General features: G+C 52.8%; 213 protein-coding genes, 2 pseudogenes and 2 riboswitches (2 of these 217 cut by a window edge). Of the genes and pseudogenes, 42 read left to right on the forward strand and 173 right to left on the reverse strand.

Features of this window, described 5'->3' with window-relative positions; genetic code table 11:
- Positions 1-1,041 carry the 3' portion of an aminopeptidase gene (locus NST69_RS15900; protein WP_339314883.1) on the forward strand. The gene continues 189 nt to the left of window position 1, outside the view, so only the last 1,041 of its 1,230 coding nucleotides appear in the window; the start codon falls outside the window, past its left edge; it ends in the stop codon at positions 1,039-1,041.
- A gap of 505 nt (positions 1,042-1,546) precedes the next feature.
- Entirely contained in the window at positions 1,547-1,723 is a 177-nt protein-coding gene (locus tag NST69_RS15905) for a hypothetical protein (RefSeq protein ID WP_155991496.1), read from the forward strand.
- A 159-nt stretch (positions 1,724-1,882) separates the two neighbouring features.
- On the opposite strand, the gene NST69_RS15910 is transcribed toward NST69_RS15905, so the two are convergent.
- The 3 genes from NST69_RS15910 to NST69_RS15920 all read right to left on the reverse strand — a co-directional run bounded on the left by NST69_RS15910 (position 1,883) and on the right by NST69_RS15920 (position 4,739).
- Entirely contained in the window at positions 1,883-2,575 is a 693-nt protein-coding gene (locus NST69_RS15910) for a hypothetical protein (protein ID WP_342550041.1), read from the reverse strand.
- A gap of 82 nt (positions 2,576-2,657) precedes the next feature.
- Positions 2,658-3,017, reverse strand: a complete 360-nt coding sequence (locus NST69_RS15915) for an iron-sulfur cluster assembly accessory protein (protein ID WP_342550043.1) — start codon at positions 3,015-3,017, stop codon at positions 2,658-2,660.
- Positions 3,018-3,332: 315 nt separating this feature from the next.
- The gene (locus NST69_RS15920) at positions 3,333-4,739 is read right to left on the reverse strand and encodes an MFS transporter (RefSeq protein ID WP_342550044.1); all 1,407 of its coding nucleotides are present in this window, start codon (positions 4,737-4,739) and stop codon (positions 3,333-3,335) included.
- A 168-nt stretch (positions 4,740-4,907) separates the two neighbouring features.
- Between NST69_RS15920 and NST69_RS15925 the strand changes: the two genes are divergently transcribed.
- Positions 4,908-5,567 carry a metalloregulator ArsR/SmtB family transcription factor gene (locus NST69_RS15925; protein ID WP_339257204.1) on the forward strand — a complete coding sequence of 220 codons (660 nt, stop codon included), beginning with the start codon at positions 4,908-4,910 and terminating at the stop codon, positions 5,565-5,567.
- A gap of 38 nt (positions 5,568-5,605) precedes the next feature.
- Here NST69_RS15925 and NST69_RS15930 read toward each other — a convergent pair whose 3' ends face one another.
- From NST69_RS15930 to NST69_RS15955, 6 genes are all read right to left on the reverse strand, one after another.
- A complete protein-coding gene (locus tag NST69_RS15930) occupies positions 5,606-6,190 on the reverse strand; it encodes a TetR/AcrR family transcriptional regulator (protein WP_209873878.1) in 585 nt (194 codons plus the stop codon).
- On the reverse strand, positions 6,183-6,911 hold the full coding sequence (locus NST69_RS15935; protein WP_342546138.1) for an MBL fold metallo-hydrolase: 729 nt from the start codon (positions 6,909-6,911) through the stop codon (positions 6,183-6,185). Before NST69_RS15935 ends, NST69_RS15930 begins: the two co-directional genes overlap by 8 nt.
- A gap of 446 nt (positions 6,912-7,357) precedes the next feature.
- Entirely contained in the window at positions 7,358-8,134 is a 777-nt protein-coding gene (pstB, locus tag NST69_RS15940) for a phosphate ABC transporter ATP-binding protein PstB (RefSeq protein ID WP_036695365.1), read from the reverse strand.
- 51 nt (positions 8,135-8,185) lie between these two features.
- On the reverse strand, positions 8,186-9,082 hold the full coding sequence (gene pstA / locus NST69_RS15945; RefSeq protein WP_036726586.1) for a phosphate ABC transporter permease PstA: 897 nt from the start codon (positions 9,080-9,082) through the stop codon (positions 8,186-8,188).
- Positions 9,079-9,981, reverse strand: coding sequence for a phosphate ABC transporter permease subunit PstC (gene pstC, locus NST69_RS15950; protein WP_340753430.1), 903 nt, complete (start codon positions 9,979-9,981; stop codon positions 9,079-9,081). Before pstC ends, pstA begins: the two co-directional genes overlap by 4 nt.
- Positions 9,982-10,078: 97 nt before the next feature.
- The gene (locus tag NST69_RS15955; protein WP_036726583.1) at positions 10,079-11,032 is read right to left on the reverse strand and encodes a phosphate ABC transporter substrate-binding protein PstS family protein; all 954 of its coding nucleotides are present in this window, start codon (positions 11,030-11,032) and stop codon (positions 10,079-10,081) included.
- Between the two features lie 260 nt (positions 11,033-11,292).
- Here NST69_RS15955 and NST69_RS15960 point away from each other — a divergent pair, with 260 nt between their 5' ends.
- Positions 11,293-12,210, forward strand: a complete 918-nt coding sequence (locus NST69_RS15960; RefSeq protein WP_342546148.1) for a LysR family transcriptional regulator — start codon at positions 11,293-11,295, stop codon at positions 12,208-12,210.
- Between the two features lie 37 nt (positions 12,211-12,247).
- On the opposite strand, the gene NST69_RS15965 is transcribed toward NST69_RS15960, so the two are convergent.
- The 10 genes from NST69_RS15965 to NST69_RS16010 all read right to left on the reverse strand — a co-directional run bounded on the left by NST69_RS15965 (position 12,248) and on the right by NST69_RS16010 (position 19,973).
- Positions 12,248-13,084, reverse strand: a complete 837-nt coding sequence (locus NST69_RS15965) for a class I SAM-dependent methyltransferase (RefSeq protein WP_342546150.1) — start codon at positions 13,082-13,084, stop codon at positions 12,248-12,250.
- Positions 13,085-13,158: 74 nt separating this feature from the next.
- Positions 13,159-14,073, reverse strand: coding sequence for a DMT family transporter (locus tag NST69_RS15970; RefSeq protein WP_342546152.1), 915 nt, complete (start codon positions 14,071-14,073; stop codon positions 13,159-13,161).
- A gap of 167 nt (positions 14,074-14,240) precedes the next feature.
- Positions 14,241-15,377, reverse strand: a complete 1,137-nt coding sequence (locus NST69_RS15975) for a zinc-dependent alcohol dehydrogenase (RefSeq protein WP_036726578.1) — start codon at positions 15,375-15,377, stop codon at positions 14,241-14,243.
- 91 nt (positions 15,378-15,468) lie between these two features.
- Positions 15,469-16,281, reverse strand: coding sequence for a VanW family protein (locus NST69_RS15980; RefSeq protein ID WP_342546154.1), 813 nt, complete (start codon positions 16,279-16,281; stop codon positions 15,469-15,471).
- Positions 16,282-16,338: 57 nt separating this feature from the next.
- Entirely contained in the window at positions 16,339-16,500 is a 162-nt protein-coding gene (locus NST69_RS15985) for a hypothetical protein (RefSeq protein ID WP_340753424.1), read from the reverse strand.
- Positions 16,501-16,597: 97 nt separating this feature from the next.
- Positions 16,598-17,320 (reverse strand): 7-carboxy-7-deazaguanine synthase QueE, encoded by a 723-nt coding sequence (queE, locus tag NST69_RS15990; RefSeq protein WP_342550185.1) that lies wholly within the window; start codon positions 17,318-17,320, stop codon positions 16,598-16,600.
- Entirely contained in the window at positions 17,313-17,795 is a 483-nt protein-coding gene (locus NST69_RS15995; protein ID WP_342546156.1) for a 6-carboxytetrahydropterin synthase, read from the reverse strand. Before NST69_RS15995 ends, queE begins: the two co-directional genes overlap by 8 nt.
- The gene (queC, locus tag NST69_RS16000; protein ID WP_342546158.1) at positions 17,795-18,460 is read right to left on the reverse strand and encodes a 7-cyano-7-deazaguanine synthase QueC; all 666 of its coding nucleotides are present in this window, start codon (positions 18,458-18,460) and stop codon (positions 17,795-17,797) included. The genes NST69_RS15995 and queC overlap by 1 nt, the downstream gene beginning before the upstream one ends.
- Positions 18,461-18,505: 45 nt before the next feature.
- Entirely contained in the window at positions 18,506-19,006 is a 501-nt protein-coding gene (queF, locus tag NST69_RS16005; RefSeq protein WP_342546159.1) for a preQ(1) synthase, read from the reverse strand.
- Between the two features lie 83 nt (positions 19,007-19,089).
- Positions 19,090-19,133: riboswitch (PreQ1 riboswitch) on the reverse strand.
- A gap of 99 nt (positions 19,134-19,232) precedes the next feature.
- On the reverse strand, positions 19,233-19,973 hold the full coding sequence (locus tag NST69_RS16010) for a ZIP family metal transporter (RefSeq protein WP_342546161.1): 741 nt from the start codon (positions 19,971-19,973) through the stop codon (positions 19,233-19,235).
- Between the two features lie 175 nt (positions 19,974-20,148).
- On the opposite strand from NST69_RS16010, the gene NST69_RS16015 reads away from it, so the two are divergent.
- On the forward strand, positions 20,149-20,484 hold the full coding sequence (locus NST69_RS16015; protein ID WP_036726567.1) for a hypothetical protein: 336 nt from the start codon (positions 20,149-20,151) through the stop codon (positions 20,482-20,484).
- Between the two features lie 96 nt (positions 20,485-20,580).
- Here NST69_RS16015 and murB read toward each other — a convergent pair whose 3' ends face one another.
- The 17 genes from murB to NST69_RS16100 all read right to left on the reverse strand — a co-directional run bounded on the left by murB (position 20,581) and on the right by NST69_RS16100 (position 39,043).
- Positions 20,581-21,495, reverse strand: coding sequence for a UDP-N-acetylmuramate dehydrogenase (murB, locus tag NST69_RS16020; RefSeq protein WP_339257234.1), 915 nt, complete (start codon positions 21,493-21,495; stop codon positions 20,581-20,583).
- A gap of 167 nt (positions 21,496-21,662) precedes the next feature.
- Entirely contained in the window at positions 21,663-22,472 is an 810-nt protein-coding gene (locus tag NST69_RS16025; RefSeq protein WP_342546166.1) for a (2Fe-2S)-binding protein, read from the reverse strand.
- Positions 22,473-22,481: 9 nt separating this feature from the next.
- Positions 22,482-23,288, reverse strand: a complete 807-nt coding sequence (locus NST69_RS16030) for an ABC transporter ATP-binding protein (RefSeq protein WP_036726562.1) — start codon at positions 23,286-23,288, stop codon at positions 22,482-22,484.
- 41 nt (positions 23,289-23,329) lie between these two features.
- Positions 23,330-24,364: an iron ABC transporter permease gene (locus NST69_RS16035; RefSeq protein WP_342546168.1), complete on the reverse strand. Its 1,035-nt coding sequence runs from the start codon at positions 24,362-24,364 to the stop codon at positions 23,330-23,332.
- Entirely contained in the window at positions 24,361-25,422 is a 1,062-nt protein-coding gene (locus tag NST69_RS16040) for an iron ABC transporter permease (protein WP_339257241.1), read from the reverse strand. Before NST69_RS16040 ends, NST69_RS16035 begins: the two co-directional genes overlap by 4 nt.
- 153 nt (positions 25,423-25,575) lie before the next feature.
- Positions 25,576-26,613, reverse strand: a complete 1,038-nt coding sequence (locus NST69_RS16045; protein WP_342546170.1) for an ABC transporter substrate-binding protein — start codon at positions 26,611-26,613, stop codon at positions 25,576-25,578.
- A 172-nt stretch (positions 26,614-26,785) separates the two neighbouring features.
- Positions 26,786-28,603: an APC family permease gene (locus NST69_RS16050; RefSeq protein WP_209873826.1), complete on the reverse strand. Its 1,818-nt coding sequence runs from the start codon at positions 28,601-28,603 to the stop codon at positions 26,786-26,788.
- A gap of 128 nt (positions 28,604-28,731) precedes the next feature.
- A riboswitch (cyclic di-AMP (ydaO/yuaA leader) is annotated at positions 28,732-28,891 on the reverse strand.
- A 226-nt stretch (positions 28,892-29,117) separates the two neighbouring features.
- Complete coding sequence (locus NST69_RS16055; protein ID WP_340952474.1) at positions 29,118-29,552, reverse strand: disulfide oxidoreductase; 435 nt, start codon at positions 29,550-29,552, stop codon at positions 29,118-29,120.
- Complete coding sequence (locus NST69_RS16060) at positions 29,549-30,313, reverse strand: DsbA family protein (RefSeq protein WP_340952472.1); 765 nt, start codon at positions 30,311-30,313, stop codon at positions 29,549-29,551. Before NST69_RS16060 ends, NST69_RS16055 begins: the two co-directional genes overlap by 4 nt.
- Positions 30,314-30,406: 93 nt before the next feature.
- On the reverse strand, positions 30,407-32,326 hold the full coding sequence (locus tag NST69_RS16065; RefSeq protein WP_339257249.1) for an ATP-binding protein: 1,920 nt from the start codon (positions 32,324-32,326) through the stop codon (positions 30,407-30,409).
- Positions 32,327-32,485: 159 nt separating this feature from the next.
- Positions 32,486-33,802 (reverse strand): hemolysin family protein, encoded by a 1,317-nt coding sequence (locus tag NST69_RS16070; RefSeq protein ID WP_036726551.1) that lies wholly within the window; start codon positions 33,800-33,802, stop codon positions 32,486-32,488.
- 316 nt (positions 33,803-34,118) lie between these two features.
- Positions 34,119-34,511 carry a spore coat protein GerQ gene (gene gerQ / locus NST69_RS16075; protein ID WP_245368238.1) on the reverse strand — a complete coding sequence of 131 codons (393 nt, stop codon included), beginning with the start codon at positions 34,509-34,511 and terminating at the stop codon, positions 34,119-34,121.
- A 174-nt stretch (positions 34,512-34,685) separates the two neighbouring features.
- Positions 34,686-35,108, reverse strand: a complete 423-nt coding sequence (locus tag NST69_RS16080; RefSeq protein WP_036726550.1) for a cell wall hydrolase — start codon at positions 35,106-35,108, stop codon at positions 34,686-34,688.
- Positions 35,109-35,346: 238 nt separating this feature from the next.
- Positions 35,347-35,745 (reverse strand): DUF2500 domain-containing protein, encoded by a 399-nt coding sequence (locus tag NST69_RS16085; RefSeq protein ID WP_076079279.1) that lies wholly within the window; start codon positions 35,743-35,745, stop codon positions 35,347-35,349.
- Between the two features lie 174 nt (positions 35,746-35,919).
- Positions 35,920-36,096 (reverse strand): hypothetical protein, encoded by a 177-nt coding sequence (locus tag NST69_RS16090; RefSeq protein ID WP_179090460.1) that lies wholly within the window; start codon positions 36,094-36,096, stop codon positions 35,920-35,922.
- Between the two features lie 228 nt (positions 36,097-36,324).
- Positions 36,325-37,572 carry a hypothetical protein gene (locus tag NST69_RS16095; protein ID WP_036726547.1) on the reverse strand — a complete coding sequence of 416 codons (1,248 nt, stop codon included), beginning with the start codon at positions 37,570-37,572 and terminating at the stop codon, positions 36,325-36,327.
- Positions 37,573-37,657: 85 nt separating this feature from the next.
- Positions 37,658-39,043, reverse strand: a complete 1,386-nt coding sequence (locus tag NST69_RS16100; RefSeq protein WP_036726545.1) for an amino acid permease — start codon at positions 39,041-39,043, stop codon at positions 37,658-37,660.
- 199 nt (positions 39,044-39,242) lie between these two features.
- Between NST69_RS16100 and NST69_RS16105 the strand changes: the two genes are divergently transcribed.
- Entirely contained in the window at positions 39,243-40,166 is a 924-nt protein-coding gene (locus NST69_RS16105; protein WP_036726543.1) for an L-lactate dehydrogenase, read from the forward strand.
- Between the two features lie 268 nt (positions 40,167-40,434).
- On the opposite strand, the gene NST69_RS16110 is transcribed toward NST69_RS16105, so the two are convergent.
- Together NST69_RS16110 and NST69_RS16115 are read right to left on the reverse strand one after the other, a co-directional pair.
- Positions 40,435-41,364: a tyrosine-type recombinase/integrase gene (locus NST69_RS16110; protein ID WP_340979521.1), complete on the reverse strand. Its 930-nt coding sequence runs from the start codon at positions 41,362-41,364 to the stop codon at positions 40,435-40,437.
- Between the two features lie 36 nt (positions 41,365-41,400).
- The gene (locus tag NST69_RS16115; RefSeq protein ID WP_036726540.1) at positions 41,401-42,312 is read right to left on the reverse strand and encodes a LysR family transcriptional regulator; all 912 of its coding nucleotides are present in this window, start codon (positions 42,310-42,312) and stop codon (positions 41,401-41,403) included.
- A 120-nt stretch (positions 42,313-42,432) separates the two neighbouring features.
- On the opposite strand from NST69_RS16115, the gene NST69_RS16120 reads away from it, so the two are divergent.
- Positions 42,433-43,707 (forward strand): amino acid permease, encoded by a 1,275-nt coding sequence (locus tag NST69_RS16120; RefSeq protein ID WP_342546176.1) that lies wholly within the window; start codon positions 42,433-42,435, stop codon positions 43,705-43,707.
- Between the two features lie 423 nt (positions 43,708-44,130).
- On the opposite strand, the gene NST69_RS16125 is transcribed toward NST69_RS16120, so the two are convergent.
- Complete coding sequence (locus tag NST69_RS16125; protein WP_036726538.1) at positions 44,131-45,513, reverse strand: DUF4179 domain-containing protein; 1,383 nt, start codon at positions 45,511-45,513, stop codon at positions 44,131-44,133.
- Positions 45,510-46,046 (reverse strand): sigma-70 family RNA polymerase sigma factor, encoded by a 537-nt coding sequence (locus NST69_RS16130; protein WP_051478105.1) that lies wholly within the window; start codon positions 46,044-46,046, stop codon positions 45,510-45,512. Before NST69_RS16130 ends, NST69_RS16125 begins: the two co-directional genes overlap by 4 nt.
- Positions 46,047-46,182: 136 nt before the next feature.
- Here NST69_RS16130 and NST69_RS16135 point away from each other — a divergent pair, with 136 nt between their 5' ends.
- The gene (locus NST69_RS16135; RefSeq protein ID WP_036726536.1) at positions 46,183-47,133 is read left to right on the forward strand and encodes an alpha/beta hydrolase; all 951 of its coding nucleotides are present in this window, start codon (positions 46,183-46,185) and stop codon (positions 47,131-47,133) included.
- A 140-nt stretch (positions 47,134-47,273) separates the two neighbouring features.
- Here the strand turns inward: NST69_RS16135 and NST69_RS16140 are convergent, their stop codons facing one another.
- Together NST69_RS16140 and NST69_RS16145 are read right to left on the reverse strand one after the other, a co-directional pair.
- Positions 47,274-47,630 (reverse strand): hypothetical protein, encoded by a 357-nt coding sequence (locus NST69_RS16140; RefSeq protein ID WP_051478104.1) that lies wholly within the window; start codon positions 47,628-47,630, stop codon positions 47,274-47,276.
- Between the two features lie 114 nt (positions 47,631-47,744).
- The gene (locus NST69_RS16145; protein WP_342546180.1) at positions 47,745-48,965 is read right to left on the reverse strand and encodes an aminotransferase class I/II-fold pyridoxal phosphate-dependent enzyme; all 1,221 of its coding nucleotides are present in this window, start codon (positions 48,963-48,965) and stop codon (positions 47,745-47,747) included.
- Between the two features lie 406 nt (positions 48,966-49,371).
- Between NST69_RS16145 and NST69_RS16150 the strand changes: the two genes are divergently transcribed.
- Entirely contained in the window at positions 49,372-49,545 is a 174-nt protein-coding gene (locus NST69_RS16150) for a hypothetical protein (RefSeq protein WP_200869554.1), read from the forward strand.
- A gap of 83 nt (positions 49,546-49,628) precedes the next feature.
- On the opposite strand, the gene NST69_RS16155 is transcribed toward NST69_RS16150, so the two are convergent.
- On the reverse strand, positions 49,629-51,413 hold the full coding sequence (locus tag NST69_RS16155) for an ABC transporter substrate-binding protein (RefSeq protein ID WP_342546185.1): 1,785 nt from the start codon (positions 51,411-51,413) through the stop codon (positions 49,629-49,631).
- Between the two features lie 144 nt (positions 51,414-51,557).
- On the opposite strand from NST69_RS16155, the gene NST69_RS16160 reads away from it, so the two are divergent.
- The gene (locus tag NST69_RS16160; RefSeq protein ID WP_209873789.1) at positions 51,558-52,799 is read left to right on the forward strand and encodes an MFS transporter; all 1,242 of its coding nucleotides are present in this window, start codon (positions 51,558-51,560) and stop codon (positions 52,797-52,799) included.
- Positions 52,800-53,416: 617 nt separating this feature from the next.
- Here the strand turns inward: NST69_RS16160 and NST69_RS16165 are convergent.
- From NST69_RS16165 to NST69_RS16200, 8 genes and pseudogenes are all read right to left on the reverse strand, one after another.
- Positions 53,417-54,766, reverse strand: a pseudogene (locus NST69_RS16165) (FAD-dependent oxidoreductase); the annotation flags it as partial.
- A gap of 13 nt (positions 54,767-54,779) precedes the next feature.
- On the reverse strand, positions 54,780-55,628 hold the full coding sequence (locus tag NST69_RS16170; RefSeq protein WP_342546187.1) for a carbohydrate ABC transporter permease: 849 nt from the start codon (positions 55,626-55,628) through the stop codon (positions 54,780-54,782).
- Positions 55,612-56,526 (reverse strand): sugar ABC transporter permease, encoded by a 915-nt coding sequence (locus NST69_RS16175; protein WP_342546188.1) that lies wholly within the window; start codon positions 56,524-56,526, stop codon positions 55,612-55,614. The genes NST69_RS16170 and NST69_RS16175 overlap by 17 nt, the downstream gene beginning before the upstream one ends.
- A gap of 18 nt (positions 56,527-56,544) precedes the next feature.
- Entirely contained in the window at positions 56,545-57,237 is a 693-nt protein-coding gene (locus tag NST69_RS16180; protein WP_342546190.1) for a hypothetical protein, read from the reverse strand.
- Positions 57,238-57,323: 86 nt separating this feature from the next.
- Positions 57,324-58,613 carry a sugar ABC transporter substrate-binding protein gene (locus tag NST69_RS16185; protein ID WP_209873778.1) on the reverse strand — a complete coding sequence of 430 codons (1,290 nt, stop codon included), beginning with the start codon at positions 58,611-58,613 and terminating at the stop codon, positions 57,324-57,326.
- Between the two features lie 130 nt (positions 58,614-58,743).
- A complete protein-coding gene (locus tag NST69_RS16190; protein ID WP_342546191.1) occupies positions 58,744-59,511 on the reverse strand; it encodes a response regulator in 768 nt (255 codons plus the stop codon).
- Complete coding sequence (locus NST69_RS16195; protein WP_342546193.1) at positions 59,504-61,354, reverse strand: sensor histidine kinase; 1,851 nt, start codon at positions 61,352-61,354, stop codon at positions 59,504-59,506. The genes NST69_RS16190 and NST69_RS16195 overlap by 8 nt, the downstream gene beginning before the upstream one ends.
- Before the next feature lie 198 nt (positions 61,355-61,552).
- A complete protein-coding gene (locus tag NST69_RS16200; protein ID WP_342546196.1) occupies positions 61,553-62,509 on the reverse strand; it encodes a YafY family protein in 957 nt (318 codons plus the stop codon).
- A 101-nt stretch (positions 62,510-62,610) separates the two neighbouring features.
- Here NST69_RS16200 and NST69_RS16205 point away from each other — a divergent pair, with 101 nt between their 5' ends.
- Positions 62,611-63,558 (forward strand): Gfo/Idh/MocA family oxidoreductase, encoded by a 948-nt coding sequence (locus NST69_RS16205; RefSeq protein ID WP_342546197.1) that lies wholly within the window; start codon positions 62,611-62,613, stop codon positions 63,556-63,558.
- Between the two features lie 552 nt (positions 63,559-64,110).
- On the opposite strand, the gene NST69_RS16210 is transcribed toward NST69_RS16205, so the two are convergent.
- The 5 genes from NST69_RS16210 to NST69_RS16230 form a co-directional block, all read right to left on the reverse strand.
- Positions 64,111-64,599 (reverse strand): flavodoxin domain-containing protein, encoded by a 489-nt coding sequence (locus tag NST69_RS16210; RefSeq protein ID WP_339248852.1) that lies wholly within the window; start codon positions 64,597-64,599, stop codon positions 64,111-64,113.
- A 12-nt stretch (positions 64,600-64,611) separates the two neighbouring features.
- Positions 64,612-65,511 carry a hypothetical protein gene (locus tag NST69_RS16215; protein WP_342546199.1) on the reverse strand — a complete coding sequence of 300 codons (900 nt, stop codon included), beginning with the start codon at positions 65,509-65,511 and terminating at the stop codon, positions 64,612-64,614.
- Positions 65,512-65,521: 10 nt separating this feature from the next.
- The gene (locus NST69_RS16220; protein WP_339248854.1) at positions 65,522-66,145 is read right to left on the reverse strand and encodes a TetR/AcrR family transcriptional regulator; all 624 of its coding nucleotides are present in this window, start codon (positions 66,143-66,145) and stop codon (positions 65,522-65,524) included.
- Positions 66,146-66,334: 189 nt separating this feature from the next.
- A complete protein-coding gene (locus tag NST69_RS16225; protein ID WP_342546201.1) occupies positions 66,335-67,354 on the reverse strand; it encodes a hypothetical protein in 1,020 nt (339 codons plus the stop codon).
- A gap of 72 nt (positions 67,355-67,426) precedes the next feature.
- Positions 67,427-67,936 (reverse strand): GNAT family N-acetyltransferase, encoded by a 510-nt coding sequence (locus NST69_RS16230; RefSeq protein ID WP_036726510.1) that lies wholly within the window; start codon positions 67,934-67,936, stop codon positions 67,427-67,429.
- 135 nt (positions 67,937-68,071) lie between these two features.
- Here NST69_RS16230 and xerS point away from each other — a divergent pair, with 135 nt between their 5' ends.
- From xerS to map, 4 genes are all read left to right on the forward strand, one after another.
- Positions 68,072-69,166: a tyrosine recombinase XerS gene (gene xerS, locus NST69_RS16235; protein ID WP_342550186.1), complete on the forward strand. Its 1,095-nt coding sequence runs from the start codon at positions 68,072-68,074 to the stop codon at positions 69,164-69,166.
- 48 nt (positions 69,167-69,214) lie between these two features.
- Complete coding sequence (locus tag NST69_RS16240) at positions 69,215-70,084, forward strand: pentapeptide repeat-containing protein (RefSeq protein ID WP_342546203.1); 870 nt, start codon at positions 69,215-69,217, stop codon at positions 70,082-70,084.
- A 241-nt stretch (positions 70,085-70,325) separates the two neighbouring features.
- Positions 70,326-70,952: a TetR/AcrR family transcriptional regulator gene (locus tag NST69_RS16245; protein WP_342546206.1), complete on the forward strand. Its 627-nt coding sequence runs from the start codon at positions 70,326-70,328 to the stop codon at positions 70,950-70,952.
- Positions 70,953-70,995: 43 nt separating this feature from the next.
- Complete coding sequence (gene map, locus NST69_RS16250; RefSeq protein WP_342546208.1) at positions 70,996-71,754, forward strand: type I methionyl aminopeptidase; 759 nt, start codon at positions 70,996-70,998, stop codon at positions 71,752-71,754.
- Positions 71,755-72,835: 1,081 nt separating this feature from the next.
- Here the strand turns inward: map and glp are convergent.
- The 8 genes from glp to NST69_RS16290 form a co-directional block, all read right to left on the reverse strand.
- Positions 72,836-74,164 carry a gephyrin-like molybdotransferase Glp gene (glp, locus tag NST69_RS16255; protein ID WP_342546209.1) on the reverse strand — a complete coding sequence of 443 codons (1,329 nt, stop codon included), beginning with the start codon at positions 74,162-74,164 and terminating at the stop codon, positions 72,836-72,838.
- Positions 74,165-74,348: 184 nt separating this feature from the next.
- On the reverse strand, positions 74,349-74,855 hold the full coding sequence (locus NST69_RS16260; protein WP_036726503.1) for a DUF4178 domain-containing protein: 507 nt from the start codon (positions 74,853-74,855) through the stop codon (positions 74,349-74,351).
- 41 nt (positions 74,856-74,896) lie between these two features.
- A complete protein-coding gene (locus NST69_RS16265) occupies positions 74,897-75,307 on the reverse strand; it encodes a DUF350 domain-containing protein (RefSeq protein ID WP_036726501.1) in 411 nt (136 codons plus the stop codon).
- A 126-nt stretch (positions 75,308-75,433) separates the two neighbouring features.
- Positions 75,434-76,102, reverse strand: a complete 669-nt coding sequence (locus tag NST69_RS16270) for a PspA/IM30 family protein (protein ID WP_036726499.1) — start codon at positions 76,100-76,102, stop codon at positions 75,434-75,436.
- 68 nt (positions 76,103-76,170) lie between these two features.
- Positions 76,171-76,521: a hypothetical protein gene (locus tag NST69_RS16275; RefSeq protein WP_342546212.1), complete on the reverse strand. Its 351-nt coding sequence runs from the start codon at positions 76,519-76,521 to the stop codon at positions 76,171-76,173.
- Positions 76,522-76,608: 87 nt separating this feature from the next.
- On the reverse strand, positions 76,609-77,553 hold the full coding sequence (locus NST69_RS16280) for a dihydroorotate dehydrogenase (protein ID WP_036726497.1): 945 nt from the start codon (positions 77,551-77,553) through the stop codon (positions 76,609-76,611).
- Positions 77,546-78,250 carry a dihydroorotate dehydrogenase electron transfer subunit gene (locus NST69_RS16285; protein ID WP_036726496.1) on the reverse strand — a complete coding sequence of 235 codons (705 nt, stop codon included), beginning with the start codon at positions 78,248-78,250 and terminating at the stop codon, positions 77,546-77,548. The genes NST69_RS16280 and NST69_RS16285 overlap by 8 nt, the downstream gene beginning before the upstream one ends.
- 86 nt (positions 78,251-78,336) lie before the next feature.
- Positions 78,337-79,377: an NADH:flavin oxidoreductase/NADH oxidase gene (locus NST69_RS16290; RefSeq protein WP_342546214.1), complete on the reverse strand. Its 1,041-nt coding sequence runs from the start codon at positions 79,375-79,377 to the stop codon at positions 78,337-78,339.
- Between the two features lie 174 nt (positions 79,378-79,551).
- Here NST69_RS16290 and NST69_RS16295 point away from each other — a divergent pair, with 174 nt between their 5' ends.
- Positions 79,552-80,454: a polysaccharide deacetylase family protein gene (locus NST69_RS16295; RefSeq protein WP_342546215.1), complete on the forward strand. Its 903-nt coding sequence runs from the start codon at positions 79,552-79,554 to the stop codon at positions 80,452-80,454.
- Positions 80,455-80,580: 126 nt separating this feature from the next.
- On the opposite strand, the gene NST69_RS16300 is transcribed toward NST69_RS16295, so the two are convergent.
- Positions 80,581-81,264: a 3D domain-containing protein gene (locus tag NST69_RS16300; protein ID WP_209873728.1), complete on the reverse strand. Its 684-nt coding sequence runs from the start codon at positions 81,262-81,264 to the stop codon at positions 80,581-80,583.
- Positions 81,265-81,563: 299 nt separating this feature from the next.
- On the opposite strand from NST69_RS16300, the gene ppk1 reads away from it, so the two are divergent.
- Positions 81,564-83,684 (forward strand): polyphosphate kinase 1, encoded by a 2,121-nt coding sequence (gene ppk1, locus NST69_RS16305; RefSeq protein WP_340979536.1) that lies wholly within the window; start codon positions 81,564-81,566, stop codon positions 83,682-83,684.
- On the opposite strand, the gene NST69_RS16310 is transcribed toward ppk1, so the two are convergent.
- From NST69_RS16310 to NST69_RS16325, 4 genes and pseudogenes are all read right to left on the reverse strand, one after another.
- On the reverse strand, positions 83,632-85,158 hold the full coding sequence (locus tag NST69_RS16310; protein WP_209873721.1) for a Ppx/GppA phosphatase family protein: 1,527 nt from the start codon (positions 85,156-85,158) through the stop codon (positions 83,632-83,634). The two genes, ppk1 and NST69_RS16310, sit on opposite strands and share 53 nt — an antisense overlap.
- A gap of 109 nt (positions 85,159-85,267) precedes the next feature.
- Positions 85,268-85,990, reverse strand: a complete 723-nt coding sequence (locus NST69_RS16315; RefSeq protein WP_340979538.1) for an amino acid ABC transporter ATP-binding protein — start codon at positions 85,988-85,990, stop codon at positions 85,268-85,270.
- A pseudogene (locus NST69_RS16320) lies at positions 85,977-86,639 on the reverse strand (amino acid ABC transporter permease); the annotation flags it as partial. The gene NST69_RS16315 and the pseudogene NST69_RS16320, both read right to left, overlap by 14 nt.
- 131 nt (positions 86,640-86,770) lie before the next feature.
- On the reverse strand, positions 86,771-87,595 hold the full coding sequence (locus NST69_RS16325) for a transporter substrate-binding domain-containing protein (RefSeq protein ID WP_209873716.1): 825 nt from the start codon (positions 87,593-87,595) through the stop codon (positions 86,771-86,773).
- A 232-nt stretch (positions 87,596-87,827) separates the two neighbouring features.
- Between NST69_RS16325 and NST69_RS16330 the strand changes: the two genes are divergently transcribed.
- Positions 87,828-89,579 carry an alpha-glycosidase gene (locus NST69_RS16330; protein WP_342546219.1) on the forward strand — a complete coding sequence of 584 codons (1,752 nt, stop codon included), beginning with the start codon at positions 87,828-87,830 and terminating at the stop codon, positions 89,577-89,579.
- A gap of 127 nt (positions 89,580-89,706) precedes the next feature.
- Here the strand turns inward: NST69_RS16330 and glgA are convergent, their stop codons facing one another.
- On the reverse strand, positions 89,707-91,143 hold the full coding sequence (glgA, locus tag NST69_RS16335; RefSeq protein ID WP_209873709.1) for a glycogen synthase GlgA: 1,437 nt from the start codon (positions 91,141-91,143) through the stop codon (positions 89,707-89,709).
- Between the two features lie 45 nt (positions 91,144-91,188).
- On the reverse strand, positions 91,189-93,105 hold the full coding sequence (glgB, locus tag NST69_RS16340) for a 1,4-alpha-glucan branching protein GlgB (protein WP_342546221.1): 1,917 nt from the start codon (positions 93,103-93,105) through the stop codon (positions 91,189-91,191).
- Between the two features lie 216 nt (positions 93,106-93,321).
- Here glgB and NST69_RS16345 point away from each other — a divergent pair, with 216 nt between their 5' ends.
- The gene (locus tag NST69_RS16345) at positions 93,322-94,545 is read left to right on the forward strand and encodes a glucose-1-phosphate adenylyltransferase (protein ID WP_342546222.1); all 1,224 of its coding nucleotides are present in this window, start codon (positions 93,322-93,324) and stop codon (positions 94,543-94,545) included.
- 200 nt (positions 94,546-94,745) lie between these two features.
- Here NST69_RS16345 and NST69_RS16350 read toward each other — a convergent pair whose 3' ends face one another.
- The 5 genes from NST69_RS16350 to NST69_RS16370 form a co-directional block, all read right to left on the reverse strand.
- Complete coding sequence (locus NST69_RS16350; protein ID WP_342550187.1) at positions 94,746-96,179, reverse strand: HAMP domain-containing sensor histidine kinase; 1,434 nt, start codon at positions 96,177-96,179, stop codon at positions 94,746-94,748.
- Positions 96,176-96,874, reverse strand: coding sequence for a response regulator transcription factor (locus tag NST69_RS16355; protein WP_036695433.1), 699 nt, complete (start codon positions 96,872-96,874; stop codon positions 96,176-96,178). Before NST69_RS16355 ends, NST69_RS16350 begins: the two co-directional genes overlap by 4 nt.
- Complete coding sequence (locus NST69_RS16360) at positions 96,867-98,165, reverse strand: hypothetical protein (RefSeq protein ID WP_342546224.1); 1,299 nt, start codon at positions 98,163-98,165, stop codon at positions 96,867-96,869. The genes NST69_RS16355 and NST69_RS16360 overlap by 8 nt, the downstream gene beginning before the upstream one ends.
- Before the next feature lie 33 nt (positions 98,166-98,198).
- Entirely contained in the window at positions 98,199-98,924 is a 726-nt protein-coding gene (locus NST69_RS16365) for an ATP-binding cassette domain-containing protein (RefSeq protein WP_036726471.1), read from the reverse strand.
- Between the two features lie 89 nt (positions 98,925-99,013).
- A complete protein-coding gene (locus tag NST69_RS16370) occupies positions 99,014-100,174 on the reverse strand; it encodes an MFS transporter (RefSeq protein WP_342550188.1) in 1,161 nt (386 codons plus the stop codon).
- A gap of 160 nt (positions 100,175-100,334) precedes the next feature.
- On the opposite strand from NST69_RS16370, the gene NST69_RS16375 reads away from it, so the two are divergent.
- From NST69_RS16375 to NST69_RS16385, 3 genes are all read left to right on the forward strand, one after another.
- A complete protein-coding gene (locus NST69_RS16375) occupies positions 100,335-101,252 on the forward strand; it encodes a helix-turn-helix domain-containing protein (protein WP_036726468.1) in 918 nt (305 codons plus the stop codon).
- Positions 101,253-101,276: 24 nt separating this feature from the next.
- Complete coding sequence (locus NST69_RS16380; protein WP_342546227.1) at positions 101,277-102,029, forward strand: HAD family hydrolase; 753 nt, start codon at positions 101,277-101,279, stop codon at positions 102,027-102,029.
- A 109-nt stretch (positions 102,030-102,138) separates the two neighbouring features.
- The gene (locus NST69_RS16385; protein ID WP_342546228.1) at positions 102,139-102,876 is read left to right on the forward strand and encodes a DsbA family protein; all 738 of its coding nucleotides are present in this window, start codon (positions 102,139-102,141) and stop codon (positions 102,874-102,876) included.
- 84 nt (positions 102,877-102,960) lie between these two features.
- On the opposite strand, the gene NST69_RS16390 is transcribed toward NST69_RS16385, so the two are convergent.
- Together NST69_RS16390 and NST69_RS16395 are read right to left on the reverse strand one after the other, a co-directional pair.
- The gene (locus NST69_RS16390; protein WP_342546229.1) at positions 102,961-105,240 is read right to left on the reverse strand and encodes a DNA topoisomerase 3; all 2,280 of its coding nucleotides are present in this window, start codon (positions 105,238-105,240) and stop codon (positions 102,961-102,963) included.
- Positions 105,241-105,326: 86 nt separating this feature from the next.
- The gene (locus tag NST69_RS16395) at positions 105,327-107,033 is read right to left on the reverse strand and encodes a proline--tRNA ligase (protein WP_342546231.1); all 1,707 of its coding nucleotides are present in this window, start codon (positions 107,031-107,033) and stop codon (positions 105,327-105,329) included.
- Between the two features lie 522 nt (positions 107,034-107,555).
- Here NST69_RS16395 and NST69_RS16400 point away from each other — a divergent pair.
- The gene (locus NST69_RS16400; RefSeq protein ID WP_342546232.1) at positions 107,556-109,556 is read left to right on the forward strand and encodes a methyl-accepting chemotaxis protein; all 2,001 of its coding nucleotides are present in this window, start codon (positions 107,556-107,558) and stop codon (positions 109,554-109,556) included.
- A 104-nt stretch (positions 109,557-109,660) separates the two neighbouring features.
- Here NST69_RS16400 and NST69_RS16405 read toward each other — a convergent pair whose 3' ends face one another.
- The 7 genes from NST69_RS16405 to pdhA form a co-directional block, all read right to left on the reverse strand.
- Positions 109,661-111,148: a glutamate synthase subunit beta gene (locus NST69_RS16405; RefSeq protein WP_036726458.1), complete on the reverse strand. Its 1,488-nt coding sequence runs from the start codon at positions 111,146-111,148 to the stop codon at positions 109,661-109,663.
- Between the two features lie 156 nt (positions 111,149-111,304).
- The gene (locus NST69_RS16410; RefSeq protein WP_342546233.1) at positions 111,305-111,796 is read right to left on the reverse strand and encodes a dihydrofolate reductase; all 492 of its coding nucleotides are present in this window, start codon (positions 111,794-111,796) and stop codon (positions 111,305-111,307) included.
- Positions 111,793-112,587 carry a thymidylate synthase gene (thyA, locus tag NST69_RS16415; protein WP_209873674.1) on the reverse strand — a complete coding sequence of 265 codons (795 nt, stop codon included), beginning with the start codon at positions 112,585-112,587 and terminating at the stop codon, positions 111,793-111,795. Before thyA ends, NST69_RS16410 begins: the two co-directional genes overlap by 4 nt.
- Before the next feature lie 243 nt (positions 112,588-112,830).
- On the reverse strand, positions 112,831-114,243 hold the full coding sequence (gene lpdA / locus NST69_RS16420; RefSeq protein WP_076079331.1) for a dihydrolipoyl dehydrogenase: 1,413 nt from the start codon (positions 114,241-114,243) through the stop codon (positions 112,831-112,833).
- Between the two features lie 3 nt (positions 114,244-114,246).
- Positions 114,247-115,902 (reverse strand): 2-oxo acid dehydrogenase subunit E2, encoded by a 1,656-nt coding sequence (locus tag NST69_RS16425; RefSeq protein ID WP_342546236.1) that lies wholly within the window; start codon positions 115,900-115,902, stop codon positions 114,247-114,249.
- 106 nt (positions 115,903-116,008) lie between these two features.
- Positions 116,009-116,986 (reverse strand): alpha-ketoacid dehydrogenase subunit beta, encoded by a 978-nt coding sequence (locus NST69_RS16430; protein ID WP_036726449.1) that lies wholly within the window; start codon positions 116,984-116,986, stop codon positions 116,009-116,011.
- A 15-nt stretch (positions 116,987-117,001) separates the two neighbouring features.
- Complete coding sequence (gene pdhA / locus NST69_RS16435) at positions 117,002-118,069, reverse strand: pyruvate dehydrogenase (acetyl-transferring) E1 component subunit alpha (RefSeq protein WP_036726447.1); 1,068 nt, start codon at positions 118,067-118,069, stop codon at positions 117,002-117,004.
- Between the two features lie 265 nt (positions 118,070-118,334).
- On the opposite strand from pdhA, the gene NST69_RS16440 reads away from it, so the two are divergent.
- Entirely contained in the window at positions 118,335-119,066 is a 732-nt protein-coding gene (locus NST69_RS16440; protein WP_342546238.1) for an alpha/beta hydrolase-fold protein, read from the forward strand.
- Positions 119,067-119,279: 213 nt separating this feature from the next.
- Here the strand turns inward: NST69_RS16440 and NST69_RS16445 are convergent, their stop codons facing one another.
- Positions 119,280-119,741 (reverse strand): low molecular weight protein-tyrosine-phosphatase, encoded by a 462-nt coding sequence (locus tag NST69_RS16445; RefSeq protein ID WP_036726628.1) that lies wholly within the window; start codon positions 119,739-119,741, stop codon positions 119,280-119,282.
- Positions 119,742-119,907: 166 nt separating this feature from the next.
- Between NST69_RS16445 and NST69_RS16450 the strand changes: the two genes are divergently transcribed.
- Positions 119,908-120,549, forward strand: coding sequence for a thiamine diphosphokinase (locus NST69_RS16450; RefSeq protein WP_036726443.1), 642 nt, complete (start codon positions 119,908-119,910; stop codon positions 120,547-120,549).
- A gap of 281 nt (positions 120,550-120,830) precedes the next feature.
- A complete protein-coding gene (locus NST69_RS16455; RefSeq protein WP_209873661.1) occupies positions 120,831-121,385 on the forward strand; it encodes a C40 family peptidase in 555 nt (184 codons plus the stop codon).
- Positions 121,386-121,459: 74 nt separating this feature from the next.
- Here NST69_RS16455 and NST69_RS16460 read toward each other — a convergent pair whose 3' ends face one another.
- From NST69_RS16460 to NST69_RS16545, 18 genes are all read right to left on the reverse strand, one after another.
- Complete coding sequence (locus tag NST69_RS16460; RefSeq protein WP_339309998.1) at positions 121,460-122,218, reverse strand: winged helix-turn-helix domain-containing protein; 759 nt, start codon at positions 122,216-122,218, stop codon at positions 121,460-121,462.
- A 112-nt stretch (positions 122,219-122,330) separates the two neighbouring features.
- The gene (locus tag NST69_RS16465) at positions 122,331-122,633 is read right to left on the reverse strand and encodes a Dabb family protein (protein ID WP_036726439.1); all 303 of its coding nucleotides are present in this window, start codon (positions 122,631-122,633) and stop codon (positions 122,331-122,333) included.
- A gap of 15 nt (positions 122,634-122,648) precedes the next feature.
- The gene (locus NST69_RS16470; protein ID WP_342546239.1) at positions 122,649-123,716 is read right to left on the reverse strand and encodes a ThiF family adenylyltransferase; all 1,068 of its coding nucleotides are present in this window, start codon (positions 123,714-123,716) and stop codon (positions 122,649-122,651) included.
- Positions 123,717-123,795: 79 nt separating this feature from the next.
- Entirely contained in the window at positions 123,796-125,355 is a 1,560-nt protein-coding gene (locus NST69_RS16475; protein ID WP_036726437.1) for an ABC-F family ATP-binding cassette domain-containing protein, read from the reverse strand.
- A gap of 145 nt (positions 125,356-125,500) precedes the next feature.
- Positions 125,501-127,021 carry a serine/threonine-protein kinase gene (locus NST69_RS16480; RefSeq protein ID WP_342546242.1) on the reverse strand — a complete coding sequence of 507 codons (1,521 nt, stop codon included), beginning with the start codon at positions 127,019-127,021 and terminating at the stop codon, positions 125,501-125,503.
- 128 nt (positions 127,022-127,149) lie between these two features.
- The gene (locus NST69_RS16485) at positions 127,150-128,187 is read right to left on the reverse strand and encodes an SAM-dependent methyltransferase (RefSeq protein ID WP_342546244.1); all 1,038 of its coding nucleotides are present in this window, start codon (positions 128,185-128,187) and stop codon (positions 127,150-127,152) included.
- Positions 128,184-128,966: an ATP-binding cassette domain-containing protein gene (locus tag NST69_RS16490; RefSeq protein WP_342546245.1), complete on the reverse strand. Its 783-nt coding sequence runs from the start codon at positions 128,964-128,966 to the stop codon at positions 128,184-128,186. Before NST69_RS16490 ends, NST69_RS16485 begins: the two co-directional genes overlap by 4 nt.
- Complete coding sequence (locus NST69_RS16495) at positions 128,966-129,289, reverse strand: thioredoxin family protein (RefSeq protein ID WP_342546246.1); 324 nt, start codon at positions 129,287-129,289, stop codon at positions 128,966-128,968. Before NST69_RS16495 ends, NST69_RS16490 begins: the two co-directional genes overlap by 1 nt.
- Before the next feature lie 2 nt (positions 129,290-129,291).
- On the reverse strand, positions 129,292-130,143 hold the full coding sequence (locus NST69_RS16500; RefSeq protein WP_036726429.1) for a deoxyribonuclease IV: 852 nt from the start codon (positions 130,141-130,143) through the stop codon (positions 129,292-129,294).
- Positions 130,133-130,948, reverse strand: coding sequence for a DNA-formamidopyrimidine glycosylase family protein (locus NST69_RS16505; protein WP_036726428.1), 816 nt, complete (start codon positions 130,946-130,948; stop codon positions 130,133-130,135). The genes NST69_RS16500 and NST69_RS16505 overlap by 11 nt, the downstream gene beginning before the upstream one ends.
- 45 nt (positions 130,949-130,993) lie before the next feature.
- Positions 130,994-131,782, reverse strand: a complete 789-nt coding sequence (locus tag NST69_RS16510; RefSeq protein ID WP_342546247.1) for a TIGR01457 family HAD-type hydrolase — start codon at positions 131,780-131,782, stop codon at positions 130,994-130,996.
- A gap of 293 nt (positions 131,783-132,075) precedes the next feature.
- Positions 132,076-133,026 carry a ribonuclease Z gene (gene rnz / locus NST69_RS16515; protein WP_076079343.1) on the reverse strand — a complete coding sequence of 317 codons (951 nt, stop codon included), beginning with the start codon at positions 133,024-133,026 and terminating at the stop codon, positions 132,076-132,078.
- Positions 133,027-133,210: 184 nt separating this feature from the next.
- On the reverse strand, positions 133,211-136,648 hold the full coding sequence (gene metH / locus NST69_RS16520) for a methionine synthase (RefSeq protein ID WP_342546250.1): 3,438 nt from the start codon (positions 136,646-136,648) through the stop codon (positions 133,211-133,213).
- 109 nt (positions 136,649-136,757) lie between these two features.
- Complete coding sequence (locus tag NST69_RS16525; RefSeq protein ID WP_342546252.1) at positions 136,758-137,180, reverse strand: FixH family protein; 423 nt, start codon at positions 137,178-137,180, stop codon at positions 136,758-136,760.
- 218 nt (positions 137,181-137,398) lie between these two features.
- Positions 137,399-138,184 (reverse strand): HAD-IA family hydrolase, encoded by a 786-nt coding sequence (locus NST69_RS16530; RefSeq protein ID WP_342546255.1) that lies wholly within the window; start codon positions 138,182-138,184, stop codon positions 137,399-137,401.
- A gap of 35 nt (positions 138,185-138,219) precedes the next feature.
- Positions 138,220-138,747 carry a hypothetical protein gene (locus tag NST69_RS16535; RefSeq protein WP_036726420.1) on the reverse strand — a complete coding sequence of 176 codons (528 nt, stop codon included), beginning with the start codon at positions 138,745-138,747 and terminating at the stop codon, positions 138,220-138,222.
- 47 nt (positions 138,748-138,794) lie between these two features.
- Positions 138,795-139,004, reverse strand: a complete 210-nt coding sequence (locus NST69_RS16540) for a DUF896 domain-containing protein (RefSeq protein WP_036726418.1) — start codon at positions 139,002-139,004, stop codon at positions 138,795-138,797.
- A 109-nt stretch (positions 139,005-139,113) separates the two neighbouring features.
- Positions 139,114-139,530, reverse strand: coding sequence for a LysM peptidoglycan-binding domain-containing protein (locus tag NST69_RS16545; protein ID WP_342546256.1), 417 nt, complete (start codon positions 139,528-139,530; stop codon positions 139,114-139,116).
- Positions 139,531-139,727: 197 nt separating this feature from the next.
- Between NST69_RS16545 and lexA the strand changes: the two genes are divergently transcribed.
- Both lexA and NST69_RS16555 read left to right on the forward strand, forming a co-directional pair.
- Positions 139,728-140,354, forward strand: a complete 627-nt coding sequence (gene lexA, locus NST69_RS16550; RefSeq protein WP_036695466.1) for a transcriptional repressor LexA — start codon at positions 139,728-139,730, stop codon at positions 140,352-140,354.
- A 188-nt stretch (positions 140,355-140,542) separates the two neighbouring features.
- Complete coding sequence (locus tag NST69_RS16555) at positions 140,543-140,881, forward strand: L,D-transpeptidase (RefSeq protein WP_076079347.1); 339 nt, start codon at positions 140,543-140,545, stop codon at positions 140,879-140,881.
- A 79-nt stretch (positions 140,882-140,960) separates the two neighbouring features.
- Here the strand turns inward: NST69_RS16555 and NST69_RS16560 are convergent, their stop codons facing one another.
- From NST69_RS16560 to NST69_RS16575, 4 genes are all read right to left on the reverse strand, one after another.
- Positions 140,961-141,179 carry a hypothetical protein gene (locus NST69_RS16560; RefSeq protein WP_036726416.1) on the reverse strand — a complete coding sequence of 73 codons (219 nt, stop codon included), beginning with the start codon at positions 141,177-141,179 and terminating at the stop codon, positions 140,961-140,963.
- A 114-nt stretch (positions 141,180-141,293) separates the two neighbouring features.
- Positions 141,294-141,515: a hypothetical protein gene (locus NST69_RS16565; protein ID WP_036695469.1), complete on the reverse strand. Its 222-nt coding sequence runs from the start codon at positions 141,513-141,515 to the stop codon at positions 141,294-141,296.
- 91 nt (positions 141,516-141,606) lie between these two features.
- Positions 141,607-141,966: a hypothetical protein gene (locus NST69_RS16570; RefSeq protein WP_342546263.1), complete on the reverse strand. Its 360-nt coding sequence runs from the start codon at positions 141,964-141,966 to the stop codon at positions 141,607-141,609.
- 15 nt (positions 141,967-141,981) lie between these two features.
- Positions 141,982-142,254, reverse strand: a complete 273-nt coding sequence (locus NST69_RS16575; protein ID WP_342546264.1) for a hypothetical protein — start codon at positions 142,252-142,254, stop codon at positions 141,982-141,984.
- A 194-nt stretch (positions 142,255-142,448) separates the two neighbouring features.
- Here NST69_RS16575 and NST69_RS16580 point away from each other — a divergent pair, with 194 nt between their 5' ends.
- The gene (locus NST69_RS16580) at positions 142,449-142,574 is read left to right on the forward strand and encodes a hypothetical protein (RefSeq protein ID WP_342546265.1); all 126 of its coding nucleotides are present in this window, start codon (positions 142,449-142,451) and stop codon (positions 142,572-142,574) included.
- 389 nt (positions 142,575-142,963) lie between these two features.
- On the opposite strand, the gene NST69_RS16585 is transcribed toward NST69_RS16580, so the two are convergent.
- From NST69_RS16585 to NST69_RS16595, 3 genes are all read right to left on the reverse strand, one after another.
- Positions 142,964-143,797 (reverse strand): hypothetical protein, encoded by an 834-nt coding sequence (locus NST69_RS16585; protein WP_342546266.1) that lies wholly within the window; start codon positions 143,795-143,797, stop codon positions 142,964-142,966.
- 81 nt (positions 143,798-143,878) lie between these two features.
- Positions 143,879-144,532: a hypothetical protein gene (locus tag NST69_RS16590; RefSeq protein WP_342546269.1), complete on the reverse strand. Its 654-nt coding sequence runs from the start codon at positions 144,530-144,532 to the stop codon at positions 143,879-143,881.
- 627 nt (positions 144,533-145,159) lie between these two features.
- The gene (locus tag NST69_RS16595) at positions 145,160-145,330 is read right to left on the reverse strand and encodes a hypothetical protein (protein WP_342546271.1); all 171 of its coding nucleotides are present in this window, start codon (positions 145,328-145,330) and stop codon (positions 145,160-145,162) included.
- A gap of 151 nt (positions 145,331-145,481) precedes the next feature.
- On the opposite strand from NST69_RS16595, the gene NST69_RS16600 reads away from it, so the two are divergent.
- Both NST69_RS16600 and NST69_RS16605 read left to right on the forward strand, forming a co-directional pair.
- A complete protein-coding gene (locus NST69_RS16600) occupies positions 145,482-145,724 on the forward strand; it encodes a hypothetical protein (RefSeq protein WP_342546272.1) in 243 nt (80 codons plus the stop codon).
- 23 nt (positions 145,725-145,747) lie between these two features.
- Positions 145,748-145,984: a hypothetical protein gene (locus NST69_RS16605; RefSeq protein WP_342546273.1), complete on the forward strand. Its 237-nt coding sequence runs from the start codon at positions 145,748-145,750 to the stop codon at positions 145,982-145,984.
- 174 nt (positions 145,985-146,158) lie between these two features.
- Here the strand turns inward: NST69_RS16605 and NST69_RS16610 are convergent, their stop codons facing one another.
- The 25 genes from NST69_RS16610 to NST69_RS16730 all read right to left on the reverse strand — a co-directional run bounded on the left by NST69_RS16610 (position 146,159) and on the right by NST69_RS16730 (position 177,130).
- A complete protein-coding gene (locus tag NST69_RS16610; RefSeq protein WP_342546274.1) occupies positions 146,159-146,455 on the reverse strand; it encodes an NPCBM/NEW2 domain-containing protein in 297 nt (98 codons plus the stop codon).
- Positions 146,456-146,754: 299 nt separating this feature from the next.
- On the reverse strand, positions 146,755-147,258 hold the full coding sequence (locus tag NST69_RS16615; protein ID WP_342546276.1) for a hypothetical protein: 504 nt from the start codon (positions 147,256-147,258) through the stop codon (positions 146,755-146,757).
- 415 nt (positions 147,259-147,673) lie between these two features.
- Positions 147,674-147,886 (reverse strand): hypothetical protein, encoded by a 213-nt coding sequence (locus NST69_RS16620; protein WP_342546277.1) that lies wholly within the window; start codon positions 147,884-147,886, stop codon positions 147,674-147,676.
- 1,222 nt (positions 147,887-149,108) lie between these two features.
- The gene (gene glnA / locus NST69_RS16625) at positions 149,109-150,437 is read right to left on the reverse strand and encodes a type I glutamate--ammonia ligase (protein ID WP_036724635.1); all 1,329 of its coding nucleotides are present in this window, start codon (positions 150,435-150,437) and stop codon (positions 149,109-149,111) included.
- Between the two features lie 29 nt (positions 150,438-150,466).
- Positions 150,467-150,877 (reverse strand): MerR family transcriptional regulator, encoded by a 411-nt coding sequence (locus tag NST69_RS16630; RefSeq protein WP_019910684.1) that lies wholly within the window; start codon positions 150,875-150,877, stop codon positions 150,467-150,469.
- Positions 150,878-151,153: 276 nt separating this feature from the next.
- Positions 151,154-151,687 (reverse strand): AAA family ATPase, encoded by a 534-nt coding sequence (locus NST69_RS16635; protein ID WP_342546319.1) that lies wholly within the window; start codon positions 151,685-151,687, stop codon positions 151,154-151,156.
- 28 nt (positions 151,688-151,715) lie between these two features.
- Positions 151,716-152,969 carry a methionine gamma-lyase family protein gene (locus tag NST69_RS16640; RefSeq protein WP_342546321.1) on the reverse strand — a complete coding sequence of 418 codons (1,254 nt, stop codon included), beginning with the start codon at positions 152,967-152,969 and terminating at the stop codon, positions 151,716-151,718.
- A gap of 174 nt (positions 152,970-153,143) precedes the next feature.
- Positions 153,144-154,433: a GTPase HflX gene (gene hflX / locus NST69_RS16645; protein WP_339248922.1), complete on the reverse strand. Its 1,290-nt coding sequence runs from the start codon at positions 154,431-154,433 to the stop codon at positions 153,144-153,146.
- 32 nt (positions 154,434-154,465) lie between these two features.
- Positions 154,466-155,440, reverse strand: a complete 975-nt coding sequence (locus tag NST69_RS16650) for an AAA family ATPase (protein WP_209880048.1) — start codon at positions 155,438-155,440, stop codon at positions 154,466-154,468.
- Between the two features lie 90 nt (positions 155,441-155,530).
- Positions 155,531-156,187, reverse strand: a complete 657-nt coding sequence (locus NST69_RS16655) for a YdcF family protein (RefSeq protein ID WP_342546326.1) — start codon at positions 156,185-156,187, stop codon at positions 155,531-155,533.
- A 3-nt stretch (positions 156,188-156,190) separates the two neighbouring features.
- The gene (locus tag NST69_RS16660; protein WP_076079356.1) at positions 156,191-156,745 is read right to left on the reverse strand and encodes a DUF402 domain-containing protein; all 555 of its coding nucleotides are present in this window, start codon (positions 156,743-156,745) and stop codon (positions 156,191-156,193) included.
- 158 nt (positions 156,746-156,903) lie between these two features.
- The gene (locus NST69_RS16665) at positions 156,904-159,555 is read right to left on the reverse strand and encodes a PBP1A family penicillin-binding protein (RefSeq protein WP_342546330.1); all 2,652 of its coding nucleotides are present in this window, start codon (positions 159,553-159,555) and stop codon (positions 156,904-156,906) included.
- 139 nt (positions 159,556-159,694) lie between these two features.
- Positions 159,695-159,934 (reverse strand): RNA chaperone Hfq, encoded by a 240-nt coding sequence (gene hfq, locus NST69_RS16670; RefSeq protein WP_036724623.1) that lies wholly within the window; start codon positions 159,932-159,934, stop codon positions 159,695-159,697.
- Positions 159,935-159,953: 19 nt separating this feature from the next.
- Positions 159,954-160,934, reverse strand: a complete 981-nt coding sequence (miaA, locus tag NST69_RS16675; RefSeq protein WP_342546332.1) for a tRNA (adenosine(37)-N6)-dimethylallyltransferase MiaA — start codon at positions 160,932-160,934, stop codon at positions 159,954-159,956.
- On the reverse strand, positions 160,924-161,703 hold the full coding sequence (locus tag NST69_RS16680; protein WP_036724621.1) for a class I SAM-dependent methyltransferase: 780 nt from the start codon (positions 161,701-161,703) through the stop codon (positions 160,924-160,926). The genes miaA and NST69_RS16680 overlap by 11 nt, the downstream gene beginning before the upstream one ends.
- Before the next feature lie 41 nt (positions 161,704-161,744).
- Positions 161,745-163,838 carry a DNA mismatch repair endonuclease MutL gene (mutL, locus tag NST69_RS16685; protein WP_342546335.1) on the reverse strand — a complete coding sequence of 698 codons (2,094 nt, stop codon included), beginning with the start codon at positions 163,836-163,838 and terminating at the stop codon, positions 161,745-161,747.
- 264 nt (positions 163,839-164,102) lie between these two features.
- Positions 164,103-166,961 carry a DNA mismatch repair protein MutS gene (gene mutS, locus NST69_RS16690; RefSeq protein ID WP_342546337.1) on the reverse strand — a complete coding sequence of 953 codons (2,859 nt, stop codon included), beginning with the start codon at positions 166,959-166,961 and terminating at the stop codon, positions 164,103-164,105.
- Positions 166,962-168,264: 1,303 nt separating this feature from the next.
- Positions 168,265-169,203 carry a hypothetical protein gene (locus NST69_RS16695; protein ID WP_342546339.1) on the reverse strand — a complete coding sequence of 313 codons (939 nt, stop codon included), beginning with the start codon at positions 169,201-169,203 and terminating at the stop codon, positions 168,265-168,267.
- Between the two features lie 1,357 nt (positions 169,204-170,560).
- On the reverse strand, positions 170,561-171,118 hold the full coding sequence (locus NST69_RS16700; RefSeq protein ID WP_036724604.1) for an outer spore coat protein CotE: 558 nt from the start codon (positions 171,116-171,118) through the stop codon (positions 170,561-170,563).
- A 260-nt stretch (positions 171,119-171,378) separates the two neighbouring features.
- Complete coding sequence (locus NST69_RS16705; protein WP_036699042.1) at positions 171,379-172,398, reverse strand: HD-GYP domain-containing protein; 1,020 nt, start codon at positions 172,396-172,398, stop codon at positions 171,379-171,381.
- A 136-nt stretch (positions 172,399-172,534) separates the two neighbouring features.
- Positions 172,535-173,524, reverse strand: a complete 990-nt coding sequence (locus NST69_RS16710; RefSeq protein ID WP_036724602.1) for an aromatic acid exporter family protein — start codon at positions 173,522-173,524, stop codon at positions 172,535-172,537.
- Positions 173,525-173,619: 95 nt separating this feature from the next.
- Complete coding sequence (locus NST69_RS16715; protein ID WP_340952304.1) at positions 173,620-174,456, reverse strand: ABC transporter permease; 837 nt, start codon at positions 174,454-174,456, stop codon at positions 173,620-173,622.
- Entirely contained in the window at positions 174,453-175,232 is a 780-nt protein-coding gene (locus NST69_RS16720) for an ABC transporter ATP-binding protein (protein WP_036724598.1), read from the reverse strand. Before NST69_RS16720 ends, NST69_RS16715 begins: the two co-directional genes overlap by 4 nt.
- Before the next feature lie 14 nt (positions 175,233-175,246).
- Positions 175,247-176,257, reverse strand: coding sequence for an ABC transporter substrate-binding protein (locus NST69_RS16725; RefSeq protein ID WP_340952300.1), 1,011 nt, complete (start codon positions 176,255-176,257; stop codon positions 175,247-175,249).
- Positions 176,258-176,485: 228 nt separating this feature from the next.
- Positions 176,486-177,130 (reverse strand): hypothetical protein, encoded by a 645-nt coding sequence (locus NST69_RS16730; RefSeq protein WP_036724594.1) that lies wholly within the window; start codon positions 177,128-177,130, stop codon positions 176,486-176,488.
- A gap of 183 nt (positions 177,131-177,313) precedes the next feature.
- Between NST69_RS16730 and NST69_RS16735 the strand changes: the two genes are divergently transcribed.
- A complete protein-coding gene (locus NST69_RS16735) occupies positions 177,314-177,553 on the forward strand; it encodes a hypothetical protein (protein ID WP_036699054.1) in 240 nt (79 codons plus the stop codon).
- 127 nt (positions 177,554-177,680) lie between these two features.
- On the opposite strand, the gene NST69_RS16740 is transcribed toward NST69_RS16735, so the two are convergent.
- Entirely contained in the window at positions 177,681-177,818 is a 138-nt protein-coding gene (locus NST69_RS16740; RefSeq protein ID WP_179090468.1) for a hypothetical protein, read from the reverse strand.
- Positions 177,819-178,147: 329 nt separating this feature from the next.
- Here NST69_RS16740 and NST69_RS16745 point away from each other — a divergent pair, with 329 nt between their 5' ends.
- On the forward strand, positions 178,148-178,774 hold the full coding sequence (locus NST69_RS16745; RefSeq protein ID WP_342546343.1) for an FMN-dependent NADH-azoreductase: 627 nt from the start codon (positions 178,148-178,150) through the stop codon (positions 178,772-178,774).
- A gap of 566 nt (positions 178,775-179,340) precedes the next feature.
- On the opposite strand, the gene rsgA is transcribed toward NST69_RS16745, so the two are convergent.
- The 4 genes from rsgA to NST69_RS16765 form a co-directional block, all read right to left on the reverse strand.
- Complete coding sequence (gene rsgA, locus NST69_RS16750; protein ID WP_245368559.1) at positions 179,341-180,444, reverse strand: ribosome small subunit-dependent GTPase A; 1,104 nt, start codon at positions 180,442-180,444, stop codon at positions 179,341-179,343.
- 526 nt (positions 180,445-180,970) lie between these two features.
- Positions 180,971-181,642, reverse strand: a complete 672-nt coding sequence (locus tag NST69_RS16755) for an HAD family hydrolase (RefSeq protein WP_342546347.1) — start codon at positions 181,640-181,642, stop codon at positions 180,971-180,973.
- A gap of 156 nt (positions 181,643-181,798) precedes the next feature.
- A complete protein-coding gene (locus NST69_RS16760) occupies positions 181,799-182,266 on the reverse strand; it encodes a DUF3939 domain-containing protein (protein WP_036724592.1) in 468 nt (155 codons plus the stop codon).
- Positions 182,267-182,385: 119 nt separating this feature from the next.
- Complete coding sequence (locus tag NST69_RS16765) at positions 182,386-182,982, reverse strand: metalloregulator ArsR/SmtB family transcription factor (protein WP_342546351.1); 597 nt, start codon at positions 182,980-182,982, stop codon at positions 182,386-182,388.
- A 199-nt stretch (positions 182,983-183,181) separates the two neighbouring features.
- Between NST69_RS16765 and NST69_RS16770 the strand changes: the two genes are divergently transcribed.
- A complete protein-coding gene (locus tag NST69_RS16770) occupies positions 183,182-184,168 on the forward strand; it encodes a YpdA family putative bacillithiol disulfide reductase (protein ID WP_339310029.1) in 987 nt (328 codons plus the stop codon).
- Positions 184,169-184,189: 21 nt separating this feature from the next.
- Positions 184,190-184,633 (forward strand): DUF441 domain-containing protein, encoded by a 444-nt coding sequence (locus NST69_RS16775; RefSeq protein WP_036724588.1) that lies wholly within the window; start codon positions 184,190-184,192, stop codon positions 184,631-184,633.
- A 105-nt stretch (positions 184,634-184,738) separates the two neighbouring features.
- Here NST69_RS16775 and NST69_RS16780 read toward each other — a convergent pair whose 3' ends face one another.
- Entirely contained in the window at positions 184,739-186,487 is a 1,749-nt protein-coding gene (locus NST69_RS16780; protein WP_342546354.1) for an ABC transporter ATP-binding protein, read from the reverse strand.
- Between the two features lie 119 nt (positions 186,488-186,606).
- Here NST69_RS16780 and NST69_RS16785 point away from each other — a divergent pair, with 119 nt between their 5' ends.
- On the forward strand, positions 186,607-187,122 hold the full coding sequence (locus tag NST69_RS16785) for a hypothetical protein (protein ID WP_036724586.1): 516 nt from the start codon (positions 186,607-186,609) through the stop codon (positions 187,120-187,122).
- Positions 187,123-187,348: 226 nt separating this feature from the next.
- On the opposite strand, the gene NST69_RS16790 is transcribed toward NST69_RS16785, so the two are convergent.
- Complete coding sequence (locus NST69_RS16790; RefSeq protein WP_342546357.1) at positions 187,349-187,651, reverse strand: hypothetical protein; 303 nt, start codon at positions 187,649-187,651, stop codon at positions 187,349-187,351.
- Positions 187,652-188,170: 519 nt separating this feature from the next.
- Here NST69_RS16790 and NST69_RS16795 point away from each other — a divergent pair.
- From NST69_RS16795 to NST69_RS16805, 3 genes are all read left to right on the forward strand, one after another.
- Complete coding sequence (locus tag NST69_RS16795; RefSeq protein WP_342546358.1) at positions 188,171-189,919, forward strand: ABC transporter transmembrane domain-containing protein; 1,749 nt, start codon at positions 188,171-188,173, stop codon at positions 189,917-189,919.
- 22 nt (positions 189,920-189,941) lie between these two features.
- The gene (locus NST69_RS16800) at positions 189,942-192,035 is read left to right on the forward strand and encodes an ABC transporter ATP-binding protein (RefSeq protein ID WP_342546359.1); all 2,094 of its coding nucleotides are present in this window, start codon (positions 189,942-189,944) and stop codon (positions 192,033-192,035) included.
- Between the two features lie 158 nt (positions 192,036-192,193).
- Positions 192,194-193,528, forward strand: a complete 1,335-nt coding sequence (locus tag NST69_RS16805; protein ID WP_342546361.1) for a winged helix DNA-binding domain-containing protein — start codon at positions 192,194-192,196, stop codon at positions 193,526-193,528.
- 729 nt (positions 193,529-194,257) lie between these two features.
- Here NST69_RS16805 and NST69_RS16810 read toward each other — a convergent pair.
- The 6 genes from NST69_RS16810 to NST69_RS16835 all read right to left on the reverse strand — a co-directional run bounded on the left by NST69_RS16810 (position 194,258) and on the right by NST69_RS16835 (position 200,007).
- Positions 194,258-195,490, reverse strand: coding sequence for an IS110 family transposase (locus NST69_RS16810; RefSeq protein ID WP_342546363.1), 1,233 nt, complete (start codon positions 195,488-195,490; stop codon positions 194,258-194,260).
- Between the two features lie 502 nt (positions 195,491-195,992).
- Positions 195,993-196,457, reverse strand: a complete 465-nt coding sequence (locus NST69_RS16815; RefSeq protein ID WP_036724577.1) for a hypothetical protein — start codon at positions 196,455-196,457, stop codon at positions 195,993-195,995.
- Positions 196,458-196,706: 249 nt separating this feature from the next.
- Positions 196,707-197,417 carry a hypothetical protein gene (locus NST69_RS16820; RefSeq protein ID WP_342546364.1) on the reverse strand — a complete coding sequence of 237 codons (711 nt, stop codon included), beginning with the start codon at positions 197,415-197,417 and terminating at the stop codon, positions 196,707-196,709.
- A complete protein-coding gene (locus NST69_RS16825) occupies positions 197,414-198,400 on the reverse strand; it encodes an ABC transporter ATP-binding protein (RefSeq protein WP_342546369.1) in 987 nt (328 codons plus the stop codon). Before NST69_RS16825 ends, NST69_RS16820 begins: the two co-directional genes overlap by 4 nt.
- A 162-nt stretch (positions 198,401-198,562) precedes the next feature.
- Positions 198,563-198,910, reverse strand: a complete 348-nt coding sequence (locus NST69_RS16830; RefSeq protein WP_036699084.1) for a four-helix bundle copper-binding protein — start codon at positions 198,908-198,910, stop codon at positions 198,563-198,565.
- Positions 198,911-199,005: 95 nt separating this feature from the next.
- A complete protein-coding gene (locus tag NST69_RS16835; protein ID WP_341168065.1) occupies positions 199,006-200,007 on the reverse strand; it encodes a GTP-binding protein in 1,002 nt (333 codons plus the stop codon).
- 185 nt (positions 200,008-200,192) lie between these two features.
- Between NST69_RS16835 and NST69_RS16840 the strand changes: the two genes are divergently transcribed.
- Positions 200,193-200,708, forward strand: coding sequence for a molybdenum cofactor biosynthesis protein B (locus NST69_RS16840; protein WP_342550189.1), 516 nt, complete (start codon positions 200,193-200,195; stop codon positions 200,706-200,708).
- Between the two features lie 425 nt (positions 200,709-201,133).
- Here the strand turns inward: NST69_RS16840 and NST69_RS16845 are convergent, their stop codons facing one another.
- From NST69_RS16845 to NST69_RS16930, 18 genes are all read right to left on the reverse strand, one after another.
- On the reverse strand, positions 201,134-201,733 hold the full coding sequence (locus tag NST69_RS16845; RefSeq protein ID WP_342546374.1) for a DUF1349 domain-containing protein: 600 nt from the start codon (positions 201,731-201,733) through the stop codon (positions 201,134-201,136).
- Positions 201,733-202,941, reverse strand: coding sequence for an MFS transporter (locus NST69_RS16850; protein WP_342546376.1), 1,209 nt, complete (start codon positions 202,939-202,941; stop codon positions 201,733-201,735). The genes NST69_RS16845 and NST69_RS16850 overlap by 1 nt, the downstream gene beginning before the upstream one ends.
- A 244-nt stretch (positions 202,942-203,185) precedes the next feature.
- Entirely contained in the window at positions 203,186-205,492 is a 2,307-nt protein-coding gene (locus NST69_RS16855) for a thiamine pyrophosphate-dependent enzyme (protein ID WP_342546378.1), read from the reverse strand.
- A gap of 26 nt (positions 205,493-205,518) precedes the next feature.
- Positions 205,519-206,529, reverse strand: coding sequence for a 2-oxoacid:acceptor oxidoreductase family protein (locus NST69_RS16860; protein ID WP_209878490.1), 1,011 nt, complete (start codon positions 206,527-206,529; stop codon positions 205,519-205,521).
- A gap of 575 nt (positions 206,530-207,104) precedes the next feature.
- A complete protein-coding gene (locus NST69_RS16865; protein WP_036724565.1) occupies positions 207,105-207,617 on the reverse strand; it encodes a hypothetical protein in 513 nt (170 codons plus the stop codon).
- A gap of 235 nt (positions 207,618-207,852) precedes the next feature.
- Positions 207,853-208,062 (reverse strand): hypothetical protein, encoded by a 210-nt coding sequence (locus NST69_RS16870; RefSeq protein WP_342546382.1) that lies wholly within the window; start codon positions 208,060-208,062, stop codon positions 207,853-207,855.
- Between the two features lie 442 nt (positions 208,063-208,504).
- Positions 208,505-209,737 (reverse strand): glycosyl hydrolase family 8, encoded by a 1,233-nt coding sequence (locus tag NST69_RS16875; RefSeq protein ID WP_235191857.1) that lies wholly within the window; start codon positions 209,735-209,737, stop codon positions 208,505-208,507.
- Between the two features lie 381 nt (positions 209,738-210,118).
- Positions 210,119-211,570, reverse strand: a complete 1,452-nt coding sequence (locus tag NST69_RS16880; RefSeq protein WP_036724857.1) for a nicotinate phosphoribosyltransferase — start codon at positions 211,568-211,570, stop codon at positions 210,119-210,121.
- A 56-nt stretch (positions 211,571-211,626) separates the two neighbouring features.
- Complete coding sequence (locus tag NST69_RS16885) at positions 211,627-212,178, reverse strand: isochorismatase family cysteine hydrolase (RefSeq protein WP_342546388.1); 552 nt, start codon at positions 212,176-212,178, stop codon at positions 211,627-211,629.
- A gap of 48 nt (positions 212,179-212,226) precedes the next feature.
- Positions 212,227-212,997 (reverse strand): NUDIX domain-containing protein, encoded by a 771-nt coding sequence (locus NST69_RS16890; protein WP_036699096.1) that lies wholly within the window; start codon positions 212,995-212,997, stop codon positions 212,227-212,229.
- Between the two features lie 139 nt (positions 212,998-213,136).
- A complete protein-coding gene (locus NST69_RS16895) occupies positions 213,137-213,589 on the reverse strand; it encodes a YlbF family regulator (RefSeq protein WP_076086829.1) in 453 nt (150 codons plus the stop codon).
- Between the two features lie 24 nt (positions 213,590-213,613).
- Complete coding sequence (gene miaB / locus NST69_RS16900; RefSeq protein WP_342546391.1) at positions 213,614-215,164, reverse strand: tRNA (N6-isopentenyl adenosine(37)-C2)-methylthiotransferase MiaB; 1,551 nt, start codon at positions 215,162-215,164, stop codon at positions 213,614-213,616.
- Positions 215,165-215,722: 558 nt separating this feature from the next.
- Positions 215,723-216,910, reverse strand: a complete 1,188-nt coding sequence (locus NST69_RS16905) for a hypothetical protein (protein WP_342546392.1) — start codon at positions 216,908-216,910, stop codon at positions 215,723-215,725.
- Positions 216,911-217,135: 225 nt separating this feature from the next.
- On the reverse strand, positions 217,136-218,230 hold the full coding sequence (locus NST69_RS16910; protein WP_342546393.1) for an NADH:flavin oxidoreductase: 1,095 nt from the start codon (positions 218,228-218,230) through the stop codon (positions 217,136-217,138).
- A gap of 121 nt (positions 218,231-218,351) precedes the next feature.
- Positions 218,352-219,197: a rhamnulose-1-phosphate aldolase gene (gene rhaD, locus NST69_RS16915; RefSeq protein ID WP_339248978.1), complete on the reverse strand. Its 846-nt coding sequence runs from the start codon at positions 219,195-219,197 to the stop codon at positions 218,352-218,354.
- 87 nt (positions 219,198-219,284) lie between these two features.
- Positions 219,285-220,541: an L-rhamnose isomerase gene (gene rhaA, locus NST69_RS16920; protein ID WP_342546395.1), complete on the reverse strand. Its 1,257-nt coding sequence runs from the start codon at positions 220,539-220,541 to the stop codon at positions 219,285-219,287.
- An 11-nt stretch (positions 220,542-220,552) separates the two neighbouring features.
- Complete coding sequence (rhaB, locus tag NST69_RS16925) at positions 220,553-222,028, reverse strand: rhamnulokinase (protein WP_342546397.1); 1,476 nt, start codon at positions 222,026-222,028, stop codon at positions 220,553-220,555.
- Positions 222,029-222,057: 29 nt separating this feature from the next.
- A complete protein-coding gene (locus tag NST69_RS16930) occupies positions 222,058-223,209 on the reverse strand; it encodes an iron-containing alcohol dehydrogenase (protein WP_340952248.1) in 1,152 nt (383 codons plus the stop codon).
- A 264-nt stretch (positions 223,210-223,473) separates the two neighbouring features.
- On the opposite strand from NST69_RS16930, the gene NST69_RS16935 reads away from it, so the two are divergent.
- The gene (locus tag NST69_RS16935) at positions 223,474-224,229 is read left to right on the forward strand and encodes a DeoR/GlpR family DNA-binding transcription regulator (RefSeq protein ID WP_036724867.1); all 756 of its coding nucleotides are present in this window, start codon (positions 223,474-223,476) and stop codon (positions 224,227-224,229) included.
- Positions 224,230-224,267: 38 nt separating this feature from the next.
- On the forward strand, positions 224,268-225,323 hold the full coding sequence (locus NST69_RS16940; protein WP_342546400.1) for an ankyrin repeat domain-containing protein: 1,056 nt from the start codon (positions 224,268-224,270) through the stop codon (positions 225,321-225,323).
- A 31-nt stretch (positions 225,324-225,354) separates the two neighbouring features.
- Here the strand turns inward: NST69_RS16940 and NST69_RS16945 are convergent, their stop codons facing one another.
- The 6 genes from NST69_RS16945 to NST69_RS16970 all read right to left on the reverse strand — a co-directional run.
- Positions 225,355-226,647, reverse strand: a complete 1,293-nt coding sequence (locus tag NST69_RS16945) for an L-serine ammonia-lyase, iron-sulfur-dependent, subunit alpha (RefSeq protein ID WP_340952242.1) — start codon at positions 226,645-226,647, stop codon at positions 225,355-225,357.
- 103 nt (positions 226,648-226,750) lie between these two features.
- On the reverse strand, positions 226,751-226,945 hold the full coding sequence (locus NST69_RS16950) for a hypothetical protein (protein WP_339248985.1): 195 nt from the start codon (positions 226,943-226,945) through the stop codon (positions 226,751-226,753).
- A gap of 217 nt (positions 226,946-227,162) precedes the next feature.
- The gene (gene gnd / locus NST69_RS16955) at positions 227,163-228,056 is read right to left on the reverse strand and encodes a phosphogluconate dehydrogenase (NAD(+)-dependent, decarboxylating) (RefSeq protein WP_209878522.1); all 894 of its coding nucleotides are present in this window, start codon (positions 228,054-228,056) and stop codon (positions 227,163-227,165) included.
- Positions 228,057-228,124: 68 nt separating this feature from the next.
- The gene (gene zwf, locus NST69_RS16960; RefSeq protein ID WP_339248986.1) at positions 228,125-229,663 is read right to left on the reverse strand and encodes a glucose-6-phosphate dehydrogenase; all 1,539 of its coding nucleotides are present in this window, start codon (positions 229,661-229,663) and stop codon (positions 228,125-228,127) included.
- A 191-nt stretch (positions 229,664-229,854) separates the two neighbouring features.
- On the reverse strand, positions 229,855-230,085 hold the full coding sequence (locus NST69_RS16965; protein WP_342546401.1) for a hypothetical protein: 231 nt from the start codon (positions 230,083-230,085) through the stop codon (positions 229,855-229,857).
- A 6-nt stretch (positions 230,086-230,091) separates the two neighbouring features.
- Positions 230,092-230,686: the 3' end of a Ger(x)C family spore germination protein gene (locus NST69_RS16970; RefSeq protein ID WP_342546403.1), read on the reverse strand. Its footprint extends 629 nt past the window's final position; the window shows 595 of its 1,224 coding nt (coding positions 630-1,224); its start codon lies off the right edge, out of view; it ends in the stop codon at positions 230,092-230,094.

Here is a 230,686-nt window from a genome sequence, read left to right on the forward strand (position 1 = left end):
GTCACCCGCACCCGATATGATCTCGCACCGTCCGAGAGCTTCCTGGAGCCGCCGAAGTGGCAGGCTGATGAGCTGGAGGATCTGGCACGGGGCGGAGCGGCATTCCTGACAGTCATCTCCGCGAATCCGGACTTGCTGAACGGAGTAGATGCAAGCCGCATTGCGGACCATCAGAAGACCGCCGGTCAAGCTATGGCTCCTTACCGCGAGATGCTGATGGCTAACCAGGTCAGCTGGACCGGCCTCGCCTTCCCATCTGCTTCTTGGGCCGCGAAGGTGTTCCCGGACGCTGCACCTGAGCAGCAGATTGAATTGCTCTGGGACGCCATCTTCAAGGCCGTGCGCGCAGACCAGGAGAATCCGGTGCAGGCCTGGAGTGTCCATCTGGCCGGCTTGAAGCAGCGCTGTGAGCTGCTGAACGCGAAGAAATACCGCAAGCTGCACTACACGGCTCCGGGCACCGATCTGACGATCGAATTGCCTGAAGGACATATCTGGTGTCAGGCGGGTGCGGTGAACAGCCGCGGCATGTCCTTCCTGGCGAACATTCCGACCGAGGAAGTATTCACCGCTCCGCTGAAGACGGGTGCGAACGGCACGGTCCGCAGCACGAAGCCGCTCAGCTATGGGGGCAACATCATCGATCGCTTCAGTCTGACCCTGGAGAATGGTAAAGTTACAGACTTTACCGCTGAAGTGGGCCAGGAAGCCCTCGCTTCCCTGCTGGCCATGGATGAAGGTGCCGCCTACTTCGGCGAAGTGGCGCTTGTGCCTTTCCACTCCCCGATCTCGGAGAGCGGCATTCTCTACTACACTACCCTGTATGACGAGAATGCTTCCTGCCATCTGGCACTTGGCGCTTCCTACGCCTTCACCCTGCAGGACGGCATTAATATGAGCAAGGAACAGCTTGTAGACAAGGGCATGAACCAAAGTCTCACTCATGTAGACTTCATGATGGGCTCCCCGGAGATGAATATCGACGGAATTGCCGATGACGGCTCCACCGACCCGATCTTCCGTAATGGAGACTGGGCCTAAGCTTAATATTTATACTATGAACGGGACCCCGCTATCTCCTCTTGAGGAATATGGCGGGGTCTTTGTGTTTACCAGGGGACTTTTCCCCTAAGAATGCTATGCGATGAGAGAGCTATGAGATTTAATGAGTGACTGAGTGGCTGATTGCACTTTCTGCAATAGAATTCACGGAAACTACGGTTAAAACACCTTCTGCTGTATTTCGTACAACAGATTTCTGGATTTCAGCTCAAAACCCCGTTTTCTCAAAATTCTAGTGTATAAAGTGCAAGAGATTCATTTTTTCGGCGAAATTAGCGCTTATCTAATGTATAAAGTGCAACCGAAGATGAAGTTAAGTAGGTAAAAGCAACCCAAACAGCCCAAATGTGAACATTCAGTCAAAGAATTTTCACAATATTGTTGAAATTAGTTCACAAATATGTCACAATACAATTATAGATAGTGTTTACAGTTCCAAAAGAGGAATGTTTTAGTCCATGAATAATCTAAGGAGGGAATTCAGATGAAAGAAACTTTCACTCATGACAACACGGATTCTATGGAAACAGAACGTCTGGAAGTCCAGGCTCCCAAAGACTTAAGTATCGTTGCCTCCGACGCCATCAAGTACACCGCCTACATCATGCTGCTGTTCGGATTCCTGTACTTCCTGGTTGCCTACCTTGGCCCCATGCTGTAAGGCTGCTTCAATATACACAAGATACGCAGTACAATCACATATTCGTAAGCGCTTACGGCCAGTCTCCTGCGGGAATGAGATTAGCCGTTTTTATTTGTATCCCATGTCAAAACGCCAAAAACGGCAGCCCTCTTCATATGAAGGACTACCGTTCTTTGTCTACTTCCAGCCCAGCGCCTTGTTGATCCAGGCAACCGCCTCCGGTGCCCACGCCGCTTCCATACGTGAACGCAAGCAGGCTCTCGCCTCTTCTCTTGAACCCTCAAAGGGCAGAATGCCCGCTTCATGCATCCAGTGCCCCGAGGTTTCAAAAGAGGTGCTGTTCCAGCCATTCGGCTCTCCGTCCGCATTCACCCGTTGCTTCACGCCTGAGATTACGATATCCAGAGACCCTTGCAGCTCCGTTACTGCATTGTCAAAAGCCGTTTTCTTCTCCTTGGCCTTCATATCCGCCATAGAGCGCAGCTGGCGTGTCTCTATTCCCTCATTCGCCCGGATAATCTCCAGCAGAGTCAGTGCTTCTCTCGTGGCCAGACCGCTCTGATACCGCTCTTCCAGAGACTTCCGAGGCCCGGACGCTGCCAAGTAAGCCGGAAGCCACTCGCGGGATACGAGCACGGCTTTTTTCTTGATGAATTTTCCGTAGCCGGCTAAGCCTTCTCCGGGAAATCTGACCCGCCAGCGCCAGGGGTCCAGCTCTGTATCCGTATGCCAATTCTCCGCCAGCGTCAGCCCGTTCACAGACGGATGCTCCGGGATCAGGGGTGCCAGCGGCACAATCCCCAGTCGGGCGACTACCTCAGCCATCTCTTCAAAGGTGGTTACATTCTCTTGCTTACCTGCTTCGCCCACGTCATTCAGCCTCCTAAATCAATCTGGCTTGTACACCAAATTAAGCTTATCACTATAAACGGGAAAATTCACTTCCTGCAGGTTAATCACATTTTTTAACTTCCCCCCGATAGTTAGCCATTCGAAAACTGGCCCCGCATCCACATGAGGCTTTGGCATTAGGGTTATTCATGGTGAAGCCGCCTATCATTCCGCTTTGTTCATAGTCAATTTCAAGACCATCAATATATGGAATACTCTTCGTTTGAACTAATATACGGAACTTATCTTTATTGAATACCATATCCTCCTCTGTCTGCTGCTCGTCCAAGACAAGGGTATAAGATAATCCGCTGCATCCCCCTTCTTCAACACCTACTCTAAGAAAAGAGTGCCTTGTCTCAGCGTTTAACAAGATTTCGGCAATTTTCTCTGCTGCGATCTCACTGACCTCAATATTCATCTTCATTCCTCCTATACAAGCTTAGTTTAGTTTTGGCAACCCCAGTCCATTAAACAAGGTATGAACGTAGCGAGAGCTACTCCTTTTGGTGTAAGTTCATACATGGTTTTTGTAGGGCGCTGCGGACTGGTTCTCTTGACCAGATTATGATGTTGAAGCTCCTTTAAACGCTGGGAAAGGATTCTTTGCGTAATGGAAGGGATACTCCGGGTTATTTCGCTAAATTTCTTCGGACCGCAAGAAAGAGTGAATAAGATATGGATCGTCCATTTAGACCCGATGATGTCATAGGCTATAAGAAGCTTCTCCCTATCCTCATTGGACAATGACCGGTACACCCTCTTTCTTAGGATCAGCATTCTTGATGGATTGCGGTGAGATCCGGGTGCTGGCAATGATACTTATGACGATCAACAAGAGATGGAAGCCCATGGCTACAATTAAGCCGGATTGCAGTGACATTCCAGCAGCCTGACACACGACAAGGATGGAACCCCCAATCCCAATAACTACACCGGGTGTAAAAGAATCCGCAAATTGCAGATTTGCCGAGGTTTGGCCCGCGCCGCCTTCCCCTGTTTGGGAAAAGGCTACAACACCGCTAACCGGATGCGCCAATCCAATGCCGACCCCGGCGATGATCTGACCCATAACTGCAACGGCAACAGAAACAACCGGTATCCAAAAGACGATAGCAATCCCGATGGCAAGCAGAAATACCCCCAGAATAATTCTCATATGACGTCCACGGCCCTGATCTGCCGCATCCCAACGTCCTTGCAGATATGAAATGATACACCAGCTTAATGCTGCACTCGCTACGATTAAACCCGCCTGAGAAGGTGTAATTCCCTTCACATCAATTAAAGCCAATACCAGGAAATTCTGTGTGCTGGCATAGGCAGCGAAGAACAGCCCGCGTGTTGCCAGAATCGCTGGCATCCCTCTTCGCAGCGTAAGCGTTCCCTTAGGCAGCAATTGACGGAGCGGTAATATCATACCGACGAGGCCAATCAGGCCGAAGACAAATCCCATCATACTCGGAAGCATACTTAGAGCAATCAGGAAAAGGCCTGTACCCATCGTTAAGAGTAACGCCATCCAAGTAGATGAAGATCCGCTAGCCCCTCCCGTCTGCTGCACTTTCAATTTCCTGAAAGCAGGTAAACTAAGCACTGCTGAAACAACCAGCACAGGTAAGATCCCCCAGAAAACAAACCGCCAGGACCACTGATCTGCTATAAGGCCTGCTACATATGGACCGAGCATGGACGGAAGAACATAGGCTGTACCAAAGGCTCCAAGTATTTTGGCACGTAACTCATCCGGGTAACTTAAGGAAATAGCCGTATACACACAAGTCATCATAGCTCCGGCACCCAAACCTTGCAGGGCCCGTGATCCAATCATGATATACATATCGCCTGCTGTTGCAGCAACGACCAGTCCTGCGATAAACAACAACAGCGCATAAGTGAAGGGTGCAGCAGGGCCTCTTTTATCTATGATCCGACCGACGACCAGCGTTCCGATAATCTGTGCAAGCAGATACGTACTGAATATCCACCCGAACAGGCTAAGACCGTTCAAGTCTCCGGCAATCGAAGGAGCAATGGTGGTTACGGACAGACCTTCGAATCCAACGGCCATCACTGACAGGATAATTCCTATGGATAGTGCAAAGTAACGCGGACTGAAAATACTTTGATGATTAGACGACATGAATGGTGACCTCCAAGAAAGTTTGGTATGTATACATCGTATCCGGATACTTAGTAAACATTTTTGTTTATAATGTCTAAGCTACAGTCCGGCTTTGACTTTGTCAACATTTTTGTTTAAAATGTAGGGAGTGATGTAGATTCAGTTGCTTCAAACAGGAGGTGCACCATGAGCCGGAATCAAATCAAAAAGGATGTCTCCACCAGTACCCGAAGAGCGATCATTGATCTGTTAAAGGAGCGTGGGGGCATGGATGTTATAACCCTCTCCTCTCAATTTTCGTTGTCTGGAATGGCTATTCGTCAGCATTTGAATGCACTGAAGGAAGAAGGATTGGTTACCAATGTGGAAGAGGCGCGTCCCATGGGCCGCCCCACCAAGCTGTGGATATTAACTCCCGCGGCTAATCGTTTTTTTCCAAGCGGATATTCGGATTTATCCATCAGTCTCATTAATTCGATGAAAGAGGCATTTGGCAATGAAGGGCTGGACAAGCTGCTGGATGTTCGAAATAAAAATATGCAGGCACAATATCTTCAGCATCTTGGCGCTGCATCGGATGTGAGAGAGAAATTGGAGAAATTGGCTGAGATTCGAACGAATGAAGGTTATATGGCCGAGGTTAAGGAGCAGGAGGATGGCAGTCTCTTATTCATCGAGAAACATTGCCCGATCTGTGAAGCGGCGGCTGTATGTACCGGGTTATGCAAGAATGAGTTGCATTTATTCAGAACGGTTCTAGGAGATGATGTTCATATTGAACGAGGGGAGTACATTTTACAGGGAGGCAGAAACTGTATTTACACCGTTAGGCAACATAAGCCGTGACAACAAGAGCAACCTCACTTGGAGATTGCTCTTTGTTGTTATTTCAGGCTGTCTGCGTCCGATCCCATACAGCGGATTCCCGCAATATAGGTGTTAATCAGCCGGGTGAGAGTGACATTCAGGTCCAGCGGCATTCCAAATCCGCCCTGGTGCTCCAAGGTGGAGAATCCGTGCAGTATACTCCGCAGTCCACGGACGGCATGCAGATTGCCTTCCTCATCCAAGCCGAATGCGGATATCACCTGGATGATGAGCGACAGGATCTTCCCGCCCGCCGCTTCCAGAGCGGTGTCTCCTTGTTCGGGTGCTTTTAGCGTCGTCTGATACAGCCCCGGGTGCGCTCTGGTGAATCCGATGTATGCCTGACTCATGGCATGTACTGCAGCCTCTCCGCTTAGCCCCTCCGTTGCCTCCGATATGACCTCATACAGCTGCTCCAGACCATATACCGCCATCAGTGTACGCAGCCCCGCAAGCCCGTTGATGTGATTATAGAGTGACGGAGAACGGACACCCAGCTTCGCGGCAAGTGCAGCCAGCGTCACTGCTTCCATCCCGTATTCATCCGCCAGCTCTGCGGCAGCCAGTACCAGCGTGTGCGTGTCCAGACCCGCTCTAGCCATGTACCCTCTCTCCTCCCTTTACTTGCCCTTCGGCCTCCGCAGCCGCCCGCTTCATCGCCTCTACCGGAGCTATAAGCAGATCACCATGTCCTACCGCCAGTACAGAAGGGGCAAGATCAATCAGCCTGTAGGCACTGACTAAGGCCTGTTCGGGGCTCCAAGTCGCCATAGCCGGAAAAGGAAACCAGGCGACCTTCTTGCCGGACACCGCCGTTGCCCGGAAGGTCTGGAACGCATCACCAACGATCAGCGCTCCACTGCGCCGGTCCTGGAAAGACATCGATCCAGGCGTATGTCCGGGAGTGCTGAACGCTGTCAGCGAGCCGATGCTGTCGCCGTCATGCAGTAGAATGTCGGGGCGGGTCACTATTTTGGCGGGTACACTGCCCTTAATAGGAGTCTGCAGCTCACCGGCTCTAAACGAGCGGTCACCAGCCAACAATGCAGCATCCCGCTCCGAGATATAGACCTTAGCCTCCGGCACCTCCTTCTTCAAGGCATCAAGCGCCCCGACATGATCCATATGACCATGAGTGAGAATAATACGGGTCAGCGGCTTACCAAGCTTGGCAACCTGATTCAGAATCCCTTGCAGACTATAGGACATTCCCGCGTCAATAAGTGTAAGCTCCTGTTCTTCCTCGATCAAATAGCAATTCACTGGAAAAATACGCGGCAGCCACGTAAGCTGATGCAAATGGCCTTCTCTTGTTACTCTCATCGTAAAACCCTCCCCAAAACTAATATCATTAGTTAAAATATAAACTAATATGATTAGTTTTTCAAGAGATATATTTACTTATACAAAAGTGAACGGCTCACACAGCGGTGTTACGAACATCTCTGCACATGCACGTTGTGGTCATTTTTTTGATTTCATTTGGTCCACTCGCCTCCGCAGCGCTCAATGTAATCGGTTTTTCGATTACATTCTGCACACATGCCTCCACCTAGCCCAATGTGATCGGTTTTTCGATTACATTGGGCACACTTGCCTTCCCGCAACGCAATGTGATCGGTTTATCGATTACATTTACCCCACGCATCCCTTTCCGGCCCATTATCCTTCAAACAGCAAAAACACCACCCGCAATGGATGGTGCCTTGAGCTATCAGCTTTACCAGTGGTATCGATTTTGTCTATGCCCGTCTGTACCCGTCTCCCAATCAGCCAAACCGGCCCATAATGTATTCCTGCGTCATCTGGTTCTCGGGATTCGTGAAGACCTTCTCGGTCTTGTCGTATTCCACCAGGGAACCGAGATAGAAGTAGGCGGTGTAATCCGAGATCCGCGCGGCTTGCTGCATGTTGTGGGTGACGATTACGATGCGCAGCTCTTCCTTCAGCTCCTTGATCAGCTCCTCCACCTTACCGGTTGATACCGGGTCAAGGGCCGAAGCCGGCTCATCGAGCAGCAGGATCTGCGGGTTGACCGACAGCGCCCGGGCGATACACAAACGCTGCTGCTGTCCGCCGGACAATGCCAGAGCGGAATCCTTCAAGCGGTCTTTGACCTCGTCCCACAGGGCGGCGCGGCGCAGGCTGCTCTCGACAATTTCATCCAGCGCCTGCTTGCCCTTGATGCCATGATATTTCGGGCCGAAGGCGATATTGTCGTAGATCGATTTGTAGAACGGATTGGGCTTCTGCCAGACCATGCCGATCTTTTGCCGCAGCTTGATTACATCCGTGCCTGTAGCATTGATATCCACACCGTCAATCCAGATGCTGCCCTTGGTCGTAGAGCCGGAGATATCGTCATTCATCCGGTTCAGTGAACGGAGAAAGGTTGATTTCCCGCAGCCCGACGGGCCGATCAATGCGGTAACCGTATTCTGGGCAAAAGGAAGGCTAATCCCCTTCACCGCCTCATACGTCCCATAATAAATACTCAGATCCTCCGTTTGAAATGATTCGCGTACGACTGGCTCTGCTATTCCCATTTTAGTTCCTCCTACAGGCTCTTTTTGAAAAGCGGATTGCCTTGTCTATTCTTAGCTCATTCTCTTGGATGCAGTAAGCTTGCGGTAGATAAATCTGCCGAAGTAACGGGCAGCCAGATTGAAGATTAATACGGTCAGCACCAGGACGGCTGAAGCACCCGCTGCGATCTGAAGTGCATCCGGGGCCAGGCCCTCACTGTTGACCTTCCAGATATGCACCGCCAGCGTCTCCGCCGGACGGAATGGATTGAGCGGTGAGGACGGGCTAAGCGGATTCCAGTTGCTGAAGTCCAGGCGCGGGCTGCTCATCCCTGCCGTGAACATCAGCGCGGCCGCTTCACCGAACACGCGGCCGGCCGACAGGATCGTGCCGGTGATAATAGTCGGCAAGGCTACCGGGAGCAAGACCGAGGTAACGATCTTCCACTTGGACAATCCGAGCGCGAAGCCTGCCTCCTTCTGCTGCTTAGGTACCGTGCGGAAGGCTTGCTCCGTAATACGCACCATCAGCGGAAGGTTGAAGAAGGTTAACGCGAGCGCACCCGAGATCAGGGAGAACCCGAGATTGAAGGTGTTGACGATCAGCAAGAGACCGAACAGACCCACGATAATCGACGGGAAGGACGACAATACCTCCACGACCAGACGGATGAAGTTGGTCAGCTTGCCGGGACGGGCATACTCCGCCATGAAGATTCCGGCACCCAGCCCCAGCGGCACGGTGATGATCAAGGTCAGCACCAGCAGGAACAATGAGTTGAACAGCTGCGGCCCGACGCCTCCGCCTGCGCGGATCTTTTGCGGCGCGGAGGTCAGGAAGTCCCAGCTAATATGATTGAAACCGCGGATCAGGATATATCCGAGTAAGCTAACCAGGATGGCTACGATCAGCAATGCAAAGGTAACGATAACGACAGTGGCTATTTTATTCGCAGTTCTCGGCTTCAAATTTTATTTCTCCTTTCGAGCATTCTCACCAGCAGGACGAATACGAAGGTCATCAGCATCAGCACCAGCGCCATACTCCACAGCGCATTGTTCTGCGGTGAACCCATCGTGGTATTCCCCATGCCCAGCGTGATTACACTGGTAAGGGTGGACGCGGACTCGAACAGGGAGTGAGGCACGAACGGCGCGTTACCGATAACCATCTGCACAGCAAGAGCCTCGCCGAAGGCGCGGGCCATACCAAGCACAACACCCGTCATAATCGCCGGGAAGGTCGTCGGGAGAATAACCCGGGAGATCGTCTGCCAGCGTGTGGCACCGAGCGCAAAGGATGATTCTTTCAAGTTTTGCGGCAATGAAGCAAGCGCGTCTGCAGCCACGCTGGTAATCGTCGGCAGAATCATGACCGACAGCACTAGCGCGCCTGCAGCCACCCCGATGCCCTGTCCGGGCAGCGTATCCCGCAGAAATGGAACAATGACGCTTAAGCCTACGAAGCCGTAGACAACGGATGGAATGCCTGACAGCAGCTCGATGACCGGCTGCAGCAGCTTTTTACCCCAGCCCGGCACAATCTCCGTCATGAAGAGCGCAGCGCAGATACTGAGCGGACTTGCGATAAGCGCAGCCAGCAGCGTGACCAGGAAGGAACCCGAGATGAACGGGAAGGCTCCGTAGGAAGGTGTGTCTGCTTCAGGCGACCACTTCGTGCCGAACAGGAATTCAGAGACCTTGACCTCACCGTTAACGAAGTTGGCCACGCCTTTGGAGGCTACGAAATAGACCATGGATATAATGATGACAATGAGCAGCAGCACACAAAAGGACATATAAATACGTCCGATTAAATTTTCTATATGATGTTTTTCCAGCCGCTTGTTTGTTGGTTGTCCCCTCAAGATGCTCCCTCTTTCTAAAGTGAAAAGAGAGGCAGAGTTTATCCGCCTCTAATCACATTAAAGTTGAAATCCAATCCTAACTGTGAACCGTTGAAGGTTATTTAGGTGTTACAGTACCTGCAACATCACGCGATACCTGCATTTTGGAAGCCGGGATGTAGCCAAGCTCGACCACGTCGCCAGTCTGTACTTCATCCGTCAGGAAGTAATCCAGGAACGCTTTTACAGTCTCATTAGGTTCACCGTTAGTGTACATGTGCTCGTAAGCCCATACCGGATATTTACCGGCCACTACGTTGTCTACTGAAGGCTCAACGCCGTCATAGTTTAATGTTTTCACGGAATCATCGAGGTAGGACAGGGCCAGATAACCGATAGCCCCCGGTGTTTCGCCGATCATTTTCTTAACTGTACCGGAGGAATCCTCCTGGATCGAGCCCTTCAGGTCCTCTGTCTTGGTGCCAAGAGCGAAGCTCTCGAAGGTAGCACGGGTACCTGAGCTTGCCGGACGGTTGATGATCTGGATGGCCTGGTCTGCACCGCCGACCTCTTTCCAGTTCGTGATTTTACCTGTGAAAATGTCCACCAGCTGTTGCTTGGTCAAGCTGTCTACGCCTGCCGCCGGGTTGCTTACTGCCGCAATCGCAACAACCGCCACCTGATGATCCACCAGCTCAGCCGCCTTCGCAGCATCCTTCAGCTTCTCTTCAGCGAATACATCCGAGTTCCCGATATCGACTTGCTTCTCAGAGACCTGAGTCAAGCCTGTTCCGCTGCCGCCGCCCTGAACCTGAATGTCCACGCCAGCATTCGCATCCATGAATTTCTCAGCTACCTGCTCTACAAGCGGCTGAAGTGCTGTGGAGCCTGATGCCAGGACCGAACCGCTCAGCTTCGCACCGCTGCTGGATTCTGTGTTTGTAGCAGCCGGTGTATTCCCTCCGTTATTGGTTGTTGCCTTATTTCCCCCGTTGTTTCCGTTGCCGCATGCTGAAAGTGCCAGTACGCTGGTAAGAGTCAAAGCCATGATCCACGATTTTTTGAATTGCATTGTTTTTTTTCCTCCTAAAGGTTTTGTGAGTGTCTGCTGCGTTCCATCTGCTTCGTACAAAACTCACTTGGGAAGCATTATTGTGTGTCTATCAGCGTCTCTTCTGACTCTTCTTATTCTAGGGCCCGTTCGTTAGATAAAAGTACTGAGTTTGTAAACCGGAGGATAAAAGTTATAATATTAATTGAGTAGTTGAATAGATAAAATCTATACCGAAACAACAATAGGGGTCTTTCTGCCCCATCCCCGGAGGAATCTTCATGAACCTTGTAAAGCTGCAAATCTTAGTTCTCATCGAAAAATATAAAAAAGTAACGGATGTCGCCGCCGAGATGAACCTTAAGCAGCCAACCGTCTCCTTCCATATGAAAAGTCTGGAGAGTGAGCTTGGCGCTTCCCTCTTCCAATACCGGAGCGGCCGGGTCCTGCTGACGGACGCCGGACGCGCCTTGTATCAATATGCAGTCCGTATTGTCTCGCTGAGCGCCGAGGCCGAGCGGACGGTCAAACAGTTCACCTCGCTCGCCTCGGGGAATCTGGAGCTTACCGCCAGCGATATCCCTGCCAGTTATCTTGTGCCCAAACTGCTGTCCCAATTCACACAGCAATATGACGGGATCGATGTCTACTTATCCGTACTGCCGGATGATGCCATCCGGGAACGTCTGCGCAGCCGGGAGATTCAGCTCGCCGTACTGCATAGTGCAGAGGGCCAAGACGATACCTTCCATACGCAGGTGATTGCTGAAGAGGAGACGGTGCTGGTCTTTGCGCCGGAGCATCCCTTTGCCGGGGAGCAGGAGCTGACAGTTGAAGCAGTAGCACGTGAGCCTTGGGTCCAGCATGAAGCCGCCTCCTTCCTGCGCGGAATCTCCGACCAGTGGGCACAGCTTAATAACGTAAGGGTCTGGAACCATGCGGTACTGGGCTCACCGGAGGCCGTCAAGGGGATGCTCTACACAGGCAGAATGGTGGGCGTGTTCTCCCGCTCCGGGATTGAGGCTGAAGTATCAGCAGGCCGTCTGGCCTACGCGAAGCTGCCCGGAATTCTTCCGGCTGACGGATCCTTTGTGCTGGCCTGGCGCAAGGACTATACGCTTTCCCCGCTCCAGCAGGCTTTTGCCGGGATGGCAGCGGGTTCTGCACAAATAAACGGTATCCCCGGAGCGCCTGTGTAACTGCGCTAACGGGGATACCGTGTGGTGGTGAACCTTATTATCTTTTGACAGCAACCAGGGTGAAGGTCTTGGGAATTCCCTTATCGTACACATCCGACGACAGATTAGGCTCCTCCACCAGCTCTCTTATAACCAGTCCGCTGGCTGCGGCAGCAGTAACCAGCTCGCCCAGTGTCCAGCGCCGCCAGTAGACAACATTCGGCTTGTTCGCCTCCGCTGCTGCTCCTGAAGAAGGCATGTATTTGGAATAGGACACCTGCTTCTCTTCAAGCGCCGTATCAAAATAATCCCCGCTCACCTTATGCTTGCGCACCTTGGCCGTCGACCCCTTGGAGGAGATCAGCTTGGTCGTTACCGGATGGAAATCCCGCAGTACGAACGTTCCGCCCGGTGCCAGCAAGCGGTAGGCCGTAGCCATGAACGGAGCCAAATCCGTAAAATAGTGAACAATCCCCATTTCGGCAAAAACCGTATCATAAGAGCCGTTAAGATGCGCTTCCGGCAGCTCTAGGACATCCGACACGATATAGTCAAGCTGCACTCCGGCCGCCTGCGCGAGTTCACCGGCATAACGGGCATTGGCCTCCGAGAAATCCGCGACAGTCACCTCAGCCCCCAGCAGCCCCAGTGCCACCGCCTTCATGCCGTTGGAGCCCATCAGATTCATGATCCTCCGGCCCTTCAATTCACCGAGATAGGTATTCAGCGGATACAGCTTCCCCGCAGGGTCCTTCGACAGCTTCTCCGCAGCCTCCGCAGGGGTTCCAAACCGGCGGGTCCAGGCCGCATAGGTATCCTCATTCCACAGCTCCTCGCTTGTGGGTGCCCCCTCCTTATTGAAGCCATCCGGTTCATTCTGATTAGGTTCATTCATTGCTTTCGTTACCCCTTTATCTATGTTCTATAAAATGTAATCAAGTTTGCCTCACGGGTCTGTCCGCGTATAAGTTAGGAAGCATTCGGCAGAGACTGCCGGAGCTTCAGCGCTTTCCTTCGCCCGGCATACAGATAGACACCCAGCCCGGCCATGACCAGCACGCCGCCCGCCCACTGCAAGCTGCTAAGTTGCTCACCCAACAACAGGAACGCTAGAATGCTCGCGCCGACAGGCTCGCCCAGTATATTCATGGAGACGGTAGTCGCGGACGTATATTGCAGCAGCCAGTTGAACAGGATATGGCCGAAGACGGTGGGCACCACCGCCAGCAAGACGAAGATGCCCCATTCCCGGGCCGGATAATTGAAGAACGGTGTGCCGGTCACGAGATTGTAGAGAGCAAATACGGCGGCCGCAGCGATAAATACAATCAGGCTGTACAGATAGGACGGCATACGCGCCACCAGCTTTTGTCCAAGCAGCATATGTGCGGCTACCGCTACGGTTCCGCCAACCGACAGCATGTCGCCCCTCAGATTCTCAGCAGACAAGCCAATATCTCCCCAGCCGATAAAAGTAACGCCGAAGATAGCAATCGCCATCCCCAGGATAGCAAAGATCGAGTTACGCTCTTTATACAGTATGTACGCACCGAGCATAATGAATAACGGCTCCAGCGCCATAATCATCGTCGAGCTGGCCACCGAGGTATAATTCAGCGAACCCATCCACAGCAGAAAATGCAAGGCAAGCATGACACCGGACACGCCCAGCAGCAGCCAATCCTTCCGCCGCAGCTGAAAGAGTGCGCCGCTATAGGGACGGGCGAACGGCAGCATCAGCAGCGAGGTGAACAGCAGGCGGTACATCCCTTGGACCGATACGGGCGCGGAGGACCATTTAATAAAGATGGAAGAAAACGAGATGGCCACAATTCCGATTACCATCAGGAGAGGCACGGGAACGGGCGGTTTATTGGTACGCATGACAGAACGCCCCTTCATAGGATGTAAGACTCATTATGTTAATTTAACGTAAATCGGCGAAAAAAGCAGCATTTTTTCATATTCAACGCAAAACAAAGGCACAGAATCCGCCTCCGACGGGTTCCATGCCTTATAGAAGCTCAGCTGACAGAGGCTACTCTTCCCTGTTACGGCTTAAGCACTACCTTGATACAGTCCTCTTCCTTCTCCTGAAATACCTTGTAGCCATGTTCTGCGCGGCTGATCGGCAGCCGGTGGGTGATAATATCTGTGGGATCGAACTTGTTCTCCTTAATCATCTTGTAGAGCTCAGGCATATAATGGATCACAGGAGCTTGGCCCATCTTCAGCGTGATATTGCGTTCGAATAGATGGCCCAGCGGGAACATATTGTAATTCAGGCCATAGACACCGATTAACTGAATGGTGCCGAACTTGCGGACCACCTCGGAGGCGATACGGAAAGCCCCCAGCGAACCGCCTTGCAGCATCAAGGCTGTCTCCACCTTCTCTACAACCGTCTTCTTGGCATCCAATCCCACGCAGTCAATCACCACATCCGCTCCACCGCGTGTAATCTCCTTGAGATTCAGCTCTACATCCTTGGTCTGCTCAAAATTCACCGTCTCCACTTGATTCGTCAGCTTCGCATGCTGGAGCCGGTAATCGATATAGTCCACCGCGATGACACGGGATGCGCCTTTCATCCAGGCGAACTTCTGTGTCAGCAGGCCTACCGGGCCACAGCCAAGCACAATGACGGTATCACCGGGCTTCACACCGGCATTCTCGACGCCCCACCAGGCGGTCGGGACGATATCCGAGAGGAACAGCAGCTTCTCGTCTTCCATCTCAGCGTCCTCCGGGACGACAAACGGCCCGAAGTTGCCGTAAGGCACCCGCAGCAGCTCCGCCTGCCCTCCGGCGAATCCGCCGTATGAATCCGAATAGCCCAGGTAGCCGCCGGTATCCTTCGCTTCATTCGCATGGTCACATTGGCTCTCCATCTCATGCTGGCAGAAGAAGCATTGCCCGCATGCTACATTGAACGGGACAATGACCCGGTCGCCCTTCTTGACCCTGGTAACCTCCGGGCCCACCTCTTCCACAATCCCCATCGGCTCATGTCCGATAATGTAGTCATCATGCATTCCCGGTATTTCTCCGTTATAGATATGCAGGTCAGATCCGCAAATAGCGGTTGTGGTTATGCGGACGAGGATGTCATCCTTCTTCTCCAGCCGCGCATCGGCGACCTCCTTGACCTCTACCTTCTTCTTGCCTTGATAGGTTACTGCCTTCATAAGTGTAGGTCACTCCTTCGGATGTAAGGTTATAAACATGGCAAGCTGATCAGAACAGCCTTACTATGTTATAGCCCCAAATCGTCCGGATTTATCCGTGCAGCAGCGGAGAATACATCATCAGCGCGTGGTTCTCGGCCACCGCTTCGTCACCGGCCAGCTCTCCGCTATGCGTCAGCACTCTGCGGCGGATCGCATTGCGCCGGATATACCCGCCCCACGGCTCCAGGCTGATGCGGTGCCCATCTTCATAGACTTCGTAATGGTAGAGCTGCTGTCCTGCACAGCGCCATTCCCCGTGCAGATGAGTCTCATCCAGGTGCAGCTTAAGCTGATAAGCATGCTCTGTATCATTGCGCAGCTGGAGATCCAGATAATTATAGGCACAGGTAGCCCCGCTGCCAAAGGGCTGGGTCCGCTGCTCATCGGGGAAGACATCATAGCTGTGCCGGTGCCGCTCGGTAACCGTAAGCGGCGTATGCAGCGTCATCCAGTAGATCAGATTGGACAATTGGCAGAGCCCGCCGCCTGTGCCGGAACGGAACCCGCCATAATGGAGCACCATTCCGTCCAGGTAGCCTTTTCTTCGTGTGGGTTTGCCGATCCTGCGCCAATAGGAGAAGCTCTCGCCCGGTTGAATGACAAGCCCGTCCAGCTTCGCCACCGCGAGCCTCAGGTTTACAATTTTGTTGTGCTGAAGCTGCATATCCACATTGCGCAATTTGCGCAGCAGCGGGGTAGCATGGCTGGCCGCTTCGTACGGCAGAGCTTCACTGCGCTGTTCTGCAGCCAGGCGTCCGCTGGCTGTGATCCATTTCCAGTATCTTTTCCAGGTGAAATACCGCTTCCCTGCAAATAGTCGCAGCTTGGAACGCCGGATGGGCTTCATGGCCTGCATCGTCATTTCTGATTCCTCCCCCGTATAGCAATTCTGCTGGAACTATAAATTATAATTAACCCATCATTCCGGTAATTTAACAGATATCACCAGGATAAGCGTTGCGAGCGGCCCCAGCAGTAACGACAACAGGAACCAGTTCATTCCGCTGCGGTTCTTCCCTTGCGCCAGTCCGGCATTAATCAGGGCCAGCGTTCCCCAGCCTGCGTAATAACCATTCTCCATTCTTAATTCCCCCTCTGTTTCCTGCAAATAGTAAAAGACCGGACCTCCCTGCTCAGGAAGCCCAGTCTCCAGTATACCTAATCCTTATGAGAAAATCTTACTTTCCCCGCTTATTATGCCAGATCAGGGCATGCAGCTGCGGCAGCACCCGTGCACGGTTCATTTGCGGATCGGTAATCACCCGCTCGAACAGCCATTCCAGCCGCCCCAGCAGACGGCCTGAGATGTCACCTTCCTCGGTGACGTTATCGTTGCCCGGCTGCAGGAACAGCGGGACCTCAGGGTACCTGAAATGGACCTTGCGGGCATATTCATAATCCTCCTGGTTAAAAACAACCACCTTCAGGCTATGCGCAGCCTTGCCGTTATCAGCGACTCTATGCATAATCTCATCCAGCTTATCCCAGTCTGTCTGCATCCCGGAGCTGGGCGGCTTCGGGCTGATCGTCAGCACATCCACCTCATGGAACCAGTCCTGCCAGCGGCTGCCCTGCGTCTCAATCGCCGCCTGGATGCCCCGCTCATGGAGGAGGGAGATGAATTCTCCCATCGCCTCCCCGATCAGCGCCGGGTTACCCCCGGAGATGGTGACACAATTGAAATTCTCCCCGGCCAGCTCCAGCAGCCCGTCGAGAATCTCCTGCGGCGTAAGCATCGTTACTTTATCCTTGGCCGAGCCGTCCCAGGTGAAGGCGGAATCGCACCAGCCGCAGCGGTAGTCGCAGCCGTAGGTGCGGACGAACATCGTTTTGACCCCGATGACCGCCCCTTCCCCCTGGATTGTCGGGCCGAACATTTCAATAACCGGGATTCTACTCATCATCGCAGCCTCCATACAGCCGGTAAGCCGGTCCCTCCTCGGGGATATCTGCTGCCAGCACCTCAGCCCAGGAGGTCGGAGTTTCCCATAGCTTGACCGAATACACCGGCAACGCCGCTTGCTTCAGCTCATAGGCAATGTAGGCAGACAGATTCTCTGCTGTGGTGCGGAAGGAGAGCATCGCTACCTTGGAGCCGGTCGCCTTCAGCGTCTCCAGCACAGGCTCATTGCCCATCGCCAGAAAAGCATGATCCAGCCGCCCAACTACCGCCTCCTGCACAGCCGCCTTAATATCGCTGAAATCGATGACGAACCCTTCATCCGACTGTCCTTCTAGCGCGGACGGCACACCCTTCAGCACTACCTCCAGCTTGTAGGTATGCCCATGCAGATTGCTGCATTTCCCTTTGTGTCCGATGAGTTGATGGGCAGCGTCGAAGGTGAAAATTTTGCAGACGGTTACTTCGCCCCGCATTATAGTCCCGCCTCCTGACGCTCTGCCTCATATTGCTCCAGACCCCGCTTACGCAGGAGACATGCCGGACAGGTGCCGCAGCCGCTGCCGATGATTCCGTTATAGCAGGTCAGGGTCTGCTCCCGCACATAATCGAACTGGCCCAGCTCGTCTGCCAGCTTCCAGGTTTCTTTCTTGTCCAGCCACATCAGCGGGGTATGAATGACGAACTCCACATCCATCGACAGATTAAGTGTGACATTCAGCGACTTCACGAACACATCGCGGCAGTCCGGGTACCCGCTGAAGTCCGTCTGGCAGACCCCGGTGATAATATTGGAGTAGCCGAGCTGCTTGGCCAGAATGGCCGCGAAGGACAGAAACAGCAGATTACGTCCATCCACGAACGTGCTGGGCAGCTCTTCTCCTTCCCCTGCGGTAATGTCAATATCCTCCCGCGTCAAGGCGTTCGGAGCAAGCTGGTTCAGCAGCCCCAGGTCCAGAATATGCTGCTTCACGCCGAAACTTGCAGCTATCGCCTTGGCGACTTCAATCTCGGCCGCATGGCGCTGATTATAATTGAACGTGACCACCTGAACCTCCTGGAATTCCTGCAATGCCCACGCCAGGCAGGTCGTGCTGTCTTGGCCGCCGCTGAAGACGACTAATGCTTTTCTATTTACCATAATGATCTCTCCTCCTGATTGCTCTGTGAAGCTGGCTTCTGCGGATTAACGGTTGTCCACTTTCTCGGGATACAGATCATGATTCATCAGCCGGTGCTCGGCCATCGCCTCATATTTGGTTCCCGAACGCCCCCAGTTGCAGTAAGGATCGATGGAAATGCCGCCGCGCGGCGTGAATTTGCCCCACACTTCGATATAACGCGGCTCCATCAGCGAGATCAGATCATTCATAATAATATTGACACAGTCCTCATGGAAATCCCCATGATTGCGGAAGCTGAACAGATAGAGCTTCAGTGACTTCGATTCCACCATTCGGATATCAGGAATGTACGAGATATACATCACCCCGAAATCCGGCTGACCGGTCACGGGACACAGGCTGGTGAACTCGGGACAGTTGAATTTGACGAAATAATCGCGGCCGGGATGCTTGTTATCGAACGCCTCCAGAATCCCCGGATCATAGCCGAACTTGTACTGCGTGCCTTGGTTGCCCAGCAGGGTAACCTCCTGCATTTCCTCTTGCATTCTGCCTTCTGACATGACAAAAAACCCCTCTCTTTTCCCTAGGCCCCTGGCCTGAACTGGAAAGAAGAACGAGATTTCGAAAACCTGGCTCTACTAAAAATAGCTTAGTTTTTTATAGAGGGAGTTCGCGAACCTCTCCTGCGCGCGGCGCAGATTCCTTCTTTATCTTGATGCGTACACTTATGATGATACTTATGGTGCGTCTTGAACTATACCATGATTACAGCGGGCTTGACAACCCTCACAGCTGATCCAGAATCAGCGAGCACAGCAGTCCCATCGCAGCGATGAACCCCGTGAGCGGCCCCCCTTCTTCGTAGGCTTCGGGCATCATGCTGGAGGACACCATAGCAATAATTCCTCCCCCGGCAAAAGAGGCAATCACAGCTTCCGTATACCCGCTTGCGTGATCCATGAACTCATATCCCGCCCCTGAGGCCAGTGTGGAGATAGCGAGTACGCCGAGCCACAGCAGCATAATCTTGCCTTTGCCATAGCCGTCCTGCTTCAGTCCAGCCGTGCTGGACAAGCCTTCGGGAATATTGCTGATGAAGATGGCAATGACCAGCAGTACGCTAACGCCTTGACCCGCAATGAGACTTGCGCCAATCATGATCGATTCAGGAATCGCATCCAGTACCGTTCCGGCAAAAATAGCCAGCCCTCCGCCCTTGGCATCGCTCTTCCCTGAAGAGGCTCTGGCTGAGCGCTTGCGTCCGGCTCCGCCTTTACGCGAGATCAGCCAGTCGAACACCGTGAACACCAGTGCTCCAGCGGTGAACCCGATAATCGTCGGGGCCAGTCCGCCGTCACTGGCCGAATCCTCTAGCAATTCATACGCCGCCGCGCCGATCAGCACACCGGTCCCGAACGCCATGATGAAGCCGATCAGCTTATTCGGAATCCGCAGGAATAAGGCCAAAAGTGCGCCAATCAAGACCGCCGAGCCGGAGACTGCGCCCCATAACAATGCGTTTCCCATCCGCTTCACCTTCTTATAAGATATTGGCATTATTACAATGCATAAGAATAGTTTACACACGAATGAAGAACGGCAAACACCTTGCATAGTTCAACTAATTTGCACGGATTCATTTGCATGGAAAGGGGTAACTTAGAATTAACAATCTCTATTAACCGAAGGATGGGATCATACGATGGAAGCAAACGTACAGAAGCTTATAGATTGGCTGGAAGCCCGCAAGGGTACAACACTGGTCATCGAAAAACGGGAGCTGGATGACCTGGACACCGTCCATTTCAAGCTGGAGACCGTTGACTACCGGAACGCTGACGATGTCATCGATGATTATCTGGACAGTGCGGTCATTCTGCGCGGGACAGGCAGTACCTTGAATGCGGACGGTGAGCTTGTGCCTCTGCCGCAGCCGGGATATGAGCTGGCAGTGAGCGGACTAGAGCTTCATGAGGTATCCGAGGCTAAGGTGGATCTGCAAACGAGCCGGGCGAAATATTCACTGGCTGTAAGCTGATTATCCGGCAGCTCCGGCCATAAGAAGTTAAAGAAGGTGCAGCTCTAAGCCAACATTCCGGCTTAGGACTGCACCCTCTTTTTCCACAACTATCGCCTACAATTCTTCCCCGATAATCTCCACTTCCGTCTCCAGCTCCACATCGAACTTGTGCTTCACCGCTGAGCGTACATGCTGGATCAATCCGATATAATCGCTGGCCGTTGCATTGTCGGCGTTGATAATGAAGCCCGCATGCTTGCGTGAGACCTCTGCGCCTCCGATGCGCGTCCCCTGGAGTCCGCTCTCCTGAATCAGCTGCCCCGCGAACCGGCCCGGCGGCCGCTTGAATACACTGCCGCAGGACGGATACTCCAGCGGTTGCTTCGATTCCCGCAGATAGGTTAACTCATCCATGGACGCTTTAATCGCGGCTGGATCGCCTGGCAGAAGCTTGAATCTCGCCTCCAGTACAATATATTGTCCAGTGGCGAAGATGCTGCTGCGGTATCCCCATTGCAGCTGATCGCTGTGCAGGGTAAGGAGTTGCCCGTTCTGATCGATCACGAGCGCACTGTGCAGCACATCCTTCACTTCCCCGCCGTAGGCTCCGGCGTTCATGTAGAGTGCCCCGCCTACCGTGCCGGGGATGCCGCAGGCGAATTCCAGACCGGTCAGCTTCTGCTCCAGCGCATAGCCCGAGACATCGATAATCTTCGCCCCGCACTGCGCATACAGCAGCCCGTCGCGGACGCCCATCCCGGACAGATCCGAGGTCTGGAGCACGATGCCGCGGATGCCTCCGTCCCGGATAATCACATTGGAGCCGTTGCCGAGAATCGTAAGCGGGATCTGATGATCCTGGGCATAAGCATAGATGCTCTGGATCTCTTCATATGTAACAGGAGCCGCCAAAATATCTGCTTCGCCGCCCATGCGGGTATAGACCAGATTCTTAAGGCTCTCCCGGCGTTTCAGTGAGCCTGCTGTAACAAGCGGCTGCAAATCCTCATATATGTTGTCAATATTCATTCTTCATACTCCTAACTCTATAAACAAGATAATGTCGTGCTCGCTGCCGGTTAATTACGGCTTCAGCAACCACAACTTTAACAACGAACAGGCTCCCTTGTCAATGACAGGAGCCTGTTACGAAGCTGCATACAGCATTATTATGTTTCGAAATTCCTAATTATACCCTATTCGCCAGCCGCTGCGCGCTCGGCACGGAATTCCTCCCGCCGTGCGGACCGCTCCTCTTCCTTCATCCGGGGGCAGGTATAACACAGCCGTCCGCCCTCAGTCCGGTAATACATACAGCAGCGGTTACGCAGCTGAACCGTCTGCTGCGGGTCCGTGAGCGATTCAATTCTCCGTACCTTCACCTGGAACGGATTCCGCGGCATCCCGAATACGGCAGCGGGCAGCTCATCCTTCAGATACGCGTAATCCTCCTCCAGCCGGCGAAGCAGGAGCGGATCTGTCAGTTCAGCGGCAAAGGCTTCCGCATAATAGTTGAATTTGGTCGGCAGCTGTCCCCAGATCTCCCCGGGCGAAAGTCCGCTCACCTGTGAAGCCATCCGGATCAGCGGCCCGGCTGTGTTCTGGTAGAAGCTGGTTAACGCTTCATTGCGCCAAGCCTTCCGGCCCGGCTCATCTGCCGGAGCTTGTACCATCCCCCATTCACGAAGCGAGAAGGCAATTCTGCAGTAGCCATCTTCCGGAACAAGATGCAGTTGAAGGTTCCGTAAGCTGAAGTCCGGTACGCACAAGAAGCCGGTCACGGAATACTGGACCGCGAGTGCCATAATGCTCAGATAACCGCCGAAGTACGCACCGGCCGCTTTATCGTCAAGCGCCTTCATCAGCGGCCGGTAAGCCTCCATGAAGGCCCTCATCTCGCCCTCCTCTGCCAGCTCAGCAGCAGCGAAGGAATACACGGCTCCCTCCGGCACCTCAAGATGGAGGTCAAATTTAGACTTATATTCTTGTCTCAGGAATTCATTCATGTTCCTCTCCTACAGCCCGGCAACTTTGTACGCAGCCAGCTCGTAAGGCAGACAGAGCGGCACACCTGTACGCGGATCAGGTACAATATCTGCCTCAATACCGAATACCTCGCGCAGCACCGCCGGTGTCATTACCTCATTCGGAGCGCCTTCGCTGATCACATTACCGGATTTGATCGCTACCATATGCTGCGCGTAACGCGAAGCATGGTTCAAATCATGGACAACCATAATAATCGTCCGGCCTTCCTGCTCATTGAGCTTCTGCAGCAGCTGAAGCACCTCCAGCTGATGGGCCATATCCAGGAAGGTCGTCGGCTCGTCAAGGAACAGAATATCCGTCTGCTGGGCCAGCGCCATGGCGATCCAGGCCCGCTGCCGCTGTCCGCCGGAGAGACGGTCAATCGGCCGGTCACGGAATTCATTCATGCCGGTCAATTCAATCGCCTCGGCAATAATGCTGCGGTCTTCAGGCGTCAGGCTGCCGAAGCCCTTCTGATGCGGATACCGTCCATATCCTACCAGCTCAGATACCGTTAAGCCATCCGGGGCAGTAGGATTCTGCGGCAGAATCGCCAGCTGGCGGGCCACCTCTTTGGTGGAGAGATTGTGAATGGACTTCCCGTCAAGCATTACATTGCCGCTCTTTGGCTTCATGATCCGGGCCATTGTCTTCAGAATCGTGGACTTCCCGGAGCCGTTCGCCCCGACGAGCGCCGTAATCTTCCCTGTCGGAAGCGACAGATTCAGCCCCTTTACAATCATAGTCTCCGCATATCCGATGCTCAGCTGCTCTGTATTTAAACGTTCCGACATGATAAACACTCCTTAGATTTTTTAATATATACATCCCTGTACTACGCTTTCGATGTGGCCAAAAGATATAAAAAGTACGGTGCTCCAATAATCGCTACTACGATACCAGTAGGTACCTCCGCAGGCTGCAGGATCCAGCGACCGATCGTATCTGCCGTAAGCAGCAGCAGGGCTCCGATCAGGGCAGCCGCAGGCAGCAGGATCTGATGGCGCGGGCCGACCAGCCTGCGGGCCAGGTGCGGCGCAATTAGCCCGACAAAACCAATGCTGCCGCTTACCGATACACAGGCTCCTGCCAGCGCAACAGCCGCAGCCAGCAGCCACCGCCGTTCCCGTTCGAGCGGCAGGCCCAGTCCCTTGGAGAGCTCATCGCCCAGATTCAGTACGTTGAGCACCCGGGCTTTGTAGAATGCGAAGGGCAGCAGGATCAATATCCAGGGCAGCAGGGCCAGCACAAACCGCCAGTCTCCGCCCCAGATTTTGCCGGCCAGCCAGATGGCTACGAACTGATAATTCTGCGGGTCGAGTCTTAATGACAAAATAAGCTGAAAAGCGTATATCCCGGCACCCACAGCAATCCCGATCAGGATCAGCCGTGTCGGCGAGAGCCCATCCTCCCTCCTGTAAGACAGGAAGTAGATCAGTGTTGCAGTAAGCGAGGCCCCTGCAAGCGCCAGTAGCGGAAGCACGAAGATCGGAGCTGCTGTAGTAGCCGGTACAAAGGAGATAAAGATCAGTACGGCGAATCCGGCTCCGGCATTGATCCCCAGGGTGGAAGGCTCAGCGAGAGCATTACGCGACAAGCCTTGCAGAATCACTCCGGCGACCGCAAAGCCTGCACCAATCAGCAAGGAGATCACGATGCGCGGCAGCCGGAAATCAAACAAAATCAGCTGCTGCTGCTTGGTGCCGTTGCCGGATAGGGTATGTAGAACTTCGAGCGGTGACAGACGCATTAAGCCGGTATTCATACTGACCAGAAACAGAATGACGATAAGCACAGCAAGCAGTGTCAGAATACCAGCCTCTCTGGAAAGGCGCGGCTTGGCCGGGGGGAATGAGGTGGAACGGTTCATTTCAGCTCCCCCTTGCGTTTGCTGGCCAGATAGATGAAGAACGGTACGCCGAATACTGCAATTAAGGCACCTATTGGTGTTTCGTATGGCGCATTAATCATCCTGGCCGCAATATCGGCCACCAGGACCAGAATGCTTCCAAGGACTGCGGAGCAGGGAATAATCCAGCGGTAGTCAACCCCAACGAGGTAACGCGTAATATGCGGAATCATTAATCCGACAAAAGCGATCGGCCCTACCGTGGAGACTGCCGCTCCGGCGAGGATGACGACAATAATCATCCCTGCAGTCTGTACCAGACCGGTGCGCTGTCCGAGACCTGCTGCAACATCCCTGCCCAGGCTCAGTAGCGTAATCGAACGCGACAACATCAGCGCACCGATCAGGGCCGCCGCGACCCAAGGAGATATTACCTGCAGCTGCTTCCAGCTCGCTCCTCCAATCCCCCCGGCCATCCAAAAGGCGATATCCTGGGAGAGGCTGAACAGGATAGCAATGCCCTGACTGACCGCCAGCAGCATGGCGCTTACTGCCGCACCGGCGAGGGTCAGCCGAAGCGGGGTCAATCCGCTATGGGAGAGCGAACCGATCCCGAATACCAGCAGTGAGGCCACAGCCGCTCCAAGGAAGCAGTACAGCATGATGTAAGCGAAGGATAATGTTGGCGCGAAGGCAAAAGCCAGGGCCAGTCCAACGCCCGCACCTGCATTAAGACCAAGCAGTCCGGAATCCGCCAGCGGGTTGCGGGTCATCCCCTGCATAATCGCACCGGCAACGGCAAAACATGCGCCGACCAGCGCTCCTGCGGCAGCCCGGGGAATCCGCAGCTCCCGGATGACCTGATGCTGGGGCAGCTCCGGATTGAACCGGAACACCGCCTCCCATACGGTAGCCAGCCGGATATCCGCCGCACCGACCGATACGGATACCATCAGGCCGAAGACAATCGCCGCTATTCCCAGCACCAGAATAACAGCAGCGGCAAGCGGCCGCGACCGGACAGATGTGTTCCCTTCAACAGAAGGAGCTTGTAGAGCAGAATCTGTGGATGAAGCCATATGCCGTCTCCTTATCAGGATTATTAGGGAAATATAGATGATTATGATTCTCATTATCGCAAAGATATGAATATTGTTCAACTTAAAAAAAGAGGCAGGCTTCTATATCCTTAGGACATAAAAGCCTGCACAATTCTCCGGCCGGTAAAGAACCTATTTTACAAAACTGCTCAGAATATCATCGATGGTCTTGGAATTGGCTATAGGGCCGCTATACAGCCAGCTGGTATCTTTGCCGAATTCATGAACATTCCCTGCCTTAACGGCCGGAATTCCCTTCCAGACTGCACCTTCTGTAATCTCAGCTCCGCTTGCCTTGTCACTATTCACCAGAATGATATGCTCTGCAGTCAGCTCAGATAATTTCTCCAGTGAAATCGGGTTCCACGGTGCTCTGGATTCTGCAGGAATGTCGGTCACGAGATTCGGGAGCTTCACTCCAAGATCGCCATACAATACCGCACCGCTGCTGCGGGTCTCATCTACAATGAAGAAATTCTTTGATACCAGCCACAGAACCGCTACTGAATCATCGCCGATTGCCGCAGATACAGCCGCTTTGGCTGAAGCCGCTTTCTGGTCATAGTCTGCAATAGCCTTCTCCGCTTCCGGTGTCTTATTGAGCAGCTCTCCGATCTTGAGCAAGGCTGCGCGCCAGTCACTGCTGACCTCATCACCGAGTACATAGGTTGGTGCAATCTTATTCAGCTGGTCATAAAGACCGTTCTGAACCGAGCCCTCCGACTGGACGATGTGAAAATCCGGCGTGAAGCTGGTGACGGCTTCAAGCGGCAGGTCATAGCTGATCGGCGGAACGTCCTTAAGCTCAGCGGCCAGGTAAGCCTGAGTACCATTCTTCGTAGACCACTGGGCAACCGGAGTCACGCCGAGTGCTACCAGATAATCCTCCAGATAAGAAGCAATTACACGCTGCGGATTAGCGGGAACGGTCACCTTATGTCCCATTGCATCCGTTACGGTCTTCTCCACAGCGGGTGCAGCAGTTGCTGCAGGTACCGCAGTGGCCTCCGCAGTCGCTTCTGCGGTTGCCGCAGGTGCGGTGCCTGCTCCACCGTTACTGCCTGCGTTGCTATTATCATTTCCGCAAGCGGACAGCAGCAGTGTTGTAGTCATAAGTCCGGCCACCGCCAGCTTCCCGCTTCTTGATCCTTGCAGGTTGAACGAAAACATTGAATACCCCTCCTGTATGTTACCCTCATGATTGGCAAAAGCTCTGTTACCTTCATCTTGTCTATACTGATGATATTGATTCTCATTCTCTATGTCAACCAATAACTTATAATAACGTAAAAACGGCCGTCTCCGCATTAAGCAGAAACAGCCATCTTCCTAATCTTCTATATTATTTATGCAGATGGAAAGGTACAGTCGCGATTACAATGTCCTTCTGATTCATCAGATATGAACGGATGAACAAGCTGGTCTGATTATGCAGCACCGCCTGCCACCAGTGCTTGGTCACGAATTGCGGAATCAGGACGGTAATATGATCCGTTGAAGAGGTCTTCCACTCTACTGTATCGATGAACTTCACCAGCGGGCGGATAATGCTGCGGTAGCGGGAGCGCAGGACGATCAGGCGTACGCCGGGGTTCCACTCCTCCCACTTCTGCTCCATCTTGTGAATCTCTTCTTCATCGAAGCCTACATATACAGCGACCACATTATCTGTCAATGACTTCGCATAGCTGATCGAATGCAGTACAGCACGAGTCACACCGGCGACCGGAACGACTACGGTGCTTCCTTTGATACAAGGCTTATCGGTAGCCGGGCAGATCCGCAGCTGATCGGCAATATTCATATAATGGCGGTGAATCCGGTGGAACACGATGATAACAGCCGGCAGGAAGATGAAGGCCATCCACACGCTGGAGAATTTAGTGATTATGAAAATCAGGGTGATCGTTAATGTAGTGAGCATCCCCACCGTATTGACGGCGAACTTGCTCTGCCAGCCTTTCGGCTTCGTTCTGTACCATTGGACCATCATGCCCAGCTGCGACAGCGTGAACGGAATGAATACCCCTACTGCATATAATGGAATGAGTCCTTCCGTATTCCCGTGAAACGCCGCCACCAGCACAGCCGACATAACACCGAGGAAAATAATACCGTTGGAGAAGCCCAGCCGGTCGCCGCGCACCATGAAGGCATGGGGCAGATATTTGTCTTTGGCGAACATGAACGCCAGCAGCGGGAAGGCCGAGTACGCCGTATTGGCTGCCAGGAACAGGATAACCGCCGTAATCCCCTGAATGAAGAAGTACAGTCCGCCGCGGCCGAAGGTAGATTCGGTAATCTGTGAGACCACGGTGGCCTTCTCATCAGGCATGATACCGTACCAGTAAGCGAGCAGCGTAATACCTGTGAACATTACCCCGAGAATGAGGCCCATGAGCATCAGCGTTTTGGCTGCATTTTTCTCCGCGGGCGCTTTGAAGTTAGGAATGGCATTGGAGACCGCTTCTACCCCGGTCAGAGCCGAACAGCCGGAGCTGAAGGCCTTCAGCAGCAGAAACATACTCACGTTCGATACGGCCGAGCCAATCTCAGGAACATGGGCATGGGCGCCGCCGGTCATATATTTGAAGACCCCCGAGATGATGAGCACGAAGATGGAAACCACGAACAGATAGACCGGGATAGCGATGAAGGAGGCCGATTCGGTCACTCCCCGCAGGTTAACAATCGTTAAGAGCACGATAACAGATACCGCTATCAGAACACTATGATTATGCAGACTTGGAAAAGCTGAAGTGATTGCATCCGTCCCCGCCGACGCACTTACCGCCACCGTCAGAATGTAATCCACCAGCAGAGAGCCGCCGGCCAGTAAGCCGGTATGCACCCCTAGATTGCTTTTGGCGACAATATACGCGCCCCCGCCTTGGGGATAAGCGAAGATCGTCTGCCGGTAGGACAGAATCAGAATAGCCAGCAGGCCCAATACGGCTAATGCAATTGGCAAGGAGTACCAGATAGCGGTGAACCCGGCGGCCACCAGTACAATCAGAATTTGTTCTGTTCCGTAGGCTACAGACGAGAGCGCATCAGAAGACAGGACAGCCAGTGCTTTCACCTTGGATAACTTTTCATGATCGAGTTCGTTCGACTTCATCGGACGCCCGATCAATAGTCGTTTTACCTTGCTTACCATTGTAGTAACAGTTCCTCTCTTGGTTAAGTTGAAACGGGTTTCCCTGCGCTGTTTTCATAAGTGGATTTCATAAATGCAGGCACCAAAATAAGCATACGGAAATGATCCGCATGCCTTAGTGTGCATGGTCATTATCCCACTAGTGGCTTACGAGGTTAGCTGGCGGATTCGGACTGTGGTAGCCCTACGGTTACAGGTCAAGTAGCCTGCTCCGATTCACCCCTTTTGGCCTTGGCCAAAGTGTGGTTCCCCCGTTTTTCCTTCCGGAAAATTCAGCGCATATTCAACTTCTCACAAGGACTAATATTAAGCTACAACACGTCTTCCGTAAAGCGTGGAAACAAATGAAAAAAGAATGAAAAGCACTCAAAACAACCAAATTCATCATCCGGTATGTCTTGATCTTTCATTCTCTTTCATTATCCCTTTACCACGTGATTTTACAGGGTTTTTGCATATTATTTTTTACTAAAATTAAGGGTATTCTCTTCTCTTCCTTCTGCCCGTCAGCTTCTTACTCCGCAGGCTCCTCTTTGCGTCCTGTCCAGAGCAGAATGGAGATTAAGGCAAAGGCTATAAGTGCAAGCAGAGGGATCGTTATAAATCCGAACCAGTTCAGATAATCCTTGTTGCACGGTACGCCGATGGTACAGGGAAGCACCTTGCTGAGCGCCGGAATTTTCTGCTCCGCATAATGATATATGGAGATGCTGCCGCCAATCAGACTAAGGGGAAGCACGTATGGAATGATCCGCTTGTCCCCCCGGTAGGTGGCGATCCCCAGCAGGAACAGCTGCGGATACATGAAGATCCGCTGGAACCAGCACAGCTTACAGGGCTCGTAATTTAGGACCTCACTGAGATACAGGCTTCCTGCTACAGCCACCACACAGACGAACCAGGCCAAGTAGAGACAGTTACGCCGGCAGAAGGCAGAGAAGGCGGTCATTGGGCGGTCCCTGCTCCCGCTGCTGCTGTTGCTGCCTGAATCTGGGCGTCAATCGCCTCCATATTGAAAGGCTCCTTCACCTTGATGCCGTTCACGTACAAGGAAGGCGTATTCGTTACGCCCGTATCGGTGCCAAGCTGAATATCCCGCTCCAGCTCGCTTACGTAGGTACGCTCGTCAATGTCCTTGCGCAGCAGGTCGTAATCCACCGGCAGCTCCAGCTGCTTGGCGAGACTCACCAGGAAGTCAGGTGTAGCCCATTCCTTCTCTTCATTCCCCTGATTGGCATAGATCGCATCGAAATACTTCCAGAACGCTTCCTGGTTCTGATGATAGACCGATAGCGCTGCCAGGGAGGCCGTTCTGGAATCCGTACCGAGGAAGGCCAGATTCACGAAATAGAAGGCTGCTTTATTCTGATCGACATAGCCCTGAACGATCTGCGGCTTGATCACACCGGTGAACTGGGCGCAAGCCGGACATTTGAAATCGCCGAATTCCACAATTTTGACCGGAGCATCCTCCTTGCCAAGCCGCATCATTTCGCTGTAATTGAAGGCAACCGGCTTACTGTCTGTACCGGCAGGCGAAGAGTCCTTCGATGCCAGCATAAATAAGCCTACAAAAATAATAATGACGATGGCCACCGTACTCACGATCAGAATTCTCGTTTTCTGCTTCTGCTGCTCCTGCTCTGCCCTGCGCTTCTCCTGCTTGCTCATCTGGGGAGCCGTGACATTGTTCTTTTTTGTTTTGCTCAAAGAGAGTTCCTTTCCGTCCTCAGGACTATCGTGATAAAAGAATAGTTACTTTCAAATTATATAATGTTAACTCTCTTGTTGGCAATCGCTGTCTTATACGGCTTCATTCTCCTCCGCTGACTCCCCCTCCCCTGTATCCTTGCCGAAAAATACCTCCGGGGAATGCTCCTGCGACTGCAGCTTAATTCTGAAGAAGAATTGTGTGCCGCCCCCTTCTGCCGGTTCTGCCCAGATCTCTCCTTGCATCAGGTCTACAAGCTTCTTGCAGATCGCAAGGCCCAGACCCGTGCCGGGGTACTTACGGGTATGCGACCCGTCCACCTGCGAGAAGGACTGGAAGAGCAGCTGCAGCTTATCCGGTGAGATGCCAATGCCGGTGTCGCGCACCATGAATTGCAGCGCCTGAGCGGTCTCCCTGACGCCATAGGACTCCACCTTAACCGTTACCGTGCCGGATGGCGTGAATTTCACCGCATTGCCGATCAGGTTGATGAGAATCTGGCGGATACGCGCAGCATCCCCGGTGAACTTGTCAGGAAGCCCCTCCTCGATCAGAAGCTCCAGAGATAACGGCTTGTCTTGTGTGCTCACCATGAACAGGTCCATACAGCCCTGGAGCAGCGCCTTCAGCCCGAAAGAATCCTTGTTCAGCGAGAGGGCATCCGCCTCCAGCCGGGAGATGTCGAGAATATCGCTCATCACATGCAGCAGAGCATGGCTGCTTGTACTCTGAAGCCGCAGGAGCTCCAGATGCTCAGGATTGCTGATCTCCTCGGACAGCAGCTGGTTGACGCCGATAATGCCGTTCAGCGGCGTGCGGATTTCATGGCTCATGGTGGCGAGGAACTCGCTTTTCATCGTCACCGCACTCTCCGCGGTATCCCTGGCCTCCAGCAGCTCATACTGATACTTCATCAGGGCAGTCACATCCTCGGCCACAATATAGACCCACTGCTCCGTATGATGCAGCAAAGGAAAGACGGTGACACTACAGATCAGCTGCTCCCCGCCTTTGCTCCGTACCTTCAGCTCCAGCTTGGAGGACTGCCCCCGTGAAGCGCGCGTTATGGCATCCCGTACGGCAGCTTCATCCCGTTCGCTGTATAGTATCGCCTTATAATTCCCCAGTTCTTCGCTGCTATATCCGGTAATGTCCCGCAGAGCAGGATTAGCACTGATTATCTTCTTACGGGCAGGATCAATGCAGATTACCATATCAGGGTTATGCTCGAACAGCGCAGTATACCGCTGCTCATTGAAGGCGGCTGACTGGAGTACCCGCTGCCGGTCCCTGTACAACAGAGCAAGGACGATCGACACAATGAACAGGAAGGAGCCGCAGAGGATCATTCCCAGTATCGAATCCTGCAAATAGAGCACGTGCGCGGCTGCACTGGACGGTTCTCCTGGAGAGAATGAAGCGCCCGCCATGGCAGCGTAATGGATGCCTGTGAACGCGCCGGTCAGGGTCAGGACAAGCAGCAGCTTTTTGAAGCTGAACATATTGTAGGCCTGCTCCAGCCACTTCGGATCGTAGGAAGCGGTGACCACCGGAACGATCAGGGCGAATAATACCGCCATTATAATTGAGAAAGCGCCTTGCTCATACGTTGCCGTAAGTCTCATCGACAGAATTCCGCTGAAATGCATAATCAGGATGCCGCTGCTGAACAAGAGGCCGCCCAGAGCCAGATAGACCCTGCTGCGGGTGTGCGGGTTATTCAGCATAGCTAACAGCATATAAGAAGCTGCCACGGGAATCACTAGAGAGAACGCCAGTAGCGGCAGATTATACGATACCGGAACGGCCATATCCATTGCACGCATCCCGATGAAATGCATGCTCCACAGGCCTGTGCCAAGCACCAGGGAGATGAGCAGGATGAACCGGGAGCTCCGCTGGCCGCGAAGCAGACGTTCCGTCAGATCGAGCGCCGTGAAGCAGGAGAGAAAGGCTATCGCCACCGACAAGAGGACAAGCAGATCATTGTAAGTGTTAAAAGGATGCTTCAACGCTCCCGCCCCTTTCTTGAATCGGATAGATTACATGTATTTACACTTCCTTACCCGCCTTAAATCCGGCCGAATCGGAGATAGGTCAGAACACTTCATCCTTATAACAAAAAAAGCACAGCGCTGTAGTAGCGCCATGCTTATATTGTATGCAGCAGCTTATGCTCCGGCTTCTTCCGTCAATAACTGCAGCTTCAGCAGCTTGATCCGGGAAATCCGCTTATTATCGGTTTCTTCGACCACGAATAAATGATTGTCGAACTCAATGGACTGGCCCTTTTGCGGCGGATTAACCTCCAGCTTGGAATACAGCCAGCCGCCGATCGTATCATAATCATCAGTCTCCATATGGATTCCGAGCTTGTCGTTAATCTCTTCAATCAGCATCAGGCCGTCAACGGAGAACTCATCCTCTCCCAGCTGCTCAATGCCGGGCCGCTCCTCGTCGAACTCATCCTGAATCTCACCGACAATCTCTTCCATAATATCCTCCAGTGTAACCATCCCCGAGGTACCGCCGTACTCATCAATAAGAATGGCGATCTGGGTCTTGGCACGCTGCATGACCTTCAGGAGGCTGCTGATCTGAATCGATTCCGGTACCGTCAATATCGGACGGATCAATTCATTATAGCTCGGCGCCTTCTCCCGGATCATATCCTTAATATGAATGAAGCCAAGAATATGGTCCTTGTCTCCGTCACAGACCGGATACCGGGTTCTCATTCCATCGAAGGCAATCTCCAGATTCTCCTCCGTCTCCAGATGCGTGTTCAGACAGATCATCTCGGTACGCGGAATCATAATCTCCCGGGCCATCGTGTCGGCAAATCCAAAAATATTATCCACCAGTGTCATTTCTGTGTTGTCGATCAAGCCGCTTTTGTTACTCTCCTGCATCAGGATGCGGATTTCTTCCTCCGTATGCGCAGTAGCCAGCTCGGAAGCCGGTGTCAGACGGAAGATCCGCAGCAGTCCCCGGGCCAGCCCGTTAACCACCCAGATGAATGGAAACATGATCCGGTAGAAAACGTTCATCGGTCCCGCAGTTAACAGAAGCACCGCCTCAGCCTTATTCACAGCAATGGTCTTCGGTGCAAGCTCGCCGAGTACGATATGGAGAACCGTGATGAACATGAAGGCAATAATCAGGGAGATGACAAATACAGTAGTATCATCAAAGCCCAGACCCCTGACCAGCGGCCCCACAATCGTGGCCACGGCCGGTTCACCGAGCCAGCCCAGTGCAAGTGAAGCAAGGGTTACCCCAAGCTGGCAGGCCGACAGGAAGCCATCCAGATTATGGACGATGTTCCTTGCGGCCAGCGCTCTCTTGCTGCCTTCCTCAATCAGCGATTCAATGCGCCCGCTGCGCACCTTCACCATCGCGTACTCCACCGAAACGAAAAAACCGTTAAGCAGCACAAGCAAAATAATAAGTCCTACATGTAATATACCGGGTAAAGGGTCGCTCAATTTATACTCCTATCCACCGTAATCTGTACGGCTGGATAGGCCCACCTCCTTCGTTTGCTCAAAATGTCAGACTCGATTACGCTAAAAGAACCCTTGCGTATCAATTCCCCAATGCCCTCATCTCCTATACAAAATCACGGATTAGAAATAATACTTTCATTATATAAATATATTAGGTGAAACAGCAAGCATGCGTGTCCCCTCGAAAAATACAGCATATGTACGTACGGGAGCATAAGTAACGGCTGACCGCCTCAAACCAAGGCGGACAGCCGTTTTTGGATGATTCTATGGATAAATGGCCGAAAAAAGCGGATTAGCAGTTGCGCACTCCAAGCGGATTCCCGACAACGCCCGGATATTGATAGACAAGCGGCTCTTCGAAAGTAGCGTAATCAAAGTTAACCATCAGCAGCACTACCCGCTGGCCGGTAGCACGGTCACTGATAATCAGGTGGTCACGGCCCGCAGCTTCCAGCACCCCGGTATAGACCTTGGCATTCCAGTCCTTGTTGTTCTCATATGTGAAATAGAAGGTGCCCACCTTGCCCAGGTTCAGGCGGAATATGTTCTCCACATAGGACTGTTCAAACACAGGTGCGGCTGTGGAGACCACCGTGCCGCCAGGCATCATGGGACTGCCGCTGCTGACCTGAGGCGGCATAGCGACCATGGTGCCCATGTTCCCCATGTTTCCCATTTTCCCCATATTCCCGATGTGCCCCATGTTGTTCATGTTATTCATGTTCTCCATATTATTCATATTGTTCATATTGTTCATGCTGCCTGCTGGATTGCTGCCCATCATATAAGGAACTGGGCGGTACGGTTGAACGATCATGTACGGATTACCTCCTAAAGTGTAATAAATACCTTGTCTTGCCTAGTATACTGCCGGACAATCTCCCTGTGTCGGAGTGAAGAAGCAGTGAGCCTTGTAGCGTCCGGTATTCTGCTGATTGTACCAGGTCGCCGGACAGTCGCCGACAGGGCGGAAGAACCAGAGCGCATTCGAGGCCGGCCAGGTTCGCTCCCCGGCAATCGCACGTTTCGCCAGCCGGATATCGGCTTCCCGCGCCCGTTGATAGAAGTATCCCTTCTGCGGGGCTTCGAAGCCGCCGGGGCTCTGGTACACCATGTCGTTCACACTGCGGATGTTGTTGAAATCCAGACAATTGCCAAGAATCCGGTTCACGCCGACATTGCCGACCATCAGCATGCCTGACTCTCCATCCTCTTCAGCCTCTGCCCGCATCAGCCGTGCAAGCACTCTTACGTCCTCCGAGTTTGTTTTGATGACAGCCACGCGTTCTCCTCCTTACATTCATTTCATAGACGGGTGAAGCTATGAAAACTATGTGATTCTCCGTTGTTCTTTTGCTGCTCGCTGTATTGTATGTGTATTCGCCCAGGAGGTGACAGTCTGCGCCCAATTTCCTGCTTCCTCTTCTTCCATCTCTATGCCGGATACACGCAAAAACCCCCTGGCTCCACAGCGGGAACCAGGGGGTCCTATCACCATCTATAATACATTGCCATCTTAGCTACTCCGCTGTGGAGTAGTGAGGACGCCGCTGAAAGCCATGATACCGTGTCCCCTGATACGTCAGTATGCCTTGATCCCCCTCAGCGCTCATCCCGTATTCCTGTCCCTCCACCTTGAATTCCCTGCGCACCCCATCCTCAGCTTCATAGGTCAGATAGTAGGTGGTGCTGGTCCGGCTGGAGAGACTATCCTCCTGGGACTGCTGCTGGCGCACTTCGGTCCGCTTGCTCACGATACGGGCGGGAATGGACTGCAGGGGGGCATTATTGTTCCGGCTCCACTGAAGCAATCCCCGGCCAGCAGACACAGCGATGATCCCCACGACCAGAGCGAGAAAGACCGGCAATACCGTTCCTGTAAAATCGAACAGCCAGGATGGATCACTCCCCGTTCCCATTGTCTCTTCCCCCTTATTCCCAAGTAGTTAGCACACCTGCCCCTACAGGCTTCTCTACATGTATATGCCTCTTGTCTGCAAGACAGCACCGGTAGAAACGGCAAAAAGACCATTCAGGCTCCGGTACTGCCGGGAACTCAAATGGCCTTCTATAATACCCGAGTGGCGGTTAGATTAAGCATGTACGAGGTCTAACAGTTGTCTGGTTTCGTTCGTTTCTTCCGGCATCATGCCGTTCTCTGCCCAGCAGGCTTTGCATTGTTCTTCAGTCTGGCACAGGTGAGCGTCATCGCAGTTGTAGCACAATTGCATCAGGTTTCTAGTCATATAATCCGTTTCAAAAGTTGTCATTGTAATCTCTCCTCTTCGGGTTGGAAGTTTGTTTGAAAGTTTGTGAAAAAAATAACTTGTTCTCTATGTGTTAAATATATCACAGGATTCAAAGTTTGTCATGTGATTTTTTTCACACTTTTAAAGAAAATTTTAAATAAGATTTTTCCTTATATTGTAGAGGCCTTTAAGCGGATTTAATGTAAAAAAAGAGGGTGTCCGTCAGAACGGACAACCTCTTGTACAGTATTACATTACACGCCAGCTCTCGCCGCCGTTAGTGGTCTGAAGCAGGATCGACTTGCGGTCCTCCTCCTTCGAGATCAGCAGCCAGCCGACATCATTTGAAATGAACTGCAGCTTCACTACCTCCGGATACTCCAGGAGCTTGGACTGCAGCACCGTGCTGGCCGGGAGGGCTGTCCAGGTCACTCCCTGGTCCACCGTCTTATAGAGCAGATTACCTTCCAGCGACCAGCCTGTCATGGCATTCAGGAAGTCGGGGGCCACATTCCGGTTCATGCCGGATAGCGCCGGCCGCCCGAAAGTGGTGAATTTCCAGTTCTCTCCCCCATTGGCGGTAAAATAGCCGTTATAGGTCATGCTGCCTTCCTTTTCCCTCTGACAGCCGACCGGCATCCAGCCCCCCGACGCATTCTCCCCGAAGAATTCAGGAACACCGGTAACCACCCGGTCACATCCGGCAAAGCTGTCATTGACCAGGAATTCCGAACCCGATACCCAGGTCGCTCCTCCGTCCCTGGTCATATAAATCTTGGGCAGAGCGCCGGTCTGCAGCATAACAAACCCCCGGCTCTCGTCACCAAAGATCATCCCGGTCGTTACCCCCGCATGCGGTATGGAACTAGTCGGCAGATTCGGATTATACTGCTCATTCTGCATCACCAGATTCCAGGTGGCTCCGCCATCCTTGGTAGCATACAAGGCTTTGCTCTCTTTGGTCGCACTTGCATCCCACTTGGTCATCAGCCAGCCGCTGCGGCTGGAGCTGAAATAGATGGAGGACAGCTTGTTGGAATCGGGGAACGCTGAGATCTGCCAGCTGTGTCCACCGTCTGTGGTACGCAGCACCACGGTCTCGGTGGAGCCGAACGAGCTGCGGATGATCCAGCCATGCTCAGGGTCGGTGAAAAAAATCTCTTTGCCGTAGACCGGATTGCTTAGAAATTGTACATTCGTAGCTGGAGAGATATTCGCCCAGGTCTTGCCGTTATTCAGCGTCATGTACATTCGAAGCTCATTGCGCGTTACCCCCCAGGCTAGTCCTGCTGAGGGGTTGAGCAGCCGGAAATCGGTCAGCCGCGTCTGAATCTGGTATTTCTTTGCATTTTCGGGTTCGACATTCTTGTTATCCGGGGTAATGACTGTAATCATCTGCCCTTCTTCCGGCGCTTCAGTCGGCTGAGGAGGCCGGGTTGCCTCCGGCGGAGGGGCGGACGAGCAAGCTGAGAGAATCAGCAGAGTCATAAGAAGCATCAACGCCACTCTTAGAACCTTGGAACATGAAGCTTTGGCTGACAATGCTCTCTCTCCTTTTCTACATTAATGAGTAGTTAAAAGATTATTTCTTCGTATTCAGATTACTGCGTTTGTAGCCGTACAATGAGTAAATCACCAGTCCGAACGCAACCCAGATGATGAAGCCAATCCAGGTCTCTCTGCCGAGATTATACATTAAATACCCGCAGGCTGCCGCACTAAGGAGTGGAACCAGCGGAACCCAAGGAACACGGAAGCCTCTGCGGAGATCTGTCTTCGTCCGGCGGAGCATAATGACCCCGAGAGACACAACCAGGAAGGCAAATAAAGTGCCGATACTCGTCAGATTCGCCAGCCTGTCCAGAGGTACGAAGCCGGTAAGCACAGCGATCAGGCTGCCCACCATCCAGGTGCTGCGCACCGGGGTATGCGTCTTGGCGCTAACCTTGGACAAGCTCTTCGGCAGCAGCCCGTCACGCGAGATAGCGAACAGCAAGCGGGTCTGGCCGAACAGCATAACCAGCAGAACGGTTGTCATTCCGGCAATCGCCCCGATGGAGATCAGTCCGGCAATCATATTCTGGCCCACAAACCGCAGCGCAAAGGACACCGGATCGCTGACATTCAGGCTCTGATAAGGCACGATGCCCGTCAGGACCAAGGATACGGCGATATATAAGACTGTACAGATCGCAAGGGATGAGATAATCCCGATTGGAAGATCGCGCTGCGGACGCTTCACTTCTTCTGCCGCGGTTGAAATGGCATCAAAGCCGATATAGGCAAAAAATACAGTGGCCGCGCCGTTCATCACGCCATGAATCCCGAACGGCAGGAAGGGCGTCCAGTTCTCCGGCTTTACATAGAAAATACCGGTGATGATGAACAGCAGCACCACGGAGATCTTAATTGCGACCATCACTGCGTTGAAGCGGGCGGTCTCCTTGACCCCCCGTGTCAGCAGATAGGAGATCAGCAGGATAATGATGACGGCAGGCAGATTGATGAATGTTCCCTTATCCGCATTATACGCTCCAGACAAAGCTGTGGGCAAATGTATCCCGAAGCCCTCCAGCAGACCCTGGAAATAACCGGACCATCCGCTGCTTACCGCTGCGGCGGCAACCCCGTATTCCAGTACAAGATCCCAGCCGAGCACCCAGGCCAGCAATTCGCCGAAGGCGACATAGCTATAGGCATAGGCGCTGCCGGATACCGGCAGGGTCGAAGCAAATTCAGAATAGCACAAGGCGGATAGCACACAGGCAATCCCCGCGATGATGAAGGACAGCACCAGTCCCGGGCCGGCATGCTCCGCAGCAGCCACCCCCGTCATAACAAAGATCCCGGTGCCGATAATGGCTCCTACCCCAAGCATCGTCAAATCCAAGGCGCCCAGTGTCTTGCTAAGTTTCTCCGCTCCGGCATTCTGGGGAATGGCCAGCGGTTTTTTGCGGAATAAATCCATACTTCAGTTCGCTCCTGTCAAGTGGTTGAGTGGATAACAGAAAAATCGTTGTTAGCTTACCCTATTACGGGTAATGGATGAAAAACGGATAGCTTGAAAACACTATCCCTAGCGATTATGATGGATAAGATTGGACAGCAAGTGGAATGGCTCTGCCTTCCTTATACTACCAAAATACAAATGCTGGAGGAGATTTGACATGGCCCCATTTAAGCCCAATCGTGTTGTAGTCATCGGTACCGGTGCAGTCGGAACCACTACAGCCTATACGCTGCTGCTGCGTAAGCGCATGCCCGAGCTTGTACTGATCGATGTGAACCACCAGAAGGCGCTTGGTGAAGCGCTGGATATGAACCATGGTATGCCTTTTGTAGGAGGCGTGAAGCTATGGGCCGGTACCTATGAGGATTGCCGCGAAGCCGACATTATTATCGTCACTGCCGGAGCCTCCCAGAAGCCTGGTGAAACCCGGATCGACCTGCTCCGCAAGAACATCTCGATCTTCAAAGATATCATCCAGAAAATCACGAAATACAACCAGCACGCGATCCTGCTGATTGCGACCAATCCGGTCGATATCCTGGCGTACGCCACCCTGAAGATCAGCGGCTTCGACCGCAGACGGGTTATCGGCTCAGGAACGGTACTGGACAGCGCCCGCTTCCGTTACCTGATCGGGAAGCACAAGGAGATTGACCCGCGCAGCATCCATGGACAGATCATCGGGGAGCATGGCGATTCCGAGCTGCCGGTCTGGAGTCTCGCCAATGTCGCCGGGATTGATCTGGGCTTCGATGAAGCCGAACGCAAAGAAATCTTCGAGGATACGAAGAATGCCGCTTACGAGATTATCGATGCCAAGGGATCGACCTCCTACGCCATCGCGCTTGCACTGGACCGCATTGTAGCGTCCATCCTGAACAATGAAGGCTCCGTTCTGAATGTATCTACACTACTGAACAATTACAACGGCGTCTCCGATGTGTTCCTCGGCGCTCCGTGTGTTGTGGACCGCTCCGGTGTGCGTGAGGTGCTTGATCTTCCGCTCAGCGAAGAAGAACAGAGCTTATTCCAGCAGTCCGCTGACAAGCTCAAGAGTGAAATTACCAAGCTGGAGCTATAATTCCAGCCGGAACGAGCCGGCCGCCAATCCGCAGGGATTGGCGGCCTTTTTTTTGAAATCTAAGCATCCAAGCATTTACAAGACGCGAAGACGCGTTAAGCGACTAAAGCGAATGATGCGGTTGATTTCTCATCTCCGTTTTTCCCTTTCTCATGGTAGCAATTCATAGACAAGTTGTCATCATTAAAATGCACATTGCATGTAATTTATGAGTTAGGATATGAACAAAAATTCATAGTTCAAGTGATAATAATGCTAGACAGTTCGATTACAGGCTACCACTCAGCTTATCAGCGCTGCTGATTTGCAGTCGGGACATCGCCTCTTCCTTCTCCCGGCTCGTGATATGGGTATAGACTGTAGTTGTCTGAATGGAAGAGTGACCCAGCAGCTCCTGCACCGTCCGCAGATCCGCGCCCTTGCGCAGCAGCATAGTGGCGAACGAATGCCGCAGCTTATGGCTCGAATAGGCACGCTGCTGGGAAGAGGGCAGCTCACTCTGGAAGCGGCTGAAGGTATCCGCAGCAATGCCCTGAATTCCCCGGATCGACAATCTGCGGCCCTTCTGCGAGATGAACATGGCCTCTTCTTTGCTGCGCCAAGGGGCCAGCCGGTCCGCAATCGCCTGATCGAGATACGGGGCTACATCCTCCGGAACCGGTATGCCCCGCCATTTGCGCCCTTTGCCGAAGACCCGCAGAGTGCGTCGGTCTACATTATAATCACTCAGATTCAGCGTATGTACTTCCCCTACCCGCAGCCCCATATAGGACATAAGCAGGAAGACCGCCAGATTGCGGCTTCTGTACTTGCCGTCCACCGCTGAGAGGAACCGCTCCAGCTCTTTCTCCTCCAGATAGACCGGCTCACGGTTTTTGTCGGTCTTGGATTTCTTGATCCCTGCCGCCGGGTTAATAGATAACAGCTCCAGCTCGGACAGTGCCTTGAACAGACAGTTAACCGAGGCATGCTTGCGGTTACGGGTGGCATCGCTGACTCCCCGCTCACGGACCGAGGTCAGATAGGACACCACATGCAGCTTCTTAACCGTTCCCAGCTCCTTGCCGTTCAGATGGTCCAGGAATTCCCGCACATCCGCAAGGTAGGATTTCTGGGTATGTGCTGTATAACCGGCATCCTTCATCCAGATCAGGAAGGCCTCCAGCTCTTCTTCGTATGTTCGTTCCAGCTCATTCATGATCTGTCCCCCTCCCTCTTAAGTACAACTATTATATCATTCCTCCGCAGTAGCTTCCCTCCATCCGGCAGCATGCTTCTCTACCATTCTGAGGAATTCGCTGAGCGCAGGAGACTTCCATTTCTTGTTATGGTAAGCGATCTGGGTGGCCACCCGCTGCGACTGGTCATTCCAGTTCAGCCGGCCCAGCTTGCCTTCCGCAAGCTCGCGCTTCACCGTAATCTGCGGCAGAAAAGAGAGACCGAGTCCGGCCATCACGCACTGCTTGATCGCTTCAATGCTCCAGAACTCCAGATTCGGATCAGGAAAGACACCGTGGCTGTTCAGATGACGTTCAAACAAGGTGCGGTAGGTGCAGCCCGCTTCGGTATGCAGAATCGTTACGTTCTTCAGTTGATGCGGCTCCACTTCAGCAAGCTCCAGCAGCGGATGATCCAGCGGAGCCACCAGAGCCATAGCTTCATGAATCAGCGTCTCACAGTATATATCCTTATACTCTGTTTCCGGCTGCAGCAGGAAGGCCAGATCCAGCTCCCCGGAGCGGATGAATTCGGTCAGCTCCCAGCAGGCCCCCGGCTTCAGGGTAATCTGCACCTGCGGATAACGGCTGCGGAAATCCTTGATAATTCCGGGAAGCCGGAAGGCCGCCAGGGATTCCGGTGCGCCGATCCGCAGCGAACCGGCGATTTCGGTCTCAGACCGGAGGGCATTCTCAGCCATCGTGTGCATCTTGGAGATTTCCTGGGCATATGGCAGCAGGCGGCGGCCTGCATCGGTAAGCATAATCTTTTTGCTGATCCGGTCGAACAGGGGTTGCCCCAGCTCTGCTTCCAGAGCCTGAATCTGTGCGGTAATGCTGGACTGGGCATAATCCAGCTTCTGCGCAGCGCGGGTGAAGCTGCCGGTCTCTACCACAACGAGAAAGGTGAACAGATGCTTCGATTCCATAGCGAACCTTCCTTTGATCCATCGGTTTTTTGAATGGATGTTATTTGATAATTCCGTTTTTCCAATGGATCTATTATCTGATACTCTATAACTAAATACAAGGAAAGCGGGATTATACATATGAAGAAACACACCTCGTTACAACGTACCATCGGCATGCCTCAGGCCGTTGCCTTATACATCGGGGCTGTCCTCGGTTCGGGGGTATTAATTGTCCCCGGACTGGCAGCCGAGATGGCTGGCCCGGCTTCGCTGCTGGCCTGGGGCTTCATGACCCTGCTCATTCTTCCGCTTGCCTTATCCATGGGCCTGCTCTCTGCCAAGTTCCCTAACGCCGGGGGCGTCTCCCACTTCGTGACTCTAGCCTTCGGGCCGAAGGCCGGGGCCCTTGTCGGCTGGTTCTTCCTGCTGTCCGTTCCGATCGGCGCGCCAGTCGCCGCATTGACCGGTGCAGGATACATGACCGCAGCGATGGGCTGGGGCGATCCGGCCCGAATCGCCCTTGCCGCCGGGATGCTGGTCATTGGACTCCTTACGAACTGGATCGGCATGCAGGTCGCCGGTAAAGTGCAAATTGCTGTGGTGATCGCTATTGTTGCCGTACTGGTCTTCTCTTTTGCCGCTGCGCTTCCAAGGATGGAGCGTGCTCACTTCACTCCGTTTGCGCCGCATGGCTGGATGAGTGTCGGGCAGGCGGCGGCGATCCTCTTCTGGTGCTTCATCGGCTGGGAAGCAGTCTCGCATCTGTCGGAAGAGTTCAAGGAACCTGAGCGGGCTGCGGTTAAGGGTGTGACCATCGCGGCCATCATTGTCGGTGTCCTGTATTTCCTCTCGGCACTTGCTACCGTAGGTACACAGAGCTATCTGCACGGCGGGGCAGATAGCTCCCTGCTATGGATCATCAGCCAGCCGCTGGGGGCATGGGGAGGCTTCATCGCCGGACTCACCGGTCTCTTCATCTGCACGGCGACGATCATTGCCTATGCAGGTGCGGCTTCACGCGTGGCTTATGCCTTGTCCCGGCAAAGTTATGCTCCGGGCTGGATGGGCCTTTTATCCAATCGTTATCAGACGCCTGTGGGGGCCATCGGCTTCCTGGCGCTCTGCTTCACCTTGATATTATCGCTCTACGGCAGCGGGGCGCTCTCGATAACCACACTGATCACCTTCCCCAACGCCACCTTCATTCTTACCTATATTGGGGGTTGTGCCGCCGGAATCCGCCTCTTGCGCGGCAGCCGTGCAGGCGTAACGATCAGCGTCATTTCCTTCGCCGCCACACTAGCCGTGTTCCCGTTCACAGGCTGGGCGATTCTCTACCCGCTGCTGATTACGGCGGCGTTTGCCGGGGTGGACTATTGGAGATCCGGGGCAAGGCGTGTGGGTGAGCGGTGAGGGGGGATTTACTGTTACTTTACTGCTACACGCTTTGGAGTGGGACTCGAAGCTTGGTCGTCGCTGCGGTGAACATTTGTCCCTCCGGCCGCTGCCCAGTTTGGATTTCCTAATTAAAACCGCTCTTCGCGGTAGAAATCCAAACCAAGCCTATGCTGTAGATAGCGAGCTTTCCTGCGGAAAGCTTTCAGGCGGACGCATTCGCTCCTCCAGTTCCAAATTTCCCCTCCGCTTCTTTTTGCTTTTCGTTATTTCTTAAGTGCATTAAACAAAATAACCTGTGGGCTGTGCTTCCAACCCTTTGGCCTGCACGCCTCCGCACTGCCCATTGTGTTCGTAAAATTCCTCTACAACCGCAAACAGGCCACGCCATCCATAACAGGACGGCGCGGCCTTTCTTTTATAAGCGTTGAATTTCAGCAGCTATTGGGTCCACTCAATTGGAATGCGAAGACGGAACTGTTGTATATCCTTCGTATAAGTGAAGGAATTGGCCACAATTTCGAGCTGATCGGATGGCTGCACCGGCGGGAAAATCAGCTTAAAGGCTAATTTATCCCGGCTAATGCGCACCGGCTGTCCTTTGGGGAAAATCGGATGATCCTTGTCCTGCTCCTCCTCTAACCGAAGCGGGGTATTCTGGCTCGTGACCTGACTGGCCTCATAATATACGACCGTCTGCTTTTCCTCATAGTCAACGGAAGTCACCGTTACCGTTCCTCCTTCATCACCCTGCAGCGTTATAGGGAAAGATCCATTCAGGCGCTGACGGTCCTCCGCTTGCTTGGCTTCTCCATTTTTCGGGGGTTCAGTAACGATCAGGTTCACATAGGCCGGCTTAGGATTGAGCGCTGTCAGCGGTGAGAAGTTGAAATAGTAGTAGTCATTGGTGGCCCCATCTCCACCTTGATTCATATATAAGGTTCCAATATCATCTTCTAGCATTACATTAAGCCATGTATCAGGATACCTGTTCATCACAATAACTTGCGAAGTTACAGGACCCAGGGTCAGCTTGTCTACAGTATATAGTGAGTTATCATACATGAAATCCAGATTCTTGGGATAGACGGTAGTGCTCAGCGCGTTACTCTTAGCCCTATCTAGCAGGACAGATAAATCCCAGTTCCCCCTCGTCGTCCCTATGCAGTCGATACTCATATTTAATCTTAGCTGATCAGGCAGATCCTTATCCCCAAAGCTTAGACGGGTTGTACCTACGAAGGTATGGTCTCCTGTAATTGTGAAGTCATGGGTTGATATCGTTTGTGGATGATACCCTTCAAAATTAAGCTTATAGAAGACTGCCGCTTCTTTGCCGGTAATAGGCTCTGACGATGACGGATAGGTTACCTCATAATTTAGCACCAATGATATACCATCGTAATATTCCTCTACCAGATGGAAGGTTATTCCTTGATCTGCAATGACCGCACCTGTCGGACTGCTTAGATGCTTCTCTTCAATGGGCTTCAATCCCTCTCGATCCCCACCTTTAGCATACAAATAATCGAAGAACGGAATGACGCGCAGCGCCTCTGCAACCTTGGGCGAGACGAATCCGATCCCGGTAATGGATCCAGCTGTAACAGCCAGCGCAGCTGTGACGCCGATGACCCACTTCCTGTACGATGATAACCGATGTCTGCCTCTTGGGGCTTTCCCTACTCCTCCAGTATGTAGCTGCCACAATTCATCAAAATCAACAGAAGAAGGCATACTGTGTATGATGTGTTCTGCTTCCTTCTGTAATTGAGCGGATAATACTTCGGATTCAACATCCAGCCTGTCCTTAACTGTCGTCATTTAAGCCCCTCCTTCATCATCAGCACACCGGGGTCAAGTTCACCGCATTCTCTCAGCTTGCGCAGTGCCGCATGAAGCCTGGATTTGCAGGTTCCCAGCGGAATACTTAATACCTCTGCGGTTTCGGGAAGCGATAATCCGGCATAATAGTGCAGGGAGATCACTTCGCGCAGCTTCGCGGACAGATGGCTGACCGCCTGCCATAATTCCAGCTGATTCTCACTATGCAGAGCGATGCTCTCGGCGGAGTGCTCTTTTCCCTCTATAGGAACGCCCGCCAGCAGTTGTATCCAGGTCTTCCTGCGTAACAGATTACGGGACGTATTGACGGCAATCCGGTACAGCCAAGGCCGAAGCGGCCTGGAGGGATCATATAAATGATATTTTGCAAAGGCACGCAGAAAAGTCTCCTGGGTAATATCATCGGCCAGCACCCGCTGCTTGGTCATCATAAGGGCAATACCATAGATATAAGCGGAGTGTGCTTCAAACATGTCCTTGGCCTGTTGTTCTGTGATGGGATAATCCTTCAACGCTCGCTCCCCCTTTCTCTACTTGATATACGCTTTGACCCGGGCCATCCGTTCGCTTTACGTTTCAGAAACTTGTCAGGCGGTTATGGATGAGAAGAGCTTGACCTAATCTGCTAGAAGAAGGAGACTGTAACCTATGTCTGATCATAAAAGAGTGATTCTTGAACCTGCAGCTCAGAAATTCGCCGATGATAATGCCAAGCCTCCCTTCCTGCCCGATCTGGGTCCGGAAAAAGGCCGCGAAACGGTCAACACCGTCCAGGCTGGCGATATCGAAAAACCCGAGGCAGATCTTCAGGATCTGACCGTAACCGGCGGCCCCGGCGGTGAAGTGAAGGTCCGCATTGTCCGTCCGGTAGGCACCTCCGGTACTTCCCTGCCGGTCATTCTCTATATTCATGGAGCAGGCTGGGTATTCGGCAACAGTCACACGCATGACCGGCTCATCCGCGAGCTGACTGTGGGTACGGGCGCCGCCGTGGTATTCCCGGAATACAGCCTGTCCCCGGAAGCCAAATATCCTACGGCCATTGAAGAAATCTACGCAGTCCTGGAATGGATTGCTAGTGAAGGCTCCACGTACGGCCTGGATGCATCCAGGCTGAGTGTCGCCGGGGACAGTGTCGGCGGTAACATGACTGCTGCCATCACCCTGATGGCCAAAGAACGCAGCGGTCCGGCCATCTCTAAGCAATTGCTTTTCTATCCGGTTACAGATGCTTCCTTCGATACCGAATCGTATCATCAGTTCGCAGAAGGATATTTCCTCCAGCGCGAAGGCATGAAATGGTTCTGGGATCAATATACCACCGATCCTGAGAAGCGGGCACAGATTACGGCCTCTCCGCTGCGGGCCAGTCTGGACCAGCTTAGCGGTCTGCCGGAAGCCTTGATTATCACAGGTGAAGCCGATGTGCTTCGTGATGAAGGGGAGGCCTATGCGAATAAGCTTCGCGAAGCAGGCGTTCCCGTTACGGCTGTGCGCTTCCAGGGCATTATCCACGATTTCGTGATGCTGAACGCGCTGGCAGACACTAAGGCTAACCAAGGAGCTTTGCTGCTGGCAACGGCATGGTTGAAGGACTAAGTCACTAGAATATAACTATGTAAAAATAAAGCAAGCCCGTACCGGAGAATTCCAGTGCGGGCTTGCTTACATATATGAGGTTGCCGGAACTGGCAGCAGTGCGGTTTAGACTACCTGCTTCGAAGCAACCTGCGGTCCGTCTATTTCCGCTGGGAATAGAACTCCGCTGCTTTGATCAGCATATCCTTCAGTGAACCGAAGGAAGTCGTCTTCGCTACATGCTCATCGAGCTGATCCGACGGGAGCGATTTTATCTCCTCTGCTGATCCGGCAGAGAATCCTCCTTTTTGCAGCAGATCCTTCAAGGACTCGAAGGGAGTGAACTTTTGCAAAAAAGAACTCGATAGCAGTTGCTCCAGCGGCAGCTTCTGCAGAAGTTGCTCGACAGGCAGCTTGTCCAACGGCAATTTCTGCAGCAGCTCGTAGGCACGCCCTTCTTTGAGGGAACCGACTACTCCTTGTATTTTATCGCCTAATCCTCCAATGTTAAATCCCATAAGGTCAACCTCCTGAAAATCTGTAGTTGATCCTTATTACCCCGAATTCAGATCAGTGAATTATAAAAGTTAACATAATGTTGATTATGTTACTCAATGGCACTTCTCACATCCTCATCTCCCCGAACGCAGAAACTCCCCGATCCTCCGGGCGGCTTCCAGCAAACGTTCTTCCTCCTCTACCAGTGCAATTCGCACATACCCTTCCCCCTGGCTGCCAAAAGCATCTCCCGGAATAACCGCTACTCCGGTTCTCAGCAGCAGGTCATGCGCGAAGCGGCGCGAGCTTCCGGCTTCACCCTTACTCCCATAGGCATCCGGCAGCCTTGCCCAAATAAACATAGTAGCTTCCGGCGAGGGCAGCGCCCACCCTTCAAGATGCAGCGCTTCTACCACAAGGTTCCGCCGCCGCTCATACAGCGCAGCCACTCCTTGGTCCGACCCGGAGTCCATCGCCTGCTCCAACGCCACAACCGCAGCTTCTTGAATCGGCTCGAAGACACCGTAATCGACATTGCTTTTCAGCTCCCGCAGCGCCCCGACGGCCTGCGCATTGCCCGTCATGAAGCCGATGCGGCATCCGGCCATGTTGAAGCTTTTGGAGAAGGAATGAAATTCAACGGCGATATCCCGCGCCCCCGGTACCTGGAGGATGCTGATCGGCCGGTAACCATCGAAGCCCATCTCTGAATACGCCAGATCATGCACGACCAGCACCTCCCACTTACGGGCAAGCTCCACGAGCCGCTCCATATAAGCCAGATCCACAGTAACCGAAATCGGATTGCCGGGAAAGCTGAGCAGCATAAAAGATGCTTCCCGCCAGACCTCATCAGGAATACTCTCCAGATCCGGCCGGAACGCATTCTCCTCTAGGAGCGGCAGCGGCCAAGACCTAACCCCCGCTATTGCGAGCGCTCCTGAATAGATGGGATAACCAGGGTCAGGTACAATCGCCAGATCACCGGGATTGCAGATGGCCAGGGCCAGATGCGCCAACCCGTCCTGCGAACCCATCAGGGACACCATTTCCTCCTCCGGGTCTACCTCCGCGCCGAAACGCCACTGCATCCATCTCGCCGCCTGATTGCGCAGCGATATACTCCCCTTGGATGACGGATAGGCATAGCTGTCTTCCCGCAGTACTGCTTGACTTAATGCCTGACGGATCTCCGGCAGAGGCGCCCGGTCCGGACTGCCAATTCCAAGATCGATGATGTCCAGTCCCGATTGCCGGGCTTCTGACTTCCATGCCGCCACCTCGGCAAAGATCGATGATCCCAGATGAGACAGTTTGTCTGATCTCCATTTATGCTGCTTGCTGCTATGAATCAATGGACTCCCTCCAGCGTATGTTTTTCAATGCCGTTTCCACTTGATAGTATAGCACGGGTTCCACACTCCGAAGAGGAGAAAGAACAGATGAACTTTTTGGATGGGTTTTAATCCTATTATTGATATATTATTCTAGCAAAATCATTCAATTTAAGGTGACAACTAGTTCGATAAGTCATATAAAAGTCCCTTAGAAGTGAAACAGCGTATAATTTATGTTATACGCTGTTTTTTGGAGGCGATTTTGTTTGTTATTAAGGTCATAGGTATTCGATTATTACAATGTAATAGAATACATACACCAATTCCTGAGACTCCCCATACAGCAATAAAAATGCATCTCCGTCGAATCGCTACCGACTCCCGGGCATAGGATAGAGTATTACAGACGAAAGTGGGAATTCACATGTCCAAGAATAAGCGCGGTAAAGCACTTTACACTACCCCCTCCCGGGCCAGGGGCACCTGTCCGATCTGCGGGAGCACCCGGATTAAGCTTTTGTATTTCGGCAAAGGCCCGGAGGGTGAGAAGCTGACGGTCTGCAAGAAATGTGACGGCAAGCAGCAGCAAGCGGTCTGAACTACGGCTTAAGCACTAACCGCATCACGCACAAAAAAAACGGCCTGCTCCCCCCCTTCAGGAGAGCAGTCGTTTCTTTGATCCTACTGAAACCCCGATTTCACCCACAGCTTGGAGATATCCAGAAATCCGAAGGAGCCAGGCTCCAGGCCAAACAAATTCTGACTTAATTGCGCTTTTTTATTCATATGACAGCCATACAGTACCCAATCGTTATCACGCAGCTTGCCTTCGGCCAGCTCCAGTATCTCTGCCCTCTCCCCGGCGGCCAGCCGGGCGAAAGGCTTCAGCACCTCTGTGAGCTCAGATTTCTGGCTGTCCAGCAGCAGGTGATGCAGATAATTCGACTCATTGCGAAAATAATTAATCATCCCCCACTGCCAGTCATCCTCCAGTACTTCTTCGCAGATCACAAGATCTGCTTGGTTCACCAAGTCCGGCAGATCATACTCCCCTAAAGGATACAGCTCAAGCTGTAATCCAATTTTCCTGCTGCGCTCCTGCAGCCAATTCGCCTCATCCTGATCCTCTTTACAGGCCCGGTAGGCCAACTTAACTGCCTCTCCTCTGTATCTGCCTTCCTCAAGCAGCGCCCACGCTTCCTCCAATTGCGGCTCAGCGAACTCATACTTGCTGCTCTGCCAGGGAAGGAAGCTGTCTGCCGGCATAATCCGGTTGCCTCCCAGCTCACGAATCAGGGCAAGCTGATTATAGAGGATACGCATGGCCTGCCGGACTGCAGGATGATGGTGTACGCCTTCTTTTCTAAAATTAAACAGAATGTATCTGCACCCGACTGCCGGATAATCGATATTGTGACTCCTCCCGTCCTCCGCTGCCGGCAAGCTGTTCAGGCTGGTACTGGCACCCGTCAGCTGATATTGTCGTACCCCCGAGGCCAAATGTGGCAGGTACCAGATCTCGACCCGGTCCAGCAAAGGGCGTATTCCATAGTAGAAATCGTAGGCACCGAGTACAAGCACATCCTGACTCAGATCCACTACCTGATAAGGCCCCGTGCCGACCGGATGCACAGCGAAATCCACATCGTATGGAACAATCGACATATAGATCGAGCTGAACAGATGCAGGAAGAAGAAATTAGGCTGCACCAGATCGAACCGTATAACGTAGTCCCCCTCCAGCTCCACATGAATGATATCCTCAAAATGACAGATCGCGGGACTTCTAAGTCCGATCAGACGCTGTAGGGTTTCTTTTACATCCCTTGAAGTCATCATGCGGCCGTGGTGGAATCGCACCCCCTTGCGGAGATAGAACAGGTAGCTTGTACTGCTCTCGTTAGCCTCCCACGTGTGGGCCAGCCCCGGCAGGAAAACCTCGTTCTGTGCATCATAGGTAATCAGGGTACTGCAAACATGCCCCAGCAAATAGGTCTCAAAGGCGGTGTATACGGTGGCCGGGTCCAGCTTCTCCATCGCACGGTTACGGGAGATTCGCAGCACCTCCTGCCCGGATATGGAGCCGGGTTCTCTCCAGAAGCCCATTTGCTTATCGAGAACCGCCAGCAGGCGTTCTTTGAGCGGCTCGTTAACCGGGTATTGACCAATCAATTCGATGGCAGGCTTAATCCGGCCTTTGCTGACCAGCTCCTGAAATCTCTCCTCCAGCACCTCATCTATATGACGCAAAAAAGTCATCTGCGAGCGATTCCCTCTCCCTCTTCCGGGTATCCAGGCAATCAGCTGCTGCTCCTCCAGCTTCCGCAGAATAAACTTCACATTGCGCGGTGTGCAGCACAGGATACCGGTCAACTGCTCAATCGTCACCGGAATCGGCTGCTGGAGGTTATATGCCGGAGCCAGGGCTGCGGTCAAACAAAGATAATGTGTACTGCTGGTATCCATGTTCTCAAGCTCCTTTTAAAAGGTGAAAAGTGACATGTAATTCTTACACTTTTATTTCCCCCTTTGTTCTATACAATTATACATAATCATTCGCTAAGAAGCATGCTTCAAATTCAAACCATTGACTAGGAGACAGGGATTCAAATGAAACAACATCTGCGCCACATTCACCCGCTGGCCTGGACCATCATCATCGGCACGATGTTCGGCCGGCTGGTTACTTCAATGAGCATTCCTTTTCTCTCGATCTATCTCACGCAGGTGCTTGGAGCTTCCGCTACCCAAACCGGGTTCACGGTGGCCGTCAGCTCGCTGGCAGGGGTAATGATCAGCTTCTACGGCGGTTATATCTCGGATGTGATCGGGCGCCGGATCGTCATGCTGGTCTCCGTGTTCGGCTGGGCCTGCGTATTCTTCGGCTTCGCCGCAGCTCAGCATTTATGGGTATTTTTCCTGGTGAACACGCTCAACGGACTGTGCCGCGCCGTATTTGAACCGACTTCGCGGGCGTTATTATCGGATATCACCCCGCCGGAGCAAAAGCTGCTGGTCTTCAATCTGCGGTATGCCGCGGTGAATCTGGGTGTGGTCTTCGGCCCGATTATCGGCCTCCAGCTTGGCTCCGCCAAGTCCACCTTCCCGTTCGTAATCGCAGGGATCGTCTATATTGCCTATGGACTTGTTCTGTTCCTGCAATTCTCGGTGCACCGTGCCAGCCTGCCTGTTCATGGAGAAGTGCGGACGCCGAAGCTGCTCGATGCGCTCGCGGTCACCGGAAGGGATAAGGTATTTCTGCCTGTTCTACTGGGAACCATCTTCTGCGTCCTCGGGTATGGCCACTTTAGCTCTACACTGGCGCAATTTCTGGCGATGAACACCCATTTCAGCAATGGCAGCCAAGTCTTCTCTTACATGCTGTCGCTTAATGCAGTCACGGTGCTGGTCGTACAGTATCCCATCGTGCGTACAGCCAGCAAGTTCGCGCCGATTATCCCGCTCATTCTGGGCAATGTCTGCGTAGCCCTTAGTCTGCTGCTGTTCGGAATGCCCGGAGGGGTGCCCCTGCTGATGTTCAGCGTGGTTCTGTTCACGGTCGGGGAGGTTCTGCTCTTCACGATGATGGATATGCTGATCGACCGGATTGCCAAGCCGGAGTGGAAAGGTACCTATTTCGGCACGATCGGCTTCAATAATCTGGGCAGCGTAATGGCACCTATTCTCGGAGGACTGCTGCTGGATCAGTTCGGCGCTCTGAACGGGCCCGCTGTGTTCGTACCGCTTGCGCTGACCACGGCGCTCGGCCTTCCTTTCCTGATTACCGCGCATAAAAGACTCCGCATCCGCGAGCTTGCTGAAGTAAGTGCGCAGCGTAAGCTTGGTGCTTGAGCTATTTGAGACGAAAATAAACCCCAGACCTGCGTAAAGCGGATTTGGGGTTTATTTATATATACTTATCATTGTTTTTAACTCTTGTGATCGTTAATAAGTTAACATAATAATTATTATGTCGCAAATAATAATTATACTGCAACTAACCGCCGCTGCACTAGCCCAATGTGGTCGGTTTTCCGACTACATTCCGCCCATGAACCATTACAGTGCCCAATGTAGTCGGTTTTTCGACTACCTTCCGCCCACGAACCCTCCCAGTGCCCAATGTAGTCGGTTTTTCGACTACCTTCCGCCCACGAACCCTCCCAGTGCCCAATGTAATCGGTTTTTCGACTACCTTCCGCCCACGAACCCTCCCAGTGTCCAATGTGGTCGGTTTTCCGACTACATTCCGCCTACGAACCATCCCAGTGCCCAATGTAATCGGTTTTCCGATTACATTCCGCCTACGAACCATCCCAGTGCCCAATGTAATCGGTTTTCCGATTACATTCCGCCTACGGGACCCTCCCAGTGCCTAATGTAATCGGTTTTCCGATTACATTCCGCCTACGGGACCCTCCCAGTGCCTAATGTAATCGGTTTTCCGATTACATTCCCGCTCCGCAGCTCTATAAAACTACCCCATCCCGCTTCAGCTGCTCCTGCAGCTGAAGGATATCGAGCGTCTGCGGCTTCACCCCTGCGGCCGCCGCGAGCGCCGCAGCTGTTCCGGCCGCCTGACCCGTGGCCATGCAGCTTGGCGTCAGACGGGTCGTGGCCAGCGCTTCGTGCGAGGTCGAGATGCATCGGCCTGCGGCCAGCAGATTGGACACATTGGCGGATAGCAGACAGCCGTATGGAATATCGTACGCGCCGTCTCCGGCGATGAAGGAGGCTGTGACCCCCTTGCCGGACGGATCGTGAATGTCAATCGGGTACCCGCTGCGGGCAATGACATCACTGAACTTGCGGCCTTCTATAACGTCTTCCTTGGTCAGCAGGTAATGGCCTTTGATCCGCCGCGATTCGCGAATGCCGATTTGCGGCGCAACCGCTGAGATCGAAGCCCGTTCGAAGCCTGGAACGTCGCGCTTCAGAAACTCGGCCATGAGTAGCACCTGCTTGCGGCCCTCCTGCTCCGCCAAGGTCAGATCCTCCGCATTCGTTGCATCCAGCCCTTGGACACGGGTGCAGTTGATCAGCACCTCGTCATCAGCCGGACCGGCAAAGAACAACACCTGGTCACGGTTAATCGGTACCTCGGCCCGCTTCCATTGCGAGTAGAATCCGCTTACCCCGGTCAGCGGCAGGTCCGGCAGCTCAGCGATCGGCGTTTTGCTGTAGAACTCTTCAGGATGGCTGATCATATAAGCCTTGACCTTGTGCAGATCAACGCCGCGCATTCTGAACTTCATCGTCATCGGCTGGGAGCGGTTATCCCCCTCCCGGCCTTGCAGCGTTTCGGCCCCGGACAGCTTAGCTACGTCGGCATCTCCGCTGCAATCCACGAAGATGCGCCCTTTGATAGGCGTACGCCCTGATTTATTGGTCACCACGACATGTTCAATCGCGCCGTCACTGACCATCACCTCATCCACAAAGCTATGCAGAAGCAGCTTCACTCCCGCTTCATGCAGCATATCTGTAGCTACCACTTGATAAATCTCAGGATGGTATGGCGTCAGCGTATGGACGAAGCCGACCGTATCCCGGAGATGGCCCGGCGAACCGCCGTTTGCCTGCAGCCGGTCTACGATTTCCTGAGCTATGCCCTTGATCACCTGCTCGCCGCTATCGGTGTGAAAGGTCATCCAAGGATAGACCATAGCAGCGGTGGACATCCCGCCCACGAACCCGTAACGTTCAATGAGCACGGTCTGTGCTCCCAGCCGTCCGGCGGCGATGGCCGCCGTGATTCCTGCCGGGCCTCCCCCCACGACAACGACATCTGCCTCTATTGCAGGATTCATATCATCTACTCCTTTATGTGTGCTATTCCTTCAGCCCCGTCATGGCTACGCCCTCGATGAACCGCTTCTGCGCCATGAAAAAGACGATCAGCAGCGGCACGGTGGCCATGACGGTGGCACTCATCAGATAATGCCAGGAAGTGCCCACTTCATCTGTAAACAACGATAATCCCAGCGGTAAGGTCATCAGCTCACGCGTATTAATGAAAATAAGCGGGTCGAAGAACTCATTCCAGATGGACACGAACGTGAAGATCGTCAGTGTCGCCATGCCGGGACGGGCAATCGGCAGCATAATTGTCCAGTAAATGCGGAACCTGCTGCAGCCGTCGATCATCGCCGCCTCCTCAAGCTCCGTGGGTACAGTAATGAAGAATTGCCGCATCACGAAGATTCCGAACACGCCGCTTGCGCCGAAGATCGGCAGCATAATCAGCGGCAGATGCGTGTCAATCCAGCCCAGATCGCGCATGAACAGGAACATCGGGATCGCCGTCACTTCATGCGGGATCATCATGGCGCTGAGCAGCACCAGAAACACGGCATTTCTGCCTGTGAAGGGAATTTTGGCAAACGCATAACCGGCCAGCGAAGCGAAAAACACCGTTCCCGCCACGACGACAAACGAGATATAGACACTGTTAAAATAGAAGCGGTGAAACGGGATCAGTGTAAAGACATCCACATAATTCCGAAACTGGAAGACCGGCGGAATCAGCTGCGGCGGGTAGGTGAAAATATCCTGCGGCCGTTTGAAGGAGGTGGACAGCATCCACAGAAACGGAACAAGCATAATCAGCGATACCGCCGTTAATGCAGCATACACTCCTGCTACAGACCACTTTTTGCTGTTGTTAGGCGTCGCCTTCATTGAATACCCACCTCTTTCGCAGCTGCCACTGCAGCAGAGTCAAGATCAACACGACAAAGAACAACACAAATGCCAGCGCCGAAGCGTAGCCCATCTGGAACAGCTTGAACGCTTTTTCCCAGATGTAATAGACCAGCACCTTGGTGCTGTTACTCGGTCCGCCCTGGGTCATGACATAGATCTGGCCGAACACCTTCAGCGAGCCGATTACGGTCATCACCACGGTCAGAAATACGGTGGGCGTAATCATAGGCAGGGTCACGTTGAAAAAGGTTTTGGTCTTGCCCGCCCCGTCCAGCTCAGCCGCCTCGTAGAGCGAACGCGATACCTGCTGGATCGCAGCGATAAATAACACCATATTCAGGCCCACGTTCTTCAGTACACTTGTCATAATAACGGCTGGCATCGCCAGTCTCTCATCATACAGCCAGGCGGCTCCTTTAATGTTGAACAACATCAGCAGCTGATTAATTAGCCCGGAATCGGTGGCAAACATATACTTCCAGACGATGGACCATACAATCAGCGAAGTCATTACGGGAACGAAGATCGCGGTGCGGAAGATGCCGATGCCCTTCAAGCTTCGGGATAACAGCAGCGCCAGCATCAGAGCCAGCACAATGTTAAACGGCACCAGACCCAGCGTGAAATAAGCCGTGTTGCCGAAGACCTTCCAGAACAGCGGGTCCACCGCAATATCCTTGTAATTATCCAGTCCGACAAACCGGTGCCCGCCAAGCAGCGGCCAGTCATTTAAGCTCATATAGAGCGCTTTCCCCATTGGAAATAACAATAATAACGTGAACCCGAGCAGCATTGGCGATATAAAAAGCCATCCGGTCACCTGTGCCTCGCGGGCAAGCGGACCCTTGTTTCGTCTCTTGACCTTTCTGTTCATGCCGGAATTCACCGCCCCCTAGCTCAATTTGTCTATAGCACCACGGAATGAGCTAACCGCACGCCGCAGCTCCTCCTCTGTCTTGCCTGTCACCACCGCGCCTAACATGATCGCTTTCACTCCCGCGCGCTGCAAGGACGGTACATCTCCTGTAACCAGCTTACGCTGGGAAGGCACCAGCACGGGAAGACCGGAATGGTCGGCCAGATACCGGTATTTCAGCAGATCTGCGAAGCTAAGACCCGTACCGTATTCGCTGCCAGGCACAATTGATGCTTCAAGCGCCGTGATCCCGAATTGCGCCCCCTCCCGCACCTGACTGAGATCATAGGTGTCATTAATGGCAAAGGTCCGGTCCAAGCTGTGATCCTCCAGCATGAAGGACGGCAGATGATGGGCATAGATCGAATAGAAATCGAACCCGAGCGGAGCAAGCCGCCTAATTTCTTCTTCCGCCACACCTTCTAAGCTGCCTGAAGGAACTACCCCCAAGGGACCGTCAAAGGTAGAGCGGATCTCGCTAAAAATGTCTTCATAGCTGTCAAGCGGACCGAAATGCGTACCACTGGCCCGGTGGCCGACATTAAAATGAACCTTCAAAGCATCGGCGCCTTCCTCAAGCGCTGCCTTTGCCAGTCTTACATCATTGGCAGGAAGGCTGATGATCAAGGACAAGCCGCTTTGCTCCAATCTTTGCTTCAATTTACCCATTGTATTTCGCTCCCCATTTCGGACGGTCCGTCAAGCCGGACACTGCACTCTGCTGAACGTCGGTTGACGGACCCTTGCCCGGAATCTTATTTCAAAATAGCCTCGACATCGCTCTGCATCTTCGCCATGTTGTCCTTGGCGGACGCGGACCTGCCGAACAGGCGGTCAAACCCTTGCAGCACCGCATTGTCGATATCCTGCCAGCGGATGTGGCCCGGAATGATGCGCGCCTTCGGCATTTCATCGATAACCGCTTGCACGATGTGCTCAGCTGGCGGGTTGTTCGGCTGATTCAGGAACGCATCAGAATTGAGCACCGATGTGCGCGGAGGTACGAAATAGGTGGATGTCGCCTCAATGCCTGACTGGCTGGCGAACAGCTTGAGCAGCTTTTTGGCTTCCTCCGGATGCTTGCTGTCCTTGAACAGCGTATAACCTGCTTGGCCCAGCATCGGAACACTGCCTGCCGAGCCGGACGGCATCGGAGCAATGCTCCATTCAAACCCTTTAATGTCACGCGCTTTCGAGACATAGCTGTAGTTGTCGAAGAACATGCCCAGATTCCCTGCGTCGAAGCTGATCTGCTCGCCTGCTTTCGGATGGGATTCATCCTCATACATCATCCGCTCCAGCAGCTCCATGGTCTCCACGCCGTACTGGTCATTCCAGGTGAATGCGGTCAGATCCTCATTGAACGGGCCGCTTCCATAAGACCACGCGTACGAGGACAGAATCGCCCAGGTCTTCCAGTCACGGAAGAAGTTCGCGCCATATACCCGGCCCCCAGCGTCTTTGACAGCAATTGCTTTGGCCGATTCCTCAAAGGTCTTCCAGGTCCATTTCCCTTCGGAGGCCAGCGTATTCGGGTCTGTCAGGTTCGCCTTGTCGAACAATGTCTTGTTGTAGAACATGACCACCGGCGGTGTTGAGAACGGCAGGCCAAGCAATTGATCCCCGTCCCGGAACAAATCGAGTGTGCTCGGAATATAATCGTCCAGGTTAAAGGAAGCATCGTCTTTGAAGGAGGAGACATCCGCCAGAATCCCGTTAGCCTTGAACTGCGGGATCATCCGCTCCGATACCCAGGCGATATCCGGAAGGGATTTCCCTGCGGCCAGCACCGATATTTTCTGCTGATAATCCGTGAATGGCACCGAATCCATAGTCACCTTAATACCCGGATTGTCTGCTTCGAATTGGCTGATCAGCTTGTTGTACACATCCATATGCCCTTGATTGCCCCACATCAAGAACTTTAACTCCACATCTTCCTGTTTCCCGGGACTCTCGGCATTTCCGCTTGCTGCGGGCTTGGCACAACCTGCCGTTAAACCCAGCAGCATGGCTGAAAGAAGCACTGCTCCTGCTTTTTTCATGAATATCCCCCTTTGATATGTTAGTTTTAATGACTCTTTCAGTATAAAGGAGACGTATTCGCTGTAGAAATCATCCAAAATACAGGAATGGTTCGTTATATTTATGTTTTACGTTAGATTAACTAACACTTCACTCTTGACTATTAAATTGATTGCGGTATTCTCCACCCGTCATCCCCGTCTGCTGCTTGAATACCAGCATGAAATGCTTCGGGCTTTGATGGCCGGATAGACGGGCGACATCATAAATTTTGAGCTGGGTATGGCTGAGCAGCCACTTCGCACGTTCCATCCGGGAATCGGTTACATAGTCTGAATAATTGCAGCCCGCCTCCCCCTTGAACAGCTGGCTCAGATACGTAGCGTTCAGATTGACATGGGAAGCTACCGTCTGCAGGCGCAGATCACCGTCAATATGCAGTCTGATATATTCCTTAACATCCCGTATGATCTTGCGTGTATCTCCTCCGCTCTCCACCCGCAGCGGGCCTGTCGTCTGTTCCAGGGAAGATATGCCCTGACGGTTATCGAGCAGGAGCCGTGCTTTTTCCATCACACTAACCAGCTCATGGCGTTCGACCGGCTTGAGCAGGTAATGGAGGACACCGTATTCAATGGCTTTTTGGGCATATTCAAATTCGCCGTATCCGCTCACAATAATGACCAGCAGCCCGGGATACATCGACTTCACCTTTTCGGCCAGCGCCAGTCCGTCCATTTCCTTCATACGAATATCGGTAATCATCACATCCGGCAGCTCGGACTTTAAGTACAGGAGCGCCTCCCGTCCACCCGGCATTTCAGCCGTCACCTCGAAAAAGGGTGCCGACCGGCTAATCAGCTCGCGCATCCCTTGTCTAATCACGATTTCGTCCTCTACGAGCAGCACTTTATACATCCTCTTCTCCCCCTGATTCCGGTATCGTTATCGTAATGGTCACGGCCAGCCCTTGCCCCGGACTTCCGTCAACCGTGAGACTCCCGCCTTCCCCGTACAGCAGCTTGATACGCTGACCGATATTGCGCAGCCCCAGACTCTCCTCCTCGCTGCGTCTAAGCGAATCCATGGAAGGATCTTGTTCGATCTCCCGGTTCAGCGCCGTGAGTTCCTCCTCCTCTAAGCCGTTCCCGTCGTCACGCACCGTAATCAATAGCTCGTTGTCAAAACGCAGCGCTGACACCCAGATCGTCCCCTCTTCTCGCCCGGCGATCCCGTGATCGATGGCATTCTCCACCAGCGGCTGAATGGTGAGCTTCGGAATGCGTAGATGCTGCACTTCCTCTTCAATCTCGTTATGCACCGTCAGCTTACCGCCGAAACGAATTTGCTGGATACGGACGTAAGAGTCTACGAACGCGATTTCCTCTCCCAGCGACACGAGCCGGCCGGCCTTGTCAATGGTATAGCGAAGCAGCTTGCCCAGTGCGGATACCATATCGGATACCTCATCATGCCTGCGCTGGACGGCCATCATATTGATCGATTCCAGCGTATTATAGATAAAATGCGGGTTGATCTGGCTCTGCAGGGCAGACAGCTCAGCCTCCTTTTCCCGGAGTCCAATCACGAGTACCTCATGAAACAGGCGGTTGATTTCCTCCATCATCTTATTAAATCCGCGCCCGAGCTGCCCGAATTCATCTCCCCCCAGCGGACTGACCCGCATGTTGAAATCCCCCCGCTCCACCCTGGACATATTGCTCTTGAGCTCCACCAGAGGGAGGGTGATCCGGTACGATACCGCATAAGCGAGCAGCAGCACTGTCACCAGGCAAAAGAGGGCAAGCCATAACGTAAAAATCATCATCGCGCGCGATTCCTTCAGCATCACTCCAATGGGACTCAGGCCGATGACGGTCAAGCCCGAATACGGGGACTTATGGCTGACAAACAAATAATCCGTGCCTCCCAGCCTCTCCCGCTCCCCGCCATGCAGTTCCTTGATCCGCCCGGAGCCCATAAGCTCGCCGTAGGCCGACTGCCCGTTATCCGGCTTTTGCTCATACAGCAAGCGCTGGTCTCCGTCAATGATCATCAGGTTCGTGGATTGTTCAATCTTCAGCTTTGAGAAGACGGAGCCGAAGGCTGACTGCTTAGCGTCGATGAGTATGTAGCCCAGACGCTTCAGCGTCCTGGGTTCCTTGATCACCCTGGCTACCGAAATATAGGATGAGGGGTCGGTTCCGGCATAATAAGAGGGATGATGCGGAGGAAGAAGGATCCACTCGCCGTCCGACCGTTCCAAGGCGCTGAACCATTCGTCATGCCTGCCATCCCATGAGGTGTTGACCGCCAGCGGCTCCACGTTGGAGAACAGGGTTCCGCTGTTGCTCAGCAGATGGATCCCCCGGATTTCAGGACGATCGTACGCCTGTGCGGAGGTATATAGCTTCATTTTCTGATAATCGTCAGACAGCGCCCATGTGCCTGAGCCCATAGGACCATCGTATTTAGCCAGAATAGATAACACCTGCTCGTCATACAGAGGCATCAGCGACAACCGCTCCAGATCCTTAAGCAGCCTGTCCAGATTGGCGTTAGCCTGTCCGGCGACATCCACCGTATATTGCTTTGTTTTCTCGTTCAAGGTGGAGGAGAAATGACGGTACGTTACCATCCCCTGCACACTTAACGGCAGCAGTGTCAGCATGGTGAACAAGAGCAGCAGTCTGGTACGCATTTTACTTCTTCTCAACCGTAGGATCAGCCCCCGCAGCATCTCATGCCCTCCTTTTGTCAAGTTATCTGACATCCAAACCTCTATACAGTTTATCGTATAATGTTCCGTAATTGAATTCTATCCTCTTATGTTTGGAAAAGGTACGGTTCAACAAAGTCAATAAACCCCAAACCTGCTGAAAAGCAAGGTCTGGGGTCTATTATTTTCACTCTTCGATTGTAGAATTAGTTAACATAATGTTGATTATGTCGCCTTGTTTCAATTATACATTTTATCCCACATTCGTACTTGATTGCTGACGTACTCTCTCAGCTCCGGCGGCCCCACAATTTCAGCATGAACCAATAGCGGCAGCACCCTCGCACAGGCCGAGCTATAGTCATACATATTCACAGTAAACAGCCAGGCATCTCCATCAGATCCGGTATTCATAACCTCCAGCCCCTGCAACATCTGCTCATTCTTAACACGGGTACGGATGACCACCGGATAGAACTCCCGCGCTCTGCTGCTCTGAACGAAGGCTTGCTCTGCTTGACTCCAGTATGCTTGGAGGGAGAAATGCTCAGGGATGGCATAGGTCTCCTCCAATAAAGTAACGGCTGTGAACCGTTCGCACTTGAATGTCCGCAGATCCCCGGCGCTCTCGCAGTAGGCGGCAAGATACCATTCCCCCTGCTTCACGATGAGTCCATAAGGCTGCAGCTTCCGCTGCGAGCTCTCCCCATTCACCTTAAGGTACTCTGCCGTAATCTTCCGCCCCCTCCACACTGCAGTGCGCAGAATCTCAAGATACGGCACCGCTGCCTGACCGCTCCACCACGGCGTATCATCGAACAGAAACCGGCGCTGCGCGGTACGGATATCCTCTTGATACGGAGCAGGCAAGCTTGCTTCCAGCTTCAGGAGCGCATTTTTGAGCAGCAGACTGGTCTCTCCTGAACCGCCCGCCGGCATTCCCATCCCGGTCAAAAATAGCTGGACCACCTCTTCCCCATGCAGTCTCCGCAGACTCACCGTATAGCCTTCCATGAGCGAAATCCCGCCGTTCGGCCCGGTGGTGGTGACCAGCGGGATTCCAGACTCCGCCAACACATCGATATCTCTGTAAATGGAGCGGACGGACGTTTCGAGGGCGCTGGACAGCTCGTTCGCCTTCATCCGGCCCCGGGATTCAAGCAGTAAAAGTATAGCAATCAAACGGTGCAGCCGCATGCGTCTCCTCCAAGCTTCATTATTCGTCATCTATTCTTGCCACTCTGTTGTCAACAATACTGCGTTAAGATGAATGTATCAAAATCAAGGAGCTGCTGCAAATGAATATTGGCCTATTGGGAACTGGATTCGGGGCGTATCACGCCTCTCTGCTGAAGCAAATGGAGTTCGTGGACCGGATCGTGGTCTTTGGGAGAAATAAGGACAAGCTGCTGAAGCTGAAGGAAGAGCTGGGGGTAGAGGTTACAACGTCCATCGAGGACATATTGTCTGATCCCGAAGTGGATGTCATCGATCTCTGTTTGCCTTCTGCGCTACATAAGATCTATGCGGTAGAGGCACTGAGACGGGGAAAACATGTCTTTTGCGAGACGCCGGTTGTTCTGGAGCCTGAAGAAGGACGGGAGCTGCTGGACGCCGAACAGCGGTATGGCCGCAGAATCCTCGTCAATCAATTCATCAAATTCGATTATGCTTATGAATACCTGGAACAATCCGCCCGTGAATCCGCCTACGGCCAACTGCTGCATGTCAGCTTCCGCAGGGAGACCGCACCGGTGTGGGGGGATATGGGCCTGTCTGCCATCGCTGCCAATCTGATGATTCATGACTTGGATGCTATCGCGTGGCTGCTTGACACACCTGTACCCACTTCCGTCTGGGGGACCTCTGGAGGTATGGACGGTCAGGCGCTGGTTCATGCTTCTTTCGCGAAGGCCGGTGTTAGTGCGCAGTTAACCGTCTCTTCACAGATGCCGGAAGCGTACCCGTTCACGGTTGGTTACGAAGCGTATTTCGAGCGCGGCAAGCTGGTATTTCATGAGACCAATGCTGCGAACGGAGAGGTTGAAGCCAGCCTGACCAGCTATACTTCTGAGGGCAAGACGGCTATCCCGGTAATCCCGAACAATCCTTATGAGAAAAGCCTGCGGCATGCCCTGCTCTCTTTGCAGAACGGGACCATCTCCCAACTGTCATTGCAATCTGCACTGAAGTCCGTGGATATGGCCTGTAAGCTGACGGCTCAGCTTACAGTAGCCCCGGTGTAGCGGGCTTTTGGATGGTGTACGGAAAGAGTTGGATTTGCTACACTTGCTGATGAACGAACAGCCCCTGCTGGGGTAACAGTTGGAAAAATGGCACTTGCTTAGGAATATTCTCAGTAAATCTGCAAAATCGCCTCCAGTAGGTGCTGTTTTTCCAATTGCTTAAGGAAATCTATCGGAAAGCGTTGATACAAGATACATTTTTCCATGTATTTTCAGGATTCTGGTGCGAAACCTCGCCCGGGTTGACAGCGAGAACCTGTTTTGGCAGGGGGTTGGCCTCACTTTTTCCTTTTGTTAGTTGCTAAGTTAATGTGATGTGCCGGATTTGAGCGTAGTAATTAGGAGAGCAGGTAATTTTGTTTTACTATTATGAATTTTTCATATAATGAAATATTATAATTATAGGGGGTAGATTTATGTTAAATCATCATTCGATGTTTGGGGCTAGACGTTTGGCGGTTAATCGGTGAGGGGATATGGTTCGAGTTAACATAATTATTTTTATGTTACTTTGCAGTCCCTGCTCATTACAACTATCCCTCGTTCCCTACCCTACTCGCCTGCCGACATCGTATGCGCGAAACGCTCCAGCTTATCCATGGACAGCCCGCCTCCTGTCTTGTGCTCCTTGCCTTTTACCATACGTATAATCCACTTGTCTAAGGCAGATATCCGGTCCGGGTAGATCTCATCGCCCATGATCTCCCTGGCAAGCGCCTTGTTGTAGATAATCTCAGGGTAAGCCTGCTTCAGTTCCTCCTCCCCCTTCTCCCCTGTCATTCCTGCACAGATGAACAATCCCAGCCGTTTGGTTAAAAGCTCTTGCTTGTGCGTTGCTGTGAATGCAGTCATCTCCTTCCGGATTCTGCCATAGTAGATGGAGCCGCCTAGGATTACTGTGTCATAGCCAGTTAGAACCGGCAACTTGCCAGTTCTCAGATTCACCACTTCGGCCGCGTTCAGCCTAGCTTGCAGCAGTAAAGCGGCTTTTTCCGTACATCCGTATTTGCTTGCATACACGATCAAGATCCGGTTGCTCACTTAAGTCCGCCTCTATTCTATAGGTAATGGGCTTGCAGGTGGTGCGGGTTCCTGCGCGTTGCGCAGTACAAGAATGAGACACCAGATGACTGCCAGATTGAAGATTGGGAACAGGATCAACTCTACCATCGAGACATGAACTCCTGCCCTCAGCATCCCAATCATCATGGAGGAGATGGAGGTCAGCAGGGTGGCGGCTTTTACCAGGACGACTGGAGCCAGAAGGTAACCATAAGACTGTCTGCGGACGAGCAATGCGCCTGTTAGAACCATGAGCGGAAGCAATACAGCTAAATCCAGTGCCTGAATCACCAGCGTGGTGTAATGCTCAAGCAGAGCAGGTGCGGTTCCATTCCGCCAGCCGCCGGCAATCCGGCCCAGCCATAGCATAATAATCAGGAAGGCGATCAGCAGCAGGATGAAGCCAATGCTTTTACCCGGAAGCTTCGTCTTCATCAACACCCCCTCCCGCTCCACCGAGCGAAAGACCAAAATAAATGCAAATAAGCTGCCCGAGAACAGCAAGACGTAGACCAGAAACAGATCATTATACATGGCCAGAAAGCTGTATGAAGCATAGGTATAGGTGAAGTATCCGAGCGCTCCGGCCAGCAGCAGCCGACCCCGGATCGTTCCTCTGAGACTCAGCAGCAGGGATACGAGCAGCAAAGGAATGCCCACCACTAATGTAACGCCATCCTGAGCGATCGCCTGTGCTGCTGCGGACAAAGAATCATTCTTGTAGATTCCGCTTCCGTACAATTCAATCTGTTCTCCCCGGATGGTGGTGAAGATGGGATGGCTCCCTTCATTCTCAGCTCCTTCCCCTGAAAATAGCCCGATGCCTGACGCAACAACACCAAGCACTATCACCATCCACGTTAAAAAGGTAATCGTTCGTCTATGGCTCATTCTAATCCTCCTATCCTTGTGCAATATGCACCATGGCTTCTATGTGCCGGGTAATCAGAGCCTCCTTCTGCGCCTCAGGCAGATTCTCCTCCACCATCAGCCTCATAATCAGCCCGAATGCTGCGCTCCAGATGATTTGGGCAGTGAGCTCAAGCTCCCTCTCCTCACAGGAGGCCATCCCGCTGAATTGACGGAGCGTATCACAGAGACCCGCGATCCCGCTGCGTTCCAGGGCAGCCCCCTGATGCAACACCCCGGTGTGGCTAAGCACGGACGGAGAATCATTCAGCATCATACTCCGGTACTGTGAGCCTTCTGCGGTTGTGATCTTAATGAACTGTCTCAGCGTTCGTCTTAAGCGCTCTTCTGGAGATGTTTCATCCGGTGAAGCTTCCGATCCGGCAATTAGTCCGCCCATTAGCTCCCGGTAGCCCCGCTGAAGAAGCTGCTCCACAATGTCCTCTTTTCCCTGAAAATAGTGATAAATAATGCCGGCCGAATACTCCATCCGTTCAGCGATTTTGCGAATCGACAGCTGCCTGATCCCCTTCTCCGCCAGCAGTTCGCCAGCCGTAGTCAGAATCAGATTACGCATCGCTTCGCGCTCCTGCTCTTGTCTCTCTGCTTTGCCCATGATTGTTAGACTCCTTCTGTCAGGGTGTTGCTGTTCCGCTTCGTTGAACACTGTAATGTTTTTGAACATCGTTCAACTTAGATTATAGACGCCGGAACCTGGGAAGGTTGTGATTATTAATACATTACAGCAAAAAAGCCTGAAACCCCGCAGGTGTCTCAAGCTTTCGAGCTTCGGCAGATGCTCTGCCTAATCAATATTAGCGATCTTCCACTCCCCCTGCTTATTCGGCAGCAATGAAATCTCGTAAGTGCCCTCAGTAATATAGCCCTCAGAGGTCATCTGGGTAAACTCCACATAGAAGCCTGCCCGCTTAGTTCCCTCGATAGGAATTCCGACTAAGGTCAGTTTATTGAAGCGGTAGACATTCTTCTTATCCAGCAGGAACTGCAGAGCTTCATTAAGCTGCGGTGATTGCATAGTTGCAGCAAATTTCTCTTTGTCCTTAGCTGCCCAGGCTGCAATACAGTCCAGTGTCTCCCGGAGCGCTTGCTTGTTGCCTGGACTTGTACCTACATCAGGGGCTTTGAAGAACACTCCCGGCTTAATCGGGGGTTGCTTCTCCAGGTATTCCATACCACTCAGCATGGATGTGAAGAGTGGAAGCAGCTTATCGCGTTGCTCATCCTGAATATGGATCTCGGCCCGGTAAGAATCGTTATAGGCTGTGAAAATAAATGCCTCAACCCTCCGGTCCTCCTCCATCCTGCTCCCTTCATATTCCTTGAACTTCAGCAGCCTCCGGTCCGTGCCCGACTCAAACTTCCCTCCAGCTGCATCCTTCGCAGAGCTTAGCTTAATTAACGTAATATAATTATGCTTGTCCGCTGTCCCCCATGCCGTTCTGCCATCCTGTTCAAAACGGATCATCGTCTCCGGCAGAAATACCCCGAGCGGTAAGGTCTGGTCTGCGGAATAATCCGCTTGGACATTGACGCCATCAAGTTGGTAGCCCCTGCCGCTTCCTGAATACTCCCGTACTTCGGGAATCAGCGACACGGATTTAACAGCAGGCGCGGCTGTTGCAGACGGAGCCGGAACCGCGGTTGCAGGAGCAGCTATTGCAGCAGTAGCAGCGGGCGTTGCTGACGCCAGATCGGTGTGCTCTGCACTCGAAGACCCCTGATCCGCAGCATTGCTGCAGCCTGTGCTGATTGCTATTGCAACTGCTATACAGCCCGCTCCCCATAAGCTCATTCGCTTGGACAATCTAATCACCTCAGTTACCAGACGCTGGATACGATCCAAAGTTGCGCTGAAGCCTGCCAGGAATAGGTAAATTTATTTCTTAACCCTATTTGTATTTAATGTGCTGAAGTATTGGCTCGGATTGCCTTGGCGGGAGTTGAACCGCTCCTGGAAATCACCGCCGGTGTAAGCTCCGATAACCCGGTGCCAGAAATCCCTCGCTGGAGTGTTGGCACGAATCTGTGACACCTTCCAGTTGCCGGGGAACATATCGAACAGCCGGTGTGCGGCCCAGGTCCCTACGCCGCTGCGCCGGTAGCGCTGCATTACAAAAAACTCCGTCATATAGAACTCGCCCTCCGGGTCGCGCAGCAGACGGTCGATCAGGGCAAAGCCTGCGACATTGCCGTCTACAGTGAACAGGTAGGCGAATTTATTTTTACCGCTGCTCCAGTAAGCCTCAAGTCCGGGATAGGACGGGAACAATCCTTCACGGTCGACCTGCAGCTCCAGATAGCGGGTAAAGTCATACAAGTAGAACTGCATTAATCTGCTGATAATCTGCTTCTGCTCTTTAGGAACAAGCTCGATTCCAAGTTCCATTCAGGTTCACCTCAACCGTTTTCGTTTACTACCCATCATATAACTTTGTCTCATCAGGAGCAAGGTTTGCCAGAAACATGGTAAGATAGAAGGACAGCCCTCCCCCTTGGAGAAACTATAAAGAAGGTGAAGCTCATCAGTATTCAAAAAGCGACCGACCGGACAAAACTGGATCAGCGGCTGCCGCAAATGCCCTGGTTTGTCCAGCAGTTTATCGACTATAAACGGCCGGATTTGTCCCCCTCCACGCTGCTGGAGTATATCCGGGACTATGAATCCTTTTTCGGCTGGCTGCGGGGTGAAGGTCTCTCTGTAGCGGCCAGCAATGCTGACATCACACTGCTTGAGCTGGAGACCCTGCATATGGACAGCATTGTCGGCTACCGTCTGCACTTGACCACCCGGGCTGAGAATGCCAATTCGCGGGTGACCGTATCCCGTAAGCTGTCTGCGCTGCGCTCGCTGTTCCATTACTTAAGCCAGATTGCCGAGGATGAGAACTTCTACCCGCTGCTGAAGCGTAACATTATGGCCAAGGTTGAGATCAAGCGCATTCACAAACCGAAGGACACCGCCGCCAAGCTCAAAGGTAAAATTCTGGAGGACGAGGAGCTGCTGGAGTTCGTAGGCTACATCTATGAAGGATATGGCACAGCTGTGGAAGCCAATAAGCAGGCTTATTATTCTTGGCAGCTTAACCGTGAACGGGATGCCTGTATTGCCAGTCTGATTCTGAATTCCGGCCTGCGTGTCTCCGAGGTGGTTAACCTCAACGTGGATGATCTGGATGTCAACAATAAGCTGATTTATGTCTTCCGCAAGGGTCATAACGACGAGACCTTCAAGACCCCGGTCTATTTCCGGGAACAGTCGAAGGATGATCTCAGCTTGTATCTAAGCCTCCGCCAGAGCAGGTACAAGACGCCGAAACGGGAAAAAGCGCTCTTCATTGCCCTGCCCAACGGCAGCAAAGAAGGCAAACGGATGACCAAACGGGCGATCCAGGAGATGATCATCAAATACGCCAAACGTTTCGGCAAGCCTTATCTGACGGTGCATAAGCTGCGGCACTCTTTTGCCACCGATTATTACCTGCAGAATGACATCTACCGGACGAAGGAACAATTGGGCCATGCTTCTACGGAGACTACCGAGATCTATGCCCATCTCACAGATAAAACGATGTCGGAGGCGATTGAACGCCGTCTGGACAATGAACCGCCGCAGTAAGCTGTGTGGCCGCTATGTTAATCTCATTTACTTTTTGGAGGAATACGTTTGTCAGACAATCATTCATTTCCTGAATCCCATACTACGAATCCCGGACTGCCGGAGCTGCAATCGGATTGCCTGAACTGCTTCGGGCTATGCTGCGCAGCGCTTCATTTCTCTACATCCTCAGACTTCGCCATAGACAAGCCTGCCGGACAGCCCTGTCCCAATCTGCGGGAAGACTTCCTCTGCGGCATTCATATTGAGCTACGGGAACGCGGCTTCCGGGGCTGCACCGTGTACGACTGCTTCGGGGCCGGGCAGAAAATCTCCAATCTGACCTATGGCGGACGCGACTGGCGTCAGGCTCCAGAGACTGCGGGACAGATGTTCGTGGTTCTTCCAGTAATGCGCCAGCTGCATGAGCTTCTATGGTATCTGCACGAGGCACTCACACTGCGCGGGGCCGAGACCCTACATGATTCGCTTATCAAAATGCTGGAGCAGACGCAGGCCCTCACCCTGCTCAGCCCGGACAAGCTGCTTCAGCTCGAAGTGCCCCTGCACCGAGCTGAAGTCAACGAGCTGCTGCTGCGTGCCAGCGAGCTTGCGCGCACCGCTGCCCGCAAGCAGCTCTCTCCGGCCCCGAAGCGCCAGAAGAACTATGGGCGCGGGGCCGATCTGATTGGAGCCAAGCTGCGCGGGGCCGACCTCCGCTGCCTCAGCTTACGGGGCGCGTATCTGATCGCTGCGGATCTCAGCGGCGCTGACCTGCGGTTCGCCGATCTGATTGGCGCGGACTTCCGCGATACGAATCTGCGCGGAGCCGATCTGCGGGGCAGCGTCTTCCTGACTCAGGCGCAGCTGCAAGCCGCCCAAGGCAGCCCGTCCACCAAGCTGCCGGAATCCTTAAGGCATCCGGAGCACTGGGCTTGATAAGTGGAAATGGCTTTGCCGTCCTTTTAAGGACGGTACCGTTTCGGCGAGAAATAGAAGGATAATTTATAGCGTGAAACATATACATTCTTATATTTGGAGAAGAAACCGGATGATGTTCTATCCGGTTTTTTTTGTGTCGTCCAGATGGTTGGTTCAACGATTTTCCCTTGCCATTTGCCTGCCGATGTTTTATATTGACATGACAGCAGGTCTAAAATAAATGAGGTGAACGGATAAGATGACTCCCCGCACGAAGGAACAGAACGAAGATATCCGGCTGCGGCGGCTGGTGCAGATCCGAAAAGCAGCAGCGGACGTATTTTTGAATAAAGGGCCTTTATTAGAAATCCGGGATGTGGCTGCGGAGGCCGGTCTAGGTTATGGTACGGTCTATCATTATTACAGCAATAAGGGTGATTTGCTTCACGACTTGTTATGGGATGCGCTCGACCGGGCCGGGGAATGGCTGAAGTTCCCGCCTATGGCAGAGCCCGGGCTACCGCTAAAGATTCCGCTGGAGGGTTCTGCCGCCGGTGTGCGGCTATTGCAGCTATGGGCGGAGGATCACGCTATCTATCTGCTGTGTAAGCAGGCTGGTGAGGGATTCCCTTCCCTGCCTGAAGCCCGTTCTTCCCCGCTCACTGCCGAGTTCCGGCGGGAGGTGCTTACCCCGCTGTCCATGGTGCTTGGCACTGGACTTACGGAGGAATCACTTTCTCCTGGAGGGACAGTAGTCGATGCGCCGTGTGGATTACAACATACAGAGATGCTGTTAGCCGCCCTGGTTGGCTGTGCTGCATTGTCCCTCCGCCGAGGGCAGCTTAATGAAGATGCAACGGAGATCGTCAGGGTTCTTAAACTATAAAAGATTGAAACTATTAAAGGATGAAGGAGCGGATACACATAACATGATTATTCTTAAATCCCCCAAAGAAATTGAAGAGATGAAGCAAGCCAGCCAAATTGTTGCCGATTGCTACCGTGAAGTCTCCAAACACATTGTACCTGGAATCACTACGCTTGAAATTAATGATTTGGTAGCCAAACATATCACCAAGCTCGGCGGCAAGCAGTTTACCAAAGGCTACAACGGATTCCCCGCCGAGACCTGCATATCCATTAACGATGTGGTTGCCCATGGGATTCCATCCAGCAGACGGGTCGTGAAGGAAGGCGACTTGCTGAAGCTGGACATTGTGGCGCAATACGGGGGTTGGTTCGGAGATTCGTGCGTGAGCTACGCTGTCGGTGAGATCGGGCCGGAGGCACAGAGATTAATGCAGGTAACGAAGGAGTGCCTGGATCTGGGGATCGCCCGGGCTGTTCCGGGAGGACGGCTGGGTGACATCACATCGGCCATACAACAGCATGCCGAAGCACACGGTTATTCGGTCGTGCGCGATCTGCTGGCGCACGGCATCGGACGAAGCCTGCATGAGGAGCCGAGCTACGTGCACATCGGCATCGCAGGCAAAGGCATCCGCCTCAAAGAAGGCATGGTATTTACGATTGAGCCCATGATTAACGAAGGCACATACCAAATCACCATCGACGATGATGAATGGACCGCAAGAACGGCTGACGGCAAGCTCTCCGCGCAGTATGAGCACACGATTGCAATTACTGCAGATGGACCGCTGATTTTAACAGCCCAGGAAACATTGTAGTAGAACGTTAACACATAGGTTAGATTTTGTTGTTTCCTTACGAACCCTAAGAACCCTTCCGTTTCTGTTAGGGACTGTCCCCTATTAGAAAACTGAAGGGTTTTGTTTGTTACCTTTATGACCGGATTTTGCGGTTACGTCAATGGATGCTGTCGCGCGATTGGGTGATTCTGTTTGTTGGCTGCTGGTTAGTGTTTTGAACTTACTATTGTGAATTTTTCATGTGTTGAATTTTTAACTAATTTTGAGTTCAAAGCAGCAGTTATTCGGATGCTGTAGGCGCTGGAACGATAGCAACTGCATTTTGTACAATGGAATGCTGTAAAAAAGGCTTCGAAAATAGAATCTATTGTATTCGGTACAATTGAATGTTGAACAAAGGCCACTTTTCATCCAAAACACAACACTCCACTGTATGAAATACAATAGAATCTCATTTCACGGTCAACTATGCATTTTCTATTGCAGGAAATACAATCAGCTACTTTTAATTTAAGAGTAGGGGGCGGCAAAAAGTCCCTATTTCAGTTCTGAATTCTGTGCCCCCTTTTAAAGGGTTATTAAGATATCCTCCTATCCTTTATCTAAAGTAATTATTGTGAATTTTTCATATAATGAAACTTAATAATCAAGATTTAGTCGGTTAGTCCTTTGACTTGTCGGTTTGCTGGCCGATCGTCACTAGAAATGCTGAGACTTGCCGTGCCCCGATTTAGTTACACGCGATATGCTTAAGTGCAGTTTGTACAACTAAATCTCCTGATGTTCCGCCGATAATCCGTTTAGTTGTACTTCGTGCATTTAAACTAACCTGATTCCTCGATTCTGGCCTATTCGGGCAAATTTAGTTGTACAGACTACAATTAGAGGAGGAAATCCTTGATTTTTACTGTTTTTAATTCTACTGAATACATCTATCCCTGAAAGCTCGCCTCAAGCGAACGTCCTCAAGTCATCCATCCATTCATTCATCCATCCGTTCGTCCGTTCGTCCGTCCATCCGCTTATCCATAGCCTCATCTCCCTCCTAACTGAACTCACTTCATAAGCTCTGATACTCCCCAAATCCTTTGCTTCAAATTCACCCTCGAATCTCACCCGGCAGCTTCAGCACAGTTACTTTGTCACCGGCAGATAATTGTCCGCTGTCCGGCGGGATGATGATCAGGCAGTCGCTGTCTTTGATCGTAACTGTGACGGATGACTCGTCCACGGCGGCTGGATAAACATAGAGAACTGCTTCGCGGATCTCCAGGCGGGCGCGGACATAGCGGGTGAAGCTGTTGGCCCGCTTATAATCTTGACCCAGCACTGCTGTCCACTCTGGCAGATACGGCTGGGCTGCACCCTGCATTAGCCCGATGACCGGACGGGCAAATAGTTGGAATCCTACGAAGCAGGCGCCCGGATTGCCGGATAAGGCGAGCAGGATGCTCCCGCCGCGAACGGCTGCCGTAGTGACGCTGCCGGGGCGCATGGCTATTTTATTGAACAGCATCTCTCCGCTCTGCTCACGGACCAAATCACCCATAATATCATAATCCCCGACAGATACGCCGCCGGTAGTAATCACCAGATCATAGCTCTCCAGTGCCATCTGCACCTTACTGCGGGCCAGCTCCAGATCATCGATGATTGCACCCAGCATCACGGGCTCCCCGCCCGCCTCCCGGATTAGCGCCTCCAGCATAGGGGAGTTGCTATTGCGGATTTTACCCGAGACTAACGGCTCGTCCACCTCCAGCAGTTCAGTTCCGGTAGCAAAGACAGCCACCTTGGGTCTGCGGCGGACAGGTACCTCCGGCACCCCGAGCGCTGCCAGAACAGCAATCTCGCCAGCGCCGATTAGAGTCCCCTCAGGAAGCACTGGATCACCTGTTCTAAGCTCCAACCCGCAAGGAGTAATATGCAGTCCCCGCTCTTGCGGCTTGCGGATACCGACATAAGTGACTCCGCCCTCTATCCGGCTCTCCGTAGCTTCCATCATAATTACGGTGTCTGCACCGCCAGGAATCTGCGCTCCCGTCATAATGCGCGCAGCAGTGCCAGCCGTAATCTCCCTTGAGGCTACTGCGCCGCAAGGTATGACATCGACGACTTCAAGCCACACCGTGTCAGGGTCTCCTGCCGCTAAAGTGTCTGCTGCAATCACGGCGAAGCCGTCCATACTGGAGCGGTCAAATGCCGGAAAGGGATGTGGTGCATGAGCAGACTCAGCCAGATAACGCCCGCTGCTGAGATGCAGGGGTACAGCTTCCGGCGCAAGCAGCGCAGCATAAGGCTTCAGCCTGCCTTGCGCCTCTGCAACCTGCAGCACTGACCGCTGAAATTTATCACTGCTGTATTCCTTGTTATTATCCCTGCTGTATTCGTTGTTATATTCCTTGTTATGATGCTCTCGGTTAGTCAATGTTGAATTCACTCCTTCTGCTTCTCCGGTAGATTGCTGCTGATTAAACCAATTACGCCCTATTCTAACATGAAGGCATGGCAAAAGGGATGCACAGGCCTGTAACAAGCGCATGCATCCCTTAGTCCATTGCGATTCTATTCCGCAGTCAGCAGCGCAGCCGCAGCCCAGCTCCAATTCAAGCTTAAGATGCGCGGATCACTCTGACATCAGCCGAAAGGACGCTTTCACCCTCATAGAGCATGAACCGTCCATTCTGCCATTCCACACGCAGCAGCCGCGAATCATCCGCCTGGTATTGCCAGACATGCTGCTCCCCGCCGTTCATATAAGGCGTCTGCCCGGTAACGGCGGCATATCCTTCATATTCTTCCTCCAGATAGAAGGTCCGGTCATCCAGCTCCAGGGTAGCCGGGACCTCGGAAGGACTGTCCAGACGCCCGTCTATCGGGTGATACAATCTGTATTGCAGCTCTTCCCGCTCTTCTATATACAGATAGGCGATCCGGCTCCCATCACGCAGCGTCAGTACAACTGCATTACGACCACTCGTCTTCGTCCGGCCCGTCACTTCATAGGTGACCAGGGAGACCTCACAGATATCTCCGGGAGACAGGGTCAGCATGCTTGCGGGCGCTTTAGGCGCCTCCGGCTTCGAGAACAGATTGCCGATTCTTTTCCAAAGACCCAAAGCCATCATCCTCCTACAGATTGGTACGCTAATCCTTCTTCTTATCCGCGAATAAAGGCCGCTATAATCAATGCCCCCGTCACATGCAGCGAGCCTGCCATCAGGCCGTAGCCGACCTTGCCAAGCTGAGTGCCATGATCCAGTTCAAGGTTCCCCCACCGGCTGAGGAGCTGCTCTACCGTCTTCTCCAGCACGAATAACAGGATAAAAGAGACAATCGAGACGATAAGGGCGGTCCCGAGCCGGTTCGCCGCAGCAATGGATGCTGATAAAATATAGCCTTGTGACAGCAGCTTCAACACCAGCCGGGTAGTCACGGCCATATTCCCTGCCTTCAGCTCTTCCATATCATTATAACGGGTAAACAGCGAATCCACGAGCATCAGCACACACAGCAGTACTGCGCCGCTGACCGTCCATACTACCATGGACACCAGGGTATCGAAATCCATTACTCCAGCCCCCGCTTGTTCATATTTCACAACAGGTAAGACAAACATAAAGCGAAGGAGAAACCGCTGGTTCTGTCTCCCCTTCGCCTGTGGCCATCAGCCTAAAATCCGGCTTATGCCAATATGTTATTGTTTATCGTATTGCTTCATCAGCGCAGCCAGCTCATCTTCAACCGCCTGGTCTTTGCCCAGCTTCTCGAACTCATCATCGAGCGACTTGTTGCCCGAGCTCATCTCGTTGCTGGCTTCTGCCTGTGCTTCGGCCTGCAGCATCTTGTCTTCCATCCGTTTGAGTCCGGCAGAAGCAGAGTCGGAGCTGAAGCCGCTCATCGCTTTGTTGATTTCGGTCTGTGCCTTCGCAGCGTTGTAACGGGCAACGAGTGTCTCCCGCTTGTTCTTCATCTGGGTAAGCTGTTTGCGCATTTCATCAAGCTTGCCGCGCAGGTTGTCGGCGGAAGCCTTGTTCTGGTCGAAGCTGGCCTTGTACTCTACAAGCTTGGCTTCTGCCGATTTCTTCTCTTCAAGAGCACGGCGGGCCAGATCGGCGTTACCGGCTTGAGCGGCTGCATGAGCTTGTTGATTACGCTTGTTCACGAGCGCTTCCTGCTCTTCGTACAACTGTTTGAATTTCTTCTCAATAGCGATCTGGGCAGCTACCGCTTTCTCAGCATCCTCCAGATCCTCCGTCATGTCACGAATGTACTGGTCGGTCATTTTAACCGGATCTTCAGCTTTATCGATAATCGCATTCACATTGGACATGGTCAGATCACGCAATCTTTTAAATATAGACATCATTCATTCCTCCAAAATAAAAGTTAGTTGTTCAATGGTATCTTTTACGCAGGGAGATGGGGATCGTTTCAAAAATTTGTTCCGGCCTTCTGTACTAAATATTGCTCCACCTTATCATTCACAATATTTACGACCGCAAGGATGCCCTCTTTGCTCAGATCGTCATAGTGAATGCCCATCACAACCGTGACTGTCCGGTTCAATGCGGCAGCAGCCTTCAGCGCAATGGCTTCACTGATCGTATGCTCCTTATGATGGGGAACGGCAGAGGTCATCACCCGTGCTAATTCTCCGTCCATGTACGCCGTGCTTGCTGCACCGATATGGCGCACTCCCCCGGTAATCAGCAGCAGCAGATCACGGCCCACCTCGGTCTCGGACAGCACAATATCGTCAGGATGCACCAGATTCGTTGTCAAGCAGAACTCCCCTCCCTTTATATTAACCATAGGCTGTAGAGATCTCTCATTCTACGGCAAAAAGATCATTGCAAACCGGCTTGCTGCCTATACAATACCACGGATCTCATCCAGTGAGGAAATATTCTCTTCCTTCATAAACTGCTGCAATTCTTCCACAAGTGTGCTGCCCGCCCGCAAATTCATGAAATTGTAGGTTCCAACCTGTATTACAGTCGCTCCCGCCATAATAAATTCAATAATATCCGTGGCTGAAGTGATGCCGCCCATTCCGATTACCGGAATGGTTACCCGGCGGGCTACCTGATGCACCATACGCAGAGCCACCGGCTTAACCGCTGGTCCGGATAGTCCCGCATAGAGGTTATTGAACACACTGCGGCGGCGGCGGACGTCGATCTTCATCCCGGAGATCGTGTTGATCAGAGAGACGGCGTCCGCCCCCTCTGCTTCACACATCACAGCCATCTCCGCAATATCCTCGGCATTGGGCGACAGCTTCACGGCCAGCGGCAGACTTGTAGCCGCCCGTACCGCACGAACCACTTCCTGCGCTGCCGGAGTCTTCACGCCAAAAGCAATTCCGCCCTCCTTCACGTTCGGGCAGGAGATATTCAGCTCAATCATATCCACGGCCTGCGTCCCGGCCAGAAGACGGGCATCCGCATCCCGCTGGATCAGCTCAGCACCCAGCACGTAATCCGCCAGCGTGTTGCCGCCTAGGTTCACGATACGTGCGGTATCCAGCGTCTCCCAATACGGCAGCTCCTTGGCCAGAAAGGCCTCTACTCCCGGATTCTCAAGCCCCACGCTGTTCAGCATACCGGAAGGCGTCTCATAGACGCGGATTCCGGGATTACCAGCTTTGGCGTGAAGCGTTAGCCCCTTGCCGGAGATTCCGCCAAGCAGGGACACATCATATAACCGGCCATACTCACGGCCGAAGCCGAAGGTGCCGGAAGCCATCACAATCGGATTCTTGAAGGATACACCGGCAATCGTTGCAGTTGTATCAATAGTTGTATTAATCATGGAATAATACCTCCTCAGCCAGGAAGACAGGACCGTCTGCGCAGGCTTTGCGTTGCCCGTCCTTGCAGGAGACGCTGCAGACCAGACAAGCGCCGATACCGCAGGCCATCCGGTTCTCCAGTGACAGATAGACGTCAGGGCGCTTACCCGCAGGATCTGGAGCGCTGCCCTTGAGCTGTGCAGCCTTCAGCATCGGATGCGGGCCGCAGACGAAGATATGGTCATACGCCGAGAAATCCACGCTGTCCAGAATTAGTCCGCCTACATCGACGGTCAGCTCAGCAGCCAGAGGACGGAAGGCTTCTGTACGAAACGGCTCGCGGCTGAAGCCGAGATAGATATCGCTCTCTGGAAGCTTCTGCGCACAATAATAAAGCGGAGCAATTCCGATCCCCCCGCCCACTAACGCTACCCTGCCTTCCACCTGCGGGAAGCCTGTGCCGAACGGTCCCTCCAGCTCCAACGGATCGCCCGGATTCAGTCCGGCAAGGATCTCTGTTCCTTCACCCACTACGTGATATAAGAATTCAACACCGTTATCATTCACCTGATGTATGCTAAGGGGTCTTGACAGCAGCGGATAGGCTCCCCATGCCCGCAGCATGTAGAACTGACCCATCTCCCCGCTGTTTCCTCCTTCAACTACCAGGTGGTACACTCCTTCAGCCAGCCGCTCATTACTAATCACCGTCGCCACGTTATCAAGCTCCTTCAAATTTAATCTTATTAACCATGCCTGAGAAGGAACTTAAAATCTGTGACATTATTCACAAATGATGCCCTCTATTTCTTGTTCCAGATTCCGCGCACGTAAGGTGCGGGCAGCTCGGACGGATCAATTCCGCCCAGCGCCTCAGCAGCATGATGTACCCAGTACGGATCGCTAAGCATGCCTCTGCCTACAGCCACCAGCTCTGCCTTCGCCTCCGTAATCACTGCCTGCGCTTCTGCATATGACTCCAGACGCCCTACAGCGATAACAGGAACCTGTAATCCGCTGCGTATGTATTCGGCAAGCCCCACCTGGTAAGCCGGCCCTGCATTAGGGCCTCCATTCGAGCCAATCGGCCCTTCCCCGCCCGAGGATACATGGAACAGGTCTACACCTGCATCCTTGTAGCGGCGGCAGAATTCCAGCGCATAAGCTTCATCATAACCGCCCTCGACGTATTCCTTGGCGGACACCCGCATAATTAGCGGCATCTCAGCCGGCAGCATCTCACGCACCGCCTCTACCACCTGTTCACCGAACAGGATGGGGTCTTGGCCATACTCATCATCCCGGACATTGGATAGCGGGGAATGGAACTGGTGAATGAGGTATCCATGGGCTCCATGCAGCTCAACGGTATCGAATCCCGCTTCAACCGCGCGCCGCGCCGCTTCCCGGAAGGCGATAATCAGCTCCGCAATCTCTTCACGGCTAAGCGCCTTGGGCATAGCATAGGTATCATCAAACGGGATTGCCGAAGGTGCAACCGGCGGAGCGGCATCGACGGCCTTGCGGCCGGCATGTCCGAGCTGGATGGCAACCTTAGCACCATGGGCATGAACGGCATCCGTCAGATGCTTGAACGCCGGAATCTGCCCGTCCTCCCAGATCCCGGTGTCCCGGTTCGTGATCCGTCCATCGGGGTGAACTCCGCTCATCTCTACAATAATGAAGCCGCTCCCGCCGACAGCCCGGCTGACATAATGCACATGATGCCAATCCGTCGGAATACCGTCCTGCTTCTCAACCGCATACTGGCACATTGGAGGCATGACCACGCGGTTCTTCAGGGTCAGAGCCTTCAGTTCATAAGGTGTGAACAAATCGGTCATTCTTGTCTCCATCCTTCCCGTATCTATGATCCATTTCAGTATACAACGATTTGCGGATGTGATAAATCTTTGAATGCTCTGCTGCCTGTACGGCATAATTTCACGGCTGCTTGGAAATAACAACCCTTATATTCTAAAATAACCGGACCCGTGGTTGGAGGAGGCATCATTCCGATGAAACTGGTAATATTCCGCCGCATTGTGCTGCTCATAACCGTCATTGCCCTGGCCCTGTCTGCTCCTGCACCAGCTGCGGAGCTTGTGTCTGTCTCTGCTGCAGCGGCTGATAGTCCTGCGCCAGTGCCAGCACAAGAGATCCTGCCATCTTCCCAGCCACAAGCTTCTATTGAAGAGGAAACGGCGGTACCGGCGGGATCAGCGGCCTCCCAGTCTTCAGAAAGGCGCCATAAAAAAAGCAAAGGCCTCTCCCTCAGCCAGTTGCTGCGCAAATACCCGGAGACCCTCAAGACCCAGGGTCCCCGCCGCAAAATGATCGCTCTCACCTTCGATGATGTGCCTGATCCGCGCTTCACCCCACAGCTCCTGGATGTGCTGCGCAAATATAAAGTCAAAGCTACATTCTTCGTGGTCGGCAGCCGTGCGGAGAAGCATCCCGCCCTGGTAGCCCGGATGATCCGCGAAGGCCATGCTATCGGCAATCACTCCTATAATCACCCCCAGTTCAGCAAGCTGAGTATGAATGCCTTCCGCATCCAGATTATCCGGACGGAGAATATTCTGCAGCTGCTGGCCGGATACAAGCCAAAGCTGATCCGCCCGCCGTATGGCGACATCAACGAGCCGCAGCTTAAATGGGCGAAAGCGCATGGCTATAAGATGGTGAACTGGAACGTCGACTCGCTCGACTGGAGAGGACTATCCAAAAATCAGGTCAAGCATAACATCCTCTCCCGGGCCGGCAGAGGGGCCATCATCCTACAGCATGGGGGTGGCGGCAGGGGCAGTAATCTTCAGGGAACATTGCAGGCCTTGCCCGAGATTATCAGCAATCTGCGCCAGCGCGGATACAGCTTCGTAACCGTTCCCCAGATGCTACAGGTCAGCAAAAGCAAATAACCGCTTGATAAGCAGGGTAACAAAAAAGGAAACAAAACCGGCGAAGCTGCCTGGTTTTGTTTCCTTTTCATTAATACCTGTTATGCTTGCATTCGTGCAACATTGGTGCAACTTATCATTATCGGTTTATTCAATAATATATAAATGTACATACTGATAACCGAAATCGGCTACAAAGCTCTGGCTGCCCGGAATAAAGATATCGATCCGGTTGCCCTTGATCGCGCTCCCCATATCCGTGGCTGTAGCTACGAAAGCTTGCTTCGGAAGGCCCGGATGGGTATACCCGGTTACGAGCACCTTCGTTCCCAGCGGAATCACGCTCGGGTCAACGGCGATGGTTCCGAGCTTCAGCGTATTGCCGAAATAATCGACTGCGCCCCACTTGCCATTCTCGCTGGCTGCTGAGGAATAGGCGGAAGCCTTGACCTGCAGCACTTTGGCATAATTGAATTCTTTGCCCCAGGCTTGAACAGTGTTGGTTGCCGGCTGCACACTAAAGGCTTGAACTTCTGCGGCGTCCACAGCTTCTACTGAAGCTGCTGCAGTATTGGCTGCTGCCACAGTCTTGGCTTGAACATCACCCGGAATGGTGAATTTCAGCCCGGGATAGATATTTAGCGCTGAAATCTGCGGGTTCGCATTCATAAGCTCTTCTACGCTTATGCCATAATGATTGGATAGAGTATAATAGGTTGTAGTCTCTCCAGCGATATGTACGCTGTCGGCTTGAACGGGAGCTGCGTGAAGCAAGGTGCCGAGTCCCAGTACGGCCGCCAGGGCGGTGATGGCTCTGATCTTGAGTTTCATGAATTGCCTCCTTCAATGGTGACGCGCGGTTTGTAAACTAACAGTAATGAATATATCACAACTTTGTAACCATTGGCTATGTTTTTGTGGATATTGGAAATAATTAGCCCTAATAAAGCGTTATCAAGGATGCAAATATTACATATTCTTAATCATTATGAAGAGACTCTGCAGAATTATGCCATGTTTCCTGAATATTCGCAAAAATTTTACACAGTTTTAACATTTCTCGCTTAAGCAAATAGTAGAATGAAAGAATACGATATCTTAACTAGACATTGAAGCAACTTGGAGGGTCCATGAACGTGAATACAGATGAGAAAAAAATCAACAATATCAGTCCTGCAACAGCCTATCTTAACCGTGACCTCAGCTGGATCGAGTTCAACCGCCGGGTGCTCGGCGAGGCACAGGACCCGGAGAACCCGCTGATTGAGCGGGCCAAATTCCTGGCCATTGTGTCCAGTAACCTGGATGAGTTCATCAGTGTCCGGGTAGCGGGCATCCAGGATCAGATCCGGGCGGGATATACCAAAAAAGATTTTACCGGCTACACGCCCTCCGGCCTCTATAAACGCCTCAGCAAACGGGTGACCAAGATCGTCGCCGACCAGTACCGCACCTTTAAGGATATTTCACGCAGCCTGCACAAAGAGGGCATTGTGTTCGTTGATTATGAAGACTTGACACCGGCACAGGAGCTGTCGGTTGAGGAATACTACCGTGATATTATTTTCCCTGTGCTGACTCCGATGGCCGTGGACCAGAGCCGTCCGTTCCCGCTGGTTCACAGCCAATTCATCTATCTGGCTGTCGTGCTGACACGCAAGGACAGCCAGGAGGATGAGCCTTACTTCGCCATTCTGCAGATTCCGTCCAATCTGCCGCGCTGCATTCCCTTGCCTCACCGCTCGAACAGCAAAAAACGGCAATTCGTATTCATTGAAGATGTGATCCGCCATCATATTCAGACCTTATTCAGCGGTTATGATCCGGTAGCTGTCAGCGAATTCCGTCTGACCCGTAACTCCGATCTGACGATAGATGAAGAAGGTGCGGAGGATCTGCTGGAGGAGATTGAGAAGGAGCTCCGCAAACGCCGCCGTGGTGTGCCTGCCCGTCTGGAGGTCCAGAAAGGCATCCATCCCTATGCACTGGAGCAGCTTCAGGCTGAATTCGAGCTGGAGGACTTTCTCTTCGAAATTGAAGGTCCGCTTGATCTTGGCTTCCTGCGCAGCTTCAGCAGCAGTCTGAAGGGCTTCAGCTATCTGCTCAACCCGCCTGTCGAACCGATGTATCCGGCAGAATTCGAGGAGAATGAGGATTTCTTCGAAGTGCTGAGCACCCGTGATGTGTTGGTCTATCATCCGTACGAATCCTTCGATGCGATGACGGATTTCATTATCCAAGCCTCCGAGGATGAGCAAGTGATGGCGATCAAAATGACGCTGTACCGGGTCAGCGGCAATTCTCCGCTGATTACTGCCCTCGCCAACGCAGCCGAATCCGGCAAGCAGGTTACGGTGGTCGTGGAGCTAAAGGCCCGCTTCGATGAGGAACGCAACATCGCCTGGGCGCGTAAGCTGGAGCAGTCCGGCTGCCACGTGGTCTACGGTCTCGTCGGCCTCAAGACCCATGCCAAGGTGACGCTGATCGTCCGCCAGGAAGGCTCAGAGCTGCGCCGTTATGTTCACGTGGGGACAGGCAACTACAATGACAGCACGGCCAAGGCCTATACCGACCTTAGCCTGTTCACCGCCAATCATGAGATTGGCCTGGATGCGTCAGAGCTGTTCAATCAGATGACAGGCTACTCCGCCAACTACAACTGGAACTCCTTCATCGTAGCACCGACCAATATGAGTCTGTCGCTCCAGAAGCTGATTCTGCGTGAGGCGGAGCATGCCGCCGCAGGCCGGCCTGCACGGATTATCGCCAAGATGAACTCTCTGTCGAACCAGGAGGTTATTGATTATCTGTACAGCGCGGCCCAGGCGGGAGTGTCTATCGACCTGATCGTCCGGGGAGTCTGCTGTCTGCGTCCGGGAATTGAAGGCCTCAGTGAGCGCATTACGGTACGCAGCATTGTGGACCGCTTCCTGGAGCATTCACGCATCTATTACTTCGAGAATGGCGGCGATCCCGAGGTCTACCTGTCCAGTGCCGACTGGATGACACGCAACCTGACCCGGCGGATCGAGCTGATGTGTCCGGTGAAGGATAGCAGTATCCGCGGTCAGATTGTCAAGATTCTGGAGCTGTCGCTGATGGACAATGTCAAATCCAGCTTCCTTCAGCCCAACGGATACTACGAACGGATCGACGACAAAAAGGCCCCGCTCCGGAGCCAGTTCGCCGCTATGGATGTTACCCGCTGGAAGGGAAGCCGAGCTTTACCTTCACCGACCAAGCATTCCTGAAGGCTTTGAGTGCATTCTCAATGTCCTCCAGGCCGATAAGCACCTGTCCGCCCTGAAGCTCCAGATCCAGCGTATGATTATGCAGACGGGACTTCAGCCCGCTGACAATGCCGATCTCGGTGCTGTCCAGCGCAATGCTTAACTGCACTAATGTACCCAGCTTATGAATCCATTCCTCGTCGGAAGGCAGCAAAATGTCCTTATGCATCAGGGACAGTTTCTGCTTCCGGCTTTTTGTGCTGTAGGAAGCGATGTACGCGCTAAGAATCAGCTGGCGGTGCGTCAGTCCCCGGATGGGTGAATTCATCAGCCAGTAGTGAGTGTGCCGCTTGGATTGATAATAGTTAATGTTGGAGCCTGTCCGGTGCAGCATAATCGCCACATAGACCAGCATCTCCTGCTCCTCCCGGTCCCCTTCACGATCAAAGGCCCCCAGCAGGCTCAGCGCCAGCTTGTTGATATGGTCGAGATGCCGCTTGGAGGTACGGATATCGAAGCGGATAATCGTATCCAGACTGTACTCCAGCGCGCTGTCACGCACCGGCTGCTCCGGCTCCAGCAGATCATGCAGCATGCCCTCACGCAGGCCTTCGCCGCTGATCAGTGCCCGGCTGGCTCCAATGTAATGATAGACGGTATGGAAAATAATCAGCCCGGACACGATGATATCCGCCCGGCTTTTGGACAGCCCGTCCAGATCCTTGCGCTTCTCAAACGGGGTAGCGGGCAGAACCTCCATGAACCGTTCGATCGTCTCGTTCTCCAGTACGTAACCATGGGAATTAGGCAGCGAATAATCGCGGTTCCTCTGATCGAGCTTAGCCAGTGAGCGAAGCGTTCCTCCCAGCCCGTATAGCGGAAGTCCTGTGCCCGTCGATAGCCAGTCATGCTCCACCAGCCTGCCGGTTACGTATAATTGCAGCTTGCGGAGCTGATCCGCATTCCAGTTGCCGCCCTGGCTGAACATCTGATTGGTGTTGACCGCACCGAACGGGAACGAGATACTCTGCTGATAACGCCGTCCGCGGAATAAGGTAACCTCGGTACTGCCCCCGCCGATATCAATCACGAAGCCATCCTGGACGTCAAAAGCATTAATCACCCCAAGGAAGCCGAAATACGCCTCCTGATATCCGCTGACCACCTCAATCGGAATCGACGAAGCCTCTGACAGATAGCTGATGATCTCCGCTGAGTTCGCTGCATTTCGAATGGCGGCGGTGGCGCCTGCGCGGATTCTCTCTACTTCAAAATCATCACAGATCTCCTTGAACTGCTGAAGAACAGGTATGATCGTATCCATATCCTTCTTCTCCAGCCTGCCCTCCTTCGTAATCTTCTCGCTCAAACGGGCAGAGTACTTACATTCCTTGATGATTTTGTAGCCGCCTGCCTGCGTCGTGTCATAAATTACAAGTCGTATAGAGTTGGAACCAATATCAATAATGCCGATCCGGCAAAGATCATCTCTCATCTGTATGTACTCCTTTTCAAGTAGATTGATCATTTGTATACTATATCACCCATTGTGCACTCCGCCAAAATAAAATAACCCCATATGGTGGGGTTATTTAGCCAGCCTTCTATAATACCTTGCTGAGAAAATCGCGCGTACGGGCATGCTTGGGATGACCGAACACCTCTGCCGGTGTCCCCTGCTCCACAATTACTCCGCCGTCCATGAACAGGATTCGGTCCCCGACTTCACGGGCGAAGCCCATCTCGTGCGTCACAATCACCATAGTCATGCCGTTCACCGCCAGCTGCTTCATAACCTCCAGCACTTCACCGACCATCTCCGGGTCCAGCGCCGAGGTTGGCTCGTCGAACAGCATGACATGCGGCTGCATAGCCAGCGCCCGGGCGATTGCGATCCGCTGCTTCTGTCCGCCGGAGAGCTGCGCCGGATAAGCATCGCGCTTGTCTTCAAGGCCTACAGTCCGCAGCAGCTCCATCGCGTACTTCTCGGCCTCAGCAGCCTGCTGTTTCTTCACCTTGAGCGGAGCGAGCATAATGTTCTGCAGCACGGATTTGTGCGGGAACAGGTTGAATTGCTGGAACACCATCCCCATTTTCTCGCGGGTCATGTTGATGTCATGGCGCTTCGCGGTAATGGATTGACCCTCGAAGCTGATCTCCCCGCCTGTGGGCTGCTCCAGCAGGTTCAGGCAGCGCAGAAAGGTACTTTTACCCGATCCGCTGGGACCGATGACAACAACGACCTCACCCTTGTGAATATTCAGATCAATGCCCTTCAGGATCTCCAGCTTCCCAAAGCTCTTCCGCAGGTTCTTAACCTCGATCATCCGTGTTCAGCCTCCGTTCCAATATACCCAGCAGCTTGGATAGTGTGAATGTTAGTACGAAATACATGACCGCAATCACAAGCAGCGGACTAAGTCCTTCATAAGTAATGGTGGTTATTGTTCTGGCTTGGAACAGCAGATCCGCTACACCAATCATCGATACGATAGAGGACTCCTTAATAATTGTAATGAATTCGTTGCCGATGGCAGGCAATACGTTCTTCAATGCCTGCGGCAAAATGATGTAACGCATGGTCATACCCTGCTTCATTCCGAGTGAACGAGCCGCCTCCATCTGGCCGCGGTCCACCCCTTGAATTCCTGCACGGAAAATCTCAGCCAAATATGCCGAGCTGTTAATCGTAAGTGTGATCGCACCCGACTGAATCGGGGACAGCGAAATACCAAACTCCGGCAGGCCGTAGTGAATCAGAAACAGCTGCACCAGCATCGGCGTCCCGCGTAAGAATTCCACCCATGCGGTGGCAATAAAGCGCAGAATTCTCCATTTGGACATCCGCAGGAGCGAAACCAGGATGCCTAGTACGAAACCGAAGAATACCCCCAGCACCGCAAGCAGCAGTGTGTACTGCAGACCGGATAAGAATAAATTGCGGTACTCATAAGCCATATCGAATATATTCATTGCCTCAAACCCTCCTCTTCTCAAAAAAATAGAAAACGGCGGATCACCGCCATTTTCTGCATGGTAGAGCATGATCCCGCAGCCAGCTGCGGGCCTATCTTGATCTCCGCTAACCGTATATGCGGCTTCGCGTGTTATTTGCTCTCAGCAAGCTCGCTTGCTGCCGCTACAAATTCATCAATCTTGCCTTCGGAGTTCAGCCGTCCGAGCGTCTTATTCACTTGATCGAGCAGCTCGGTGTTGCCCTTCTTCACACCGATGACATAGCCGTCATCTTCAACCTCCGGCTTGGCATCCGTGATCACGAGGCCCTTGACGTTCTTCACAAAGGACTTGGCAACAGGTCCTTCCATGATGGAAGCATCCACCCGGTTCGACTGTAGCTGCAGGACGATTTCGGAGATTTTGCTGAGGGAGGTCAGCTGTGCGCCTTCGATACCCTTGGCGATCCCCTCCTGGATGGAACCGGTCTGAATTCCGATCTTGGCACCCTTCAGTGCGTCCATGCTGGCGAATTTGTCCTTGTCGGCTTCACGCACTACGACAGCCTGCTCTGCCTTATAGTAGATGTCCGAGAGACCTACAGCTTCAGCGCGTTCCGGTGTCGGGCTAAGTCCCGAGATCACCATATCGATCCGGCCGCTTGCCAGCTCATTCAGCAAAGAGTCGAACGGAAGATCCTTAACCTCCAGCTCCTGGCCCAAATCAGCGGCAATCTCCTTGGCAATCTCGATATCGAAACCAACAATCGTATCCGTACCTTCAACCATCTTGTGGAATTCATATGGAGGAAAGTCTGCGCTTGTACCCATAATCAGCTTCTTAGCCGGCGCCTCCGTGCTTGCAGCACCGCCATTTCCGCTTGCTGCGGTATTGTTCTTATCGTTATTGGAGCCGCATCCGGCCAAGAGTCCTGCTGCCAGCAGCAGTCCCATAGAAAGTTTACCCCATTTGTTCATTTGTCTCGTCTCCCTGTTCTATTTATATTCTCTATTCTATCCGTCCCATGGACCGACTTATTATAAATCACTTCGCATGAATATGCAAAGACGATTTTGTGACAAAAACCTGTTACGGCGACAAAAAAATGCACATCCTATGAAGGTGGTATATAATACTATCTACTATAGATTATCTCCAAATGCCGCACGAATCATTACAGCTTCCACACAACTTACAGGAGGTGCTACTATGCTGCTTGAAGCGATGTACCATGTTCCCCGTGACAAATGGGCCTATGCCTATGATACTGAAACGATTCATCTGCGTGTGCGCACCAAACGTGATGATGTGGACTACGTAGTCGCCCTTACCGGCGACAAGTATGATTGGCAGCATACCTCTTATGACATTATCATGGAGAAGGCCGCCTCCGATGACAAATTCGACTACTGGGAAGCGGCGGTCCGGCCCAAATATAAGCGGCTTAGCTATACTTTTCGCGTAAGTAAGGGTATGGAGACGGTCTATCTGCTCGATAACGGTATTCGCTCTGAGTGTCCTCCGCCGCCGAATCACTTCTACGAATTCCCCTATATCCACGGGATCGACTTGTTCCGGGTTCCTCCCTGGGCAAAGGATGCCGTATTCTACCAGATCATGACCGAGCGTTTCGCGAATGGCAATCCCCTGATTAATCCGGAAGGCACGCAGCCTTGGGGCGGCAAGCCTGAGCTGAATAATTTCTTCGGCGGGGACCTTCAGGGCGTGCTGGAGCATCTGGATGATCTGCAGGAGCTGGGCGTCAACGCCCTCTACTTCACGCCGCTGTTCGTCTCCCCTTCCAACCATAAATATGACATTGTGGATTACCGGAGAGTTGACCCGCATTTCGGCGATAATGAGCTGCTGAAGCAGGTCGTCGAGGAATGCCACAGACGAGGCCTGCGCGTTATGCTTGACGCGGTGTTCAACCATTGCAGCGACCAGTTCCCGCCCTTCCAGGATGTGCTGGCCAAAGGGGAGTATTCCGTCTACCGGGACTGGTTCCATGTGAACTCTTTTCCGGCTGAGATTGTGGACGGTATTCCCACCTATGACACGTTCGGCTTCTACGGCAATATGCCGAAGTTCAATACCGCCAATCATGAAGTAAAATCTTATCTGCTGGAGGTGGCCGAATACTGGATCAAGGAGATCAAGGTGGACGGCTGGCGGCTGGATGTGGCCAACGAGGTGGACCATCACTTCTGGCGTGATTTCCGCAAGGTGGTCAAGGCCGCGAACCCGGATGCCTACATCGTCGGCGAGGTATGGAGCGACTCCTTAACCTGGCTGCTCGGCGACCAGTTCGATTCGGTGATGAACTATCCCTTCTCGGGGACGGTGCTGGAATTCTTCAACGGCGGGATGGACGGCATCACCTTCGGTCACCGGATCGGCGGCCTGCTCATGCGTTATCCGCAGCAGACGAACGAGGTGGTCTTCAATCTGCTTGGCAGCCATGACACCCCCCGCCTGCTCACCGTGCTTGGTGAAGACAAACGGAAGCTGAAGCTGACGGTCGTCTTCCTGTTCACCTTCATGGGCACCCCCTGCATCTATTACGGCGATGAGATTGGCCTGACGGGCTACGAGGACCCGGATTGCCGCAAATGTATGGAATGGGATCAGGGCAAGCAGGACCGCGAGCTGTATGACTTTTACCGGATGATGATTAGTTTGCGCAAGGAGCATAAGGCGCTTCGTGAAGGCCGCTTCCGGATTCTTCAGGCCTGTGAGCATGACCCGTGCATTGTCTATGAGCGCGCAGATGAGCTGATCCACTTCACGGTCTGGATGAACAATTCACCGCAGCAACGCACGCTCAGCCACCCGATGGAGACCAGTGACTGGCTGGATGCGCTGACCGGCGAAGCAGTAGCCCCGGAACGCGGGATGATGAATGTGGCACTGGAGCCGTACGAGTACCGGATTCTGTTCCGGCATATTGTGGAGGCTTGATGAAATTAGACACATTTAAGTTTTGAACACGTTGCATGGTCGCCGTTGCGGTGAACAACGTCAAAAAGGCATCCCTAAGTTCATCATGAACTGAGGGGTGCCTTTTCCCATCTAAACCTTACTGTACCTATTCCTCCGCAGCCACAGTAATCTTGTTATAAATATCAATGTACTGCTGAGCGGATACGTTCCAGCTGTAGTCGCCGGAGAATGCGTTTTTGGCTACTTTTTTCCAGTGCTCGGGCTTGTGGTAGAACGATACGGCGCGGCGGAGCGTATGCATCATATCATGGGCGTTGTAATCCTTGAAGGTGAAGCCGTTGCCCTCACCGGTATATTCGTTGTATGCCTGCACGGTATCGTTCAGCCCGCCTGTCTCACGGACCACCGGAATGCTGCCGTAACGCAGCGCGAGGAGCTGGCTGATGCCGCAAGGCTCGAATTTGGACGGCATCAGGAAGATGTCGCTGGCGGCGTAGATTTTGCGGGACAAGGCATCACTGAAGGTAATCTGTGACGACAGCTTGGTCGGATAACGCCACTGCGCCTCACGGAACCAGCGTTCGTAGACCTCATCCCCCGTCCCCAGCAGCACGAACTGAATGTCATCGTAGTACAGCAGCTCATCCAGCACACGGGTTAGCAGATCCAGTCCCTTGGAATCCACCAGACGCGTAACCATAGCTACCATTGGAATGTAAGGGGCCACCGGCAATCCAAGCTCCTGCTGGAGTCCCAGCTTGTTCTCGGCTTTTTTGGCCAGGTTAGAGCGGTACTTGGTGAAGATTGCCGTATCACTGGACGGATTATAGCTCTTGGTATCAATTCCGTTCACAATGCCGCTGAGCGCGTCAGAGCGCGCAGTCAGGAGACCATCAAGACCATAGCCGTAGTACGGGGTCCGGATCTCATCGGCATAAGTCGGGCTGACGGTGGTGACATGGTCACTGTAGACAATCCCGCCCTTCATATAATTCACATTCCCGTAATACTCCACGCCCAGGAAATAACTGTCGTCCAGACCCAGCAGCTCACCCAGCACGGTATACGGGAAGACTCCCTGATACAGGAGATTATGTATGGTGAATACCGTACGCATCTCACTGTAGAACGGATTATGGCGGTAATGCGCCTGCAGCAGCAGCGGAACCACCGCAGCATGCCAGTCATGGCAATGGATTACATCCGGCTGGAAGCTAATGGCCGGCAGACATTCCAGCACCGCCCGGTTAAAGTACGCGAACCGCTCGCCGTCATCCATATAGCCATAGATTCCGTCACGGCCGAAGTAATACTCATTGTCGATGAAATAGACGGGAATCCCTTCAAATACCACCTTTTCGATCCCGCAATACTGATTGCGCCAGCCAATCGGGACCTCCAGAGTAGCGACATGCTCCATCTGAGCGGAATACTTCTCAGGAATTCCTTTGTATTTGGGCAAAATTACCCGGACATCGACCCCGGCCGCCTTGAGGGCTTTCGGCAAAGCGCCGATGACATCGGCCAGTCCGCCTGTTTTGATAAATGGATGGGCTTCCGCCGCGGCAAATAATACTTTCATTCCATCTCCCCCTTATATAGTGGCTTATTCGGACACTTCCTGCCCTTAAACGGTCTTGCGGCCTGACTTCTTAAGCACCAAGAAGCTAAGTGGCGGCAGGGTCAGTTCTATACTGTTCACCTGATTATGCCACTCGGTCTTGGTGCTCTTCAGCGGCTCATTGTGGAAGCCCGATCCGCCGTATTCGTTGCTCTCTGAGCTAAATAACTCTTCATAAACACCCGGACGCGGCACGCCAATACGGTAATGGCGGCGCTCGGCCGGCTGGAAGTTGATGATAATTAAGAGCGTGTCTACCGGACGTTTGCCTCTGCGGATATAGGATACGACACTCTGCCCGCTGTCATCGGCATCGATCCACTGGTAGCCCGTCATGTCATGATCGAGCTCCCACAGCGCTTTTTCGGCAAGGTATAGCTTATTCAGCGCAGCTGTATAGGCCTGCATCCGCCGGTGGCTCTCATAATCCAGCAGCAGCCAGTCGAGCTGATCCTGATCCTTCCATTCAATGAATTGCCCGAACTCTCCGCCCATGAACAGCAGCTTCTTGCCCGGATGGCTGATCTGATACCCCAGAAGCTGGCGCAGACCGGCGAATTTCTGCTCATAGGACCCCGGCATTTTGTCCAGCAGCGACTTCTTGCCGTGCACTACTTCGTCATGCGACAGAGGCAGTGTATAGTTCTCGGCATACGCATAGCATATCGGGAAGGTCAACAAATTATGATGATAAGGGCGCGAATCGAAATCCCGTTCTATGTAGCCCAAGGTGTCATTCATCCAGCCCATATTCCATTTGTAGTTGAAGCCCAGGCCCCCTTCATGCACCGGCGAGGTTACGCCCGGCCAGGCACTGGATTCTTCCGCCATCATGAGCGCCTTCGGATAATACTGGAAGATCGTCTGGTTGAGCTGCTGAATGAACCGGATGGCCTCCAGATTCTCCAGCCCGCCATGCTCATTCGTCCGGTACTGATGGGGTTCCTTCTCGAAATCAAGCCGCAGCATACTCGTAACCGCGTCCACGCGCATGCCGTCAATATGATACTTCTCGAACCAGAACAAGGCATTGGAGATCAGGAAGGATGAGATTTCCGGCTTACTGAAATCGAAGGACAAGGTGCCCCAGCCCGGCTTCTCCGCCAGCATCGGATCAGCATACTCATACAGCGGCGAACCGTCGAACAGACGCAGGCCATGAGCATCCTTGGCAAAATGGGCAGGAACCCAGTCCAGAATGACCCCGATGCCGGCCTGATGCAGCTGATCGATCAGATACATCAGATCCTGCGGCTCTCCGAAGCGGCTGGTAGCCGCAAAATAACCGGTTCCCTGGTAGCCCCAGGACAGATCATATGGATGTTCAGCGAGCGGCATAAACTCCACATGGGTATAGCTCATTTCGCTCAGGTAAGGAATCAGCAGACTGCTGATCTCCCGATAAGTATAGAGTTCGCCGTCTTCCTTTTGCCGCCAGGTGCCCAGATGCATTTCATAAATATTCATGGGTGCCTGATACGGACCTTTACTCTTCCGCCTCCAAGCAGCATCCCCCCATTTGTAGCCGTCCAGATTCGCTACAACAGATGCTGTTGCCGGGCGAACTTCCGCGTGGAAGGCATATGGGTCTGCTTTGAGGAAGCTTGTACCATCTGCTCCTGTAATCCTGTATTTGTAAAAAGTTCCCGGCTCCATTCCCGGAAAAAAACGACTCCAAAATCCTGAATCGGGTATCTTATATAACGTATCAAGATCGGATGTTCCATCCCAGCTGTTATGATCTCCCGCCAGTCCTACATATGCCGCATGAGGAGCCCACACGGTAAAGCGAACGCCGGCCTGCCCTTCTTGGACGGCAATGTGCGCGCCAAGCATCGTATAGCTGCGATAATTCGTGCCCTCATGGAACAGATAAATATCTTCAGCGGACGGGAGGTTTTCTGTTTTTAGTAAATCGGCCAAATCATCACCACCTTAGGATATATGATGCACCTATTACATTACCCGAATATATAGATTTTGAAAATGATTTTGAGAGAAGTCCGGGCAATTTCTGAATATTGAAAATAAACATGTAATTTTTGCAGATATGCAGCAATATAATTCACCTATGTCGTTTCAAGCGCTTGTTCTTCGTGTATATTACAAGCATTGACAAAAAAATGGGAGGGATAACACATGAGTAAGAAAGAATGTATCGCCATGCTCCTGGCGGGCGGGGAAGGCCGCAGATTGGCCCCGTTAACTTCCAGCATGGCTAAGCCTGCAGTCCCTTTCGGCGGACAGTACCGAATTATTGATTTTCCCCTAAGCAACTGTGTGAATTCCAAGATTGATACCATCGGAGTATTGACTCAGTACGAAGCAGAATCCTTGCACCAGCATATCGGTGAAGGTGAGCCCTGGGGGCTGCATAGCCGCAGTGACCGGGGTGTAAGACTGCTCCCTTCTGGGATTGAAGGCAGAGACAGCTATACAGGCACCGCCGATGCTATTTATAAGAATATTGAATATATTGACAGCCAGAACCCGGAGCATGTACTTATTCTGTCGGGAGACCATATCTACCACATGGACTACCGCAAAATGCTCGATTATCACATCGCCAAGTCTGCGAAGGCAACGATATCGGTTATGGAGGTTCCTTGGGATGAAGCGAGCCGCTTCGGCGTGATGAACGTGGATGAAGATTTCAAGATCTCCGAATTTGCCGAGAAACCGAAGGCTCCGAAGAGCAATCTGGCTTCCATGGGTATTTATCTGTTCGAGTGGGCGTACTTGAAGGCTCATTTGCTGCGGGATGCCGTGAATGCGGAGTCCGGTCATGATTTCGGTAAGGATGTCATTCCATCCATGCTGAATGCGAATGATGAACTGTTCGCTTACCGCTTCGAGGGCTACTGGAGAGATGTGGGTACCGTTGGCAGCCTCTGGGAAGCTCATATGGATCTCTTGCAAGAAGACGGCTTCCAGCTTGATAACTCACGCTGGCCGATGTACAGCCGTGCACAGCGGACCAAGCTGGCTGCGCTCAGACCCCGCACTCAACAAGCTACTTCAGCAAATTGCCTGATTCACGAAACCTGCCAACTCGAAGGCAGCCCTCAGCGCTCGGTCATCTTCAGCGGTGTAGAGATCGGCAAGCAGAGCAGAATCAAGCAGAGTGTGGTAATGCCCGGTGCCCGTATTGGACGCGGTGTTCTGATCGAACACGCCATTATCGGTGAAGGTGCTGTGATCAAAGATGGTGTTGTAATCAAAGGCAGTGCAGACAACATCGTTGTTGTCGGCCCGCATGAGATTGTAGCTGCCAAGCCGCTGGTCCGTACCCAGCCTGCCCGCCTGCTTCAGGAGGTCTATGAGAAGGCCGGCCGTCTGCGTGCGGAAGGAATGCCTTCATAACAATCGTTCAGCACAATCGTTCAGCCCTTAGGGCTGCTACATACAAAGGGATACAGCTCCGGTCTGTCCGGACGAATGCTGTATCCCTTTTGTATAAATATAAGAAATTATATGTTTCACACGATAACTTATCCTTCTATTTCTCGCTGAAACGGGTGCCGTCCCTGTAAGGACGCCAAAGCCGTTTCCACTTGGCTTGCTTATGAAGTTACCGGTGAGTTGCTGGGACGGGCATTCCCCTGCTGGCCGTCATCCAGCGGCAGAATGACAGTAACCTGAGTACCCTTGCCCAGCTCACTGTCCATTTCCAGCTTGCCGTTATGAAGCTCCACAATCTGCTGGGAGATCGCCAGCCCCAGGCCCGTACCGCCATTAAGGGCATCGACCTGGAAGAAGCGGTCCCGCACTCTGGACAGATGCGCTTCACTAATGCCAATACCGCTGTCACGGACAGTGACAGCCATCTCGGTACCGGTTAGACGCTCCGCCGACAGCACGATACTGGAATCCTCGGGCGAGAACTTCACCGCATTATCCACCAGATTGAGGAAGACCTGCTTCAAGCGGTTGGCATCTCCTTTGATGAAGATCGTCTCCTCGCATTCCAGTAGCAGATGAATCCGTTTCTTCTCGGCCTTGGCCCAGATATTGAGCAGCGTCTCCTGCAGCAGAACCTTAATATCCACCTGCCCCATCGACAGCTTCATTTCGTTCTGCTGCAGCTTCGAGAAGTCGAGGATTTCTTCCACCAGCCCGATCAGCCGGTCACTCTCCCTGGAGATAATTCCGACCCCAAGCTTGGTCTCTTCAGGGTCATAGCCCCCGGAGACCAGCGTCTCGCTCCAGCCCTTGATGCTGGTCAGCGGGGTCCGCAGCTCATGGGAGATCGAGGAGATGAAATCATCCTTGATCTGATTGCTGCGGACAATCTCGTCCGCCATATAGTTCAGCGTTGAAGCAAGTGCCCCTATCTCATAACGGTAATCGCCTTTGATCCGGGTCGTGAACTTGCCCTTCGCCATCTGTGCTGACACTGCCGTAATATTATTCAGCGGACGCACAATCGAATTGGCGAGACCGAAGCTGAGCAGCAGAACAATCGTCAGCACTACCACACCGATGCCAATGGAGAGCAGGGTCAGATTAAGCAGATCTTTATTAACGCCTTCCATGGAAGTCAGATACCGCAGAATATAAGTATCGTGAGCATTAATACGCACCATCTTGGAGACCGCCATGACACTTTCATTAGTTCCGGCTTGCCGGCCTAGCCAGCGTCCTATACTGCCGCCCACCGCCTCCGGGACATCACTGGTGGTGATGGTCCGGTCCGGCTGAAACCCTGTTGTACTGGTAAGGATGTCCCCCTTAAGGGTCAGGACCTCCAGCTCGGTATACTCCAGATTAAAATAATCGAGTAACCCCTTCAACTGGTTCGCTGATGTGCCGTTTAAGACCCCATATTTAACCATACTTTCGGCTGCACTAATCTGTGTAGTGATCTTGGTGTAGATGCTGTCGTAATAATAGGTGCGGATCGCCAGCAGAAAGGTTGTCTCAACCAGGAGAAGCGCTACAAAGACTACAAGAATATAGTGCAGTACGATCTGTCTGCGCATCCCCTTCTTGATCATTGTACCTGGCCTTTCCATTTATAGCCGTGCCCCCACACCGTCTGCAGGTACTCAGGCTCCGATGGATTGTTCTCGATTTTTTGGCGCAAGCGGCGGATATTGACGTCAACAATCTTAGGGTCCCCCATATATTCCTTGCCCCAGACATGATCAAGCAGGGAGTCACGGCTGAGCGGCGTATTCTCCTTCTCCAGGAAGAACTGCACCAGCGAGAATTCTGTTGGGGTAAGCTCAATGGCTTCCCCGCTCCGCTTGAACTGCTTGGAGATCAGATCTAATGTGAACGGACCCGACTGGAACGAGACCTTGGCCGACTGCTCGCGGTGAACATTGACCCGGCGCAGCAGCGACTGGATACGTGCGATCAACTCGGTTGGACTGAACGGCTTGCTGACATGGTCATCTGCTCCCACCGACAGCGCATAGACCTTGTCCTGTTCCTGTACTTTGGCCGTCAAGAAAATAATTCCGAGGCGTTCATTGGTCTCCCGGATGCGTCTGCATACCTCAAAGCCGTCGATGCCGGGTACCATAACATCCAGCAGGGCGATATCAATGTCATGTATAGTAGTCAGCTTATGCAGCGCCTCATGGCCATCTGCCGCCTCCAGCACCTCAAAGCCGTTACGCTTCAGATTAATAACAATAAAACTGCGGATAGACTCTTCGTCCTCCAGTATCAGTACTTTACTCATTGATTCCCTTCCTTTCAATAGAGGATTGAATTCGCCCGTCTCCTCCTCCGATTGTATTTTGTTCCAGTCCTCCCCGGTACCCGATCATTTTATCCAGATCGCGGCCGAGCAGCTTCCAGCCGGTGTTCTTCGCATTGTCCCATTCCGCAGGCGAGAAGAATGTTACTTCGGCGACCGTCTCTCCGGTATCCGTCATAATGAATTTGAGTGATTTGTTCTGAACCGACTTCGTGTCCACGGTCACCCGCTCCTGCCATTCGGGGGCGAAGTTAATAGTGAACCGGTCCAGCGGATCATTATAGAGCTGGGTACTGAAGGTCAAGCCGTCTTTCCCGTCCCATTTGTAATAGGAATTGAAATACGGAATGGTCTCCGGATCGAAATACTCCCATCCCTTGGGGGGAACCAGCATCCCTATCTCAATAATTCCGTCCGAATCAATATCCTCGCTGACTATTTTGCGGTCCTTGAAGGTGAGGTCATTCCCGGGAATAGCGACACGCAGCTTGTTATTCTCCATTACAACCACTGTTGTATACGCTGAGTGAGAATCCACGGCTGAATCCAGGACTATACCTTCTTTGTTCGCAGCTACTTTTCCTGAGACAATATTGTAATAACTATTGAAATAAGGGTCTAAGTCGTCCAGTTGATCCAGCACCTGGAAGCTGTCATTGTACTGGTAAGTAGCAATTGTTGCGAATTCATTACGCTTGAAATACACCACGGTAATATCCGCGATTCCATCCTCATTCAGATCATCGATGATGTATTTGGTGTACGGCTTCGTTAGAATCTCTTCCAGCACTCCCCCGGAATAGCTGTAGACGACCATGCCCTTCTCTTCCCCACGGGAATACCCGGCAATAATGTTGAGCTTACCGTCACCTGTTACATCCTTAAGATCTACAGAATCAAGATTGTTGCCAACACCATCGAACGTAAGCTTCTTGACCCAGGTATCCCCCTGCTTCTCCAGAATCATTCCGTGATTAACCACGGCTTCATTCTTGTTCTGGTAGAACACAAGCGTCTCCATCACGCCATCCTGGTCCAGGTCCTCTGTAAAAATAGAGCTGTTATCATCATTGGCCGGACGGGTCAAGGTGCCATCCAGCGCCTTCAGAGAAGAGTTAATGGCGGCCATCAGCGAAGCCTTGTCCGCAGGCAGCTGGGGCACCCTCATCTGGGATACCGGATCACTGATGAAAGTGCAGCCCGACAGGGCAAACAGCGACAGGGCGGCTGCGGCAAGTCCTCCCAGTAGACGCATACGCATATTAAACTTCATTTACGCTCTCCTTACTGAACGCCTTGCCTCACTTCACAGATGCAGCCGCTCCTGTGAGGTTAGCCGGCGTCCTTTGACATCATGCTTGATTCTTCCGTCCTCCAGCACCCACAGACGGCTGGCATAACGCTCGGCCAGCTCGATCGGCAGCACCGTAAGCACGGTAAGGCCTGTCTCCTTGCACAGATTGCGGAGGGTCTCCAGCACATTCTCCGCAGTCTTGGGGTCAAGGCCCGTCACCGGCTCATCCGCCAGGATGACTTTGGCGCCGTGGACCAATGCCCGGGCAATGGCTACACGCTGACGTTCACCGCCGCTGAGCTGGCCGGACTTCAGCTTGGCCTTGTCCAGCAGGCCAAGCAGATCAAGCTGGTCCATCGCCCCCATATAATCATCTGAGCGGACCATGCCTGTAGCCATCCGCCACAGCGGCGTCTGGGAGGCCTGTCCAATCAGCACATTCTTCAGTGCAGTGCGGTTCGGATTCAGCTCCGCATTCTGCTCCAGATAAGCCCATTCCCGGCGGATTTTACGTTTGCCGGCGAAGGGGCTCTTCATAATATCCTGCCCATCTACCCTGAAATTCCCTCTGTCCCACTTCTCACGCAGGGCCAGGCAGCGCAGCAGTGTTGATTTCCCGCTGCCGCTGGCTCCCAGCAGCGCTACAAATTCTCCCGGTTCTAATTGAAATCCGATATCCTGAAGCACCGGTGTTTTATCTTCCCCGACCGCTTTGGCCAAATGTTCAACTGTAATCATAGGTCAGCCTCTCCTGTCTTCGACTCTACTCTATAGTGTACTCTGAAAGCGGGATCAAATTCCATGCGAGCATTCGTTCTTATTCTACCTCATATCGTCTTCCGTGGCGAGAACAATAACCCTGCCAGCCCAAATACAATATACAGGCCGCCCATTACGGCAAACACACTGCCGCCCCAGCCGAATTGCAGCAGCAGCCCGCCGATGCCCGGCCCCGCAATACTTCCCAGACTATAATGGAAGGAAGCGACTACATTGGCAGCGGGAAGCAGCCTGCGCGGCAGGATATCGGCGGCATAGCTTAATCCTAGCGAGAAAAAGGAGCCGACAAGCCCCCCGGCCACCATCAGCACCAGCAGGGTGAGCAGGACATGGTCGCCGGTAAGCGGCAGCAGCGTGAAGGCCAGGCCTCCTCCTGTCCCCGCAGCAATCAGGATGGCCTTGCGGCCATAACGGTCGCTCCATATGCCGAGCGGCAGCTGAAGCAGCAGGCCTCCAATGCCTGCAAAGGGCAGCAAAGCGGCAATCTGGTCTGCACTGAACCCAGTGCGCAGCCCGTATACCGGAAAGCTGCTGTTCAGGCTGGCTTCCATATAGCCGTATAGCAGCGCCGGAATCAGCGCATACCAAGCAAGCCGGTAGCTCCGGCCGAATCTGCTCGCCTGGCCTTCGCTGTGATCCATAGCTTCCGGCCGTGAGTCAGGCAGCTTGAAGCCCACAATCAGCAGCACGATTACGAACAGCAGGGCTGTAATCAGGAACGGTGCGGGCTGCCCGAACCGCAGCAGGCTGATGCCCAGCGGTCCGAGGCTGAAGCCGAGTCCGTAGGACATCCCGTAGAGCGACAGGTTCCGTCCACGGTGCTCCGCCGGTGTCATGAGCAGCACCCAGAGCTGTGCGGCGTAATTCACCGCTGAATCGCCGATCCCGACCAGCACGCGGAGCACGAACCAGACCTTCACGCCGGTAAGGAGCGGGAACAGCAGGAGTGATACCAGCACCAGCGCGAGACCCGCGGCGATTAGCTTCTTGAAGCCGATGGCGCCAAGTACCCTTTCTGCAATCAGGGTCATGGCAAATGAGCCTACATACAAGGCAGCCGCATTAAGTCCGTTCAGCGAGGACGATACGCCTTCCTGCTCCAGCAGAATAGATAAGACCGGCAGCAGCATCCCCTGGCTCAGCCCTGCCAGAATAATCACGGCAATCAAAATCGAATAATTCATTCTACCGCTCTGTCCATGCGGCATCGGTATAGAATCTGACACAAATAAATCCTCCTATGTAATTCATTGATGAACGGAACCTGATGTCCATGCGGCAAACACCGAACATTATAGTAGACAACCCTCTTCAAAACAAGAGATAATATATAGAAGTGACTGATTTTCTGGAGGTGACCCGGCTTAAATGAAGTATGAACTGAACATTGATGTTTCCCCCGTATACGAACTGCTGGACAGTTTCATGTTATATGTGACCAAGAAATGGACTTCCAATCTGGACATCGGCACCGACTGGATCCGAGATGTGGATGGCCGCTTCACTCCCGCACAGCTGGCTGCACTGAAGCAGGCCGCCGAGTGGCCGTTCGAAGATTATGATGTACTCTACGCCTGGGCCTACAGCCGGGGCGAGGCTTCCAAGGTGCTGCAGTTCCTGGCAGAGCTGGAGAGCTTATCTCTGGAGGATTGCCTCCGGCGGACCGAGCCTTTCTTCCATCAATTCACGGCCGAGGAATGCGCGCGGATCAAGAACGGATATACGCCTCTTTTGCGGATATGGTATGAGCATTATTTCCGCCATGTGGAGCATACCCTGCTGCCGCTGCTGATTGAAGACGCCTCTGAGAAAAAAATGCTGGAAAGCAAAATGGACATGGTCCCGCTGATCGAATATGCTTCCGGCGGAATTGTCATTGAGGACATTCCCGGACTGAAGACGATTGTGCTGCTGCCTACCGTGCATAACCGGCCGATCAACACGTACTGCTTCTTCAAGAACCTGATGCTGGTGCAATATCCGGTTGATGTCCCCTCAGACAATGAGGAGGAGCCTCCAACGGTGCTGCTTCGTTTAACACAGGCTCTCTCTGATCCTACCCGGCTGAGACTGCTGCGCTTCGTAGCGAACGAACCGAAGACACTGTGGGAGATGCAGTCCGAGCTGAGCCTGTCCCGGGAGATGCTGATGCATCACCTGCTTAGTCTAAGAGTCGCCGGGCTTCTGCGGGTCCATTTGCGCGGTGAAGGCACCGAACGCTACAGCATACGTCCTGACGGGGCCTCGGAGCTCCAGATGTTTCTGGAGTCCTACATCCGTATCTAACAGACCAACTTAGGAGTGAACCTCATGAAGTATTTGACCCAACAAGTGATCTTTGATCTCGACGATACCCTGGTGCATTGCAATAAGTATTTTGACCTTATCCTTGGACAATATTTCGAGTTGATGTCTGACTGGTTCAGCGATTTCCAGCCTACCATCGGCGAACTGCGCAGCAAGCAGGTGGAAATTGATGTCGAGACCGTTAGCACAAGCGGCCTGGCCAGCGACAATTTCCCGAAATCGCTGATTGCCACCTACCGTTACTTCTGCAGCAAATATAACCGCAAGCCGGATGCCTTCGAGGAGCGGCAGCTGATGAAGCTGGGACTGAGTGTGTACGACCAGGAGGTGGAAGCTTATCCCGGCATGGTAGAGACGCTGGATACGCTCAAGCAGGACGGCCATTCCCTCTATCTCTATACCGGCGGCGACGACACCATTCAGCAGCGCAAAATCGCCCAAATGAAGCTGGACGCCTATTTCGATGACCGCATCTATATCCGCCAGCACAAAAATGTGGAGGCGCTTGAGAATATCCTGACTACCTATCCGTTCGACCGTAATATCACCTGGATGATCGGCAACTCCCTGCGTACAGATGTACTGCCCGCGCTGACTGCCGGGATCAATAGCATCTATCTGAAGCAGCCGAATGAGTGGCTCTACAATCTGATTGAGCTGGAACGGGAGATGCAGCAGTCCGTCCTGACCATCTCTGCCATTCACGAGGTGCCTCCGGTGATCCGCACCGCTGCGCTGCGGGAGCATCACGGCTGATTGACTTGCACCATCAGAATCGGGCAATTGTTACAAATGGCATAGGCAGCCTGCCGCCGGTATGATTATACTATTTGAGTAGATTTTCACATCGTGCAGGAGGCTGGCCATGAATAACAAAGCTAACCGTTCCAGGAATACCCCGAATCACGGGCGTCTGCTCCCTATGCTGCTTGCAGTGATTGCCGTGCTGCTGATCGCCCTTCTTGCCTTCTTCCTTACACAGGGCAAATCGTCCGGCACTGAGGCGCTCGATAATCTCCCCAACTACACCGATGTGAAGGGCAAGATCGTGGTGGACGGGCTGAAATACGAGAAGCAGCCGCATCTGGGCAGCGAATCCGCCAAGGTGAAGGTGATTGAATTCGCCGATTTCAAATGCCCTGCCTGCAAAAATTGGACCGCCTCCTACCTGGATACGTTCATCAAAGACTACGTAGACAGCGGGAAAGTCCAGTTCTACTTCATGAACTTCGCCTTCATTGACCGGGACTCTTACCTGGCCGCCAGTGCGGGGGAAGCTATCTATCAGCAGAATAATGAGAAGTTCTGGGAGTATCTCCACAAGCTCTACGAGAGCCAGGGCGATGAGAGCAAGATCTGGGCAACCCAGAAGTTCATCCTTAAGTTCGTGAAGGACAATATTGCAGGGATTGACCAAGAGCGGTTCGAGCAGGATCTGAAGAAACATACGTATATGTACGATGTCAAAGAGGACTTCAAAATCGCCGGAGCCTACGGCGTCAACGGCACACCGAAATTCATGGTGAACGGCGTCCTGCTGCCGGATTCCTCCTATGAAGGCTTAAGCGCCGCCATTGAAGAGGCTTTGAATGAATCCCCGTAATCTTTCTTGCAGGTGAAGCTCATCATCCTATAACAAAGCGCCCCGCCATGAAAATCTGGCCGGGGCGCTTTTGATATTCAGGAATTATGATTCCACGGCCAGCTGGCCGGTATCCATATTCTGCAGCACCAGCTTGCCTTCAAGCGGCGCGCCGTCCTCACCGGTCAGCTTCAGCTTCCCGGTTCGGCCCTTCTCAATCAGGGCCTTCACCTGGGTGTCGGTGAGCGTGCGCCCGTGATTCTCCTTCCAGATCACGAAGGCGCAGCCCTCCTTATAATGGGAGCAGCCGTAGCCCTTGCGGCCCATGAAGATCATGCCGCCGCAGCCTGGACGCGGGCAGCTGCCGATGACCTTCGGCCCGGCATCCCCGCTCTTCCCGGCAGCGGCAGACGCCGCGCTGCGCGGTTTGGCCGTTGCCGGCTTGCGCCCGGCCGCCTTGGATTCGGCGGTCTTGCGCGGCGCAGCTGCGGAGCTGCGGCCCTTGCCGCCGCTGTTCAGCGAAGGTGTATCCCCTTCGAAGGAGGTTTTAGCGGCGCGCGACTGCACGCGGACCTTGTCCACAATCATCGAAGCGAACCGCTTGACGTTCTCCATGAATTGCCCGTCCGCCGCGGTGCCGCGGGCAATCTCATTCAGGCGGCGCTCCCACTGCCCGGTCATTTCCGGGGAGGTCAGCAGCTCCACGCCAGCCCCGCGAATCAGTTCAACCGCCGTCCGCCCCTTTTGGGTGATGGCGATCTTTTTCCCCTGCATCTCCACATAGCCGACATTCTTCAGCCGTTCAATCGTAGCGGCCCGGGTCGCCGGAGTGCCCAGCCCCGAATCCTTCATGGCATCGCGCAGCTCTTCGTCCTCAATCTGCTTGCCTGCGCTCTCCATCGCCTTCAGCAAGGTTCCTTCCGTGTAATGCTTCGGGGGCTGGGTATCCTTCTCCTTCACAACCGCATCGCTGCAGATCACTTCACCCTCCGCTTGAACCGAGAACGGCTCGTTCACCTCAAGCTCTTCTTCCTCCTCGTCCTCCTTGCCTTTACCCTTGGCCGGTTTGGACTTGTCCTTCTTCTGGTCTGCGTAAATCACCTTCCAGCCGAGGCTGAGCAGCTCCTTGACTGTAGTCTTGAACTTCTCGGCTTCCACTTCGGTCATCACCGTATGCACCTTATATTCCGCTGCCGGATAGAACTGGGAGAGGAAGCGGCGCACGATCAGATCATAGAGCTTGGCCTCGTCCGCACTCAGGCCGTTCGCCTTACGGTTCGTAGGCAGAATCGCATGGTGATCCTCGACCTTGGACGGATTACAAATAAACTTGTTGCCTTTATGAACCAGGTTACGGTTCGCACCCTTCACCCAATCGTCGTACTGCGTACCCTGAAGGGCCGACAGCGTCTTGTGCATTTCAGGAATATTCTGCTCCGTGACATAGTTAGAGTTGGTACGCGGGTACGAGATTACTTTATGCTTCTCATACAGCGCCTGGGCGATATCCAGTGTTTTTTTGGCGGAGAAAGCATATTTCCCGTTCGCCTCACGCTGCAGCAGCGTCAGATCGTACAGCTTATTCGGATATTCCTTGGTCTCTTTGACCTCATAGAGAACAATCCGGGCGGGCTTGCCTTTGACCTTGGCCGCAAGCGCCTCTGCCTTCGCACCCTCCGTTAACCGGTCGCCCTGCCACATTCCCTTATACGTCAGCTCATTCTGGGTGAAATGCCCTTCCACCTCAAAGAACTTCAGCGAGGAGAACGCTTCAATGGTCTTCTGACGGTCATAGATCAGCGCCAGCACCGGGGTCTGCACCCGGCCTACCGAGAGCAGCACATTATGCTTGGTGGTAAAAGCGCGCGAGCCATTCATCCCGATCAGCCAGTCCGCCTCGCTGCGCGCCCGGGCCGCTTTGGTCAGATTCTCGTATTCCGATCCGTCCTTCAGCTCCTGGAAGCCCTTGCGGATCGTCTCCGGCGTCAGGTCGGAGATCCACAGCCGCTTCACCGGCTGGTTCAGCTCCAGGTAACGCTGGATTAATGAGAAAATATGCTGGCCCTCACGCCCGGCATCGCAGGAGTTCACCAGCAGATCGCTGCGCTTCGCCAGCTCCCCGATCACCTTCAGCTGGTCCATGGTGCGTGCATTGGGCAGCAGCTTGAACTCCTCGGGAATGATCGGCAGATCATTAATGTTCCATTTCTTATATTTATTGTCGTAGGCTTCGGGCTCTGCCAGGCCAATCAGATGCCCAATCGCCCAGGTGATGATGTACTGCTCCCCTTCCAGATAGGAACGGTAGTTTTTGGCCTTCGGTTCTATTGCGGCGGCGATATTCCGCCCCATGTCCGGTTTCTCCGCAATAATGAGTGTCTTCAACAATAATCGCTCCTTACCCTTGGTTCATTACAAAAGTTGTCCAGTAGTCTATTATACCATTCCTGGCCCCCAAAATCCGCTGTTCATTATTGAGGCCTGCTTACGCGCAGCACGGCCTCGCCCATATCAACTACTTCCTTGTTACCCGTTCTCCGGTCCATGTATTCAATCCTTTGCTCTGCGGCCAGCTTGCCGACCACCAGCGCAACCGGTATACCGATCAGTCCGGCATCCTTGAATTTGACCCCGGCCCGCTCATCGCGGTCGTCCAGCAGGGTATCGATGCCCAAGGCGGTCAGCCGTGCATACAGAGCTTCGGCCAGCTCACGCTGCGCTGTATCTTTGACCGACATCAGCAGAATATGAACCGCATACGGAGCTAGGTCCTGCGGCCAGATCAGCCCCTGGTCATCGTTGTTCTGCTCAGCCACTGCGGCCAGCAAGCGGGAGATTCCGATGCCGTAGCAGCCCATTACCATAGGCCGGGTGCGGCCGTCTGCATCCAAATAATCTGCCCCCAGCTTTTCACTGTAGACCGTGCCCAGCTTGAAGACATGCCCTACCTCGATGCCCTGCTGGAAATCCAGCTCCCCTTCGCCGCACTGCGGACAGCTGTCGCCAGCAACTGCATTGCGGAAGTCACCTACCTGCGTCAGCGGAAAGTCCCGGCCGGGCACCACTCCACGCAGATGGTAATCCTCTTCCCCCGCGCCTGTGACTGCTTCTGTCATGGCTGCAACAGCAGCATCCACCAGGATAGGCACGGACAAGCCGGCAGGGCCGACATAACCGCTTCCGGTTCCGGCAGCCTCCTGCACATGCATGGCATCAGCCAGCGTAATGTCCCCGCAGCCGAGGTACTTTTGCACCTTCAGCTCATTCACCTCATGATCTCCACGGACCAGCACAGCAACTGTCTTGCCTCCGCCAGTGTAGATTAAGGTCTTGATGATCTCCTGCGGTCTGAGCAGACTCTCCTGCTCCAGCTGCTGAATAGTCTTCTGGGCAGGCGTATGCAATCGCTCAGGGGCAGGGCGTCCGGCAAAATCTTGTCTATCCGGTTCGGCTCCGCTCCGCACTTCCGCCTGCTCCAGATTCGCAGCATATCCGCACAGGGAGCACACAGCTATCGTATCCTCACCTATCTCTGACAGGGCCATAAATTCATGATTCTGGCCTTTGCCGCCAATCGCTCCGGCATTCGCCTGCACAGCCCGGTACTTCAGGCCGCAGCGGTCAAAGATCCGCTCATAAGTGCTGTACATCACCTGATAGGCCAGATCCAGGCCCTCCCAATCCGTATCAAACGAATAGGCATCCTTCATCAGGAATTCCCTGCCCCGCAGAAGCCCTGAGCGCGGACGACGTTCATCCCGGAACTTCGTCTGAATCTGATAGACAGTCACCGGCAGCCGCCGGTAAGAGCTGATCTCTGCGCGCATTAGCGCTGTAACCACTTCCTCATGGGTCGGACCCAGCACGAACTCACGGTCGTGACGGTCCCGGAGCTTCATCAGCTCTTTGCCGTACACCTCATAACGTTCCGATTCTCTCCAGAGCTCTGCCGGCTGCATCGAAGGCATGAGAACCTCCTGCGCTCCGGCGGACTCCATCTCCTGGCGCACGATCTGCTCCATCCTGCGCAGCACCCGCCGTCCGAGCGGCAAATAGGTGTATACCCCGGCGGCCACCTGCCGGATATATCCGGCACGCAGCAGCAGCTGGTGGCTCCTTGTCTCTGCTTCGGCAGGAGCTTCGCGCAGAGTGGTAACTAATAGATTGGTTTGACGCATACAGATCAGCCTCTTTCGTCGATAAGTGTGAACGGGTCCAGAACATTTCGCTGCCATAATGAGAACGCAAAAAAGACGCATCCGTCAGGGACGAATGCGCCGTGTTACCACCCTGTTTCAACCACAAAACTATCTAAGTTTGCGGTCCTCTAAACCGGATAACGGCCGGTTCCGGCAGACTTATGCCCATCTTCAGCATAAGCTGCAGCTTCCAAGGCAGGATTGGTGTCTTACGCACTCGGGGGATCTTTCAGCCGGTGAATCCCCTCTCTGTTCCGGCGTTTACGGATACCAAGTCCTTGGTCAACGCTGTTACGTTATAAATGTTGGTTCTTAATCTATACGATATTCGAGGCCGCGTCAAGCGGGCGATGAATAGATTGTGAATGCAATTAAATATTTTACACCAAATCCTTAAGATCTGAAAAGAATGTGTCGATAAACCGAATATGAGTTGAGGTATTTAGAGAGAAACGGCTAGCTACCAGCCGATTTCCATGTACCAGAGGGGGAACCGTTCCAATGTTCAAGTCAGTCAACCGCTTCACCGGCAAGCTCAGATCGCGATCACTGCAAAGACAAATGATGATGCTGTTTACCATTATGCTGGTGATCCCGATCCTCTTGGTCAGTTATTTCTCCTATTCCAGTGCGAAACGGGAATTGGAGCTTAAAATGCAGAAAGCCACGCATTCCAGTGTAGATCTGGTCGCCGGGACCATCCAAGAATATGTATCCGCTGCTATGCGGAATGTAGATTTGCTCAGCCGCCAGATTGAGTCTTCCGGGCTCGATGTGAAGGCTCCTGCAACACGCACACTCATCGATCAGTTCATGAAGGCACATCCTGAGCTTGAGATTCTTACGGCGGGCAACGAACAAGGTGCCTGGATGAAGGCTCCGGACCCCGGCAAACAGGATTATGATCCGCGTACACGGGACTGGTATAAGGCGTCCATGCAGAATGCCGGTACCACTACAATCATTGATCCTTTTGTCTCCGCAACAACCGGCAATTATACGCTGTTCATCTCCCATTCGCTGGAGGATGGCAAAGGAGCCGTGACCACAAGCCTCAATCTCAAGGCAATGAGTGAAAGAATCCATACTACCCATCCGGGTGAAACCGGCTACTTCTACATTGTGGACCGTAATGATAAATTCGTCTCTTATCCCGGCAAAGCAGCTGGTGAGGATGTAGCAGATTATATAGTGAAAATGCTGGCAAACGACAGCGGGGACCTGCACTATACCAATCCGGACACGGAGATGGACATGCAGGGTTATTATACAACCGATCCGAACACCGGCTTCAAAATTGTCGGCATCCTGCCTACCCAAGAATTCTCGGATGCCTCACAGCCCATTATCTATACCGGACTTATGGTTCTGGCCGTTGCCCTGATTGTCGCCTTAACCCTGATGTACTTGATTGTCCGCTCCATCACGAAGCCGATCCGCAGCCTGAACCGTTCTGCACAGCGGGTAAGCGAAGGCTATCTGAATGAGCAGATTCAGATGAACCGGGTGGATGAGATCGGTCAGCTGGCACAGAATTACAACCTGATGGTAGGCTCTCTGCGCGGCATCGTATCGGATATTTCGGACACCTCGGGACAACTCGCAGCCTCCAGCCAGCAATTGAATGCAACCACCGAAGAAAACTCCAGAGCCACCGCTTACGTGGCTGAACTGGTGCAGGACTCCTCCGAGGGTGCGCAGACACAGACCTCGGCCATGGCAGAGACCTCGCGCGCGATGGAGGAAATGTCTTCCGGTATTCAAAGGATCGCCGAAGCCGCCGCCTCCATCGTCGATTCTTCCGCAAGCACTGAAGCAGATGTGCGCAGCGGCAGCCGGAAGATGGAACAGGTCAGCCAGCAAATGGATGCCATCCGGACCTCTACCCACCACTCTTCGCAGCTGATCGGGCAATTAAACGGCTTGAACGATGAGGTGTCCGCGATGAGCAGTGCAATTTCGGCGATCGCCGTACAGACGAATCTCCTGTCGCTGAACGCCGGCATTGAAGCGGCCCGGGCCGGAGAGCAGGGCCGGGGCTTCGCCGTCGTGGCTGCTGAGGTGCGGAAGCTGGCCGATCAATCGAAGAATACCGCCGGAGATATTCAAGATACCCTCCAGCAGATGACCCGGTTGATCGACCAGACCTATGAAGCGATCCGGCATACCGTTGCAGCTGATGTTGAGCTGGGTATTCAGGTTACCGCCGAAGCCAAGGAATCCTTCAACAGCATTGAACAGTCTACGGCCAAAATTAACAGCCAGCTGCATGACATCTCGGCTATTACCGAGCAGATGTCAGCGGGAGCGCAGGAGGTCGCCGCTTCCGTTCACGAGATCTCCGGCATCTCCCGTTCTACTTCTGACGCCTTCCAGAGTGTAACGGCAGCTACAGAGGAACAGCTCGCTTCCATGGAAGAGATCTCCGCCTCCTCTACGGAGCTGTCCAGGATGGCGGGCGATCTGCAGCTTAAGATTGAACGGTTCAAGCTGGAAGACTAGCCCCCGTAATCATGTGAGCGGTGAAGGCTATTCAATAATATAGCAGCAAAATAAAAAGCCGTCTCTCAGCAATGCTGAAGGACGGCTTTTTGGTGCATACAGGGTTAAGCAAGTACAGTCGAACCCATCAGGTATTTATCCACTTCACGCGCTGCTTCACGTCCCTCGTTGATAGCCCAGACGACCAGACTCTGCCCGCGGCGCATATCTCCGGCTGCGAATACTTTATCCACGTTCGTGTTGAATTTGCCATAACGGGCCTTCACATTGGTACGGCGGTCCGTATCCAGCTTAAGCTGCTCAATGATATCCTGCTCCGGTCCGTCGAAGCCAATCGCGATCAGCGCCAGCTGGGCCGGATAGACAGCCTCGGTTCCCGGAACCGGCTGGTAGATCTTCCGTCCTGTCTCGTCCACCATCCGGCGGATCTGCACCGTGTGCAGCTCCTTGAGGTTGCCTTCTTCATCGCCGACGAACTTTGTCGTCATGATAGAGAATTCACGCGGGTCTTCACCGAAGACCGCTTTGGCTTCCTGCTGGGCATAATCCAGGGTGTAGACATTCGGGAACTGCGGCCAAGGGTTGGCAATCGGATCACGCGTAAGCGGCGCTTTGTCATGTGTGCCGAACTGGGTGATGCTATTGCAGCCATGCCGCAAGGAAGTCGCTACACAGTCAGAGCCTGTGTCGCCTCCGCCCAGCACGATTACGTCCTTGCCTGCGGCGGATACATAGTTGCCATCCTCCAGATTGGAATTCAGATAGCTCTTGATCGTGCCGTTCAGGTAATCCATGGCATACATAACCCCTTTGAGGTCATGGCCCTCCACGTTGAAGCGTCTTGCCTTGGTAGCCCCGCCGCAGAGAACAACGGCATCATATTCATCCACCAGCTGCTGCGCCGGAATGTCTTTACCAATCTCCGTGTTAACCACGAACTCGATACCTTCTGCAGCCAGCAGATCGACACGGCGCTGTACGACACGTTTGTCCAGCTTCATCGTCGGGATGCCGTACATCAGAAGTCCGCCGATACGGTCACTGCGCTCAAAGACCGTTACCGTGTGACCCGCCTTGTTCAGCTGGGCTGCTGCGGCCAGTCCTGCCGGACCGGAGCCGACAATGGCGATCCGTTTGCCTGTACGCTTCTCCGGCGGACTCGGGACTACCCAGCCCTCTTCAAAGCCCTTGTCCACAATGGCCAGCTCGATCGTCTTAATCGTAACAGGCTGTCCAATCAGACCGACGGTACAGGAGCCCTCGCAGGGTGCAGGACAGATGCTGCCGGTGAATTCAGGGAAGTTATTGGTCTTGTGCAGGCGCTCCAGTGCTTCCTTCCACAAGCCACGGTAGACCAGGTTATTCCACTCCGGAATCAGGTTATGCACGGGACAGCCTGAAGTACCGCCGCTCATATCCATGCCGGTGTGGCAATACGGTGTGCCGCAATCCATACAACGGGCACCCTGGGTCCGAAGCTCGTCCTCGGTCAGATGCTCGTGGAATTCTTCCCAATCCTTCACGCGCTGCTCGGGATCGCGGTCCCCTGGGAGCTGGCGCTTATACTCCATAAATCCAGTAGGTGTAGACATATATACGTTTCCCCCATCCGTTCTCTTCGTGTTGATGTATAGTACACCATTTCTAATTTTAATTATATTAGCATTCAATACTTTCGCACTGTAATGGACTAATCTGCTGATTATTTGTACTATTTCACATCTTGTGTCAGAGAAAACGCTTCATTATCACTCCTTGCGGTCGTACACCATAAAACGATAATCATACGGATTCTGCTCATTCTTGAGTCCTGGTGTATTGGAAACTTCCTTCCACTGGCTCCAGTCTACCTCAGGGAATGTCGTATCGCCTTCAATCTCCGCCTCTATCCGTGTAACACGCAGCTTGTCGGCATACGGCAGCATCAGGCTATAGATCTCGGCTCCGCCGATCACCATCAGCTCATCGTCTTGGCGCCCCTCAGCCAGCGCCTCAGCCAGCGTATGGATGACCTCAGCCCCTTCGGGTGCGAAGCTCTTATCGCGGGTCAGAATCAGGCTGGTACGGCCCTTCAGCGGCTTGCTGCCCAGCGACTCCCAGGTTTTCCGGCCCATCAGCATCCGTTTGCCGAGTGTCTCCGCTTTGAAATAAGCGAAATCCAGCGGCAAATGCCAGGGCATGTCATTATTTTTGCCAATTACGCCATTTGAGGCCATCGCCCATATCATGGTAATGCTCATATAGCAACCGGTGCCTTGATTCCCGGATGATAGACATAGTCGGTAAATTCAAAATCCTCAAAGGTATAATCAAAAATACTGTCCGGTACTCTGCGGATGTTAAGCTTCGGCAGCGCATAAGGCTCCCGTGCAAGCTGTGTGGCCACTTGTTCCATATGATTTGTATATATATGCACATCTCCGCCGGACCAGATGAATTCTCCGACCTCAAGCCCCGTCTGCTGCGCCACCATATGGGTAAGCAGCGCGTAGCTGGCAATGTTGAACGGAAGACCAAGGAACGTATCCACCGAACGCATCGTAAGCATGCAGGAGAGCTTGCCGCCCGCTACATAGAACTGAAACACGAAATGGCAGGGCGGAAGCTTCATCTGCTCAATCTCGCCTACATTCCACGCACTAACGATATGTCGCCGTGAATCGGGATTATGCTTAATTGACTCAATCACATTCGCAATCTGATCGATATGCTGCCCGTCCTTGCTCTCCCACGCCCGCCACTGCGAACCGTATACCGGTCCCAGCTCCCCGTTCTCATCGGCCCATTCATCCCAGATCGAGACGCCATTCTCCTTCAGATACGTTGTATTGGTATCCCCTTTGAGGAACCATAGAAGCTCATGTACCACCGATTTCAGATGAATGCGCTTGGTGGTCATCAGCGGGAAGCCCTTCGACAGATCGAAGCGGAGCTGACGCCCGAAGACGGACACTGTACCTGTACCTGTCCGGTCGCTCTTAGCTGTACCGTTGTCGAGAATATCCTGCAATAAATCCAAGTAATTACGCAAGCCGTATCACACCCCACTCTCTTTTTTCTTCTATTAGTTTACCATGAGCTGACGGTCGTTGTAACTTCCCTAACGATAAAAATACGCAAAAAAACATACATTTCTCTGCCCGAATTGGGCTGACTGCCAGCTATTTCCGAACGTTCATGACAGTGACCTCAGTCAAAAGAGGATGTTCCCTGACCATCTGCATGGCTTCGGGAACATCCTCTTGTGTTCTTACCGCATAAGCTTAAGCGGTTATTATTTCATTACGTGGATCGGGTGGCCTTCTACCAGCTCAGCCGCTTCCATAACGATCTCGCCAAGGGTTGGATGCGCATGGATGGTCAGTGCGATATCTTCAAGCGTTGCGCCCATTTCAATCGCCAGACCCAGCTCAGCGATCAGGTTGGAAGCTTCAATACCGACGATTTGTGCGCCGAGCACCTGATTGTTGTCGCTCTTCGCTACAATCTTGATGAAGCCTTCAGGAGCATTCAGGGACACGGCACGGCCGTTGCCTGCGAACGGGAACTTGCCGGCCTTAACCGCATAGCCCTTATCCTTAGCTTCCTTCTCTGTCAGACCTACGCTGGAGCATTCAGGATCTGTGAAGACTACAGCCGGCATTACCTTGTAATCTACAACCGATTTGTGTCCGGCAATGGCTTCCGCAGCAATCTTACCTTCGTAAGAAGCTTTGTGCGCCAGGGCAAGACCCGGAACGATATCGCCGATTGCGAAAATGTTAGGAATATTAGTCCGTCCCTGATGGTCTACCTTCACCAGACCGCGGTCATCCAGCTCAACGCCGATCAGATCCAGGCCCAGCTCGCCGTCAGTATTCGGACGGCGTCCTACGGTTACCAGCAGGTATTCAGCAGTCACTTCTTTGGACTCTCCGCCTACGGAGTACTTTACAGTAACTTCCTTGTCGTTCTGAACCGCAGATTCGGCTTTGGCGTTAGTTACAATTTCAATGCCAGTCTTAGCCATATTCTTGGCAACCAGACGGGTCATGTCTTTATCGAAGCCAGGCAGAACGGTATCCAGCCCTTCAATGATGGTAACCTTGGTGCCGAATTTGGAATACATCTGACCCAGCTCCGCACCAATGTAGCCGCCGCCGATAACGATCATGCTCTTAGGAATTTCAGGCAGATCCAGCGCTTCCGTGGAGGACAGGATACGTCCGCCGAACGGGAATGGCTTCAGTTCAATCGGACGGGAGCCCGTTGCAATAATGCAGTTATTAAACTTGTAACGCGGGGATTCATGATCATTGAACAGACGGGCTTCGTTTGTGCTGATGAACATAGCTTCTCCGCTGAATACTTCGATCTTGTTGCCCTTCATCAGGCTGGTAACGCCGGAAGTCATTTTCTTGACTACGCCGTTCTTGAAGGCCTGAGTCTTAGACCAGTCCACCTTAACGTTCTCGGCAGTAACACCGAATACTTCACCGTGCTGGGCAGCCTCGAATTGATGAGCGGCCGAGATCAGGGCCTTGGAAGGAATACAGCCGCGGTTCAAGCACACGCCGCCGAGTTCCGATTTATCTACAATGATGACCTTTTGGCCGAGCTGGGCGGCACGAATTGCCGCCACATATCCGCCGGGACCTGCACCAATAACCAATGTGTCAATTTCGATTGAAGCGTCTCCGACTACCATTAATTACACCTCCATAACTAACATATCAGGATTTGCAAGCAGGGTCTTAATGTAATTCATGAAATTCTGTGCTGTTGCGCCGTCAATAATCCGGTGGTCAAAGCTCAGGGACAGTGCCATTACAGGTGCTGCAACGATTTCGCCGTTCTTCACAACAGGCTTCTCAGTGATACGTCCGGTTCCGAGAATAGCAACTTCAGGGAAGTTGATGATCGGAGTGAAGAACATACCGCCGGCAGAGCCGATATTGCTGATCGAGATCGTGCTGCCCTTCATTTCATGCGGAGCCAGCTTGCCGTCGCGTCCGCGCACAGCCAGATCTGAAATCGCGCTTGCGATCATCCAGATGCTCTTGCGGTCAGCGTCCTTGATGACAGGAACGATCAGGCCGTTGTCTGTATCTGTAGCAATACCGATGTTGTAGTATTTCTTGTAGACAATTTCGTTCGTAGCTTCGTCAATCATCGCGTTAAGCGCAGGGAACTGACGGGAAGCGGCCACGAGTGCCTTCACGATGAACGGGAGGTAAGTAACCTTCACGCCCTTCTTCTCGGCTACCGGCTTCATGCGGGCACGGAAAGCAACGAGCTCCGTAACATCCACTTCGTCCATGATCGTAACATGCGGTGCAGTGTAAGCCGATTTAACCATGGCATTGGCAATCGCCTTACGGATACCCTTGAATGGTACGCGTTCTTCTTCCAGACTTGCATTGCCGGAAGCTGCTGCTGCCGGTGCTGCTTCTTTGGCTTTGGCTTGCGGTGCTGCCGCCGCTGGTGCAGATGCTGCTGGAGCCGATGCCGCTGGGGCTGTAGAACCGCCCTTCAGGAAGGCTTCCACATCTTCAAGTGTGATCTTACCGTTCTTGCCGGAGCCATTCACCTTGGAGATATCTACGCTCTTATCACGGGCATACTTGCGCACGCTTGGTGTTGCCAACACTTCACGGTCAGGGGCTGGAGCTGCCGCCGCTGCCGGAGCAGTACTTTGGGAAGGAGCTGCTGCCTGGGCACCGGATGCTTCAGCATGGCCGCCCTCCTCGTGAGGAACATCACCTTCTGCAGCAATGATCGCCACAACTTCACCTACACGGCAGATCTGGCCGTCTTTGGTGAACACTTCGACTACAGTACCGTTGACTGGAGAAGGAACTTCCACCACTGCTTTATCATTCTGAACTTCCATAATGATATCGTCGTCAGTGATTTTGTCTCCAACCTTGATGTGCATCTTGATGATTTCCCCTTCATGCAGGCCTTCGCCTAGTTCAGGGAACTTGTATTCGAAGTTCGTTGCTCCGCCAGTAGCCGGGCTGCTGGTTGCCGGAGAAGAAGTAGTATCCGCTCCGCCCTTGGCTGCATCAGCTTCCTGGGAAGCCTGCTCTGCCGGATGGCCGCCCTCTTGCTCAGGGATGTCGCCTTCTGCTTCAATAATGGCTACAACTTCCCCTACACGGCATACTTGTCCGTCCTTGGTGAAGACTTCAAGCACTGTGCCGTTGACCGGACAAGGAACCTCTACTACCGCCTTGTCGTTCTGAACTTCCATTACGATATCGTCATCGGTTACTTTGTCGCCGGCTTTGATATGCATTTTGATAATTTCGCCTTCATGCAGACCTTCGCCCAGCTCAGGGAACCGGTACTCAAATTTTGCCACCTTGATAACCTCCTATAAATTATGTTGAGTTATTCCAACAGTCCTGTTTGATAGAAGACAGAAACGGCTGCCGCCCTTTATACAAGGACGGCAAGGTCGTTACTTCCTAGAATTCCATGACTTTCTTAACTGCCGTGATGACACGTGCAGGGGTAGGAATCCAAGTATCTTCGATTTGAGCAAACGGGAAAATTGTATCTGGACCTGCCACACGAAGCACAGGGGCTTCCAGGTGCAGCAGAGCTTTTTCGTTAATCTGGGCAATAACCTCAGCGGCTACGCCGGAGCTCTTCTGAGCTTCTTGTACAACAATCGCGCGGTTAGTCTTCTTGATGGAAGCCACAATGGTGTCGATATCAATCGGGCTAACGGTACGAAGGTCGATAATTTCGACTTTGATGCCTTCTTTTTCGAGCTGATCGGCCGCTTTGGTCGCTGTATGTACCATTAGGCCGTAGGTAATGATAGATACATCCGTACCTTCACGTACTACATTCGCTTTGCCGAGTTCAACGGTATACTCGCCTTCAGGCACTTCTGCCCGGAAAGCATGGTACAGGTTCAAGTGCTCCATGAAGAATACAGGGTCATTGTCGCGGATCGAAGCGATCAGCAGTCCCTTCGCATCATAAGGATTAGAAGGAATAACTACCTTGATCCCAGGACTCTGGGCAATCAGCCCTTCCAGGGAGTCGGTGTGCAGCTCGGCTGCCTTAACGCCGCCGCCGAATGGAGTGCGGAAGACTACAGGAGCATTGTACTTGCCCCCGGAACGCCAGCGCAGGCGCGCTGCCTGAATAACGATCTGATCCAGAGCTTCAAAGATGAAGCCTACGAACTGGATCTCAGCGATCGGGCGGAAGCCCTGCACGCCAAGACCAAAAGCCAAACCGCCAATGGCAGACTCTGCCAGCGGTGTATCGAAGACGCGCTCCTCGCCAAATTCCTTCTGCAGCCCTTCCGTTACACGGAATACGCCGCCTACATTACCAACGTCTTCTCCGAAGATAAGAACATTGGGGTCACGAGTCAGTTCAACGCGCATTGCGTCACGAATTGCTTCTTTCATATTCATCTGTGCCATTGCCTGATATCCCCCTTATTCAAAATCGGCTTTTTGTTCTTCAAGATGTTTCGGAGTTACCTCGAACATGCTGTCGATCAAGCCGGGAATGGTCATTTTTTCGGTCTGTTCTGCTTTCTTAATCTGCTCGTTGACAGTAGCTTTCGCTTCTTCTCTTACGCGCAGAGTGTCCTCTTCAGTCCAGAGGCCTTTCTTCTCCAGGTACTTGGCAAGACGGGCAATCGGATCTTTCTCATTCCATTGGCCTTCTTCTTCCTTCGTACGGTACTTACTGGCATCATCGGAGAGGGAATGCGGACGGAAACGGTAGGTTACCGCTTCGATCAGTGTGGCGCCTTCGCCTTTGCGGGCACGTTCAGCAGCCTGCTGTACAGCAGAGATTACTGCAAAGACGTCCATACCGTCGATCTTGATTCCGGGAATCCCTGCGGCAACTGCCTTGTGGGCGATGGATTTCGCTGCTGTCTGCTTCGAGAACGGAGTGGTGATGGCATAGCCGTTGTTCTGAACGAAGAAGATCACCGGCAGCTTGTATACTCCTGCATAGTTAAGGCCTTCGTAGAAGTCGCCTTCAGACGAACCGCCGTCACCGGTATATGTGATTGCAACGTTCTGCTGTTTCTTCAATTTGAAGCCCATAGCAATACCGGTAGCATGAAGAATCTGTGCTCCGATAATGATCTGCGGCATAAGTACATTAACGCCATCAGGAATCTGTCCGCCATGCTGATGTCCGCGGGAATACAGGAACGCCTGATATAATGGAAGGCCATGCCATACGAGCTGTGGAATATCGCGGTAGCCCGGGCAGACGAAATCTTCCTTCTGCAAAGCGTACTCGCTGCCGATCATTGTAGCTTCCTGTCCGGATACCGGTGCATAGAAGCCGAGACGGCCTTGACGGCCCAGGTTGACAGCACGGTCATCCCAAGTACGGGTAAATACCATACGGTACATAATTTCTTTCAATTGATCATCGGTAAGGTTAGGCATCATTTCCTTGTTGATAATTTCTCCATCCGGGGAAAGAACCGTAAGGGCTTCAACGTCCTCTGTATACACTTCATAAGGAACTCTAGTCATTATCTTCACCTCAATAAAAAAATTTGAATATCAGTGGTCTCTGTTATAGAATTATTATACACCTGTTGTATCTGTTTCGTCAAAGAAATACGCATAAAATTTATGTTTCCATAAATTTTGTATGTATAACAGGCGTTTAAATATCCTATAACAGATTGAAGGATATTTATCAAGTAAATGATATATCCCACATTTGCCGCTTGGTTAATTTTAACGCAACACTAAGTCTTAAGCAAAATCCGACATGAAAGGTGACGATTTGACAATGAGCGAACCTGTTTTTCTGAAACGTACAATTGTAAAACAAACACTGTGGAGCGAACACCTGCAGGAAGAGCGCAAGCTGCGTATCTATCTTCCCCCCGGATATAATGAAGTACTCAGCTATCCCGTCGTCTACTGCCAGGACGGTGAAGAATTCTTCAACTTCGGCCGGATTGCCACCTTGGCTGGTCAGCTGATTCTGGAGCAGGATGTGGAACCCTTCATTATAGTGGGCGTCGAAGTGAACGTGGCAGTCCGCACCGCTGAATACGCTCCGTTCGGCAGCCGCTTCAAGCAGTACCTTGCATGCTTCGCCGAAGAGATTATTCCCTTCATTGAACATAATTATCCTGTCCGGCGCACACCGGAGGAGCGGATCGTAGCCGGTGATTCCCTGGGCGGCAGTGTCTCCCTTCACCTTGCGCTGGCGTATCCGGGATTATTCAGCCGTGTGCTCAGCCTCTCCGGCGCCTACTATCCCGAGACCCGCGAGCTGCTATCACAAGAGGAGGATCTCTCCTGGCTTCAGATCAACATGGTTGTAGGGCTTCAAGAGCGCGAATATAAGACCGATACCGGCGTCTATGATTTCGTGGAGATGAACCGGGAGACCAAGGCCATGCTTGAAGCCAAGGGAGCCACGGTGTCCTACCGCGAGAAGGACGGTCAGCATCTTTGGGGTTTTTGGCAAAAAGAGCTCCCGGAATCATTACTCTATTTCTTCAGCTCCTGAAACAGCAAATAGAACCCCAAAAGTGAACATCTTACGAACTTATGTATGCAACACGATTGACTGCGCTTTCATCACGAATCGGACATACGGTGCCGTTCCTTAAATCATAAGGACGGCAACCGGTCCGGCTGTAGCACTATGCCTGCCAAGTGGAAGCGGCTTTGCCGTCCTTTTAAAGGACGGTACCGTTTCAGCGAGAAATAGAAGGATAATTTATTTCTCCTGAATAATCCGTTCCAGCAGCACATCACAACCGGCGTTGATTAAATCATAGACCTGCTCGAAATTACCGGTGAAATACGGGTCAGGCACTTCACGCAGCTCCTCATCCGGCAACAGATCCATGAAGAACAACAGCTTGGACTGCTCACCGCCGGGAATTTTGCGCACATTCTCCCCGTTGGACTTGTCCATGCAGATGATATATTCGAATCTCTCGAAATCCTCACTGGCTACCAGCCTTGCTCTCATATGCTCATAGCTGATGCCATGCAGATCAAGGATACGCCTTGTCCCTTCATGCGGCGCTTTTCCGATATGCCAGTCTCCCGTTCCTGCAGAATCCACTGTAATCTGATCCGTAAGCTGACGCTGTTCAATCTTGCTGCGCAGCACAGCCTCCGCCATCGGCGAACGGCAAATATTCCCCAGACATACAAACAACACGTTAACGATCCCTCTCACCTCCTGCGCTCAAGCATTCCTTATCATCCGTAATGGATGGGTGCGGTCAGACGCACTAACCCTATTTTAGCGTCAGCGCGGCAATTGTACAACTTTTGAAACTGCTATATACTGTTCAGGATGATGAACTTAATTGAACAACAAGGAGGGGGAGCTATTGCCATCCGGGCGTATTGTAATTGTTGCAGGCGGTGAACTGACCGCGGAATGCCTGCGCTTATTAGATGAAGAGGATTATATTATCGGTGCTGACCGGGGAGCGCTGTTCCTGATTGATCATGGCTTCACCCCCCAGCTTGCCGTTGGTGATTTCGATTCTGTCTCTCCTGAGGCACTGGAGCGGATTCAGGCGGGAAGCAAGAAGACTATAAGCTGTGATCCGGTCAACAAAGACCTTACCGACAGTGAAATGGCCCTGGATCTTGCCCTGAACCTCCAGCCGCAGTCTATTCTGATGATCGGGGTAACGGGTACGCGCATGGACCATACGCTGGCCAGCATTCAAATGATGACAAGAGCACTGCAACGGCAGGTAGCCTGCTCTATTATGGATGCGAACAACTACATTACGCTTACCGGCTCTCAGGCGGTTGTAGAGGAACGGGGGTATTCCTATGTCTCCTTGCTGCCTCTGACTCCCGAGGTAACAGGCATCACCCTTCAGGGCTTCCAATATCCTCTGGAGAACGCCACCCTCAAGTTAGGGCAATCCCTGGCCGTGAGCAATGTGCTGCTGGAGCAGAGCGGAACCGTTCATATTGAGAGCGGACTTCTGCTAATTATTCAGAGCAAGGACTGAATACATAGATTTTTGGAGACATCGCTGTAACCTTTGTTTCAAAATCGTAAAGCCGGGAATCCCTTTGTGTATCAAGGGTTTCCCGGCTTTTTTCGGCGAACTCACTACGCAAATATTAATATTTTGTAACTTTTAATGTGATTTTAATAAAACGCTTACATTGCATATCCCGCCTGCATTTAGCCCATCTCTTCCATAATTTAGGCCTGTCATAACCTGCTATACTACGAATCAGACGAACGAAACTACTAGAATTCATTACAACCTTGGAGGTATACAACATGAATAAACAACACTGGTTCAAGCAAGCAATGACAATTGGTCTGTGCACAACAATCGGGTTCAGCGCCTTACTCGCAACCGGAGCAGGAACAGCCCCTGCTGCCGCTTCAGCTGTATCCGCTGATGCTGTATCTGCGGATTCTGTAAGTGCCGATTCTGTATCCGCATCTTCCACTGGCTCCAAAGTGGTCAGCTTCGGTAAAAAGTATCTGGGTACGCGTTACCAGTTCGGTGCCTCCACTTCAACTACACGTTATTTTGACTGCTCCTCCTTTACTCAATATATTTTCAAAAAATATGGTGTAGATCTGCCCCGTACGTCCGTTGCCCAATCTAAAGTGGGTAAATCGGTCAGCAAAGCCAATCTGCGTGTCGGCGATCTGGTGTTCTTCTCCAGCGGAAGCCGGGCCAACGGCAAGAACGTCACCCATGTGGCTGTATATGCCGGCAATGGCAAGATCCTGCACACTTACGGCTCACCCGGCGTGACCATTTCCGATCTGAATTCGGGTAACTGGAAAAAAACCTACCTGAAATCACGCCGCGTACTGTAACAGCCAGAAGATCTATTATAGCTTGTACCAAGAGAGTACATGTCTATTAGCCGGAGAGCTGCTTGCAGCGGCCGTCAGCTTGTGGCCCCGCTCTCCGGTGTCCGCAGTACATATCCGGTTCCACGCACCGTATGAATCAGTTTATTCCGGCGGCCTTTATCCACCTTCAGTCGCAGATGCCGGATGTACACATCCACCACATTGGTATCCGCTTGAAAATGATACCCCCATACCTGCTGCAATATTTCAGCACGGGGACAGACTTCACCCAGATTCTCTGCCAGATAATACAGCAGGTCGAATTCCTTGGGGGTCATCTTCAGCTCGGCTCCATCCCGGATGACCTGCCGGCGTCCGCGATCGAGGAGCAATCCGTCCACCTTAAGCAGCGAGGCCGCATCTCTACGGCGGCCTGTCAGCTTAAGCAGATTCAATATTCTGTGTTTGAACTCACCGGTATGTACAGGCTTCTCCATGTATTCGTTGCCTCCGGCATCGAATACGGAGACAGCCGCTTCCCCTTTCACTCCAGGCGCCCCTCCGGATATGACCATCACCGGCAGAACCATCCCCTCCTTCCGCGCCTCCGAGACAGCTTCCCAGCCCGCCCAGCCTCCGGGTTCCTCCAGCTCCGCGAGCAGAAGCACAGGCTCACCGCCTGAGAGCAATAAGCGAAGACTATCCAGGTCTTCGCTTATTGCTGTTCTTATACCAAGGCTATGGATGGCCTCCTCAAGCCCGATATGGCCGGCAGCCCTATCCTCTCTGTCTGAATCAGCTTCAAGGCTATCCGGGCGCGGACCGGGTATATACCATGCTATCTTTTCATTCACCGGGATAGTCCCCCTGTACCAGTCTTGCACCGGCTGTGCCGCCGCAGATGATACCTAGAATTCCCGCAAAACAAAGAGACCATTCGGGGGAATGGTCTCTTTGCGGCAATAATTATAGTACGAAATCGATCTCCTGGAATGCGGCCACCTGGGTGTCCCAGCGCTCTGCCACAAAAGCCTGATGCGCCGGATGATTATTGTAGGCATCATAAGCCGCCTGATCGGCGAACTCCATCGAGAAGCCGAACTGGTGCTCACATTTGGCGCTGACCTGACGCAGCACCTCGAAATTCTCCACCACCGGAATAGCGCTAAGAATCTCAGCTCCATCCCGCAGAAAAGCTCTGGTCTCCTCCGAATCCGGGGCGGATTTCAGTGTAAATACAGCCATATGACGGATGGTTCCCTTGTTCATTGCGCTTCTCCTCCATTATCCGAAATACCGGTGATAATAGCTGCGGGCGGCAGCGATATCACTGGTTCCATGTATTAAGGCTCTCCCGTCTGCGAACACAACCATCCGGTACGGCTCCTCTGTAAAAGAAACCAGATACGGATTGCTCTCCACCTTGCCGCTATTCAGCCTGGACAAGCGGGCAGCTGTCTCCTCCAGATCTAGACTTCTGCGGTGTGCCGGACGGATCTGCACCGTATCCCTGCCGCACAGCACATCACTGCGCTCTGTGTTAGAGGCTGACAGATACGGATAGTTCCGTGATTCACCGCATGAGGGACAGTCCGACTTCTTCGCCATCTGAACCCCAATCTCCTGCTGCTCATTACGCCAGATATCGAAGGTGAGCAGCTTGCCGCGCAGCTTGTCCTTGAATCCGCCGAGCAGCTTCAGCGCCTCAGCCGTTCCATTCGTGGTAACCATCTGCACCGCTTGCGGAAGAATGCCCGCCGTGTCGCAGGTATCCCCACCGATCGGGATAGTGCCCAGCAGACAATTCAGACAGGGGGTTTCACCCGGCAGAATCGTATACGTAATGCCGTAACTTCCGACACAGGCTCCGTAGATCCAGGGGATGCCGTGCTTTTGCGCCAGGTCGTTAATGATCAGCCGGGTATCGAAGTTATCGGTCCCGTCCATAATCAGATCTACGCCGGGAAGCAGACTCTCCAGCTCCTCTGCACGCACATCGAGCACATGGGCTTCAATCACAATCTCCGAATTGACCGCCATCAGCCGGGTACGGGCTGCAGCCGCCTTGGGCGTCCGCACACGGGCGTCTTCTTCCGTATACAACTGCTGGCGCTGCAGGTTGCTCCATTCCACATAGTCACGGTCAACAAGGATAAGCCGCCCTACCCCGCAGCGGGCCAATGTCTCGGCGATGCCTGTTCCCAGTGCCCCCATGCCAACGACCAGCACACACGAACGTGCCAGCCCCTGTTGTCCTGCTGCGCCGAACGGCGCGAAGCGGACCTGTCTTGAATATCTGCCGTCCCTGCCGGCCAAAGAAGCAGGAAGCGGCGTGTTTTGATTAGGACCCATCTCTGAACAGCCCCCTATGTACGTAGGTTTTTGGTAAAAAACCGGGAAAAGCGCAAACCTCCACTTTTCCCGGACTCCATTAGTATACGGTCTGCGCGGACCACTGCTCCACATTCCAGACCTTCGTCACCCAATCCTCGTAAAATTCCGGTTCATGAGACACCAGCAGAATCGTTCCCTTGTATTCCATAAGCGCCCGCTTAAGCTCAGCCTTGGCTACAATATCAAGGTGATTCGTAGGCTCATCGAACAGAATCCAGTTGCTCTCACGCATCATCAGCTTGCACAGGCGGACCTTAGCCTGCTCGCCGCCGCTCAGCATGTTCATCGGACGGGTGATATGCTCGTTTTTGAGACCGCAGCGGGCCAGATGGCCACGCACTTCATTCTGGGTCAGACCGGAGAATTCATTCCATACGTCTTCAATCGGCGTGATATTCTCCGCCTTCAGCTCCTGCTGGAAATAGGCAGAACTCAGATAATCACCAAGGTAGGTTTTTCCGCTGTACGTAGGGATGACACCCAGGATCGTTTTGAGCAGCGTCGATTTGCCGACCCCGTTGTAGCCGACAATCGCAATCTTTTCACCGCGTTCAATCATCATATTCAGCTTACTTGGCAGTAGCGGACGGTCATACCCGATCTCGAAATCAACGCCCTCGAACACCGTCTTTCCGCTGGCCCGGCTCTCCTTGAACTGGAACGTAGGCTTCATCGCCTCTTCCGGCTTGTCAATCCGCTCCATCCGTCCAAGCTGCTTCTCGCGGCTCTTGGCCCGGCCTGAGGTGGAGGCACGCGCTTTATTGCGCTGAATGAAGTCCTCCTGTTTTTTGATGAAATCCTGCTGCTTTTCGTACGCATCAATATGCTGGGCCTTGTTCATCCCCGCCATCTCCAGGAACTTCTCGTAATTGGCCGTATAGCGGGTCAGCTTCGAGAACTCCAGATGATAGATCACATCGACCACTTTGTTCATGAATTCCGTATCATGGGAGATCAGCATGAACGCATACGGATATTGCTTCAGATAATTCGTCAGCCAGTCAATATGCTCCACATCGAGATAGTTGGTAGGCTCATCGAGCAGCAGTACATTCGGTTTCTCCAGCAGCAGCTTCGCCAGCAGAACCTTGGTCCGCTGTCCCCCGCTCAGGGAAGTGACATCCCGGTCCAGACCGATCGCCGTCAGGCCCAGTCCGTTCGCCATCTCTTCAACCTTCACATCGATGAGGTAAAAGTCGCCGATATCGAGCTGCTCCTGAATGTCGCCCATCTGCTCAAGCAGCAGGTCCAGCTCCTCGGGCGTCGCCTCCCCCATTTTATCGGTAATCGCCAGCATTTCATGCTCCAGCTCCAGCAGCGGCAGGAAGGCATCTTTAAGCACATCGCGCACGGTTTTACCGGCGGTAAGCAGGGTATGCTGATCCAGATATCCGTAACGGACCCGCGGCGTCCATTCCACCTTACCGTTGTCCTTCAATAATTTGCCGGTCAAAATATTCATCAGCGTCGATTTGCCCACGCCGTTCGCACCCACGATTCCCACATGCTCTCCATCCAGCAGACGGAAGGACACATCCTTGAACAACACCCGGTCCCCGAAATTATGGGAAACGTCTTCTACACTAAGTAAACTCATAAATTCTCTGCAAGCTCCATTCTATATTGTAAATACCAAGAGGTTCAATAATTATAGATATCGCTCCATTCTAGCACACCTGCACCCTGCACTGAAATAGAAATAAAGCCCGATTTCTGAAAAACTGTCAAAAAACTCTGAGCGTTCAGCTCTTTTTCTGAAACAATCTAATATTCTTTGCAGGAAAACGTGCACCCTTAAGCGGTCCAATCAACCCCCTAATGGCCTGAACCAGCTTCCCTTTACTCTGAAAAGGGTCCTGCTGAAGCGGCAGGCTGTATACGCTGGCAGGTTCAAGCAGGGAAGCCAGCAGTGATACGGTAGGCTCCCCGGCCAGCGGCAGACATATCCGCCATTCCGGCCGGGGAATCAGACCTCTGCGGCGCAGCCAGTGCAGGGTATCCTCCAGCCGCCAATCCGCACCGGAGGCGATTAACAAGGGGAAGCTGCTGCCGGTGAACACCTCCAGCGCCCCCTCCCCGCCGCCGGTTCCAAGATCCAGGACGATATAAGCATAGGCTTGATCCGGCAGGTGCGGGAGTCCCTCCGAAGGGGGAAGCTTCCAGTAGTCTACCCCCATCCAGGTGAACGGCTGCTCCTGTGTTCCCTGAACACCGCTTATTTCAGGACCTCCCGCCATTTCCTTCATGCGGTTAAATACCTGCGAACAGGGATTACAATCTACCCATGCCGTCCTTCCTTCGGGTGACAGGCAGCGGCTGACAGCAAGCGAGGTATGCGTGGTCCCAATCCCGGGGGACACCCCTAATACGGCCACCACCACAGTAGAGGACTGCGATTGCTTGTCATCAGCAGCCTTGCGTATGTACGTCCGCTCATGTCTGGCTTCCCCCGCACCGCCAATCTCCAGCTGCTGGAGAGCCGCCCTTACCTCCTCAGCACTGCCATAGCGTTCCTCCGGGTGATACCGCAGCAGCCGCCGTATGACCGGAATCATCCGGTCCGGGAGATGGCCCTGCAGCTTCCGCTCCATCCCGGGCTGCCAGGCGCTGAACTCCCTGCGGGAAGCCATATACAGCAGCAGCGCACCAAGCCCGTACAGGTCCGACACCGGGCTGCTCTGCCCGCCGCCGAATTGCTCCGGGGCCGCGAATCCGGCAGTTCCAAGCTTCTCGGTGTCCTCACCGGAGCCGCTCCTCATCCTGCGCGCAATCCCGAAGTCAATGACCTTCAGCTCATGCTCTCCAGTCAGCATGATATTCGAAGGCTTGAGATCCCGGTAGACGATCGGTGGCTCATGGCTGTGCAAATAATGCAGCACCTCCAGCAGCTGCCGCGCATAGCTGAGGATTCGCTCCCCCGTCATTGCAGCGGGCTGCTCTGCCATATATTGATTCAGGGTGATGCCCTCAATATAATCCATCACCAGGTAGGTGTAGCCGTCAGCGTCTGGCGGAAAGAAATCCGCAATCTGCGGGAGCAGCGGATGACGTAGCGAGATTAACAGCTCCGCTTCCGCCTGAATGGCGCCCGCACCATAACTCCCCTCCCGGATGACGCTCTCTTTAATGGCCCGCAGCATACCCGGCAGCCGTACATCCTCCGCGAGATATACCCGGCTCATTCCGCCTGTTCCTATCAGCCCGGTTACATAATAACGCTCTCCCAGAATCTGTCCGGGACTTAGCTTTCCTGTGAATTCCATCTCTTCCCCGCCTGTTCATATAGAATGTTGTATAACGCAAAAAAAAGCCCCCACTGCCCGCACCGGAACCGGCAAGAAGCCGGAGGTGCAGACTGCGGGATGCTTTCCCATAATCCTGCAAATATGAATTAATACTTAATCATATAAAGTGTAATCTCGTCCCGGTTGTGGAACAGCTGCTTCGCACGCTGGACCTGCATCCGCTGGCCTTCAAACATGGTGATGATCTCCTTGATCACCGCCATTGGCTTCTTGTGCATCAGCTTCACGGTAACAATCGCGCTGCCGCCCGGTGTCAGGCTATGCAGCAGTTCAGTGACCAGCTTCGCCATCAGCTTGGGGCTCCAGCTCATATCGCAGACCAGCAGATCGAATTCGTTCTCACGGAATTTGACCTCTCCGGCATTTTTGCGCAGAATCTTGAGTGCCGGATTCTTACGTAAGGATTCGTGCATCAGCGCCGGATCAACAGCGGTAACCTTGAGACCGCGCTCCAGCAGGAACGAAGTCCAGCCGCCCGGAGAAGCGCCGATATCGACCGCATTCTTGAAGCTGTAGAACGGAATGGCGAATTCCTTCTCCGCTTCCATCAGCTTGAATTTGGCCCGTGAGATCTGTCCGTCCTCCTTGCGGAAGCGGATCATGCCGCCATTCCAGCTGGACAGGTTCGCCTCCGGCCGGGATACCCCGGCATACAGCGCGTCACCGTCCGCATAGACGGAGATCACCCAAGCGGGCTCCTGCACGGTGAACTCGGCATCCAGGCTGTCAAGCCTGCCTTGCAGCCACTCGCGCAGCTCACCCGGACTCTGCTCCCAGAAGGAGGACGAGCCTTTACGGACATGCAGCGATACCTTCTCGCCTTGCAGCTCCGAACGCCGGCTTAAGTATACCGCCAGCCGTTCCAGAGCCGGCAGATCGCCGGTGTCCTGGAAATCAACAGGCTGGATGTGGCGCAAGAAGACCGGCAGGTTCTGTGCCAGCCGCTGCACTACCTCCTCCGGCTCCGCCTCAAGCGTGGCCAGGAAGATTTCTCCCGGCAGCAGCAAGGTGCTTTTCACCGCTCCGAACAGGCGTCTAAGCTCCTCCTGTGCATAGGGGGCGAAGCCATGATTCGCCGTGCAGATATATCTTGAAATGATCTTGTCTTCCGTAGCATCGTTCAAATTGCTTGGCCTCCAGAACTTATTTTTATCCAGGGACGTCCGTTATCCCATTCAACCTTGACCGGAAGATCATAGGTAGCCATCAGCATCTCCTGCGTCAGAACCTCTTCCTTGGGACCGGCTCCTGCCAGCTTCCCGTCACGAATCAGCGCCACGTGAGTGAAAAGCGGAACAATCTCCTCCACATGATGGGTGACATACACCACTCCAACGTTATGCTGCCGCAGCTTGTCGATCTCGGCAAGCATTTTCTCCCGTTCATATAAATCAAGACCGGCGCAAGGCTCGTCCATAATAAGCAGCTTAGGCTCTGCGATCAGGCAGCGGGCCAGCATAGCCTTCTTACGCTCCCCCTGGGATAACAACCCGAACGGATGATAAGCCAGTTCGCCGAGGTTCATCTCCTCCAGCAGCTTAAGCGACCGGTCCTTCACACTTTGCGGAATGTCCTGGTAGAAGCGTAAATACGCATAGGCACCAGTAGCTACAACCTCCCAGACCGGGTCGGTCAGCGAGAGCTTTTCCATCAGGGACGGACCGATATAACCGATTCGCTTGCGCACCTCGCGCAGATCACATTGACCGTACTTGTACCCCAGCACTTCAACAGAGCCCTTGCTGGGGAACAGGTAGCCGGTCATCATTTCCAGCAGGGTGGTTTTGCCGGAGCCGTTACGCCCGAGAATGACCCAGTTCTCCCCCTGCTTCATAGTAAGGGATACATCGTCAAGAATCAGGCTCTCCTCCCTGCGCAGGGACAGATGTTGTAAAGATATCATTATAATGTCACTCTCCTTATGTATGCCAGCACCCGTTCAACAGAGTGAATGGAATAGATGATGTCCGGTTCAGCGCTACGGTCAGCAGATACGGCCAGCAGAGCGGGCACACTTGAGATTTGATAGGTGTTCACCAGATCAGGGAGCATATTGACATTCCCCTCCGCAATTAAAAGGCCAGGCGGAAGCAGATGCTCCGCCACCTCAATCATCCGCCGGGCTGCCTTGCAGGTTCCGCATAGCGGGGTATGCAGGAACAGGACAAGCGGCTCGCCCTTCGTGGCCAGCAGCTCCAGCAGCTCCGGCTGATTCATTTCGTTCATCTTCAATCCTCCCCCGCCTCAAACCAGGTCCTCACAGCAGCAATCTCCGCTCTGTGCGTGCCATCCGGTCCCTTTTCTGTTTCCATAACGATTACTTTATCAGCCAGGAACTCCATCTTCACAAGCTGGCTTAGCGCCGCACCCCCGATGTATCCGCTACCGATTCCAGCATGTCTGTCCCGCCTTGAGCCGTAGGGGAACCGGGAGTCATTCAAATGCACAGCCGCCAGATTCGCCCAGTACCCCAGCTTCTCACCGCGTACGATAAGCTCGTCCGTCTGCTCCGGATTCCAGATGCCTGCAGCGAAAGCATGGCAGGTATCGAAGCAAAAGCCGATCTTCTCCGGGTAGCGGCACAGCTCACGGACCTTAACCAGCTCTTCGGGCGTCATGCCTTCATACCCATGATTCCCTGCCATATTCTCAAGCAGCAGCTTGGTTCGTCCGGTCCAGTCTGCCAGCACCTCGTTCATACATTGTATAATTTTTTGATAACCCTGTAACGGCTCCATCCCGGCAAAATGACCGAAATGCACCACAATGCCCACCGATCCGCACGCCTCGGCAATCTCCAGATCGTTGCGCAGGGAGGCAATCATCACCTCTCTGTCGCCCGGGCCAGCAGCCAGATTCGTCGGATACGGGGTGTGGGCAATGGAAGCCATCCCCTGCTCCCGGCAGTATTCTGCGCAGCTGCTTGCATCGCGGTAGTCTACCGGCTTCAGCTTCAGACTGCGCGGATTCTTCGGAAAATACTGAAAACATGTAGCCCCGCTCTCCCTGGCGGACCGGGCAGCCTGCCCGTACCCGCCGCGTATGCTGACATGCGCCCCTATGAAGGGGCTATGCGTCATGCTGGCAATCCGGGCAATAGAATACCTTGCGTCCGGACAGCTCTGTCTTCACTATGGTTCCCCCGCCGCGCAGGCAAGGCTCGCCTTCACGGTCATACACTTTACAGGCATCATTATAAGAACCGGTCACGGTGTCGCCGGTCATGAACGGCATTTCCATATACCCGCCGATTTCAGTGGCATCCGTTAACACCTTACGCACGCTGTCGTACAGCCGGGTCACCGCTTCCGGTGACAGATTCTGAACAAGCGTAGATGGTAGCAGACGGGCTTCATAAGCAATCTCGTCAGCATAGCAGTTGCCGATTCCGGCCATAACATGCTGGTTAACCAGCAGACTCTTCAACGCGCCGCGCCGTCCCTTGAGCAGTCCGGCGAAGCGTTCGGCCGTCATCCGGCGGTCCAGCAGCTCGGGTCCAAGCTTCCCCATTGCCGCTTCACCCTCCTTGACAGACAGCAGATGGAGATAGCCCAAACGCAGTCCCATGAAGTAGAGGATATGCTCACCGAACGCAAGCTCAACCTGTGTAGTACGGTCAGGACGTTCTTCCTCTGTACCATAGAACAGTAGTCCGCCCAGCATCAGATGCAGCAGCAGTCTACGGCCGTCATGCAGATGGAAGAGGATATGCTTGGCGCGGCGTTCCACGAATACAATTCGGGCACCGACCAGTCCCTTCACGAATTCTTCAGTCTCCATATTGATAGTCTTTTCTCTATTTACGGTTACCCCTGTAATGGGTACGTTTATTAGATGCTGGCTAAGCAGCTTTCTGTAATTCTCCATTTCCGGCAATTCCGGCATATTGTCATCTTCCCTTCTTGGATGGTCAAATGGTCACCTTTGTCATTATACACCGAGCAGTACCATAAGTTCAGCTAAATCAGCACAAATTTCATCAGGCTTGACTCCGGTCAGCTGCTGGTAATGCTCCAGATTATCCCAGGTGGTAAGTCCCGTAAGCACCAGTACAGTCCGGCAGCCTGCATTGGCACCCGCCAAGATATCCGTTCTCATATTGTCACCCACCATCACCGCATCCTCCGGCTTGATACCGAGCAGAGATGTCGCATATGTCACCAGGTGCGTCTCGGGCTTGCCGATGACCACGGGCGCCACTCCGCTGGCTGCTTCAATAGCTGCTCCTATCGTACCTGCACCGGGCATCACTCCGTCATCGGAGGGAAGCATCAGGTCGGGATTGGTCAGGACGAATCTGGCTCCTTCACGAATCCAACGCGAGGCGCTGGCCAGTGCTTCATATGTAAAAGAACGGTCGATCCCCTGCACGACATACTGCGGATGCTCGGAGACCAGGGTTAGCCCTGCCTCTGTGCAGGCTTCCACCAGCCCCTCTTCTCCAAGTATCGCCACGGATGCTCCCGGAGATTCTCCGGCAATGTAACGGGCGGCAGCCAGCGATGAAGTGCAGACCTCCTCGGGCCTGGCTTCAATGCCCATTCCGCGCAAATGTGCAGCTACACTCGCCGGTGTTCTTGAAGAGTTATTCGTCACATACAGGAACGGAATCTCCGCCGCACGAAGCGCTGATATCAGCCGCTGGGCCCCGGGAATCATTCTGCCGCCATGATACAAGGTGCCATCCAGATCAATTAACAAGCCTCCGATATTGTTCATAACTCCTCCTGTCGATTCGAACTCGTTGGTTCATCTCATTTATTATTAACCCTATGAATTATATTTCAGAGCAGCGGCGGCTTCTCCGGGAAGCACGCTGTGAATGGATTTATTGCCCGCCTGCCTGCTATTTTTAGCCGCTTCGTTTCGGCATTTTCTCTACTGCTTCGTACGCTTAATCCTCAGCTTTTACTTTAAATTTAACGTTCTTCGTCGAACGCTAGCGAACTCCTGCAGCGCCCGGCTATTTTTGGCATAGCCCTGTCATTTCCTGCGCTTTCCCGGAAAATAATTCAGTCCGCAGCGTCATTTCCCGGGGTTCTCCGGTAGACCGGGAAGGTGCAGAATTCCTCTGCCAGCAGCGTATTCGGGAAGATCTCCTGCGCTTCCTTCAGCAGCGGAGCGAGCTCCTCCTGCGAAGTGTAACGCGAGCTGAAGTGGGTCAAGATCAGCTCAGCCCCGCCTGCATCCCTTGCCAGCTCCGCAGCCTGCTGTGCAGTGCTGTGATGATATTGATGAGCCATTTCTGCTAGGCCATGGGCAAATGTCGCCTCATGAATAATCAGATCGGCATCCTGCGCCAGCGGCAATGAGCCCGCACAAGGCCGGGTATCTCCCAGAATAACTACGATACGTCCGCGCTTGGGTGCATGAATCACCTCGGCCGCCCGGATCAGCACGCCTTCATCAGTCGTGATATCCTCGCCTTTTTTTAACCGGCCATATAGCGGTCCCGGCTTCAGTCCATAGCTCTTCAGCAGCTCCGTATTCAGGTTACCCGGACTGTCCTTCTCCGTAACCCGGTAGCCATAGCTGTCAATCCGGTGCTCCAGCAGTCCTGCTTCCACCTTGAAGGTCTCATCCTCAAAAATCAGCCCGCCGCTGTGCTCCACAATCTCCAGCTTATAAGGAATGCGGGACTGGCTGACAGACAGCGATATGTCCAGATATGCCTTGAGCCCGGGAGGTCCGTACACCGTAAGCGGTGAAGTCCCGCCCTGGTAGCCCCTGCTGGAGATGAGTCCGGGCAGGCCAAACAGATGATCACCGTGCAGATGGGTGATAAATAGCTTCTCCAGCTTGCCCAGCCGCAGCGGCGAGCGCAGAACCTGATGCTGTGTCCCTTCCCCGCAGTCGAACATCCAGAAGGTTCGCCGTTCTTCAAGCAGCCGGAGTGCAACCGACGTCACATTGCGCTGCAGCGTCGGCACCCCGGCATTCGTTCCGAGAAAATAGATTTCCATTATGCCCCTCCTCTCTCTCGCTCTGATGTCTTCATTATTTTTTGTGATCTTGTCTGTTCTTATGACAAGAATTCTACTCTGTTTTTGCTGCAAAAGCATCTTTTGCAGCAAAAAACCTCCCGGTAACGGGAGGTTCCGAAAAGTCGGGGCAAAGCCCCTTCTGGCCGGTTAGCATGTGGATGGCTCAGAGCTTCTCCACATTGAAGTACTGCGCTTCAGGGTGGGCAAAGACCATCGCCGAGACAGAAGCCTCCGGCTCCATCATGAAGCCCTCGGTAAGCTGCACGCCGATATCCTCAGGCTTCATGAGCTTGAATAACGGCCCCTGATCCTCCAGATCCGGGCAGGCCGGGTAGCCGAAGGATACACGGATGCCCTGGTAACGCGCGCCATGTCTTTGCTTCATAGTCATATCTGCCGGGTCCGGGAATCCCCAGGTATCGCGCATCATATGATGGACACGTTCAGCCAGACCCTCTGCGACTTCAAGAGCGACTGCCTGCAGAGCATGGGAACGGAGATAATCTCCTTTATCCTTAAGTTCAGTCGATAATTCACGGACACCATGTCCCGCAGTAACCACCAGGAAGCCAACATAGTCCATGACTCCGCTCTCCACTGGCTTCAGGAAATCAGCAAGGCAGAGATACGGCTCCACATTCTGGCGCGGGAAGGTGAAGGTATGCAGTACCTTAGCCTGATCCTGCGGATCATAGATCAGAATGTCATTCCCGCGTGACTGGGCCGGGAAGAACTGGTACATCGCATGCGGGACGATCGTGCCTTCGAGCATCGCCTGATGCAGAATATCGTCAACGGTCTCTTTCAATTCTACCGTACGCGGGTCCCGCGCTGCCAATTGCGCCTCTACAGAGCCGCGCAGACCGAGATGATGGCCGAGCAGCATCTGCATATTTACATAAGGAATCACATGTCCCAGCGGATAATTCCGCAGGACATGACGCTCCAGATCAGGCGGGGTGAACACCGGAGCATCACCAGAGATTTTGGAGCGGACTGCGCGCGTAAGCTCGGGAAGCGGCGCTTGCGGAGCGACAGCTACGGCAGCCTCAGCCTCCTCGCGGACCTCCTCCTCAATCTTCACCCGCTCCAGCGGGTTCATCAGCCGGTTGGCGATATCCAGACCGTCCATGGCATCCTTCGCGTATAAGACGAGTCCGTCATATTCCGGACGGATTCGGGTCTTGGTGAATTTGCGGGTCAGTGCCGCACCGCCCACCATAATCGGCACATCAATACCGGCGGACCGAAGATCCTGCGCAGTCAGCACCATCTGCTGCGCCGACTTCACCAGCAGTCCCGACAAGCCGATGGCGTCAGCCTTTTCCTTGCGGAAGGCTTCAATAATATTCTCTGGCGGAACCTTGATCCCCAGATTGACGATCTCATAACCGTTGTTGGAGAGAATAATCTCGACCAGGTTTTTACCGATATCATGCACATCACCCTTGACGGTCGCAAGCATGATTCTCCCCTTAACCGAGGTCTCATCCTTCTGCATGAACTGCTCCAGATGGCTTACAGAGGCCTTCATGACCTCCGCACTCTGGAGTACCTCTGCCACGATTAATTCATTGTTATTGAACAGCCGTCCTACTTCAGACATCCCCGCCATCAGCGGTCCATTAATGATCTCCAGCGGAGGTGAGGTCTTCAGCGCTTCATCCAGATCCGGAATCAGCCCCTCCTTAGTGCCTTCTACCACATAGGAAGCTAAGCGCTCCTCCAGAGAGAGATTGGAGATCTTCTCCTTCTTCTCCACCTTTTTGCCGCGAAAAGCCGCCACGAACGCAGACAAGGTATCGTCATTCGTATTATAGATCAGCTCTTCTGCAAGCTTGCGCTCCTCTTCAGGGATCGATGCGTACCGCTCCACCTTCTCGGTGTTCACAATGGCATAATCCAGACCGGCCTTGGTGCACTCGTACAGGAATACCGAATTGAGCACCTCGCGGCCGGCTTCCGGCAGACCGAAGGAGACATTACTGATACCGAGAATCGTGTGAACAGCAGGCATGGCCTCCTTGATCAGACGGATGCCGTCAATCGTCTCTTTGGCGGAGCCGATATACTGCTCATCTCCGGTTCCTACAGGGAATACCAGGGTATCGAAGATCAGATCCTCGGGAGCCAGACCGTATTTGTTGACCAGCAGATCGTAGGAACGTCTGGCCACCTCCAGCTTGTCCGAAGCCAGGATAGCCTGGCCGGTCTCGTCGATGGTGCCAACAACAATCGCTGCTCCGTATTTATGAATCAGAGGTGTGACATGCTCGAATTTTTCTTCACCATCTTCAAGGTTAATGGAGTTAATGATCGCTTTACCCTGACAATACTGCAAGGCCAGATCAATGACCTTCGGGTCCGTCGTATCGATCATTAACGGCACCTTGACCTTCTTCACCACCAGCTCCAGGAACCGCATGATGTCTTCCGTCTCATCCCGGTCCGGGTCCTGCACGCAGACATCAATAACCTGTGCGCCGCTCTTCACCTGGGCACGGGCTATCTCCGAAGCTTCCTCATATTTCCCCTCGACAATTAGACGCTTGAACTTCCGGGAACCGAGGACATTGGTCCGTTCACCGACCATATACGGACGGTTCTCACTCTCCACGTACACCGGCTCTATCCCCGATAAGGCCGGAGGATGCTGGCCGTCAAGCTTACGCGGCGGGTAAGCCGCCATCACTTCAGCCATCGCCCGGATATGATCAGGAGTCGTTCCGCAGCAGCCGCCGGCAATGTTCAGCCAGCCCTTCTCCGCGAAGCCGCCCAGCTTACGGGCCAGGGAATCCGGGGATTCATGATAATTCCCGTTCTCATCCGGCAGACCTGCGTTCGGGTAACAGCTGACGGCCGCTGAAGAGATCGCGGACAGCGAACGGATATGATCCCGCATGAACTCCGGTCCGGTAGCACAGTTCAGTCCAATGGACACCGGCTTCAGATGCTCCAGCGAAATATAGAAGGCTTCTATATTCTGACCGGCAAGTGTAGTTCCCATAGGTTCAATCGTTCCTGAAATCATCACCGGCAGCGTAATTCCGCTCTTCTCGAAGGCGTTACGGATACCAATGCTTCCAGCCTTCACGTTCAGGGTATCCTGGGATGTCTCCAGGAGCAGCGCGTCCACCTTGCCGTCGATCAGGGCAACCGCCTGTTCTTCATAGCTGTCTATAAGCTCCTTGAAGGTGACTCCCCCGGTGACAGAGAGCGTCTTCGTGGTCGGTCCCATAGCTCCTACAACATAACGCGGGCGCTGCGGTGTATCATATTTATCTGCGGCATTACGTGCAAGTCTGGCGGCCGCAAGGTTAATCTCCCGGGCACGGTCCTGTATATCATATTCGGCAAGCACCACTGAAGTGGCACCGAAGGTGTTCGTCTCAATCAGATCCGCACCGGCCTCCAGGTATTTCTCATGAATGTCCTGTATAACCTCCGGCCGGGTCAGCACCAGCATTTCATTACAGCCATCCAGGTCATCCCCGCCGAAATCCTCGCCGGTGAGCGGCACCTGTTGAATCATGGTACCCATAGCTCCATCCAGTATCAATATGCGCTGCTGCAAGCTCTCAGCAAGTGTGTATTTGGCCACTTTCCATCCCCCCAGTGAAACATTAGAGTAATTTTAGCAGAATAAAGAGATTTCGGAAAGCCTTCCTTTCCACCCTGCATTATTTGTATTTCCATTGATTTCATTTCTATTACGGCGCTACCACAAGTTTCTTGCTTGGCATGGAATGCTGCGTCCGGGCAGTCACATGTGAAGTGACACTGAATTCGCCTGCCTCTGCAAAGGTATGTTCCCCGACATAAGCCCCTTCTCCGGCACTTTCACCCTTGATTTCAACCTTCTTGGTCTTATCCGCTGCCTCGTTGACCTCAAACATTATTTCTCTCGCATCATCCACTGGTTCACCGTCCTGTGTCACCACAGCCTTGAAGCTAACTGCCGTCCCTGCGGTTACTTCCTCCGGGGTCCAGCTCAGCTCCACCTTAATCGGTGACATGGAGGAATTGGCCGCAGCATGCATCTGCATCTCATTTTCCTTATTCCCCGAGCATCCGGCTAGCGTCATCCCCATTACAATGCATATAAGTCCCCTGCGTATCCTTGGCTTCATCATCTGAAGTCCTCCCGGTTCATAGGTAGATTCTTCTTCATCCACGAACATATCCATTCTATATTACAATGAAAGTCAGATCGCTACTCTTCTTATTATACACATTTTATTCAATTTGCCTTAAAGAAGCTGCATGATTCACTCGTGAACATGAGAATAGTCATATCTTTATAAAAAAAAGCCAATATCCTAAAATAGGATACTGGCCTCATAGAATTCAATTATAAGGAGTCTACCAGCGGCAGAAGCTCTGAAAGATGGCTGATCTGGTAATCCGGCGTAATCTCCGGGTCCGAGGCTTTGCTATTGCGGTTGATCCAGACCGTGGTCAGTCCGGCAGACAAGCCCCCAAGAATATCTGTCGTAAGCTTATCGCCCACCATTATACCTTGTTCCGGTGCAATATCCAGCAGTCCGAGCGCATGCTCGAAGATTCCCTTGTCCGGCTTGCCTTTGCCGAAGCTTCCCGAAATCACAATGTGGTCAAAATACGGGGTAAGCTCCGGCACACCATCCAGCTTCTCCTGCTGAAGGGCCGGGCAGCCGTTCGTCAGCAGCAGCAGCTTCACCTTACCGCGCAGCTCGTCCAGCACCTGAAGCGTCTCCTCATAGATATAAGGACGGCTGCGGCGCTCTGCGGCGAACTTGTCAGCCAGCTGTGCAGCCAGCGCTTCATCCTCTACCCCGAGTGAGGCCAGGCCACGGCGCCAGGATTCCTTACGGTAGACAGGGGCAAGCTGTTCCAGTTGACGGAACTCAGTCTGCTCACCGGCAGTGAAGTTCGCCCACAGCGCTTCATACGGGTTAATACCGATCAGCTTCGTGAACGGATACGTCTCATAGGATTCGTACAGTGTACGGGCTTCCCTGCGTACAGCAGCTTCCAGCTCTCCGGGATCAACGGAATCTCCAGCAGCCTCACAAGCATAGCGGAAGGCTTCTTCCACACTGCGGTCATCCCACAGCAGAGTATCGTCAAGGTCAAATAGTACGGCGGTAATCGGCATTTGTTCTCCCACTCCCTATATGCTGGTCTGTCTTCCTATTCGTGCACGACCTCAATGTTGTTGTTCTTGGCGAACTGCTCCAGGCGTTCCCCCATCGCAGCAGTGTCATAACGGTTAATCAGCTTGGAGAAAATCCACTGCTTGCGCTTACCCTTATACTTAATGGTAACTACACTGCGCGATAAAGTGATCTTCTCAATATCCGCCGCAGCCAGGAAGCGTTCGCGGTTGTATTTAATAGTAGAGATACGCGCACGCTCAACCTTAAGGAACGGACGGCGGAAGAACAGCAGCGCAGCGAGCAGGAAGTACAGCACTACACCCAGCCAGTTAGCTAGAATCCCGCTTCCTTTGGCTTCGTCAATTGAGCCGACCACCCAGAACATGATACCGAGCAGCATCAGTACAACGGGGAATACAATATTGCGGCCTTTGAAAATATCGATGCTTTTCGCGGCAGTCTTAGTGCTGGAAGTGTAAATGGAGTCCTTCCCCTGCTTCTTTCTTTGCTGGTTAATTTGCTTTGTGTTGCGTTGAACCATTCTTTCCCAAGAACGGGCCATGTAAGTTCCCCCTAGTCATCCTGTATTATCTATGAAAAGGCAACAGGCTAATGCTTAAGTCCGTTATTGCCTTCTTCATGCTCCGGATTGTCCACAATTTCGATGGTATCAAGCTGGGCCCGAAAGTTAGTGCGGATATTCCCCAGGTACATCTCGCGGAGCTTGGCACGTTCAGCCAGTTCCTCGTCATTCAGGCCGCCGTTCTTAGCTTTGCGTGCCAATTCATTGATGCGTGCGACCAATTCGTCAATATTCAATACGTTTCCCTCCCTCTAAATTCATTTTAACTTTGCCATGAGAAAAAGAGCTTGTCAAGGTCTACCCCCTGAAAGCTCTCACAGTCGATCATTAGTCTGACATATTCCTTCAGTATAAAGGTAAAGTCAGAATATCTCCGGCCTTAATGCCGCTGTTCTCCAAATGATTCGTCTTCATTATTCCTTCTATATATACGGCAGTCTTCATGTCCTCAGGCTTGTTGCTTAACGCAATACTCCATAAGGTATCTCCGCGTTCGACTACGATCCGTTTATCCGGCTTCAGTGAAGAGACCGAACCGGCAAAAACATTCCCCACCACAGTGAATCCCGAAATAACAAGCATCAGCACCAGGACCAGCTTCATCAGGCTGACCTGACGGAATAGTGATGAGAGCGCAGCGAGACTATGAAGAATCCCGTCCTTGATCTTGGTTACATAACTATAAGCAGTTGGATTACCGGGAGCGGACACCTTGATATCCTCATTATTGTAGATGCTGTTGTATGTACTATACTTTAACATGATCATCATCCTCCAAACACATGTTCTTGCTTTCGAAAATAATATAACACGAACATGTGTTTCGATCAATAGTTTTTTCGGAACATTTGTTCTCTTTATTTTCATTCTCTTATTTTCCTCATTTTAGAACTTATGTTTGTACGAACGGAAGTTCTATGTTATAATTTTCCCAAACATAGTATATGGGGTTGATACCGATGTCAAAGATTTCTAGTCGTCAGCTGGCGATCCTGGAATTTATACGTAATGAAGTCCGCAGCAAGGGTTATCCTCCGTCCGTCCGCGAGATTGGCGAGGCTGTCGGCCTGGCCTCCAGCTCTACCGTGCATGGTCACTTGGACCGGCTTGAGAAGAAGGGCCTGATCCGGCGTGACCCAACGAAACCGCGTGCCATTGAATTACTCGGCCAGGAAGATTCAGAGAATGTGCATCAATTTGTCCAGACCGTTACCCGCATCCCGGTCGTGGGTAAGGTTACAGCTGGTGTTCCTATTACAGCTACAGAGAATATTGAGGATTACTTCCCATTGCCTGCTCATTATGTAGGCGATAACAAGGTATTTATGCTATCTGTTCTTGGTGACAGTATGGTGGATGCCGGAATTATGAACGGGGATTATGTCATCGTGCGCCAGCAGCAGACTGCCGACAACGGCGATATTGTTGTAGCGATGACCGAAGAAGATGAAGCAACTGTCAAGACCTTCTACAAGGAACGGGATCATATCAGGCTGCAGCCGGAGAATCCGGCGTACGAGCCTCTCCGCCTCAACCGCGTTACGATTTTGGGCCGGGTCATCGGATTATTCCGCGATATCCACTAATCTACTCCCCGCTTAAGAACAGGCTGCTCCGCACCATGCGAAGCAGCCTGTTTTATGTTCATTTTACTTCGTGTAGTGGCCAAAAAGCCGAATGCAAACATTTGTTCTCATTCGGCTTTTTGGCCACTTTTTCTGTGAACCGCTGCTCAGCTCCGCACATATCCTGTTACAAAGGAGTGCTGATCTGTATGCCCAATTACCGAATTATCGTCGATCTGTCACAGCGCATGCTGTACCTGCTGGATAATGACGTTGTCACCAGAGGCTTCCCTGTCGGCATCGGCAAAATGTTAACCGTCTCGCCTGTAGGCGAATACACCATCATTAACAAACAGCCCAATCCGGGCGGTCCGTTCGGTGCCTTCTGGATGGGACTGTCCAAACCGCATTACGGCATCCACGGAACCAATGACCCATCCTCCATCGGCCACATGGTCTCACACGGCTGTATTCGTATGTATAACGCAGATGTTCTGGCTCTAGCCGCCCTCGTTCCCATAGGTACACGTGTCACCATCCGGGAATAGGAAAGTCGCAAAAACCCTTGAGACGCCAGATTGCGTCCCAAGGGTTCCTGTGACTCATATGAATTAGAGCGGATACAGACTACAGCACACTTCTCAACAGACGGATAGCCACCGTATTCAAACGGATGGCCTCGCGGATCGATTCTCTGGCTGCCAGCAGTTCTCTTCTGGCCCGCGAACCTCTAGGCACTCTGCGCAGATTCTCATTGATTTCTTCCAGTCTCTCCAGCAGAATTGCCCGCTGTGTCAGCAGGACATTAATGGCTCTGCGAATCCGGTTACGTTCTCTTTGGCTCATCTGTACACCTCTTTTACACTTGGATAGTATAAGAGATGCCAAGAATGGCTCCAAAGATTGTGTGATTCGGCAGTAATGTTAGTTAGAGCTGCAGGTAGTGGGCAGCGAATCTGCTTACTTTTTGTTCAATCGTACCCGGAATTCAAATTCATCGCGTCTATAAGTCATTCCGGCCAGCACAATGTACTCCGGTGTCCATTTCTGTACAGGTCCGGCATAATCAGCAATCACATGCGGTTTGCCATCAACCAGCTGAACGACGTAGACCTGTACCTGTGCCAGTGCGGCAGCGAATAGATCAGCATCACTGGACAGTACTTTATAAGCCGTATTCAACTTCGTTCCTCCTTGTTCCACAACCATATTAAAGATTCCGTCTCGAATCTATTCAATTATACCGGGTCATGGAACAATATGTAAACCATATTTACAGCTTAATAAACAGGATTTTGAACAATCCGATATACTTCTTCGTGGCCCCGCCATCCCGGGTAAAAAAATTGGTATTCTTAAGGTCCGGTACACTGAATACAGAAAACAAAATGTAGTTATCCCTCACGGTCAAAGACTCAATTACAGGCTGGGCCACCTGCTTGGTAATTCCGTCGCCTATTTCCTGACCGAGCGTATTTTCCAGATTCTTTACAGAATATTCACTGAATGCTTCCTTTCCCGGATTCGTAACCGCCATCACAATCAGAACAAGGATAAGGACCAGAAACGACTTACCGCCCGATCTCCTGCGGACTCTGCGTGCAGGGCTTGGCGTATCATAACGCGAATTCATTCTTTTCCCCCTCTACTACAGAATATATAGTATCTCTAGCAACATGACCCCCAGCGGATTCAATATCATCCGGTACACGAACAGCATCCCACTGCCAATACCACTGCCCCCGATATCAACGCTGCTCCAATCCCACAACGGCAGAGCCGGCGCATCCAGCCCATATTGCTCCATGATCCTAGCTTGGGTCTCCGCTGGCACAGCCGCTCCTTCCGCCCCAGCCACCGGACCTATCAACGCCAGGATGAGCATCAGCGAAAGTATAATCTTATATGTATTCTTCATCATCCGCTCCCATGTCTGCCACTAGGATTCTCTTCTGGTTAAGTATATAGGAGATGGAATAGTATGTAAAATGAAGTGGATTGATCTGGAATTATAATTCCTTTATATTATGATGTAAGGGCTTTGCTTAGTCCTCATCTTCAATCTCTCCCCCACACTTTAATATTGGGAGAGTTTTTTATTTAGGAGGTAAATGTATGAATGGAAATAAAGTTATCATCATTCTTCTGTCCATATCCATACTGGGTATACTCCTTTACTTCGGAATAGCTTATGGACTGCTATGGTATGCCTTCCGGTCCTCGGTTCCCATTGAAGACTAATCTAAGACTTCACTATTTAAGTGATGTTATCGTGGAGAGTTTACTTACAATCAAATATTCCCCCTAAAGGAAGAATATATAGGAAGCATCGGGTGATCATTTGAAGAAATACAACAGATCTGAAAAAGTCATTATTGGAGTGCTACTTGGTATGACTGCTGGGCTAGCTTTAGGAGGCCTGTTCTTTTGGTATGTCTTCAGCACAATATAAAATAATCTCCTCGCGCTCAGGGTGGGGACTGTCACCTCTCTATTTATGGCGACTTTTTGTTTATTCATGGCATAAAAAAAGAAGCCAGGAAAAGCTTCCTGACCTTCGGTATTAGTTCATACTTCTATGGATTAATAATATCATTGGTTTTATTCGGGGTTACTACGGATTTATGAATTTATATTTTAATGGATTTTCTATAGACTGGTTTCTTCAACTCATTTAATGGGACAATATCAATAGTGTTATCGGTATCATCAATTCTAACTACCGCTTGTCCTTCATGAAAATCAAATATTGTGCCAGAACGCCCATCCCGAGTTTTAACACTATCACCTTTCTCAAAAAAAGTTGTCTTGTTATCATTGTTATCATTGTTTATATAGTATGTTATTCTGTTATCTTTATCGTTTTCAATTGCATTTATCCTAGAATACAATTGTTTAATTGAATCTAGTATCAGTGATGTATCCTGACTAATTTCAGTTTGGTGTACTTTTGCGGGAGATATTCCAAGCAATGATACAATTGAATTTATGTGTTTCTTTTCTCCGTTGACAAAAGCATTATAAGTTGAAGTAAGCGCATCGCTAAGAGCATCAATCGATACCCCAACCGTGTCTATTCTCAATGTATGATCATATTCCACATCTCTAAGACTTGAAATATCGAATATTCTTGAAGTGATATCATCCTTTATTAAGACAGTAGGAAGTTCGAAGGCTTGTCGAATACCCAATTCATACATCACGTTTGGATTTTTAGCACTTAAATCACAGATAACCATATCAGCATTATAAATTTGTTGCAGTATATCAAGGATGATTAGGTTTGATGATTTTGTATCATCAGCTCGCGAAGCCTTGAAACCCGCTTTTACACATGCTGGAATAATGAGATGTTTATATACTCTATCAAAATGTCCTGCACCATACTCCGGAATATCTGCAATAGGCATCATTACAAAGCATTTAATAGGTTCTCTTTTTTCTTCTTTTAATGCTTCTTCCAATTAAATTCCCCCTCCAAATAAAATATTCCATTTTTAACCTCGCTTTATTGTAACACCTCCAATACTAGGAAGCATACATGTTTATTGCCTCCTGATAGTCACGCCACCAATGGACGGAACCATGATATGTTCAGGTGCTTCGACCATAAATTCTCCAAAGGTAAGCACGTAAGCGTCAGCTCGGTCGGGGGACTTGAGTCCGCGCTTCTTCATATCGTCCTTACTCTCCAGAATCATCTTCCCTTTTGAAGTCATACGCCACTTCCTTGTAGCCAATTGAGAGATCAAGGTATCATCGTCTGGTAATTGCATGACTCCAGGATCTCCATTGATGAAGTTGGTCAGATTAGTTTCCAAGTCCGTCCTGATGGACTGCCACATCTCCGTGACTAGGTTAGCGCAATACTCATCCAGCGATGATGAACCGTTGTTAACCGGCACCACTTCCCAGCCATAAACTTCTTCTTTGATCACTTCAATAAGACGATCCGTAACGCTGCCGACTCCGGTATCATCGACATTGAATTTAACATATTCAATTTCCGGGTGCTGCTGAAGCATATCTTTTGCCAATCGAATCGCATTTCCCACCGTAACCATTGTGCTTTCTTTGAAGTGGCTATGCCGTCCAACTGTCTTCTTACCGATACCAGCATACATCGCTTTTTCATCATCACCGTAACGTGCAACGTCTACTCCGATAAGCAATGTTGTTCCGGTTGCTTTAATCTGCACCTATTTGGCTGCATTGCTCCGCCGCTTCAAGAGTTATGAATGTGCCAGCCTCACCGCGTGGGAACTGAACCTGCACCCGAACACGATATACGTCACTGCCCTCGCCATACTTGCGTTGAGCATTTCAATGTTTTCTTTGCTGGGGTGCGCGGTCTATTCAGGCATGATACCTGATGCGTTTTGTAGATTGTCCGGTCTCTATTATGAGAATTAAAAAAGAACCCACTCATTTTAGTTGGGTTCCCGCACATAAATAATTTATTATATTCGTCGGACAGCGTACCGAAGATGCAGCCATGATCCTATCTTTTACCCCTGATGCTTCACCAACAATGAATAGCATGTAATCCTCGTGAAATCCCTGCATGTTCTCCGGCTTGGTCGCTGTCATTACTGTAGCAAACCAACGTTCCTCATGGTTCTTCATGTATACCTTGGTTTTAGTCATTTAAGGATACGTTTTAATATTGGACTTTTGGATTGCCACTTACTGATTTATGCCCATAAGACATCATTTAGCTGCCGCCTTGTAGGCGCCGTACAAACTACGCGAGGATAGGGGAAGCAACAAAGGAACCATAAGGCTATGACTGCTTCAAGAGTAGTCTTTCCCACTCCTTGGCCTGATCAAACTGTCACGAACCAATGATTTGCAATATCACTTGAAACTTCACTTTGCCATTGATCTGGGATGAAGTTAAGGATCTCTTTGAAGAAAGTTTTTGGGCTCTTGCGGTATACTGGTATCCTTTGTTTGAAAGCTCTCATTCTTTTTGTAATACTTTCTGTCTTATTCATTACAGTGCCTCCCACTTTTATCATAATTAAATTAAGGAGCTACTTATATTTTAGCATTCACTAACTTTGGCATTACTGCGTTCTCTGGCCATGCTACATGTCAGCCCACCGGATATTGATGTATAATTTAGGAAACATAAGGAGGATATCTATGAACAAATATTCCCGTCTTGAAGATTATTTAAAAAATCAGATTGAGGTTGAGATGTCCTACTCTGAAATTGAAAGGATTCTCGGAGATAAACTTCCTGATTCTTCTCACACCGATCGAACTTGGTGGGCTAACACAATGCACCCCAGCCGAACACAAGCCCACTCTTGGTTAAATGCCGGTTGGAAGGTTAAGACCGTAAACCTTGGTACCAGTGTGATTTTCGTACGAACTACCGAGTAGTAAATATTTGTAGGAGGGCTAAAATGGGCCATGAAATTAAAACTGACTCGTCTAATCAAAAATTTGTAGAAATTGAAACGGTGAAGGGAGTCGAAAGCTTAAGAGTAACTTATGTTGAAAATGGTTTTACAGGAAAGCCTTGTCTTCGATTAAATATTCGACCACATGGTAGAGCTCCTCGGCAAGGTCCTGAGTTTGAAGTAGCTCATACGCCAGATCTTCTTTCAGCTATCACTCAATTACTGTTGGATTCAAAATGATAAACAAGGGGCTGTCCCAAGCAGCCATTTCATGGCTTTTGGGACAGCCCCTTCTGAAAATGTATACAATTACTTTGTGCTGGAAGACTGGCCAGATCAGTGGCGTCCGCTCCGCATCCGCTCTCCTTCCTGCTTCGCCTTACTCTTTCTTCTTGCCATCTGAAACCTCCGCTATTAAAAAAGCTTAGCTTCTACAATATCTATCATGGTTGAACTTTTATAATCTTCTCCTATAATTGTGAACTCAATTCTTAATTTAAGTACACCAGACATATCCAAATTGATTTCTTTTGGTAAATCTCCACCTAACATTTCAGATGAATAGTATACTTCCTTCCCATCCGCAATAAATTTAACTGTTCCTGGATTAGCACTATCTTTGGAATGATCATCAATACCAACATATCCAGTCAGCTTTTTGTACTTACCGTTTAAGTTGTATTCAATAGATCCGAGGCCCTTATTGGACATAAAAAACCTTTTTTCCAAGCCGAGCCCTTAAAAACTAGATGCTATGAAGAAATACTTATATTTTTAAAATACACATGACTTCATCATGTTTTCGTTGTAATCAAACAAGATTTCGCATATCAGACATTCTTCCTTTATCTATTACATACGGAGTATCAAATTTTAAAAAAACAGTTGAATTTACTAATGATAAAATAGCTTCACAAAACGGGATGCTGAATTCAAAATAAGACTTAACTAAAGATTGTTATATTATAAGTACTGTTTTTGATACTATAGTGCCACAAATTAATTTATTGTCAATCCACTGCTCTCAACGGAGGATTAAAAGCAATGAGATCTTCACTACTTTCATAGGCCTTTGAGTACTCTTTGCTTTTCTTCTTTAATTTTCTTAGAACGGATTTCTTTAATTTATATTTCCTGCCTAACGAATCCTCAACATATAGTGACCTAAGTTTTTTATGAAAAACATGAGGTGCCTCTTTATAAAACAGTGTGGAGTCCATTGGACTTATAGTTTCTGAATTTGCAACACCAGCTAATGAAAAGTTCCCCCTACCCTCACTCATTTTAATTGTCCCTGAAATACTATTCACGCGTAATGGTTTATCCGTTAGATTAATCAATTTGTATTCAACAAAGTCACCAGCATGCGGACTTTCCTCAGTTCCTCTTAAAAAAACAATTCTACATTCCAATTTAAGTCTTCGTTTATTGAGTCTCCATGTTAAGACATTCCATGCAAAAGTTGATGTAGCTATTATTGCAGCATATATTGCTATGTACTCAGTTATTTTCATCAAATCACCTCTATCCAAAGATTAGCAGATCATCGCTATTTCGTCAGTAAAAACAGCCGATGACGTTCAGTCCCCGACTGTTTTTATGATGTCTGAACTTATGTGCGAACCCAGACCGATACGCTCTCGATCCATACCTTATAACCGCTGAGATCACGATCTCCCGGAGGTGGTAGGCATAAGCTGCGGTGTGATATGCCTGTCACAGATTTCCGCAACCAGATAAGGAGTAGTACGGAAGCTCTCGCTTCGGTAACTTTGTTATGTTTGGGGCTTATTACTGTACACTACGGTTAATTCTACTTGCATGCGGATAATATGGGATTCCCGAATCAAAACCGCGAGTAGTGCCTCCATGTGGGGCTTTGCGTTGAAAGTTAACCATCATAACAATGGTTGTATACTCTGCGTCTTTTTATGCATCAAAGGTCAACACTGAAATATCATGCTCTTTCAGCAGTTTCAACAATTGTTCTAAGGTCTTCTCATCATGATCCGTTACAAGTGTGACCCGCTCTATCATCGGGGAATTCAACCAGCTGATCTGCCCGTGAAGAATGATCTGTCCCAAAAAAAGGATCAGGGCAACCCCTATGCCAATGAGATACATACTGTCTCCTATGGCCATTCCAATTCCTGCTGTAGCCCAAATTTCTGCGGCTGTAGTCAGGCCCAGAAATATAAAAAGCCCCCAGCGTGTATAGCGACAGGGGCTGCTTGTATCCTAGTAAAGCGTCATGTACTGATCTCTTTCATTTTTTACGATTATTTTTAATTATCCTATAGCTTTCTATTTTATGAATTGAGCTTTCATTTATCTATTTTTGATGGTTTTGTCTGTTGTAGCATTAGCTTGCCTACCTGGTACCTCTTTCGCAGATAATGTCCAAACCTCTTTCTCAAAACAAAAGCTATAACCATAATGGGTGACGTATTTAATAGTCGGGATACGTATTTATTAAGTTCCGTCGAAACGTACACATTTAATTATGATAAAAGTGATGGAAGCTTTTTGAGATTTTATTTGGTAGACAAAAACCACAAAGGAATGAAAATAATAATATATTCGCCTAATGGTTCGGTTTATTTTAATGGGCATACTACGGCAAGTAACGGTTATCAAGTTTACAAAGAAGGACATGCCGGGCCAGCAGGAGTCTATACCATTAAAGTTTCATAAGATAATGGAGCTACTAGATTCGATTATCAATACGGAGTCGCAGCTAGAGCTTATTCATGATAATGAATTGAAGCCCCCAGACCACTTAAGGTGGCGGTCCCCCCTGTTTACGGGACAGGGATCACAACATCTTGAAAGTTCAAACAGCCAGTCGCCGGAAATCCACCGGTGACTGGCTATTTAGATTCTCCTAAATCCGAATTATCCCAAGAGTTCTACAAGGCTCCTGTCCCCGCAAAAAGAGGCAGTGGCTCCAATTCCCCTCTAATTTGCAGGGGCTTGGTGGGGATTGAACAATTTTCGAGGAGAGGTTGGTTAACCCGCCCCTTTATTGAAGTGTAGTAATTACGTCCACTCCATATTGATCCCAGGAACATATTCTGTTATATGTCAAATCAATAGGAGGCAGCTACTATGTCTTGCCCGAAGCATCGAAAAGTAATTGTCGTAAAACTGCACCCGGGTCAAAAAGCGATTATCGTTTGTAAGCATAAAAAACGTCGGCGGCATTGCTAAGATGAATTACAAGGGGCTGTTCCAAAAGCCATGAAATGGCTACTGGGACAGTCCTTTATTTTGGAGTAGAACATCGTTAAAAACAAAAAGAAATCCTCCCGCGTCCACATACAAAAAAAACCCCAGCGCGTATAGCGCCGGGGGCTGCTGTATCCTAGTACAATGTCATGTACTGATCTCTTTCCCACTCGTGAACCTGGGTGCGGTAGATGTCCCATTCAATTTCCTTCAGCTCGTAGAAGTGGGCCAGGGCGTGTTCGCCGAGGGCTTCTGTGATCACGTGGCTGCGGATCATTTCGTTCAGGGCTTCCTTCAGATCGGCTGGCAGACTTGGGATGCCTTCTTCGATCCGCTCTTCTTCGGACATCACATAGATGTTACGGTCGATAGGAGCCGGAAGATCCAGCTGACGCTTGATTCCATCCAGACCTGCCTTCAGCATAACAGCGAGTGCAAGGTAAGGGTTAGCCGCAGGGTCCGGGTTACGAACCTCAACGCGTGTGCTAAGTCCTCTCGAAGCCGGAATACGGATCATCGGGCTACGGTTACTAGCAGACCAAGCTACATAACAAGGTGCTTCATAACCAGGTACCAGACGTTTGTAAGAGTTGACCGTCGGGTTAGTAATCGCTGCAAAAGCACGTGCGTGCTTCAGAATCCCCGCCATGTAATAACGGGCAGTCTTGCTAAGGCCCAGCTTATCACTCTCATCGTAGAACATATTCTCTTTGCCTTTGAACAGGGATTGGTGAGCGTGCATACCAGATCCGTTCATACCGAACAGCGGCTTAGGCATAAAGGTTGCATGCAGGCCGTGATGGCGGGCTACCGTCTTCACGACAAGCTTGAAGGTCTGAATCTGATCCGCTGCCTTGATGGCATCGGCATATTTGAAGTCAATTTCATGCTGGCCGGAAGCTACTTCATGGTGGGAGGCTTCAATTTCAAAGCCCATCTCTTCCAGTGTCAATACGATTTCGCGGCGGCAGTTCTCCCCAAGATCCATCGGCGCCAGATCGAAATAACCACCCTGGTCATTCAGCTCTGTAGTCGGATTGCCCTTCTCATCTGTTCTGAACAGGAAGAATTCCGGCTCCGGTCCGACATTCATAGCTGTGAAGCCCATTTCTTCCGCTTCCTGCAGACAACGCTTGAGGATACCACGCGGGTCTCCGGCAAACGGTGTGCCATCCGGCATGTACACATCACAAATCAGACGTGCCACACGGCTGTCAGTCACCCAAGGGAAGATAACCCAGGTGCTCAGGTCAGGATACAGATACATGTCGGATTCTTCAATCCGCACATAACCTTCGATAGAAGAGCCATCGAACATCATTTTATTGTCGAGTGCTTTTTCAAGCTGGCTTACCGGAATCTCTACATTCTTGATCGTTCCCAGCAAATCGGTGAATTGCAGGCGAATAAACCGGACGTTCTCGTCCTTGGAAATGCGCAGAATATCCTCTTTAGTAAAGCTCACGTTACCCTCTCCCTTTCAACAGCTCTATATTATTTATTAAAAAACCGGGATAGCTCACCTTGAATTAGAGACACTTGTCCCGGTCTTTTACCGGAAACCAGCTCCTGCTTCAGCAGACGGTGAAGCTGCGAATCAGACAACTCTCTACGTCTCACCTCTGTGTCAGGGGTAATAACCGTAGCTTCTTCAGATTCCTTCGAGACAGGATTCATCACCTGCTTAATGCCGGCAATATTAACACCCTTCTCAATCAACGCCTTGATCTCAAGCAGACGTTCCACATCATTAAAAGAGAACAAACGCTGGTTGCCGGAGGTACGCGCAGGTACGATCAGGCTGTGCTGCTCATAATAACGAATTTGTCTGGCGGATAGATCTGTTAACTTCATTACGATTCCAATAGGAAATAATGCCATATTTCTGCGGATTTCATCACCCATGACTCATCCAACCTTCCAATGATCTTTTTCTCATCTCATTGTACATTTCCTAATATGGCGTGTCAATGGTATGTGAGTTTTTCTCACAAGATTTCTTTCACCCTTTGTGAGATTAACAGATCAAAGTGTCAAATGCATGGGATTGGCTTCCCCGAAGTATATCACAAAGAGCAATCCGCAGGCAAAATCCGCCCATATAACGGGGCTTCAGCTTCGATGACGAAACAGGTGCTTTGCGGGGGCCTTAAAGGCTTACTGTACATGCTTCATGGCATGTCATGCTTCAACGATCCATTCCCCTTCTCCAGCCGGAGTCTCGAATCCGTTCAGGAAGCGGGTCAGAATCTCCTCGGTAATGGTGAATGCCGCATTGGCATCCATCCGCTCGCTCCTCAGCAGGAGCCGCTGCCGTAATTCTTCAGGCTGGACCTTGAGGAAGATCACAGCCCATTTCCCGCCATGCTCCCCGATTAGCTGCTTGTAATCATCCCGGCGCTGCCGCTGCCAGAAGCTGAAATCCACCACCACATGTCGCTTCGCCTGAACCAGCTGCACCAGCTCATTGCGCAGCTTGCGTTCCGATTGTTCCTTCAAGGATTCATACTCTTCCTCAGGATAATCTATCCCGAAGCGGCCATGTGTACTCCAGATATCCTCATCGATGGACAGCCGGACGAACCCCTTCTGCTCCAGCTTAAGCGCAAACGTCGTTTTGCCCGAACCCGCTACTCCGCACATCAGGACGACTAACGGAGCCTTGTCGGCACTCCTTATCTGCAACAATCCTTCGATAGCTTCTGCTTCGTTCATCAGCCTCTGCCTCCTATGTGTTCAAGAACTACAACAACTTGCGCTCCCTCATACTCTGCAAAGCCATTAATACCCCGTATTTGACATGAGAATATGTTAATCCGCCTTGCATATACCCGATATATGGTGCGCGGATGGGCGCGTCGGCTGACAGCTCCAGGCTTCCGCCCTGGATGAAGGTCCCGGCAGCCATGATGACTGGATGCTCATACCCCGGCATGTCCCAAGGCTCAGGCACGACGTGGCTGTCTACCGCTGCTGCGCGCTGGATACCTTGTACGAAGGCAATCAGATGCTCGGGTCCGTCAAAAGCCACCGCCTGAATCAGATCCGTACGCGGCTCATGCCAGGCAGGCTTGGTAGTGAAGCCGCAGCGCTGGAATACCGCCGCAGCGAAAATACTGCCCTTCACGGCTTGTCCCACCGTATGCGGGGCCATGAACAGGCCTTGATACAGGCCGCGCGTCGTGCCGAGCATCGCCCCTACCTCGCCGCCGATGCCAGGGGCTGTCAGGCGGTAGGCCGCCAGCTCCACCAGCTCTGCACGGCCGCAGATATAACCGCCGGTCTCAGCGATTCCGCCGCCGGGATTCTTGATCAGCGAACCGGCGACCAGATCAGCGCCTACCTGCGGCGGCTCCAGCGTCTCGGTGAACTCACCGTAGCAATTATCCACGAATACGATTATATCCGGCTTAATGGCTTTTACCCGCGCTGCCATCTCTCCAATCTCTGCGACCGTGAAGGACGAACGCCAGTCATAGCCGCGCGAACGCTGGATTCCGATGACCTTGGTCTTGTCATTTATCGCTAAGGCGACCTCCTCCCAGTCAACCTTCCCCTCTTCTGTCAGTGCTGTCTCCCGGTAGCCGATGCCGAAATCTGCCAGAGAGCCTGTCCCGTCTCCCGGCTTCCCAACTACCTTATGCAGCGTATCATAAGGGCGTCCTGTAATGTATAGAAGCTCATCTCCGGGCCGTAGCACACCGAATAGAGCAGTAGATATGGTATGAGTTCCTGAAGCGAAATGCGGCCGGACTAGCGCCGCTTCCGCACCGAATACTTCGGCATAGACCAGATCCAGCACCTCGCGCCCCCGGTCGTTGTAGGCATATCCGGTAGAACCCGCGAAGTGAAAATCACTCACATGCTGTCGCTGAAAGGCTTCGATCACCTTCCACTGATTATGATCCACAATCCGGTCCAGCGCCTTGACCGCACTTTCGATTTCTAGCTCTGCAGCTTCCGCCGCTTGTAATAAATCCTCTGCAAATCCTGCCATGTCCCCTTCATCTCTCCTAACATTCTGTATAATGATGTCCTGCTTATGCATCAGGCACAACCCGCACAGCAAAGCCTGCCTGGATCAGCATCCAAAGCAGACTGTTGCAATGCGGGGATATAGATGCTTCATCTCTAACCAGCCGAGTCAGTCCAAACGGGTTCAGATAAGCAATTATTGCGGCTCCACGAATTCAGCCAGCTTGTAGCTCCATTTATCGTAGTCCTCTTTATTCAGCCTCACGTTATAGAGTACATCGCTTCCGTCATAATCCTGTTCAAGCACCTCGCCCACCCGGTAGAGCAGAGAGGACAGATCCCCGCGGTCACCGGGAATGCGGAAGATTAGAGTATCCCCAGCCAGCTGATCGTTGATGATCTCCGTGATCCGTGAGAGGTCCTCCTCATTAAAAGCACTGATCTTTAGGAAGCCTTCACCGGTCGGGAGCATCTCCAGCTGCTCCGGCTGACACAGATCGATTTTGTTGAACAATACGATCTGCGGCTTGCCTGCCGCGCCCAGATCCTGCAGAATCGTCTGAACGACCTCCATCTGCTCCTCACGCATCGGAGAAGAGGAATCCACCACATGCAGCACCAGATTGGCTTCATTGACTTCCTCCAGCGTAGCGCGGAAGGAGGCTACTAGATCATGCGGCAGATTCTGAATGAAGCCGACGGTGTCCGTAAGCACGACCTCCTTGCTGCCCGGAAGCTGAAGCACACGCGAAGTCGGGTCAAGGGTAGCGAACAATTGGTTCTCGATGTACACATCGGCATCGGTCAGCTGCTTCAGCAGCGTGGATTTGCCCGCGTTGGTATAGCCTACCAGTGCCACCTGAACCGCACCGCTCTTGCGGCGGTGTTCACGGTGCAGCTCACGGGTCTTGACCACCTCATCCAGCTGGCGCTTCAGCTCTGTAATCCGCTCACGGATATGCCGGCGGTCCGTCTCCAGCTTGCTCTCTCCGGGACCTCTCGTACCGATTCCGCCACCCTGACGCGACAGATTCTTGCCTTGCCCGGACAGGCGCGGCAGCAGATAAGACAGCTGGGCCAGCTCTACCTGGATGATCCCTTCCCGGGTCTTCGCGCGTCCGGCGAAGATATCGAGAATCAGCTGTGTGCGGTCAATGATTTTGAGATCCAGCGCCTCTTCCAGATTACGCACCTGCGCCCCGGACAGCTCCTGATCGAAGATCGCGGTATTCGCGCCAAGCCCGTCAGCGGCCATCCGAAGCTCTTCCACCTTACCTTTACCGATAAACCACCTGGAATCGGGGGTCTCCTTATTCTGCCGCAATACATCCAGCACTTCCACCCCGGCGGTCTCTGCTAGTTGTACCAGCTCCTGGAGCGAGAGCTCAGGGTCGATCCCGGTGCGTTTGATCTTGTCAGTTACCAGACTGACAAGAATCGCCCGGTCCTGCACTTCTGTCTCTGTGTCATGTGTTGTAGTTGCCATTCGTTCCATGCTCCTCATCTATTCTTCCTGGACTATCCTTTGAAATCCTCGGTCCGCAGCGTCATCAGCTCCTGCTTGCCCGGACTTGTACTCTCATACTGGTTCAAGAGCCGCACAGCCTGTGCGCGTACCGCCTTCTCAATACTGTTGCGTACATACCTTGCATTGCTGAAAGCATGCAGACTCTCTGTCTTTTCCATAAGCAAATGCTGCTTGAGTCTGAGTATGGCCTGCGGCATCAAAATATAATCACGGTCCTTGGCCATCAGCTCGGCAATCTGCAGCAGCTGGTCGATGGTATAATCGGGAAATTCAACCTGGATCGGAAACCGCGAGGGCAGACCCGGATTGCTCATCAGAAAATAGTCAATCTCGCCGGAATACCCGGCCAGAATCAGGACAAACTGGCTGCGGTGGTCCTCCATCGATTTCACTAAAGTGTCGATGGCCTCCTTGCCGAAATCCTTGTCTCCGCCGCGGGCCAGACTGTAAGCTTCATCGATGAAGAGAATACCGCCGAGCGCTTTTTTCACCAGATCCCGCGTCTTCTGGGCAGTATGTCCGATATATTCGCCTACCAGATCTGCGCGCTCTACTTCAATCAGATGCCCTTTGCTGAGCACACCCATCCGCTGGAACAGCTTCGCCACAATCCGTGCAACCGTGGTTTTGCCAGTCCCCGGATTGCCCTTGAATACCATATGGTAGGCCTGGCCTCCGGTGGCAAGTCCGGCTTCACTGCGCATCTGGGCCACCTGCAGCAGGGCATAGATCTCGAAGACCAGCTCTTTGATGTTATCCAGACCTACAAGTGCATCCAGCTCCCGGCTCAGCTCCTGGAACAGTCCGCTATGGCTGCCGGGCTTGGGAGCTGCCGTGCCGCCTGCGCTATCAGCCGGCAAGCCGGACACCGGGGCCGGAGCCTGATTATTCAGCACAATGTTAATCTGCCTGGACGGTCTGCGTTCTTCCCGTCCGCTGCTTGCCGCCGCTACATGTCCGTTCACCTAGTTCACCTCATTATACAGGTCTGACTTGCTCTAACCAGTCTATTCCAGTATAAAAGGCGTTATTAGCAGTTTTGGAAATTAGCAGATTTACAGCGACAGCTCCTGCAACTTCCATTTGGTGTAGGCCAGAATCTCGCGGGACTTATACTTAAGCATCGACATCACTTTAGACTCTGTGACGCCAAGCTCCGGGTTCTTGTACCCCAGCTTATGCGCAATTTCCAAGGCGCGGCGGCCATGGAAATCATGGGTAATCACGACGGCTGAAGACAAGCCCTCCTGCTGCATGACTGTCTTGCTGAAGAGCAGGTTCTCGTAAGTGCTGGTAGACTGGTCCTCCAGATAGATCACCTTATCCGGTACTCCATGGGCAACCAGATACCTCTGCATGCCTTCGGCTTCTGTGTACTTATACTCCGGCTGATCCAGCCCTCCAGAGACAACAAAATGGCTGAATGCACCAGACTTATACAGCTCAAGCGCATAATCCAGCCGTTCCTTCAGCCCGGGGCTCGGTTCATCGCCCCACATCGACATCCCCAGAATAACTCCGGCGTCCGCCTTCACCATGGGCGAGGTGGTTGCTGCACTGTTAATTCTGTTAAAGACTACTCCGCACCAGATGAATCCGGCCACAATCAGTACCAGCAGCGAGACCATCAGCACCCTCTTCGTGCGGTGGTGGCGCTTGCGCGACACTTTGCGGATCGGGGATGAACCCCGTTGATAGACATACCAATCCATGATCTACTTCCTCCTAAATTCTCCGTGATGAAACAATTCGGCACGATGCTTCAGTGAAAGGGAGAAATACGGAAAGGCATGAGCGTCTATCGCACGCAGAATTGCATTGGCTGTTGACCAGGCTAACTGATAATCACTGTCCGTGATATCTTCCCGCTCCAGCGCTTCCTCCAGCTCATCCTCATCCAGCAGAAATACTTCACCATTCCACAGCACTACAACATCCAGATACAGATCGTCGAACCAGGGAACCCCTTGATCGGTCACGCCCTGGACCTTGCAGGTGTCAATGTACCACTGCACAATATTTTGCCGTTCATCAAACATGGCCGTCACAATATAGTGGCTGTCCTTGGGAAAATACTGCAGCCATGAATATCCCTTGTCCGCAATGCGGTATGTATGCCTGCCGTAACTCTTCCATAGCGGCTCCTTCAGCCCGTATATAGTGTAGAGTGTGATATAACCGCTGAACTCCCGGGTCTCCACATAGCGGCAGGCAAAATGGCGGCGGGTAATCCTGCGCCAGTTGGCCCGGTCTCCGAATTTACGTTTCATATGAATAACCCTCTTCTGATAATGGTGCATTCAGCTTAACACATTTTGCAGAGACACTCAAAACAAGAAAACCCCGACATCCGGCAATTCTGCATAGCGCAGAGCTCTCGGAGCTGTCAGGGTAATCGTTAATGCTATGAATTTGACTTCAAGTCAGTCTAATGCACATTGCCGGGTCCTTCAACAAAACCGCTGCCCGGATCACTTGCCGGATCGGTTCCGGCATTCGGGTCAGGGATGATTCCAGGATCGACAGTACCGGTCGTCGCCTCCGGTGTCGGTAGTGGCTCTGCCGTGGCAGCCGCAGGCGGCGGTGTCATCTCAGGCGGGGTTGTGGCTGCTCCGCTGCCGTTATCCCCTCCTTGACCATTGCCGTTATTACCTGGACCGTGATTGCCTGGACCATTATTACCTGATCCGTTATTCCCAGGTCCATTGTCTGGCGGATTGCCGCCGTTCTCTCCATTTCCGGAATCGCCGCCGTTATCGGGGTTATCCGTAGGCAGATTCGGGTCAGGCGTCATCTCTGGCTCAGGGGTCTGAAGCTCATCCTGAACGGACACCGTTATAGTCTCAGAAGGCTCGCTCTCCTGATCTAGTTCCTGATAATATGCAGTAACATAATATTCGTAAGACAGTCCCGGCATCGCACTGATGTCCCCGATATTCGAGGCCATAGTGTTCATGAGCGGGGTGAAGTCTGCTTCAGACGTCTCGCGGCGGTAAATACGGTATTCTACACCGCTGGCCGCAGCAGGATTCCAGCTCATATTGACCGTCATCGTGGATGGATCATACGCAGCCTGGAAGCCCGTTACCGCCGATACCGCTTCAGGCGTCGGCGTAGCCTCTACCTCTGGAGCAGCGCCCTTCGGTACCGGGAACTGCTTGGCAGGCACACCTTCGAGCGCCTTCTCCATGACCTTGCCCCAGAAGGCAGCGGCTAGCGGACTGCTGTTCTTCAGCAGATGGGTCTTGCTTGGCTTGTCGTAGCCCATCCATACCGCTGCCGTCCATTCCGGCGTATAACCCACGAACCAGACATCGCGGTTCGAGCTGATGCCCTTATATCCGCTTTGTGTTGTACCGGTCTTACCGGCTACCGGACGGTTAATTTTCGCTTTTTTACCTGTACCGTCCTGTACAACACGCTGCATCATCTCTGTCATCTGATAGGCCGTCTGTTCACTCATCACACGGTCTGCCTTGGTGTTCGCCTTGTAGACGGTCTTGTCATCAGCGTCAGCTATAGACTTGATGGAGTATGCCTCCCGCAGTTCTCCGCCATTGGCGAACGCACTATAGGCCTGGGCCATCTCCATCGTGTTCGTTCCCTCACTCATCCCGCCGAGGGCGAGCGACAGGTTCTTGTCTTCATCCTTCAGGTTGATCCCCAGCTTCTTGGCGAACTGGAAGCCGGTATTTACACCGATCTCATTCAGCAGCCAGACCGCCGGAATATTCTCCGACTTCGTCAGCGCATCGCCCATGCTGATCGACTTCGAGTACCCGTGCAGATTGTTCGGACAATATTTGCCGAAGCACTGCTTCTCATTGCTCAGCATGGAATCATTCGTGAATTTGCCGGATTCCAGTGCCGGTGCATAGGATACCAGGGGCTTGAAGGCAGAACCCGGTGAGCGGCGGCTGCCGTCGATCCGGCTGTAGCCTTTTTTCTCATAATTACGTCCGCCCATCAAGGCTACAACGCTGCCATTCTCCTGATTCACAATGGTCATTGAGCCCTGAACCAGCTCATCGTCCACACTTTTCTCGAAGTTATCACTGTCGGCAAAAGCATCCTCGATCGTCTCCTGGGCATGCTTATCCATGGTTGTATAAATCTTATACCCGCCGATATTGAGATCATCCTCGGTCAGCCCGAATTTGTCCTCAGCCTCACCAATCGCATAATCAATGAATGCCTGGTAACGCTGCTTCTTCTCAGGCGGCTTGTAGTTGTAATCCACGGCCTTCGCTTCGTCCATCTGCTCCTTGGTAATCAGCTTCTGCTCATACATGAGTTGAAGCACTACGCCCCGGCGTTCCTTCGACAGCTCAGGGTTACGCAACGGATTATAGCGGGACGGCCCTTTGGGCATTGCAGCCAGAGTGGCTATTTCCCAAAGCTCAAGTTTATTCAGATCGCTTTCCCCGAAATAACGGATGGAAGCGGCCTTAATCCCATAAGTGGTTCCGCCGAACGGAATCCGGTTCAAATACATCGTGATAATACTCTCTTTGGATTCTTGCTTCTCCAGTGCAACGGCAATCGACACCTCGGTCGCCTTACGGAAGAAGGTCTTGTCGCGGTTCAGAAAGATGTTCTTCGCCAGTTGCTGGGTAATTGTACTCCCGCCTTCTACCATACTGCGGGCCGCAATATCCTTAACGGCCGCGCGTCCGATGGACCAGAGATCCACCCCGTTATGCTCGAAGAACCGTTTATCCTCGGTGGCTACGAATGCTTTAACCAGCATCTGGGGAAGATCCTCATATTCCACCGGATCGCTTTTCTCCAATGACAGCTCTCCGATCAGGTTCCGGTTCCGGTCAAAAATCTGTGTCGGCGGATTGATCGTCAGCTTGTCCCTGTTCTCATCCAGCAGCTTCTGCCCGTTCAGCATGATGAACAAATAACCGCCCAGCGCACAAAAAATAGCTAGCGCAACTGAAAAAAACAAACTCCACAGCACACGCTTTTTGGTTAAGAATCTTTTCTTTTTTTTCTTCGGCTTCCCTTGGGAGCTTGGCGGCTGACTTCCTCTGTTTCTGTTGCCGCCGCTCCGGGTTAACTGGTCTCTGGACATGCTGCCTCCTGACTCCCTTAACGGAAAAAACGTAAATGATGTTCACGAATGAAAAGAACAACCTTCTCAGGTTGCTCTCTCGCACTCTCTATTCAAACGATTTATAAACAAAAAGGTTTCGCTTCAAGACGGTAAAATCTTAATTCTCGCTGTTATTGTCCTGCATCAGTGATACGCTTCGCTGCGGCGTAAATGTGGAGATCGCATGCTTGTACACCATCTGCTGACGCCCGTCACTGTCGATGACAATGGTGAAGTTGTCGAACGCTTTGATAATCCCCCGGATTTGAAAGCCGTTGGTCAAATATACTGTAGCAGGGATATTCTCTTTGCGCAGCTGGTTCAAGAACGTATCTTGAATATTAATGGACTTGTTCATATGACGTACCCCCAATGGTTCAATTAGATTGTTCAGAAGTATATTCAAGACCTGTAAGAAACTTTCCTGCTATTATACCATTTAATTTTGCAAAATTCTCAGAAAAGTTTTGGCTCTCCAGGACGTCGACCCACTGGATCTCCTTCATGTGGCGAAACCATGACAACTGCCGCTTGGCAAACCGGCGGGTATCACGCTTCAGCAGCACCACGGCTTCCTCAAGCGTCATCTCCCCCTCCAGGTAGGCGGCAATTTCCTTGTAGCCCAGACCCTGCATAGACACAAGACTCCTGCCGTAGCCTTGATCCAGCAGCCGCTGCACCTCAGGCACGAGGCCCTCCGCCAGCATCTGATCGATTCGCTCTTCAATACGTTTATATAGTATTTTCCGGTCCATTGTCAAACCGATCAGGCATAATTCATAGGGAGACTCCTTGTTCTGGCCGGCCAGCGAGTCGGATAACGGGACGTTCGTCTGGTGAAAAATCTCCAGCGCGCGGATGATCCGCCTGCGGTCATTGGGATGCAGCCGCTCCGCGCTGGCCGGGTCTACCGCTGCCAGACGGGCATGCAGGGCATCAGCCCCATGCTCCTCTGCGTAGGCCTCCTGCTGCTCGCGGAAAGCCTCGTCAGCCACCGCTTCGGAGAAGCGGAAGCCGTAGCATAACGACTCAATATACAGTCCAGTACCGCCCACAATAAAAGGCAGCTTGCCCCTCGCGCTGATCTCCTCAATCAGCCGTGCTCCCTGCTCCTGGAATTCAGCTGTGGAATAGGCATCCTGCGGATCATGAATATCAATCAGATGATGGGGAATGCCCTTCATCTCGGCAGGCGTGATCTTGGCCGTACCGATATCCATCCCGCGGTAGACCTGCATCGAATCCCCGGAGATGATCTCGGCTCCGTGAGCCTCGGCCAGCTCCAGACTCAGTCTGGTCTTGCCGACCGCTGTCGGACCCAGCAGTACAAGCACTTTGCGTTTCTTCTTAGTTGTCAATGGTAATCACCCCGTACGATGTTTTGGCATTGGCCCGCAGCAGCTCCTTGAAGCCCAGCCGGGTGAACTCTCCGCTCAGCGCCTTCTCCTTCAGCAGCACCGTCTTGCGCGCAACCCTGGTTGCCTCAGCCACGCTATCAGCTGACAATGCAGCAGGATTCGCGAATTGCCGCAGCGGCGAGATCGCCGCCGAATCCGTCAGCGGCACCCGGAACATCGGGTCGAAGTATACGATGTCGATGCTCTTGTCGGGCTGGGCCCGCAAATATTCCAGATGGTCCCCGTGCTGCACATCAATACGGCGCAGCGCCTCGTTCACCTTCAGCTGGCCGGACACATACCCGCTCATCCCTTCCAGCAGGAGAGCATACAACGGCAGCGAGCTCTCCAGTGCCGTCACCTTGGAGGTCTCCCCTCCGGTGACTGCGAACAGCAGCGAATCCGCTCCGAGTCCGGCCGTGCAGTCCAGCACGCTGTCGCCGGGGAGCATGCCTGCGGCATCGATCATAGGGTCCGGCTCGCCTCTTAAGATTCTTTTGGCGCGGACAAACCCCATGCTGGGATGGAATTCCATCGGCGGCATTCCCGGCGTAATCAGCCGGACGGCCTCCTGCAGAACCACCAGAATCTGTTCGTCCCCGTAATGCTCCACCAGCTTGCCCATCGAGAATTTCGCTCTCGGAGCATAGGCGCAGCCTGTGCGGTCCGCAAGCTCCCGGGCCCGGGCCACCACTTGCGGTATCGGGTCAAAGCCCGTCGTTATAATCATGTTGCCTCCGTTCTGCACTCTATAAATGTACAATATAGCCACTACATAACGCGCTTAAACAGCTTCTCCAGATCATAGGCCGAGAACGACACAACGATCGGGCGTCCATGCGGGCAGGTATAAGGCTGGCGGCAGGCCGCGAGCCGGGTGAGGAGCGATTCCACTTCCAGCTCTGTAAGCTTCTGGTTGGCTTTGATCGAAGCCTTGCAGGAGCAGAGAATGGAGGATTTCTCACGCAGCTTGGCGAGGTCAATTGACCGTTCGCTCAGCACCCACTCGGCCATCTCTTCAATTACCGCCTTCTCGTCCCCTTCCGGGAACCAGTACGGCAAGGAACGGACCAGGAAGGTCTGCCCGCCAAAATGCTCAAGCACAACCCCCGCCTGCTCGAACCAGTGCAGCCGTTCGCTAAGCTGCCTGCTCTCCGAAGGCGTGAACTCCAGCGTAATCGGCAGCAAAAGCTCCTGTGAGGCATCTTCAGGCTTGCCGAATTTCTCATAATAAAATTCATAATTCACCCGCTCATGTGCAGCGTGCTGGTCAATCAAATACAGCCCGCTGTCATTCTGGGCGATAATATAGGTTCCGTGATGCTGGCCGATATAATTCAGCTCGGGAAACTGTGGAAGACCAGTGCCGGTCTGCTCCGCAGGAGCGTACAGCTCCCCGGCCGCCTGCTGCTGCCCCCGGCCAGCCATAGCTGCCTGGGGGCGGTAGCTATCGCGGGGGCCGGAGGACGGCTGGCGGTATGAACCCTGAGTGGCGTTCCCGCCGCTGTATGCAGCGGCCGTCTCTCTGGCCTGCTGCTCCTGTGCATTGCTGCCGCTATAAGGCTGGGTATTCCCGGATGCTTGGGCAGCAGCATAAGATCCTCCAGCGGCAGGGGCGGTTAATGGACCAGCGCTGCCAGAGAACGGAGCGCCGCTCCCTCCGCTGGAAGGCAGCTGGTTGCCCGCTGCGGCGCCAGCACCGCCAGGCATTCCCTGGCCGGAGCTGCGCGGATCTGCTAACTTATCCGCACCGCCCGCTTCCGTACCTTGCTGAATACCGCCCGGAGCTGCGCCTTTGGAAAAGGCGAATTGCTCCTGAATGAATGAGCTGCTGTTCTTGCCGCCGATGATCTCCTTCGTGGGGCGCGGAATCAGGCTCTGGCCCATCAGCAGCGAGCGGAGCTGCTGCTCTATGAACCCGTACAGCTCGGGTTCCTTGCTGAAGCGCACTTCAAGCTTGGCCGGGTGCACGTTGACATCCACCAGTGACGGGTGCATCTCTAGCTTCAGGACCAGCAGCGGATAACGGTTAATCGGCAGCAGCGTATGGTAAGCGCGCATGATGGCCGCGTTCAGTCCGTTGCTGCGGATGTAACGTCCCCCGACCAGTGTCGTAACCGCATTGCGGTTCGAGCGTGTCCATTCGGGACGGCTGATATAGCCGGAGATCCGGAAGTCCGGGTCTTCCGCCGACACCGGGAGCATGGCCTTAGCCGCTGAGGTGCCGTATACAGCAGCAATCACCTGCAGCAGGTCTCCGTTGCCCAGCGTATGCAGCAATTGATTGCTGTTATGCTGGAGGGTGAAGGAGATATCCGGGTGGGCCAGCGCCATCCGGTACATGGCATCCGAGATATGGCCCAGCTCAGTCTGGATGCTCTTCATATACTTCAGGCGTGCAGGCGTATTATAGAATAACTCCCGCACGGTGAGGTCGCTGCCCTTGCCGGAAGCCGCATCTTCATTACGGATCAGCCTTCCGCCCTCGATGTCCAGCACCCGCCCTTTACCATCGTCTCCGCTGGCGGTCAGCAGTGTCAGCTTCGATACCGCCGCGATACTCGCCAGCGCTTCTCCCCGGAAGCCTAGGCTGGTGATCAGGAAGAGATCACGGCCGCTGGCAATTTTGCTCGTGGCATGGCGGTAGAAGGCGGTCTCGCAATCCTCCGGCTCGATCCCCGAGCCGTTATCCTTCACCCGGATGCTCTGCAGTCCCCCCTCTTCCACAGAGACTTCAATGCGGGTGCTGCCCGCATCGATTGCATTCTCGACCAGCTCCTTCACTACAGAAGCAGGACGCTCGACTACCTCCCCGGCAGCAATCTGGTTGGCAATATGCTCATCCAGCACATGAATTTTAGCCATATTCATTCACCCCGCATTGATTTATGGTATAGATCAAATTGAACATTAACGGACTGTAAAAGCCTTATTCGGACAAGTAGAAATGGCTTTGCCGTCCTTAAAGAACGGTACCGTTTCAGGAACAAAATCACCCTAACGGATGAATAAGATTACCTTCACGCGAGCACAATGTATGCTGTTTTTCACATACAATCAGGCTGTGTGCCTGCTTGCGAGTATAAAGTATGCTGTTTTTCACATACATTTGGTCCTTATTCCACTGAACTACAGCTCCCTTGCCTTCAGCTTCAGCTCATTCAGCAGGCCCATCGCCTGCAGCGGGGTCATGTTCATCAGATCCGCGCCTTGCACGGCGTTGATTAACTCTTTGAGCAACGGATTGTCTTTGACAGCAGGCATCACTGCTGCTCCCTTGCGGTTCTTGCGCGGCTCTTCCTCGCCAAAAATAGACAGCTGCACCACTTCATTGTCCTCTTCCTCTATAGAAGAAGCAAGGGATACGGCAGCCTCCCGCTGTCCGGCAGCCATAGAAGCTGCTGCTTCGGAATACGGGTCCGGATGTGCTGGAGCTTGTGTGGTACGTTCAGACGAATAGGACTGGCTGCCTGCGGCAGCTCCTTCTCCGGCATCCGGCGTCTGCGTTGTGGTAGCCTGATTCTCCTGTATAACCGTTCCGCTCCCGCTCCGGTCACTGTAACCCGTGCCGTAATTCAGCGCTGCGGCGCCTGGCGGAGAAGCCTGCTCAATGCTCTGGAGCAGCCCGTAGGCCCGGTCAATAATCCCTTCGGGCAATCCGGCCAGCCTTGCACAATAGATCCCGTAGCTGCTGTCCGCAGCTCCCGGCACCAGCTTGCGGAGGAAGTTCACCTTGTCGCCGCTCTCCTGGACCGCCATCGAATAATTCCGCAGACCGCTAAGGCTCTGCTCCAAATGGGCCAGTTCATGGAAATGTGTGGATACCAGTGCCTTGCAGGCAATGGTATCATGCACATATTCGATCACCGCCTGGGCAATCGCCATCCCCTCACTGGTTGAGGTCCCCCGGCCCAGCTCATCGATGATGATCAGGCTGCGGGCGGTTGCTTTCTCGGTCATGACCTGAATGTCGGCCATTTCGACCATGAACGTGCTCTGGCCGCCAATCAGATCGTCCGCTGCACCGATTCGCGTGAAGATGCGGTCGATCAGTGCTACCTCGGCGCTGGCCGCCGGCACGAAGCAGCCGATCTGGGCCATGATGCAGATGAGCGCCACCTGGCGCATATACGTGCTTTTGCCGGCCATGTTCGGCCCTGTAATCAGCAGGATATTGCCATCGTCCTTGCTGAGTGTGCTGCCGTTGGCAATAAACGCCGAATCCTTCAGCACCGCCTCTACGACCGGATGGCGTCCGCCTTCAACCCGCAGATCGTAGCTGTCAGACAGCTTCGGCTTCACGAACCGGTGCTCCGCGCTGACGGCTGCGAGGCACTGATACACATCAATCTCCGCCACCTTCTCGGCCAGCGCCTGCAGGCGCGGAACCTGGCTGCTGATCCGCTCGCGCAGCTCGGTGAACAGACTATATTCCAGATCTGTCATCTTATCCTGGGCTTCCAGGATCAGGGCTTCCTTCTCCTTCAGCTCAGGAGTGACATAACGCTCGGCATTGGCCAGTGTCTGCTTGCGCTCATAACGGCCTTCCGGCAGCGAGGACAGATTGGAGCGGGTAATTTCTATATAGTAACCGAAAATTTTGTTATAGCCGATCTTGAGGGATTTGATCCCTGTCACCTGGCGTTCCTTCGCTTCAAGCTCGGCAATCCAGCGCTTGCCGCTGCTGCTGGCTTCCCGCAGCTCGTCCAGACGCTCATGGTAGCCCGCGCGGATGATTCCGCCGTCACGCACGGACACCGGTGCATCCTCCACAATCGCCCGCTCGATATCCTCACGAAGCTCCGCGCATTCATCCATAGACGCGCCGATCTCCCTTAAGGTAGAGGAGCCGGAGGTCAGGCACATCTCCTTCAGCGCAGGAATCTGGGCCAGGGACAGTCTGAGTGCGTTCATATCGCGCCCGTTCGCACTGCCGAAGGCAATACGCCCGACCAGCCGCTCCAGATCGTAGATCTCCTTCAGCGCCCCGCGCAGGTCCTCGCGGACGATGAATTGGTTATACAGATAGTCGACGGCTTCCAGACGGCGCTCAATCGGCGCGCGCTGCAAGAGCGGCTTATCAATCCGGCGGCGCAGCAGGCGTCCGCCCATCGAGGTCTCGGTGCGGTCCAGGAGCCAGAGCAGCGAGCCTTTTTTGGAGCGTTCCCTCACAGTCTCGGTCAGCTCCAGATTCCGCCGGGTGAACGGATCGAGAATCATATAATTCCCCGGCTCGTAAGGCGAGATCTGGGTAAGCTGTCCCAGTGAACGCCGCTGGGTCTCGCTGAAATAGGAGATCAGCAGCGCCAGCACACGGCCGCGCTCCTTCTCCAGCCGGACCCAGGCCGCTTCGCCGAACTGCCGGCGGGCCAGCGCTTCCTCCTGCTTGTCCCACGGCGTATAGACCACAGGCTTGGCCAGCAGGGAAGCTTCACTGCGCAGCTCCTCCAGCAGGGCTGAATCCCCGATAATCTCCGCAGGCTCGTAGATGCCAATCTCATCGCGCAGCCACTCAGTGCTTGAGAGAACCGATGTGACATACAGCTCACCTGTCGTCAAATCGCAGGCGGCCAGCGCCATCATCCCGTCCTCCTCTGTTACGCAGACGAGGTAGTTGTTGCTTTTGTCCGAAATAATCTTGCCGTCCATCACCGTACCCGGTGTTACGACCCGGACGATATCACGGCGGACCATCCCTTTAGTCACCGCAGGATCATCCAGCTGCTCGCAGATCGCGACCTTGTAGCCCTTCTCGATCAGTCGCTGTATGTACCCCTCGGCGGCATGATACGGCACTCCGCACATTGGAATTTTCTCGCCCACTCCGCCGTCGCGGCCTGTTAATGTAATCTCAAGCTCTTTGGATGCCAAGAGGGCATCCTCGAAGAACATTTCATAGAAATCGCCCAGACGAAAGAAAAGGAAAGCGTCTTTAGCCCCCTCCTTAACTTTGAGATACTGCTGAATCATCGGCGTATAATTTGCCATCGTCTACCTCCATACCTACTTCATACTGTTCTCTATTATAGCAGAAACTCCGCTCCCCGGGTTACCCCCGGCACGCCCGCAGCGTGTGCTAAAAGTTGGTCGGGGTGTTCTGGGGGATGGGGACGGGTTGGCGCGTGGGGGATTAGGGGTTAGTGAGAAGGAGTGTCAAGTGTGCGTGTGGGAGATGTATGGGTCTGGGGTGGGAGGAATGTGGAGATGTTGGGGCGGGTGTAAGGGCGGGTTGAGGCGGGATGCTGGGGCGGGCGAAGATGTGGGTGAGGATGTGAGGGCGGACGTGAGTAGCTTGTTAGGTGTAGATGAGAGTGTAATGTGTATGTTTACGAATGCTGGTCAAAAAATCAGTATGGGATGTGGGTGAGCCTGTAAGTGCAGCTGAGAATATTTGGTCAGAGTGCGGGCCATATGTGACGGGAATACAGGTGAGAATGCTTGGTCCAGATGCGTATACGCGAGTGCGAGTGTGAAGTGGCAAATGCGGATGCAGGTGTGAGTGCGAAATATGGTGACGGAGGCTCAGGCAGGCATAGTCAAGTATGGTGAAGAGTGTTCCCGGCAGTTTTTTTATTCTATTGTAGTTTGTGCATTAGATGGCCCTGTGATTAGCTGAAAAATAGGATCTGTTGCACTTTGTACAGTAGAAATCCTTAAAAGGAGAGTTTTCGGACCAAATCCTGGAAATCTAATGTACGAACTACATCAGAATGAATCTCAGCACTGGGAAACGGCGATTCTGCTGTAGTAAATGCAATCACTTTGATATTCACTTCGTTAATTACTTCACCAGACCCATGTAGTTGCGATAGCGTGATTAGAATAGTAAGTTGTATTGGGCGTTAAGCTTAATTGTAATTCATACAACTAAATCGTCCGATATTCCACCGATTATCCGTTTAGTTGTAGTTTGTACATTTAAAAATCCATCTGAACCCGGGTTCTCGCGATTCGGGCAAATTTAGTTGTACAGACTACACTTAGAAGGGAAAAAGGCTCTTTAGAAGTGTGTATAGTTGTACAGAGTACACCTATCGCAATGCACCTGTCCCTGAATGTTCGCTCCAAACGAAGTTTCATGGATGGGCGCACGTTTGAAGGGGATGATTGGTTGACTAACTTAAGTATTCAGAGTAATTTAGAGAACTTGGAGTAATTTAGAGTAGTTGAGCGGAGTATATGAGTACGATTGTTTGTTTAAAAATATAGCCGCCATAGTTAGAGCTTCCCACACCTAGCGGTGCAGAAAAGCTGTAACTGGCGGCTATCGGGATTTGACGGGCGGCGGGCCCTATTGATATGCATCCGCCCGCCCGGAAGGCAGCGCCCCGGAGTCCGGCGGGGCGCTCCGTACCCAGGAGCCGCGGATATCCCGCGACTCATCCCAGCTCTGCTGCTCCGCTATGGCGCGCAGCAGCGGATCAATCCACCGGGCGGCGGCTGCGTAGCCGCCCAGTGCGCGCAGCTGCGCCTCCAGGGGAGGCCAGGCTGTGCGCAGAGGAGATTTGCCGCCGCTGTAGAAGGCGGCATGCAGGTCTTCCCGGTCGAGCGGGCGCAGCGGCAGGTCTTCATAATGGCTCACGATCAGGTGAGCCAGACAGACCGCGCCTTTGGCGATGACCGGGGAGACCAGGAAGCTCGGCAGGGTCCGGTACTCGAAGCCGCCATGCGGCTGAGGGCGGAAATCGCCGAGTACGCCATAGCGGGGACGCCGGGCCGCAGCCCGGATGTCCTCCAGCAGGAACAAGGGCAGCGCCAGATAGTTATCTAGCGCGCGCAGGAGCGGCGCACACAGCGTGACGCCGCTGAAGTGCAGGTGGCCGCCGAGGGCCCAGCCCCGCAGCGGCATACCTCCCGCCCGCCAGCAGAGCGAGCGGTCGGCAATGAGCCGGTCCGCCTCGCGTGCGGCGGACATCAGCTGCGCCAGCAGCGCGCGCGGTTCTCCGCGCGGCGCGGGGCGCAGCTCCGCCACCGGGAACACGCCGCGCGTTCCCGGGGGTCCGGCGTCGCAGCCCGCGACGCCGTCCATGGGCAGGTACCGCGACGCCGGCACGACGCGGCCAGAGGATTCCCGGAGCAGCAGGAACTCCGGGTCCATGCCCATGAGCAGCCCCGGCCGGCCCAGCTGCTCACTGTCAAGCATCCGCGCAAGCGCTGCGGATGCTGACCGGTAAGGCTCAGGCAGCGCTCCTGCGGGATCAGGCAGCACCGGAGTGATGCCTGTCACCATGTACCGCCGCCCGCCCATGGCCCGCAGCTCCACCTCGCCGCTGTCCAGTCCCAGACTATACAACGCCCGCACCGCAGTGGTCCGCAGAACCCCTGCAGCCCCCCGCAACTCCCTTCCTCCACCACCTAAACTTCCAAACTCATCCCCACCACTCCGATACTCACCCTGCCCCCCATCTCCTCCCCCACTATTCCCATACTCTTCTTGCCCCCCAGCTACTCCCCGACCTCTCCCATACTCCTCTTGCCCTCCACTCTTCCACCACCATGTCCATACTCCTCTTGCCCCCCAACTCCTCCCCCACTATTCCCATACTCTTCTTGCCCCCCAGCTACTCCCCCACCATTCCCATACTCCTCTTGCCTTCCAACTCCTACCCTCCCACTCCCATTCTCCTCTTGCACTCCAACTCCAACCCCACTACTCCCATACTCCTCTTGCCCTCCAACTCCTACTCCCTCACTCCCATTCCCGCCTTGCCCTCCAACTCCTACTCCCTCACTCCCATTCCCGCCTTGCCCTCCAACTCCTACCCCACCACTCTCATACTCCTCTTGCCCCCCAACTCTTCCCCCACCACTCCCATCCCCAGCCAACCATCCAGCCCCAAGCCCCCCGCCCATAGCCGCCCCCGCTCCAAGCGGCTGGCAGTCCAGCACGGCCAGATTGAAGATGAGCACGCGGTAATGCTGTCTGTAGCTTGCGGGGTCTTGTCCATGCGAGTGGTTTTGGGTGTCTCTTGTATCTTGCCGCCGCGACCCTCTAGCGATAGAACCGGAGTCGGCCTCAATCCCGCAGCGCCGGAGCCTGCGTTCGATCTGTTCCGGCGCCAGCTGCCGGAATACGTTCAACCCTTCATTCATGTCTAATGCCTCCGCCCATACGAAAATTCCTCAGGGCCGTATCCCCTCGCGTACAGTCCTGAATCAGACGATACCCTTTGAGCATAAGCCGCTGAGGAAACCTGACCCCCAAATCATCTTAGCAAAATAGCACAAACCGCCCCTTATTGAGACGCTATCATCCTGTGTGAAAACTAAGGTTAAAATAAAAAAAACATATTAGACCCGCATAAAAATTGAACTCAAAGCTTGCTCTCTGCTGCGGTGTATACTTGAACATTCGAACGCTGCCCTGTTTAATATTCCTGATTAATGACGCTTCTCCAGCTCCAGCATCCCCCTCCGCTTCATTTCGCCTTGAAGGGTACTCAACAGCATGAAGCCTACATCCTTACCATTCAAAAAATATTTTTATATTTTAAAAAAAAGAGGGCATTCGCCCTCTACGCCGCTGCCCTCTCATCATATAATGGATCATAACCCACACAGTACTTCAGGCAGCGGCGCACACCTTCCTACAACTCATCATCCAGGGCGTCAGGGTCCAAATCATCGTAATCATAATTCTCGCCTTCAAAATCATAATCCTTGTCTTCCAGATCATCGGCCTGATCACTGACAAACACGCGGAGCTTGGTCTCAGCCACCAGTTCCGCATCGAACTCGCGTTCCACCCGCAGTGTCACACTGCCTCCGCCCGGCGATACCCCGGCTTCCACACAATTGGGTTCCTGCGTTGCCTCCGCAGAGACCTGTGCCGTGGAAGCACGGTGTCTCGGGTCGAGGTACGACAATGGAATAAGCTCCACATAGGAGACCGTTTCCTTGGCAACCTCGGTCTGCTTGTTTTTGTCGTACGAATACCAGATGTTCACATCATAGGTACCGATTACTTCGATTCCGTTCCCGGCGGCAACCGCTTCGTACTGGTGGTTAATGATCCAAGCCCCCAGAATACTAGTCGGATGATGTGGCGGAGTCACGGTATGGGTTGCTGTAGAGAACTTACGACCTTTGCCGCAAATTGCCTTCGTAATGATCTCCCTTGTTTGACGTTTATGGCTTAATGACATCTTTGAACCTCCTCCATACAATCATTCACTATCAAGTGTATGCACGTTCTGGGCATTTGTTGATTGTTAGAGTAGAAATAAATTTGGGTAAGCCCTCAGATGCCGTAACTGAAGCCCTTTGCTTCATTTTATTGCCGGATTTAGTCCATTATGAGTCTCCTGAAGCGAAAAAAAACAAAAGTAGCGGCTCCCCCAAACCGGGAAAACCGCTACTTTTTGTTGTGCCAGCATTTTAAGCCGGGAAGGGCAGAGGCCCCCTGCTAGGAAAGTACACGTACGATGCCAAGCTGCCGGTGGCGGCTGAGATCGATGAAGTCCTCACCGATGTTCACCAGCGGACGCAGCGGGTCGTGGGCCAGAATCATAATGATTTTGCCGATCTGCCCGTCCGTCAGGAGCACCTCATTGCCGATCATCGACTGCATTAGCTTATTAATGAACACACTGCAGATATACGGGTCCAGCTTGCCGTAGACGTTCTCGTCCATCTGCTTAAGCACCTCATACAGCGGTGCGGCTGTTCGATAGAACCGGTCTGAAGTCATCGCGTGGAAAATATCCGCCACCGCCACGATTTTGCTGAAATCCGTAATCCGGTGGCCCAGCACGCCGAAGGGGTAGCCGCTTCCGTCCATACGTTCATGGTGCTGCAGCGCCACAAGCGCCTGCATATGATTGGTGCCCACCGTATCGCGGATCATCTCATAGCCATAGGTGGTGTGCTTTTTCATCAGGGCATATTCATCCTCACTCAGCGGACCCGGCTTAGTAAGGATCTCGGCCGGGATCATAATTTTGCCGATATCATGAAGCGTCGCAGCAATCGTCAGCATGCTCAGCTCGTCCGGCTTCAGCTTCAGCCATTTGCCAAGCAGCGTAGAGATGATGCCCACCGCCACATTATGCCTGTATGTATAGTCATCCTTAGTCTGCAGCGCAGACAATATTCCAAAGAAATCATTCTTCTCGCTCACCTGCTGGATGAACGGGATCACTTCATTCCTGAGCTCAATCATCGGCAGACGCTTCGTCTTCGTATAGCGCAGCTGCTCAAAAATACTCTCCATCGCCGCCGTACAATCATCCACAGCCAGCTGATAGAATGCAGCGCTGTCGACCTGGACCACATCCTGCGGCTCCAGAACGATCTTGTGCTGCGTAATCAGGCGGATATGCTCTCCGGTGAGCAGGGTCAATGCCGGCAAGACAAATACACCGCTATGATTAAAAAGGTTCGCTACCAGCTGTTTGCCGATATATTGATCATTGCTGTTATTCATATTCCTCACCTGCCAGACCAAGATTCTTGGGTTTTGGACATCACTTAAGAGACAAGCTCACTTTGGGTGCTTATGTTTCTTATCGTTATTTTACACCGGAATGTGAATACCTGACACCTAAATTACATGGATTTGCTTACGCTTTGCCCTTCGCAGGCTGCTTATCCTTCGCCGGACGCAGCTCCACCGGGCTCTTATAGCGCTTGGCAATCTTAAGATACAGCGCAAGCTCGCGGCATAATTGCAGAATCGCTGAGCGGATCTCGAATTCCTCACGCGAATCCGGCAGCTCCATCTCCTGGAACTCCTGCTGCAGCTCCTCAAGCAGCCGCTCGGTCCGGCCGGTATATTCCTCAGCCAGCACATCACCGCTAAGCTGGTCGAACAGCTCGGCCACCATATCTCCATGCGGCAGCTGCCGGTACACCTGCGAGAGCAGCTGCATCATATTCTGGATGGACTCCAGCTGCTCCTTGCGCATATAGAAGTACACATTCCAGGCTTCATCCGGGTGGATCACATGATTCTCCATTTCCCTGGATGCCGCGCTCAGCCCCTTCTCCACAGCTTCCCCTGCCCCGATCAGCTCTTTCCCGTCCCAGATATAACCGGGATCACGGAGCGTTCTGGCCATTTGCCGGAAGATGACCGAGAAGTAGCCGTCCACCTCTTTGCGGATGCCCGCAATGATCCCGCCGGTCTGCGGCATATAGATGAAGTTCACAAGTCCGGCCGAGCCGAGGCCGATAATCAGCAGCTCCACCTGCTGCAGCAGGATATGAACCGTGATATCAGCTTGTCCAAACACGCGGAACACAATTACCGAGCTGGTGACGATCCCTTCCTTGAATCCGGCTTTGACAATCAGCGGGAAGCCGAACAATACATACAGTCCTAGTACCCAATAATGAAAGCCCAGGGCCCAGAACAGGATACAGCCCAAAAAGAGTCCCACCAATGAGGCGAAAAAGCGCGCCGAAATCGTGCGTAGACTCCTTTTACGGGTCGTTTCCACCCCGAGAATGGCCAGCAGTCCCGCGCTTTGCGCATTAGGGATACCAGCGGCGGCTGCCAGCAGAATAGACAGCAAAGTTGCAGCCGCCGTTTTAATAATACGAAATCCCATGTGAATATCTCTCCTACACCGTTAAGCTTCATCATTTAAATAAAGATATAGTCATGGTACAAGATTTTGCCAAGAGACACAATATGACATGGTTCTTACCGTCTCGACAGCAGCAGCTTCTCCACATACACCACCAGCTGGTACATAGCCGTAGCCACAGCCGCAATAATGAGCAGACTCGACATGACCAGGGTGAAGTTGAACACCTGAAAGCCGTAGATGATCAGATACCCCAGCCCCGATTTCGCAACCAGAAATTCACCGACAATAACCCCGACCCAGGACATGCCGACATTCACCTTAAGGGTGGAGACCACCGCCGGGAATGAAGCCGGAAGAATGACTTTGCAGAACTCCTGGCTTTTGGAGGCACCGAAGGAGCGGACCACCTTGACCAGATTCGGGTCCACGCTGCAAAAACTGTTGTACACTACCAGAGTCGTGATAATCACGGTAATCGATAAGGTGGTAATGACAATGGCGGTGAAGCCTGCCCCGAACATGACAATGAAGATCGGGCCCAGCGCCACCTTCGGCATACTGTTGAATACGACCATATAAGGGTCCAGCACGGCGGACAGAAAAGGTGACCACCAGATGACGACAGCCAGCATCGTCCCGATTAGGGTACCCAGAATGAAGCCCACTGCGGTCTCGCCCACGGTCATTCCCAAATGCGGCCACAGACTCCCGCTGACCATGTCGTCCCAGATCTGCCCGAACACCTTCGTCGGATAGCTGAACAACAGCTCATCGATCCAGCCCATTCTGGCCCCGGCTTCCCAGAGCACGAAGAACACCAGCAGCAGGCTGCTCCGGACCATAAGCACCTGACTCTTGCGGCGCAGCTTCTTCTTCCTGTAATCCGCATGCTTCTGTTCCAGCCACTGCGCACGGGAGGCCGTCTCACGGGGCTGCGCTTCTGTATTCACATTTCTTCCCTCCCTGCCAGCTCCATTTCCTTCCATACCTCGTGAAAAAGCTCCGCGAAGCCCGGCAGGTCCCGCGCATACAGCGGCGGGGTGCGGCGAATCGCTTCCGGAATCTCAAAAATCCTGCGGATTCTGCCCGGATTCGGCTGGAGCAGAATGACCCGGCTGCTGACCGCAATCGCTTCAGACAGGTCATGCGTAACCAGAATCGCCGTGGTTCCCCGGCGCATTAGCGTCTCCGAGACCAGATCCTCCAGCTGCAGCTTAATCTGGTAGTCCAGCGCCGAGAATGGCTCATCAAGCAGCAGCAGGCCGGGGTCGGTAGCCAGTGTCCGCACCAGAGCGACACGCTGGCGCATCCCTCCCGAGAGCTGTGCCGGATAAGCCTGCTCCTTGCCCTCCAGCCCCATATCGGCCAGCAGCTGCAGCGATTTGGCACGCGAGCTTCCGGTGAGCCTTCCGGTCAGCTCCAGCCCGAGCAGCGCGTTATCCTCAATCGTCCTCCAGGGGAAGAGATAGTCCTGCTGGAGCATATAGCCGACCTCCGGCGAAGGTCCCGCGGTCTTACGTCCGCTGAGCAGCACCTCACCGCGTGAAGGCTGCAGCAGCCCGGCGATGATCGACAGAATCGTCGTTTTGCCGCAGCCGCTCGGTCCGACCAGGCTGACGAACTCGCCTTGGCTGACGCTGAGATTCAGATCCTCTATAGCAAGCGAAGCCTCGCGGTCTCCCAGGTAGGCGTGCGTGACTTCCTTCAACTCGACTACTGGAAGCATAGTGGTCGGCCTCCTCACTCCTTAATGGTGCTCTCTGCCCGCTCTGCAAAGCTGTTATTAACAATCTTAGCGGCTGGAATCCGTTCCTTCAGCTCACCGGCATGGTCAATGACATCCAGCAGATTATTCCATTCCTTCTCATCGATCACCGGATTCACCGCATAGGTATCCTGTTCCTTATAACGGCTGATGGCAGAGACCACAATGCCCCGGTCAATCTTGTCAAAATACGGCATTACCGCGTCAGCAATCTCCTCAGGACTATGAGCCTTCACCCACAACTGGGCACGCTGGACCGCATTGGTAAATTTCTGCACCGTGTCCTGATTCTTAGAAATGTAACTCTGCTTGGACATGAATACGGTATACGGCAGATACCCGCTCTCTACCCCGAAGGAAGCGACCACCTGGCCCCGGCCCTCACTCTCGAAGATCGATGCCTGAGGCTCGAACAGCTGCACATAATCTCCAGTCCCGGAAGCAAATGCACCGGCAATATTGGCAAAATCAATGTTCTGGATCAGCGTCAGATCCTTCCCCGCATCAATCCCCTTGTTCAGCAGTGTGAATGCGCCCGCCATCTGCGGCATGCCCCCTTGCCTTTGCCCAAGGAAGGTCGACCCCTTCACTTTGTCCCATGTAAAATGGCTGTCCGGTGTACGCGCAAACAAGAAGGTTCCATCCCGCTGCGTGAGCTGCGCAAAATTAATTACAGGATCATCCGCCCCCTGCTGGTACACGTAAATAGAGGTCTCCGAACCGACCAGCGCCACATCGATTGCCCCTGAGAGCAGGGCCGTCATGGTTTTATCTCCGCCAGGTATCGTCTGCAGCTCCACATCCAGCCCTTCATCCTTGAAAAAGCCCTGCGATAAGGCCACATATTCAGGCGCATAGAACACGGAACGGGTAACTTCGCCGATTTTCACCTTGACATCACCGGTTTTACTGCCGCAGCCTGCAAGAACAGAGCCAAGCACAAGTATCAACAAGAACGGCAATGACAGTCTTTTGAACCCTTTCATCCTCTCCACTCCTTTCCTCCCGGGTCTTTCGCCCTTGCTCTATGCATATGCGGGAGTCTATGGAAAGGTTAAAGTACAATATATGAAGCGCTTACATTATATTCGGTTCGTCAACCCCGCCCACTCTATGAATGATCGCAGCGCCGTATTCACGCTGTACCGGACCAGCGAGCCAGACCCGTCTGAATTGGGCGGTGCTTCCGCCGGGGTTATTTTGCAAGAACAATCTTAATAGAGCAGCCATTCCCCAAAAGCATGACACAGCTCCGCCCGGGTCAGCGGGAACGCAATGATATAACCGTCATCCTGCTCACTGCTGCTGCGCAGAACCCATCCGCCCGAAGAAGCTTCAATGTAAGAAATCTGCTGCAGGGTCCAGCCTTCCCCATTCTTCGCACATAACCGCAGTTCACCGGAAGCTGTCCGGTTCTTAAGCACTTTAGCCAATTCAGCGGAGCTGTCAGGATCACCTGTCTCCGCTTCCAGTGAAGCCGCCAGCACACACAACGTCCATGTTCCGGCCTTCTCATGAATCTCCTCATAACTCCGTCTGGACAGGAATACCGCAGGAGCGGACGGTTTCCGGGACTGCGCACGCTCGAAGCAATTGAACAGGTAATAGCAGGCGCGCTTCATCTCTGCCGGCTCTTTCAGCTCGCATCTGAAATCTTCCTCTTCCGTTAACCCTGTCAGGAGGATCTTATCCTTATGTACTTGCAGGCATACGTCCTGCGCATATTCACGCTCATTAAATTTCATTCTGCAGATCCGCTTGGAGCCGGAGGCTGTGCGCAGGAGCTCTGCCACCACTCTACGCCGGGTCTCACCCGGGAACAGATACTGTGCCAGACAGATACAATCTTGCTTATTCACATTCTTTATCCCTTCCTCTGTAGCATACATGTAAGTATTAATGTAAATGAGTGGCTTTCAAAAAAACTGCAAAACTATAAAACTTGCAATCTTTATGTTATCATAAGCTAATTTTAAGGTAAAATTAAGAAACACAGGGTAAGATCAATACCATGAAATACTTTTAGCGAGGTGGTTTTCAAAATGAGAATGCTCATCACTTTTCAAAACAAGCTTGTCCCTGTATATTTCACAACAGAAAACAAACAGCCGACCCAAAAAGTACTTCGACTGCTCAACAGTACGCTTGAACTCAAAATTCAAAAAGGCAAAAACGCCCTGCAGACCTGTTTGAATTCCCTGATCAGTATCGAAATTAAAGGCTCAGAAGCTATATTGCACAGTTACAGTGAAAATGATTCATTGGCCTTATCCCTCTATTAAACAGAGGGATATTTTTTTGCCGGTATACATATAAAGTTAAACAACTTAAAAAAGCACATGCCCGCAAGTGAGGGATGCGCTTAGTCTATGGGTTACAGGGGCTTAGCAGTCAACATTATACCATCAGTCAGCCAATCCGGAGGTTCCGGTTCTCCTCTTTCTCCGCCTTTTTAATTCGCAATTTGAACAACTTCACCAGGTTACGCCGGGTATGCTCTTCGTGACAGCTGTCCAGCTTCTTCAGGATGAAACGGTCGATGGACATGTCAATCGCTCCTTTAAATGGGGGCTTAGTCCCGTGATCTGGAGAGGGAATCATTTCCTCTTCTCCTTATATCACCTATATAACCGGGCCGCTGATTCCTTAAACTTGTCCCTGGCTGCGCCTCCACCGCTTGCGAAATTAGTCATACTACATATGGGCCTTTGAGTGGCAAATTAAGAATCCGTTATAGAAGATATGGTACCTTTGACGAAGGACAGTAGCTTCTATAGGCAGAATAAAAATTTTATCCGACGGATATTTACAAACTAAAAATTAAATGCTATATTATCGATAGTTAATATTAAATAGATATCTAAGGAGAAATCATAATGTCGAATGTACTGTTTATCAAAGCTAATAACCGCCCTGCCGAGCAATCCGTAAGTGTTCAGCTCTACAACGAATTCCTGTCCAGCTATAAGGAGACTCATCCGCTGGACCAGATTACTGAACTCGACCTGTTCGCTGAACAGCTTCCTTACTACGATAACACACTCATCACTGGCGTATACAAAGCCGCTCAAGGCTTTGAAGCCACTCCTGAAGAAGCAGCAGGCGCTGCACTTGTGAAGAAATATCTGGACCAGTTCCTGGCCGCTGACAAAGTAGTCTTTGCCTTCCCGCTCTGGAACATGACCGTTCCGGCTGTACTGCACACTTATATCGACTACCTGAACCAGGCTGGAACTACCTTCAAGTATACTGCTGAAGGTCCTGTAGGACTGTTGACTGGCAAAAAAGCAGCTGTTCTGAACGCCAGAGGCGGCGTGTACTCCGAAGGCCCGGCAGCAAGTGCTGAAATGGCCGTTAACTTCATCATGGGCAACCTGAACTTCTGGGGCTTCAAGGAAACTACACAGGTAATCATCGAAGGACACAACCAGAACCCGGACAAATCCGCTGACATTATCGCTTCCGGTCTGCAACTGGCTAAAACAGCAGCCGCATCGTTCTAATCTGCTAATACTTTAACCAGCATACGTAAAACGGGCTGTCCCAAACTTGGGACAGCTCTTTATTTCGGAGTGGGATCAACTTGAGCACTAAAAAAAACCAAAAACGGAAAGCAGCGATTCCCCCATAATGGGAGAATCGCTGCTTTTTTTAACGTTTGAAGCTTTTAGAAAATCGAGAACTTGGCTCCACAGTAGAACATCTAAATTGTGGGACAGGGCCAGATGCCACTGCTATAACAGTTGCTGAAGCAGGTGGATTTTCTCCACTTGCTATTGAACAAGTTGCCTTAAGCTAGATAGCAGTTGGAAAAAAAGCACTTAATCTGCTTCAACTCTTCCCAATCGAGGTATAGCGGGGTAACAAGTGACGTTTATCCACCTAATTTCCCAAAATGCTCTTAAGTCATCAAATTAAGCTACGTTTTTCCAACTACTCTCCGGGATGGCGTAGCTCCTACTTACACAATGCCTCAGCACCCAGTAAGCTTATTCCGTTATGCAATATTTCATACCTATTCCCCTGCTCGCTTCAATGCATCTACAACGCTCTGGGATTTCAGCGCCGCTCAATATTCGTCCAGCACCCGCTGCCAGCTGTTGCCCTTGGCACGGGGAGGGGTGCTTTTGGCAGAGGCGGCGGCTGTCTTGCGCTTCTGTCTCGCTTCCTTGCTGTTCTGGAATTGCAGCTCCTTTTGCGTCTTGTGGTAATTCTGCAGCCGCTTCCCGTCCAGCACACCGCTGGCGGCAGCCTCAAGCACGGCGCAGCCTTCCTCCCGTGTATGAGTACAGTCGCTGAAACGGCATTCCGCCGCAAGCGTACTGATCTCACCGAACGCCAGGTCCAGTCCGCCGTCATCCTCCCACAATTGCAGCTCGCGCATTCCCGGCGTATCGACGATGATTCCGCCATCTGGGAGGACGAACAGCTCGCGGTGTGTGGTCGTATGACGTCCGCGGCTGTCCCCTTCCCGCACATCCTGGGTGAGCTGCAGATTCCGGCCGCTGAGCCAGTTGACCATCGTCGATTTGCCGCAGCCGGACGAACCGGTCAGAGCTACCGTCTGGCCGCTGCCGATGTAGGGCTGGAGCTCCTCCCGACCGTCGCCCAGTAAGGCGCTGACCACATGGACCGGGACACCGGGAGCCGCCTGCTGCATTTCGGCCATTTTCAGCTCCGCATCGGTGCACAGATCTGCCTTGGTCAATAGAATGACCGGATTCGCCCCGCTGTTCCAGGCCATAATCAGATAACGCTCCATCCGCCGTACATTGAAATCATCATTCAGTGCACTGACCAGGAATAAGGTATCCACGTTGGAAGCCACAATTTGCTCCTCCTGAGTCGGGCCAGCCACCTTGCGCGAGATGACGCTGTGACGGGGAAGCACACCATGGATCACCGCATGCGCTCCGCCATCCTGCATCGCCAGGACCACCCAGTCCCCTACCGCCGGATACTCGCCGGACCCGCTCAGCGAATGCCGGAACTTGCCTGACAGCTCACCCCATATTTCACCTGCTGCAGTAATCACCCTGTATTTACTGCCGAAATCTCCGGCAATCCGGCCCGCTGCATACTCCCTGTCGTCCAGCAGCCGCAGCTTATCTGTCCATTTTCTGTTCCATTCTTCATTCCAGCCGTACTGTTCTAGCTTGATATCGATATTCATGCATTTCCTCCTGAATGGGTTATTATCGTTCTCATACCTCCGCTTATCACATCATCCATGTATCTCCGGGCAGCATTGGCTCCACATGCGCACACAAAAAACCGCCGGAACCCAAAGGTTCCGGCGGCAGAGGCAGACTCGGCCGCGGTCCGGCTTTTGCTGTTGTACAGCAAAAACCGTCCGCTGCGGGCAGAGTCATTCCAGGATAGTGAGTCTGCTCCTCTGCGCGAGAAGAAGAGCAGAATCCACTATCCGGGCGTGATGCAGCAGACCTGCACACGCAAAAAAGCCGCCGGAACCGATACGGTTCCCGGCGGCTCTAGAAGGCATCATAGAGCTTACCTGCGAAGCTGGGTATCAATTATTACTCCACAGCCGCATTTCCCGGAAGACACGTATCCACAACAGTAGCAACCAATCCTGAACCGCTAGTATAAACTGCCATTTGACATCGTCTCCTTCCGAAATAATATGCTGTAATAATATACGGCCCGTATACCGTTTGTCAACAGTGGGCCTAACTTGCTTAAATAATATCCCGGAGCTCCTCCAGCTCCTGAATGACAGCGAGAGGCTTCACGTTCAGTGATTCATCCCAAGGGTGGTTGCGCTTCAGCCAGATCGTATCCATCCCGCTCTGCGCCGCCCCCCAGATATCATTCACCGGATGATCGCCGATGAATACAGTCTGTTCTGCCGTGGAACCCAGACGTTCCAGGGCTAACCGGTAGATCTCTGGATCAGGCTTGCTGATCCCGGCTTCACCCGAAATGACGATCGTGCGGAAGTAGCCGCGGAGTCCGAGCAGATCGATTTTGCCATATTGAATATCTGTGCCGCCGTTCGTGACCAGTCCCAACGGATATCCCCGGTCCCGGCAATACTCCAGTGTCTCCAGCGCATGCTTCATCATCGCCCCGTGACGGATATAGGTCTCGTCATAATAGGCCCGTATGTCCGCAGTGGTCAATGCCTTCTCCCAAGGAAGAACCTCGCTAAGCTCCGCGAAGAACCCATCCTTATCCCGGTATCCGTCAGCATCCCTGATAATCATATCCTCTACAACCTCCGCGGCCTGCTCTTCGCTAAGATGTCCCAGAAAATCCTGAACAAACTTCGTACTGAAGCTGCGGAAGGTCTGATCACGGTCCATCAGGGTGTTATCCAGATCAAACAGCAACGCTTGTACCTCTCTCATGTATACGCTCCCCTTCTGTCTTCCATTTCTGCAGTCAAAACACCAGATGCTTATTGTACTACGCTCCGGGGAGCAAAATAAAGACCATTCCGCCCGGAAGGATAACCTCTCCTTCGTCAGAATGGCCTGTATAGGGGAATCAGGTACGCAGAGCTTTCAGGATTCAAGATGTTCAAAATGCTCTGCCCGGTGCGTAAGCATCATTTCCTCGTCGGTAATGTAGAGCGGGAACGGCGGTGTCTCCTTCAGATAACGCTCGGTGGACAACAGCCGGTAATGAACCTCAGGGAGCCAGGCGTCTTCGAGCAGCGGCAGCTTGCCGGTGTCACTGATATAATTGTCTACCGCCGATTGAACCATGTCGAGGTAGTACGGCACCAGCTTGTCAGATTCTTCAAAAATCTCAAAGGTCTCGCTGGACATATAGAATTTCTGCTGCGGGACTCCGCCTAAATATCGTTTGAGCCGGTTCAGGTCAATACTCTTATCTTCCTGGATCAGAGCGGTACGGTTAATGGGAGCGGGCATATCTTCTTCAAATTGCCTTACAGCCTGCTTGATCTGCGGCAAGGTAACGGTCGGATGAACGGGTTGCAAGTTTTTCTTGGCACGTTTGAATATCATACTGAAGGTCTCCTTTCGAAGTTATGTCAGATAACGCTTACAATTCCATTTTATTCGTTATTTGAACATTTAATCAGCAGTTTCGCACTTGTCATAAAAAATCCCCATTTATTAGATCATTATTTGACATTTTCCCAGTGAGTCCATAACTCCGGCGGGTTAAGCTCGTACTTATCATTCTCCCGGTACATGAACTGGTGCATAATGAACTCGCGGCGGATTGTGGCATAATCATCGTGAAACGGCTTAATGAACTCGTTGATCTCTTTCTCCGAATAGACCACACCCGGCTTAAGCTTCTCAACCATATATTGCAGCGCGATTAATTTCTTCTTGTATTGTGCGGGAATCTGGCGCAGGCGACCGTCTTTGGCAAAAAAATTACGGAGCACCGACTCCTTCAGACTGTGTTCAGGCGACTCTTCCTCCATCTCCTCCACCCCCTTTGCAAAAATAAATTTCAGCGAGGCCTCAGAGCCTGCCTGGATAAACTCGGGATTCAGCTTGAAATATACAGTGTTCTTGTCTCTGCGCTCCAGGATCAGTGCCGCTTCACGCAGCTTGGCTGCATGATGGGTCACCGTAGGCTGTGACAGATTCAGCTTCTCGGCTAAGGCGTGACCGTGAACCTCGCCCCGGGACAGGAGCAGAAGAATGCGCAGCCGGGTGGGATCGGATAAAGCTTTGTGATAGGCGACAATTTTGTCTAACTGCAAGCGGGATCACGCTCCTACGGATATTCGTCAGGCAGTCTGGGGGAACTGCCATTTCATACTTTAGATATATATCTAATTATATACCCATCTTGACATCTGATCAATCCCCAATTTGCGGAATTCGCCGGCCATGGCAAAAAACAAAAATATAAGGTACCATTTACTGAATAGAATACTACCTTAGGAGGACATAGATATTATGCTAGACGTTATTATTATCGGCGCCGGTCCCTGCGGACTGTCTGCAGCCATCGAATGCCAGCGCCAAGGGCTCTCCAGCCTGATTGTGGAAAAGAACTTCATTGTCCATTCCATCTACCTGTATCCGACCAACATGCAGTTCTTCAGCACCACCCCGCTGCTTGAGATTGGAGATGTGCCCTTCACCTCTCCGAATGACAAGCCCTACCGCCATGAGGCGCTGGTCTACTACCGCCGTGCGGCCGCGCAGCATCAGCTTGAGATTGCCGCTTATGAAGAAGCGCTGTCCGTTCTGCCGCAGGAGGATGGCAGCTTCGTTGTACATACGGTCAACAAGCGCGGTGAGGAGCAGCAGCGCTGCGCTGCGAACGTAGTCATCTCTACCGGTTACTTCGACCAGCCTAATCTGATCGGGATTCCCGGGGAGGAGCTGCCGAAGGTCACGCATTATTTTGGCGAGGCACATCCCTATTCCGGCATGAAGGTGGCTGTAATCGGGGGCAGTAATTCAGCGGTGGATGCTGCGCTGGAGCTGCTGCGGGTAGGCGCCAAGGTGGATATGGTCTACAGGGGAAGCAGTATCTCGGACAATATCAAGCCCTGGGTGCGTCCGATCTTCGAGAGCATGGTGCAAAAGGGTAGCATTACGCTGCATCTGGAATCGCGCGTCACGGAGATCACCCCGGCCTCTGTCTTGGTAACCTCCTCTGTGAACGGGGAACCTACCGAGCTGGATAATGACTTCGTACTGGCGATGACCGGCTTCCGTCCCAGCAGAGCCCTGCTCACCTCTGCCGGGGTGCAGATGGATGACTCTATGGATAAACCAGCCTTTAACCCCGCTACCATGGAGAGTAATATACCGGGCATCTATGTCGCCGGGGTTATCGCTTCCGGACGGAATGCCAACGAGGTATTCATCGAGAGCGGGCGTGGGCACGGCAAGCTGATTGCCGATCATATTGTGAGTACAAGGCTTACTTAAGAGAAGGAGTGTATCCAAGCTATGGATATAACCTCGTTATTGCTGCTGGGTCTGGCAGCGCTCGGTGTCATCAGCAGTAACTCACCGATAACCATCGCCATGGTCGTGCTGCTGCTGATCCGTGTGCTGGGACTTCAGCAGGCTTTTCCCTGGCTGGAGAAATACGGGCTGACCGTCGGCATTATCATCCTGACCATCGGGGTCATGACGCCGCTGGCCAGCGGAAAGATCTCCCTCCAGACCGTCGGACAGTCGTTCCTGCACTGGAAATCCCTGGCCGCCATCGGAGTTGGCGTCCTGGTCGCTTATCTGGGCGGACGCGGAGCCATGCTCATGGGCAGCCAGCCGACCATCGTCGCCGGGCTTCTCATCGGAACCGTCCTTGGAGTGGCTCTGTTCAAAGGCGTTCCCGTGGGACCGCTGATTGCCGCCGGCATCCTGTCGCTGCTGATTGGCCGGATGTAAGCCGGTATCCACCGCAAGACCAAGGCAAGACGAAACAGGCTGCAAGCCCACCTATGCGGGTGGACTTGCAGCCTCTTTTATTGGACTAAGAATAGTATATCCGCGTTATGCATCCAGCCGCTGAACGTTGAATAGCCGGGCGTAGCTCCCCGCAAGTCCCATCAGCTCTTCATGGGTGCCGCGTTCGGTGATCTCCCCGTTCTCCAGCACGATAATCTGGTCGGCATGGGTAATCGTGGACAGCCTGTGGGCCACAATCAGCGTCGTCCGCTCAGATGCTAGGGACTGCAGCGCCTGCTGGATGAGATGCTCAGACTCCAGATCCAGCGCGGAGGTCGCTTCGTCCAGAATCAGCACCTTGGGGTCCTTCAGGAATACCCGTGCAATCGCCACGCGCTGCTTCTGTCCGCCGGACAGCTTCACACCCCGTTCCCCCACTTCGGTATCATAACCTTCCGGCAGTTGCATGATGAAGTCGTGGGCATTCGCAGACACCGCCGCCCTCATCACCTCCTCTTCCCCCGCTTCCGGGTTCCCGAACCGGATATTGTCGCGTACCGAGCCGCTGAACAGGAAATTATCCTGCAGCACCATGCCCACCGTCTGCCGCAGACTCTCCTGGGTCAGCCCGCGGATATCGTGGCCGTCCATGCGAAGGCTGCCTTCGCTGATATCGTAAAAGCGCGGGATCAGGCTAATCAGCGAGGATTTGCCGCCTCCGCTCATTCCGACAAAAGCCACCGTCTGGCCCGGAGCAATGCTCAGGTTAATGTCCCGCAGCACCCACTCGTGCTCGTCGCTATACTTGAACCACACGTTGCTGAATTCGATCTTTCCGGCTGCCTTCAGCAGCGGCTTCGCGCCTGGAGCATCGACAATATCATACGGCTCATTCAGCAGCTCCAGCACACGTTCAAGCGATGCCGAAGCCTGGGTCAGCACGGTCGAGGAGTTGATCAGGCGGCGCAGCGGCGCATACATCCGGTCCAGATAGCCGAAGAAGGCCACGAAGGTCCCGAGCGTCAGATTGCCCTGGATGACCTGGTATCCCCCGTATCCGATGACAAGCAGCGGAGCAATATCGGTCAGGGTGTTGATAATCGCGAAGGTGAAGGCATTCCAACGCGTCTGCGCCAGCGCTTTTTGCAGGAACTTGCTGTTGATCTCCTCGAATTGCCGCTGGTCCACCCGCTCCATCGTAAAGCTGCGGATGACCGCAATCCCCTGAATCCGTTCATGCAGATAGCCCTGAATGACGGCAAGTGCCTGAGACCGGTCTTTGGTCAGCACCTTGAGACGCTTGTACAGCGTATTGACGGCAATCCCATATAGCGGCAAAATGGCAATCGCCACCAGCGTCAGCACCGGATTCAGATAGAGCATGAAGCCCAGCGCGAAGAGCAGGGTGAACATATCCAGCCAGACATTCATCATTCCGACCTCAACCAGGTTCTTCGACTGCTCCACATCGTTAATGAACCGGGAGATGGCCTCGCCCACCTTCGTATTCTGGTAATAACGCAGCGACAGCCGTTGCAGATGCCCGTAGAGCTTATTGCGCATATCGAAGAGGACCTTGCTCGTAATCAGCTGGGCGAAATACTGGCGGTAATACTCCACCGGCCCGCGGACAATCACGAACAGAATCAGGCCCCCGCCGATTACCGTCATCAGCTTCGAGACCCGCTCCGCTATCGTCAATGCCGGATTACCCAGCAGCTCATCGACTACATATTTGAGAATCATCGGCAGCGTCAGCGGAATGCTGAATTTGACCATCCCGATGATCAGAGTGAGCACAATCCATTTCATATACGGCCGAACAAAGGTATAATAAGATTTCCAAGGTTTCACAGCGTGTCAGGTCCTTTCCAATTCATTCTTCATCAGGGTGCAGTTGACATTTGCGCGCTGCAGTGTTTTATTATTTTTAAACAGTTACGGTTGCAGTACCGAAATTCAGGAGGATAATGATGCCCAGACAATTTGTGACGGAAGCCGTCATGATGGCGATTTACGGCCAGCTTCTCATCCCGCGGAGCCCTGTAGAATATATAGTCCCTTATACCACAATTATGGAGCTTTACGAGCTGCGGGACAGCGATGAGCCGGTGATGAGCCAGGCGGATGATGACAAGCATGTCAGACTCAGAATCCGCGAGCTGATCAACTATTTCGAGGAGCCGCTCAATGCCAAGAAGATCAACCGCTGCCTGAATATCCCCTGGGCCAAAAGCTCCGGCATCCTCCTTGGCGGACACGCGCAGATTACCATCATCAACAGCATCGACAATGCCTCCTACGGCGAAGCGTTCGATCCGATTGAGACAGAGCTGCTGCTGGCGTCCCAGCGTGAGAAGGTGCCGATTCTGACCGACCAGTTCGAGCTGATCCAGCGCATCATCGAAGGCGGAGTTCCCGTCCAGGTATATGACATTGATGATTTCGAATTCGCCATGGAGGAAGAGACCTTCCGCAGCTCGCACTGATCGCGCCACCTGAGCGGCGGGCAGCTTCGTTGGCCTGGTGTGTACAAGTGGACACGGCCTGACCGTCCTTTTATAGGACGGTACCGTTTCAGCGAGAAATAGTAGGATAAGTTATGGTGTGAAACCTATAAATTCTTATATTTTGGAACAAGCCCCTGCCTGACGGCAAGGGCTTGTTCCGCATCCCCGGCAGTGCCGGGATCTGCCAATTGCTCCAGCTCTCCCCTTATGCTACCGGCACAGGCTCATACTTATATTCGATGTCATCCTCTGCTTGCGAATAGACAATCGACAGATTATACCCCTCCATATACCACAGATCCTGCTCTTCCATGTAGAAGGTCAAGCCGCCCTCCCCGAACTGCACAGCAGGACGTCCCGGCTGCTCGGTAGCAATGCCCAGCGAGAAGCCGGGATGCAGGCCTCCGCCTGAGCTGTACCGGGGGAACAAACGGATATATGCGCCCTCCTGGAGGCTCAGTTCTCTTTTGAACCAGGCGGCTGCTTCCGGACTAATTAATATGTTCATCTCTCCACTCCTCCCCTCTACCCCAATCATACCCAAAAAACTTCAATTCACCAAATCGAAGCGGTATTACGGCAAGGTGCCGTCTCCACCACAAAATTTAAATTTGACAATTCTTAAAGTGTGATGATAAACTCGGAACATAACGAAACGTCTTCAAGTAATTACCAAAATGAAGAAAGGGTGATCTCGGTGTTGAATATGGATATGGTATACCTCGCCACTATTGTAGAAAACTATACCCAACTGAATACCGAAGCAGCCCGAGCAGTGGAGAATTCCTGAGGTTCATGCGTATTACGCGTAACGTATGAGAACAGGCTTAACTTATCTCTCACATGTCTCTGTGCTGCTTATAGCACCGTGGACATGATAACCGCAATTAGAGGCGTATCATCCGTTTTCGGATGGTACGCTTTTTCGTGTGCTATGAGGTTATGATCCGCTGCGAAATGTCCGTAAATGTTCCGTTAAACAAGCTAACTTCGAAATTACTTCAAGCACGAAAGGAAGGGATTCACCTTGTTCTCCGTACTCCGAAATCTCGGCTGGTTCTTCCGCCGGGAAAAAAGGCGCTATACTATTGGCCTCATCCTTCTTATTGTGGTAGGTGTGTTAGAACTCCTGCCTCCACGCCTGCTGGGCAACGCCATTGACGAAATCGTCACCGGCGCCATCACTGCAGGTTCACTGATGAAATACATTGGCCTGATCGTACTTATGCTGCTGATCATTTACTGGATCACCTACATATGGATGCACAAGCTGTTCGGGGGATCTAATCTGGTGGAGCGCCTGCTGCGCTCGCGGTTCATGAATCATCTCATGACGATGACCCCCGCCTTCTTCGAGCGTAACCGCACCGGCGATCTGATGGCCCGCGCCACCAACGATATACGCGCCGTCTCCGCAACCGTAGGCTTCGGGATGCTCACTCTTGTCGACTCCACCGTATATCTCACGGTCGTCCTGTTCGCCATGGGGTTCCTGGTCAGCTGGAAGCTGACACTGGCCGCGGTCATCCCGCTTCCGATGATTGCGGTAGCCATGGTGTTCTACGGCAAAGCGATCCACGACCGCTACAGTCTGGCGCAGGATGCCTTTGGCGACATGAATGACCAGGTACTGGAATCCGTATCGGGTATTCGCGTCATCCGCGCTTACGTGCAGGAGCGGCACGATGAGAAGCGCTTCTCTGACATTACAGAGGATGTGTACCGCAAAAATATGGCGGTTGCCCGGGTCGATGCCTTCTTCGAGCCGACGATCCGCTTGTTCGTGGGTCTCAGCTATATCATCGCCCTGACCTACGGAATCTATCTCGTATTCCGCAATCAGATTACGCTGGGCGATCTGGTGTCGTTCAACATGTACCTCGGGATGATCGTGTGGCCGATGTTCGCGATCGGCGAGCTGATTAATATCATGCAGCGCGGCGGCGCTTCACTGGAGCGGATCGACGAGACGCTGAATGCCAAGCCTGATGTCAAGGATGTGGCTGATCCGGTTCCGGTTGACCAGCCGACCACCATCGAGCTGAAGAATGTGACCTTCCGGTATCCGACCTCTACCATCGATAATCTCAGCGGAGTCAGCTTATCCCTCTCCCAAGGCCAGACGCTTGGCGTGGTCGGACGGACCGGCAGCGGCAAATCGACGCTGCTGAAGCAGCTGCTGCATGAATACCCGGCGGGCACAGGCGAGATTCTGATCTCCGGTGTGCCGATCACCCAGATCGCCCTCGACCAGCTTCACAGCTGGATGGGCTATGTGCCGCAGGAGCAGATCCTCTTCTCCAAATCGGTGCGCGAGAATATCCAGTTCGGATACTCCGGGGCCAGCGATGAACGGATCATGCAGGCAATTACCGCCGCCGCCTTCCAGAATGACCTTGGTACCTTATCCGACGGGCTGGATACAATGGTTGGCGAACGCGGCGTCTCCCTCTCCGGGGGACAGAAGCAGCGTGTTTCCATATCGCGCGCCTTCATCTCGAATCCCGATATTTTGATTCTGGATGATGCCCTGTCTGCCGTTGACGCGCGGACAGAAGCGAAGATCATCGAGAACATCCGCGAGGAGCGCAGCGGCAAAACCACGCTCATCTCCACCCATCGCCTCTCGGCGATTGAGCATGCCGATCTGATCGTTGTCCTCGAAGACGGGCATATTACAGAACAAGGTACACACCAGGAGCTGCTGGAGCTGAACGGCTGGTACCGTGAGCAGTTCGACCGCCAGCAGGTCGAGAATAATCTGACGAATGAATAACCCCATACAGGAGGTGTCACCGTTGACACAGAGTACAGGCAAACGTCTGCTGCAATATGCACTGACCGCCAAAAAGACCTTTATCGCCGCCCTTCTGCTCCTGACCATCGGAGTAGCGGCTGAGCTGGCAGGGCCTTTTATCGCCAAGAGCATGATTGACAATCATCTGCTTGCGATTGAGAAGCCCTACTTCCAGACAGCCTCGCCGGAAGATGCTGCGGAATATAACAACACTTATTACAAACGCGGTGACCGTTTTGCCGCAGGTGAAGCCAAGGGCCAGGAGGTCCGCCTGCTTCAGGCGGGCAGAAGCTTCTACTTCATCAATGAAGCGGTACCGAAGGCCGAAGGCGAGCGCAGCTTCGCAGACGGGAAGCTCCAGATCAAATACGGCGAGCAGACGACGGCCTATCCGGCTGTCAAGCTGTCGGCGGGTGATCTGTTTTCCTTTTACAAGCCGGAGCTTCCTGGAATCTATCAGTTAGTCGCTCTATACGCCATGTTCCTTGTCATCTCCATTATTGCTGAGTTCGGCAAAACCTACTGGCTGCAATCGTCTGCCAATCAGGTCATCCGCAAGCTGCGGACCGATGTCTATGCCCATATCCAGCGCCTGCCGGTCTATTTCTTCGATAATCTGCCTGCCGGTAAGGTAGTGTCCCGGGTTACCAACGATACGGAAGCAGTCAAGGATCTCTTCATTGCCGTGTTATCCAACTTCGCTACAGGAATCATCAATATCACCGGTGTCTATGTGGCCCTCTTCCTGCTCGATGTGAAGCTGGGACTGGTCAGCTTGTTCATCGTGCCGATTATTATTCTCTGGATCGTGCTGTACCGCAAAATCGCTACCAAATACAACACGATCATCCGCTCGCGGCTCAGTGAGATTAATGCCATTATCAACGAATCGATTCAGGGAATGTCGATCATCCGGATTTTTCGCCGCCAGAAGCAGAGTAGCGCTGAATTCGAGCAGCTCAATGACGACTATCTGAAATATCAGAACAAAATGCTCAACCTGAACGCCTTCACCTCCCACAACCTGGTGAACTCGCTGCGCAGCCTCTCCTTCGTGCTGGTGCTGTGGTACTTCGGCTTCGGCAGCCTGGACGGGTCGACCTTCGTATCGCTTGGCGTCCTGTATGCCTTCGTCGATGTACTGGGCCGGATGTTCCAGCCGATTACGGGGATGGTCAACCAGCTGGCGAATCTGGACAGCTCGATGGTCTCTGCAGGCCGCGTGTTCACGCTGATGGATGAGCCCGGAGAACCCGTCACTGACGGATCGATGCCGCGTTACAAGGGAAATGTCGTGTTCAAGGATGTCTCCTTTGCTTATAAAAAGGACTTCGTCCTGCGCGATATCTCCTTCGAGGCGCGCCCGGGCGAGACCGTCGCCCTTGTGGGCCATACCGGCTCCGGCAAAAGCTCCATCATCAACCTGCTGTTCCGCTTCTATGATCCGCAGCAGGGAAGCATAACGATCGACGGGCAAAAGGTCAAGGATCTGCCGAAGCAATGGCTGCGCAGTCATATGGGCATCGTGCTTCAGGACCCGTACCTCTTCACCGGAACCATTGCCTCCAATGTCAGTCTGGGTGACGAGCGGATCTCTAGAGAGCGTGTCGAACGCGCCTTGCGTGAGGTAGGGGCCGATAAACTGCTGGCTCATCTGCCGCAAGGCTTCGATGAACCGGTCATTGAGAAGGGCAGCACCCTGTCCGCCGGACAGCGGCAGCTGATCTCCTTCGCCAGAGCCTTATCCTTCGATCCGGCGATCCTGATTCTGGATGAAGCAACGTCCAACATCGATACCGAGACTGAGAGCATCATCCAGCAGGCGCTGGAGGTGCTGAAAAAAGGCCGGACCACCTTCATCATCGCCCACCGGCTGTCAACCATCCGTAGTGCGGACCAGATTCTGGTGCTGCACCGGGGCCAGATTGTTGAACGCGGCAACCATGATGAGCTGATGGCACAGGGCGGCAGGTACTTCCGCATGTATCAGCTTCAATTGGGTGCGGGAACCGGGAACGGCTCAGGCGAGGCAGCTCCTCTATCCAGGGACCATGCTTCTTCCGCTGTACTCCGGCCATCGCTGGAGCAGATCTAGTTCAGTTGCTTGAGGACAGCAACTTAGCCTAATGACGGGCAACCGCATATACCTATCATACATTACAATAAGAACACTCCCTGACGCTGGAAGGCATCAGGGGGTGTCTTTCACTTGATATCAGAACGTTTGTTCTGTATAATGGAGCAATACATATTATGGATGGGGTGAAGATGATGATAACCTACAGTCTTAGCAAGCGGCAAGCCCGGCTGTTCCTGCTGCGCCATCAGCGGCTCGTCCCGGACGGATTGCCCGGCGGCAAGCAGAGCATCTATGACTTCGTCCGGCATGTAGGCTGTATTCAGTATGATCCGCTCAGCATAGCCGGACATAACCACGAGCTGGTGCTTCAGGCGAGAATCCCCGGCTTCGTGCCTGAGATGGCCAATGAGCTGCTATATAAGGACAGACTGCTGATTGACGGCTGGGATAAGAACATGTCGATCTACTGTACAGAGGATTGGCCATATTTCCAGCGACGCAGGGAATCTGCTGCCAGGCATCAGCATAACGAGGCCATGGCGGCTATGATTACCCATGTCCGTGCGGAGCTGGATGCACGAGGGCCACTCTCGTCACTGGACCTGGAGAGTACGGAGAAGATCGACTGGTCCTGGGCTCCGGCAAGACTTTCCCGGGCTGCCATGGAGAGCATGTACTTTTGGGGCGAGCTATCCATCCATCACCGGGTGCACACCCGCCGTTATTACGATTATACGGCCAAGCTGCTGCCTCCTGAACTGCTAAGCGCAAGCGATCCTAACGAGACGCTGGAGCAGCATCACGATTGGTATGTGCTGCGCCGGATCGGCAGCATCGGCCTGCAATGGAACCGGTCCGGGGACGGCTGGCTTGGCATCGCTGGCCTGAAGAGCAAGGAACGGACAGCGTCCGTGCAGCGGCTGCTGCAGAAGGACCTGCTCCGCGAGGTACAGGTGGACGGCCTGAAGCTTCCGCTATACATCCGTACAGCAGACATCCCTGAGCTTGAAGCTGTATTGCTTGAAGATGATACTACGGGTGCAGATGAGTCCGCAGCAGGGCCGCAGGCTGGTAATGAGGGTGGGACCGGTCATGCCGGAGGAGCGGCCTCCTTCGCGGCGGCACTGGCTCCGCTGGACAATCTGCTGTGGGACAGAGAGCTGATTCTCCAGCTGTTCGGCTTTCAATACCGCTGGGAGGTCTACAAGCCTGTGCTTGAACGGGAATACGGATACTACGTCCTCCCCCTCCTCTACGGCGACCGCTTCATCGGCCGGCTGGAGCCGGTGATGAACAAGAAGACAGGTGTTCTAACCATCGTCCGCTGGTGGTGGGAGGCCGGAGAGGCGCTTGAACGCTCCATGCTCCCTGCGCTGACCAGGGCCTTCTCCTCGCTGCAGCACTCAACCGGAGCCTCCGCAATCCGCTTCGCGCCGGACATCGTCCACTCCTGCGGACTGCATGAGCTGGAGGAGGCACTGTCTGCCACTCCTGTAAAGACAAATTAATTCAATCATCTGAATCATCCTGCGGGCAGAGGATGTAAGAACTTTAGGGGGCCACACAGCTTGTGTCGGTGGACCCCCTCCCCACAATACTCATCCGCCTACTTCGGAGCAACCGGTTTATTCGGGGGCATTAATGCCCCTCCTTTGGGGATTTAGCTCGTATCCGACAAATTCAGGTGCACTAGTGCTCTTCATTTGGGGTTTTGGCTCGTATCCCCTGAATTCAGGGGTACTAGTGCTCTTCATTTGGGGATTTAGCTCGTATCCGACAAATTCAGGGGCACTAGTGCTCTTCATTTGGGGTTTTGGCTCGTATCCCCTGAATTCAGGGGTACTAGTGCTCTCCATTCGCGTGCGTTGCCCCACATCCGCTGAATTCAGGAGCACTTCTCCCCCTCACGACTCAGGATCTCCGTCAGCAACATTTCGGCCCACATTCCTCCTCCCCGCTAACACATTGTATTCGGTTTTCCGTATACATCCGGCCCACTCACACCCCCGCCAATACATTGTGTTCGGTTTTCCGTATACATCCGGCCCACTCACACCCCCGCCAATACATTGTGTTCGGTTTTCCGCATACATTCGGCCACTCACACCACCGCCAGCACATTGTATTCGGTTTAATACGAAAATAAAAGTACCGGAAAATGCGCCGCAGACCGGGTTTTGACAAAAAAAGACCCACCGCCCCAAAAAAACGTTTCGTTTTTTGTGAAAAAGGGAAGACTATGGGGTAGGATTTAGTTGCACGCTATATCCTAACTGCTGGATATATTGCACGTACCGATCCAACCGGTTTTTCTTGGACGTCTCATCGCCTAGTGAGACGTCTATTTCTTGGTATGACCTTTTCTCCCGCATCAGGGCATGGAGGATTCGAATCAGCAAATGTGCGGTGGCGACGTTTGCTTTTTTATCGCCTCGTCTCTTACGAATTCGTCGAAAGAATTGGCCGATCCGGTTCGAGGAGCGAGCGTTCGCCCAAGCCGCCTGACACAACGCCCCTTTCAGGTGCTTGTTCCCTTGCATCGTTTTTGACTTTCTTCGCTTTCCCGCGCTTTCGTTGTTCCCTGGACACACCCCCGCCCATGACGCAAACTGCGCATCACTCGGGAACATTTCCGCGACATGCGGCCCCACTTCGGCAAAGATGGTCACGGCAGACGTCCGCTCAATTCCTGGGATGGAGTCAATTTGTTCAATTACCTCCAGGTAGGGTTCTGCCTTCGCCTCGATTCGAGCTTCCAGTTCCGTGATCCTTTTCTCCAAATAAACCAAGTGGTCCCAATGGTCTCGAATCATCTCCCGATGATGACGGCGCAACTTGCCATTGAGCGCGTCTAGCAACTGTGGAACTTTCTTTTTTAAACGGGTTTTGACCAGGTTTTTAACGGCCATTTCGTCGACGACCTCGCCGTCCATGATCTTCTGGAGCAGGCCCCGTCCCGAAACCCCATATAGATCGGACATAAAGGTGGTTAGCTTGATGTTGGCATCCTGCAGGATTTTGTGGATGCGGTTCTTCTCCGCCGTCACCGCCTGCACCATCTTACTCCGGTAACGGGTCAAATCCCGCAAATCCCGGATGTCCTGTTCGGGCACCATACTGCCTTCAATGAGCCCGCAACGGTGCAATTGCGCTAACCAGCGCGCATCTTGCATGTCACTTTTTCGACCCGGCATATTCTTTACCCGCTGGGCGTTGGCCAAGACCAGATCACAACTGCCCTCTAAGATGTTCCATACCGGTTTCCAAAACACGCCGGTACTCTCCATCACCACTTCCCGACAGCCGTGTTCACTCAGCCAATCTTGCAGGCCTAGCAATTCTCGGGTTGTCGTCCCAAAGGTTTTCAGGTGACATTGTGGTTTCTGTTCGATCGGTCCTTTCAACACGCAGGCCACAACGGTTTCCTGGTGCACGTCTAGACCAGCGCAACACATACGTACAGCATCCATTCCAACCATCCTCCATCGTCAGTTTACAAATCATGCGCTCGAGTGAGTGTAATTTAATACACGTACTTTTGGGGGGCTACAATAGGCGATGCTCGAAAAGCGCAATAGAACGGTTTTTCGCACGGGGTGTATCCCAGTAACCGTTTCCGCCCTTTGATTTGTATATGTAGTGTTGACGACTACAGCCTCATTTAGAATGGTTGCGACGGATGCCACCCACTTATTTTCATTCCTGGGGGTGACAAGGCCTCTGTCTTGTCATGCCTGTTTTTTCGCCTACATTCGGCCCACTCACACCCGCACCAGCCCATTGTGTTCGGTTTTCCGCATACATTCGGCACACTCGCACTCCCACCTCCCCATTGCATTGTATTCGGTTTTCCGCATACATCCGACCCACTCTTACGCTCAGCTCGTATAACCAAAGAAAACTCCCTCTGGCGCAGTCTTGCTGCGTTAGGGGGAGTCTTCTCGTAAGGTTAGCTATATTTCATCGAGTGCCTTATTGGATATGCTCTTCTTCAAGGCCCAGCTTGCTGTACATCTCAGTGCAATAGCCCTGAAGCTTAATCTCCAGCCGGCTCGCCTTGTTCTTAAAGCGTTTCAGTTCACGGATCATATGGGCCCGGCCGGCTGGGGTGAAGGTCTCTTGAATCCGTTCCTTGAAGTAATCATGGACAATATGATTGCGTTCCTTCCATACGGCCTGCAATTGACTCGTCTCTTCCTCAGAGAAGGGGAAGTGATGCTGGATTTCTTTGATGAGTTGGCCGAGTGAATTGCTAAGCTTGCGTTGATACAATTCTGCGATTTCGGCGTCAGTTGGCGTCTTGCCCTGCGACAGCTTCGTCAGCAGCAGCAGATTCGTTAATTGCTGCTCCAGCGCCTGGCAATAGTAGACAGCCAGCCCGAAATAAGCAAATAGCTCTTTGGATTGTTCACTCTCCGGTATTTGTGTATCCTTCATCGTTCCTCCCGTTCTTGATCTGGTTATTTGATTTGTGTGTAGATTGAACTTTTCGTTCTATTTTGGAAGGGCCGTTGCTGCGGTGAACATTTGGACTTCCGGCCGCTGTTATGTTTGGATTTCCCGATTCAAGCTGTTAGCCGCAGTAGAAATCCAAACATAAAGGCGGACGCTACCGCTCCTACAGTTCCAAATTTCCCCTCCGCCACTTTTTTCAAATTGTAAATCATCAAGTTCAAAGGACACAGCTCAGTTTGTTTTGTTATAGTCCATGCGGCCGGAACGGTAAATGTAGAACCCGGCAAGCAATAGTATGTACGCCAACGCGTGGGCATAGGCTCCTAGCACGGAGGACACTGGCAGAGTCTCTGCATTCATCATCCTGTCCATGACCGGATATACCGGGGGCAGGAGAATAGATACAACGGGCCCTGGCACCACTTCAGCCACTTTACCGGCGCTAATAGATAGAATGAGGAGGATCAGCATCATTCCGGCCGCATATCCAGCCCGTGGTACCCACGAGGATTGCAGGTACAAGGAGAGTGTAATCCCTAATAACCCCATTAGAGCATGTCCGGCCAAACCAAGCAAGATCCGCTGAAGTCCGGCAGGTTCATGGAAGCTTCCGGTCAAGACGGGATACATAACAATGATTACATCCAGCAGCAGCGTAAGCAAGACCATTGTAAGCAGACCGCCGATACTGTAGCGGCGGGCACTGCGGAGCTGAACGATAACCACCTGCTTCTGTACCGCCTGCTCATGGTTAAGGAAGCTTAAGCCGAGCCACGCACAGGCTATGAATAGAAAGACTGCCGTAGCCGAGTAGCTGCTCATGACCGGATTAGGCTTATAGGAATAGAGAATTAATACCGCAATAATTACACCGGCAACCGGTCCGAAGAACCGCTGGGAGACTGTATAACTGTGCAAAAAATAACCGATTAGCCCTTTCACCCGCGTCCACTCCCGCTCTGATCCTTGGGGTCCATCCACTCGGCCAGGTCACTTAATCCCCCGAGAGGCTTCACTGAAACTATGGAACCGCCCGCAGCAAGAATCTGCAGCAGGCAGGTATCTGACATTTTCTGTTCTACAGTCAACCCTGTACAAGCTGTACCGGCGAAGTCCGGCTCCGACAGCATGTGGATGACTCCAGGCAAGGCTTCCAGAGCCCGCTGGGCTTGTCCCGTCAGTGTCGTATAGACGATATTCACTGCTGGAGCACTCTTCAGCTTCTCTGCTCCATGAATCGTCCGGATAGTCTGTCCTTCATGTAATACATATACGGTATCCGCGACAGCTTCGATGATCTGCGGTTCATGAACGGACAATACGAGTGCCGTCCCCTCCGCCTTCAGCTCCAGCAGTATTTCGATAAGCGTATCTTGTGCCGGCAGATCCAGTCCCGACATGGGCTCATCAAGCAGCAGCAGCTGCGGCCGGATGAGCAGGCTCTGGATCAGGTTGACCTTCTGCAGCATTCCCTTGGAGAAGCCTGCCAGCTTGTGACTGCGGGAGGCTTCGAGACTGAACAGCTGCAGCAGTTCGTTGATCCGGGACGCCGAAGCCGCTTCGGAGAGTCCGGCAATCCGGCCCATACAGCTCAGATAGTCCTCGGCGGTGAGCTTCAAGCCGGGAAATGCCTCGGGTGCATAACCTGTGGTTATCGCCCGACGGTCACAGGTAAGATCACCGGAGGACAGCTTCAGCAGCCCCGCGAGGATGGATAACAGCGTACTCTTGCCGGACCCGTTACGGCCGATCAGAGCCGTGGCCGTGCCGGGAAGAACTGTCATCGATATTCCGGTCAGTACTTGGCGGCTTCCATATCGCATGCTTCCTTCGGTAATTGTAATTAGAGATGTTGCATTCGTAGCTTCCAGGCCTCCTTCCATTCGTGCATGCCTATGGGCCGCATCGAACGGCAGCCTGATCATCCTCTTATGTAACATTCGCCGGAATGGCTTTATTCTCCTTTTTATTTTCCCAGATCCATGAAATTCACATTGAAAAAACCAGAACTGTGCAGAAAAAATCCGCACCCGCCCTGGTTCCTGTTAAGTATTTGATGCTATATATGTTAGTCCTAAAGGGTGATGTCAGGCGTAGACTTCAACAGCTTCACTGACCCTTCTGCAGGCCATGGCTGCATTGCGGCAGGTATCGATGCAATCCTGGCAATGGTTATGCTTATGACGGCTGCTTGTGTCCGCGCAGCGGTCACAGATGTCAGCACATAATTTGAGGATTTCGGCCACGAACGGGCTTCGGCGGGTCATCGCCTGAATAGCGAAGGAACAAATGTCTGCGCATTCACGGTCCAGCTGGATGCTCTCCCGCAGATCGGCCAGATCATATTCCTTGAGGCTTGAGACATAGCTATAGTTACAGGCATCCATACATTTAATCAAAGCATTAATGCATTCCTGATATTGAATTCGGGTCATAGCCTTACAACCTCCTGCAATTAGTATAGGGTATGCCTATGTATTAACCTGCAAGAATAAGAACGAACCATTCATAAGGAACTGCAGATGGTTAACTATAGGCTTCGTTTGACCGCTGCGGGTCTGGTCAGCAGACGTCTCTCCAGGCGCAGAAGCTCCCTGCGCAGCTCACCGGAGGAGAAATGCTCACCGATGAATACCGCAACATCCGGCACCTCGCCCTGGGGCGTAATTCTCATGAAATCCGCTTCTCTGTAGGCGTACTGAAACAGAAACCGGCTGGAGGTATCGGTAAAAGTTACGATCCCCTTAGCCCGGTACACATCGCGTGGCAGCTCCTTCACAAACCGTTCGAATTCCTCGCTGTTCACGGGATTCTGGAAATAATGCGTGTAAGCCATCACATGATCATGCGAAGCATGCATCGCCCCTTCAGCTCCGCCCTCCGTATGCTCCCCGCCCTCAGGCCGGTCTTCCATATGAACGGCTCCTACACTGCCCAGCAGCGCTTCTGGCTCCAGTTCACAGCGTACCGCCGGCAGAATCTCCGCGTACGCATTCCACTTACGCAGCACCTCCGAGATCTCTGCAATCTCTGCGGCTTGAATGCGGTCTGTCTTGTTCAGGATCAGGACGGATGCACAGCGGATCTGCTCCTGCATCAGACGGTAGGTAGCCCCTTGCTGGGAGCGGTACAGCTCCAGCAGATGGGCGGCATCGACGACGGTAATCAGCCCCTTCAGCTCCACCTGCTGATATAGCGAAGTCTCCGTTACTGCATCCACAATCTCCAGCGGGTTGGCTGCACCCGTAGCCTCGATGATAACTACATCCGGCGATTCTTTTTTGACCAGCGTGGTCAGCTCCGTACTTAAGTCCCCCCTGCTGGTGCAGCAGATACAGCCGCCCAGCATCTCTGCCATCGGCACAGACTGCTCCACCAGCAAGCCGTCCAGATTCACCTCACCCAGCTCGTTCATAATCACGGCCGGCCGGAGGCCCTGATGATTCCAATGATCCAAAAGACGCTGTAGTAATGTGGTCTTGCCGCTGCCGAGAAATCCGGACAAGATATATACTGGTAATGACTGTTCCAAGTTTGCTCTCTCCCTGCCTCAATCGGTTATGGTAGCGAGTGTACTACAATGACCGCCTCTGTGCAAGGCGGCCCTGCCTGGTGAGGCATACATCAGCTTCCCCCGGGGAGCTTGTTATTGCCGCTTCCATCCCCTATCATGGGAAATATAAGCTGCACAGCAGATACAAAAAGGAGCTGGTTCGTATATCATCCGTCGAAGAACACCGGAGCGAAGCCCCGGATTCAGTCGCTTGCTACATCATAACGGTCTCGGATACCCGCACCATCGATACGGACACCGGAGGTCCGCTGATCCAGAGTCTGCTGGAAGCCGCCGGTTATACCGTGACCGGCCGCACCATCGTCAAGGATGATTATGAAGATATCCGGGAGCTGGTCTACAAAAGCTCCGTTCATTCCGGCATCGAAGCTGTGCTTCTGACCGGAGGGACCGGCATTTCCCCCCGAGACACCACCTATGAGGCCGTAGCCTCTCTGCTGGACAAGTCGCTGCCGGGCTTCGGGGAGATTTTCCGGCTGCTGAGCTTCACCGAAGATATCGGCTCTGCCGCCATGCTCAGCCGGGCCATTGCCGGGACAATCTGCAGTACCGCTGTCTTCTCCATGCCCGGCTCCACCGGTGCAATCAAACTGGCTATGGAACGGCTAATCCTGCCCGAGCTGCGCCATGTCATGCGCGAGATCTACAAGCGTTCGTGAGACGCAGCATGGCCGGACACCTATTTTGCCGGAATCTAGACGAATGAACAAGCAGGCTCCTGCATAACGCGTATACTGGCATAAGTCCACTGCGAAGGAGCTGAGTGTAATGAGAAATTGTCCGAAATGTCCTGTTGAAACAGTTACAGATCCCACACAGGTTGTATATGAAGATTACTATCATCCCCAGGAAGTCCAGGTAGTCCACCATGTTGAGGTCGTCAGACGCCACCACTGTGTTCCGGTCCCCCATCATATCTACACTTATTCCGTCCGGGATGAAATGTGCGGTCCGACCGCAATGGTGCGCAGCAGAAGAAGATAACCTGCCATTCCCGTCTGTACGATAGTATATTGTAAAAGACAAAACCGCCGTCTGCGCGTGAAGGATACGCGCAGCGGCGGTTTTGCCTTTTCCGGGAAGTCTATACGATTGGCGGGTCTGTATGAACGTCTGCATCGGGTGCTGTAGCCGCCCAGCGTGTGAAGGTGACCTGAAACCCGGCCCGCGTTGGAGCACACAGGAAGGGTCCCGCCTGGCTGCCAGTCTCATAAGGGAACCGGGCAACGCGGATAGTCCGCCAGGGATGATTCTCTGTTCGCGCTCTGAGGATTACCGCATCCTTCATCCGTGAAGCCCGCAGGGTAATCACTTCGCCCTTCCACTCGGGCACAGGGGACAATGACCAGTCAGAGTAACCGTCCGTCACGACTGCACCTATATGGGGAATACCGTCATTCAGCTCAATACCGGCTTTGATCCATTGCTCACCGCTGTGCCATAGCATAATACCTGCCTGGTCGTACAGCTCCGTGAACCCGTCCAGCGTAAAGCTGATCTCTATCGCCTCTGCCTTATCCCAAGGGGCAAGCAGCGCATGACCGTTGTCATGCTGGAAGCCGTACATCGTCTTTTCCCAGTAATCGCTGCCCTCCGCTGCATGGACCACCAGTTGACCGTCCGCGGTGCTGCTTGATACCGGTTCATTGCTCCATGCTCCATCCTGCCATTCTATGAATCTCATTACAGGCTCACCTCTCCTTGTCGTCTGCTCATCATCCGGTTAATCACTTCAGAGCTTACTATCATCACTATTATATACCCAATCATTGCCGGCGGGAGAATCATGAAGGTGCTCCGCGCCGCCGCCCAGCCCAAGAGCGGAGGCAGAAACGCACCGCCGGTGTAGGCCAAGGCCATCTGATATCCCATAATTTTCTGCGAATGTTCCTGTCCGAACCGGGCAGGCGTCTCATGCAGCATACAGGGGAAGATCGGTGCCGAGCCGAGGCCAATCAGAATAAAGGCAACCAGTGAATATATCGCCGGAAGCGGCAAGGCCAGCAGCAGCGCACCCGCGAGTGAGATTGCCAACCCTCCGCGAATCAGCGTACGGTTGCTGAACCGGAAGGTAATGAAGCCGGTAATCAGCCGCCCGGCCGTGATTCCGCCATAATAGAGCGAGACCCATCCGGCCGCCGTTGCCGGGGATACCTCCTTGACGTTCACCAGATAACTGCTGCCCCATAGCCCCACCGTAGCTTCCACTCCGCAATAGAACAGGAAGGTGAGCATCGCCAGCTTCACGCCTTTGATCCGCAGCACCTTACCCTCAGCAGGAACGGCCGTAGGCCGGGAATCTAACTTCTCAGGCATCTCTACAGGCTGCTGGCCGCCCCGTTTGCTTACCTTTGTCCACAGCGGCAGACTGAAGAACAGTACCACGACTAACGCGAACTGAATCATGCTGACCGCGAAAAATCCCATTCTCCATGACTCGCCATTCGCAATATAACGCGACATCAGGATGGGCCCCAGCATAGCCCCTATCCCCCAAAAACAGTGTAGCCAGCTCATATGATGCGCTTTGTAATGAGTCGCCACATAATTATTCAACCCTGTATCGATCGAACCTGCACCCAGACCGAGCGGCAAGGCCAGCAGGGCTACCCACAGAACCGAAGAGGAATAAGAGAAACCGAGCAGGGCTAGAGCGGTTACCGCCACGCTGATAAAAGTAACCATCCCCGTGCCGAGCCGTTTTAGCACTACACTGCTGGCCAAGCTTGAGATAATCGTCCCTGCAACTACGATCATCGACAGCAGTCCGGCCAGCTCGACCGGCGCCCCGAAGTCCAGCCGGATAATCGGCCAGGCTGCGCCAAGCATCGAATCCGGCAGTCCCAGGCTGATGAACGCCAGATAAATAATGATTAAGAATACCGTTGCCATGTTTCCCTCCTAACCTTCCCTTGCAGGTGAACTACACCATCGATAGAGTTGCAAGCTTCTTGAATGCAACCTTTTTCATTTGCGTTTCCCCTCGTTACTATATCACTTTGCATGATTATTTTATAATATTCTTCCGTTCTAGTTACAGCTGCAAAATAGCCCGGCAGAGTGACTCTGCCGGGCGGTGCTGACTTTAGCTACTGCTACTGCGGATGAATACTAAAATTCCAATAGACCTTACACCTTACAAATCTGGATGCTCATGCTTCGCCTTGAGGCGGCTCCAGCGGCGCTGAACCTCACCCTCGAAGCTGCGCAGGGCCGGTTCATTCTCCGGCTTCAGCAGATGGCGGGTCTTGCCCATCGTCTTCAGCCAGGCGGATACTTCTATCCGTTTGTCCTTATCTTCCGGGTTGTAGGTGATATTGGTAATTCCCTGTTCAACTTCATAGAGCGGGAAGAAGCAGGATTCGACAGCCAGGGACACGATATCTGTACCGTCCTTGTCTTCGCTCATCCAGTTCAGCGGACAGGCAATGAGAATCTTGCCGTAGACCAGACCTTCATTCTGCGCGTACCACTGGGCCTTCGCCGCCTTCTTCAGCATATCCTGCGGATAAGCCTCACAGCCGGTGAAGACATAAGGAATGTTGGTAGCCGCCATAATCTGCGCTGTATCCTTGTGCTGGGTCACCTTACCCTGCTGGGTTTTGCCGATGCTTGAGGTGGAAGTCCGGTGTCCGAGCGGTGTCGAATAGGACTGCTGTGCCCCTGTATTCATGTATCCTTCGTTATCATATTCCACGATGATCATCTTGTGGCCGCGCAGCGCAGCGCCGATCGCAGGTCCCATCCCGATGTCCATCCCGCCGTCGCCGGTAACCATAACGAACGTGAAGTCTTCCTTCAGCCCCAGCCCGTCAAGCTCACCGCGGCGTTTACGTTCCCAGAACATCTCAACCACACCGGACAGTGTAGCAGCACCATTCTGGAACAGATTGTGGATGAACGTCGATTTATGGGAGGAATACGGATAGCCGGTAGTCGTTACCATCGCGCAGCCAGTGTGGTAGAGCGCTACGATATCGCCTTCGATCCCTTTGAAGAACAGCTCCAGCCCGGAGAAAATCCCGCAGCCCGGACATGCGCCATGCCCTGGAGACAGACGTCTTGGCTTCTTCATCAACGAACGCACCGGCGGAACTCTGACACTCAGCTTGCCGGTCTCTTCGTTCTGGGTTACCGTGATCAGACCGGTCTTCAGCTTATCGAAGTCCATCGGCTTCAAGAGGCGTTTCGGCGCATTCTCCAGCGCTCCCGGATTGTGTCCATAGTAATCAAAAGGTACTTCCACACGGTCTGCAACAACAGCATCCATTGCCAGTTGGAAGAAGTGGTGCCCGTCCTCGGCATAGAAGTCTTTACCTCCCAGACCGTAAATCCGGCTGATAACCTTAGTCGTTGTGTTGCCATAAGTGAACAGTGCTGCCTTAATCTCGTTCACCATGTTACCGCCGTGTCCGCCGACCGAATCGGCACGGTCACCTACAGTAATGGCTTTGACATTCTTCAGCGCTTCGGCAATCTGCTTCTGCGGGAACGGGCGGATCATGTTCGGAGAGATCGCTCCTGCCTTGATTCCCTGCTCACGGAGCTGATCCACTACATCCTTAATGATCTCCGAAGCAGAGTTCATCAGGAAGACGGCGACATCGGCATCCTCCATCCGGTACTGCTCGATCATCTCATAATGGCGTCCGGTCAGCTCTGCGAATTCCTGGGCGATTTCTTCAAAGACTTCACCCGCATTGTACATCGCAACGGATTGCTGATAGCGGTTGTTGATATAATCCGGTTCATTCATGTAAGGTCCCACAGTGACCGGATTATTGCGGTCCAGCGTATCGGTGAAGCCTGCAGGCGGCTGTTCGCCAACGAACTTGTGAACATCCTCACGGTGGGCAAAAGCCTGTACCCGGCGCTTCTGGTGCGAAGTGAAGTAACCGTCAGAGGCCACCATCACCGGCAGCCGGACTTTGGCGTGTTCCGCCAGCTTCAGGGCCATCAGGTTCATATCATAGACCGACTGCGGATCACGGCACATCAGGATCGGCCAGCCGGTGTTCAGGGCAAAGTACAGATCTGAGTGGTCTCCGTGAATATTCAGCGGTCCCGAGATCGAACGGCAGACCAGGTTCATGACCATCGGCATCCGCGTACCTGCTTGTACAGGCAATTGCTCCAGCATGAACATGTATCCTTGAGCGCTCGTTGCGTTGAACACACGGCCGCCTGCCGTCGAAGCACCATAGCAGATCCCGGCGGAGCTATGCTCGCCGTCGGACGGTACCAGCATAATATCGTGCTGGCCGCTGGCCTTCATCGTATCGAGGAACTGGGCCACCTCAGTCGATGGGGAGATCGGGAAATAACCCATGACATGATAGTTAATCTGATGCGCGGCATAGGCCGCCATTTCATTGCCGGACTCGTATAGGAATTTCTGCTCCACCTTGGCGGAGCCTAGTTCTTTTTCATAATCAATAGCCACAATGTATTCCACCTTTCTTCCGGGTTTTAGACTGGAGTAACCAGATCGAACTGATGCTTCACGGCATGGCTGTCCGCATAGCCTTCCTTCTCCCTCATGCTGGATAATGCCGAGGTCGGGCAGGCACCGATGCATTTCAGGCAGCCTTTACAGTACTGGTAGTCAATACCGAGCAGGAACATCTGCGAACGGCCCTTGCGGTCCAGGCGCTCTTCCCACACGAAGCATTGGTCAGGACATACTGTGTCACACTGTGCGCAGTTGATACAGGACTCGATCTCAAATGCCGGAAGCATACCGGAACGGGAGATGCTGAGATTCTTCAGGAAGCTGCCGCCCGGGTTGGTGATCGTACCGCCCATCGGCTGAGTCTCGTAACCGAGAGCCGAGATATCGGAACGGACATATTCCGGCATGCTGTCGCCGGCAGCCAGCTCGAACTGCATGAATTTCACTTCATTGTAGCCGCGCTCGAAGGTCGTGATGGCCGACTGGACGGCCTGCGGATATTTTTTGCCGAGCGACTTCTCAATGACGCCCTTCATGATATCCGTATCCAGGAACGGGCAGAGCCGGAACAGCGCCCCGAGCATGGCCATGTTAACACGGTTCTTCTCCTTGAGTGCGATGCTGGTAGCATCGATTACCGCAATCGTGCCGGCCTTCATCTTCAGCAGTTCTCTGAGTTCTTCCGGCGTCTTGGCCGAGTTCACAAGAACGGTGCTGTGTTCATGAATTCCGCTGGTTACATTCACGGTCTTGGCAAGTGCTTCGTGAAATACGCCGACAACATGCGGACGCTCGACTGGTGAAGTATCGCGGATATGGGTATCCATATCACAGAAGCGGATGTGAGCCTTAACCGCAGACCCCTTCTTCTCCGAACCGTACGATGAGAAGCTGACGCCGTTCAGCCCTGCGCCGACCACTCCTGCTTCCGCCAGCATTTTACCTGCCAGGTTCGCGCCCAGGCCTCCAATGGATTCCAGACGAATCTCAAAGAATCCCAGTTCATTTACTATTGGCAATTGTACCACCGACATAACCCCTTTCTTAGTACATCCTTTTGACTTTTTAGAGCGATTGTAACTTGATTTTGCAAGCCGCGAAGTGACATATCTTGCATTTTCCACGCTCAGGAAATCACAGTTCTTTATAGATTTATGCAGGTTTCTTTATATGCGACAGTGCGGTGTTATTTCAATAGAAGGAAAGCTTCCATGAAAACGACAAAATGTGAAAATTCTGTGTAATTCCGCACTTTCCCAAGCAAACTGTGGATGAGATGTCATCCTTAATTTAGCAATAAAATTAAAAATTAAGATGTTAAAAATATCACAGAATTTCGTGTAATGCGAAGCATCGTCAATGATCTTTATCCCTTTTGGGGCTGTATTTACTGTAGGGCAAAGTAAATAAAGTAGATCCATTAAAACAGTGGGCAGATTTTAGTCCGCAAGTTATGCAGACATAACTTTATTCGATAGAGTTGATTTATGTACATTTGAACAACGGTCCGTCCTTGGAGCGTCCACCCAAGTCCTCGCTTCGAGCCCACTTAAAAACAGAGGGCTATCCCATTGGGACAGCCCTATTAAATATTCAGCTCATATTAGAGTACTTCGTATGCAGAAAAATTCAAATGGTAAGCAGGTGGTGAACTAAAGTTCGGAGCATCTACAACGATATATACTGTTGCTCCTGGTGGCACAAAAATGTTACCAAAGGTTTGTGATTCTGTTGTACCCGCCTTTTCTGTATAAAACAATTGGGTTTCACCAAAACCATTATTATAATTAATTTTATAACCAGCTCTTGTCGGTCCGTTCCCAGTAAAACCTCCTACAGTCGCATATACTCTTTTATAAGTAGAAGTAGTATTAGTCCATTTAAACCAATCTTTTTCTGTGGAATTTTGAATAAAGAGATCGTAAATAACCCCGCCTAATACTCCACCTTCTCCATTTAATAATAAACTTATTGCAGTGGACTGGGTATCTCCAATTCCAACTACCATTGGCCGGACTTCAGATAACTGACTATTTTCTTCGGCAAATGCGGAAGCCGATGGAATCAAAACAACAGCAGAGATAAGAAGAACAGACAAAAACTTTTTAATTTTCACAATTCTTCCGCCTTTCCAACCATTGTTAATCGGCCGATTACAACTTAAATAATACATCTGACCCTATATTTTTAATATAGTCCATAAGATGTCATATGATAGATATTTACTGAAGGTTATTTTGTTATTATTTGTTATATTATTGAATTAAATATCACATTATGTCATATTCCTCTAATCATGCATATTCAATGTAGGGACAAAGTCTGACAGATGTAGACATAATATAAACGTCTCAAGGAAACAAGCCATTTATAACCAGTACTGCTAGAGTGATAATCTTCTCCATAATGCCAGAACAAAATGCCTGCGGCATCCCCATTGTAGTCGCTTTTTCGACCATATCCGGGCCACACACCTCTGCCGCACCGAATGTAGTCGGTTTTTCGACCATATCCGGCCCACACACCTCCGCCGCTCCGAATTTGATCGGTTTTTCGACCATATCCGCCCACACACCTCTGCCGCACCGAATGTGGTCGGTTTTTCGATCGTATCCGGCCCACACACCTCCGCCGCTCCGAATGTGATCGGTTTTTCGACCATATCCGCCCACACACCTCTGCCGCACCGAATGTGGTCGGTTTTTCGATCGTATCCGGCCCACACACCTCTGCCGCACCGAATGTGGTCGGTTTTTCGACCATATCCGCCCACACACCTCTGCCGCACCGAATGTGGTCGGTTTTTCGACCATATCCGGCTGTTCGGTGAAATCAGCGAAGTCATTCCTATTACTGATCCAGAATATAGTCATCCTGCCGATGCTCCAAGACACTTCCCCCAACTTTATGCACAACTTATCCATATCGGACGTAAATCATAATTTCCTAATCAATTAAAAAAGCAGCTTCACCAGTTTACACCGGGAAGCTGCTAGGTAACGCTTAGTACGCCCACCAGTTGCCTGACATGACAATCATGGAGAACAGCTTAATGCTGTCTTCATAGTAGTCCTCTGCCGCGCTGTTCGCCGTATGGCTCCACAGGGAGTTCAGCCAGCTCTGGTTGGCGGAGGAGGTCATTGCGCTTACGCCGAAGGGGGCATAGAATGCGCCGCTGTTATAGCTGCCGAAGGTGGTTCCGTTCAGCTTATAGCCGTCCTTGATGTTACCCGGTGTATTGCTTGCTTTGGTCTTGATCCAGCTGTTCAGCTGATTCAGCTGGGATAAGGCCCGGTTATCGCCTGTCAGCAGATAATCGGTGGTGATCCGCCACGGGGTGCGGCAGGAATTATAGTTATAGTTGCCGTCGTTGGCATCCTCCAGGAAATTAGCCGCAGCCGGCTTATAGGTATTGCTGGAGTAGACCACGAAGTCCGGCAGCAGGCCGGTGGTTGAGCTATAGCCGGTGTAGAGGCTGTTGATTAAGGTGTAGGTCTTGTTCGTTACATTCTGCCAGCGGGCATCCCCTGTAGCAGCCTGGAAGGCCTTCAGGTGATTGAGCATGAAGTCTGAAGGGCGGGTAGCCGTATTGTATGAGCCGCTGTTCGCCCAGTCTCCGAGACGGATCGTCCACTGGGTCTGATTAATCTCATTATCCATGATGGCGTTAATCATATTCGTCGCAGCCTGCAAATAGTTGACGGTTCCGCTGCTTCCCCATTGCTTGTGGGCCAGCAGCAGCGAGAAGGCAATATCCATATCTCCGTCGGTTGCGGAGTCTTCCCCTTCGATATTCTGGAAGCTGCTGTTCTGCTTCCAGGACATCAGATAGGGGTTGATGGCGCTTGGATGTGCTGTGTAATAATTGTAGAGTCCGTTGTAGTAGGTCTGTGCGTTACTGTCGTAGCCGGCCATCAGCACGGTGAACAGCATGCCATAGCCATGTGCTTCAGAGACCGTCTCCCCGGCTGAATTATATTTCACATAATATTTGCCTGTTCCGGCAGGCTTAAGATATGCGCCTTTCCAGGCATCCCATTTGGTCTTGACGGCGTTATCCATGACGGTCTGAGTGACATTATTCGGTTTAATGGTTCCGCTTGTATAGGTGGTGTGCTGCGGAAACGGTTTGTTCACAGCGGCGAAGGCAGATCCGGCAGGCAGGATAAATATGGCCAGACATAGAAGCATTAGACTTTTCCAGTGCAGCTTGCGTTTCCCTTGCTTGTTCATCATCCATTCACTCCTTGTGGTTGGGGTGGATACTTAAGAGAACCCATTGTATTCACAAACGGACAGCTGTAGGAAAAGCTCACCTCCTTACTGGATATTGCGGATGCTGCCTGCCGGACAAAAGTTAAAGCGCTTATACTTTTGTCCCAAAAAAATAATCTTCTTCTACCAAAATTGTAATTCGGAACATATTTAATATATTATTCCAGAGAATCTATGTCAATAAGCATATGGTCCTACGTAAGAAGTGCCCGTTATGATAGCAAATAGGAGCCTGCCCAGCGGCCTTCCTCCATTGATGCAGCAACAGCCCCTTCAGCCGGAAGACAATTCATCCGGTTGAAGGGGCTAAGTCAACATCTCTATTCCTGCACTACGGTCCGGTTACTCCACATCGGTAATCATATGCTCCGCAATCAGCTGCTGCTTGCGGTTCCATAGCTGTTCGCTGAGATTCACGCGGAACACTTCCGGGTTCAGCTTGCGCAAGTACTCCGGCCAGAAGAGGTCGAGCTGCTCCTCATGGTAACGGCGGATCTCCGCCAGTTCCGGCAGGGTATAGACCTGGAAACCGTTCACTACAATCGGCTCCAGCATCCGCACCGCGTCGTAACGTTCCACATGCTTCTTCATATAAGGATGCAGCGGGTTGAACAGCTTCAGCCGCACTCCACTGCGGGGCGCTGGCTCATCGGCGGAGCTGATATAATCAGCCAGCGCCTTGCCGTTCTGGCCGATAATGCGGTAGACTTCCTTTTTGCCGGGCGTGGATACCTTCTCGGGATTCGAAGAGATCTTGATCGTGGGGATCATCTCGCCGCTTGGCGCTTCGATCTCGACCAGCTTATAGACACCGCCCAGTGAAGGCTGATCCGAAGCGGTAATCAGTTGGGTTCCGACCCCCCAGGTGTCGATCGCCGCCCCCTGCGACTTCAGGTTCATGATGGTGTTCTCATCCAGATCATTGGAGGCCACAATCTTCACATACTGCAGCCCGGCTTCATCCAGCATCTCGCGTGCCTTGCGGGACAGATAAGCAAGGTCACCGCTGTCCAGCCGGATGCCGTTCATCCGTTTGCCCTGCGCTTCCAGCTTCTTCGCCGTGTTGATCGCATTCGGCACACCGCTGCGCAGGGTATCGAACGTATCCACCAACAGCGTCACGCCGTCCGGCATCACCCGCGCGTAAGCGTCGAACGCCTCCTGCTCGCTCGGGAAGCTCTGCACCCAGGAATGGGCATGGGTGCCCTTCGTAGGGATGCCGAACTTTTTGCCGGCCAGCATGTTAGAAGTCGCATGGAAGCCGCCGACATAAGCGGCGCGAGCGCCCCAGACTGCGGCATCCGCTTCCTGCGCGCGGCGCGTTCCGAACTCCAGCAGCGTATCATTCGGGGCCACCTGCTTGATCCGTGACGCCTTGGTAGCAATCAGCGTCTGATAGTTCATGAAGTTCAGGATCGCAGTCTCGACAAGCTGCGCCTCCATAATCGTACCCTCGACCCGGATCAGCGGTTCATCCTGGAACACCAGGGCCCCTTCCTTCATGGAATGAAGACTGCCTTGGAAATGGAACTGCAGCAGCTCCTCCAGGAAGGCCGGCGCATAGTTCTCCTCCTGCTCCGACAGGTAGCGGATATCCTCTTCCGTGAACCGCAGCTCGGCAATATACTGGGCGATCCGCTCCAGCCCGGCAAATACAGCGAAGCCGTTGCCGAACGGCAGCTTGCGGAAATAGGCTTCGAACACCGCCCGGCGCTTGTGTGTACCATTCATCCAATGGGCATACATCATATTGATCTGGTATTTGTCTGTATGTAGAGCAAGTTCTCTCCTCAAGTCCTCATCTCCTAGTCATTCCACTGTTGTATTTGGGTTCTGTCTCTGCTGATGTGCTACTTCTCTATAGCGCCCGTGACAACGTTCGCGCCAAGACTGCCGCGGAAGTGTCCAAGCGCCCATACATGACCGTCAGGATTGAAGCTGGCGACGGCATCCTCATGCACCGTAATCCCGAAGCCGTGGTTGTAGGCATCCACTGCCGTATGCAGCACACAGATATCCGTACATACCCCGATCAGATGCACCTCGTTAATGCCCCGCTCACGCAGCTTCAGCGCAAGATCCGTGCCGCAGAAGGCGCTGTAACGCGTTTTGTCCATCCAGTAGATGGCTTCCCGGTTCGCCTCGTAGACAGCCTTCAGGCTGCCGTACAGCTCACGCCCCTCGCTTCCCCGCAGATTATGCGGCGGAAACAGCTTGGTCTCCGGGTGGTACGGGTCATCCGCTTCATGCAGATCTACAGCCATCACCACATAGTCCCCGCTGCGCACGAATTGTTCCGTCAGTTCACTGACTCTGGGCGCAATATCGATGCCGGGCTGGCCGACAGGCAGGTTCCCGTCAACGAAATCATTCGTGAAATCAATTACAATCAGTGCTCTCATGGTAGGATAGCCTCCTAAAAGGTTAATGGGCCTGCACTTACCGGCAGCTTACGTATAAATGGATAATAACGGCTCATGGTCCGTGAACATATAGAGCTGTGCCGGGCGCTGGGAGTATTGATTGGAGCTGAGCGGATTCCCCGCTTCATCGCTCACTTCTTTTAATATACCCTGACGGCTGCGTGTTGACGTAATTTTGCGGATAAAATTCGGTTCTTTGAATTCCGGCACCACCGTCTGGATCACCTGGTACAGCTCGCTCAGCGTGAAATGACGCGGCAGGAACTGCCGGGCAATCGTCGTCTGCAGCATCTGCTGCTGAATCCGCAGGTAGGCATCGGTAATAATATCATGGTGGTCAAAAGCCAGCTCCAGCTCCTCCAGCGCTTCCTGCAGTGTGAACAGGCCAACCTCGCCTGCATCATCCGAGGCCTGCCGCTGCTCCAGCATCCACTCCTCCACCAGAGCAAAGAAAGCATGGCTGATAATCCAGCCGCGCGGATCACGGCCCGGCTGGCTGTAGACACCGAGATACTCCAGATGTCCGCCGTCCACGCCCGTTTCTTCCTTCAGCTCGCGCGTAGCGGCATCATAGATCGATTCATCCTCCTGGCAAAAGCCGCCCGGCAGGGCCCACATGCCCGCACACGGCCATTTTTTGCGCCGGACCAGCATCACCTTCAGCTCGCGCAGCGGCAGCGTCTTCGTGACGGTCTTCCGCTCGCGCTTGGTCAGTGTAAACATGACAATATCCGCCGGAACGCCATCCGGAGTGCGGTACTTCTTGGCGTTATAGGTTTGTTCCGCGTTCTCAGTCACTATAGATCATCCTTTGCCGCAGCTATTGTTTGTTGTTCGTATCTTTTAATGTACCAAACCTGTCCGCCCAAAATCAACCGGAGCAGGCCGCAGATATGTAAAAGGGACGGATTCACATCCGCCCCCGGGTGATTCTGCATTAATCTCCGCAAGTGGAGGGCGGCGCCTCGGTGCCTGCTTCCACATTGATTTTATCCGAAACGGTATCCCTGATCACTGAAATCACCATCTGCAGCAGATAATTGATATCGCTCTGGCTCTGCTGGAACTCGTTCACGACCGGGATGCTGTCGATTTCATCCTGCAGTTCTTCAATCTCACGTTCAATCTTCGCGACCATCGCCTGGTTCTTGAAGCTCTCGAACGCCACGATCTCCTTCTGCTTCTTCTTAATTGTAGCAATAAGTCCCTGCACACGCTCGTGATTCAGAATCTTCTGCTCGGCTTGCTGGAAATGACGGACCTCCTCACTGGTGGAGATGAGTGCAGCCAAGTCCTTCGCCTTGCCCATAATATCCTCCCGGACAATTAAATCGCGGGTATTGTGGGTCTGCATGCCATATTCATTCAGTCGTGCTTCTTCCTGGCTCATTCTTCTCGCCTCATTTCTCTATAATTAGAGGACCGCTGCGGCTTCCGCCTGATAGTCCCCTCTAATGTACCAAGTCTTCGCGCCGGTGATGCTCACCTGCACCAGCGTGCCGATCAGGGAGGACGGGCCTTCAAAATGCACCAGCTTACTGTCACGGGTACGTCCAGCCAGCATCCGGGCATTATTCTTGCTCGTACCTTCCACCAACACCTCCACCCGCCGGCCCAGCATCCGCTCATTCCCCAGACGGCTCTGCTCCTTGATCAGATCATTCAGACGCTGGAGACGCGCGCTCTTAACCTCTGACGGAACATTATCGTCCATCCCGGCTGCCGGAGTCCCTTCGCGCGGAGAATAAATGAAGGTATACGCCATATCATACCCTACTTCGCGCACCAGGGACAGTGTCTCCTCGAACTGCTCCTCCGTCTCACCGGGGAAGCCGACGATAATATCCGTAGTCAGCACCGCATCCGGCACGCCTGCCTTAATCTTACGGACCAGCTCCAGGTAGGCTTCACGGGTATATTTGCGGCTCATCCGCTTCAGCACGGTTGTACTTCCCGACTGCACCGGCAGATGGATATGCTCCACCAGATTGCCGCCTTTGCCCAGCACATGAATCAATTTATCGTCAAAATCACGCGGATGCGAGGTCATGAACCGGATACGCGGAATATCAATCCCCCGCATGTCGTCCATCAGGTCGCCGAAGGTATAATCAATGTCCGTAAAATCCTTGCCGTAGGCGTTCACGTTCTGCCCCAGCAGCGTTACTTCCTTGAAGCCCTGGCGGGCCAGCTCCCGCACCTCAGCAATGACATCCTCGGGACGTCTGCTCCGCTCCTTCCCCCGGGTGAACGGCACAATACAATACGTACAGAACTTGTCGCAGCCGTACATAATATTCACCCAGGCGCGCAGACCCTCCCGTTTCTTCGGCAGATTCTCTATGATATCGCCTTCCTTGGACCAGACCTCAATGACCAGCTCGCGGCTGAACACCGCTTCCTTAATCAGCTCCGGCAGGCGGTGGATATTATGTGTGCCAAAAATCAGATCCACGAAGCCGTACCGGCTCATGATCCGGTTGACCACGCCCTCCTCCTGGGACATACAGCCGCAGATCCCCAGGAGCAGGCCGGGCTTCTCCAGCTTCAGTGTTTTGAGATGGCCCAGCTCTCCGAATACCTTATCCTCCGCATTCTCGCGGATCGCACATGTATTAAGTAGTATAATATCAGCTTCGCTGCGGTCTTCAGCCGCCCGGTAGCCGAGCTGCTCCAGCATACCCTTCATCGTCTCCGTGTCATGCTCATTCATCTGGCAGCCGTATGTGGTAATATGATAGCTCTTGCCTGCACCGAAATCTGCCATCTCCGGCGGAATGTCGAAATGATACAGCACTTCAATCTCTTCCTTGCCCCGCCGCTTGCCTTCCTTGTAATCGGGCTGGCTGTTGATCTGCACGTTCCTGCCTTTGATCCGGTAAGTGGTCTTGCCTTCAGTCTCGCTGACGATCTTGGCATCCGTGAAATCGAAATACTGCCCGTAATCCTTGCTCCCCTTCGCCATGCTAAAGTCACATCCTCTGCTGATGTCCCCATATTTTCCGTGCTTTTCTAATGTAAAATTATATCATACCGCTCCCAAGATAATCCATTCTGAACATTTCAGGAGCTAGGGGCTTTACTGTAACGTATACGGGCCACCAGCCTACGCGCCAGCAAATGTATGCTGTTTTTCACATACATTCGGGCCACCAGCCTACGCGCCAGCAAATGTATGCTGTTTTTCGCATACATTCGGGCCACCAGCTTACGCGCCAGCAAATATATGCCGTTTTCCGCATACATTCGGGCCACCAGCCTTCATGCCAGCAAATGTATGCTGTTTTTCGCATACATTCGGGCCACAAGCCTGCGCGCCAGCAAATGTATGCTGTTTTTCGCATACATTTTGAGCTCCTCATATACTCATGCGGCCTCCGGATCATTCAAAGAGTACTTCTCCCACGCTATGCCCCCTTATCCACAACAGACGGATAATATAATTTCCTATACGACAAAAAAGCCCGGCCTAAAATGTAAGGTCCCGGACTTATTTATTACAACCAGCTTGCCTCCGGACGTTTTAACCCCCAAGCCTATAGATCAAAATCGATGCGTTGGAGTTGATCTGCGTTCCTCCGGCTAAGGTCTGTAAATTGATTGCAGCGGCACTGGAATGGTTCCTTAAAGTGATTACATCGCCGGGGACTACAGAGATAATCACCATCCCGGGGTTAGGCTGTGTTCCCGCTCCTGAACCATAGACGCTGCCACCTACAGGTGCACCGTTCAGATACAAAGTGAACTGATTCGGTTCCACTGCGGTGACAATAAAGATTACCGCATAATCTCCTGCGTTCTCAACATTAATCTGAGCTGTATTAGGGGTATGCGAGAAGCCGACAAGACTCTCATTGCTGTCAAAAGTAACATCCGCTTCGGTAGCCACGGTCTGAGCCGCCGTATTGAAAATATAAGCATAAGATGACGCCAGTGCGCCTGTGGCTCCCGTCACTCCCGTTGCTCCCGTCACTCCCGTTGCACCCGTAGCTCCCGTTACTCCCGTCGCACCCGTTACACCCGTTACACCCGTTACACCCGTTACACCCGTTACACCCGTTACACCCGTTACACCCGTTGCACCCGTTACTCCAGTGGCACCCGTCACACCCGTTGCACCTGTTGCACCCGTTACTCCCGTCACACCCGTTACTCCCGTCACACCCGTTACTCCCGTCACACCCGTCACACCCGTTACTCCCGTCACACCTGTTACTCCCGTTACTCCCGTTACTCCCGTTACTCCCGTCACACTCGTTACTCCAGTGGCACCCGTTACCCCCGTGGCTCCCGTTACTCCCGTCGCACCCGTCGCTCCCGTTACTCCTGTGGCTCCGGTGACTCCTGTTGCCTCTTCTCCCAGCAACTCCTGCGAGACCAGCCGGTGTGCTGTCACCAGCTGCCCGCTGGCATTTTGGCCCCATAGGGATACCTGCGCTTCGGAGACTGCCGTTCCTGTCGTGTTGAACACGAATTCAAAAGCATCCAGGTCCGCATAGTAAATTTTGGTAACCACTTGGGAGGGGACCACACTGATCTCCTCCTGCACATATAAGGTGCGTATGCCGTTCAGGGTATAACCCAAAATAAGAATATCGAAGAATCCGGTTATATTACGGCCGTCTATTTTGAGTGTTACCCTTTGAGTCGGGCGAGTCCCCGTATTGCTTGCAATATTATTCTCAATCGGTCCTGTAGATAAAATTGCCATTTTCCAGCTCCCCTCTCAACCTAAATCCAGCTATATTAATAGCAATATTCGAGAGAAAACAGAAGAGTGTTGGCATATTGGCATTATTATAAGAAACAATAACAATCAGTACATCTTCAAAGATTCACCCGCAAAAAAACACCCCATGCAGGCAGCCATGAGCTGATAGACTTGAAGTCTAACCTAATGGCTTGGCACAGGGTGTTACAGATCAACCTCTATTGATTAATACAATGTCTTGGTAGACTCCGAGGTGAACGGAATAATCTCGTTAATCTTGCCTGCCTGTACCTTGGCAGGCCAAGCCGGATCGCTGATCAAGGCTCTGCCTACCGCCACCAGATCGAACTCTCCCTGATCCAGCCGGAGCAGCAGCCGCTCAAGGTTGTTATCCTCATTCTTCTCCATAACCGCACTGGTGAATGCGCTGTCCAGGCCGACAGAGCCCACTGTAATCGCCGGTTTGCCCGTAATCTTCTTCGTCCAGCCCGCCAGATTCAGCTCAGAGCCTGCAAATTCAGGCTCCCAGAACCGCCGGGTGGAGCAATGGAAGATATCTACCCCGGCATTGCTGAGCGGGGTCAGGAAACGGGCCAGATCCTCCGGCGTCTCCGCCAGCTTAGCGTCATAGGCCCCGCTCTTCCACTGCGAGAAGCGGAGTACGATCGGGAAATCCGGTCCTACCGCACGGCGGCAGGCATCGATCACTTCCACCGCGAAGGTGGTGCGGGCTTCCAGATCACCGCCGTATTCATCGGTGCGGCGGTTGGTCTTCTCCCAGAAGAACTGGTCGATCAGATAGCCGTGGGCGCCGTGCAGCTCTATGCCGTCGAAGCCGACGGCTTTGGCTGCCTTCGCTGCCTTGGCGAAGGCACTGACGATAGCCTGAATCTCGCTCTTAGTCATCGGCTCTGTGACTTGCTCTCCGGCCAGATTCAGCCCGGACGGACCGATCGGCAGCGCCGAAGCATTAGGCCCCTCACCGATCTTGCGGGCCATGCCGACATGCCAGAGCTGAGGCATAATCTTACCTCCGGCAGCATGCACCTCATGCACGACCTGCGCCCATCCCGCAAGGGAGGCTTCGCCATGGAAGTTCGGGATATCCTGATGGCTGACTGCCGCCGGATGATCGATGGCCGTGCCTTCGGTAATGATCAGACCCACCCCGCCTTCCGCGCGGCGGCGGTAATATGCCGCCACCTCAGGGCCAGGTACGCCCTCAGGAGAATGCACCCGGGTCATCGGTGCCATCACCACACGGTTACTGAGGGACAAGCCTCCGTATTCAAAAGGTTCAAACAATGCAGCAGCATTCATAATTCACTAGCCTCCATTTCATACGATGATTACTTACTTGATGATTACTTTAAGTAAGCATAGTATGACGGTTCCCGGCGGCAAATGCAAATGACTGCCAGTTCAAGAGATTTGATAAGTCTTATAAGTCCAGCACTCCGGCTTTTGGAGTCACTCGGAAGGCTGCGGCCAGATCTGCCAGCTGCTGATCGGTAATCTTCTGCCGAATCTCTCTTCCGCCGATCAGGTTATAGACAATCGCGGCCTTTTCAATCGTTTCAACCAGTCCGAAGGTGGCATCCATCGTCGCACCAGTAACAAATATCCCATGCTGCGGCCAGATGACTACACGGTATTCCTTCATCCGGTCAGCGGTGGCCCGGCCGATCTCGCTGCTCCCCGGCACCATCCAGGGAATGACGCTGACGCCATCCGGGAAGACCACCAGACATTCCGTGCACATCTCCCACAGCGTCTTGGTGAATTTCAGCTCATCCAGATCATGGGTGAAGGTCATGGCAATTACATTCGTTGCATGGGTATGCAGCACAATCCGGTGCGCCGGATCTACCTTCAGCCGTTCGATATGGCTCATGAAGTGGGAAGCCAGCTCACTGGTCGGAACAGCGCCATTACGCAATCCCCATAACACCTCTACACTCTCGCCGCTGCTGCTGACACGCAGCACACCCAGATTGGCCTCCGGGTCCTTGATCACATTACGGAAATACTTGCCTGATCCGGTAACGATGAAGTATTTGCCCGCCAGCTCGGCTACAGGGAAGGTAAGGCTGATCGTGCGCAGCGGCTCGCGGATATTGATATACTTGGCTACCTCTTCTTCATCCAGGAGGTAACTGACGTTGCCCCCGTTCAGCTCATCCCAGCCCAGCGACCACATGTGATGGGTAATTTCGGACATTTCCTCGATAAAAGGCGCGGTGACGCCGGATATATACCCTTTGGATTCAATTACGGAAGTACTCATATGCTCTCTCCTTCTATATGCACCCTAAGCGTGCGGGTACTTGTTATTTATTATTTCAGCAGTCATTGTGATTTCAGCAGCCTGATCTTATCTTAAAGCCAATACATCCTGTTCATAGCGCTTCACTTCAGCCAGCCACCCCTCGCGGACCGGGGTCCCCTGCGAAGCGCAGTAGTAATCCCAGACAGCACCGAACGGGTAGGACTTGAATTCTTCCACCAGGGCCAGCCGTGAGGTGTAATCTCCGGCCCGCTCAATGGCCCGAAGCTCCTCTACCGGCTCCAGCATAGCGCGCAGCAGCGCCTTGATCGTATTGCGCGTGCCGATTACCCAAGCCGCCAGGTGATTGATACTGCCGTCGAAGAAGTCGAGGCCGATATGCGTGCGCGGCAGCAGATCCCCGCGAACCAGCTCGCGGGCAATCTCCAGCAGCTCATCGTCCATCGTGACCACATGATCGCTATCCCAGCGGACCGGTCTGCTGACATGCAGCAGCAGCTGCTCGCTGAACATCAGGATAGAGCTGAGCTTGTTCGAAATCACTTCCGTCGGATGGAAATGCCCGGCATCCAGGCAGATGGCCTTACCGCGTGTCAGGCCGTAGCCCATGTAGAACTCATGCGAACCGACAACGTAGCTCTCCGAGCCGATACCGAACAGCTTGCTCTCCACGGCATCGATAGTGTACTGCGGATCCAGCTCCTCGCTGAAGATTTCGTCCAGCGATTCCTTCAGGCGCATGCGCGGCGCCAGCCGGTCTACCGGAGTATCCTTGTAGCCGTCAGGCACCCAGAAATTCGTTACACACGGCTGGCCCAGCTCGCGGCCGAAGTGCTCGGCAATGCTGCGGGAAGCCTTGCAATGCTTAATCCAGAAGCTGCGGATCTCTTCGTCCGCATGGCTCAGGGTGAACCCGTCTGCCGCCTTCGGATGCGAGAAGCAGGTCGGATTGAAATCAAGGCCTAAGCCCTGCTCCTTGGCCCATTCCACCCAATTCTTGAAATGGCGCGGCGCCAGCTCATCCAGATCCACCTGCTCCTTCGTATCGGCATAGATCGCATGCAGATTGACCTTATGCTTGCCGGGAATCAGCGAGAGGGCCTTCTCCAGATCCTGACGCAGCTCATCCGGTGTACCGGCCCGTCCGGGGTAGCTGCCGGTCACGGCAATGCCGCCGCTCAGCTCTTTATCCTTGAACAGAAAGCCCCGTACATCATCGCCCTGCCAGCAGTGCAGCGATACTTTGATCTGCGCCAGCTTCTCCAGTACCTCATCCGTTTGAATTCCATGGGCTGCATATAATTTCTTGGCTTCGTTGTAGCTGTTAATGATGCTCTGATCCATGCTGTTGCCTCCTAATACGTATTGTGAACATCCGCTCCCGAATGAAGCTGCTCCCAGCGGACCAGCAGCTCCGCCAGCTGAGGAACCGGCTGCGGAAGATAAGACTGAATCGCGAAGGACTGTGAGATGATCTGCCGGGCTTCATGGATATCTGCCATGCGCCCCGCCTCAATCATCTGCACAGCCAGATTACCCAGGGCTGTGGATTCGGTCGGTCCGGCCAGCACCTCCCTGCCGGTAACATCTGCCGTCAGCTGGCACAGCAGCCCATTGTTAGCGCCACCGCCAACAATCTGCAGCACTTGGGTTAGCTCCCCGGTGAGTTCTTCCAGCTCAGCCAGATGACTGCGGTAGGATAACGCCAGACTGTCAAAGATACAGCGGGCCAGCTCGCCCGTAGTCTGCGGCACAGGCTGGCCGCTCTCCAGGCAGGCCTGGCGGATCTCCTGAATCATATCGTCCGGGTTCAAAAACCGCGGATGATTGCAGGGAATCAGGCTGCGGAAGCCTGGGCATTCACCTGCCTGCTCTGCGAGTTCCGCGAAGCTAAATCTTCCGCCGTCCAGTCTGCGCACTTCCTGAATCAGCCAGAGGCCCATAATATTCTTCAGGAACCGGTAAGTCCCGTAAGCGCCCCACTCGTTGGTATAATTAGCGGCCATCGCTCTGCTGTTATTGATCGGGTGATCCAGCTCTACTCCCAGCAGAGACCAGGTTCCGCTGCTAAGATAGGCTGATGCACGGTCCTTCTGAGCAGGCACACCGAGTACCGCAGATGCTGTGTCATGCGTAGCCACGCAGATCAGGCGGCATTCCGGCAGATCATACTCCGCGCGCAGCTCCTGCGTAATGAAGCCGAGATCTTCCCCAGGCTCGGTTAACGGAGCGAACTGTTCACGCCGCAGACCCAGGAATTCCAGCAGCTCGGCATCGAAATCACGGGTCGCAAGATTCAATAGCTGCGTCGTGGATGCATTAGTAACTTCGTTCATCTTACGTCCGCCGAGCCGGTAGTAGAGATAATCCGGCACCAGCAGAATCTGATCGGCCGCCTTCAGCTCTTCCCGGTCATGCGCATATAGCTGATACAACGTATTGAAGGGAAGCTGCTGAATGCCCGTTTTGGCGTAGACCTTCTCTGGCGGAAGGAGCCGCCCGACTTCTTCCATCACCCCGTCGGTCCGGTGGTCACGGTAGGCATAGACCCGGCTTATCTGCTTGCCTTCGGCATCCAGCAGCACATAATCTACCGCCCAGGTATCAATGCCGAGGGTGCATTCGTGAATGCCTCTTAGCTTCGCCTGCTGCAGACCGTTAATAATTTCATTCAATAAATAATCCATATCCCAGAAGCAGGAGCCTTCCTGCTCTGTGAAGCCATTGCTGAAACGGTGAATCTCCTCCAGTTGGAGGCTCCCGTCCACGAGCTGTCCGAGCACCAGCCGTCCGCTGGAGGCGCCGATATCGACGGCGATATGATAGGTCATAGGGAATCTCCTATTCTATGGGAGGTGATTTACAGAATTTTGCGGAATAACGCGATTACTTCATCTTTGGTAGGAATAAAAGGATTCCCGGGCGCGCAGGCATCCTTCATGGCGTTCTCAGCCAGCAGATCGAGATCTACTTCCGCTACACCCAGCTCGGACAGCTTGGCAGGAATGCCAACCTCTTTGGACAAGGCCTTGATCGCCTCAATGACGTAATCCGCACATTCCTTGTCGCTGCGTCCTTCAGTCTGCATACCGGCCGCTCTGGCAATTGCTCTGAACTTCTCCGGCACATGCTTGGCATTCTCTTCTTCCACGTAAGGCAGCAGCATTGCATTGCACACGCCGTGCGGCAGATCATACACCCCGCCAAGCTGATGGGCCATGGCATGCACATAGCCTAAGCCTGCATTATTGAAGGCAAGGCCGCCGAGGAAGATCGCATAGACCATCTGCTCACGCGCTTCAATATCCTGTCCGTTCGTTACCGTCCGCGCCAGATTGCCGAAGATCAGCTCCACCGCAGCCAGTGCCGTAGCATCGGTTACCGGATATGCGCCTGGAGTGACCAGCGCTTCAATCGCATGCGTCAGTGCATCCATGCCCGTAGCCGCCGTCAGCGCAGCAGGCTTATCGACCATCAGCTCCGGATCATTCACCGAGATGGTGGCGATACTGTTCTTGTCTACCATGACCATCTTGATCTTGCGCTCTTCATCTGTAATCACGTAGTTGATCGTCACTTCACTTGAAGTCCCGGCCGTCGTGTTCACCGCGACAATCGGCAGAGATTTATTCTTGGATTTGTGAACGCCTTCATAATCGGCAATATGCCCCCCGTTGGTGGCAACAATGCCGATTGCCTTGGCCGTATCCTGCGGCGAGCCGCCGCCGATGGAGATCAGATAGTCACATTCGTGCTGCTTCAGAAAGTCTACGCCGTCATGAACATTTTTGCAGGTGGGGTTCGGCTTCACTTCATCATATACCACATACTGAATCCCCGCCTCCTCCAGCACAGCCAGCAGCCTTCCGGCGATTCCGCTCTTCATCAGGAACTTGTCTGTGACCACAAGCGCCTTGTTCAGCTTCAGCTCTTGAATGTACGGGGCGATGTCCTTCAGACAGCCCTTCCCCATCATGTTAATCGACGGCACATAATAGACATGAGTACTCATTGCTTAACCAGCCTCCCGGGCACGTAAATAGTTAATGAACACTGTAAGCGCACATCTCCCTGTTGACCTTCTCATCGTATCGCCGTTAATCTGTGTTGTCAACACTTTAAACACTAAATAAGTTGTTTTTATTTGTTTATTGTTTGTTTTACGGGAAATAAGCAATCATTATTGTGGGTTTCAGAGCAAATCAGGTGAATTGTGTTGTACAACACAGAAATAACAGTCTATATTAAGACTATCAACTCTGGAAAGGTGATACGTATGCTCGCTGCCGAAAGACGCAAAAAAATAATCGACCTTGTCCATCAGGACAAGCGTGTGCTGGTGTCCGATCTGAGCCGGATGTTCGAGGTGACAGAGGAGACGATCCGCAGAGATCTGGAGAAGCTGGAGAAGGATGGCATTGTAAGCCGGACCTACGGCGGAGCCATGTTGAACAGGCATACCAATGAGGACCTTCCTTTTCTGACCCGGGGAGCGCTCAATACGGATATCAAACGCGCAATAGCGATCCAGGCGCTGGATCTGATTAATGACGGGGATACGCTGATGGTCGACCCCAGCTCGACTTCGTTTGAATTCCTGAAGCTGCTGGGTAATAAAAGTAATCTGACGATCATCACCAATTCGATCAACATTCTCCATGAGTTCGCAAGTTCGAGCCACAGCATTATTTCTACAGGCGGCTCACTCCGCCACCGTTCCCTGTCGCTTGTCGGCCCCGTAGCCCATGAGACCATTCAGCGCTACAATGTGGACACCGCCGTAATCAGCTGCAAGGCCCTCGATATGGACCGCGGGGTCACCGATTCCAATGAACCGGAATGTGAGCTGAAGAAATATATGCTGCGCCAGGCACATAAGGTTGTGCTGCTCGCGGACCATACCAAGTTCGACCAGACGGCCTTCGCGAGGCTCGCAGAGCTAAGCCGGATCGATGTGCTGATTACCGACCGTAAGCCTTCGGAGGCGTGGCTGAAGCTGTTGTCCGAGAAGAATGTGGAAGTGCTGTACTAATATCATGGGAAATCATTTTAGGGAGGAGAAATGTTCAAATGGGCAAAAAGAGAAAAACCTTACCCGCCGACTTCGGCGAGCTGGTTAAATCAGGGGATGTCGATGCACTAAAGGCTGTTTTTGAAAAATGTGATTGGGATGCAACCTTGGGATATTACAAAGAACCCGCGCTCAGCATGCGGCAGATTCCGGATGAGCTGGTCCGCTGGCTGGTGGAGCAGGGTGCCGATATTAATGCGAGGGACAAATACCAGCGTACCCCGCTGTATTCCCAGGCTGGAACCTGGTCCGGCAATATTCCATTATTCCTGGAGCTTGGTGCAGAGCTGGAAGCCCTGGATTATCAGAACCAGACCCCGCTGCACGCTGCGGTTAACTATTACCGGACTCAGGCGGTACGGGATCTGGTGGCCCATGGCGCAAATGTCCATGCGGTAAATAAGTCGGGGAACACCCCGCTGTCCAAAGCTTTATTACAATGCCGGAATAGCGATATCGATAGCATGCTGGAAATCTCGCAGATCCTGCTTGATGCCGGAGCGGAGATCACACCGGAGATGAAGGAATCCGTGAGTAAGATCGGCAAAGCATTTGAATTCGCCAGATCCAATTTCAATAAAGAGCGCTTGAGTGAAACCTCAGATGCACTCGAATCCCTGTACAAGCTGTTCGATGTGGAGCCTGTAGCAGCGCGGGTGATGCATGACGGTGTTTCCAAGATCGAGGTAAACAGCACAAGATGGCAGGATCAGCACCAGGAGCTGTGGGAATTACTAATCCCGGCGTCAGGACATGCGCTCACCGTGCAGGGAGAGGTCATTCGCATCACCGGCCGGATCTCACATGAAATCATGAATAACGGCGGAGGCAACTGGGATGCCGATTTCCGTAAAATGCTGAATGCGCTGCTCCGGCACTTCGTCTCGGGCACACCTCTGGACCCTGCGCACCTCAAGGAAGCGGCGGAATTAGCCGGTTACCTGCGCCATGGCAACGGCAATGATGAGCCGGCCAGATTATGCGAATTGGCCGTGAATTGGGTACTTGCCAATCCACAGCCCGTTTCGTTGCCGCAGCCGGATTACAAACGCTAAATGCTGAGACATCCAGCACTTGTCCTGCTCCCTATGAAGAAGCGGCTCCCTTGGAGAGCATAATATTCAGAATGGCCTGGTCTGTGGCGGCAAGCCCCTCCTGGACCAGGGTCTCCATATTCTTGATCGTATCCTCCACCTTCTCGAAGATGACACCGTCACTCGGACTCGCGGAGATATTGTTCATGGCGAGAGTAGCAGACTGAATGGCCGCGTTGGTGGCCGTTGAGATTTTGAGTGCACAGGTTGGCTTGGCACCATCGCAGATCATGCCGGAAGTAGAGGCAATCGTATTCTGGATGGAGTGCTTGATCTGCGCCAGCGTCCCGCCCATCAGATAGACAATGCCACTGCCCGCTCCCACTCCACCGGCAATGCCTGAGCCGCAGAGCGGGGACAGACGGCCAATGTAATGCTTCACATGGATGGTAATCAGATTGCTGAGCGCCATCGCTCTTGCCAGGGTCTCCTCATCCTTGCCGAGCAGCTCGGCCAGGGCAATGACCGGCATGGTACAGGCAATCCCCTGATTGCCGCTGCCCGCCGTCGTCATTACCGGCATGGCACTGCCGTCCATCCGTGCATCGGATGCGGCTGCCGTTGCGGCAATGATCCGGTTCGCCACATCCGCGCCGAACAGATTGAGGGCGGATTGCTGGCTCATTTTCCGGCCCACCTGGAGACCATACTCCCCGCGCAGCCCTTCCTCCGAGATCGCCTTATTCATAACCGCTCCCTCCAGCAGGAAGCGAAGATCCCCGAATGGTGTATTCTGAACGAAGGCATAGATATCTTCGAGTGAGACCGAGTATACCTCGGGGTCCAGACTAAGCGGGTCTCCGCAGTCGGCCTTGTCCATTTTCGGCTCAAGCCGCTGGCCATCCTTCGCCAGATACTGCACATTCGTGTGCTCTTTTACCAGGATCGCTGTGGCTGTATGGTTCTTGCTGTGTACTCTCGCTTCTATATATAGCTTCTCCGGCGTATCCTTCAGCTCAACCTCCAGCAGCTTACGCTCCAGCAGTCCCTCTGCACTTGCCAGCTCCGCCGGGGTCAGCCCGGACAGAATCTCCAGCTTCCGCTCCGAGCGGCGCACCACCGCACCCAGGGCAGCCGCTATCGGCAAGCCCGTCTGGCCTGTACCAGGAATCCCCACACCCATCGCATTCTTGATGATATTGCCGCTGAGGAACAGCTCGATTCCTGTAATCTCTTCCTCAACCAGCTCAGCCGCCAACGAGACGGCATAAGCTACCGCAATCGGTTCAGTGCAGCCTTCTGCCGGCATAATTTCTTTGTGTAATACTTCCAGTAGGTTAACCATCTGTGCATCACCATTCCCTCTGTCTGTCTGTCTATCTATGTCTAATCTGTTTCTATATATAGTACATCAGATAGACAATCCGGGGAATCCCCGTTATTACCCATCACGCGCCTAGCTTCACCAGCCGCTTCAGCCCTTCTGTACAAGCCCAGCCTCCGGCACCTGCCAGAATCGCATTATGACAAAGGTTCAAAGCCAGCTTATACGTCATACTGCCGATAATGATTTCAACCACGATAAACCGTAAAATATCTCTCTTTGTGACCAGATAGACTCTGAATTCCTGATTGCGGGACACCTGCCATCTCCCCCGTCCATTTTCATGTTTCTGTACTTATATGCTTCGGGCGGGTTGTCTGATTCTCTGTGCAGGCACAACAAAGAGCAGTACTTCTCCATTGGCGGGAAAAGCACTGCTCCGGCCAAAGCCGAAATAGAAAAGGCTGCCCCAAACAGCCATTTCATGGCTTCGGGACAGCCCCCTGATATCACCGCTTCAGCCTAATTGCCGCCTCTTACTTCGACTCCACCGCATGGCCGCCGAATTCGTTACGCAAGGCGGCGACGACTTTGCCGGTGAAGGTGTCGGTCTCCAGCGACCGGTAGCGCATGAGCAGAGCCATGGCGATAACCGGAGTCGCTGCCTGGAGGTCGAAGGCGGTCTCCAGCGTCCAGCGTCCCTCCCCGGAGGAATGCATGACGCCCTTGATGTCTTCCAGCTTGGCATCCTTGGAGAAGGCGCGCTCGATCAGCTCCATCAGCCAGGAGCGGACGACAGAGCCGTTGTTCCAGACGCGGGCCACCTGCTCGAAGTCGAAGTCATATCCGCTTTTCTCCAGCACCTCGAAGCCCTCACCAATCGCAGCCATCATCCCGTATTCAATGCCGTTATGCACCATCTTGAGGAAATGTCCGCTCCCGGATTTGCCGGCGTACAGGTATCCGTTCTCTACCGCAGTGTCATGGAACAGCGGCTCGACCACCGCCCACGCTTCCTCATCGCCTCCAACCATATAGCAGGCCCCATTGCGCGCGCCTTCCATTCCGCCGGAGGTTCCTGCATCCAGGAAGTGAATTCCGTGGGCACCCAGCTCCTCATGACGGCGGATCGACTCTTTATAATGAGAGTTCCCGGCTTCAATAATGATATCTCCCTTGGATAATAGCGGCGTCAGTTCAGCAATGACTGAATCTACAAAAGTATGGGGAACCATGATCCAGAGAACGCGCGGGGAATCAAGCCGGCCCGTAAGCTCCTCCAGGCTTGCTGCCCCGGACGCACCGCGTTCGGCCAGTTCCTGCACCGCAGCAGGATTCACATCATACGCTACTACTTCATGGGCATGCTCCAGCAGGTTCTGGCCCAGATTGAAGCCCATTTTTCCAAGTCCGATTAAACCGACTTTCATTACGAATCCCTCCGAATTGTGTAGTCATATATAAGCTAACTCTGTCCGCTTGCTGTTACCGCCGCCGCTTACGCTCCCGGCCGGATGACTTCCGGCTCTATCCCGGCTGTCCGGTGAACGCGTGCAGGCTCTGCATTCTCCGGCTCATCCAACCACCAGTGGAACTCGCCAAGGAGCTGATCTGCCGCCGCCGGGCCGTTAGATCCGGCAGGATACAGGTGCAGCGGCAGGCTGCCATCTGCCGTTGCTTCGATTATAGGCTGAACCCACTGCCAGGACAACTCTACTTCCTCCCAGTGGGCAAAGAAAGTAGCATCGCCGAGCATAGCATCATAAATCAGATTCTCATAAGCCTCCGGCACATCAGGATTGCCCGGCTCATGCTTAATGCTAACCGGCTCAAGCTTCCCGTGCTGAAGCGGATTCTTGGTATTCAGAGTCAGAGAGATGCCCTCATGCGGGCCAATATCAATCACCAGCAGATTAGGGTCAAGCGGCAGCTTGTTACGGTTCTTGTTATGCACATCATTAAACGGCTCTTTGAATTCTATAACAATCCGCGTGGATTTCTCCTTCATGCGCTTACCTGTACGAATGTAGAACGGCACATCGTTCCACAGCGGATCTTCAATCCATAGGCGTGCAGCAATATACGTCTCATTCTGTGAAGTGGCTGCGATCCCCGGTTCAGCGGTATACGCAGGCACTTGCTGTCCGCGCATCTCCCCCGCTGCATACTGGCCGCGCACTACATGCTGTGATACCTCTTCGGGCAGCAGCGGCCGGACGGAACGGATGACATGCCGTTTTTTGCTGCGGACGTCTTCCGGTGTACTGCCCTTCGGAAGCTGCATCGCCATCATCATCAGCAATTGGAGCATATGGTTCTGGAACATGTCACGCAGCGCCCCAGCCTTATCATAGTAACCCGCCCGCTCTTCCACTCCTACCGTTTCACTGGCAGTAATCTGGACATTCGCGATATACCGGTTCTGCCACAAGGCACGCAGCACAGGGTTAGAGTATTTCAGCACCTCCAGGTTCTGCACCATCGGCTTGCCGAGGAAGTGATCAATCCGGAAGATTTCCTCCTCTGCAAAAGCTGCGCTCAAGCTCTCATTCAGCACACGCGCCGACTGCAGATCCCGTCCGAACGGCTTCTCGATGATCAGACGTTTCCAGCCCTTGGTATTCCCTAGTCCGCTGGCATTGATATTACCGGCAATCTCCCCGAAGAATTCGGGACCGACTGACAGGTAGAACATCCGGTTCTGCGGAAGCCCCAGCTCTTCCTCCCGGCGCTGTACATGCCCAAGCAGCTTCACATAATCCTCAGGACGCCCAACATCCAGCACACTATATTCAAAAGCCTGCAGGAAATTCTGCAGCGCCGCTGTATCCTCTACCGGACGGCGCGAGAAGGTGCGCAGGGAATCCAGCACCTGACGCTGGAACGTCTCGTTAGTGAGCTCCCGTCTGCCCAGCCCAATGACTGAGAGAGGACCGGAAAGCTTGCCATCAGTGAACAGGTTGTATAGAGCGGGGAAGATTTTCCGCTTCGCCAAGTCCCCGGTTGCGCCAAAAAGTACAAATGTAGATGATTCCACTTTCATTCCTCCCATTGTTATCATTTTATTATATAGTTACTTAATATTACTCAGGAACTTTTATAACACACATCATACGACTATAAACTCAATTCGTCAATCTCAATTCGACATTTACGAAAAATACCCGCTGCATGCCAAATAGCAGGCCTTCAACGAGAAGACCTGCCAGGATGTTCCGAACCCTTGGATCAGAACCATGAAGATACCAGATCATTGATCGGCTTGTAGATGAATATAATCAGCAGCAGCGGGCTGGGAACCTGGATTTTGAGCAGCGTGCATATCGTGGCCGCCATTCCGCCGATCCAGAGCAGACCCCAGATCACACGATCACGCCGCTTCTGCCTGCCCTTCAGGGAGGACAGATCCATGGCTGCACAGCCTGCGGCAATCAGAGCAAACATCAGCACCAGCAGCATACAGCCTCACTCCTTAATATCTTGAAGAAATGAATTATCAATCGTACCGATCCGGTTGATCGTCACACTGGCCTCGTAATGGACAGGCAGGGTCTTGAGATAGCCTTCTCCCTTCCGTTCCTTCAGCCTCTCCCATGCCTTGGGGCTCTTACGGTAAATGGATTGGCCGAAGCCGAAGATATCCACATTGAACTGCTTGCTGATTCCATCTACAGCATCTTTCATCCGGTTGACAACCCGGTCTTCTGTCACCTCTTCAAGTAATTTGATCTTGTCCTCCGTATCCAGCTTATAATCACCTTCAATCTCCTCCACATTGCATAGAGCTTCCGTGCTCAAATAAATATGCGGCTCGCCGTCTATGATTTTCACCTTTCGGCTGGTAGCGGAGGTAAGCGCCTCGATAATGATCCGAGTTCCGTGTTCGTCTTTGAAGTTCCCCGTATTTTTGGTGACATTATCAGTCACATAGTTGAAGCCAACCGTTAAGTCATCATCTATCCAGCCGATCAGCCGGTCCTTTTTGAATACAGCGACACTCTCATACCGGAGTTTCGTTCTCGGGTCTGTCTGCTCAACATTGGTTTTCTCACTGCCCGCC

The organism is Paenibacillus sp. FSL P2-0089 (genome assembly GCF_038595095.1).
GTDB lineage: Bacteria > Bacillota > Bacilli > Paenibacillales > Paenibacillaceae > Paenibacillus_AQ > Paenibacillus_AQ silagei.

Bases quoted from the DNA above. Each gene is read 5' to 3' on its own strand.
- NST69_RS15905 (WP_155991496.1), top strand. From the start codon at position 1,547: ATGAAAGAAACTTTCACTCATGACAACACGGATTCTATGGAAACAGAA.
- NST69_RS15915 (WP_342550043.1), bottom strand. From the start codon at position 3,017: ATGAATATTGAGGTCAGTGAGATCGCAGCAGAGAAAATTGCCGAAATC.
- NST69_RS15920 (WP_342550044.1), bottom strand. From the start codon at position 4,739: ATGTCGTCTAATCATCAAAGTATTTTCAGTCCGCGTTACTTTGCACTA.
- NST69_RS15925 (WP_339257204.1), top strand. From the start codon at position 4,908: ATGAGCCGGAATCAAATCAAAAAGGATGTCTCCACCAGTACCCGAAGA.
- NST69_RS15930 (WP_209873878.1), bottom strand. From the start codon at position 6,190: ATGGCTAGAGCGGGTCTGGACACGCACACGCTGGTACTGGCTGCCGCA.
- NST69_RS15935 (WP_342546138.1), bottom strand. From the start codon at position 6,911: ATGAGAGTAACAAGAGAAGGCCATTTGCATCAGCTTACGTGGCTGCCG.
- pstB (WP_036695365.1), bottom strand. From the start codon at position 8,134: ATGGGAATAGCAGAGCCAGTCGTACGCGAATCATTTCAAACGGAGGAT.
- NST69_RS15955 (WP_036726583.1), bottom strand. From the start codon at position 11,032: ATGCAATTCAAAAAATCGTGGATCATGGCTTTGACTCTTACCAGCGTA.
- NST69_RS15960 (WP_342546148.1), top strand. From the start codon at position 11,293: ATGAACCTTGTAAAGCTGCAAATCTTAGTTCTCATCGAAAAATATAAA.
- NST69_RS15965 (WP_342546150.1), bottom strand. From the start codon at position 13,084: ATGAATGAACCTAATCAGAATGAACCGGATGGCTTCAATAAGGAGGGG.
- NST69_RS15970 (WP_342546152.1), bottom strand. From the start codon at position 14,073: ATGCGTACCAATAAACCGCCCGTTCCCGTGCCTCTCCTGATGGTAATC.
- NST69_RS15975 (WP_036726578.1), bottom strand. From the start codon at position 15,377: ATGAAGGCAGTAACCTATCAAGGCAAGAAGAAGGTAGAGGTCAAGGAG.
- NST69_RS15980 (WP_342546154.1), bottom strand. From the start codon at position 16,281: ATGACGATGCAGGCCATGAAGCCCATCCGGCGTTCCAAGCTGCGACTA.
- NST69_RS15985 (WP_340753424.1), bottom strand. From the start codon at position 16,500: ATGGAGAATGGTTATTACGCAGGCTGGGGAACGCTGGCCCTGATTAAT.
- queE (WP_342550185.1), bottom strand. From the start codon at position 17,320: ATGAGTAGAATCCCGGTTATTGAAATGTTCGGCCCGACAATCCAGGGG.
- NST69_RS15995 (WP_342546156.1), bottom strand. From the start codon at position 17,795: ATGCGGGGCGAAGTAACCGTCTGCAAAATTTTCACCTTCGACGCTGCC.
- queC (WP_342546158.1), bottom strand. From the start codon at position 18,460: ATGGTAAATAGAAAAGCATTAGTCGTCTTCAGCGGCGGCCAAGACAGC.
- queF (WP_342546159.1), bottom strand. From the start codon at position 19,006: ATGTCAGAAGGCAGAATGCAAGAGGAAATGCAGGAGGTTACCCTGCTG.
- NST69_RS16010 (WP_342546161.1), bottom strand. From the start codon at position 19,973: ATGGGAAACGCATTGTTATGGGGCGCAGTCTCCGGCTCGGCGGTCTTG.
- NST69_RS16015 (WP_036726567.1), top strand. From the start codon at position 20,149: ATGGAAGCAAACGTACAGAAGCTTATAGATTGGCTGGAAGCCCGCAAG.
- murB (WP_339257234.1), bottom strand. From the start codon at position 21,495: ATGAATATTGACAACATATATGAGGATTTGCAGCCGCTTGTTACAGCA.
- NST69_RS16025 (WP_342546166.1), bottom strand. From the start codon at position 22,472: ATGAATGAATTCCTGAGACAAGAATATAAGTCTAAATTTGACCTCCAT.
- NST69_RS16030 (WP_036726562.1), bottom strand. From the start codon at position 23,288: ATGTCGGAACGTTTAAATACAGAGCAGCTGAGCATCGGATATGCGGAG.
- NST69_RS16035 (WP_342546168.1), bottom strand. From the start codon at position 24,364: ATGAACCGTTCCACCTCATTCCCCCCGGCCAAGCCGCGCCTTTCCAGA.
- NST69_RS16040 (WP_339257241.1), bottom strand. From the start codon at position 25,422: ATGGCTTCATCCACAGATTCTGCTCTACAAGCTCCTTCTGTTGAAGGG.
- NST69_RS16045 (WP_342546170.1), bottom strand. From the start codon at position 26,613: ATGTTTTCGTTCAACCTGCAAGGATCAAGAAGCGGGAAGCTGGCGGTG.
- NST69_RS16050 (WP_209873826.1), bottom strand. From the start codon at position 28,603: ATGGTAAGCAAGGTAAAACGACTATTGATCGGGCGTCCGATGAAGTCG.
- NST69_RS16055 (WP_340952474.1), bottom strand. From the start codon at position 29,552: ATGACCGCCTTCTCTGCCTTCTGCCGGCGTAACTGTCTCTACTTGGCC.
- gerQ (WP_245368238.1), bottom strand. From the start codon at position 34,511: ATGGGGAAAATGGGAAACATGGGGAACATGGGCACCATGGTCGCTATG.
- NST69_RS16085 (WP_076079279.1), bottom strand. From the start codon at position 35,745: ATGGGAACGGGGAGTGATCCATCCTGGCTGTTCGATTTTACAGGAACG.
- NST69_RS16090 (WP_179090460.1), bottom strand. From the start codon at position 36,096: ATGACAACTTTTGAAACGGATTATATGACTAGAAACCTGATGCAATTG.
- NST69_RS16095 (WP_036726547.1), bottom strand. From the start codon at position 37,572: ATGCTTCTTATGACTCTGCTGATTCTCTCAGCTTGCTCGTCCGCCCCT.
- NST69_RS16100 (WP_036726545.1), bottom strand. From the start codon at position 39,043: ATGGATTTATTCCGCAAAAAACCGCTGGCCATTCCCCAGAATGCCGGA.
- NST69_RS16105 (WP_036726543.1), top strand. From the start codon at position 39,243: ATGGCCCCATTTAAGCCCAATCGTGTTGTAGTCATCGGTACCGGTGCA.
- NST69_RS16110 (WP_340979521.1), bottom strand. From the start codon at position 41,364: ATGAATGAGCTGGAACGAACATACGAAGAAGAGCTGGAGGCCTTCCTG.
- NST69_RS16115 (WP_036726540.1), bottom strand. From the start codon at position 42,312: ATGGAATCGAAGCATCTGTTCACCTTTCTCGTTGTGGTAGAGACCGGC.
- NST69_RS16120 (WP_342546176.1), top strand. From the start codon at position 42,433: ATGAAGAAACACACCTCGTTACAACGTACCATCGGCATGCCTCAGGCC.
- NST69_RS16125 (WP_036726538.1), bottom strand. From the start codon at position 45,513: ATGACGACAGTTAAGGACAGGCTGGATGTTGAATCCGAAGTATTATCC.
- NST69_RS16135 (WP_036726536.1), top strand. From the start codon at position 46,183: ATGTCTGATCATAAAAGAGTGATTCTTGAACCTGCAGCTCAGAAATTC.
- NST69_RS16140 (WP_051478104.1), bottom strand. From the start codon at position 47,630: ATGGGATTTAACATTGGAGGATTAGGCGATAAAATACAAGGAGTAGTC.
- NST69_RS16150 (WP_200869554.1), top strand. From the start codon at position 49,372: ATGTCCAAGAATAAGCGCGGTAAAGCACTTTACACTACCCCCTCCCGG.
- NST69_RS16155 (WP_342546185.1), bottom strand. From the start codon at position 51,413: ATGGATACCAGCAGTACACATTATCTTTGTTTGACCGCAGCCCTGGCT.
- NST69_RS16160 (WP_209873789.1), top strand. From the start codon at position 51,558: ATGAAACAACATCTGCGCCACATTCACCCGCTGGCCTGGACCATCATC.
- NST69_RS16170 (WP_342546187.1), bottom strand. From the start codon at position 55,628: ATGAAGGCGACGCCTAACAACAGCAAAAAGTGGTCTGTAGCAGGAGTG.
- NST69_RS16175 (WP_342546188.1), bottom strand. From the start codon at position 56,526: ATGAACAGAAAGGTCAAGAGACGAAACAAGGGTCCGCTTGCCCGCGAG.
- NST69_RS16180 (WP_342546190.1), bottom strand. From the start codon at position 57,237: ATGGGTAAATTGAAGCAAAGATTGGAGCAAAGCGGCTTGTCCTTGATC.
- NST69_RS16185 (WP_209873778.1), bottom strand. From the start codon at position 58,613: ATGAAAAAAGCAGGAGCAGTGCTTCTTTCAGCCATGCTGCTGGGTTTA.
- NST69_RS16190 (WP_342546191.1), bottom strand. From the start codon at position 59,511: ATGTATAAAGTGCTGCTCGTAGAGGACGAAATCGTGATTAGACAAGGG.
- NST69_RS16200 (WP_342546196.1), bottom strand. From the start codon at position 62,509: ATGCGGCTGCACCGTTTGATTGCTATACTTTTACTGCTTGAATCCCGG.
- NST69_RS16205 (WP_342546197.1), top strand. From the start codon at position 62,611: ATGAATATTGGCCTATTGGGAACTGGATTCGGGGCGTATCACGCCTCT.
- NST69_RS16215 (WP_342546199.1), bottom strand. From the start codon at position 65,511: ATGAGCCATAGACGAACGATTACCTTTTTAACGTGGATGGTGATAGTG.
- NST69_RS16220 (WP_339248854.1), bottom strand. From the start codon at position 66,145: ATGGGCAAAGCAGAGAGACAAGAGCAGGAGCGCGAAGCGATGCGTAAT.
- NST69_RS16230 (WP_036726510.1), bottom strand. From the start codon at position 67,936: ATGGAACTTGGAATCGAGCTTGTTCCTAAAGAGCAGAAGCAGATTATC.
- NST69_RS16245 (WP_342546206.1), top strand. From the start codon at position 70,326: ATGACTCCCCGCACGAAGGAACAGAACGAAGATATCCGGCTGCGGCGG.
- map (WP_342546208.1), top strand. From the start codon at position 70,996: ATGATTATTCTTAAATCCCCCAAAGAAATTGAAGAGATGAAGCAAGCC.
- NST69_RS16265 (WP_036726501.1), bottom strand. From the start codon at position 75,307: ATGGATTTCGATACCCTGGTGTCCATGGTAGTATGGACGGTCAGCGGC.
- NST69_RS16270 (WP_036726499.1), bottom strand. From the start codon at position 76,102: ATGTCTATATTTAAAAGATTGCGTGATCTGACCATGTCCAATGTGAAT.
- NST69_RS16280 (WP_036726497.1), bottom strand. From the start codon at position 77,553: ATGATTAATACAACTATTGATACAACTGCAACGATTGCCGGTGTATCC.
- NST69_RS16290 (WP_342546214.1), bottom strand. From the start codon at position 79,377: ATGACCGATTTGTTCACACCTTATGAACTGAAGGCTCTGACCCTGAAG.
- NST69_RS16295 (WP_342546215.1), top strand. From the start codon at position 79,552: ATGAAACTGGTAATATTCCGCCGCATTGTGCTGCTCATAACCGTCATT.
- NST69_RS16300 (WP_209873728.1), bottom strand. From the start codon at position 81,264: ATGAAACTCAAGATCAGAGCCATCACCGCCCTGGCGGCCGTACTGGGA.
- ppk1 (WP_340979536.1), top strand. From the start codon at position 81,564: ATGAACGTGAATACAGATGAGAAAAAAATCAACAATATCAGTCCTGCA.
- NST69_RS16310 (WP_209873721.1), bottom strand. From the start codon at position 85,158: ATGAGAGATGATCTTTGCCGGATCGGCATTATTGATATTGGTTCCAAC.
- NST69_RS16315 (WP_340979538.1), bottom strand. From the start codon at position 85,990: ATGATCGAGGTTAAGAACCTGCGGAAGAGCTTTGGGAAGCTGGAGATC.
- NST69_RS16325 (WP_209873716.1), bottom strand. From the start codon at position 87,595: ATGAACAAATGGGGTAAACTTTCTATGGGACTGCTGCTGGCAGCAGGA.
- NST69_RS16330 (WP_342546219.1), top strand. From the start codon at position 87,828: ATGCTGCTTGAAGCGATGTACCATGTTCCCCGTGACAAATGGGCCTAT.
- glgA (WP_209873709.1), bottom strand. From the start codon at position 91,143: ATGAAAGTATTATTTGCCGCGGCGGAAGCCCATCCATTTATCAAAACA.
- NST69_RS16345 (WP_342546222.1), top strand. From the start codon at position 93,322: ATGAGTAAGAAAGAATGTATCGCCATGCTCCTGGCGGGCGGGGAAGGC.
- NST69_RS16350 (WP_342550187.1), bottom strand. From the start codon at position 96,179: ATGATCAAGAAGGGGATGCGCAGACAGATCGTACTGCACTATATTCTT.
- NST69_RS16355 (WP_036695433.1), bottom strand. From the start codon at position 96,874: ATGAGTAAAGTACTGATACTGGAGGACGAAGAGTCTATCCGCAGTTTT.
- NST69_RS16360 (WP_342546224.1), bottom strand. From the start codon at position 98,165: ATGAAGTTTAATATGCGTATGCGTCTACTGGGAGGACTTGCCGCAGCC.
- NST69_RS16365 (WP_036726471.1), bottom strand. From the start codon at position 98,924: ATGATTACAGTTGAACATTTGGCCAAAGCGGTCGGGGAAGATAAAACA.
- NST69_RS16370 (WP_342550188.1), bottom strand. From the start codon at position 100,174: ATGCCGCATGGACAGAGCGGTAGAATGAATTATTCGATTTTGATTGCC.
- NST69_RS16375 (WP_036726468.1), top strand. From the start codon at position 100,335: ATGAAGTATGAACTGAACATTGATGTTTCCCCCGTATACGAACTGCTG.
- NST69_RS16380 (WP_342546227.1), top strand. From the start codon at position 101,277: ATGAAGTATTTGACCCAACAAGTGATCTTTGATCTCGACGATACCCTG.
- NST69_RS16385 (WP_342546228.1), top strand. From the start codon at position 102,139: ATGAATAACAAAGCTAACCGTTCCAGGAATACCCCGAATCACGGGCGT.
- NST69_RS16395 (WP_342546231.1), bottom strand. From the start codon at position 107,033: ATGCGTCAAACCAATCTATTAGTTACCACTCTGCGCGAAGCTCCTGCC.
- NST69_RS16400 (WP_342546232.1), top strand. From the start codon at position 107,556: ATGTTCAAGTCAGTCAACCGCTTCACCGGCAAGCTCAGATCGCGATCA.
- NST69_RS16405 (WP_036726458.1), bottom strand. From the start codon at position 111,148: ATGTCTACACCTACTGGATTTATGGAGTATAAGCGCCAGCTCCCAGGG.
- NST69_RS16410 (WP_342546233.1), bottom strand. From the start codon at position 111,796: ATGAGCATTACCATGATATGGGCGATGGCCTCAAATGGCGTAATTGGC.
- lpdA (WP_076079331.1), bottom strand. From the start codon at position 114,243: ATGGTAGTCGGAGACGCTTCAATCGAAATTGACACATTGGTTATTGGT.
- NST69_RS16430 (WP_036726449.1), bottom strand. From the start codon at position 116,986: ATGGCACAGATGAATATGAAAGAAGCAATTCGTGACGCAATGCGCGTT.
- pdhA (WP_036726447.1), bottom strand. From the start codon at position 118,069: ATGACTAGAGTTCCTTATGAAGTGTATACAGAGGACGTTGAAGCCCTT.
- NST69_RS16440 (WP_342546238.1), top strand. From the start codon at position 118,335: ATGAGCGAACCTGTTTTTCTGAAACGTACAATTGTAAAACAAACACTG.
- NST69_RS16455 (WP_209873661.1), top strand. From the start codon at position 120,831: ATGAATAAACAACACTGGTTCAAGCAAGCAATGACAATTGGTCTGTGC.
- NST69_RS16465 (WP_036726439.1), bottom strand. From the start codon at position 122,633: ATGAACAAGGGAACCATCCGTCATATGGCTGTATTTACACTGAAATCC.
- NST69_RS16470 (WP_342546239.1), bottom strand. From the start codon at position 123,716: ATGGGTCCTAATCAAAACACGCCGCTTCCTGCTTCTTTGGCCGGCAGG.
- NST69_RS16475 (WP_036726437.1), bottom strand. From the start codon at position 125,355: ATGAGTTTACTTAGTGTAGAAGACGTTTCCCATAATTTCGGGGACCGG.
- NST69_RS16480 (WP_342546242.1), bottom strand. From the start codon at position 127,021: ATGGAATTCACAGGAAAGCTAAGTCCCGGACAGATTCTGGGAGAGCGT.
- NST69_RS16490 (WP_342546245.1), bottom strand. From the start codon at position 128,966: ATGATATCTTTACAACATCTGTCCCTGCGCAGGGAGGAGAGCCTGATT.
- NST69_RS16495 (WP_342546246.1), bottom strand. From the start codon at position 129,289: ATGAACGAAATGAATCAGCCGGAGCTGCTGGAGCTGCTGGCCACGAAG.
- NST69_RS16500 (WP_036726429.1), bottom strand. From the start codon at position 130,143: ATGACGCATAGCCCCTTCATAGGGGCGCATGTCAGCATACGCGGCGGG.
- NST69_RS16505 (WP_036726428.1), bottom strand. From the start codon at position 130,948: ATGCCGGAATTGCCGGAAATGGAGAATTACAGAAAGCTGCTTAGCCAG.
- NST69_RS16510 (WP_342546247.1), bottom strand. From the start codon at position 131,782: ATGAACAATATCGGAGGCTTGTTAATTGATCTGGATGGCACCTTGTAT.
- rnz (WP_076079343.1), bottom strand. From the start codon at position 133,026: ATGGAAATCTATTTTCTCGGAACGAATGCCGGGGTGCCGACGCTGCAG.
- NST69_RS16525 (WP_342546252.1), bottom strand. From the start codon at position 137,180: ATGATGAAGCCAAGGATACGCAGGGGACTTATATGCATTGTAATGGGG.
- NST69_RS16530 (WP_342546255.1), bottom strand. From the start codon at position 138,184: ATGCCGATTACCGCCGTACTATTTGACCTTGACGATACTCTGCTGTGG.
- NST69_RS16535 (WP_036726420.1), bottom strand. From the start codon at position 138,747: ATGGCCCGTTCTTGGGAAAGAATGGTTCAACGCAACACAAAGCAAATT.
- NST69_RS16545 (WP_342546256.1), bottom strand. From the start codon at position 139,530: ATGTTAAAGTATAGTACATACAACAGCATCTACAATAATGAGGATATC.
- lexA (WP_036695466.1), top strand. From the start codon at position 139,728: ATGTCAAAGATTTCTAGTCGTCAGCTGGCGATCCTGGAATTTATACGT.
- NST69_RS16555 (WP_076079347.1), top strand. From the start codon at position 140,543: ATGCCCAATTACCGAATTATCGTCGATCTGTCACAGCGCATGCTGTAC.
- NST69_RS16560 (WP_036726416.1), bottom strand. From the start codon at position 141,179: ATGAGCCAAAGAGAACGTAACCGGATTCGCAGAGCCATTAATGTCCTG.
- NST69_RS16570 (WP_342546263.1), bottom strand. From the start codon at position 141,966: ATGAATTCGCGTTATGATACGCCAAGCCCTGCACGCAGAGTCCGCAGG.
- NST69_RS16575 (WP_342546264.1), bottom strand. From the start codon at position 142,254: ATGATGAAGAATACATATAAGATTATACTTTCGCTGATGCTCATCCTG.
- NST69_RS16580 (WP_342546265.1), top strand. From the start codon at position 142,449: ATGAATGGAAATAAAGTTATCATCATTCTTCTGTCCATATCCATACTG.
- NST69_RS16595 (WP_342546271.1), bottom strand. From the start codon at position 145,330: ATGAATAAGACAGAAAGTATTACAAAAAGAATGAGAGCTTTCAAACAA.
- NST69_RS16600 (WP_342546272.1), top strand. From the start codon at position 145,482: ATGAACAAATATTCCCGTCTTGAAGATTATTTAAAAAATCAGATTGAG.
- NST69_RS16605 (WP_342546273.1), top strand. From the start codon at position 145,748: ATGGGCCATGAAATTAAAACTGACTCGTCTAATCAAAAATTTGTAGAA.
- NST69_RS16610 (WP_342546274.1), bottom strand. From the start codon at position 146,455: ATGTCCAATAAGGGCCTCGGATCTATTGAATACAACTTAAACGGTAAG.
- NST69_RS16615 (WP_342546276.1), bottom strand. From the start codon at position 147,258: ATGAAAATAACTGAGTACATAGCAATATATGCTGCAATAATAGCTACA.
- NST69_RS16620 (WP_342546277.1), bottom strand. From the start codon at position 147,886: ATGGCCATAGGAGACAGTATGTATCTCATTGGCATAGGGGTTGCCCTG.
- NST69_RS16630 (WP_019910684.1), bottom strand. From the start codon at position 150,877: ATGGGTGATGAAATCCGCAGAAATATGGCATTATTTCCTATTGGAATC.
- NST69_RS16635 (WP_342546319.1), bottom strand. From the start codon at position 151,687: ATGAACGAAGCAGAAGCTATCGAAGGATTGTTGCAGATAAGGAGTGCC.
- NST69_RS16640 (WP_342546321.1), bottom strand. From the start codon at position 152,969: ATGGCAGGATTTGCAGAGGATTTATTACAAGCGGCGGAAGCTGCAGAG.
- hflX (WP_339248922.1), bottom strand. From the start codon at position 154,433: ATGGCAACTACAACACATGACACAGAGACAGAAGTGCAGGACCGGGCG.
- NST69_RS16655 (WP_342546326.1), bottom strand. From the start codon at position 156,187: ATGGATTGGTATGTCTATCAACGGGGTTCATCCCCGATCCGCAAAGTG.
- NST69_RS16660 (WP_076079356.1), bottom strand. From the start codon at position 156,745: ATGAAACGTAAATTCGGAGACCGGGCCAACTGGCGCAGGATTACCCGC.
- NST69_RS16665 (WP_342546330.1), bottom strand. From the start codon at position 159,555: ATGTCCAGAGACCAGTTAACCCGGAGCGGCGGCAACAGAAACAGAGGA.
- hfq (WP_036724623.1), bottom strand. From the start codon at position 159,934: ATGAACAAGTCCATTAATATTCAAGATACGTTCTTGAACCAGCTGCGC.
- NST69_RS16680 (WP_036724621.1), bottom strand. From the start codon at position 161,703: ATGATTATAACGACGGGCTTTGACCCGATACCGCAAGTGGTGGCCCGG.
- mutL (WP_342546335.1), bottom strand. From the start codon at position 163,838: ATGGCTAAAATTCATGTGCTGGATGAGCATATTGCCAACCAGATTGCT.
- mutS (WP_342546337.1), bottom strand. From the start codon at position 166,961: ATGGCAAATTATACGCCGATGATTCAGCAGTATCTCAAAGTTAAGGAG.
- NST69_RS16695 (WP_342546339.1), bottom strand. From the start codon at position 169,203: ATGGTGACAGGCATCACTCCGGTGCTGCCTGATCCCGCAGGAGCGCTG.
- NST69_RS16700 (WP_036724604.1), bottom strand. From the start codon at position 171,118: ATGTCATTAAGCCATAAACGTCAAACAAGGGAGATCATTACGAAGGCA.
- NST69_RS16705 (WP_036699042.1), bottom strand. From the start codon at position 172,398: ATGAATAACAGCAATGATCAATATATCGGCAAACAGCTGGTAGCGAAC.
- NST69_RS16710 (WP_036724602.1), bottom strand. From the start codon at position 173,524: ATGGGATTTCGTATTATTAAAACGGCGGCTGCAACTTTGCTGTCTATT.
- NST69_RS16720 (WP_036724598.1), bottom strand. From the start codon at position 175,232: ATGCTTCCAGTAGTCGAGTTGAAGGAAGTCACGCACGCCTACCTGGGA.
- NST69_RS16725 (WP_340952300.1), bottom strand. From the start codon at position 176,257: ATGAAAGGGTTCAAAAGACTGTCATTGCCGTTCTTGTTGATACTTGTG.
- NST69_RS16735 (WP_036699054.1), top strand. From the start codon at position 177,314: ATGAGAATGCTCATCACTTTTCAAAACAAGCTTGTCCCTGTATATTTC.
- NST69_RS16740 (WP_179090468.1), bottom strand. From the start codon at position 177,818: ATGTCCATCGACCGTTTCATCCTGAAGAAGCTGGACAGCTGTCACGAA.
- NST69_RS16745 (WP_342546343.1), top strand. From the start codon at position 178,148: ATGTCGAATGTACTGTTTATCAAAGCTAATAACCGCCCTGCCGAGCAA.
- rsgA (WP_245368559.1), bottom strand. From the start codon at position 180,444: ATGAATATCGATATCAAGCTAGAACAGTACGGCTGGAATGAAGAATGG.
- NST69_RS16755 (WP_342546347.1), bottom strand. From the start codon at position 181,642: ATGAGAGAGGTACAAGCGTTGCTGTTTGATCTGGATAACACCCTGATG.
- NST69_RS16760 (WP_036724592.1), bottom strand. From the start codon at position 182,266: ATGATATTCAAACGTGCCAAGAAAAACTTGCAACCCGTTCATCCGACC.
- NST69_RS16770 (WP_339310029.1), top strand. From the start codon at position 183,182: ATGCTAGACGTTATTATTATCGGCGCCGGTCCCTGCGGACTGTCTGCA.
- NST69_RS16775 (WP_036724588.1), top strand. From the start codon at position 184,190: ATGGATATAACCTCGTTATTGCTGCTGGGTCTGGCAGCGCTCGGTGTC.
- NST69_RS16785 (WP_036724586.1), top strand. From the start codon at position 186,607: ATGCCCAGACAATTTGTGACGGAAGCCGTCATGATGGCGATTTACGGC.
- NST69_RS16790 (WP_342546357.1), bottom strand. From the start codon at position 187,651: ATGAACATATTAATTAGTCCGGAAGCAGCCGCCTGGTTCAAAAGAGAA.
- NST69_RS16805 (WP_342546361.1), top strand. From the start codon at position 192,194: ATGGATGGGGTGAAGATGATGATAACCTACAGTCTTAGCAAGCGGCAA.
- NST69_RS16810 (WP_342546363.1), bottom strand. From the start codon at position 195,490: ATGGATGCTGTACGTATGTGTTGCGCTGGTCTAGACGTGCACCAGGAA.
- NST69_RS16815 (WP_036724577.1), bottom strand. From the start codon at position 196,457: ATGAAGGATACACAAATACCGGAGAGTGAACAATCCAAAGAGCTATTT.
- NST69_RS16825 (WP_342546369.1), bottom strand. From the start codon at position 198,400: ATGATCAGGCTGCCGTTCGATGCGGCCCATAGGCATGCACGAATGGAA.
- NST69_RS16830 (WP_036699084.1), bottom strand. From the start codon at position 198,910: ATGACCCGAATTCAATATCAGGAATGCATTAATGCTTTGATTAAATGT.
- NST69_RS16845 (WP_342546374.1), bottom strand. From the start codon at position 201,733: ATGAGATTCATAGAATGGCAGGATGGAGCATGGAGCAATGAACCGGTA.
- NST69_RS16850 (WP_342546376.1), bottom strand. From the start codon at position 202,941: ATGGCAACGGTATTCTTAATCATTATTTATCTGGCGTTCATCAGCCTG.
- NST69_RS16870 (WP_342546382.1), bottom strand. From the start codon at position 208,062: ATGGTCGAAAAACCGATCAAATTCGGAGCGGCGGAGGTGTGTGGGCCG.
- NST69_RS16875 (WP_235191857.1), bottom strand. From the start codon at position 209,737: ATGATGAACAAGCAAGGGAAACGCAAGCTGCACTGGAAAAGTCTAATG.
- NST69_RS16885 (WP_342546388.1), bottom strand. From the start codon at position 212,178: ATGAGAGCACTGATTGTAATTGATTTCACGAATGATTTCGTTGACGGG.
- NST69_RS16895 (WP_076086829.1), bottom strand. From the start codon at position 213,589: ATGAGCCAGGAAGAAGCACGACTGAATGAATATGGCATGCAGACCCAC.
- miaB (WP_342546391.1), bottom strand. From the start codon at position 215,164: ATGGCGAAGGGGAGCAAGGATTACGGGCAGTATTTCGATTTCACGGAT.
- NST69_RS16905 (WP_342546392.1), bottom strand. From the start codon at position 216,910: ATGGCAATTTTATCTACAGGACCGATTGAGAATAATATTGCAAGCAAT.
- NST69_RS16910 (WP_342546393.1), bottom strand. From the start codon at position 218,230: ATGAATGCTGCTGCATTGTTTGAACCTTTTGAATACGGAGGCTTGTCC.
- rhaD (WP_339248978.1), bottom strand. From the start codon at position 219,197: ATGAGTACTTCCGTAATTGAATCCAAAGGGTATATATCCGGCGTCACC.
- rhaA (WP_342546395.1), bottom strand. From the start codon at position 220,541: ATGGATCAGAGCATCATTAACAGCTACAACGAAGCCAAGAAATTATAT.
- rhaB (WP_342546397.1), bottom strand. From the start codon at position 222,028: ATGACCTATCATATCGCCGTCGATATCGGCGCCTCCAGCGGACGGCTG.
- NST69_RS16930 (WP_340952248.1), bottom strand. From the start codon at position 223,209: ATGAGTACTCATGTCTATTATGTGCCGTCGATTAACATGATGGGGAAG.
- NST69_RS16935 (WP_036724867.1), top strand. From the start codon at position 223,474: ATGCTCGCTGCCGAAAGACGCAAAAAAATAATCGACCTTGTCCATCAG.
- NST69_RS16940 (WP_342546400.1), top strand. From the start codon at position 224,268: ATGGGCAAAAAGAGAAAAACCTTACCCGCCGACTTCGGCGAGCTGGTT.
- NST69_RS16945 (WP_340952242.1), bottom strand. From the start codon at position 226,647: ATGGTTAACCTACTGGAAGTATTACACAAAGAAATTATGCCGGCAGAA.
- gnd (WP_209878522.1), bottom strand. From the start codon at position 228,056: ATGAAAGTCGGTTTAATCGGACTTGGAAAAATGGGCTTCAATCTGGGC.
- NST69_RS16965 (WP_342546401.1), bottom strand. From the start codon at position 230,085: ATGCTGCTGGTGCTGATGTTTGCTCTGATTGCCGCAGGCTGTGCAGCC.